The 163,660-nt window shown below is 61.6% G+C and carries 167 protein-coding genes and 2 tRNA genes (1 of these 169 running past the window's edge); 71 read left to right on the plus strand and 98 right to left on the minus strand.

Annotated features, from left to right (window positions below; all coding sequences use genetic code 11):
• Together leuS and EOE18_RS09560 are read right to left on the minus strand one after the other, a co-directional pair.
• Window positions 1–1,318, minus strand: partial view of a leucine--tRNA ligase gene (gene leuS / locus EOE18_RS09555; protein ID WP_127708861.1) — the 5' portion only. Its footprint begins 1,196 nt before the window's first position; 1,318 of the gene's 2,514 nt are visible here — the first part of the coding sequence; the start codon lies at window positions 1,316–1,318; its stop codon lies off the left edge, out of view.
• 97 nt (window positions 1,319–1,415) lie between these two features.
• On the minus strand, window positions 1,416–1,937 hold the full coding sequence (locus EOE18_RS09560) for a DUF3576 domain-containing protein (RefSeq protein WP_127708863.1): 522 nt from the start codon (window positions 1,935–1,937) through the stop codon (window positions 1,416–1,418).
• A 306-nt stretch (window positions 1,938–2,243) separates the two neighbouring features.
• On the opposite strand from EOE18_RS09560, the gene EOE18_RS09565 reads away from it, so the two are divergent.
• Window positions 2,244–2,990, plus strand: a complete 747-nt coding sequence (locus EOE18_RS09565; protein WP_127708865.1) for a Rho GTPase-activating protein — start codon at window positions 2,244–2,246, stop codon at window positions 2,988–2,990.
• Window positions 2,991–3,194: 204 nt separating this feature from the next.
• Window positions 3,195–3,917, plus strand: a complete 723-nt coding sequence (phbB, locus tag EOE18_RS09570; protein ID WP_127708867.1) for an acetoacetyl-CoA reductase — start codon at window positions 3,195–3,197, stop codon at window positions 3,915–3,917.
• A gap of 52 nt (window positions 3,918–3,969) precedes the next feature.
• On the opposite strand, the gene EOE18_RS09575 is transcribed toward phbB, so the two are convergent.
• The gene (locus tag EOE18_RS09575; RefSeq protein ID WP_164852721.1) at window positions 3,970–4,311 is read right to left on the minus strand and encodes a hypothetical protein; all 342 of its coding nucleotides are present in this window, start codon (window positions 4,309–4,311) and stop codon (window positions 3,970–3,972) included.
• Between the two features lie 68 nt (window positions 4,312–4,379).
• Between EOE18_RS09575 and EOE18_RS09580 the strand changes: the two genes are divergently transcribed.
• Window positions 4,380–5,549, plus strand: coding sequence for a serine hydrolase domain-containing protein (locus tag EOE18_RS09580; protein ID WP_246027365.1), 1,170 nt, complete (start codon window positions 4,380–4,382; stop codon window positions 5,547–5,549).
• Here EOE18_RS09580 and EOE18_RS09585 read toward each other — a convergent pair.
• On the minus strand, window positions 5,546–6,457 hold the full coding sequence (locus tag EOE18_RS09585; RefSeq protein ID WP_127708871.1) for a cation diffusion facilitator family transporter: 912 nt from the start codon (window positions 6,455–6,457) through the stop codon (window positions 5,546–5,548). The genes EOE18_RS09580 and EOE18_RS09585 overlap by 4 nt on opposite strands.
• 7 nt (window positions 6,458–6,464) lie before the next feature.
• Complete coding sequence (gene pdxH / locus EOE18_RS09590) at window positions 6,465–7,097, minus strand: pyridoxamine 5'-phosphate oxidase (RefSeq protein ID WP_127708872.1); 633 nt, start codon at window positions 7,095–7,097, stop codon at window positions 6,465–6,467.
• A 137-nt stretch (window positions 7,098–7,234) separates the two neighbouring features.
• Between pdxH and EOE18_RS09595 the strand changes: the two genes are divergently transcribed.
• Together EOE18_RS09595 and fabI are read left to right on the plus strand one after the other, a co-directional pair.
• Entirely contained in the window at window positions 7,235–8,176 is a 942-nt protein-coding gene (locus tag EOE18_RS09595) for a DnaJ C-terminal domain-containing protein (RefSeq protein ID WP_127708874.1), read from the plus strand.
• A gap of 210 nt (window positions 8,177–8,386) precedes the next feature.
• On the plus strand, window positions 8,387–9,190 hold the full coding sequence (fabI, locus tag EOE18_RS09600; protein ID WP_127708876.1) for an enoyl-ACP reductase FabI: 804 nt from the start codon (window positions 8,387–8,389) through the stop codon (window positions 9,188–9,190).
• A gap of 81 nt (window positions 9,191–9,271) precedes the next feature.
• Here the strand turns inward: fabI and EOE18_RS09605 are convergent, their stop codons facing one another.
• The 9 genes from EOE18_RS09605 to EOE18_RS09645 all read right to left on the minus strand — a co-directional run bounded on the left by EOE18_RS09605 (window position 9,272) and on the right by EOE18_RS09645 (window position 16,584).
• Window positions 9,272–9,880 carry a hypothetical protein gene (locus EOE18_RS09605; RefSeq protein WP_127708878.1) on the minus strand — a complete coding sequence of 203 codons (609 nt, stop codon included), beginning with the start codon at window positions 9,878–9,880 and terminating at the stop codon, window positions 9,272–9,274.
• A 92-nt stretch (window positions 9,881–9,972) separates the two neighbouring features.
• Window positions 9,973–10,497: a demethoxyubiquinone hydroxylase family protein gene (locus tag EOE18_RS09610; RefSeq protein ID WP_127708880.1), complete on the minus strand. Its 525-nt coding sequence runs from the start codon at window positions 10,495–10,497 to the stop codon at window positions 9,973–9,975.
• On the minus strand, window positions 10,494–10,970 hold the full coding sequence (locus EOE18_RS09615; RefSeq protein WP_127708882.1) for a disulfide bond formation protein B: 477 nt from the start codon (window positions 10,968–10,970) through the stop codon (window positions 10,494–10,496). The genes EOE18_RS09610 and EOE18_RS09615 overlap by 4 nt, the downstream gene beginning before the upstream one ends.
• A 10-nt stretch (window positions 10,971–10,980) precedes the next feature.
• Window positions 10,981–12,321, minus strand: a complete 1,341-nt coding sequence (locus EOE18_RS09620) for a S41 family peptidase (protein WP_127708884.1) — start codon at window positions 12,319–12,321, stop codon at window positions 10,981–10,983.
• Window positions 12,322–12,449: 128 nt separating this feature from the next.
• On the minus strand, window positions 12,450–13,646 hold the full coding sequence (locus tag EOE18_RS09625; protein ID WP_246027366.1) for a murein hydrolase activator EnvC family protein: 1,197 nt from the start codon (window positions 13,644–13,646) through the stop codon (window positions 12,450–12,452).
• Window position 13,647: 1 nt separating this feature from the next.
• Window positions 13,648–14,070 carry a 23S rRNA (pseudouridine(1915)-N(3))-methyltransferase RlmH gene (locus EOE18_RS09630; protein WP_127708886.1) on the minus strand — a complete coding sequence of 141 codons (423 nt, stop codon included), beginning with the start codon at window positions 14,068–14,070 and terminating at the stop codon, window positions 13,648–13,650.
• A 21-nt stretch (window positions 14,071–14,091) separates the two neighbouring features.
• Entirely contained in the window at window positions 14,092–14,511 is a 420-nt protein-coding gene (rsfS, locus tag EOE18_RS09635; protein WP_127708888.1) for a ribosome silencing factor, read from the minus strand.
• Window positions 14,512–14,611: 100 nt separating this feature from the next.
• Window positions 14,612–15,334 carry a nicotinate-nucleotide adenylyltransferase gene (locus tag EOE18_RS09640; RefSeq protein ID WP_127708890.1) on the minus strand — a complete coding sequence of 241 codons (723 nt, stop codon included), beginning with the start codon at window positions 15,332–15,334 and terminating at the stop codon, window positions 14,612–14,614.
• Window positions 15,298–16,584, minus strand: a complete 1,287-nt coding sequence (locus EOE18_RS09645; protein WP_127708892.1) for a glutamate-5-semialdehyde dehydrogenase — start codon at window positions 16,582–16,584, stop codon at window positions 15,298–15,300. Before EOE18_RS09645 ends, EOE18_RS09640 begins: the two co-directional genes overlap by 37 nt.
• Window positions 16,585–16,826: 242 nt before the next feature.
• Here EOE18_RS09645 and EOE18_RS09650 point away from each other — a divergent pair, with 242 nt between their 5' ends.
• A complete protein-coding gene (locus EOE18_RS09650; protein WP_342772656.1) occupies window positions 16,827–18,002 on the plus strand; it encodes a M23 family metallopeptidase in 1,176 nt (391 codons plus the stop codon).
• On the plus strand, window positions 17,995–18,378 hold the full coding sequence (locus tag EOE18_RS09655; protein ID WP_246027367.1) for a bactofilin family protein: 384 nt from the start codon (window positions 17,995–17,997) through the stop codon (window positions 18,376–18,378). Before EOE18_RS09650 ends, EOE18_RS09655 begins: the two co-directional genes overlap by 8 nt.
• A 70-nt stretch (window positions 18,379–18,448) precedes the next feature.
• Here the strand turns inward: EOE18_RS09655 and EOE18_RS09660 are convergent, their stop codons facing one another.
• From EOE18_RS09660 to EOE18_RS09670, 3 genes are all read right to left on the minus strand, one after another.
• Window positions 18,449–19,153 carry a DUF1013 domain-containing protein gene (locus tag EOE18_RS09660; RefSeq protein WP_127708894.1) on the minus strand — a complete coding sequence of 235 codons (705 nt, stop codon included), beginning with the start codon at window positions 19,151–19,153 and terminating at the stop codon, window positions 18,449–18,451.
• Between the two features lie 167 nt (window positions 19,154–19,320).
• Window positions 19,321–19,953 (minus strand): glutathione S-transferase family protein, encoded by a 633-nt coding sequence (locus EOE18_RS09665; RefSeq protein ID WP_246027368.1) that lies wholly within the window; start codon window positions 19,951–19,953, stop codon window positions 19,321–19,323.
• Between the two features lie 11 nt (window positions 19,954–19,964).
• Complete coding sequence (locus EOE18_RS09670) at window positions 19,965–20,966, minus strand: NAD(P)H-quinone oxidoreductase (protein ID WP_127708898.1); 1,002 nt, start codon at window positions 20,964–20,966, stop codon at window positions 19,965–19,967.
• A 107-nt stretch (window positions 20,967–21,073) separates the two neighbouring features.
• Here EOE18_RS09670 and EOE18_RS09675 point away from each other — a divergent pair, with 107 nt between their 5' ends.
• The 4 genes from EOE18_RS09675 to EOE18_RS09690 all read left to right on the plus strand — a co-directional run bounded on the left by EOE18_RS09675 (window position 21,074) and on the right by EOE18_RS09690 (window position 25,152).
• Window positions 21,074–21,304 (plus strand): DUF1192 domain-containing protein, encoded by a 231-nt coding sequence (locus tag EOE18_RS09675; RefSeq protein ID WP_127708900.1) that lies wholly within the window; start codon window positions 21,074–21,076, stop codon window positions 21,302–21,304.
• A gap of 268 nt (window positions 21,305–21,572) precedes the next feature.
• Window positions 21,573–23,972, plus strand: coding sequence for an ATP-dependent Clp protease ATP-binding subunit ClpA (gene clpA / locus EOE18_RS09680; RefSeq protein WP_127708902.1), 2,400 nt, complete (start codon window positions 21,573–21,575; stop codon window positions 23,970–23,972).
• A 131-nt stretch (window positions 23,973–24,103) separates the two neighbouring features.
• Complete coding sequence (locus EOE18_RS09685) at window positions 24,104–24,508, plus strand: globin domain-containing protein (RefSeq protein ID WP_127708904.1); 405 nt, start codon at window positions 24,104–24,106, stop codon at window positions 24,506–24,508.
• 11 nt (window positions 24,509–24,519) lie between these two features.
• Complete coding sequence (locus EOE18_RS09690; protein ID WP_127708906.1) at window positions 24,520–25,152, plus strand: YoaK family protein; 633 nt, start codon at window positions 24,520–24,522, stop codon at window positions 25,150–25,152.
• Here the strand turns inward: EOE18_RS09690 and EOE18_RS09695 are convergent.
• The 3 genes from EOE18_RS09695 to hemB are packed head-to-tail and all read right to left on the minus strand — an operon-like array spanning window position 25,149 to window position 26,986.
• Complete coding sequence (locus EOE18_RS09695) at window positions 25,149–25,430, minus strand: DUF167 domain-containing protein (RefSeq protein WP_127708908.1); 282 nt, start codon at window positions 25,428–25,430, stop codon at window positions 25,149–25,151. The genes EOE18_RS09690 and EOE18_RS09695 overlap by 4 nt on opposite strands.
• Complete coding sequence (locus EOE18_RS09700; RefSeq protein WP_246027369.1) at window positions 25,417–25,974, minus strand: gamma carbonic anhydrase family protein; 558 nt, start codon at window positions 25,972–25,974, stop codon at window positions 25,417–25,419. Before EOE18_RS09700 ends, EOE18_RS09695 begins: the two co-directional genes overlap by 14 nt.
• Window positions 25,975–25,978: 4 nt before the next feature.
• Complete coding sequence (hemB, locus tag EOE18_RS09705) at window positions 25,979–26,986, minus strand: porphobilinogen synthase (protein WP_127708913.1); 1,008 nt, start codon at window positions 26,984–26,986, stop codon at window positions 25,979–25,981.
• 599 nt (window positions 26,987–27,585) lie between these two features.
• On the opposite strand from hemB, the gene EOE18_RS09710 reads away from it, so the two are divergent.
• Window positions 27,586–28,464 (plus strand): SPFH domain-containing protein, encoded by an 879-nt coding sequence (locus tag EOE18_RS09710; protein ID WP_127708915.1) that lies wholly within the window; start codon window positions 27,586–27,588, stop codon window positions 28,462–28,464.
• On the opposite strand, the gene EOE18_RS09715 is transcribed toward EOE18_RS09710, so the two are convergent.
• A complete protein-coding gene (locus EOE18_RS09715) occupies window positions 28,422–29,921 on the minus strand; it encodes a M23 family metallopeptidase (protein WP_127708917.1) in 1,500 nt (499 codons plus the stop codon). The two genes, EOE18_RS09710 and EOE18_RS09715, sit on opposite strands and share 43 nt — an antisense overlap.
• Window positions 29,922–30,103: 182 nt before the next feature.
• Here EOE18_RS09715 and EOE18_RS09720 point away from each other — a divergent pair, with 182 nt between their 5' ends.
• From EOE18_RS09720 to EOE18_RS09735, 4 genes are all read left to right on the plus strand, one after another.
• Window positions 30,104–32,686, plus strand: coding sequence for a helicase-related protein (locus tag EOE18_RS09720; protein ID WP_127708919.1), 2,583 nt, complete (start codon window positions 30,104–30,106; stop codon window positions 32,684–32,686).
• Window positions 32,687–32,701: 15 nt separating this feature from the next.
• Window positions 32,702–33,016 carry an RNA-binding S4 domain-containing protein gene (locus tag EOE18_RS09725; RefSeq protein WP_127708921.1) on the plus strand — a complete coding sequence of 105 codons (315 nt, stop codon included), beginning with the start codon at window positions 32,702–32,704 and terminating at the stop codon, window positions 33,014–33,016.
• On the plus strand, window positions 33,013–33,351 hold the full coding sequence (gene fdxA / locus EOE18_RS09730; RefSeq protein ID WP_127708923.1) for a ferredoxin FdxA: 339 nt from the start codon (window positions 33,013–33,015) through the stop codon (window positions 33,349–33,351). Before EOE18_RS09725 ends, fdxA begins: the two co-directional genes overlap by 4 nt.
• A 347-nt stretch (window positions 33,352–33,698) precedes the next feature.
• Window positions 33,699–34,232 carry a CarD family transcriptional regulator gene (locus EOE18_RS09735; RefSeq protein ID WP_127708925.1) on the plus strand — a complete coding sequence of 178 codons (534 nt, stop codon included), beginning with the start codon at window positions 33,699–33,701 and terminating at the stop codon, window positions 34,230–34,232.
• A 62-nt stretch (window positions 34,233–34,294) separates the two neighbouring features.
• Here EOE18_RS09735 and EOE18_RS09740 read toward each other — a convergent pair whose 3' ends face one another.
• Complete coding sequence (locus EOE18_RS09740) at window positions 34,295–35,245, minus strand: L-threonylcarbamoyladenylate synthase (protein ID WP_127708927.1); 951 nt, start codon at window positions 35,243–35,245, stop codon at window positions 34,295–34,297.
• A 52-nt stretch (window positions 35,246–35,297) separates the two neighbouring features.
• Between EOE18_RS09740 and EOE18_RS09745 the strand changes: the two genes are divergently transcribed.
• On the plus strand, window positions 35,298–36,137 hold the full coding sequence (locus EOE18_RS09745) for a DUF815 domain-containing protein (protein WP_127708929.1): 840 nt from the start codon (window positions 35,298–35,300) through the stop codon (window positions 36,135–36,137).
• Between the two features lie 41 nt (window positions 36,138–36,178).
• Here EOE18_RS09745 and EOE18_RS09750 read toward each other — a convergent pair whose 3' ends face one another.
• Window positions 36,179–37,657: a PQQ-dependent sugar dehydrogenase gene (locus tag EOE18_RS09750; RefSeq protein WP_127708931.1), complete on the minus strand. Its 1,479-nt coding sequence runs from the start codon at window positions 37,655–37,657 to the stop codon at window positions 36,179–36,181.
• A 90-nt stretch (window positions 37,658–37,747) separates the two neighbouring features.
• Between EOE18_RS09750 and EOE18_RS09755 the strand changes: the two genes are divergently transcribed.
• On the plus strand, window positions 37,748–38,236 hold the full coding sequence (locus EOE18_RS09755; protein ID WP_127708933.1) for a GAF domain-containing protein: 489 nt from the start codon (window positions 37,748–37,750) through the stop codon (window positions 38,234–38,236).
• A 41-nt stretch (window positions 38,237–38,277) separates the two neighbouring features.
• On the opposite strand, the gene EOE18_RS09760 is transcribed toward EOE18_RS09755, so the two are convergent.
• The 9 genes from EOE18_RS09760 to hemE all read right to left on the minus strand — a co-directional run bounded on the left by EOE18_RS09760 (window position 38,278) and on the right by hemE (window position 47,367).
• Window positions 38,278–39,270: a ParB/RepB/Spo0J family partition protein gene (locus tag EOE18_RS09760; RefSeq protein WP_127708935.1), complete on the minus strand. Its 993-nt coding sequence runs from the start codon at window positions 39,268–39,270 to the stop codon at window positions 38,278–38,280.
• On the minus strand, window positions 39,267–40,046 hold the full coding sequence (locus tag EOE18_RS09765) for a ParA family protein (protein WP_127708937.1): 780 nt from the start codon (window positions 40,044–40,046) through the stop codon (window positions 39,267–39,269). Before EOE18_RS09765 ends, EOE18_RS09760 begins: the two co-directional genes overlap by 4 nt.
• Window positions 40,043–40,687, minus strand: a complete 645-nt coding sequence (gene rsmG, locus EOE18_RS09770) for a 16S rRNA (guanine(527)-N(7))-methyltransferase RsmG (protein WP_127708939.1) — start codon at window positions 40,685–40,687, stop codon at window positions 40,043–40,045. Before rsmG ends, EOE18_RS09765 begins: the two co-directional genes overlap by 4 nt.
• Window positions 40,687–42,534 (minus strand): tRNA uridine-5-carboxymethylaminomethyl(34) synthesis enzyme MnmG, encoded by a 1,848-nt coding sequence (gene mnmG / locus EOE18_RS09775; RefSeq protein WP_127708941.1) that lies wholly within the window; start codon window positions 42,532–42,534, stop codon window positions 40,687–40,689. Before mnmG ends, rsmG begins: the two co-directional genes overlap by 1 nt.
• A gap of 58 nt (window positions 42,535–42,592) precedes the next feature.
• Window positions 42,593–43,870 (minus strand): tRNA uridine-5-carboxymethylaminomethyl(34) synthesis GTPase MnmE, encoded by a 1,278-nt coding sequence (gene mnmE, locus EOE18_RS09780; protein WP_127708943.1) that lies wholly within the window; start codon window positions 43,868–43,870, stop codon window positions 42,593–42,595.
• Window positions 43,871–43,876: 6 nt separating this feature from the next.
• Window positions 43,877–44,122, minus strand: a complete 246-nt coding sequence (locus EOE18_RS09785; RefSeq protein ID WP_181953036.1) for a DUF6489 family protein — start codon at window positions 44,120–44,122, stop codon at window positions 43,877–43,879.
• A gap of 142 nt (window positions 44,123–44,264) precedes the next feature.
• Complete coding sequence (gene rho, locus EOE18_RS09790) at window positions 44,265–45,521, minus strand: transcription termination factor Rho (RefSeq protein ID WP_127708945.1); 1,257 nt, start codon at window positions 45,519–45,521, stop codon at window positions 44,265–44,267.
• Window positions 45,522–45,885: 364 nt separating this feature from the next.
• Window positions 45,886–46,329: a CopD family protein gene (locus EOE18_RS09795; RefSeq protein WP_127708947.1), complete on the minus strand. Its 444-nt coding sequence runs from the start codon at window positions 46,327–46,329 to the stop codon at window positions 45,886–45,888.
• A 12-nt stretch (window positions 46,330–46,341) separates the two neighbouring features.
• On the minus strand, window positions 46,342–47,367 hold the full coding sequence (hemE, locus tag EOE18_RS09800; protein WP_127708949.1) for a uroporphyrinogen decarboxylase: 1,026 nt from the start codon (window positions 47,365–47,367) through the stop codon (window positions 46,342–46,344).
• A 318-nt stretch (window positions 47,368–47,685) separates the two neighbouring features.
• Here hemE and EOE18_RS09805 point away from each other — a divergent pair, with 318 nt between their 5' ends.
• The 9 genes from EOE18_RS09805 (at window position 47,686) to EOE18_RS09845 (ending at window position 53,827) form a co-directional block, all read left to right on the plus strand.
• Window positions 47,686–48,534 (plus strand): pyruvate, water dikinase regulatory protein, encoded by an 849-nt coding sequence (locus tag EOE18_RS09805; protein ID WP_127708951.1) that lies wholly within the window; start codon window positions 47,686–47,688, stop codon window positions 48,532–48,534.
• Window positions 48,534–49,130 carry a Maf family protein gene (locus tag EOE18_RS09810; protein WP_127708953.1) on the plus strand — a complete coding sequence of 199 codons (597 nt, stop codon included), beginning with the start codon at window positions 48,534–48,536 and terminating at the stop codon, window positions 49,128–49,130. The genes EOE18_RS09805 and EOE18_RS09810 overlap by 1 nt, the downstream gene beginning before the upstream one ends.
• On the plus strand, window positions 49,127–49,996 hold the full coding sequence (aroE, locus tag EOE18_RS09815) for a shikimate dehydrogenase (protein WP_127708955.1): 870 nt from the start codon (window positions 49,127–49,129) through the stop codon (window positions 49,994–49,996). The genes EOE18_RS09810 and aroE overlap by 4 nt, the downstream gene beginning before the upstream one ends.
• Before the next feature lie 3 nt (window positions 49,997–49,999).
• Complete coding sequence (gene coaE, locus EOE18_RS09820) at window positions 50,000–50,620, plus strand: dephospho-CoA kinase (protein WP_127708957.1); 621 nt, start codon at window positions 50,000–50,002, stop codon at window positions 50,618–50,620.
• Between the two features lie 51 nt (window positions 50,621–50,671).
• Window positions 50,672–51,373 carry a DNA polymerase III subunit epsilon gene (gene dnaQ / locus EOE18_RS09825; RefSeq protein WP_127708959.1) on the plus strand — a complete coding sequence of 234 codons (702 nt, stop codon included), beginning with the start codon at window positions 50,672–50,674 and terminating at the stop codon, window positions 51,371–51,373.
• A 32-nt stretch (window positions 51,374–51,405) separates the two neighbouring features.
• Window positions 51,406–51,972, plus strand: a complete 567-nt coding sequence (gene hpf / locus EOE18_RS09830; RefSeq protein WP_127708961.1) for a ribosome hibernation-promoting factor, HPF/YfiA family — start codon at window positions 51,406–51,408, stop codon at window positions 51,970–51,972.
• Window positions 51,973–52,206: 234 nt separating this feature from the next.
• Window positions 52,207–52,668 carry a PTS sugar transporter subunit IIA gene (locus EOE18_RS09835; RefSeq protein ID WP_127708963.1) on the plus strand — a complete coding sequence of 154 codons (462 nt, stop codon included), beginning with the start codon at window positions 52,207–52,209 and terminating at the stop codon, window positions 52,666–52,668.
• Between the two features lie 14 nt (window positions 52,669–52,682).
• Entirely contained in the window at window positions 52,683–53,006 is a 324-nt protein-coding gene (locus EOE18_RS09840) for a DUF1491 family protein (RefSeq protein ID WP_127708965.1), read from the plus strand.
• A 260-nt stretch (window positions 53,007–53,266) separates the two neighbouring features.
• Window positions 53,267–53,827: a cell wall hydrolase gene (locus EOE18_RS09845; protein ID WP_246027370.1), complete on the plus strand. Its 561-nt coding sequence runs from the start codon at window positions 53,267–53,269 to the stop codon at window positions 53,825–53,827.
• Window positions 53,828–53,875: 48 nt separating this feature from the next.
• Here the strand turns inward: EOE18_RS09845 and EOE18_RS09850 are convergent, their stop codons facing one another.
• The 12 genes from EOE18_RS09850 to EOE18_RS09905 form a co-directional block, all read right to left on the minus strand.
• Window positions 53,876–54,271, minus strand: coding sequence for a GtrA family protein (locus EOE18_RS09850; RefSeq protein ID WP_127708969.1), 396 nt, complete (start codon window positions 54,269–54,271; stop codon window positions 53,876–53,878).
• Window positions 54,268–55,200, minus strand: coding sequence for a glycosyltransferase family 2 protein (locus EOE18_RS09855; RefSeq protein WP_127708971.1), 933 nt, complete (start codon window positions 55,198–55,200; stop codon window positions 54,268–54,270). The genes EOE18_RS09850 and EOE18_RS09855 overlap by 4 nt, the downstream gene beginning before the upstream one ends.
• A complete protein-coding gene (locus EOE18_RS09860; protein ID WP_127708973.1) occupies window positions 55,197–56,138 on the minus strand; it encodes an NAD-dependent epimerase/dehydratase family protein in 942 nt (313 codons plus the stop codon). Before EOE18_RS09860 ends, EOE18_RS09855 begins: the two co-directional genes overlap by 4 nt.
• Window positions 56,131–56,787: an HAD family hydrolase gene (locus tag EOE18_RS09865; protein WP_164852722.1), complete on the minus strand. Its 657-nt coding sequence runs from the start codon at window positions 56,785–56,787 to the stop codon at window positions 56,131–56,133. The genes EOE18_RS09860 and EOE18_RS09865 overlap by 8 nt, the downstream gene beginning before the upstream one ends.
• A 1-nt stretch (window position 56,788) precedes the next feature.
• Entirely contained in the window at window positions 56,789–58,669 is a 1,881-nt protein-coding gene (locus tag EOE18_RS09870) for a thiamine pyrophosphate-binding protein (protein WP_246027371.1), read from the minus strand.
• A gap of 5 nt (window positions 58,670–58,674) precedes the next feature.
• Window positions 58,675–59,481 (minus strand): aldolase, encoded by an 807-nt coding sequence (locus tag EOE18_RS09875; RefSeq protein ID WP_127708977.1) that lies wholly within the window; start codon window positions 59,479–59,481, stop codon window positions 58,675–58,677.
• Between the two features lie 26 nt (window positions 59,482–59,507).
• Window positions 59,508–60,890, minus strand: coding sequence for a lipopolysaccharide biosynthesis protein RfbH (gene rfbH, locus EOE18_RS09880; protein ID WP_127708979.1), 1,383 nt, complete (start codon window positions 60,888–60,890; stop codon window positions 59,508–59,510).
• 17 nt (window positions 60,891–60,907) lie between these two features.
• On the minus strand, window positions 60,908–62,002 hold the full coding sequence (gene rfbG / locus EOE18_RS09885; protein ID WP_246027372.1) for a CDP-glucose 4,6-dehydratase: 1,095 nt from the start codon (window positions 62,000–62,002) through the stop codon (window positions 60,908–60,910).
• Complete coding sequence (gene rfbF, locus EOE18_RS09890; protein WP_342772657.1) at window positions 61,987–62,907, minus strand: glucose-1-phosphate cytidylyltransferase; 921 nt, start codon at window positions 62,905–62,907, stop codon at window positions 61,987–61,989. Before rfbF ends, rfbG begins: the two co-directional genes overlap by 16 nt.
• Before the next feature lie 125 nt (window positions 62,908–63,032).
• Window positions 63,033–63,806 carry an exodeoxyribonuclease III gene (gene xth, locus EOE18_RS09895; protein ID WP_127708981.1) on the minus strand — a complete coding sequence of 258 codons (774 nt, stop codon included), beginning with the start codon at window positions 63,804–63,806 and terminating at the stop codon, window positions 63,033–63,035.
• Between the two features lie 87 nt (window positions 63,807–63,893).
• Entirely contained in the window at window positions 63,894–64,235 is a 342-nt protein-coding gene (locus EOE18_RS09900) for a HesB/IscA family protein (RefSeq protein WP_127708983.1), read from the minus strand.
• Window positions 64,236–64,291: 56 nt separating this feature from the next.
• The gene (locus tag EOE18_RS09905; protein WP_127708985.1) at window positions 64,292–64,720 is read right to left on the minus strand and encodes a CBS domain-containing protein; all 429 of its coding nucleotides are present in this window, start codon (window positions 64,718–64,720) and stop codon (window positions 64,292–64,294) included.
• A gap of 196 nt (window positions 64,721–64,916) precedes the next feature.
• Here EOE18_RS09905 and EOE18_RS09910 point away from each other — a divergent pair, with 196 nt between their 5' ends.
• Window positions 64,917–65,207 carry a hypothetical protein gene (locus tag EOE18_RS09910; RefSeq protein ID WP_127708987.1) on the plus strand — a complete coding sequence of 97 codons (291 nt, stop codon included), beginning with the start codon at window positions 64,917–64,919 and terminating at the stop codon, window positions 65,205–65,207.
• On the opposite strand, the gene EOE18_RS09915 is transcribed toward EOE18_RS09910, so the two are convergent.
• Together EOE18_RS09915 and EOE18_RS09920 are read right to left on the minus strand one after the other, a co-directional pair.
• Window positions 65,204–65,578: a (2Fe-2S) ferredoxin domain-containing protein gene (locus EOE18_RS09915; RefSeq protein WP_127708989.1), complete on the minus strand. Its 375-nt coding sequence runs from the start codon at window positions 65,576–65,578 to the stop codon at window positions 65,204–65,206. The two genes, EOE18_RS09910 and EOE18_RS09915, sit on opposite strands and share 4 nt — an antisense overlap.
• A complete protein-coding gene (locus EOE18_RS09920; protein ID WP_127708991.1) occupies window positions 65,569–66,000 on the minus strand; it encodes an acyl-CoA thioesterase in 432 nt (143 codons plus the stop codon). Before EOE18_RS09920 ends, EOE18_RS09915 begins: the two co-directional genes overlap by 10 nt.
• Before the next feature lie 136 nt (window positions 66,001–66,136).
• Between EOE18_RS09920 and EOE18_RS09925 the strand changes: the two genes are divergently transcribed.
• Window positions 66,137–66,892, plus strand: a complete 756-nt coding sequence (locus EOE18_RS09925) for a siderophore-interacting protein (protein ID WP_127708993.1) — start codon at window positions 66,137–66,139, stop codon at window positions 66,890–66,892.
• A gap of 45 nt (window positions 66,893–66,937) precedes the next feature.
• Here the strand turns inward: EOE18_RS09925 and EOE18_RS09930 are convergent, their stop codons facing one another.
• From EOE18_RS09930 to EOE18_RS09940, 3 genes are read right to left on the minus strand one after another with little or no spacing between them, the layout of a single operon-like run.
• Window positions 66,938–67,411, minus strand: coding sequence for a DUF2497 domain-containing protein (locus EOE18_RS09930; RefSeq protein ID WP_127708995.1), 474 nt, complete (start codon window positions 67,409–67,411; stop codon window positions 66,938–66,940).
• 51 nt (window positions 67,412–67,462) lie between these two features.
• Window positions 67,463–68,929 carry a TolC family outer membrane protein gene (locus tag EOE18_RS09935; RefSeq protein ID WP_127708997.1) on the minus strand — a complete coding sequence of 489 codons (1,467 nt, stop codon included), beginning with the start codon at window positions 68,927–68,929 and terminating at the stop codon, window positions 67,463–67,465.
• A 29-nt stretch (window positions 68,930–68,958) separates the two neighbouring features.
• Window positions 68,959–69,564, minus strand: a complete 606-nt coding sequence (locus EOE18_RS09940; protein ID WP_246027373.1) for a protein-L-isoaspartate O-methyltransferase family protein — start codon at window positions 69,562–69,564, stop codon at window positions 68,959–68,961.
• Between the two features lie 298 nt (window positions 69,565–69,862).
• Here EOE18_RS09940 and EOE18_RS09945 point away from each other — a divergent pair, with 298 nt between their 5' ends.
• Window positions 69,863–71,383 (plus strand): fumarate hydratase, encoded by a 1,521-nt coding sequence (locus EOE18_RS09945; protein WP_127708999.1) that lies wholly within the window; start codon window positions 69,863–69,865, stop codon window positions 71,381–71,383.
• A gap of 281 nt (window positions 71,384–71,664) precedes the next feature.
• The gene (locus EOE18_RS09950; RefSeq protein WP_127709002.1) at window positions 71,665–72,399 is read left to right on the plus strand and encodes a metallophosphoesterase family protein; all 735 of its coding nucleotides are present in this window, start codon (window positions 71,665–71,667) and stop codon (window positions 72,397–72,399) included.
• Here the strand turns inward: EOE18_RS09950 and mnmA are convergent.
• Window positions 72,396–73,553 carry a tRNA 2-thiouridine(34) synthase MnmA gene (gene mnmA, locus EOE18_RS09955; RefSeq protein ID WP_127709004.1) on the minus strand — a complete coding sequence of 386 codons (1,158 nt, stop codon included), beginning with the start codon at window positions 73,551–73,553 and terminating at the stop codon, window positions 72,396–72,398. The genes EOE18_RS09950 and mnmA overlap by 4 nt on opposite strands.
• Window positions 73,554–73,719: 166 nt before the next feature.
• Here mnmA and EOE18_RS09960 point away from each other — a divergent pair, with 166 nt between their 5' ends.
• The 7 genes from EOE18_RS09960 (at window position 73,720) to EOE18_RS09990 (ending at window position 81,660) form a co-directional block, all read left to right on the plus strand.
• The gene (locus EOE18_RS09960; protein ID WP_127709006.1) at window positions 73,720–74,097 is read left to right on the plus strand and encodes a hypothetical protein; all 378 of its coding nucleotides are present in this window, start codon (window positions 73,720–73,722) and stop codon (window positions 74,095–74,097) included.
• A gap of 1 nt (window position 74,098) precedes the next feature.
• On the plus strand, window positions 74,099–74,398 hold the full coding sequence (gene sciP, locus EOE18_RS09965; protein WP_127709008.1) for a CtrA inhibitor SciP: 300 nt from the start codon (window positions 74,099–74,101) through the stop codon (window positions 74,396–74,398).
• Between the two features lie 262 nt (window positions 74,399–74,660).
• Complete coding sequence (locus EOE18_RS09970) at window positions 74,661–75,845, plus strand: efflux RND transporter periplasmic adaptor subunit (RefSeq protein ID WP_127709010.1); 1,185 nt, start codon at window positions 74,661–74,663, stop codon at window positions 75,843–75,845.
• A gap of 20 nt (window positions 75,846–75,865) precedes the next feature.
• Window positions 75,866–79,060 carry an efflux RND transporter permease subunit gene (locus EOE18_RS09975; protein WP_127709012.1) on the plus strand — a complete coding sequence of 1,065 codons (3,195 nt, stop codon included), beginning with the start codon at window positions 75,866–75,868 and terminating at the stop codon, window positions 79,058–79,060.
• Between the two features lie 101 nt (window positions 79,061–79,161).
• Window positions 79,162–80,340, plus strand: coding sequence for a DUF445 domain-containing protein (locus tag EOE18_RS09980; RefSeq protein WP_127709208.1), 1,179 nt, complete (start codon window positions 79,162–79,164; stop codon window positions 80,338–80,340).
• A gap of 70 nt (window positions 80,341–80,410) precedes the next feature.
• Complete coding sequence (locus tag EOE18_RS09985; RefSeq protein ID WP_127709014.1) at window positions 80,411–80,725, plus strand: hypothetical protein; 315 nt, start codon at window positions 80,411–80,413, stop codon at window positions 80,723–80,725.
• Between the two features lie 107 nt (window positions 80,726–80,832).
• Window positions 80,833–81,660, plus strand: coding sequence for a sigma-70 family RNA polymerase sigma factor (locus EOE18_RS09990; protein WP_127709016.1), 828 nt, complete (start codon window positions 80,833–80,835; stop codon window positions 81,658–81,660).
• A gap of 6 nt (window positions 81,661–81,666) precedes the next feature.
• Here the strand turns inward: EOE18_RS09990 and EOE18_RS09995 are convergent, their stop codons facing one another.
• The 6 genes from EOE18_RS09995 to EOE18_RS10020 form a co-directional block, all read right to left on the minus strand.
• Window positions 81,667–83,691, minus strand: a complete 2,025-nt coding sequence (locus tag EOE18_RS09995; RefSeq protein WP_127709018.1) for an acetyl-CoA carboxylase biotin carboxylase subunit — start codon at window positions 83,689–83,691, stop codon at window positions 81,667–81,669.
• An 11-nt stretch (window positions 83,692–83,702) separates the two neighbouring features.
• Complete coding sequence (locus tag EOE18_RS10000; RefSeq protein ID WP_127709020.1) at window positions 83,703–84,323, minus strand: hypothetical protein; 621 nt, start codon at window positions 84,321–84,323, stop codon at window positions 83,703–83,705.
• A complete protein-coding gene (gene bioB / locus EOE18_RS10005; protein WP_127709022.1) occupies window positions 84,323–85,363 on the minus strand; it encodes a biotin synthase BioB in 1,041 nt (346 codons plus the stop codon). The genes EOE18_RS10000 and bioB overlap by 1 nt, the downstream gene beginning before the upstream one ends.
• An 82-nt stretch (window positions 85,364–85,445) precedes the next feature.
• Complete coding sequence (gene scpA, locus EOE18_RS10010; protein WP_127709024.1) at window positions 85,446–87,572, minus strand: methylmalonyl-CoA mutase; 2,127 nt, start codon at window positions 87,570–87,572, stop codon at window positions 85,446–85,448.
• Window positions 87,559–87,999, minus strand: coding sequence for a methylmalonyl-CoA epimerase (mce, locus tag EOE18_RS10015; protein ID WP_127709026.1), 441 nt, complete (start codon window positions 87,997–87,999; stop codon window positions 87,559–87,561). The genes scpA and mce overlap by 14 nt, the downstream gene beginning before the upstream one ends.
• A 9-nt stretch (window positions 88,000–88,008) precedes the next feature.
• A complete protein-coding gene (locus tag EOE18_RS10020; protein ID WP_127709028.1) occupies window positions 88,009–89,535 on the minus strand; it encodes an acyl-CoA carboxylase subunit beta in 1,527 nt (508 codons plus the stop codon).
• Window positions 89,536–89,644: 109 nt separating this feature from the next.
• On the opposite strand from EOE18_RS10020, the gene EOE18_RS10025 reads away from it, so the two are divergent.
• Complete coding sequence (locus EOE18_RS10025; RefSeq protein WP_127709030.1) at window positions 89,645–91,048, plus strand: helix-turn-helix domain-containing protein; 1,404 nt, start codon at window positions 89,645–89,647, stop codon at window positions 91,046–91,048.
• Window positions 91,049–91,119: 71 nt separating this feature from the next.
• On the opposite strand, the gene sucC is transcribed toward EOE18_RS10025, so the two are convergent.
• Window positions 91,120–92,316: an ADP-forming succinate--CoA ligase subunit beta gene (gene sucC / locus EOE18_RS10030; RefSeq protein ID WP_127709032.1), complete on the minus strand. Its 1,197-nt coding sequence runs from the start codon at window positions 92,314–92,316 to the stop codon at window positions 91,120–91,122.
• 134 nt (window positions 92,317–92,450) lie between these two features.
• Between sucC and EOE18_RS10035 the strand changes: the two genes are divergently transcribed.
• Window positions 92,451–93,227: a 3'(2'),5'-bisphosphate nucleotidase CysQ gene (locus EOE18_RS10035; RefSeq protein WP_127709210.1), complete on the plus strand. Its 777-nt coding sequence runs from the start codon at window positions 92,451–92,453 to the stop codon at window positions 93,225–93,227.
• A gap of 61 nt (window positions 93,228–93,288) precedes the next feature.
• On the opposite strand, the gene acnA is transcribed toward EOE18_RS10035, so the two are convergent.
• A complete protein-coding gene (gene acnA, locus EOE18_RS10040; RefSeq protein WP_127709034.1) occupies window positions 93,289–95,961 on the minus strand; it encodes an aconitate hydratase AcnA in 2,673 nt (890 codons plus the stop codon).
• Between the two features lie 202 nt (window positions 95,962–96,163).
• Entirely contained in the window at window positions 96,164–97,081 is a 918-nt protein-coding gene (locus EOE18_RS10045) for a DMT family transporter (RefSeq protein WP_127709036.1), read from the minus strand.
• Window positions 97,082–97,225: 144 nt separating this feature from the next.
• On the opposite strand from EOE18_RS10045, the gene EOE18_RS10050 reads away from it, so the two are divergent.
• A complete protein-coding gene (locus EOE18_RS10050) occupies window positions 97,226–98,755 on the plus strand; it encodes a L,D-transpeptidase family protein (protein WP_246027374.1) in 1,530 nt (509 codons plus the stop codon).
• A gap of 19 nt (window positions 98,756–98,774) precedes the next feature.
• Here EOE18_RS10050 and EOE18_RS10055 read toward each other — a convergent pair whose 3' ends face one another.
• From EOE18_RS10055 to EOE18_RS10070, 4 genes are all read right to left on the minus strand, one after another.
• Window positions 98,775–99,554, minus strand: a complete 780-nt coding sequence (locus EOE18_RS10055; RefSeq protein ID WP_127709038.1) for an SDR family oxidoreductase — start codon at window positions 99,552–99,554, stop codon at window positions 98,775–98,777.
• 105 nt (window positions 99,555–99,659) lie between these two features.
• Complete coding sequence (locus EOE18_RS10060; protein WP_342772658.1) at window positions 99,660–100,223, minus strand: murein L,D-transpeptidase catalytic domain-containing protein; 564 nt, start codon at window positions 100,221–100,223, stop codon at window positions 99,660–99,662.
• A 218-nt stretch (window positions 100,224–100,441) separates the two neighbouring features.
• On the minus strand, window positions 100,442–100,684 hold the full coding sequence (locus EOE18_RS10065) for a ribbon-helix-helix domain-containing protein (RefSeq protein ID WP_127709040.1): 243 nt from the start codon (window positions 100,682–100,684) through the stop codon (window positions 100,442–100,444).
• A gap of 85 nt (window positions 100,685–100,769) precedes the next feature.
• A tRNA-Leu gene (locus tag EOE18_RS10070) sits at window positions 100,770–100,856 on the minus strand.
• A 223-nt stretch (window positions 100,857–101,079) separates the two neighbouring features.
• Here EOE18_RS10070 and EOE18_RS10075 point away from each other — a divergent pair.
• Window positions 101,080–102,003: a complex I NDUFA9 subunit family protein gene (locus EOE18_RS10075; RefSeq protein ID WP_127709042.1), complete on the plus strand. Its 924-nt coding sequence runs from the start codon at window positions 101,080–101,082 to the stop codon at window positions 102,001–102,003.
• Window positions 102,004–102,013: 10 nt separating this feature from the next.
• On the opposite strand, the gene EOE18_RS10080 is transcribed toward EOE18_RS10075, so the two are convergent.
• The 6 genes from EOE18_RS10080 to EOE18_RS10100 all read right to left on the minus strand — a co-directional run bounded on the left by EOE18_RS10080 (window position 102,014) and on the right by EOE18_RS10100 (window position 105,764).
• Complete coding sequence (locus tag EOE18_RS10080) at window positions 102,014–102,685, minus strand: glutathione S-transferase family protein (protein WP_127709044.1); 672 nt, start codon at window positions 102,683–102,685, stop codon at window positions 102,014–102,016.
• A gap of 66 nt (window positions 102,686–102,751) precedes the next feature.
• Entirely contained in the window at window positions 102,752–103,561 is an 810-nt protein-coding gene (gene fdhD, locus EOE18_RS10085; protein WP_127709046.1) for a formate dehydrogenase accessory sulfurtransferase FdhD, read from the minus strand.
• Window positions 103,562–103,569: 8 nt separating this feature from the next.
• Window positions 103,570–103,944 carry a VOC family protein gene (locus EOE18_RS10090; protein WP_127709048.1) on the minus strand — a complete coding sequence of 125 codons (375 nt, stop codon included), beginning with the start codon at window positions 103,942–103,944 and terminating at the stop codon, window positions 103,570–103,572.
• Between the two features lie 14 nt (window positions 103,945–103,958).
• Window positions 103,959–104,513 carry a dCTP deaminase gene (gene dcd, locus EOE18_RS10095; protein WP_127709050.1) on the minus strand — a complete coding sequence of 185 codons (555 nt, stop codon included), beginning with the start codon at window positions 104,511–104,513 and terminating at the stop codon, window positions 103,959–103,961.
• 63 nt (window positions 104,514–104,576) lie between these two features.
• The gene (locus EOE18_RS18935) at window positions 104,577–104,702 is read right to left on the minus strand and encodes a hypothetical protein (RefSeq protein WP_281278040.1); all 126 of its coding nucleotides are present in this window, start codon (window positions 104,700–104,702) and stop codon (window positions 104,577–104,579) included.
• Window positions 104,703–104,780: 78 nt separating this feature from the next.
• Window positions 104,781–105,764 (minus strand): agmatine deiminase family protein, encoded by a 984-nt coding sequence (locus EOE18_RS10100; RefSeq protein ID WP_127709052.1) that lies wholly within the window; start codon window positions 105,762–105,764, stop codon window positions 104,781–104,783.
• An 80-nt stretch (window positions 105,765–105,844) separates the two neighbouring features.
• Here EOE18_RS10100 and EOE18_RS10105 point away from each other — a divergent pair, with 80 nt between their 5' ends.
• From EOE18_RS10105 to EOE18_RS10120, 4 genes are all read left to right on the plus strand, one after another.
• Window positions 105,845–108,562: a bifunctional [glutamine synthetase] adenylyltransferase/[glutamine synthetase]-adenylyl-L-tyrosine phosphorylase gene (locus tag EOE18_RS10105; protein ID WP_127709054.1), complete on the plus strand. Its 2,718-nt coding sequence runs from the start codon at window positions 105,845–105,847 to the stop codon at window positions 108,560–108,562.
• Complete coding sequence (locus tag EOE18_RS10110; RefSeq protein WP_127709056.1) at window positions 108,562–109,032, plus strand: peroxiredoxin; 471 nt, start codon at window positions 108,562–108,564, stop codon at window positions 109,030–109,032. Before EOE18_RS10105 ends, EOE18_RS10110 begins: the two co-directional genes overlap by 1 nt.
• 31 nt (window positions 109,033–109,063) lie before the next feature.
• Complete coding sequence (locus tag EOE18_RS10115) at window positions 109,064–109,891, plus strand: ferritin-like domain-containing protein (protein WP_127709058.1); 828 nt, start codon at window positions 109,064–109,066, stop codon at window positions 109,889–109,891.
• A gap of 139 nt (window positions 109,892–110,030) precedes the next feature.
• Window positions 110,031–110,753: a M23 family metallopeptidase gene (locus tag EOE18_RS10120; protein WP_246027376.1), complete on the plus strand. Its 723-nt coding sequence runs from the start codon at window positions 110,031–110,033 to the stop codon at window positions 110,751–110,753.
• Window positions 110,754–110,867: 114 nt separating this feature from the next.
• Here the strand turns inward: EOE18_RS10120 and EOE18_RS10125 are convergent, their stop codons facing one another.
• Both EOE18_RS10125 and EOE18_RS10130 read right to left on the minus strand, forming a co-directional pair.
• Window positions 110,868–112,688, minus strand: a complete 1,821-nt coding sequence (locus tag EOE18_RS10125) for an AMP-dependent synthetase/ligase (protein WP_127709060.1) — start codon at window positions 112,686–112,688, stop codon at window positions 110,868–110,870.
• A gap of 74 nt (window positions 112,689–112,762) precedes the next feature.
• Window positions 112,763–113,812 (minus strand): quinone-dependent dihydroorotate dehydrogenase, encoded by a 1,050-nt coding sequence (locus EOE18_RS10130; protein WP_127709061.1) that lies wholly within the window; start codon window positions 113,810–113,812, stop codon window positions 112,763–112,765.
• 626 nt (window positions 113,813–114,438) lie between these two features.
• Between EOE18_RS10130 and EOE18_RS10135 the strand changes: the two genes are divergently transcribed.
• From EOE18_RS10135 to EOE18_RS10170, 8 genes are read left to right on the plus strand one after another with little or no spacing between them, the layout of a single operon-like run.
• Window positions 114,439–114,891: an SUF system Fe-S cluster assembly regulator gene (locus EOE18_RS10135; RefSeq protein ID WP_127709063.1), complete on the plus strand. Its 453-nt coding sequence runs from the start codon at window positions 114,439–114,441 to the stop codon at window positions 114,889–114,891.
• Window positions 114,888–116,369, plus strand: a complete 1,482-nt coding sequence (gene sufB / locus EOE18_RS10140) for a Fe-S cluster assembly protein SufB (RefSeq protein WP_127709065.1) — start codon at window positions 114,888–114,890, stop codon at window positions 116,367–116,369. Before EOE18_RS10135 ends, sufB begins: the two co-directional genes overlap by 4 nt.
• The gene (locus EOE18_RS10145; RefSeq protein WP_127709067.1) at window positions 116,369–116,713 is read left to right on the plus strand and encodes a hypothetical protein; all 345 of its coding nucleotides are present in this window, start codon (window positions 116,369–116,371) and stop codon (window positions 116,711–116,713) included. Before sufB ends, EOE18_RS10145 begins: the two co-directional genes overlap by 1 nt.
• Window positions 116,714–116,715: 2 nt before the next feature.
• Window positions 116,716–117,459 (plus strand): Fe-S cluster assembly ATPase SufC, encoded by a 744-nt coding sequence (gene sufC, locus EOE18_RS10150; protein ID WP_127709069.1) that lies wholly within the window; start codon window positions 116,716–116,718, stop codon window positions 117,457–117,459.
• Window positions 117,456–118,178 (plus strand): SufD family Fe-S cluster assembly protein, encoded by a 723-nt coding sequence (locus EOE18_RS10155; protein WP_127709071.1) that lies wholly within the window; start codon window positions 117,456–117,458, stop codon window positions 118,176–118,178. The genes sufC and EOE18_RS10155 overlap by 4 nt, the downstream gene beginning before the upstream one ends.
• Window positions 118,175–119,386 (plus strand): aminotransferase class V-fold PLP-dependent enzyme, encoded by a 1,212-nt coding sequence (locus EOE18_RS10160; protein ID WP_127709073.1) that lies wholly within the window; start codon window positions 118,175–118,177, stop codon window positions 119,384–119,386. The genes EOE18_RS10155 and EOE18_RS10160 overlap by 4 nt, the downstream gene beginning before the upstream one ends.
• Window positions 119,386–119,907 carry an SUF system Fe-S cluster assembly protein gene (locus tag EOE18_RS10165; protein WP_127709075.1) on the plus strand — a complete coding sequence of 174 codons (522 nt, stop codon included), beginning with the start codon at window positions 119,386–119,388 and terminating at the stop codon, window positions 119,905–119,907. The genes EOE18_RS10160 and EOE18_RS10165 overlap by 1 nt, the downstream gene beginning before the upstream one ends.
• Window positions 119,907–120,260 carry a HesB/IscA family protein gene (locus EOE18_RS10170; protein ID WP_127709077.1) on the plus strand — a complete coding sequence of 118 codons (354 nt, stop codon included), beginning with the start codon at window positions 119,907–119,909 and terminating at the stop codon, window positions 120,258–120,260. Before EOE18_RS10165 ends, EOE18_RS10170 begins: the two co-directional genes overlap by 1 nt.
• A gap of 45 nt (window positions 120,261–120,305) precedes the next feature.
• On the opposite strand, the gene EOE18_RS10175 is transcribed toward EOE18_RS10170, so the two are convergent.
• Together EOE18_RS10175 and EOE18_RS10180 are read right to left on the minus strand one after the other, a co-directional pair.
• Window positions 120,306–120,641: a hypothetical protein gene (locus EOE18_RS10175; RefSeq protein ID WP_127709079.1), complete on the minus strand. Its 336-nt coding sequence runs from the start codon at window positions 120,639–120,641 to the stop codon at window positions 120,306–120,308.
• Window positions 120,642–120,759: 118 nt separating this feature from the next.
• Window positions 120,760–121,215, minus strand: a complete 456-nt coding sequence (locus tag EOE18_RS10180; RefSeq protein ID WP_127709081.1) for a hypothetical protein — start codon at window positions 121,213–121,215, stop codon at window positions 120,760–120,762.
• A 151-nt stretch (window positions 121,216–121,366) separates the two neighbouring features.
• Between EOE18_RS10180 and EOE18_RS10185 the strand changes: the two genes are divergently transcribed.
• Both EOE18_RS10185 and EOE18_RS10190 read left to right on the plus strand, forming a co-directional pair.
• Window positions 121,367–122,362, plus strand: a complete 996-nt coding sequence (locus EOE18_RS10185) for an adenosine kinase (RefSeq protein ID WP_127709083.1) — start codon at window positions 121,367–121,369, stop codon at window positions 122,360–122,362.
• Window positions 122,363–122,777: 415 nt separating this feature from the next.
• Window positions 122,778–122,966 carry a hypothetical protein gene (locus EOE18_RS10190; protein WP_127709088.1) on the plus strand — a complete coding sequence of 63 codons (189 nt, stop codon included), beginning with the start codon at window positions 122,778–122,780 and terminating at the stop codon, window positions 122,964–122,966.
• Between the two features lie 97 nt (window positions 122,967–123,063).
• Here EOE18_RS10190 and purD read toward each other — a convergent pair whose 3' ends face one another.
• Window positions 123,064–124,353: a phosphoribosylamine--glycine ligase gene (purD, locus tag EOE18_RS10195; protein WP_127709090.1), complete on the minus strand. Its 1,290-nt coding sequence runs from the start codon at window positions 124,351–124,353 to the stop codon at window positions 123,064–123,066.
• On the opposite strand from purD, the gene xseA reads away from it, so the two are divergent.
• From xseA to EOE18_RS10215, 4 genes are all read left to right on the plus strand, one after another.
• Entirely contained in the window at window positions 124,352–125,848 is a 1,497-nt protein-coding gene (xseA, locus tag EOE18_RS10200; protein WP_181953038.1) for an exodeoxyribonuclease VII large subunit, read from the plus strand. The two genes, purD and xseA, sit on opposite strands and share 2 nt — an antisense overlap.
• An 18-nt stretch (window positions 125,849–125,866) precedes the next feature.
• Complete coding sequence (locus tag EOE18_RS10205; RefSeq protein WP_127709092.1) at window positions 125,867–126,067, plus strand: DUF2093 domain-containing protein; 201 nt, start codon at window positions 125,867–125,869, stop codon at window positions 126,065–126,067.
• Window positions 126,068–126,069: 2 nt separating this feature from the next.
• Window positions 126,070–126,891, plus strand: a complete 822-nt coding sequence (locus tag EOE18_RS10210) for a M23 family metallopeptidase (protein ID WP_246027377.1) — start codon at window positions 126,070–126,072, stop codon at window positions 126,889–126,891.
• A 411-nt stretch (window positions 126,892–127,302) separates the two neighbouring features.
• Complete coding sequence (locus tag EOE18_RS10215; protein ID WP_127709094.1) at window positions 127,303–130,359, plus strand: TonB-dependent receptor plug domain-containing protein; 3,057 nt, start codon at window positions 127,303–127,305, stop codon at window positions 130,357–130,359.
• A gap of 218 nt (window positions 130,360–130,577) precedes the next feature.
• Here EOE18_RS10215 and rpmB read toward each other — a convergent pair whose 3' ends face one another.
• On the minus strand, window positions 130,578–130,868 hold the full coding sequence (gene rpmB, locus EOE18_RS10220) for a 50S ribosomal protein L28 (protein ID WP_127709096.1): 291 nt from the start codon (window positions 130,866–130,868) through the stop codon (window positions 130,578–130,580).
• A gap of 119 nt (window positions 130,869–130,987) precedes the next feature.
• Between rpmB and EOE18_RS10225 the strand changes: the two genes are divergently transcribed.
• Complete coding sequence (locus tag EOE18_RS10225) at window positions 130,988–131,455, plus strand: nucleoside deaminase (protein WP_246027378.1); 468 nt, start codon at window positions 130,988–130,990, stop codon at window positions 131,453–131,455.
• Window position 131,456: 1 nt separating this feature from the next.
• On the opposite strand, the gene EOE18_RS10230 is transcribed toward EOE18_RS10225, so the two are convergent.
• From EOE18_RS10230 to EOE18_RS10265, 8 genes are all read right to left on the minus strand, one after another.
• Window positions 131,457–131,891: a hypothetical protein gene (locus EOE18_RS10230; protein WP_220445992.1), complete on the minus strand. Its 435-nt coding sequence runs from the start codon at window positions 131,889–131,891 to the stop codon at window positions 131,457–131,459.
• A gap of 33 nt (window positions 131,892–131,924) precedes the next feature.
• On the minus strand, window positions 131,925–132,800 hold the full coding sequence (nadC, locus tag EOE18_RS10235) for a carboxylating nicotinate-nucleotide diphosphorylase (protein WP_127709100.1): 876 nt from the start codon (window positions 132,798–132,800) through the stop codon (window positions 131,925–131,927).
• A gap of 78 nt (window positions 132,801–132,878) precedes the next feature.
• Window positions 132,879–133,679, minus strand: a complete 801-nt coding sequence (locus EOE18_RS10240) for a LytR/AlgR family response regulator transcription factor (protein ID WP_127709102.1) — start codon at window positions 133,677–133,679, stop codon at window positions 132,879–132,881.
• A gap of 48 nt (window positions 133,680–133,727) precedes the next feature.
• Window positions 133,728–134,891: a sensor histidine kinase gene (locus EOE18_RS10245; RefSeq protein ID WP_127709104.1), complete on the minus strand. Its 1,164-nt coding sequence runs from the start codon at window positions 134,889–134,891 to the stop codon at window positions 133,728–133,730.
• A 45-nt stretch (window positions 134,892–134,936) separates the two neighbouring features.
• Window positions 134,937–135,638, minus strand: coding sequence for a DsbA family protein (locus tag EOE18_RS10250; RefSeq protein WP_127709106.1), 702 nt, complete (start codon window positions 135,636–135,638; stop codon window positions 134,937–134,939).
• A 10-nt stretch (window positions 135,639–135,648) separates the two neighbouring features.
• Window positions 135,649–137,043 carry a M48 family metalloprotease gene (locus EOE18_RS10255; protein WP_127709108.1) on the minus strand — a complete coding sequence of 465 codons (1,395 nt, stop codon included), beginning with the start codon at window positions 137,041–137,043 and terminating at the stop codon, window positions 135,649–135,651.
• A 52-nt stretch (window positions 137,044–137,095) separates the two neighbouring features.
• Entirely contained in the window at window positions 137,096–138,403 is a 1,308-nt protein-coding gene (locus EOE18_RS10260; protein ID WP_127709110.1) for a PAS domain-containing protein, read from the minus strand.
• A gap of 94 nt (window positions 138,404–138,497) precedes the next feature.
• On the minus strand, window positions 138,498–139,226 hold the full coding sequence (locus tag EOE18_RS10265; protein WP_127709113.1) for a sterol desaturase family protein: 729 nt from the start codon (window positions 139,224–139,226) through the stop codon (window positions 138,498–138,500).
• A 123-nt stretch (window positions 139,227–139,349) separates the two neighbouring features.
• On the opposite strand from EOE18_RS10265, the gene EOE18_RS10270 reads away from it, so the two are divergent.
• Complete coding sequence (locus EOE18_RS10270) at window positions 139,350–139,517, plus strand: DUF1289 domain-containing protein (RefSeq protein ID WP_127709115.1); 168 nt, start codon at window positions 139,350–139,352, stop codon at window positions 139,515–139,517.
• Here EOE18_RS10270 and EOE18_RS10275 read toward each other — a convergent pair.
• From EOE18_RS10275 to EOE18_RS10305, 7 genes are all read right to left on the minus strand, one after another.
• Complete coding sequence (locus EOE18_RS10275) at window positions 139,514–140,008, minus strand: MmcB family DNA repair protein (protein WP_127709117.1); 495 nt, start codon at window positions 140,006–140,008, stop codon at window positions 139,514–139,516. The genes EOE18_RS10270 and EOE18_RS10275 overlap by 4 nt on opposite strands.
• Before the next feature lie 40 nt (window positions 140,009–140,048).
• Window positions 140,049–140,426: a hypothetical protein gene (locus tag EOE18_RS10280; protein ID WP_127709119.1), complete on the minus strand. Its 378-nt coding sequence runs from the start codon at window positions 140,424–140,426 to the stop codon at window positions 140,049–140,051.
• Window positions 140,427–140,563: 137 nt separating this feature from the next.
• On the minus strand, window positions 140,564–141,241 hold the full coding sequence (locus tag EOE18_RS10285; RefSeq protein ID WP_127709121.1) for a CpsD/CapB family tyrosine-protein kinase: 678 nt from the start codon (window positions 141,239–141,241) through the stop codon (window positions 140,564–140,566).
• 70 nt (window positions 141,242–141,311) lie between these two features.
• Window positions 141,312–142,667: a Wzz/FepE/Etk N-terminal domain-containing protein gene (locus tag EOE18_RS10290; RefSeq protein ID WP_164852723.1), complete on the minus strand. Its 1,356-nt coding sequence runs from the start codon at window positions 142,665–142,667 to the stop codon at window positions 141,312–141,314.
• Window positions 142,668–142,919: 252 nt separating this feature from the next.
• Window positions 142,920–144,143 (minus strand): Coenzyme F420 hydrogenase/dehydrogenase, beta subunit C-terminal domain, encoded by a 1,224-nt coding sequence (locus EOE18_RS10295; RefSeq protein WP_127709125.1) that lies wholly within the window; start codon window positions 144,141–144,143, stop codon window positions 142,920–142,922.
• Complete coding sequence (locus tag EOE18_RS10300) at window positions 144,140–145,333, minus strand: polysaccharide pyruvyl transferase family protein (RefSeq protein WP_164852724.1); 1,194 nt, start codon at window positions 145,331–145,333, stop codon at window positions 144,140–144,142. The genes EOE18_RS10295 and EOE18_RS10300 overlap by 4 nt, the downstream gene beginning before the upstream one ends.
• Before the next feature lie 109 nt (window positions 145,334–145,442).
• On the minus strand, window positions 145,443–145,745 hold the full coding sequence (locus EOE18_RS10305; RefSeq protein WP_127709130.1) for a hypothetical protein: 303 nt from the start codon (window positions 145,743–145,745) through the stop codon (window positions 145,443–145,445).
• Window positions 145,746–146,004: 259 nt separating this feature from the next.
• Here EOE18_RS10305 and EOE18_RS10310 point away from each other — a divergent pair, with 259 nt between their 5' ends.
• Together EOE18_RS10310 and EOE18_RS10315 are read left to right on the plus strand one after the other, a co-directional pair.
• Window positions 146,005–147,642: an O-antigen ligase family protein gene (locus EOE18_RS10310; RefSeq protein WP_127709144.1), complete on the plus strand. Its 1,638-nt coding sequence runs from the start codon at window positions 146,005–146,007 to the stop codon at window positions 147,640–147,642.
• A gap of 69 nt (window positions 147,643–147,711) precedes the next feature.
• Window positions 147,712–149,001, plus strand: coding sequence for a lipopolysaccharide biosynthesis protein (locus tag EOE18_RS10315; protein ID WP_127709146.1), 1,290 nt, complete (start codon window positions 147,712–147,714; stop codon window positions 148,999–149,001).
• A 26-nt stretch (window positions 149,002–149,027) separates the two neighbouring features.
• On the opposite strand, the gene EOE18_RS10320 is transcribed toward EOE18_RS10315, so the two are convergent.
• Window positions 149,028–150,215, minus strand: a complete 1,188-nt coding sequence (locus EOE18_RS10320) for a right-handed parallel beta-helix repeat-containing protein (protein ID WP_127709148.1) — start codon at window positions 150,213–150,215, stop codon at window positions 149,028–149,030.
• Window positions 150,216–150,407: 192 nt separating this feature from the next.
• Between EOE18_RS10320 and EOE18_RS10325 the strand changes: the two genes are divergently transcribed.
• The 7 genes from EOE18_RS10325 (at window position 150,408) to EOE18_RS10355 (ending at window position 153,816) form a co-directional block, all read left to right on the plus strand.
• Window positions 150,408–150,764, plus strand: a complete 357-nt coding sequence (locus EOE18_RS10325) for an ArsR/SmtB family transcription factor (protein ID WP_181953039.1) — start codon at window positions 150,408–150,410, stop codon at window positions 150,762–150,764.
• Complete coding sequence (gene arsC, locus EOE18_RS10330) at window positions 150,761–151,201, plus strand: arsenate reductase (glutaredoxin) (RefSeq protein WP_127709152.1); 441 nt, start codon at window positions 150,761–150,763, stop codon at window positions 151,199–151,201. Before EOE18_RS10325 ends, arsC begins: the two co-directional genes overlap by 4 nt.
• A complete protein-coding gene (locus tag EOE18_RS10335) occupies window positions 151,198–151,698 on the plus strand; it encodes an arsenate reductase/protein-tyrosine-phosphatase family protein (protein WP_127709154.1) in 501 nt (166 codons plus the stop codon). Before arsC ends, EOE18_RS10335 begins: the two co-directional genes overlap by 4 nt.
• Window positions 151,695–152,348 (plus strand): aquaporin, encoded by a 654-nt coding sequence (locus EOE18_RS10340; protein WP_127709156.1) that lies wholly within the window; start codon window positions 151,695–151,697, stop codon window positions 152,346–152,348. The genes EOE18_RS10335 and EOE18_RS10340 overlap by 4 nt, the downstream gene beginning before the upstream one ends.
• 3 nt (window positions 152,349–152,351) lie before the next feature.
• Entirely contained in the window at window positions 152,352–153,116 is a 765-nt protein-coding gene (gene arsH, locus EOE18_RS10345) for an arsenical resistance protein ArsH (protein WP_127709158.1), read from the plus strand.
• Window positions 153,117–153,126: 10 nt separating this feature from the next.
• Entirely contained in the window at window positions 153,127–153,666 is a 540-nt protein-coding gene (locus tag EOE18_RS10350; protein ID WP_127709160.1) for a hypothetical protein, read from the plus strand.
• 73 nt (window positions 153,667–153,739) lie between these two features.
• Window positions 153,740–153,816 (plus strand) — tRNA-Arg (locus EOE18_RS10355).
• Window positions 153,817–154,136: 320 nt separating this feature from the next.
• On the opposite strand, the gene EOE18_RS10360 is transcribed toward EOE18_RS10355, so the two are convergent.
• The 7 genes from EOE18_RS10360 to EOE18_RS10390 form a co-directional block, all read right to left on the minus strand.
• On the minus strand, window positions 154,137–156,836 hold the full coding sequence (locus tag EOE18_RS10360) for a tetratricopeptide repeat protein (protein ID WP_127709162.1): 2,700 nt from the start codon (window positions 156,834–156,836) through the stop codon (window positions 154,137–154,139).
• Window positions 156,837–156,986: 150 nt separating this feature from the next.
• On the minus strand, window positions 156,987–159,566 hold the full coding sequence (locus tag EOE18_RS10365; RefSeq protein WP_127709164.1) for a DUF927 domain-containing protein: 2,580 nt from the start codon (window positions 159,564–159,566) through the stop codon (window positions 156,987–156,989).
• Window positions 159,563–159,901 (minus strand): hypothetical protein, encoded by a 339-nt coding sequence (locus EOE18_RS10370; protein ID WP_127709166.1) that lies wholly within the window; start codon window positions 159,899–159,901, stop codon window positions 159,563–159,565. Before EOE18_RS10370 ends, EOE18_RS10365 begins: the two co-directional genes overlap by 4 nt.
• Window positions 159,898–160,140: a helix-turn-helix transcriptional regulator gene (locus tag EOE18_RS10375; RefSeq protein ID WP_164852725.1), complete on the minus strand. Its 243-nt coding sequence runs from the start codon at window positions 160,138–160,140 to the stop codon at window positions 159,898–159,900. The genes EOE18_RS10370 and EOE18_RS10375 overlap by 4 nt, the downstream gene beginning before the upstream one ends.
• Window positions 160,141–160,236: 96 nt before the next feature.
• Complete coding sequence (locus tag EOE18_RS10380; RefSeq protein ID WP_127709170.1) at window positions 160,237–160,836, minus strand: hypothetical protein; 600 nt, start codon at window positions 160,834–160,836, stop codon at window positions 160,237–160,239.
• A 567-nt stretch (window positions 160,837–161,403) separates the two neighbouring features.
• Window positions 161,404–162,762 carry a tyrosine-type recombinase/integrase gene (locus EOE18_RS10385; protein ID WP_127709172.1) on the minus strand — a complete coding sequence of 453 codons (1,359 nt, stop codon included), beginning with the start codon at window positions 162,760–162,762 and terminating at the stop codon, window positions 161,404–161,406.
• A 154-nt stretch (window positions 162,763–162,916) separates the two neighbouring features.
• Window positions 162,917–163,660, minus strand: a 744-nt coding sequence (locus EOE18_RS10390) for a recombinase zinc ribbon domain-containing protein (RefSeq protein ID WP_181953040.1), incomplete at its 5' end; no start/stop codon positions are given.

The raw sequence follows: 163,660 nt of genomic DNA on the forward strand, positions 1-163,660 counted from the left end.
CGCCGCAGATTTCGCAATGGATGAAGGGGATCGGCGTGCCCCAATAGCGCTGGCGCGAAACGCCCCAGTCGCGCAGGCGCCACACGGTCTTGCCCTCGCCCCAGCCTTCGCTTTCGGCACGGGCGATCACGGCGGCTTTGGCATCAGCCACCGCCATGCCGTTCAGGAAATCGGAATTGACCAGCAAGCCATCGCCAGCCTCGGCTTCCTTGCCGAAGGGCTTGGCGGCGTCTTCGGCATGGGCGGCCACCACACGGTGGATCGGCAGGGCGTATTTGGTCGCGAAATCAAAGTCGCGCTGGTCATGACCGGGCACCGCCATAATCGCGCCGGTGCCATAATCCATCAGCACGAAATTGGCGATATAGACCGGCAGATCCGCGCCCGTGAAAGGATGCTTGGCGGTAAGGCCCGTATCAAAGCCCAGCTTTTCCGCCGTTTCCAGCTCTGCCGCCGTGGTGCCGCCTTGTTTGCACAAAGCGATGAAAGCTTCTGCCTCCGGCGTGCCCAAAGCCTGCGCTACCGGATGATCGGCAGCCACAGCCACAAAGCTGGCACCAAAGATCGTATCGGGGCGGGTGGTGTAAACCGGCAGGCTGACGCCATTGGACAGGGTGAAGCTGAATTGCAGGCCCTGGCTTTTGCCGATCCAGTTCTCCTGCATCAGGCGGACCTTTTCGGGCCAGCTTTCCAGTGTCGAAAGGCCTTCCAGCAATTCATCGGCAAAATCGGTGATTTTCAGGAACCACTGGTTCAGCTTGCGCTTTTCCACCAGCGCGCCCGAACGCCAACCGCGCCCGTCAATCACCTGCTCATTGGCCAGCACGGTGTTGTCAATCGGGTCCCAATTGACCGTGCTTTCCTTGCGATAGACCAGCCCAGCGGCATAGAGGTCGAGGAACAGCGACTGCTCCTGCCCGTAATAGTCGGGCTCACAGGTCGCGATCTCGCGGCTCCAGTCCAGCGCGAAACCAAGCCGCTTCAACTGGGCCTTCATATTGGCAATATTGTCACGGGTCCAACCGCCCGGATGCACGCCCTTTTCCATGGCGGCATTTTCCGCCGGCATACCAAACGCGTCCCAGCCCATCGGATGCAGCACTTCAAAGCCCTGCATCTTTTTGTAACGGGCCAGAACGTCGCCCATCGTGTAATTGCGGACGTGACCGATATGGATGCGCCCGCTGGGATAGGGAAACATTTCCAGGACATAGGCGCGGGGGCGCGTGCTGGAATCATCCGCGCGGAAGCTCTGCTTCTCGTCCCAAACCGCCTGCCACTTGGTGTCAGCCAGCGCCGGATCGAAAGTCTCACTCATTACTCATGCCCCCAAATGCGAAAGGCGCGATTCCCGCCTATGGGCAAAAGCCCAAGGGACAGGAACGCGCCGCCGCCAATCCTATTTCCAAAAAACCTTACTTGATCAACGTGGCGCGGCGCAGGTCACGCGCCTTGGTCAGAATCACGTCCTCAAAACGCTGCACCGTGGCCGCTTCGACCGGAGCATCGACCCACACGCCATCCTTGGCCAACTGGCGCGCAGCCGTCACGCGCAGGGCGTCCGAACGCAGATCCTTGTCCAGAATCGCGATGGTCAGCTTCATCCGCTCGCCCGGATTGGCGGGGTTGGCGTACCAGTCGGTGACGATCACGCCATTGTTGGAATCGCTCTGCGTCAACGTCATGAAGGACACCGCATCGAGCGAAGCGCGCCACAGATAGGCATTCACGCCAATCGTGGTGATGTTCGAGGGCGGCAGCACCTGACTGGTGCGCAGCACGCGGTGATGCTTGATATGGATCGGATTATGGATCCGCGTCTTGCCAAAGGTGCATCCGCCCAGCGCCAGCAGCGCGACAGCAACTACGCCCGTGCGCAGCGACAGAGAGAGAAACTTGGCAGAAGTCGCCGCAGAGGTCGCCAGAGTGGCAGTCATCGGTGTTGCACTTTCCGTCACAAAAGGGCCGTAGAAGGGATCGGGCCATGCTGATGCGTCCCACCCGTTGATACAGGCAGGGTTCAAGCCTCTATACCGGCCAGATGGCGCGGGGCAAGGGGCGTTGGGAACGCTTGCCTCTTGGCCAGCCATGGCGTGAACCGTGGCTGAACATGGGAACGGGCGCGTTCATCCATCTAAGGTTCAGCATGGCAAGGTTAAACATTCCACGCTACAAGACCCCCAAGCCTTCGTGAATCGGACAAAATGGTCAAAGCGGAAACAGCGCCGGAACGCAGCGGATCAATGCCTGCCCTTGTGATGGTGGCGGCGGTCGGTGTGCTGGCCTTGCCCAGCGCTGTTCTGGCCTTTTCCACGCGGATCGAGGAGGCAGAACCAGCCTTTTCCGGCAACCGGCGCGAGAATCAGGGCATGGGCAGCTTTGCCCCAGGCCGTGCCGACCCCCGCCTGCAACGCGCCATCGCCAGCACCTCCGATCGCGGTCCGCTCTTCCGCTTCACCCCTGCCGGCCTTGCCGCAAGGCCCGACCGATCGGTCACCGTGGCGGTGCGCGTGGACGCCGAAACCGCGCGGGCCATTGTGGTTCGCGGCGTGGTTAACCCGCCCGCTTCCCGTCTGGCCGCCAATGCCAATGTGGTTCGTATCGCGCCCACCGCCTATAATCTAGGCCTGTCGCGCGGCTATCAGGGCTTTTCGGGCCTGACGCCCTCACTGTCTTTGTCCAATACCGAGGCGCGGCGGCAGGACCTGCCCGACCTTTCCACCTTCCCCCGCGCCGACAACAGCGCCAGCGATGCCCGCCTTGTGCCCCATATTGCCGTGGGCGAGCGCGAAAAACCGGGCCGCGCGCCCCGCACGCTGGAGGGCGTGGGCGAACAGAGCGTCGACCTTGGCGGTTCCTATCGCGTGACCGGCAATCTGAACGTCACGGCCGGTGTTCGTTACTCGCAGGACCGTGACCGTTTGAAACCGGTTCCAGATGCCAAGACAGATGCGCAGGCGGTTTTTGTTGGTACGCAATTCCACTTTTAGACGCTGGAATTGTTGAAATTGCTGCACCTGCGAATAATCCAAAATTTCGCTCGCTTTTGCAGCAATTACTCCAAGTATATCTCCATTATGAATGGAGAAGTCTAGTTTTATCAAAATATTCTTTTCACTCTTTGACTTGCGACATCCTTAACCATCGGTTAGCCCTAGTGCGGTTTTTGCAAATCCACATACGGAGGGCACAACATGACTCGCGTTGCAATCGTCACCGGCGGTACCAGGGGAATCGGCGAGGCTATCAGCCTGGCGCTGAAGGAACTGGGCTATACTGTCGCGGCGAATTACGGTGGCAATGATGCCAAGGCTCAGGCCTTTACCGATGCGACTGGCATCCCTTCCTACAAGTGGGACGTGGGCGATTACGAAGCAACCTTGGCCGGTTGCGCGAAGGTGGCCGAAGATCTTGGCCCCGTCGATGTGGTGGTCAACAATGCGGGCATCACCCGCGATGGCGTGTTGCAGCGCATGAGCTTTGAAGACTGGAACGAGGTGATGCGCATCAACCTCGGCGGTTGCTTCAACATGGCCAAGGCAACCTTCCCCGGCATGCGCGAACGCGGTTGGGGCCGTATCGTCAACATCGGCTCGATCAACGGTCAGGCTGGCCAGTATGGTCAGGTCAATTATGCCGCGGCCAAGTCGGGCATCCATGGCTTTACCAAGGCGCTGGCGCAGGAAGGCGCCAAATATGGCGTAACCGTCAATGCCATCGCGCCCGGCTATATCGACACCGAAATGGTGGCCGCTGTGCCCGCTCCCGTGCTGGAAAAGATTGTCGCCAAGATTCCGGTGGGCCGTCTGGGCCATGCCGAGGAAATCGCGCGCGGCGTGGCCTTCCTCTGCTCGGAAGAAGCCGGTTTCGTCACCGGTTCGACCATGAGCATCAACGGCGGCCAGCACATGTATTGATCGCCAGTTTGGTTGCGCGGGTTTTCATCGCCCGCGCAACCAGACCGCTGGATCAATCGCTCCATTTATCCAGCTGGCACCCCGCACCCGGCACCAGATGTGCGGTTTGTTTGGCCAGCAGTGGGAAGCGCGCGGTCACACTTTTGGTCGCTTCATCTTCCGACAGCATCACCGGTCCCATACCCGGTTCAAAATCATCGCGGCATTGCTTCAGATCGCGCCCTTCGATGAAGCGGCAGGCGCAGGCATTGCGCGCACCGAACGAAGCCGCCGTCAAAGCATCGCTGCTGAGTCGCGGCCAGTGCCATGCCAGCATGCCCCCGCCGACCAGCACAAGTGCCGCGCCCAACACCAGAGCAGCCTGTTTTATAACCAATCTGGCGGGCTTAGCCACAGGTTGAGCCATTTCATTCGGGTTGATGGTTGCCATTGGTCCATACCTTGCGCATGGAAGCAGCCGTGATGACGACACGCCCCCATCTTTCCTTTGCCCCTTCCCTTATCCGCGCCGGACGCCGCTGGCCAGCCCCGCTGCTGGCGGCCAGTTTGATGACGGCTTTGCTGTCGGGTTGTGGCCGGAAAGCGCCCGAGGACGTGCTGTCGCCTGCGGTTCTGGCGGCGGTCAAGCCCAATGCGGGGGCCCCGCGCGAGGCTTTGGCCCGCGCCATCGATTCGCTTTTCACCGATCCCTCGCTGGGCGAAACGCGTGCGGTTCTGGTTCTGCACAAAGGCCGCGTGGTGGCCGAACGCTATGGCGCGGGCTATCATGCCGATACGCGACTGGTGGGCTGGTCCATGTCCAAATCGGTGACGGCTGTGCTGATCGGCCTGTTGGTGGCCGATGGGCGGTTGACGCTGGACCAACCAGCGCCTGTGCCCGCATGGCAACGCCCCGGCGATCCGCGCGGCGAGATCACCTTGCGCCATCTGTTGCAAATGCGCTCGGGCCTGCGTCATCTGGAAAATGGCAAGCCGGTGGCCACGGGCGATACGGTCCGCATGCTGGTGCTGGACGGGCGCGATGATGAAGCCGCCTATGCCGAGGCCCAGCCTTTGGAAGCCGTGCCCGGCGCGAAATGGGAATATTCCACCGCCACCAGCGTGATTCTGGCCGACATTGCCGCGCGCACGCTGGCCGAGGGCGGCACACCCGCCGCGCGTAAACAGGCGGTGAGCGATTATCTGCAAAGCCGGTTGTTCACGCCTTTGGGCATGACCTCCGCTGTGGCGGAATATGATGCGGCCGGCACCATGCTGGGCGGCAGCTATATCCATGCAACCGCGCAGGATTGGGCCAAATTCGGCGAATTCCTGCGCAAGCGCGGCGTGGTCAATGGGGTGCAATTGATCCCCGACGATTGGGTGCACTTCATGACCAGCCCCTCGCCGGTCAATCCGGGCTATGGCGGGCAAGTCTGGCTCAACCGCCCCCAACCCAGCGGACGCGAGGAATTGTTCCCCCAACGCGGCAAGCGCAATATTTTCGCGCTCATCGGCCATCTGGGCCAATATGTTATCGTTTCGCCCGATCAGGAACTGACCTTGGTGCGGCTTGGCAAGAGTGATGATCCGCAGCGCCACGCGCTGGTGGAAAAGCTGGCCGATATCGTCCAGCTCTATTCGCGGGACTAGGCCCGCAGAATATCCTCTGCCGCATGGCCATGTTCATCCACATGGCCTTCGGGATCGGGATGGATCAGGATTTCCACGCCGGGGAACTCCTCCAGAATCTTGACCTCGATCTCGTCCATCACGCGATGCGCTTCGGCGACGGTCATCTGCCCATCCACCCAGACGTGGAATTGCACGAAATCACGATGGCCGCTGGTGCGGGTGCGCAAATCATGCACGCCGCGCAATTCAGGGTGACGGCCCAGAACCTTCAGGAAATGCTCGCGCTTTTCCTCGGGCCATTCGCGGTCCATCAAATGGTCAATCGCCTCCTGCGACGCACCCCATGCGCCCCATGCCAGCCAAAGCGCGATGCCCAGACCGAACAGCGGATCGGCCAAAGACCAGCCCAGATAATGGTCCAGCACAAGGGCCGCGATCACCGCCAGATTGAGCAGCAGGTCGGATTTGTAATGCAGATGGTCGGTGGCAATGGCCAAGGATTGCGTGCGGGCGATCACATGCCGCTGCCACGCCAGCAGCGCCAGCGTGCCAACAATCGCCACCAGCGAAACGGCAATGCCCTCGCCCGCGCCTTCAACCCGCCCGCCTTCGACCAGCCTTTGCACCGCCTGCGCGCCAAGACCCACAGCCGACATGGCGATCAACACCACCTGCACCATGGCCGCCACCGCCTCGGCCTTGCCATGGCCGAAACGGTGATTCTCGTCCGCGGGCATGGCCGCCACCCATACGCCCACCAAAGTGGCGGCACTGGCCAGCAGATCAAGCGCTGTATCGGCCAGACTGCCCAGCATGGCGGTGGAGCCGGTGGTCCATGCCGCCCAGCCCTTCAGCCCGAGCAGCAGCAAAGCCATGCTCATGCTGGCCATGGCCGCGCTGCGATTGAGATGGGCAGAAGCGGTCATAAAAGCCTCATGGGTACAAAAGCGTGCTGGTCCAGCCACCATCCACGCGGGTAAAGCGGCGGCGTTCATGCAGGCGGAAGGGGCGGTCCATCCAGAATTCGATCGCCTGCGGGGCAAGGCAGAAACCGGTCCAATGCGGCGGGCGCGGCACAGCGCCGATCAGATGGCGCGCGGTGCTTTTGGCAATATCGGCGACAAATTGCCCGCGTGAGGACAAAGGCGCGGACTGGTTGCTGGCATGGGCACCAATCTGCGAATCGCGGCTGCGACTGGCGAAATAAGCATCGGCCATCGCGTCGGGCACTTGGGTGATCGCGCCTTCAATGCGGATCTGGCGGCGCAGGCTTTTCCAGTGGAACAGCATCGAAGCCTTGGGATTGGCCAGCAATTCGCCGCCCTTGCGGCTATGGCTGTTGGTGTAGAACACAAAACCACCCAAAGGCCCCAGCAGATCGGGCCCATGATCCTTCATCAACACCATCCGCACCGAGGGGAAAGCATCGGGCGTGGCCGTGGCCACTGCCACCGCTTCGGGATCATTGGGCTCCTTGGCCTTGGCCAGCGCGAACCATTCGTCAAACAGGGCGAAGGGATCGGTGCCGGTGATTTCTTCGGTTTCGCCGTTAATCGGACTGGTCATGGCCTGTGTTACCCTAGATTTCTGAAAACGGCCCATAGAGGCTTTTGGACCAAAGCGCCACCAAAGCGGCGCTTATGCCTCTAGCAATTGCATGGCCGCCCTTGCAGCCAGCCTCTGGTGCAACTAGCTATGCCCTTATGGCACAAGATCCTTATGCAATTCTGGGCGTGGCGCGCGGCGCCGATGAAAAGGCGGTCAAATCCGCCTATCGCAAATTGGCCAAGGAGCTGCACCCCGACCATAATCAGGGCAACCCCAAGGCGGCCGAGCGCTTCAGCGAGGTGACCCGCGCCTATGACCTCTTGTCCGACAAGGACAAGCGGGCAAGGTTTGACCGTGGCGAGATCGACATTGACGGCAATCCCACCGGCTTTGGTGGCGGCTTTGGCGGCGGTGGCGGTTTCGGCGGCGGTGGCGCACATCGCGGATTCGGTGGTGGCGGCTTCGGCGGCGGCGCGCCCGATGGCGTAGACCTTGGCGATATTTTCGAAGGCCTGTTTGGCGGTCGCGCCGGTGGTGGTGGTGGCTTTGGTGGTGGTTTTGGCAGGCAGGCTCCCCCGCCCAAGGGTGCCAACCGCGCCTATCGTCTGGCTGTCAGCCTGAGCGATGCGGCCACTTGCGCCAGCCAGCGCCTGACTCTGGCCGATGGCAAGACGGTGGATGTCAAACTGCCCAAGGGGCTGGAAGACGGGATGCAGATCCGCCTGTCGGGCAAGGGTGAACCCGGCCCGGGCGGCACAGGTGATGCGATTGTCACCATCGTGATCCTGCCACACCCCTATTTCCGCCGCGAGGGCGATGATCTGCGCGTCGATGTGCCGATCACGCTGGACGAGGCCCTGCATGGTGCCAAGGTGAAAGTGCCCACCGCCGAAGGCGCGGTGATGCTGACGGTCGCGGCGGGCAGCTCCTCGGGCAAGACTTTGCGCCTGAAGGGCAAGGGCATGACGCGCAAGGATGGCACGCGGGGCGACCAGTTGATCACGTTGGAAGTGAGCGTGCCGGAAAATGACGCCGATCTGCTCGCCAGACTGGAAGGTTGGCGCGACGCCCGTGATGTGCGGTCCAAATTTGGTTGATGGCGCGGCAAACTGATTTTTCCGCCGTTCAGCTTGGGCTTGCCATAAGCCTGCCATGATTTGCGTGTTGTTTTGCTGGCACCTTGCGCCAGTCACAGGTAATGGCGCGTCAATCACATGCCGCTTTGGCCCATAGGGCTGAGGCTTTCGGATGGCCAAGGCGGGCGAAAAGCCTGCCGCCACAGGGCCGAATAATGAGGAAGTAAACAGATGACCGGACTGATGCAGGGCAAACGCGGCCTGATCATGGGACTGGCGAATGACAAGTCCCTGGCTTGGGGCATCGCGCAAAAGCTGCATGAGCAGGGCGCGGAACTGGCCTTTTCCTATCAGGGCGAAGCTCTGGAAAAGCGCGTACGCCCGCTGGCCGAAAGCCTTGGCAGCGATTTTCTGGTGGAATGCGATGTAGGCAATATGGAGGCGCTGGACGCCACTTTCGCCACGATCAAGGAACGTTGGGAAACCATCGATTTCATCGTCCACGCCATCGGCTTTTCCGACAAGAGCGAATTGCGCGGGCGGTTCTATGACACCAGCCTCGACAATTTCCTGCTGACCATGAACATCTCGGCCTATAGTCTGGTGGCCGTGACCAAGCGTGCGCGTGAATTGATGCCCAATGGCGGCTCGATCCTGACGCTGAGCTATTATGGCGCGGAAAAGGTTGTGCCCCATTATAACGTGATGGGCGTGGCCAAGGCGGCGCTGGAAACCAGCGTGAAATATCTGGCCAATGATTGCGGCCCCGAAAATATCCGCGTCAACGCCATTTCGGCAGGCCCGATCCGCACTTTGGCCGCCAGCGGCATTGGCGATTTCCGCTATATCCTGAAGTGGAACGAGTTGAACTCGCCGCTGCGCCGCAATGTGACGATCGAAGACGTGGGCGGCGCTGGCCTCTATCTGCTGTCCGATCTGGCCAGCGGCGTGACCGGCGAGATCCACCATGTGGACGCTGGCTACAATGTCATCGGCATGAAGCAGGAAGACGCGCCCGATATCGCGCTGAGCTAAGCCTTCCGCCTTTGGCCCCACAAAAAAGGGCGTCCCGATGGTTCGGGGCGCCCTTTTTGTTGGCCGGTCAGCCGAAAGGGATCAGAGGCGCGGGCCCTGCTGCTTGGCAGCCGCCGCTTCGGCCTCCGCCTTGGCCTTGGCTTCTGCCTTGGCCTGCTGCTCCTTGCGGGCGAAATAGGCGCGTTCGGCGTCTTCCACATCGGACTGAGTCTTGGCCGCTTCGGAATCCACCGTGGCCAGACGCTTTTCCCGCTCGGCCTCGATCATTTTGGAAAATTGCACATCGCTCGATGCCTTCTTTTCGGCATAGGCGCGGTCGATGAACTGGGCGAGGCATCCGGTCTGGCCACCCGTGCCCACCGGAGAGCAGCTTTGCGCGCCCGTCGCGCCCACGCGCTCATAGGCGATCACCTTGTTCGCCCAAGCCTCGTTCTTGGGGCCAGTCTTGTTCTCGCGGAAAGGTTCGGGGATGCGGTAACGCTCCGACTCGGCCTTGCGCGCACAAACGGTGATTTCGCTGCCCTTGCCCTCGGGGCATTTGTCATCGCCAAAGATGATGATCATATTGACCTTCTCGCCGCCCGGCGCCGTCACCGGAACGCTGGCATTCTGGGCCGCCGAATTCTGGGCCATAGCGGGCGCGGCAAACAGGACAGCAAGAGCGCTGGCGGCGAAAAGGGGGCGCAGCATGGGGATCATCCTTCAGACTTCAGGTCGAGCCAATATAGGCGCGCCAAGGCGTGAACACTAGCTGAAGCGGTGCCCGACGCGATTGGCCAATATCAAATCCGTTCCGACAATTTGATGGCGATGCGGCAACCCAGACGGATAGCCCCTGCCAGCAAAGGATAGGCAGGCGCCTCCTCGGCACCGGCGGCAAAGGCGGCATCGCGATGCTCGCGCTCATCATCACGCGCTTTCTCGATCAGGCCTGCCAGTTCGGGGTCTTCCTGCCCCAATTCTTCCAATTGCGCGGTGTAATGCTGGTCGATCACGGTTTCCACCGCCGCCGTGCAGGCCATGGCCGCCTTGGGGCCGATCAGCGCCGTCGCCGCGCCCAAAGCAAAGCCTGCCACATGCCAGATCGGCTGCATCACCGTAGGGCGCCCGCCGCGTTCGACAATCAAGCGGTCAAACCATGCGCGATGGTCCACTTCCTGCGCTTCCATCTCGCGGATTTTGGCCGATAGGGGGCTGCGATCGCCCATCACCGCCAATTGGCCGGCATAGATCCGCACCGCGCCATATTCGCCCGCCTGATCCACCCGCACCATGCGCTTCACGCGCTCGGAAACCTGCTTGCTCATTGCCCTTGCTCCTTGCGAACACCCAGCACCAGAGCAGCCAGTGCCGCCGCGCCGGACAACAGGAAATTATAGCCCGCCATGGAAATGCCCAACAGGCTCCATTGCACCACATCGCAGCGCACCACCGGCGCGGCCATGATCGCGGCCAAAGGATCGCCGCCGGAGCCAAAGGAAACCGCGCTGGTACATTCGGTCAACCCTTTCCACCAGCCATATTCCACGCCTGCGTGAAAGCCGCCAATCGCCGCCGCCACGCCCAAGGCCAGCGCCGCCAGCACCACCCAGACCTTCTTCTGTCCGCCCATCATAAAGGGCGTCAGCGCCAGACCCAGCGCGGCGGCATGGGCATAACGCTGCCACCAGCACATCTGGCACGGGGCCAATCCGCCCAGATATTGAAACGCATAGGCCCCCGCCAGCGCCGCCAAAGGCGTGGCCATGGTGATGATATGGGCTTTATCCAGAGACTTCATAGCGCCTATCTCACTTCACCTTGGCGGGCTTCACACCCCCTGCGCGGCGCAGGGTTTCCAGCGCATACCACAGCTGGAAGTCCTTGATACCCTTGGCGGTCAATTCCTCCGGCGTCAGTTTGAAGCGGGGATCGGCCTGCGCATCATTTTCCAGCTTCTTGTCATCCACGCCCTTTTCATTGACCAGATGGCGGCGCAGATCGGATTCGCGCAGCGCATTCTGGCTCCGCTTGCGCGCATCAGGGTCCGAGATTTGCGGCACGCGAATGTCCGGCTCGATGCCGCCCGCCTGCACGCTGCGGCCCGAAGGCGTGTAATAGCGCGCCGTGGTCAGCTTCACCGCATGGGCATCGTCAATCGGGATCATCGTCTGCACGCTGCCTTTGCCAAAGCTGCGCTCGCCCATGATCAGCGCGCGATGCTGGTCTTGCAAGGCACCCGCCACGATCTCGCTGGCGCTGGCCGACCCTGCATCGATCAACACCACCACCGGAAGGCCGGGCACCACATCGCCACGGAACACGGTTTCGGCGCGATAGACGATATTCTCGCCCGCCAGACGCCCGCGTTGCGACACCACATTGCCCCCGCTCAGGAACAGGTCGGACAGGGCCACCGCCTCGTCCAGTTCACCACCGGGGTTGGATCGCAGATCCAGCACCACCCCGCCCAGATGGCCCTTGGCCTCCTTGCGCAGCTTTTCGATCTGTTCGTAAACCAGACGGCCCACATCGCGGGAAAACTCATTGACGGTGATCACCGCGATCCCGCCGTCCAGCTTGCCCGACACCGGCTCCAGCGTGATGACGGCGCGGGTGACGGACAGGTCAAACGGGCCATCGCGGCCGGGGCGATAGATTGTCAAACGGATGCTGGTGCCCGGTTCGCCGCGCATTTGCGCCACGGCCTGATCCAGCTCGCCATCAACGATGAATTTTCCATCCAGATGGGTGATATAATCGCCCGCCTTCACCCCCGCCTTTTCCGCAGGGCTGCCGCGCATCGGGCTAACGACTTTGACCGCGCCATCCTCCTGCACCACCGACAGGCCAAGTCCGGCATAGCCACCATCGATCATGGTGCGCAGCCGTTCCAGACTCTGCCCCTGAAGATAGGCCGAATGCGGGTCCAGACTGGCCAGCATCCCGTCAATCGCGCCATTGACCAGCTTTTCATCATCGGTCTGGTCCACATAATGGGCCTTCACCAATTGATAGACGGTGAAAAGGCGCGAGAATTGCGGGCTGATCCGCGCATCCACCGCCGCCAGACCTGCGGTTGCCACCGGCACCATCGCCACCGCGCCCAACAGGACGCCCGCACGGGCAACAGCGGCAAGACGTGAACGCATGAACAACCTTTCAAACCAATTTCGTGGCGGCGAATCTAGCCGCGAACCAAGCATAACGCCAGATGGGCACTTTGCCCTAAAGTCTCTTGGTGCAAACGCTCTGTGGATGATTGGCTTTGAAGACAGCCTTAACGGGCGCGCAAGGGGTCAAGCGGATTCACCGGCGCGCCATCATGGCGCAATTCCAGCATGATCTGCGGCCTGCCCGCTGGCGCCATGCCCAAAGGCGATCCGGCCACCAAAGCATCGCCCACCCGCACGCTCAAGGAACCAAGGCCGGTGACGAGGCTGGTCCAGCCTGCGGGATGGTCGATAATCACGATACGGCCATAACCGGCATAGCTATCGGCAAAGGCGACGCGGCCAGCGGCAGGGGCCACCACTTGCGCCTGTCCGCGCACTTGCAGGATAATGCCCCGCCCCCCGCCAGCAGCCGCGCTATCGCCAAAGCCCGACACCAGCCTACCCGCCACCGGCAGCATGAAATCGGGCAGGACCTGCGCCGCCGCGCTCTCGGTTTCAATCGGCAGCGGAGTCTCGCCGGGGCGTTCGGGGCGTAAAACGGGACCGGAGAGGCGTGCCAACCGGTCGCGCAGGGCTGCCGCCACTTCCAGATCGCCCACCAAAGCGCCCAGATCCCGCGCCTTTTCCGCCAGAGCCAGCGCCAGTTCGGCCTCACGCTGGGCGCTGCCATTGGCCTGCCGCGCAGCCAGCCTTTGCCCCGCCTCCAGCACACCCAAAGCCTTGCGCCGCGAGGCCAGAGTCGCCACTTCGGCGCGCAGGGCCACATCGGCGGCCTGAGCCTGCGCCTGCAATTGCCGCGCGCGGGCGATTTCCACCCGCAAGGCCGCGGTGCGGCGCTGCACCTGCGGCAGCATGGTTTCCAGCAAGGCGCGCATATGCACCGTGTCGCGCAAAGTGCCCGGACGCAGCAAAGACACCACCGGCGGGCGGCGCGAGAGACGTTGCAGTGCGGCGGTCAATTCCACCAGCGGCCTTTGCTTTTGCGCCAATTGGGCACGTAAAACGGCGCGTTGCTGCTCGATCAGGCGGATCTTGGCCTCACTGGCCGCCACATCGCCCTCGGCCTGCTGGATGCGGGCGGCGATGGCGGCGGCTTCGGTGGCGGTTTTGTTGACCGCCGCCGTGGCGTTGCTGGCGCTGGCTTCCAATTGCTCGGCGCGGCGGCGGGCCTGTTCAGCCTGCCGTTTGGCATCGGCCATCTCGCGGCGAATGGTGGCGGGATCGTCCGTGGCCGCATTTTGCGCCATGGCCACGGGTGCCACCAGCCCCAGCGCCACAGCCACAAGCCAGCCCTTGCCCATGCTAGCCCGCCCGATGATAGGGATGGCCGGACAGGATCGCCGTTGCCCGCCACAATTGCTCGGCCAACATGGCGCGCGCCATCAGATGCGGCCAGGTCATCGCGCCAAAGGCGATCAACACATCGGCCTCTCCGCGTGCCACATCCCCATGGCCATCGGCGGCACCAATCACAAACCGCGCCTCGCGCACGCCATCATCGCGCCAACGGCCCAGCATGGCGGCAAATTCCTCCGAAGAGAATTGCTTGCCCCGCTCGTCCAGCAGCACGGTGCGCGCCTGCGCTGGCAAGGGGGGGATATTGCCCCCCCTGTCCGGCAGCTCGGTATGTTTGACCGCCCATGTCACCCGCTTCAAATAGCGGTCGAGCAGCTCCCCCTCGGGCGAGCGGGCAATGCGCCCCCGGGCCAGAATATGCAGCAGCATCAGGCCAGTTCCCGAATGGAATCAGGCGTTGGCCGAGGGACCGTCAAAGGCCCACATGCGCTCCAGATTGTAGAAGCTGCGCACTTCGGGGCGGAACAGATGGACCACAACGTCACCGGCGTCGATCAGCACCCAGTCCGCTGCGGGCAGACCTTCGATGCGCACATGGCCAAAACCGCCATGCTTCACGCGCTCGGCCAGCTTTTGCGCCATGGCGGCCACCTGACGGGTGGAGCGGCCCGAAGCGATCACCATATGGTCGGCGATCGAGCTTTTACCCGCCAGCGGAATCGAGAGAATCTCCTGCGCCTGATCATCGTCCAGCGATTGCAGGATCAGGGCGTGGAGCGAGCCGGGCACGCTTTCGGGAAGCGGGGTGCGCTCGGCAGAGTTAAGAGCGGCGGCCGGAAGGCCGGCCTCGGGGGCGGTAGACTGCGTCATGTAAGTCAGAACGACTCCTTTCGAATGCGGCGCCCATAGCCCAAAAGCGGCCAAGGAGCAAAAATGGCAAAGGCGGTGGGAAAATAAGCGCCAGCGGCCTTCATGCGCTGGTGCCTGTGCGCCCGCTGTGCATCGGGCCTTGTCGCCCGCCGCCAAGCGGGCGATGCGTCACCCCGTCGCGCAAGGAAGCACTTTCCAGCCGGTCGGCCCAGCCAGGATCGGCCTGCCTGATGGCGGTGGCCGAGCGGGAGTCAGGATCGAAACGCAACAGCACCAGACTTGGCGCGCTCCATCCTTCCGGCCTGCGCATGGCGGCCAAGGGCCGCCGGAATCGGCCCAGCCACGCCATCGCCGGGGCGACGATAGCCTCTCCATCATAGCCGGGACGGGCAATAACCGCAATCGGCATGGCACGGGCAATATCGCGCCACCTGTGCCATTGGTGGAACTGGGCCAGATTATCGGCCCCCATGATCCACACAAACGCCCGCTTGTTGTAGCGTCGGCGCAAGGCGGCCAGCGAGTCCACCGTATAGCGCGTGCCCAATTCCCGCTCCACCGCGCTGACCCGAATGGGCGCGCGGCGAGATTGGGCCATGGCCGAGGCAAAGCGGGCGGGCAAAGGCGCCATGCCCGCCTTGGGTTTCAACGGGTTGCCGGGCGAAACCAGCCACCATACCTCGTCCAATCCCAAGGCTTTGGCCACAAACAGGCTGATCTGGCGATGGCCGCCATGGGCAGGGTTGAAACTGCCCCCCAGCAGGCCGATGCGGCGCGGCGATGAAATCAGGGTCGCACCTGACCTGTGCCGCGCACCTGCCATTTGTAAGTGGTCAGGCCTTCCAGCGCCACCGGACCCCGTGCATGCAACCGCCCCGTGGCAATGCCGATTTCCGCGCCCAGACCAAATTCGCCACCATCGGCAAACTGGCTGGAGGCATTGACCATCACAATCGCCGAATCGACGCGGTTGAGGAAAGTCTCGGCCACGGCTTCATCGCCGGTGATGATCGCATCGGTGTGATGGCTGGAATGGCGGGCGATGTGATCGAGCGCCTGCTCCAGCCCGTCCACCACAGCGACCGACAGGATCGCGTCGAGATATTCGGTATCCCAATCTTCCGCCGTGGCAGTCAGGATGCGCGGGTCGAGCGCCTGCGCCCGCGCGTCGCCACGCAATTCGCAGCCCTTGTCCAGCAAAGCCTGTACCACGGCCACGCTGCCGGGGAAGGCCGCATCCAGCAGCAGCGTTTCCATCGAACCGCAAATGCCGGTGCGGCGCAGCTTGGCATTGACCGCGATGGACAGCGCCATGTCCACGTCGGCGGCGGCATGGATATAGGTGTGGCAAATGCCGTCCAGATGCGCCAGCACCGGCACGCGGGCGTCATTCTGCACCCGCTCCACCAGACTCTTGCCCCCGCGCGGCACGATCATGTCGATCAGGCCTGCCGCGGTCAGCATCGCACCCACAGCGGCACGGTCCTGCGTGGGGATCAATTGCACGGCATCGGCAGGAATGCCCACCGACTCCAGCCCCTGCACCATGGCGGCGTGGATCGCGCGGTTGGAATGCACCGCCTCGCTGCCACCACGCAGCAACACCGCATTGCCCGAACGCAGGCAGAGAGCGGCGGCGTCTGCGGTCACATTGGGGCGGCTTTCATAAATGATCCCGATCAGGCCGATCGGCACGCGCACGCGCGAGAGTTGCAGGCCATTGGGGCGGCTGTCACTGCTGATCACCTCACCCACCGGATCGGTCAGATGCGCCACCGCCTCCACCGCATCGGCAATACCGGCCAAACGGCCAGCATCCAGCCGCAAACGGTCCAGCATCGCGCCCGACAGGCCACGCGCTTCACCGGCGGCCACATCCTGCGCATTGGCGGCCAGAATCGCTGGTTCGGCGCTGCGCAAAGCAGCGGCGGCAGCGATCAGGCCTTGCGCCTTTTGTTCGCTGGACAGGCGAGCCAGTTCGATCTGGGCGGCGCGGGCGGCGCGGGCCAAACCGGCCACCAGCTCTTGCGGAGACAGGCTCTGGGCGGATTCAAGCGTTTGCGTATCAGTCATAATGCGTGGCGCTTTAGCACATAGGCCGCATGAGTGTCAGCCATAAGCGGAAGCGCGTCGCGTTTTTCGCGAATCCGGCGAAATACCTATAAACCCGCGTCTATTGCTTCAGCAAAAGATTCCCGCCACCTTGCTCAATCCATCGCACAGAGCCACCAGTTCAGCGCTAATTCCCCCCCCGGATTCGCCAGAACCCCATGCCGATGCTAGGCGCGCCGTCCGAAAGGGGTTCCATCGGGGTCGTGCCAATCCAATCCATCCGCGCCATGCGGGAGAAGCTTGCCAACTGGTTCCCCGACCGTGAATTTTTCATGCGGTCGCAGGGGCAGGTTCGCTTTATCCGCGTTTCATCCCGACTGCAAAAGCGGGTGGCCGCAGGCGTGGTGGGCGTGGCGCTGGCCTGGGTTTTGTCGATCGCCGGCATGGCCTTTTGGCAATGGCATCAGGCGCCCGACAATGCCGCGCTGCTCAAGCGACAGGCCAAGGTGGAAACCGCCGAAAACCGCGTGGCCGCCTATCGCAAGGGCGTGGGCGATGTGGCGCAGGATCTGGCGCGGCGGCAGGATTTCATCGAAAAGATGGTGCAGGCCCATCTGGGTGAATTGCCCAAGGACCAGCGCGCAGGCGAAACCGTCAGCAACAGCCAGAGCGAAGCGGCGCAAACCGTCCACAAAATCAGCGCGGCGATTCCCGAAGCCGCAGGCCTGGCCCAGATGGAAGCGCGGCAATTGGCCTTCGTCGAATCGCTCACCCGCTATGCCGACCGCAAGGCCAATGAGGATGCGGGGCGGATGCGGCGCATGGGGATCAACCCCGATGTGATGCTGGCGGCGGTGGGGCGGTCAGAGATTCGGGGTGAAGCCATGGGCGGCCCGCTGCTGCCTTTGTTCACCGGCCGCGATGGCGGGTTGGACCCGCGCTTTGCCCGCCTTGGGGCCAGCCTTGCGCGGATGAGCGCCTTGCAGCTGGGCCTGTCGCGCCTGCCGCAAGTCTTGCCCGCAAATCTCTCTTTCCTCTCCTCCGGCTTTGGCTATCGGCTTGATCCTTTCACGCGGTCTGGCTCTTTCCATCCCGGCCTCGATTTCCGCGGGCCGATTGGCGCGCCGATCTTTGCCGCTGCCCCCGGTCGCATCACTTTTGCCGCGCGCAAGGCGGGCTATGGCAATTGTGTCGAGATCACCCATGCCGATGGCCTCATCACCCGCTATGCCCATATGTCGGCCTTCCGCGCCCGTCTGGGCCAGTCGGTCGGCGCAGGCCAGATGATCGGCGCGATTGGCAGCACGGGCCGCTCCACCGGCCCCCATTTGCATTTTGAAGTGCGCGTGCATGACCGCGCCATCAACCCACGACCCTTTCTGGAGGCGATTGCCCATGTTTCAGAAGAAAACCGCGCCAACCCCACGGCCAATGACTGATTCGATGGGCGGGGCTTCCACCTTTTCCGTGCTGGGCGCCGATCTGGTGGTGAAGGGCGATCTGACCGCGCAGGCCGATCTGCATATCGACGGGCGGGTCGAAGGCGACATCACCTGCGCCGCGCTGGTGCAGGGCGAATCGAGCGAAATTATCGGCGAGATACGCGCCGATCAGGCCCGACTGGCCGGTGTCCTGCGCGGCAGCATCACCGGCGGCGATGTGGTGATCCAGCGCAGCGCCCGCATTTATGGCGATGTGCATTATGACACGCTGACCATCGAGCAGGGCGCGGTGGTCGAAGGCCGCTTTGCCCAGCGTTCCGCCGCCCAGCCACCGGTGCAGATCGAGGGCGAGTCGCGACTCGTCACCACCTGACCTGCTGAAACACAAAAGGGCCGCTTCCTTGCACGGGAAGCGGCCCTTTGTTTTGCGCGGTCTGGAAGGCTTAGTTGCCCTCGGCAGCCTCGGCGGCGCGCTTGGCGGCCAGCCATGCGGCGGCTTCGGCTTCCTGCGCAGCTTCGCTGGCAGCCTTGCTCTGCGCCTCACGGGCGGCGCGCAGTTCCTCGATCAACGCCTCACGGTCGCTGCCCAGACGCTGCGAATTTTCGTTATCCCACTCTTCCTGATTGCGGCCCTTGGCAGCCTTGGCCACCATCGCATCCAGTTCGCGCTGCGAACAAAGGCCCAGAGTCACCGGATCCTTGGGCGTGATATTGGCGATGTTCCAATGGCTGCGGTCGCGGATCGCGGCAATCGTGGTGCGGGTGGTGCCGATCAGCTTGCCCACTTGCGCATCGCTCACCTCAGGGTGGTTGCGCAGGATCCAGGCGATGCCATCGGGCTTGTCCTGACGCTTGGACACGGGCGTATAGCGCGGGCCCTTGGTGCGGCTGACCGTGACGGGCGCCTTGTGCATCTTCAGGCGATAGGCCGGATCAGCCTGACCCTTTTCGATTTCCGCGCCGGTCAATTCGCCCGAACGCAGCGGATCGCGACCCGTATATTTCGCGCTGGTCAGATCGTCGGCCATCGCCTGCACTTCCAACATATGCAGACCGCAGAAATCGGCAATCTGTTCAAAGGTCAGCGCGGTATTGTCGACAAGCCACGAGGCCGTCGCATGCGGCATCAGCGGGGTGGGCTGGGTCACGGGTGTTCTCCGAGGCTATCTTGGGCGGGAAACCGCCGGAATTGGGCAGATAACGAAAAGGGCCGCCCCTCACGGAGCGGCCTTACCATCGGTCGCTATACGCCCGAACCAGAAGATAGGCAAGAGATTGCGCAAAATCGGGCGCATTTCCCCGCGCCCCGATCCATTTACGCCATAGGAATATAGCCCGACACCTGCGCCACCCGGTCCAGCCAGCGCGACAAAGCCGGATAATCGCCCAGCGCAAAGCCCCCCGCCTCGGCCACATGGGTATAGGCGTAAAGCGCGATATCGGCCAAAGTGATGCTGTCACCGACAAACCAGTCCTGACGCGCCAGATGCTCGTCCATCAGGCGCAAGGCGGCGTCGCCATTGGCGCGCTTGGCGGGGATCATCGCCTGTTGCTCGGGCGAGAGATTCGGCTCGCCAATATGCGAGAGCCAGAAGCGCAAAGTGGCGACATTGGGTTCGTGGTTATATTGTTCAAAGAACATCCAGCGCAGCATATCGGCCTGCGCAAAGCGATCCTTGGGGATCAGATCGGAGCCGTCAGCCAGATACCAGCAGGCGGCATTGCTTTCTGGCAGAAAGCGCTTGGCTTCGCCCGTCGTGATTTCCAGCACCGGAATGCGGCCATTGGCATTGACCTGCGCCAGAAATTCCGGCGTGCGCGTCTCGCCCTTCAGAATGTCGTAAAAACGCCGCTCCACCGGCAGGCCCAGCAAGGCGGCGGTCAGGCGGATCTTGTAGCAATTGCCGCTGAAAGGGTCCTCATGCAGCAGATAGGATTCTTGGGTCACGGCGGCTCCTTTTACCATTCCAGCACGATCTTGCCGATGTGGTTGCCCGCTTCCATCCGTTGATGCGCGTAGGCGACCTGATCGGCCGGAAAGACCTGATCCATAACGGGACGCAATTCGCCATCCTCGACCAGGGGCCAGACATGGGTGGCAATTTCCTGCGCCAACAGCGTCTTGAACGTATTGGACCGCGCGCGCAGCGTCGATCCGGTCAGCGTCAACCGCCGTGCCATCACCTGCCACATGGGGATTTCCGCCTTGGCCCCGCCCTGCACCGCAATGGTCACATGGCGGCCATCATCGGCCAGACATTGCAGATTGCGCGCCACATAGGGCCCCGCCACCATATCCAGCACCAGATGCACACCTTCGCCACCGGTGATGCGCTTGACCTCTTCGACAAAATCCTGCGCGCGATAGTCAATGGCGTGATCGGCACCAATCTCCAATGCCTTGGCGCATTTGTCAGGCCCGCCGCAGGTGACAATCACCTCCAGTCCAAAAGCCTTGCCCAGCATGATCGCCATCGTGCCAATGCCGCTGGTGCCGCCATGAACCAGAATCCGTTCGCCATCGCAGGCCCAGCCGCGTTCGAACACATTGTGCCAGACGGTGAACAGGGTTTCGGGCAAAGCCGCTGCTTGCGCTAAAGGCATATCCGCCGGCACCGGCAGGCAGACCCCCGCCTCGGCCAGACAATATTGCGCATAGCCCCCGCCATTGACCAAGGCGCAAACCTGCTGGCCCAACAGATTGGGATCGGCGCCCTCGCCCAGGGCCACCACCTCGCCCGCGATTTCCAGCCCCAGAATCGGGGAATGCCCCTTGGGCGCGGGATATTGGCCCAGACGCTGAATAATGTCGGGACGATTCACACCCGATGCCGCCACTTTGACCAGCACCTGTCCCGGGCCGGGCATAGGCACAGGCTGCGACTCGCAGCGCAAGACCTCCACCCCGCCTGCCCCTTCGCAAAGAATGGCCTGCATCATTTCCGGAAGAACATGCGTCATCGACCGTCCCATCACCCTGCCCCGCATTACTGCAATGCAACTTCGCACCTGCGGAGTAATCGTGCAACCGGTTGACAGCAAGCCCAAGGCAAAGGATGTTGTTGTTTATGGATGACTCCGAAGTCCCCTTATCGCGACATGGCGGGCCCAAAGATGCCGCAGCCACACTCGCGCAGGAAAATCTCGAGCGTTACTCGCTGGATGAATTGGCGCAGCGGATTGCATTGCTGGAGGCCGAAATCGCAAGGGTGAAATCCCATCGGGACAAGGCCGCGGCGCATCGTTTGGCCGCCGAAGCTTTCTTTCGGCCCAAGGGCGGGGGTGGCGATCAGGCATGAAATTCTTAATCCCGACCAATATGGCCCAAAGCACCCCTCGTAAAATTTCAGGGGGCCGCCATATAGGTTGGGTTAACGCTGTTTCGCCATACATTGGCAGGACCTCGCGCCTGATGATGCTGGCAAACAGGCCTGGCCAGCAGGCATGGTGCAATCCATTGTTTGACAGCCTGATGGTCTTTGCACTTTAATCCTTCCTCGAACGCCGCCCATCCCACTCCTCCAGCGTCGCCCAAACCGGTTTTACCCCTCAGCGAAAGCGCCAAGCATGCCCAGTTTCGCCCAGAGCCTTGAAAAAACCCTCCATGCCGCGCTCGGCCATGCGTCGGAACGCAGCCATGAATATGCCACGCTGGAGCATTTGCTGCTGGCCTTGATCGACGATGCGGATGCGGCGCAGGTGATGACCGCCTGCGGGGTGGAGCTGGGCGATCTGGCCGAGGCGGTGAAGCAATATCTGGATCAGGAATACCAGAGCCTGAAAACCAAGGAAAAGGGCGACCCCGCCCCCACCGCTGGTTTCCAGCGGGTGATCCAGCGCGCGATCCTGCATGTGCAATCCAGCGGCAAGGATACCGTTACCGGCGCCAATGTGCTGGTGGCCCTGTTCTCCGAACGCGATTCCTATGCGGTCTATTTCCTGCAACAACAGGATATGAGCCGGTTGGACGCGGTGTCCTTTATCAGCCATGGCATTGGCAAGGGCGGGCGCAAGATCGAGGACAAGAGCCCCAAGGGTTCCGATTCCGATACCCCGCATCACGAGGAAAAGCAGGAAACCAAGTCCAGCAGCAATGCGGGCAACAAAAAGGATTCCGCGCTCGACCAGTTCACGGTCAACCTCAATGAAAAGGCGCTGGGTGGCAAGGTCGATCCGCTGATCGGTCGCGGACCGGAAGTGGATCGCACGATCCAGATCCTGTGCCGCCGCTCGAAAAACAACCCGCTCTATGTGGGTGATCCGGGCGTGGGCAAGACGGCGATTGCCGAAGGTCTGGCGCGCAAGATCGTCGAAGGCGAAGTGCCCGAAGTGCTCTCGCAGGCGGTGATCTATTCGCTGGATATGGGCAGCCTGCTGGCTGGCACCCGCTATCGCGGCGATTTTGAAGAGCGGCTGAAGCAGGTGGTGTCCGAGCTGGAAAAGCTGCCCCATGCGGTGCTGTTCATCGATGAAATCCACACCGTGATCGGCGCTGGCGCCACCAGCGGCGGGGCGATGGATGCCTCGAACCTGCTCAAGCCCGCACTGTCGGGCGGCACGATCCGCTGCATCGGCTCGACCACGTATAAGGAATTCCGCAATCACTTCGAAAAGGACCGCGCCCTGTTGCGCCGGTTCCAGAAGATCGATGTGAACGAGCCGACCATCGAGGATACGATCAAGATCCTCAAAGGTCTGCGCACCGCGTTTGAAGACCATCACAAGGTAAAATATACATTCGGCGCGATCAAGTCGGCGGTGGAGCTCTCCGCGCGCTACATCAATGACCGCAAGCTGCCCGACAAAGCGATCGACGTGATCGACGAAGTGGGCGCAATGCAGATGCTGGTGCCGCCTTCGAAGCGGAAAAAGACCATCACCGAACGCGAGATCGAAGCTGTGATCGCCACTATGGCGCGCATCCCGCCCAAATCGGTCAGCAAGGATGACCGCAGCGTGCTGGAATATCTGGAACGCGATCTCAAGCGCCAGGTGTTCGGTCAGGACAAGGCGATCGAAGTCCTGTCCTCGGCGATGAAGCTGAGCCGTGCGGGCCTGCGCGATCCGGACAAGCCGATTGGCTGCTTCCTCTTCTCCGGCCCCACCGGCGTCGGCAAGACCGAAGTGTCCAAGCGCCTGTCGGAAATCATGGGCATTCCGCTGCAACGCTTTGATATGTCCGAATATATGGAGCGTCATTCGATCAGCCGCCTGATCGGTGCCCCTCCGGGCTATGTCGGCTATGATCAGGGCGGGTTGCTGACCGATGCGATTGACCAGAATCCGCATTGCGTGCTGCTGCTGGACGAAATCGAAAAGGCCCATCCCGACCTGTTCAACATCCTGTTGCAGGTGATGGACAATGGCCGCCTGACCGATCACCACGGCAAGACGGTGGATTTCCGCAATGTGATCCTGATCATGACCACCAATGCCGGTGCGTCGGATATGGCGCGCAACGGGATCGGCTTTGGCGATACGTCCAAGGCGGATGCCGGGGATGAAGCGGTCAAGAACCTGTTCACACCCGAATTCCGCAACCGTCTGGATGCCATCGTGCCCTTCGCCTATCTGGGCAAGGACGTGGTCAGCCGCGTGGTCGACAAGTTCATCCTGCAACTCGAACTGCAACTGGCCGACCAGAATGTGCATATCCAGTTTGACGCCACCGCGCGCGAATGGCTGGGTGATCGCGGTTATGACCGGCTCTATGGTGCGCGCCCGATGTCGCGCCTCATTCAGGAAAAGGTCAAGCAACCGCTGGCCGAGGAACTGTTGTTCGGCAAGCTGGCCCATGGCGGCGAGGTCAATGTTACCACCAAGGATGGCGAGAATGGCCAGACCGAACTGAGCTTCCAACTGACCCCCGCCGCGCCCAAGCTGGACAAAAAGGCCGGCAAGGGAAAAGGCAAGGCGGCGGCCGAACCCAGCGGTTCGGAGCCGGATCTGAACGAGGGCGGCGAATAAGCCCAACACGTAAAAGACAAAAAGGGCGTCGTTCCAAACCGGAACGGCGCCCTTTTTGATGCGCGTCAAAGGCCTATTGCCCGACACCGGCTAGGCATCAGCCTGCCGCAATTCGTCAGGAAAGGAATCGCATGGAAGAAACCGCCACCAAGCCCGTCACCCCGTTCCAACGCCTTGGCGGGGCGGAAACTTTCCATGCCATTGCCGATCGCTTCTACGCCCTGATGGATGCCGACCCCGCCTATGCCGATTTGCGCGCCATGCATGGGGAAGATCTGGCGCCGATGAAGGCCAGTCTGGCTGGATTCCTGATCGGTTGGTCGGGCGGCCCGCGTGACTGGTTTGGTCAAGGCAAATGTATGATGAGCCTGCACCGCCCCCTACCCATTGCCGCCAACACCGCAAAGCAATGGGCCGATGCGATGCGCCGCGCCATTGGGGATGTGGCGCCCAGCGATACCGAAATGGCGCAAGCTCTGGCGGGCGTGCTGGAGGAAATCGCGCTTTCCATGGTGCCCCTGCCCGAAAAGGCGTAAACAGGCGCGGCATGCACCGCCTAGACCGCCCGCGCCAGATCCTTGCCGTTGCGCTCTCCGCGCTGGCGGGTTTTGTGGATGCCAGCGGCTTTGTCGCCAATGGTGGCTATTTCGTCTCCTTCATGTCGGGCAATTCCACGCGACTCGCGGTGGATCTGGCCGACATGTCCAATTTGGCGCTGGTGCCTGCGGGGCTGATTCTGGGCTTTGTCGGCGGTGTGGCGCTGGGCACGCTGGCGGCGGCATGGGGCGGCGCACGGCGTAAACAGGCGGTGCTGGCGCTGGTGACGGGGCTGTTGCTGCTATCGGCTCTGGCGCGACTACTAGGTCTGCCCTGGGCAACGCAAGGCGCGCTGGTGGTGGCCATGGGTGCGCTCAACACCACTTTCCTGCGGCAGGGCGAGGTGGCGGTGGGGTTAACCTATATCACCGGCACTTTGGTGCGGGTGGGGCAGGCTCTGGCCGCGCATCTGCAGGGGCAGCGCCATGCCGGAGCCTTGGCTGCTACGGCTCTCTGGCTGGGTCTGGTGCTGGGCGGGGTGTTGGGGGCGGTGCTGGCGGTGAAAGCGCCCGATATTGCGCTCTGGCTAGCCGCAGGCTGGGCGGCGGCGATGGGCCTTCTGGCCCGCCGACTCACGGCCTAACCAGCCACCGCCAGCAGTTTTTCCCGCGAGGTCGCCCCGCGCAACAAAGTGACACGCGAGGCCGCCACGCCCAGCCCCTGCGCCACCAGATCAATCACCGCCGCCGTGGCCTTGCCATCCTCCGGCTTGGCGCGCACCTTGGCCAGCAAGCGCCCCTCGGCGATCTCCAGCCCTTCGCTGCGCGCACCAGGCGTCACGCGCACCGCCAGACGCCCCTCACCATCCACCAAGGCGCGGATGGCCGCCACCTCCGGCAAGGTCAGCTTAGGCTTGGCCACCCAGCGCCTCTTTATGCGCCTGACCATTCAGCACATAGGACGCCACGCCTTTCTGCATATTGGCCAGCGCCTCATCGCTCAAATCGCGGGCATAGGCAGCGGGGCGCCCCATCCACAATTGCCGCGCGCCAATCACCTTGCCCGGGCTGAGCAGGGCCCCTGCCGCCAGCATGCCATCCGATTCAATCCGGCAACCATCCATCACCACCGCGCCCATGCCGACAAAGGCGCGATCTTCCAGCCTGCAACCATGGATCAGCGCCATATGGCCCACCAGCACATCCTCGCCAATGATGGTGGGAAAGCCATCGGGATGGCCCGCCTTGGGGCTGTCGCAATGGATCACGCTGCCATCCTGAATATTGCTGCGCGCGCCAATGCGGATCTGGTTCACATCGGCGCGGATCACGCAATTATACCAGATGCTGGCCCCTGCCCCGATCTCTACGTCACCGATGATGCGGCAACCGGGCGCGATAAAGGCGCTGTCGTGAATGCGTGGCCAGATGCCGTTAAAGGGCGCAATGGTGATGTCGCTGCGCATGGCTTCAGGCTCCCAACAGGCGCGCGGCATGGGCCGCGTGATAGGTCAAAACCCCGCTGCAACCCGCCCGCTTGAAGGCCAGCAAGGTTTCCAGCACCAAAGCATCCCGGTCGCCCGCACCCACAGCCACCGCAGCCTCGATCATCGCATATTCGCCGCTCACCTGATAGGCATAGACCGGCACGCCAAACTGCTCCTTCACACGGCGGGCAATGTCCAGATAGGGCAGGCCAGGCTTGACCATCACACTATCAGCCCCCTCGGCCAGATCCACCGCCACTTCGCGCAGGGCTTCCTCGGCATTGGCGGGGTCCATCTGATAGGTTTTCTTATTGCCTTTCAGCAACCCACGCGAACCCACCGCATCGCGGAACGGGCCATAGAAGGCGCTGGCATATTTGGCGGCATAGGACATGATCTGCGCATTGTGATGCCCGTCGGCCTCCAGCGCGGCGCGGATCAGGCCGATGCGGCCATCCATCATATCGCTGGGCGCGATAATATCGGCGCCGGCAGCCGCCTGATTGAGGCTCTGGCCTACAAGCATCTCCACCGTGGCATCGTTCAGCACATAGCCCGCCTCGTCGATCAAGCCATCCTGCCCATGGCTGGTATAGGGATCGAGCGCCACATCGGTCAGCAGGCCGATATCCTCGCCACAGGCATCCTTGATCGCGCGGATCGCGCGGCACATCAGATTGTCGGGGTTGAGCGCTTCCTCCGCGCCCTCGCTGCGGCGTTCGGGCTGGGTATTGGGGAAAAGCGCGAGGCAGGGGATGCCCAGAGCCACTGCTTCTTTCGCCCGCGCCACAATGCCATCCACGCTCCAGCGCGATACGCCCGGCAGGCTGGTGATCGGCTCCTCCACGCCCTGCCCATCGGTGACGAACAAAGGCCAGATCAGATCGGCCGGCGTCAGAATGGTTTCGCGATGCATGGCGCGGCTCCATCCGGTGGAACGGGTGCGGCGCAGGCGAAGCGCCGGAAAGGGCGCGGGGATGGTCTGGGTCATGGGCGCAGGGTCTAGCCCCTGATGCAACGGACGGAAAGGGGGACCAAACGCTAGGGATGGCCCGATATGTGCATTTTTCGCATGCGTTGTTGCGCCGATTGCACGTCCAGTTTTTCTTGTCTTGCCCAAAATAGCGATTAAATTGCTCCCCCGTTGAGCGACACTAAAAGGAGTTAAGGCAACTAGGCGTAACAGCATTACCTCTGGATCTGGTCTTGAGACTTTATTGGTCATTAAGGCGAGTATTCTTGTGGTGGATTTGCCTCGTCTTGTCCCGCCTGCGTAACCGGTGCCGCTCTGACCCAGCGATGCCTGCCGCATCCGTCGACTCTCGAACCCCATCCCATCCGGACAACCGCCCCCGATAGCCTCTGTATCTATGATGCGGCAAAGGCCCTTTGGCCAGCGCACGCGCCATGGATGCAACCGCCACGGTGTTCTGTCGCGTATGCCCCTTGGCCTGCGCAGCCGACGCTGCCCTCCCCATGCGCCTTGCGTTTGGGGGATCTCCAGACATGCCCACACGCCCCAAGGGCCTCTTCCCGCCGCGCAACAAGCAACAGGGGGGGGGCGCATCGCCCTCAGGGGAGAATAGATTTATGTCGAGTTCCTATTTCCAATCGGACGAGAACGCGGGATGGCTGCGTAGTGGCTGGTCGAAAACCGGCCTCGTGCTGGGCGGCGGGCTGGCGCTGATTCTGGTGGCGCAGGCCAGTTTTGGCCGCGTCGATCCGGGCAATGTCGGCATTCGCGTCAACAATATCGTGGGCGGGGTGGAGCAAAACACGCTGGGCGTGGGCTGGTATCTGGCGCCTCCGGGCACGCATATTTATGAATATCCGGTCTTTACCCGCACCTATAGCTGGACTTCTTCTTCCACCGAACAGAGCCCGATCGATGAAAGCTTTTCCTTTCAGGACCGCAATGGCCTCAGCCTGAAAGCCGATGTGGCGGTCAGCTATCACGTCGATCCCCAACGCGCCTCGATCCTGTTCCAGCGTTACCGCACCGACATGGATCAGATCATCGCTGGCCCCCTACGCAATGCCATCCGCAACGCGATTGTCGAACGCGCTGCGCAATTGGGGGTGGAGCAGATCTATGGCGACCACAAAAGCGAGCTGATCGCCACCGCACAGGCGCAGGTGCAGCGCTTCTTTGCCCCCTATGGCCTGCAGGTGGAGCAGCTTTACTGGGCGGGCAATATTGTCGTTCCCGCCGAAGTGCTGCGCCAGATCAACGCCAAGATCGCCAATGAACAGGCCGCTTTGGCAGCCCAAGCCAATGTCGCCACGGCGCAAGCCAATGCGCAGGCCCGCATTGCCAAGGCCAAGGGCGATGCCGAAGCGATTCAGGTGGAGGCGCAGGCCATCCGCACCAATCCGGAAATCGTGAAAATGCGCGCGGTGGAAAAATGGGACGGTCGCCTGCCCACCTATAGCGGGGCCGGACCGCTACCCTTCCTGTCGGTCAAATAGGTCAGGCTCTTGGTCGGGAGTTGGTTGATGCCGACTCCCGCCTTGGCATGGGGCGCCTGCAAAGCCGCCAGAGCCGCCCCCGGTTGCAGGCGCAGCAGGCTGGCCAATCGCGCCTTGAATGCGGCCAATTCCTTTTGCGGCACGCCCGCCCGCACCGTGAAATGCACCGACATCGGGTCGACGCTCATCCCGCCGCGAAACACTTCATAATGCAGATGTGGGCCGGTCGACAGGCCGGTGGAGCCGACAAAGCCGATCACCTGCCCCGCCCTCACCCGCGATCCGGCGGCCACGGCAAACCGGCTGAGATGGCCATAGCCGGTGCCCACGCCCCCGCCATGTTCAAGGCGGATATATTGCCCATGCCCGCCATGGGCGCCCACAAAACTGGCCACGCCATCGGCCACCGCCCGCACCGGCGAACCATAGGCCGCGGCCAGATCGGTGCCCGCATGCATACGCGCAAAGCCCAGAATCGGATGCAGCCGCAGGCCAAAGCCGCTGGTGATCCGCGCGCCATTGACCGGCATCACCAATTCCTGCCGCGCTGAGGCACTGGCCATAGCGGCGGCATCGAACAATTGCCCTTCCCCGCCCCAACGCAGCAATTGTTTGCGCGGACGCCCGCCCGATTCAATCGCGGCATAGAGCAGGTCTCCGACCTCCACCTCGCCCGAAGCGGCGCGTTTATAGGCGACCACCATGTCGAATGTGTCGCCGCGCCGGACCTCCTCCAGATTGAGATGGGCGTCGATCGCGGCCAGAAATTGCTGGATCGCCTTCATCGGTGCACCGGCGGCGCGGGCGGCGCGATAGACGCTGTCCCCCGCCTGTCCGCGAATGCGCAAGGGCGTGTCATCCACTGCAATCGGGTGACGCTCGACCACGAAATCCGCGCCTTGGCGTTGCAAGGTAAGGTCAAGATCGAAACGGGCGTGCAGCGCCACATGTTCCAAGGGGCGCGGCTGCCCCGCCGCAGGGATCCGGCCGAGCACCAGAGCAAAGCGCGTTCCCGCACTCACACCGCCCTGTTGTGCGATGATTTCCTGCAATTTGGACGCATCTTGTGCCCCCACACCGGCGCGTGACAGCATCTGCGCCACCGAATCTCCGGGTGCCAACACCGATACCAGTTCCAGCCTTGGCCTTTGCGGCGTGCTGTTCATCGGTGCGGCCTGCGCGCCCAGCCCCATGCGCTGCCCCATATCGCTACCCAGCGCGAGCGGCTGCACGCTCTGGCTGCGCAACATGTCCTGTGCTGGCAGGTCGAGCCTTTCCGAAATGGTCCGCATGGGCAAGGGGGGCAAAAGGCTGATCGCCAAAGCGCTGATTCCGGCCAGAATGCCCATGCCGCGAAACCATGCAGGCGATCCGATATGCTGCGCCAGATCCATCGAGACCGGCCAGCGCTCAAGGAAACTGGCGACAGGCGCGCGCGAGGGCTGGCTGGTTTCCACTAGCCCTAACCTGCGCCGTTCAATCCTTATTGCCGCACCGGCCACATGTTACCCTTCGCCCGAATGGGCCAAGGATTAAGGGAAAAAGGGTTAATGCGTGGCTAAACTGGCTCCATTTTCCCCCGCTTTGCCCTTATGCCGCCTTGCGGGCAGGCATCAGCTTTGCCACATTTGCGCCTTCCATGGTTGCCTTTCCCCCACCCCGCCCACAGGCACTTGCCTCTTTGCGTTCCGGCCTGCGGGATGAAAGCGTGGTCAAGGCCGTGCTGGGCCCGACCAACACCGGCAAGACCCATCTGGCCATCGAAAGGCTCTGCGCCCATTCCTCCGGCGCGATTGGCTTTCCGCTGCGGCTGCTAGCGCGGGAAGTTTACGAAAAAGTCTGCGCGATCAAGGGCCGCGAGCGGGTAGCCCTGATCACGGGCGAGGAAAGAATCGAGCCGGAGGGCGCGCGTTGGCTGCTTTGCACGGTGGAGGCAATGCCCGTGCGTGGCGGTAGCCAGAGCGGGGCCAGCGCCCGTTACAAGGATCTGGCCTTTGTCGGGCTGGACGAAGTGCAATTGTCCGGCGACCGCGAACGCGGCCATATTTTCACCGATCGCTTGCTGCATGCGCGCGGGCGTGAGGAAACCATGATCCTGGGCTCCAGCGTGATCGAGCCTTTGGTACGCAAGCTGGTGCCCGAGGCGGAAATCGTCACCCGCCCGCGCTTTTCCACGCTGACTCACACTGGCGCGAAGAAGCTGTCGCGCGTGCCGCCACGCAGCGCCATCGTCGCCTTTTCCGCCGAGCAGGTTTACGCCGTGGCCGAAATGCTGCGCCGGTTTCGCGGCGGGGCGGCGGTGGTGATGGGCGCGCTCAGCCCCGAAACCCGCAACAAGCAGGTCGAGCTCTATCAATCGGGCGAAGTGGATTATCTGGTGGCCACCGATGCGATTGGCATGGGACTCAATCTGGATATCACCCATGTCGCCTTTGCCGGCCTGTCCAAATATGATGGCCAGCGCCAGCGCCGCCTGCTGCCCACCGAAATGGCGCAGATTGCCGGGCGCGCGGGGCGGCATCACAAGGATGGCAGTTTCGGCACTTTAGCCGGAACCGGTGGGCATGATGCGGAATTTGATGATGAAGAAATCTTCGCTATCGAGGAACATCGCTTTGCCCCGCTGACCAAATTGTTCTGGCGCGAATCCGATCTGCGCTTTGATTCGATCAACACGCTGATCGACAGTCTGGAACGCCCCCCCGCCCATCCCGAATTGATCGCCGCGCCCGAAGCGATTGATATGGCGGTGCTCAAACGTCTGGCCGAGGATGACTCCATTCGCGGGCAGGTGCGCGGCGCGGCCATGGTGCAGAGATTCTGGAACGTCTGCTCGCTGCCCGATTTCCGCCAGCAGGGGGCCGACACCCATTCGCGCTTTGTTGCCCGCCTGTGGGAAGAATTGCGCCATGGGCCTTTGTCCAGCGACACCGCGCCCCGCGCCATCGCCCAACTGGACAACACCAGCGGCGATATAGACACGTTGCAGGGTCGCATTTCGGCTGTGCGCAGCTGGTCCTATATTTGCCAGCGACCCGATTGGGTGCTGGCCCGCGATGAAATGGCCGCCCGCGCAAGGCAGGTGGAACAGCGCCTGTCCGATGCCCTCCACGCCCGCCTGACCGAACGCTTCGTCAACCGGCGCACGGCGGTGCTGATGCGGCGGCTTGGCGGCGATGCTGGCCTGCTCTCGGTGAAGATGGAGGGCGATACGGTGCTGGTCGAAGGCGAGCCGATTGGCGAGCTGACCGCTTTCCGTTTTCGGGTCGACCCCAAGGCGCGGCATGATGATGCCCGCATGTTGCAAGCCGCAGCCGAGAAACACCTCTCCGCCTTGTTGCAGCAAAGGGCTGAAGAACTGGCCAAGGCCCTGAGCGACGGCGCGGATGACGTGACTCTGGCCAAGGGCGCTGTGGTGTGGCGGGGGCAGGAAATCGCAAGGCTGCGTCAGGGGCGCAGTATGCTGGCGCCCAGCTTGCAGGCCACGCCCGCGCTGGACCGCGTGGCAGCTGCTGCACGGGAAGGCTTGCTGGAGGCTTTGACCGCTTGGCTGGCCCAAAGATGGAAGCCCTTGGCCCCCTTGGTCAAGCTGGAGGCGGCCTGCAGCGCGCCCGAGCATGGGCCTGAACTGCGCGCCTTGTTGATCAAACTGGTCGATGGCGGCGGGATGCTGGCCCGTGCGGAATCGGGGCTTGACCAATTGACCCAGCCCCAGAAGGCCGGCCTGCGCCGTCTGGGCGTGAAAGTGGGGGCGCTGGATCTGTTCCACCCCGCCATGCTCAAGGCGCGGCCCTTGGTCCTCTGGCTGGAGGCGCGCGGCATGGATGGGCTGATCGCCGAGCCCATGGCGCCGGTTATCGCCATCACCGGCAAGACCACCCCCTTGGGCTATCGCCGGTTTGGCGCGCAGGGCTTGCGTCTGGACCGCGCCGAACTGCTGCTGCGCGACGCTCACGCCTTGCGCATGGCGGCGGGCAAAAAGCCCTTTGCGCTTGATCCGTCGGTAGCCACGCGGATCGGCCTTTCGACCAAGGCCTATGCCCATTTGCTGCGGCAGGCCGGATTCCACCCGATCATGCCCCGCGCCTTGGCCCAGGGCTGCTTTGGCCCGCCCGCGCCGCTGGTCTGGCGCTGGCAACCTGTGCGCAGCGGGCAAACCTCCGCCACCGTCCCTCTCGATTCTGCCAGCCCCTTTGCCGCGCTGGCGGCTCTGGTGGCCTAAAGGGCAAGGCGGGCGATGCGGATCGACAAATTGCTCTGGTTCCTGCGCTTTACCAAGACCCGCAATCTGGCGCAGGAATGGGTCGCAGAAGGCCATATCCGCCGCAATGGCCAGCGTGTGGAGCGCTCTTCGCTCCATATTGGTGCGGGGGATATTCTGGTGCTGCCGCTGCGTCAGGGGGTGCAGGTGATACGCATTTTGGCGCTTCCTGCCCGCCGTGGACCGGCATCGGAAGCACAAAGCTGTTATCAGGTGCTTGACGAGACAGCCCCTTCCCCACTAGCAGCACTCCCGATGATTTCTGCAACGAAAGGGGATTTGCAGCCATGACCTATGTCGTTACCGATGCTTGCATCCGCTGCAAATACATGGACTGCGTGGAAGTGTGTCCGGTGGATTGCTTCTATGAAGGCGAGAACATGCTGGTAATCAACCCCAGCGAGTGCATCGACTGCGGCGTTTGTGAACCCGAATGCCCCGCCGAAGCGATCATGCCCGACACCGAAAGCGGCATTGAACAGTGGATGGAACTGAACGCCAAGTTCTCTGCCGAATGGCCCAACATCACCGCCAAGAAGGAAGCGCCTGCCGACGCTGACGAGATGAAGGGCGTTGAAGGCAAGTTCGAGAAGTTCTTCTCGGAAGCGCCGGGCGAAGGCGATTAATTTTCCGGCTTTGTCGGCGGCCTTGAACAGGTAAGTCCGGCAACAGTACCGATCTGGGACAAAAAATGCACCAGAGGCCGAGATTCGCGTGAATCGCGTTTCTCGCCTCTGGTATTTTTGTTACACCCATGCTATATAATCGGGCAGTCGATGCCGCTGCACGGGCGCAAACCTTGCGGCATCCTAAACCAAACCGGGTCGAACCCCCTGACCATGAAAGGCTTTGTTGCAGCGCAGGGTTGATGAAAGACATCACACCGGCGGGTTTAGACTCATCCCCGCTGTCTGTATGATGTCATCAATTTCCGCGCCACATTTCGCAGCAAGGCCGAGCGAAAGGACGATAGATGACAGCCAAGGCGCACGCCTTCGATGTTGGAGATTACGTCGTTTATCCCAAGCACGGTGTTGGCCGGGTGATTGAACTGCTGGAGCAGGAAATCGCCGGTATGAAGCTGGAACTCTATGTGCTGCGCTTTGAAAAAGAGCGTATGACGCTGCGCGTTCCGGTCAACAAGGTGGAAGCCATCGGCATGCGCAAGCTGTCTTCGGACAAGACTCTGCGCGAGGCGATGGACACGCTGAAAAGCAAGCCCAAGGTGAAGCGCACCATGTGGTCGCGCCGCGCGCAGGAATATGAAGCGAAGATCAATTCGGGCGATCTGGTATCGATTGCCGAAGTGACCCGCGACCTGTTCCGCGCCGACGATCAGCCTGAACAGTCCTATTCCGAACGCCAGATCTTTGAAGCGGCCTCCAGCCGTCTGGCGCGCGAACTGGCTGCGATGGAAAAGACCGACGAACCTGCCGCGCTGAAGAAGATCCTCGCGATCCTCAACGAATATGCCCCCAAATATTACGAAGCCACGGCTACCGCCTAAAGCTTTGTAATAGAGCGCAGCAAGAGGGCCGTCCTTCGCAGGGCGGCCTTTTTGTTTGCCTGTTATACAGGTGCGGCGGCGCGGCGCAGGCGGTCGTTAATCGCCACACCCATGCCGCTTTCGGGAATCGGCGCGACCGCCACTTTGGGCAACGCCACATGGGCCGAGGCATGGAGCGCATCATAAAGCCGCGCAGCAGCCTCTGCGAGGTCGCCTGAGCGCGAAAGCTGGTAATCAGCCTCCACATCCCCAAAGCCAATGAAAAACTCATCAGCGGCCTTCTGAGCGGCATTGAGACGCACCGGCTTGCCTGGGGCATAATGGCTGGTCATCTGGCCGGGGGCCTCGATCTTCTCCCCGCTGGCCACAGAACCGCCCTGCCCCAGCACCGCCGCCAAATCTTCCTGCGTCACTGGCCCCGGACGCAGCACCTGCCAACCGGAATCGCGCAGGGCCACGATGGTCGATTCAATCCCCGCCGGGCACGTGCCGCCATCGACAATCATCTCCACCCGCGCGCCCAGCGAGTCTGCCACATGCGCAGCGCTGGTAGGGCTGACCCCGCCGCTGCGATTGGCCGAGGGCGCGGCCAAGGGCAGGCCCGAAGCCTGCAACACCGCGCGCATCACCGGATGGGCGGGGCAACGGATCGCCACCGTGGGCAGGCCCGCCGTCACCGCCGCCGCCAATTGCGCGTCATCACGCTTGGGCAGGACTATGGTCAAAGGCCCCGGCCAGAAAGCCTGCGCCAAGTCCCGCGCCCGATCATCCAGCAGGACAAGCGCTTCGGCCGCAGCCAAATCGGGGACATGCACGATCAGCGGGTTGAAGTCAGGCCGCCCCTTGGCGCGATAGATCGCCGCCACCGCCTCGGCCTGATCGGCGCGGGCGGCAAGGCCATAGACCGTCTCGGTCGGCAGCGCGACCAGTCCGCCTTGCTGCAGCCGCGATGCCGCTTCAGCGATAGCGCCAACATCTGTGCCCAAAATGCGAGGAAGCGAATTGTCTGTCATCCCGCTCTCGCTATAGCCGGACGCCGGTAATGCCAAGTAAAAGGAAGTGAACATGCTGCAAGCGGGCGATCCCCTGATCCCGATTCTGGCCCAAATCAGCGCGGCGCTGGACCGTCTGGCCCCGCCCCCGCCCTCGCCCGCCGACTGGCTACATCATGCCGCCTATGTGTGGGACGGCACAAGGGCGCGCGGCGTGGCCAAACTGGAAGCGCCCTCGCTGGACCTTTTGCAGGGCATTGCGCTGCAGAAAGAGGCGGTGGCGGGCAATGTGGCAAGATTGGCTGCCGGCCATGCCGCGCATGACATGCTGCTGTGGGGATCGCGCGGCATGGGCAAATCGGCGCTGGTGCGCGCCAGTGTCGTGGCCGCCGCCGCGCAGCATGATGGGGCGATTGCCTTGGTGCAGGTGGCGCCCGATGCTCTGTCCAGCCTGTCGGGCCTGTTCGCTCTGCTGGGCAAGGTGGATCGCCGCTTTCTGGTGTTCATCGACGATCTAGGCTTTGAGGAAGGCGATCTGTCCGGCCCCCGCGCCCTGCGCTCATGGCTGGAAGGCGGCGTAGAGGCGCGCCCTGCCAATGTGCGGCTTGCGGTCACCTCCAACCGCCGCGCGATTGTGGGCCGCAGCCTGAACGAGCAGGACGACCCGATCAACCCGCGCGATGTGGTGGATGACAAATTGGCGCTGGCCGATCGCTTTGGCCTGTCCATCGGCTTCCACGCCTGTTCGCAGGATGATTATCTGGCCATCATCCATGGATATGCCGCCGCGCTGGGGCTGAGCTTTGAAGAAGGCGACGCGCTGGAATGGAGCAAGCGCCGTGGCAGCCGATCGGGGCGCATCGCATGGCACTATGTCAACGAATTGGCGGGGCGTGCCGGTCGCCAGATATGATACGATAAGGGGCGGGATTTCACCCCCGCCCCTTTTGCCGATTATTGCTGGACCTTCTGGTCGTCCTTGAACTTCATGCGATATTGCAATTCGGGATCGCTGTTCAAATCGCGCTGCGGCGGCATATGGTCGGTCACCACCGGCTTGATCGCGGGCGAAGGCGCAGCCCCCGGCGCGATCACCCGCCAGATGATGCCCGCCGTATCGTCGGACACCAACAAGGCACCATCCTGCGCAAAGCTGACCCAAGTCGGGCGGCCATGCGTGTCACCCTGGCCATTGAGGAAGCCCGTCAGCACCTTTTGCGGCATGCCTTTGGGATTGCCATTGGCGTCAAAACGCACGAACACCACGTCATAGCCGGAGGCCGGCTTACGGTTCCACGAACCATGGCGCGCGATGAAGGCACCATTGGCATAGGCCTCACCCAAACGCCCCCCGCCCTGCGCAAAGGCCAGACCCAGCGGCGCCACATGGGGCCCAAGCGCATATTCAGGGCGGCGCACATAATCGATCAGGAATTCGGGCATCTGGAACTGCGGCGTCTTATCATAGACGCGCGTATCCTCATTCTTGCCCCAATAGAACCACGGCCAGCCATAATGCGCGCCCACCGGCACATTGGTCAGATAATCGGGCACCAGATCGGGGCCAAGCTGGTCACGCTCGTTCACCACCGTCCACAATTCGCCCGAGGACGGGTTCCACGCCATGCCATTGGCATTACGCAAGCCCATCGCATAGCGGCGCGCGCGCGAGGTGGCGATGTCGATCTCGTAAATCGAGGCGCGGCCTTCCTCCGCCTTGGGGCCATTCTCGCCGATGTTCGATGCCGAGCCAATCGCGACATAGAGCTTCTTGCCATCGGGGCTGATGAGCAGATTACGCATCCAGTGGTTGCCGCCAGCGGGCAGATCCATCAGCTTTTTGGGCGTGCCGGTCAGGCTGGTGGCACCGGGCTGGTAATCAAAGGCCAGCACCGCATCATGGTTGGCAATATACAGCTTGCCGTCGGCATAGGCCAGGCCCGAGGGCGAGGACAGGCCATCCTTAAACACAAAGCGTTCGGCCGCCTGCCCGCTGCCCTTGGCATCGCGCAACAGCGTAATGCGGTTGGCGCTGGGATCGCCTGCGCCCACGAAACCCATGAAAAGACGCATGAAAAAGCCGGTAACCCCGCCCGATTCCTGCGCAGGCGGCGCGCCGGTCTCCGCCACCAGCACATCGCCATTGGGCAGAGTCAGCATCGTGCGCGGATGCTTCAACCCCTCGGCAAAACGCGTAACCTGCAAGCCCTGCGCCGCCACAGGCGCCTCGCCCGCGGCCCAGCCCACCGTCTTGGCCAGACCGACCGACGGAATGGTTTCAGGCTGGGGATCGACCAGACGGGGCTTGAGCCCCTCCATCTGTTCAACGGGGATTTCCGAAGGATTGCCATGGATGATCCAGCCAGCGGCACCGCCACCAACCAGAACCACAGCACCAAGGGCGAGAAGCGAATTGCGCAAAGTCGGGCTCATGGCCGCTGGGAATAGAGTTTTGCGTGGGGGCAGACAAGCCGAAAGAATGGCCCTCTGGCGCTGCGGCCTGCGGTTGATTACATGGGCAGCATGTATGATTTTACCCCAAGGGCCGATGCGCCCAAATCCGAAATCTATCGTGATCTGAACGAGGCCGCCGCCGCGCTGGTGGCTGGCGAGGTTGATAGCGTGGCCAACATGGCCAATATCGCCGCGCTGATCTGGCAATTCCTGCCCGATCTCAACTGGGCGGGATTCTACCGCGTGGTCGAGGATGAACTGGTGCTTGGCCCCTTCATCGGCAAGCCTGCCTGCATCCGCATCCCCTTTGGCCGCGGCGTATGTGGAACCGCCGCGCAAAGCGGCGAGACGCAATTGGTGGCCGATGTCCACGCCTTCCCCGGCCATATCGCTTGCGATGCAGCCAGTGCTTCGGAGCTGGTCGTTCCGGTGATCGCCGAAGGGCGCGTGATCGCGGTGATCGATCTGGACAGCCCGACCAAGGGACGTTTCGATGCCGAGGATCAGGCGGGGATTGAAGCTCTGGCTGCGGCCATTATGGGCAGCATTCTGGGCTGATAGCAAAAGCCCCCGAAGCTGCTCTTCGGGGGCTTTTTGATTCAGATACCCTCGCCCGTCAGGCGCTCGCAAATCAGGTCCAGCTGATCAAGGCTGCGGTAACGGATCGTCACCGCACCAGCGCTGGGATCACCGGCATCCATGCTGATCTTGACCGACAGGCCAAGGAATTCTTCCAGATGGGCCTGCATCGCCTGAATGTCGGCAGAGTCGCTGGACTTCACCTCCATACGGGCGTTGCGACGGGTGGGTGCTTCACGGCCCGCCTTGCGGCGCACCAATTGCTCCACATCGCGCACCGACAGGCCCTTGGCCACCGCCTGCGCCGCCAATTCCTCCGCCGCATCGCAACCGATCAGCGCGCGGGCATGGCCCATCGACAATTCGCCGCGTTCAACCAGACTGATCACCGGATCGGGCAAAGCCAGTAAGCGCTGGATATTCGCCACATGACTGCGACTCTTGTCGACCATCTTGGCGATGTCCGCCTGGGTCATGCTCTCACCCTCGGCCAGACGGTGATAGGCGCGGGCTTCTTCGATCGGGTTGAGGTCTTCACGCTGAAGGTTTTCGATCAAGGCAATCGCCATGATCTCGCGCTGGGTCAGCTTGCGCACCAGCGCGGGGATTTCATGCACCTGCGCCCGCTGCGCCGCGCGCCAACGGCGTTCACCGGCGACAAGGCGATATTTGCCCTCGCCCAGCGGCACCACGATCACCGGTTGCAACACGCCACGCGCCGCAATCGAGGCCGCCAATTCGCTCAGCGCTTCCTCTTCAAAATGGCGGCGCGGCTGATCGGGGTCGGGTTCGATATTGCCCACGGGCAATTGCGCCAGCCCGTGTTCCACGTGAAACGTTCCGTCGCTGTTACGCGCGGTGGTGTTGCCACCGGCCGGTGCCACCGGTTCTTCCCGCCGCGATTCGCCCAGCAGAGCCTGCAGGCCCCGCCCCAAGGCCGGTGCTTTACGGCGAGCGGCCAAAGCGCTCAGCGCGGCAACGGGCGATTCAGGGGCGGCGGTTTCGTCGGTCATGCGGCTTTCCTGTTTTCAGGCAGTCGGGAAATCAATTCGCGGGCAAGCGCCAGATAGGCGCGGCTGCCCGTGCAATGCTGGTCATAAATCAGGGCGGGCAAGCCATGGCTGGGCGCCTCGGACAGGCGCACATTGCGCGGGATTTCCGTGTTGAACACCAGCTTGCCCAGACAGCTGCGCACGTCATCGGAGACCTGATCGGTCAAGCGGTTGCGGCGGTCAAACATGGTGAGCGCTACGCCGATAATGCCCAGCTCGCTGTTGAAGCGTTGCTGCACACGTTCCACGGTTTGCAACAATTGGCTCAAACCTTCGAGCGCGAAAAATTCGCATTGCAGCGGCACCAGAACGGTATCCGCCGCCGTCAGCGCGTTCAGCGTCAACAGGCCCAGCGAGGGCGGACAGTCGATGAAGCAAATCTCATAGGCATTCTGCGCCGAGGACAAAGCCCTGCGCAGGCGATGGGTACGGTCGGTAATCGACACCAGTTCCACCTCGGCACCCGACAGATCAACCGTCGCAGGCACCAGACTGAGGCCCGGAATGGTGGTCTGCATCACGCAATCGCCCAGAGGCGCGTCGCCCAGCAACAGATCATAGCTCGACATTTCACGCGAAGCGGCCGAAACGCCCACGCCCGTCGAAGCATTGCCCTGCGGATCGAGATCGATCAACAGCGTCCGCCAGCCACTGGCGGCAAAGGCTGTGGCAAGATTGATGGCCGATGTGGTTTTGCCCACCCCGCCCTTCTGATTGGCAATCGCAATGCTAATCACAGCTTGACCCCCTTGGGATTGAGATGGCCAACAATCAGGCCCGCCTCGGCATCGGTCAGCGATGGCTCCACCCGGAACCCCCGTCGCAACGTCTGTTTCAGCTCTGCCAATTCTTGACCTGCAGAACGCCCTTTGGGCAACAGCCAAAGCGTGTCGCTTGTGGAAAAGCGTGCGGATAGTTTGATAAGTTTTTCCAGCGGAGCAAATGCACGCGCCGAGATCACCGATACGGTGCGACTCTCGACCAGTTCGAGCCTTTGTCCCACCACGCTGGCCTTGGGCAGATCCAGCGCGCTGATCACGCGATTGAGCCAATCGATACGGCGCGCGCGCGATTCGACCATAACCACTTCGCGATTCGGGCAAAGCGCAGCAATGACCAGACCAGGAAATCCCGCACCCGTCCCCAGATCGAGCCAAGCCCCCTCCTCTGTTTCACGTGAAACATGGGTGAGCAATTGGGCAGAATCGACGATGTGGCGCAACCACACCGCATCCAGACTGGCAGCGGACACCAAATTCTGGACCTTGTTTTCCTCGGCCAGCATCGCCACGAGGCGGCCGAGCCGATCCATCGCCACGGCATCGGCCTCGTCAAGATTGGCCAACCAAGCCTTGGCCGCCGCTTCATCCTGCATCATCACTGGCCCATCCGTTTCGCATGCACCAACAACGCCGCCAGCGCCGCCGGAGTCACGCCTGCCACCCGCCCTGCCGCTGCCAAAGTGGCGGGCCGCGCGCGGGTCAATCGTTCCACCATCTCGCTGCTCAATCCAGCGATGGCATCATAGGGAAAGTCCTCGGCCAAGGGCAGAGTCTCATTGGCGCGCAAGTCACGAAGCTCCCTATCCTGCCGCGCCAGATAGGGCGCGTAGAAAGCATCCTCGGCCACCTCTTCGGTCACTGCGGAATCCTCATCCAAGGCATCGCCCAACCATGGACGCAAAGCATCAATCGCCACCCCGTCAAAACGGAGCCATTCGCGCAAGGGTAAACGCCCCGTATCGACACGGGCAGCAATTCCCACGCTGGCCAGATCCTGCGCCGTCACGCCCTGCTCCAAGGCTGCTTCCAAACGCCGCTTTACGTCACTGCGCTGTTCGTACCAAGCCTTCCGTTCACTGCCCACACAACCCGCGTCCAGTGCCAAAGGCGTCAGGCGAGTGGTGGCATTGTTGGCGCGCAAACGCAGACGATATTCGGCACGCGCCGTCAGCATGCGATAGGGCTCGCTTACCCCGTGAAGCGTCAGGTCATCGACCATCACCGCCATATAGGAATTGGCGCGGTCCAGCGCCGCCGGTGCCTTGCCCAGCACAGAGGCCGCCGCATGCATCCCCGCCAGCAAGCCTTGCGCCGCCGCCTCTTCATAGCCGGTGGTGCCATTGATCTGCCCCGCGCAATAGAGTCCGCCTATCGCACGCAACTCCAGCGAGGGGCGCAGGGCACGTGGATCGATATGGTCATATTCCACCGCATAGCCCGGCACGACCATTTCGACCTGCTCCAGCCCTTCCATCTTGCGCAACATCTCCAGCTGAACATCGGCGGGCAGGCTGGTAGAGATGCCGTTGGGATAGACCAAATGTGTATCCAGCCCTTCCGGCTCCAGAAAGATCTGATGCCCGTCACGATCGGCGAAGCGATGAATCTTGTCCTCGATGCTGGGGCAATAGCGTGGCCCCCTCGCCCCGATCGCACCACTGAACAAAGGCGAGCGATGGAGGTTGGCGCGGATCGTGTCATGCACCGCCGGATTGGTGCGGGTGATGCCGCAGAACACTTGCGGGTTCACACGGCGCGTTTCCATGGCAGACATGCACCACAGATCGGCATCGGACTCCTGCTCCTCCAACCGGCCCCAGGCGATGGTGCGGCCATCCAGACGCGGCGGCGTACCGGTCTTGAGGCGCGCCATCGGCAGTTCCGCCTCACGCATTTGCTCGGCAAGACGATGGGCAGCGGCCTCGCCAATGCGACCACCGATCAACCGCTCTTCCCCGCGAAACAGGGTGCCACCCAGAAATGTGCCGGTGCACAGCACAACGGCCCTAGCCATCAACCGCGTGCCATCGGCCAAATCGACACCGGCCACCCGACCACCTTCCAGCACCAGCGCCGCGACCTCGCCCGCTATCTGGGTCAGGTCGCCCTGCTGTTTCAACATGGACTGGATCGCAGCCTTGAACAATTTGCGGTCAGCCTGAATGCGCGGGCCTTGCACGGCGCTACCCTTGCTGCGGTTGAGCATGCGATAATGGATCGCCGCGGCATCGGCCGCCCGCCCGATCAGACCGTCAAAGGCATCAACCTCGCGCACCAGATGGCCCTTGCCCAAGCCACCAATCGCGGGGTTGCAACTCATCGCGCCCACGACCGACAAGTCAAAGCTGACCAGCGCCACCCGCGCGCCCATACGTGCGGCGACGGCTGCCGCCTCGACGCCGGCATGGCCGCCGCCCACAGTGATGATGTCAAAATGCTGCATGAGCTGCGCCCTAAACTATACGGCGGGAATCGTCAAAAGCGGTGTTTCACGTGAAACATCACTTACCGATGCAGAAGCGCCCGAACAAGGCGTCGAGCATATCCTCGGTCCCCGCCCCGCCCAACAAGCGATCGAAGGCCACACGTGCGCTGCGCAAATCTTCCGAGATCAGCAGCAGATCACCATCAGACCGAATCTGCCCCAAAGGCTGAGCCGCCTCCGATAACAGACTATGCTGCCGGGCATTCAATGCCAGTTCGCCAGCGCGCGGCATGGCATGCATCGACGTCTCGATCAGGTCTCGCCGCAAGCCGTCAACACCTTCCCCCGTCACAGCGGACAGGCGATGGCGCGGCATCATTTTCGCACGACGTGCAATCCGGTCGATCTGACTCTCGATCTCCCAAGCGCCCTCTGGCCCCTCGCCTTCCGGCCCCAGCCATAGCACCAGATCCGCCTCGGCCATAACCGCCTTGGCGCGCTCAATGCCCATCGCCTCGACGACATCCGCGCCTTCATCACGCAAACCGGCCGTATCAAGAAACTGGAATGGCACGCCACCCAGTGCAACCGGCCGCATCAGAATGTCACGCGTGGTGCCCGCAATCGGCGTGATGATCGCCGCATCGCTTTCCACCAGTGCGTTGAACAAAGTGCTCTTGCCCGCATTGGGAGGGCCAGCAATCACCACCTTGAAACCTTCACGCAGCGCCTCGGCCCTTGGCCGCGCCAGCCAAGTGGAAAGTTCCACGTGAAACACTTTGAGCGCATCCCCGAAACTCGGGGGCAATCCGCCGACATCATCCTCGTCGGAAAAGTCCAGCACGGCCTCGACCTGCGCCGACAACATCAACAGCCTTTCCCGCCAGGCCTTGACCTGAACCGACAGCGCCCCGCCCGCCATGGCCACAGCATTGCGCCGCTGCAATTCGGTCTCGGCGCTTAACAGATCGCCCAAACCTTCCGCCTCGGCCAAATCCATCCGACCATTGGCAAAGGCGCGCCGCGTGAACTCGCCCGCCTGCGCCTTGCGGAAACCATCCAGCCCCGCCAAGGCGCGTTCGATGGCAGCAATCACCGCCCGCCCGCCATGGCAGTGAATCTCGGCCAGATCCTCGCCCGTGGCGGTGTTGGGTGCAGGGAACCACAGCGCCAGCACCTGATCCAGCACCGCCCCATCCCCATCGCGCAACGTCATAAGACTGGCACGACGCGGCGCGGGGATACGCCCGCCCAGCGCTTGCAAAGCCTGCCCGGCCCTTGGCCCGCTGATGCGGATGACGGCAATCGCGGCAGGCGGCTGACCACTCGAACAGGCAAAAATCGTGTCACGCATCGGGGATTACTTCTTGCCCCCCGTCGCCATGCTGGCGCCCGCTTCCATGATCTGCTGAAACATCTTCATGCCCAGATTGCCCATCGGCGCCATCTGCTTCACATAGTCCTGCATCTGCTCGACCGAACCCACGCCCTGCATCGCTTTCAGCATCGCATCGACATAGGCCTCATTGGCGCGCGTTACATCGGGCAGGCCCAGAAAGCGGCGCGCTTCCTCGGGCGTGCATTCCACTTCCACATTCATCTTCATGGCCGTTCCTTCACAACAAAAGCCGCACAAAAGGCTGACACAGCAAGGGGCATAAGTCTATCCGCCGATCCCCTGCGAAACGCAAAAGGGGCAGGAGTTCGATGCCCCCTGCCCCTTTGATTCAATCTGTCGCCACAGAACCTTACTGGTTCATCGTGGAGAAGAAGTCCTCGTTGGTCTTGGAATCCTTCATCTTGTCGAGCAGGAATTCCATCGCATCCACCGTGCCCATCTGCATCAGGATACGGCGCAAGACCCACATCTTCGACAGGTTGGCCTTTTCGACCAGCAGTTCTTCCTTGCGGGTGCCGCTCTTGCCCACGTCCAGCGCAGGGAAGATGCGCTTGTCGGCCACCTTGCGGTCCAGCACGATTTCGCTGTTACCCGTGCCCTTGAATTCTTCAAAGATCACTTCGTCCATGCGGCTGCCGGTGTCGATCAGCGCGGTGGCGATGATGGAGAGCGAGCCGCCCTCCTCGATGTTACGCGCCGCGCCAAAGAAGCGCTTGGGACGCTGCAGAGCATTGGCGTCCACACCACCGGTCAACACCTTGCCGCTCGAAGGCACCACCGTATTATAGGCACGGCCCAGACGGGTAATCGAGTCCAGCAAGATCACCACATCGCGCTTGTGTTCGACCAGACGCTTGGCCTTTTCGATGACCATTTCGGCCACCTGCACGTGGCGCTGCGCCGGTTCGTCAAAGGTCGAGGAGACAACCTCGCCCTTCACGCTGCGCTGCATGTCGGTCACTTCTTCGGGACGCTCGTCGATCAGCAGCACGATCAGGAAGACTTCAGGATGGTTGTCGGTGATCGCCTTGGCGACATTCTGCAACAACACCGTCTTACCCGTGCGCGGCGGCGCCACGATCAGGGCGCGCTGGCCCTTGCCCTGCGGGCTGATCAGGTCGATCACGCGGGCCGACTTGTCCTTGACCGTGGGGTCCAAAGTATCAAGGCGCAGGCGCTCGTTGGGATAGAGCGGGGTCAGGTTGTCGAAATTGACGCGGTGGCGCACGGCCTCCGGCTCGTCAAAATTGACCTTCACCAGCTTGGTAATCGCAAAATAGCGTTCGCCATCCTTGGGCGCGCGAATCTCGCCTTCGACCGTGTCACCGGTGCGCAGGCCCCATTTGCGAACCTGATTGGGCGAGACATAAATATCGTCGGGACCGGCCAGATAATTGGCTTCGGGGCTGCGCAGGAAGCCAAAGCCGTCGGGCAGCACTTCAATCGTGCCAACACCCATGATCTGCTCGCCATCCTCGGCCAGTTCCTTCAGGATCGCAAACATCAGATCCTGACGGCGCAGCGTGCTCGCGCTTTCCACGCCCAGTTCTTCGGCCATTTCAACCAGCTCGGCTGAAGTCTTTTTCTGTAATTCTTTCAAATGCATAATATGTATTCCATATGATGTGTTCAGCCGGCTGATCCAAAGGGCATGGAGAATGCGGGATCGTTTCAAGCCGCTGCATCAAAGGCGCGGCGGTGCCGGATGAATTGGCTTTAGGCTATGGGGGATGAAAGGTCAATGAACGGGGGGATGCGGAGGGGATGATATGCCTCCGGCGGGCCAAGGGCGGGGGCCCTTGGCAATCCCATGAATGGGTTGCGCTAGGTTTGCAGCGTCAGATTCTCCGCGAAGCGGATTTTAAAGCCTGCGGCGCTTGCATGTTGCGCAGCATGGCTGGTTAAGCGCGGGAATGAAAGGGATCGCCAAGGGCCCCCGCCCTTGGCCCGCCGGAGGCACCCCTCTCAGATCAAAACGGCTTCACCACCACCATAATCACAATCACCGCCGCAGCCAGCCCGGGCACCTCGTTCAACAAGCGCAACTGCTTGCCAGTCAAACGGCGCTCACCGCTCGCCAGAGCCTTGGCATAGCGCATGAGCCACATGTGGTAGAAGGTCAGCCCCAGCACGGCGGCCAGCTTGAGATGGAACCAGCCTTGCGTGAAGGTGCCGATGGAATGGGCCAGCGCCAACCCCAACACCCACACCACGATCAGCGCGGGGTTGAGGATGATCTTGCGCAGTTTCGCCTCGCGGTCGATCCAGCGGGCCTCCTCGGCGCTACCCGCCTCGGATTCCTGATGATAGACGAAATAACGCGGCAGCATGAACAGGCCCGCCATCCAGAAGATGACGAAAATGATATGGCCCGCCTTGAGCCAGAGATAGGTCATCGCAAGGATCCAATCCATCGGCACACCATCTTAGCGGCTCCAACCGCGTACTACGTTCAGCAATTGCTCGACATGGGCGATGGGCGTGGTTTGCCCGATGCCATGACCGAGATTGAAAACATGGGGACGATCGGCAAAAGCTTCAAGCACTTCGATCGCGCGCGCTTCCAGTTCTGCCCCGCCGGACAGCAGGAGTAGCGGATCAAGATTGCCCTGCACCGGCATGCTGGTAGGCAATTCGCGCGCGGCCCAGAGCGGATCGATGGTTTCATCAATGCCTACTGCATCCACGCCTGTTTCGCGGGCATAGGCGGGCAATTTCTCACCCGCGCCCTTGGGGAAGCCGATAATGGGCACATGGGGCGCCTTGGCCTTTACACCGGCCACAATGGCAGCATTGGGTGCAATCACCCAGCGTTCAAATTCGCGCGGGGCCAGCGAGCCAGCCCAGCTGTCGAACAATTGCACCGCTTCGGCGCCCGCTTCGATCTGACCCAGCAGATAGTCGATGGTCACTTCGACGATAGCATCGATGATCGCCTGAAACGCCTGTGGGTCACGATAGGCATAGGCGCGGGTCTCGTGCTGGTCACGGCTGCCCTCGCCCGCCACCATATAGGTCGCGATAGTCCAGGGACTGCCTGCAAAGCCCAGCATCGTCTTGTCAGGGCCCAACTGGGCCACGACCTGCCTCACGGTCTCATAGATGGGCGAAAGGCGCTCAGGGACCGCCTGAAGGCCATTGAGGGCATGATCCACCAGCCTGGGTGACATGCGCGGGCCTTCACCCACCAGAAATTCCAGATTCTGACCCATGGCATAGGGCACGATCAGAATGTCGGAAAACAGGATCGCCCCGTCAAAGCCGAAACGCTTCAACGGCTGCAGCGTGATTTCCGCAGCGGCCGCTGAATCATAGACCAGCGCCAGAAAGCCACCCTTCTCCGCCCGCAAGGCGCGATATTCGGGCAGATAGCGCCCAGCCTGTCGCATGAGCCAGATCGGGCGCTGTTTCGCCGGTTTACCAAGGAGCGTTTCGAGCAAAAGGCCGGGCATCGAGGAGTCCAATCAAAAAATTAAGAGAGTCTTAAAGAAGGATTCAGTGTTTTGTTGGCGTGTGGATAACGGGGATTACCTAGTCTTCCCTATCTTATCCCGTCCAGCCTTGATCAGACTCCTGATGCGACTCCGCAAGGACTCAGGTCAAGAAAGCTTTATCCACACTATCCCCAGCCTGTGGGAATCTCTATCCACATGTCCACAAGTGACGGGGATGAATCCGTGTTTCGGGGACGATACCTATGCCCCAAGTTGTCATCAGGCTTCTGCCGTGGTTTATGGGCAGGCTTGTCCACAGCCTGAGTAGAAGCCCAAATGTCGCGCCTGCATCTGCATTTACTATCGGATTCCACCGGCGAGACGCTGGAGATGATCGCCAAGGCGGCGCTGTCGCAATTCGACGACAAGGAGGTGGTGCGCCATTTCTGGCCGATGGTGCGTTCCCAAGCGCATCTGGACCGGATTATGGCCGATATTGCCGCCAATCCGGGGCTGGTTCTCTACACGATGGTGAGTCAGGATATCCGCAAGGCGCTGGAAGACCGCTGCCGCGCGCTGGGTCTGCCCTTTGTGCCCGCGCTGGATGCGGTGATCGACGCGCTGGAATCCGCGCTGGGGCAAGAGGCCAAGGGCCGCCCGGGCCGCCAGCATACGCTGGACGCGGCCTATTTCGCGCGGGTGGACGCCATTCATTATACCATCGCCCATGATGACGGCATTATGTGGGAGGATTGGGAAGAGGCCGATATTGTGCTGGCTGGCGTGTCGCGCACCTCCAAAACGCCCACCAGCATCTATCTGGCCAATCGCGGCTATAAGGTGGCCAATATTCCCATCGTGGTGGAAAGCCCGCCGCCCTCCCTCCTCTATGGCCTGCGCAAACCCTTGGTGGTGGGGCTGACCACCGCGCCCGAACGCCTGATTCAGGTGCGGCGTAACCGGCTTTTGACTCTGAACCAGTCGCCGGACACATCCTATGTCGATAATGATCGCGTCGCGCGCGAGTTGCAGTTTGCGCGGCGCATGTTTGCCGATAATGGCTGGCCGGTGATTGACGTTACCCGTCGTTCCATCGAGGAAACGGCGGCTGCGGTGATCAATCTGCTCAAAGAGCGGCAGGCTACCGAGGCCGAGGTGGAAATAGAAGGCGATCCCGAGGACTGATGACTTTATCTTCGCAAACCATCGTTCTGGCCAGCCAGAGCGCCTCGCGCCGCGCGATGTTGACCGCGGCGGGCGTGGCGCATGAGGCCATTCCGGCGCGGATCGATGAAAGGGCGCTGGAAGAGTCCCTGGGCGATGCCGCGGCGCCTGCCATTGCGCTGGCTTTGGCCGAGGCCAAGGCATTGGCTGTGGCAGCGCCCGCGCGTCTGGTGCTGGGCAGTGACTCGCTGGTGGTGGTGGATGGCCGCCGTTTTGACAAGCCGACAAGCCGCGAGAATGCCGCCGAGCATTTACGTTTCTTTTCCGGCAAAGCGCTCGAACTGCATTCCGCCGCCGCCTTGGCGCGCGATGGGCAGATCGTGTGGCGCCATGCCGATGTCGCGCGTTTGCAGGTCCGGCCTTTGAGCGAGGCCTTTATCGCGGCCTATCTCGATGCCGAATGGCCCGAAGTATCCGGCTGCGTCGGCGTGTTCCGCATGGAGGCTTTGGGCATCCAGCTGTTCTCGTCCATCGAGGGCGATCATTTCACCATTCTGGGTATGCCCCTGCTGCCCGTATTGAATGCCTTGCGTCAGGAGGGAGCGAGCCTGTCATGACCCAGTTTTATGCCGAAGTGATTGGCGATCCGATTGCGCAATCCAAATCGCCGACAATACACCGGCATTGGTTGGCTGAATTGGGGCTGGAAGGCGATTATCGCCATGCCCATGTGCGCCATGATGATCTGGCCGATTATCTGGCCAATCGTCGCAAGGATGAGCATTGGCGCGGCTGCAATGTCACCATGCCGCACAAGCTTTCGGTCATTCCCCTGCTCGACAGGCTGGATGATGTGGCACGCGCGGTGGGCGCGGTGAACACGATTGTGCGCGAAAGCGATGGCAGCCTGACCGGTTATAACACCGATGTCCCGGGCTTTCTGGAGCCGATCCGTGCCTTGGGTGGCGAATTGCCGCTGGGCGGCCATGCGATTGTGCTGGGCGCGGGCGGCGCGGCGCGGGCGGTGGTCTATGGTCTGTGGCAGGCGGGCTATTCTATCGACATTCTGAACCGCGATCCGGCCAAGGCGCAGGCTCTGGCCGAGGAATTTGGCGCGCCGACAACGGTGGGCGCTGCTTTGACGCTGCCCGCCCGCCCGCGTTTCAGCGTGGCCGATGGCCAGCCTGCCGCGCAGGCTTTGCTGGTCAACACCACCGCCTTGGGCATGGGTGGGCAGCCGCCGCTTGATCTGTCGCTGGAGCGGCTTGAAGGGCCGGTGACGGTTTACGACATTATCACCAGCCCGCTGGAAACGCCTCTGTTGAAAGAAGCGCGGGCGCGGGGTCTGGCGACGGTGGATGGCCTCTCGATGCTGATCGGGCAGGCGGCGGTGGCTTTCGAGCATTTCTTTGGCGCGGCCCCTTTGCGCGCCGATGGCGATGCCGCCCTACGCGCGGTTTTGACCGAAACCCAGCCTGCCTGAACCATGGCCCGCCCTTATATTCTGGGGCTGACCGGCTCGATCGGCATGGGCAAATCGGCGGTGGCCGCCATGTTCGCCGAGGCGGGGGTGCCGGTGTTTGATGCCGATGCCACGGTGCGGGCCTTGCAGGGGCCGAATGGCGTTCTGCTGCCCGCGATTGAATCGGCCTTCCCCGGTACCACCGGCGCGCAAGGGGTGGATCGCGCCGCCTTGGGCGCGGCGGTGTTTGGCCATCCCGAAGCCTTGGCCCGACTCGAGGCGATCATGCATCCGGCGGTGGCGGCAGAACGGCAGCGCTTTCTGGCGACTCATGCCGATGCGCCTTTGGTGGTGCTCGACATCCCGCTTCTGTTTGAAAAGACAGGGCGGGCGGGCATGGATGGCGTGGCGGTGGTTTCCGCGCCTGAGTCGGTGCAGCGTGCGCGGGTTTTGGCGCGCGCGGGCATGAGCGAGGAAAAATTCGCCGCGATTCGTGCGCTCCAGTGGAGCGATAGGCAAAAGCGCGAGGCGGCCGATTACCTTATCGACACAAATTGCGCGCTTGATGCCACAAAGGCCTCTGTTCTCAAGTTGATCGCCCGATTGGGCGGGGCTGGCGAGGGAGGCAAAGGCAAAGATGAATAATCCCAATTTCCCCCCTTGTTAAAGGGCGGATGCAGGACGATAAAGATTCAAATGCGAGAGATTATTTTCGATACCGAAACCACGGGTCTGGATCCTAAATCCGGCGACAGGCTGGTGGAGATCGGCTGCATCGAAATGGTCAATCGGGTGACCACCGGCGCCACCTTCCATTGCTATTTCAATCCCCAGCGAGACATGCCCGCCGAAGCGGAAAGGGTGCATGGCCTGTCGGAAGCCTTTCTGGCCGACAAGCCGCTGTTTGCGGAAAAAGCGCAGGAACTGCTCGACTTTCTGGGCGATGAGGCGGTGCTGGTGGCGCATAATGCCAGCTTCGACTTTGGCTTCCTCAATGCCGAATTGACCGCTTGCGGCCTGCCCACGGTCAGCCTTGACCGCATGGTCGATACGGTGAAAATCGCCCGTCAAAAGCATCCGGGCGCCAAAAACTCGCTGGATGCCCTTTGCACCCGCTATGGCGTGGACCGCAGCCACCGCACATTGCACGGCGCTCTGCTGGACGCCGAATTGCTGGCGCAGGTCTATGTCGAACTGCTGGGCGGGCGTCAGATCGGCATGCAACTGGCGCAGGAGGCCGCCCCGCAGGCGGTGGCCGCTGTGGCCCAGACCAACCCTTCATCCACCCGCGAACGCCCCCTGCGGGCGCCGCGCCCCCATGCGGCCAGTGAGGAGGAATTGGCCGCCCATGCCGAGTTTTTGAAATGCCTCAAAGAGCCGATCTGGCTCAACGGTTAAATCCCCCAATAACAACAAGAGGAGTAACGACCATGGACATTCGCGTTTCCGGCCATCAGATGGAAACTGGCGAAGCGCTTCGCGTGCATGTCGAGGATAGGCTGACCGCCATCGTCGACAAATATTTCTCGCGGGCTTTGTCTTCGGTTGTCACCTTCAGCAAGGCGCCGGGCGGGTCGTTCCGCTGCGATATCGTCACCCATGTCCGTCAGGGTCTGATCCTGAAGGGCGCTGGCATTTCGCATGACGCGCACCATTGCTTCGACCATGCTGCCGACAAGGTGGAAACCCAGCTTCGCCGTTACAAGCGCCGCCTGTCGGCGCGGCAGGAACAGGCCGCCCATGCGGCGCGTTCCGATGAAGCGGCCTATACGATCTTTGTCGAACCCGATGTGGAAGTGGAAGAAATCACGGTCGAGGCGCCTCTGGTGATTGCCGAGATGCGCGTGGACGTGCCCGAAACCACGGTATCGGATGCGGTGATGATGCTGGACCTTCGCAACACCAACGCCCTGCTCTTCAAAAACGCTGGCACGGGTAAGCATAATATGGTTTACCGGCGTGGTGATGGCTCGATCGGCTGGGTCGAACCGTCCTGACATACGTTTTTGGCCCGTAATGCGAGTAAGCGAATACGGGCGGTGATTGCGGGCGTTTGGCCGGCAAACATAGGCGTTTGGTCATGGCGGCTACCAGTTGGTTTTACGGTCAACCGGATTTGCGGCAAGCGTGATCAAACGCCTTTGCTTGTTCCTGAAAAACGCGCTATCGGCCGCCTCAACTTGGCTTGCAGCATTGCGGCAAGGGATGAGAGGCTACACAAAGTTTTTGCAATGACCGCGCAATTCATTCTCTTGCCGGACGCCGTTGTGACGGTGAAACTCGACAGCAAATCGGCCGTGCTCGATATGTTGGCCAGCTTGTTTGCGTCCACCTATAGCCTCGACAAGGACACCGTATTGGCACGGTTGACCGAACGCGAGCAGTTGGGCAGCACCGGCTTTGGCCGTGGTGTCGCCATTCCCCATGCGCGCGTAGCGGATGTGGAGCGTCCGGTGGCGGTGTTCCTGCGTCTGGCCTCGCCGGTGGGTTTTGATGCGGCTGACGACATGCCGGTCAGCCTGGTGTTCGGCCTGCTCAGCCCAGAACAGGCGGGCGTGGTGCATTTGCACGCGCTGGCTGCGATTTCGCGCCTGATGCGCGATGATAAAATGCATGCCGCCCTGTCCGAAGCGCCCAATGACGAGGCGCTTTACGCTCTGATCGCCAATGTGATCGACCGGACTGCGGCCTAAGGTGATTATCCCGCGTGGATAATCGCCTGCCTGCCCATCTGGAAGTTAACGCCTTGATCCGCCGCGTGAATAGTGCGGGCGGCTTTGCCATGGTGATGGCGAAGGGCGAGCCGGATGCGGGCACGATCATGGTGATTCTTTGCCATAATGGCGGAAATTCAGATATTTACGAGCGTATTCCCAATTTGGATGGCACGCGCATCTGGGAGTTTACCCAGAGGTTTTCCCCTGAACAGGCGCCGGAATTAGCGCAATTTCTGGAAAAACGGCGCAAGTTTGATTCTGATCTTTGGATCGTCGAACTGGATATCGCGGATGGTGAACGCTTCGTCGGATGAACGGGCGATTGCTGATTGACCTACCCCCTGCCCACAGGCACAGGCAAACCTACCACCCATGCGAGGGCGGCTTTGATCGGCATACCAGCCCATCAGGCAAGCGCGCAGACGGGGAGCCACCGGCAGGTGTGTTATTGGAACGGCCCTGAACGCGCGTCGGGATCCTTCTATACAGCCTGTGTCTGGTGCTCACCGCCCGACAGAAGACATGTATGACACCTGTAATCACCAAAGCCAGCCTGGTTTCCATGGCTGCGACCATGATGGTCATGATTTACAGCGCCATTGGTTCGGGCGCCTCGGCACAGGACAAAGTGTCGGCCCAAGCGAACTCACCCATTCTGACGCCCGGTTTTGCCTCGCTCCCCACGGATGCTGACGCAACCTTTGCGCCCCAGGCCAATACGGCAGAGCTGGCCTCTATGGTCGCCGCCGAACCCCAAGTGCAGGCCTTGACCCAGGACATGCGTTGTCTGGCCAGCGCGATTTATTTTGAAGCCCGTAGCGAGGCTCTGGATGGCCAGTTGGCCGTCGGGCGCGTGATCGTGGCCCGCACCAAATCCGGCCGTTTCCCCACCAGCTATTGCGGCGTGGTGCAGCAGCCTTCGCAATTTGCCTTTGTCCGCCATAATCGCCTGCCCGATGTCGATACCAATTCGATCACCTGGAAAAAGGCCGTTGTGGTCGCGCAGCTCGCGCATGAGGGCAAGCTGAAAAGCGCTGCCGAAGGCGCGCTCTATTTCCACAGTGTGCGCAGCAAGAACCGCTGGGACAAGCGCATTCGCGTGGCCCAGATCGATAATCACGTGTTCTATCGCTGATACGAAAAAGGCGGCTTCCCCATCGGGATAGCCGCCTTTTTCGTGCCCTTAATTGCGGAACACAAGCCGCTTGAGCACCAGATAATTGAGCACCACAACCGCCAGCGTGGTGACCGCACCCGCCAGATAGGGATCGGCAACAAAGCCCGATACCGCCCGCAATCCCGCCAGATTGAGCAGATAATTGCCCGCATAGGACAGGATGAAGCGGAATTTGGCGGGACCCGCGCCAGTGAACACATGGCGCGAATAGGTCAGATAATTAAAGCCCGTGCCCAGCACATAGCCGATCGCCTGCGCGCTATAGCGGTCCAGTCCCAGCCAGATCAGCCCCGCATAGAGCCCATAGCCGAAGCCGGTGTTGACCACGCCCACCACCAGATAGCGCAGGATCTGCATCACCTGCGGACGGTCATCCAGCCAGCGCCAAAGCGCGGCCATCATTCATCCTCCGGAAAATTCACCCTTTCGCGTTCCAGCACCAAAGGCGTGCCGCGCGTGCGTTCGGAAATCTGGCGCACATGGTCGCCCATCAGGCCCAGAAAGCCGAAAATCAGCGCAAACTGGAACTGCAACACCGAACCGATCAGCCAACCTGCAATCGGGCGCCCTGTGGCAAAGGCCAAAGCCCCGCCCAGAAGCATCAGAACGGCCACTACAGCGCCAACCACGCCCAGATAGAGGGGGAACCGCAAGAGACGCTTTGACGAGCCTGTAAGGCCCGCTACGGCGAAATCGAGCAGGGTGAAGAAATTGTTGTTCGACTTGCCCCGCGCACGCGGAGGCCGGACATAGGAGATGGTTTCCAGCGGAAAGCCGGTTTCCACCAGCAGCCCGCGATAGAAAGGCTCCGGCTCGTTCAGCGCCTTGATCGCATCCACCACGCGGCGGCTGTAAAGGCCAAAGCCGGTGGCATTGGGGATGGTTTGGAAATCGCCGAAATTCTTGGCCATCCAATAGGACAGGCTGCGGATGGTGGAGAGGACAAAGCCCGTCTCCTCGCTTTCGCGCACGCCCAACACAATATCTACGCCTGCCTGCCAGCGCTGCACGAAATAGGGCAGCAATTCGGGGCTGTCCTGAAAATCGGCGCACATGCCGATCACTGCCCGCCCGCGCGCTTCGAAAATGCCATGGGTGGGCGAACGCATCTGGCCGAAATTGCGGGTGTTGATGATCAGCCGGATACGTTCATCGGCCGCGCAAAGGCCGCGGATGATCTCTACCGTGCGGTCGGTCGATTCATTGTCGATGAAGATGATGTCAAAGCTGACGCCGGTCGTCTCCATCTGGGTGATGACGGCCGCGGCAATGGCGGCGGCGTTCAATTCTTCATTGCGGCAGGGGATGACGATGGAAACGTCGGGGGTCATGCGTTTTGTCCTGCCAGATAGTCGATGGTTTCGGCCAAAGCCTGACGCAGCGGCACCGGCGTGATGCCATAGCGGGCCAAGAGCGCGGCATAGGCGGCGCTGTCGCCGTGGTAGATGTCGGCGTCCGGCGCGGTGATGGCGGCGCGTTGCACCTGCGCGCCTTCCACCAAAGCGGCCACTTCACGGGCCACCTGCTCCAGTTCCAGCGCCTCGCCGCCGGTGTCGAAGCGTGTGACGCCCCCGCCTTGCAGCAGGATAGCAAAGACCAGACTCATCACTTCACGGATGGCGACATAGGCGCGGACCACGCGGCGGGGCGCGCGGACCTCGATGGCCCGGCCCGCCAGCGCATCCAGCATGAAACTGGCAATCGCGTAATTCTGCGGCTTGTTGATATGGGGTCCGGCCAGCGCATAGAGGCGGGTGATGGCGGCGGTTGCGCCATGGTCCTGCGCCCAAGCGGCAAACAGATCCTCGTCCTCGCGCTTCATCGCGCCATAGAGGCGCATGGCGCGACTGGCGGCGGGATCATCGGCCTTGGCCGCCGCGCCGCTGCTGGCCACAAAGATGGCATTGGCACCGATAGGGCCCAGCGCTTTCAAAACCTTTTGCCGGATGGCATCATTGGCAGCGCGATAGCGCGCTTCGTCCATCGCCTCGGCGCGGTCCTTGGTCAGGAAGGCGGTGTGCAGCACAATGGTCGGCTCGTTGGGCAGCCATGCCAAATCATCGAGCGGGCGCTGCAAGACCTGCGTCCCATCGCTCAATCGCAAAACGCGGGTGGAGGAGCCAAAGGCGCGCACGCGTTTGCCGAATTGATCGCCCAAAGCGGCATGCAGCAGGTCCAGCGTGGCAAGGCCGATCCAGCCCCCCGCGCCGGTAATCACAATCCGGCGGCCATCGGCGACCAGCGCCTGCGCCACGGCGAATTCAAGCATATTGGCGGGCCAAGATACTCTCGATCAAGTCGGCAAAGCTGTGATAGCTGCTCTCTGGATCGGGGCGATAATCGGCATGGGCATAGCCATGGGTGAGGAACAGGAAAGGCATGCCCGCCTTTTCCGCCACTTCATGGTCGATCTCGCTATCGCCGATGAACAGGCAATCCCGCGGGGCCGCGCCGGTTTGCGCCAGCACCAGATCGAGCAGGTCGGGCGCGGGCTTGGGCTTCACATCGGGGCGACTGCCCACCACGCTGGTGAACAAAGGCGCAAGGCCGGTGTCCCGCAGCACATTATCGACCAGATTCTGCGGCTTGTTCGAGCAAATGGCCAGTTTGTGCCCATCGGCCTTCAACCGCGCCAGCCCTTGTGCCACATCGGCAAACAAAGTGTCGGGGCTGGTTTCCTTCACCGCATAGCGGCGGCGGAATTCGGCGATTTCCTCCACCGGATCACCGCAAGCCGGACCCAATAAAGCGGCCACCATCTTGGCCCCGCCCACGCTCATCCATGGGCGCGCGGCCACGGGGCAGATCACATGGTCGCTGCCGCGATCGGCCAGCATATCGCTCAGGATAGCAACACAGATCGCGCAGCTATCGACCAGAGTGCCGTCGAGATCGAAGATGAGCGTGTTAGCGCCCATGTTAGCGCAACGTGGCGCAGGGCGCCATCGCCTCGGCCAGTTCCTCGTCCGAGAGGAAGGGCGAGAGATCTTCGAGCGGGGGCGAGACCATCGAGCCATCGGGCAGGCGGCGGCTCGACAGTTTGGGTTCGAATTGCTGCTCCTTGTCGATCAGCACCTCGCATAATTGCGGCCCTTCGCCTTCCAGCGTGGCGCGGATCATGGCGGCCAGATCAGCCTCGCTTTCCGCTTTGCAAGCGGGGAAGCCAAAGCCGGTGGCCAGACGAGCAAAATCGGGGAAAGTCATGCCGCTATCCGGCCCGCAACCGACCGAAAAGCCCTTGAAATGGGCGGTCTGCGACTGGCGGATCGAATGATAGCCATCATTGTTGAGCACGAAAATCTTGATCGGCAGTTTGTCGCCCACAATGGTCTGCAATTCCTGCAGGTTCATCATGATCGAACCATCACCGGCCAGACAGATGATCCGCTTGGCTTCCGGCGCGGCATAGAAAGCGCCAATCGCGCCGGGCAGGTCATAGCCCATGCTGGCGCAGCCCGAATTGGTGTAGAGGCGCTGACCATTCTTCAGCTTGGCGCATTGGAAAATGGTGACGCAGGCGGTGCCATTGCCGGAAACGACAATATCGCCTTCCTCCAGCGCGTCGAACAAAGCCTCGCCAAAGACGTAAGGGTTGATCGGGCCACTGGCCTTGCGCATTTCATCGCGCACGGTGGGATATTGTGCGGCGCGCTCGCGGCTGCGCGCCAGATAGGCGGCACGGTTTTCGGCCCCCGTTTCCGGCACGCCCAGCTTTTCCGCGGCGGCAAAGAAATCGCGCAGGTCCGCATGGATCGCGCGGTGCAGATTGAGCGTCGGCTTGGACAGTTCCGCGCGGTCAATATCCACCATGGCCACGCGGGCGTTGCGGGCAAAGCTCTGCCAATTATAGCTGATCTGGCGAATGTTGAGGCGGCTGCCCAGCACCAGCACATAATCGGCGGCCTGCACGGCAAAATTGCCGCCACGGTTGCCCACGCTGCCCGGACGGCCCACGAACAGGGGATGCACATCGGGCAAGGCGTCATGCGCGTTCCAGCCTGTCACCACCGGCGCGCCCAGCTTTTCGATCAGCGCGATAAAGCGTTCATGCGTGCCCGACAGGCGCACGCCCGCGCCCACAAAGACCACGGGCCGCTCGGCAGCGCAGAATTCGGCCAGCATGGCCGAAACTTCCGCTTCCAGCGCCTCGCCGGTCAAAGCGCCGGTTTCGGCCGCCGTGTTCGCCGCCAGCCATTCCGCCGCCGTATCCTTATCCGTTGCCGGATCAAAGGCTTCCAGCGCATCGGGATCAACCGGCGCCGCCTGCACGTCAATGGGAATATCCAGCCACACCGGCCCCGGACGCCCGCGCGTCGCCAGATAGAGCGCCTTTTCCACCACGCGGCGCGCATCCTTGGGGTCCTGCAGCACCAGCGCATATTTGGTGATGGGCTTCACCATGCCGACAATGTCGACTTCCTGATCGCCCAATTGGCGAAGCGGAATATGCGGGAAATTGCCCGCAATCGTCTCGCGCTTCACCTGCCCCGATACCACCACCATCGGGATGGAGTCGACATAGGCGCCATAGACCCCGTTCAGCGCATTCACGCCCCCCGGACCAGTCGTCACATTGACCAAGGCCGGACGCCCACACAGGCGGGCATAGCTTTCCGCCGCAATCGCGCTGGCCTGCTCGTGGTGGTTGAACACCTTGTGCAGGCCCGCCTCGCGCCCGAAAGCATCGTTGAGATGCATCGCCCCGCCGCCGGTCAGCATGAAACATTCGGAGATGCCAGCCTTGACGGCAAGGCGGGCAACCAGATCGGCGACACGGATCATTTGGGGCGCGGTGGTCATGGGGTTCAGGCCGGTTCGTTCGTCTTTGCTGTGGCGGCGGCGCGCGCTTCCATCATGGCGATACGGGCGGCATCTTCCTCGGCAATGTTGCGATAGAAGTCGCGCTTATTCTTGAGCCAGAGCAGTTCGAATTCGATCGCCAGTTCCATGCCCGCAGCCGCGCGGCCATCGGTGGCGGTCACCGCGTCAAAGATCACCTTGCGCGTTTCGAAACGGTCCAGACGGCGGGCATAGGCACCGGCCAGCAGCGGAATGGAATCGGGCGACACGCCGCCACCCACCACCAGTTCCAGCCCGCGTGCCTTGGCTTCATCGGCCACAGCGTTGACATAACCGGCCATGTCCTCGCTGTTCACAAAGCTGCGGTCATGGCCCATGGAGCCGGCAAAATCGACGCGGCCAAACACGAAGCCGACTTGGCCAGCTTGCGCCACATCGCCCATGGCCGACAGCTTTTCAAAAGTGCTGATCGTTTCCACATTGAACAGGAAAGCCATGTCGGCCTGTTCATCCTTGGGGAACACTTTGTCCTTGGCGGCAATGAACTTGCTCAGCGCATAGGGCGTTTCCACCATGGGGGCGATGATCATGTCCACGCCAAAGCTGCGGGCCTCGATCAGATCGCGGATCGCCTCGCAACCGCCGATTTTCAGCGCGACCTTCAAGCCAGCGCGGCGGGCCAGTTCTAGCAAGCGCAGGAATTCATCCGAGCGCGTGCCTTCGGCCTCGAATTCCGCCTTGACCGAGAGGAAACCATATTTGGCCTTACCCTCTTCCAGGATCGCCAGCATACGCTTTTCGTAGGTGTTCATAGATGCTCCTGCGACTCTATCTTTGCTTAGCGCTTGCCAGCGACAAAGGCGGCGAGTTGTTCAACAGTATAGGCAAGGTGGTCCTGGGTCAGGCCGGGGAACAGGCCGATCCAGAATGTGTTGGTGGTCACCAGATCGGCATTGGCCAGATCGCCCACCACGCGCACATTGCGACCCTTCATATAGGGCTGGTGCAGCAGATTGCCGCCAAACAGCAGGCGGGTGCCGATCTTCTTTTCATTGAGGAACTGCACCAGTTCCTCGCGGTCCAGACCGCTTTCGGGGCGGATGGTGATGGGATAGCCAAACCAGCTGGGATCGCTGCGCGGAGTGGCCTTGGGCAGGATGAACACATCCTCCAAAGGCTTGAGCAGCTCGCTCAGCGCGGCAAAATTGCGCGAACGGGCATCGATAAACCCGTCCAGACGTTCCAGCTGGGCCAGACCGACCGCAGCCTGCATATCGGTGATTTTCAGATTATAGCCGACATGGCCATAGGTATATTTGTGGTCATAGCCATGGGGAAGCGTGCCCAGCTTGCGGCCAAAACGCTTGCCGCAAGTGTTGTCTTCACCCGGCGCGCACCAGCAATCGCGGCCCCAATCGCGGATCGATTCCACCACGCGCTTCAAACGCGGCTTGTCAGTGAACACCGCGCCGCCCTCGCCCATGGTGATGTGATGGGCGGGGTAGAAGGACAAAGTGCCCAGATGGCCGAAAGTGCCCACCGGCTTGCCATCATAGGTGGCACCCAGCGCGTCACAGGTGTCTTCCACCACCCAGAGGTTATATTTTTCGGCCACGCGCATCACTTCGGCCAGATCAAACGGATTGCCCAAAGTATGCGCAATCATGATCGCGCGGGTCTTGGAGGAGACCGCCGCCTCGATCATTTCCGGTTTGATGTTATAGGTCGGGATATCGACATCGACGAAGACCGGCACCAGCCCATATTGCAGCGAAGGATTGACCGTGGTCGGGAAGCCCGTGGCCACGGTGATCACTTCATCGCCCGGCTTCAGGGCCTCGCTGCGGTGGTAATGCGAGGTGAGCGCGGCCAGAGCCAGCAGATTGGCCGAGGAGCCCGAATTTGTGGTGAGCGCATGGGACACGCCCAGACGTGCGGCCAGCTTCTGTTCGAACTGCGTGTTGTAGCGCCCCGTGGTCAGCCACAGGTCAAGGCTGGCATCCACCAGATTGCGGATTTCGGGCTCGCCCACCACCTTGCCGGACACCGGCACAATGCTTTCGCCTGGCAGGAAAGTACGCGGCGCGTGATAGCGGCGGGCATATTCTTCCGACAGGCGCAGAATGGTTTCGCGCAATTGCGCTTCATCAGCATCACGAACAAGATCGCTCAGGGCCAAATCGCTCAGGGCTGCGGGAGAAAGGGAATCAGGGGAGGTCATGCGCGAGGTTTTGCCCATCAGCCTTGTTGAAAGGAAGTGCGATAATCGGCCAATTGCCGATCAGAAATGAGACGGGCGTCGCCGCCCTGCGCCACGTTCTTGTGCCAATCCACAATCCGGCGCAAGCTTTCGGACAGGCCCCAGACCGGACGCCAGCCCAGCACATTGCGGGCCTTGGCACAGTCGAGCTTCAAAATCTTGGCCTCATGCAGGCCGGAAACCTGTTCGGGCTGGTCCCAACCGTCCATGCCCCAGCCCTGCGTCAATCGGTCGGCAATCCATTTCACAGGCTGCGTATCATCATCGGCGGGGCCGAAATTCCAGCCCTCCGCCGCCCATGCCTGCCCAGCGGCCAGATTTTCCGCGATCAGAAGATAGCCGCCAAGAGCCTCCAGCACATGCTGCCACGGGCGGATCGAATGCGGGCTGCGGATCAGCGGGCGCTGCCCCGCGACCATGGCGCGGATAATATCGGGCACCAGACGATCGAGCGCCCAATCGCCCCCGCCAATCACATTGCCCGCGCGCACGGACGCGAGCAGCGGGCCGCCTTCGGCAAAGAAACTGCGACGATAGGCAGCAATCACCAGTTCGGCCGCGCCCTTGCTGGCCGAATAGGGATCATGCCCACCCATCGGGTCGCTTTCGCGATAGGGCCATACCCATTCGCGGTTCTCATAGGCCTTGTCCGAGGTGATGCAGACGATGGCCTGCAAATCGGGCGCGCGGCGGCAGGCGTCCAGCACATGCACCGTGCCCTGCACATTGGTGGCAAAGGTTTCGACCGGAATGTCGTAGGACAGGCGTACCAAAGGTTGCGCGGCCAGATGGAACACCACTTCGGGGTTGCAACGCTGCATGGCCGCCTCGACCACGCCCATGTCGCGGATGTCGCCCTCGATATGGTCGACCAGCTCGTCGATACGGGCCTGACGGAACAGGCTCACCTCTTCGGCGGGCAGTGACAGGCCGGTCACCTTCGCGCCCATCTGGTGCAGCCACAGGGCCAGCCAGCTACCCTTAAAGCCAGTATGGCCGGTCAGCAGCACCCGCCGCCCCTGCCAGAAAGCCGGATCATGCGTCACAGCCATGCGGCTTACCACTTCTTCCACGGCGCTTTACCCTGCGCCCACAGGCGTTCAAGGTGCTGCTTGTCGCGCAAAGTGTCCATCGGTTGCCAGAAACCATCGTGGCGGAAGGCCATCAATTCGCCGGAATGGGCCAGTGTTTCCAGCGGATAATCTTCCCACACCGTGTCCGGCCCGTCGATCAGGTCGATCACGCTGGGGTCCAGCACGAAAAAGCCGCCATTGATCAACCCGCCATCGCCAGCAGGCTTTTCGCGGAAGCTGGTGACGGCATCGCCATCAAATTCCAGCGCGCCAAACCGGCCCGGAGGCGCCACGGCGGCAATCGTCGCCTTTTTGCCATGTGATTTGTGAAAGGCGATTTCGGCGGCGACATCGATATCCGACACGCCATCGCCATAGGTGAAGCAGAAAGGCTCGCCATCCTTCAGGAATTTGCGCACGCCCCACAGGCGGCCACCGGTCTGCGCGGTAGGGCCGGTATCGACCAAAGTCACGCGCCAGGGCTCGCTTTTCGCCTCGTGTACTTCCATCCGGTTATTGGCCAGATCCAGCGTCACATCCGCCGCATGCAGGAAGTAATTGGCGAAAAATTCCTTGATGACATAGCCCTTGTAGCCAAGGCAGATGATGAAATCATCCACGCCATGCGCGGCATAGATCTTCATGATATGCCACAGGATCGGCATACCACCCACTTCCACCATCGGCTTGGGCCGTACAGACGTTTCCTCGCCCAGACGCGTGCCAAGCCCGCCTGCAAGGATCACCGCTTTTGTCAAAACCCATTCCCCTTGCGCACCCGGATGAACCGGCAAGTTGGCATTGAAACCGCTGTTAAGCCCATGGCCCGCCCCCCGGCGCGCCATCAGGCCGATCCACATGTCGCCTGCCAGCCTTCGCATCCGCCGCCCGATGGCAGCGTTCACGAAGGCCGGTCTCATATGGGAATTCGGATAGTCCGTCAACGCGAGCGGGAAGTCGCATAAGGGACATTCCCTAAAGGTCGAATAGAAAGATCAGCGATTGCAAAGGCTAAGCCTGTTAGCGTGGCTTAATCGCGCAATTCCACCCAGATCGGGGCGTGGTCGCTGGCCTTTTCACGCCCGCGGTGGTCTTTATCCACCCCGCAAGCCACCAGCCTGTCGGCCAATTCGGGGCTGAGCAATGCGTGGTCGATGCGGAAACCATGGTCGCGCTGCCATGCGCCGGCCTGATAGTCCCAATAGGTCCAGATGCCGCCATTGGGGTTGTGGCTGGCAATCGCATCGGTCCAGCCATCATGCAGCAGGCGCAAATAGGCATCGCGCGATTCCGGCTGCATCAGCGCGTCCTCGGCCATGGCCTTGGGGCTCCAGATATCGGCATCGGTGGGGATGACATTGAAGTCCCCCGTAACAATCGCGGGGATTTCCAGAGCCTTCAATTCCGTCATACGGGCGCGCAGACGCTCCATCCAGCGCAGCTTGTAATCAAATTTCGGCCCGGGTTGCGGATTGCCATTGGGCAGATAGATGCCCGCTATCCGCACGCCATGCACCTCGGCCTCCAGATAGCGGCTCTGCTCGTCCTCCGGTTCGCCCGCCAACCCGCGCTGGACCTCCACCGGCTTGACCCCATTGGCCAGAATGGCCACGCCGTTGAAGCTTTTTTGCCCGTGCCAGATCGCGTGATAGCCGATCTTTTCAAATTCTTCGAACGGGAAACCCTCGTCCTGCGTCTTGATTTCCTGCAGGCAGGCCACTGTGGGCCGCGTTTCGGTCAGCCATTCCAACAGGCGCGGCAAACGGGCCTTGATGCCGTTGATGTTGAAGCTGGCGATTTTCATGAAGATGTTCCACGTGAAAAAATTGGACGCTGGGCGCGATCATGCGGCAAGGCCTGATGGCCCCGCGCATAGGTTCAATCGCCGCGTTTACACCGCAAAGCTGGAGCCACAACCGCAGCCGGCCACCGCATTGGGGTTTTCCACTTTAAACGCCGCCCCGCCCAGGCTTTCCACATAATCCACCACACAGCCCGCCACCAGATCGAGGCTGACCGCATCCACCGCCAGCTTCACGCCATCGGTTTCGCTCACCGTATCATCGGCCTCGATCGTCTCGGCCAGACCATAGCGATATTGGAAGCCCGAACAGCCGCCGCCTTCCACGGCCAGACGTAGAATAGCGGGTTTACCCTGCTTTTGCGCGATCCATGCCACACGGGCCGCGGCAGAGGGGCTGAGAGTGACGGCGGGGGAAGTGGTGCTGGTCATGGGACTCTATGTAGGCGCCTGCCCGCTTCCCCGCAAGGCAGGCGCCGGTGATCGGCCTATGCCATCTGGATATAATTGCGCATCGCTTCGGCTTCGCTCTGGATGCGGTCGATGCGATATTTCACAAGGTCGCCGATAGAGATGAAATCGACCATCCGTCCATCCTTCAACACCGGCAAATGGCGCACGCGGCGTTGCGTCATCAGGCCCAGCGCCTCCAGAATATCGGTGCCCGGGTCCACGGTGATCGCGGGCGAGGTCATGATCTGCCCCACGGTCAGATCCAGCAGCGCGGGGCCATGCTCGCTCAACCGGCGGATAACATCGCGTTCGGACAGGATTCCGGCGATGGCATGGCCATCCATGACCGGCAAAGCACCAATTCGTTTATCAGACAGCAAATCCACCGCATCACGCACCGACATGGTGATGGTGGCAAAGGCAACATTTACGTCACGCTTGGCAATCAATTGGGCAATGGTCATGGCTACTCTCCCTGCAGGTCTTATGCCTGTTCATTATGTGCCATTGGGCTTCCTGTTTATCGAAGCTCCAGCGCCGAGTATGACATGGAGCCCCATCGCTGCCTAGCGGAGATATGCGCAGCTTTTGCCGAATTTCGCGGCAATTTGTGCGACAATCCGGCTTTATCCGCGCTTGCGCAGGGGCAGGCAAAGGCGCATGACAGACGCCATGAGCGCCTCACCTTTCGACGATCCCGAACGCGCCGCCGCCGCCTGGGCGCGCTTCCGCCGCATCATGCGCTGGATGTTTCTGGTGACGGTCACCACGGTGATCGGGGCGCTCACCGTGCTTTACCGGCAGGAGGGCATGGTCAGCCCGCATTTCTACATTGCGGTGGCGATTGGGCTGGCCTTTTCCATGCTGCTGATGTCGGCGCTGATGGGGCTGGTGTTTCTGTCCAGCGGCACCGGCCATGACGAAGCGGTGGATGACCGGAACGAGGACTAAGCCGGATTTTTGAGGCGATAATCCTCGACCGGCGTGCCGCCCAGAATATGTTCCTGCAGGATACGTTCCAGCACCGGCGGGGTGCAGGAATGATACCAGACGCCATCAGGCCAGACCACGGCGACAGGGCCGGCAAAACAGACTTTCAGGCAATCGGCCTTGCTGCGATGCACGCCCGCCTCGGACAGGCCCAATTGTTTGCAGCGTTTTTTGAGATAGGCCCAAGCCTCCTTGCCCACCTCGGCCGAACAGCATTCGCCCTTTTGCGGTTCGGCGCAGAGGAAGATGTGGCGCGAAATGCCACCTTGCGCCTTGGCGCCAGCCTTGGCCAGGGCTTCCTGTGCCTTGGCAATGTCTTCGGTTACCGACATGTCCATCGCTCCAGTTGGGCATTGAGCGCTTCGGGCAGGGGCGCGGCTTTGCCATCCTCGACATGGACCACCACCGCATCGGCCAATACCGCAGGTTTCCCATCCTGCACCAACAGATGCAGCAGGCGCATGCTGGTGTTGCCCGCTTTGGCCACGCCGGTGCAGACAGTGATCGGTGCAGGGTAATAGCATTGCGCGAAATAGCTGATGTTGAGTTGCGCAATCATCACCTGCCCCTTGGGCCCCAGCGATTTGGCAAAGCCGCTGGCATGGTGGAAACGCACACGGGCGTCCTCGATAATCGCCGCCAGCGCCACATTGTTCAGATGGTTGTTGGGATCAAGATCGGCATAGCGCGGGGCGATTTCCACCTGATGCGGATAGCGGGCGGGATCGAGCAGGGCGGGATCGGGTTTGGACATGGGGTCAGCCTATCAGCCTCGGCGCGCAGGGTCGAGGGGCAGAATATTTGCGATGGGGGCTTGTCGGAAATGCATTCAAGATATATCTTGTAATGCAACAAACAGCCCTCCCTCCGGCTGCGAACAAGGATAGACCATGACCGATACACCCACCATCCGCCGCATGCGCCATGAAACCTGCCGCCGCGCCCTGACCATTCAGTCGGTTGAGCGTATCACGCCCCACATGCTGCGCATCACGGCCCAAGGCCCTGAACTGGCGGGATTCCACAGCGCATCGCCCGATGACCACATCAAGGTTTTCGTGACCGATGCGCAAGGCCAGAGCGCCATGCGTGACTATACACCGCGCCACCATGATGCGCAGGCAGGCACGCTGACCGTGGATTTCTTTGACCATGAGGCTGGTCCGGCCAGCGCATGGGCGCGTCAGGCCAAGGCGGGCGATACGCTGCATGTCGGCGGCCCGCGTGGATCGCAGGTGATCGAAGGGCCGATCGCGCATTGGTTACTGATCGGCGATGAAAGCGCCCTGCCCTCGATCGGTCGCCGCGTAGAGGAGTTGAGCTCCGATGTTACCGCGACAGTGATTGCCGCCGTTCCCGATGCGGCGGACGAGCAGGTGTTGACCTCCAAAGCCGCGCTGCAAACCCATTGGCTGCATCGCGCTGCCGATCAGGCGACCGATGCCGCGCCGTTTCTGGCCGCGCTGGAGGGGCTGGCTATTGCCCCGCAGACCTTCATCTGGATTGCCGCCGAAGCCGGTGTGGCGCGAAGCCTGCGCGAGGCGCTGTTGGCGCGCGGGATCGATAAGGCTTGGATCAAGGCGGCGGGCTATTGGGTGGCAGGCCAAGCCGATGCCGCCGTCAAAAGCTTTGAAGACGCGGCCTGAAGCCCATAAAAAAGGGGGCGTTTGCCGCGCCCCCTTTGGATCTGGTCAGACCTTCTTGCCCACGATGCGGGCAATTTCATCGGCCACCATCCGTTCGACCATGGCGGGCAGGTTTTTGTCCAGCCATTCGGCCAGAGCCGGACGCAGCAGGTTGCGGGTCATTTCCTCCAGCGAGGTCTCGCCCGAGCGCACAATCTGCGGCTGGGTGCCCGGTTGGGCCATCATGGCCAGCGCGGCCAGGGATTCGCGCATCGAACTACGCGATTCTTCGCGTAGCAGAGCGGGCGCTTCCTCGGCCGTTGCGTCCTCGTGCTGATCGTCGAGGAACTGGGCCGAAAAGGCCAGATCCAGCACATCCTCGGGCAGCGAGGTTTCCTTGGCCATAAATGATTCGTCATCATTCAGCGGATGGAATTGCGGCATGGAGCGATCACCCTGCTGGGCGCGATTATCGCGGGCGATAACTTTCTTAATCGAATCAAGAATTTCTTCGACCGAAGGTTCGCCTTGTTGCCGCATTACACTCGTTCCCATCATGACGATTAAGTAAAAATGCCTAAGTCAAGACATTTATTGGTCACGAGTTGTGCCATTTTGAGCGGGCGTGTCAATGGTGCGCTTGGGCTTTCCACCACCCTGGATCTTGTCACCACCCCAATCGGTATATTCGCGGCGGGCCGAACGGTAATGCTGATCGGGATCATAGAGCGTCCCGCCATCCAGCCCCATATCCTTCGCCTGCGCGCGGCCCATGGTGGATAGCAGCGTGAAACCGGCGACATAGGCATTGCGGCGCGCGGTGACCAATTGCACCTGCGCGTTGATCAATTCCTGTTCGGCGTTCAGGATGTCGAGAATGGTGCGGTTGCCCACGCCGTTTTCCGCCCGCACGCCGCGCAGCGACAATTCGGCAGCATCCACCGCCGTTTGCGTGGCGGTGATCACTTCGTTGGCGGCGCGATAGTTGGAGAAAGCGGCGCGCACATTGGCCACCACCTGACGCTCGGTGGCGATCTGGGTGTCCATCGCCTGACCTTCACGGGCCTGCGCTTGCTTGATCTGGGCACTGGGGCGGCCACCTTGATAGAGCGGCACCGTCAGGCGCAGGCTGACATCCGCCGTGGTGGCCCTTTGTGCGATGGGTACGGGGAAATTGCCACGCAGAGCCAACTGGTCCAGATAATCGACATAATTGGCATTGGCCACCATGCTAAGGCGCGGCAAGCGCGAGGCGCCTGCTACATCCGTATCATAGCCTGCCGCCTTGCTGCGTTCGCGGGCGGCCTGCAAATCGGGATTATGGTCCAGCGCATAGTCCAGCGCCTCTTCTGCCGTAGCGGGCAGGTTGGGCAGCGGCGGCGGCGCGTCGAGCTTGCCCGGAGCGGCACCGATCACCTGAATATAGGTTTCGCGCGCCTGCACCAGACTGGCTTCGGCATTGCGCAAAGTGCCTACGGCCAGAGCCAGACGGGATTGCGATTGCGCCACGTCGGTGCGGGTAACATCGCCGATCTTGAACCGGTCGCTGGTCGCTTTCAGGTTCACTTCCAGCGCCTGCACCTGGTTTCTGTTCAGTTTGACCGTGGCCTCGGTGCGGATCACGTCCAGATAGGCGGTTACCGCCTGCGTGAACACATTGCTCTCCGCCGCAGCCAGATCGCCACGGCCCGCAATCACGCGGGTGTTGGCTGCATTCAGCGCATTGCGCACTGCACCACCATTATACAACGGAATGGTCAAGGTGCCGGTGGCGGAAACCATACGCGGCAAATTGGTGGTCGAGGCCGGATTTTGCCGGACATATTCGGTTTCGCTGGCCGTAGCGCTCAACGAAGGCAGGCCATCGGCGCGCGCCAGTGGCACACCGGCATCCAGAGCGCGCAATTGTTCGCGCGCCGACATCAAGGTCGGATTGGAGCCATAGGCGCTCACCAGAGCATCGCGCAGGCTTTCGGCCTGCGCCGCCGTGGAGCCTGATAAGAAGGCGCCGGTCAAGAAGGCGGGGCCCGATGCAGCCAGCAAAAATTTTCGGCCCATACGGCCCTGCGCCTTCTTGGATGTCACGTTCAGAAGCTCCAGCGTTTCGGGGCTGCCAGTTCGGGAATGGCGGGAATGCCCATTTCCAGCAAAGGCAGATAGGACAGAGCCGAACCGCTCTTGCGGCCCAGCGCGATGCGCGTCACGGTCTTGTTGATCAGACCCGTCACCAGACGGCCATCGGCGGCCAGCGCGTCGATCAGCACGGCGGGGATTTCCTCGGCCGCGCCATCGACCACGATCAGGCTATAGCCGCTGCCGGGCAGACCCTTGGCCAGATCGCCGGCATCCACCGTATCCACCGAACCGGCCAGCTGGCCCAGCAGGGTGGGCAGATATTGGCTACCAACGGTCACGACCAGAACCTTGTCACCCTTCACCGGTTCGGCGGTGGTGACGGCCTTGGCATGATAGAGCGGCGCGGGCAGATAGCGGCCATTGCCCAGCGGCACGGCGCGGTCGATATAGGCGGCGGCGCGGGCTTCTTGCGGAACGAAATCCTCGCGCGCCACGGCGGCAATGGCCGACAGCGCCCAAGGCTCGTTCACGCCGCTGGGGCGCAACTGGCTGTCGATCATGGCGCGGCGGGGAGAGCCGGGTTCAGCACCCTTCGAGGCGTAGTGGATTTCGGTCATGCCTTACTTCCTTGGATTGCATCCTGTATTGCACAGCTAACACACTTGTGCAATCGTCCAGTGCTTCTAAGGCAAGCAGCATAGGGAAGCCAAGCAGTTTCGACGCGCCTTATGGCCGGAATCCGGCGATAAATCCCTTAACGCGCCCCTTGTAACTTTCGTCGGGGTGGTTGGTTAGGTCTTGGCCTGCGCGCGCAATCCTGCTTATGGGGGTGCCAGCGCCTTCACAAGAGGCAGAACATCAGGCCGCAGCGCGCCATCATTTGCGTGTCGGCCATCACGAAAAGGAACGCGAAGTATGGCCGAAATGGTAACCATCCGCGAGGAAGACCTGATCGAGAGCGTGGCCGACGCGCTGCAATATATCAGCTATTACCACCCGATGGATTATATCCGCGCCTTGGGTGAAGCCTATAAGGTCGAGCAAGGCCCCGCCGCCAAGGATGCCATCGCCCAGATCCTGACCAACAGCCGCATGTGCGCGGAAGGTCATCGCCCGATCTGTCAGGACACCGGCATTGTTAACGTGTTCATCAAATGGGGCCAGAACTGCCGTCTGGAATCCGAGATGAGCCTGCAAGAGGTTGTCGATGAGGGCGTGCGCCGCGCCTATAACAACCCCGAAAACAAGCTGCGCGCATCCGTGCTGGCCGACCCTGCCTTTACCCGCCGCAACACCAAGGACAACACGCCCTGCGTGCTGCATGTCGATATGGTGAAGGGCAGCAAGATCCATGTGGACGTGGCGGCCAAGGGCGGCGGCAGCGAAAACAAGTCCAAGTTCAAGATGATGAATCCCAGCGATTCGATTGTTGACTGGGTGATCGAAATGCTGCCCCAGATGGGCGCTGGCTGGTGCCCGCCGGGCATGCTGGGCATTGGCATTGGCGGCACGGCGGAACATTGCGTTCTGCTGGCCAAAAAGGCGCTGATGGAACAGATCGACATGGCGGTGCTGAAGGAACGCGGCCCCCAGAACGATCTGGAAGCTTTGCGCATCGAAATCTTCGACAAGGTCAACGCGCTGGGCATTGGCGCGCAGGGTCTGGGCGGTCTGGCGACCATTCTGGACGTCAAGATCTTGGACGCGCCTTGCCACGCCGCTGGCAAGCCGGTGGCCATGATCCCCAATTGTGCCGCCACGCGCCACGCGCATTTCACGCTGGACGGTTCCGGCCCGACCTATCTGGAAGCGCCCAAACTGTCCGAATGGCCCGAAGTGCATTGGGCCCCCGATGCTGCGGCCAAGCGCGTCAATCTCGACACGCTGACTTCGGAAGAAGTGCAGAGCTGGAAGCAGGGTGACCGCTTGTTGCTCAATGGCAAGATGCTGACCGGCCGCGATGCCGCGCATAAGCGGATCAAGGACATGCTGGCCAAGGGCGAGGAACTGCCTGTCGATTTCAAGGGCCGCGTGATCTATTACGTCGGCCCTGTCGACCCCGTGCGCGACGAAGTGGTTGGCCCCGCTGGCCCCACCACTGCCACCCGCATGGACAGTTTCTCAGACATGATGCTCGACCTTGGCCTGCTGGCCAGCGTGGGCAAGTCCGAGCGTGGCCCCGCCGCCACCCAGTCGATCGCCAACCACAAGTCGGCCTATCTGATGGCGGTGGGTGGTTCGGCCTATCTGGTCGCCCGCGCCATCAAGCAGTCGAAGGTTTTGGCCTTTGCCGATCTGGGCATGGAAGCGATCTATGAATTCACGGTCGAAGACATGCCGGTTACCGTAGCCGTCGATTCCGATGGCAAGAATGTCCACACGCTGGCCCCGCAGGTGTGGAAGGACAAGATCGCCAAGGAAAAGCTGTTGGGGTGATGTAGCGTTGGGGGCTTAAATGCCTCCGGCGGGCAAAGGGATTCATCCCTTTGCAATCCCGATAATGGGTTTGGAGAAGGCCTCGTTGCTGTATGGCGGCGGGGTCTTTTCTGTTTTTAAAGCCTGCGGCGCGGACGGGTAGAGCTGGCCAGCGCCGCAGGCTTTAAGTTTGTAACCTTGCGGATTGGGCACTCCGTCAAATCTTCCACAACGCAAAAAGTCATGGGAGCGCGAGGGACGAGTCCCTCGCATTTTCTCCTAAGCTTGTTTAATCCCCTCCCATGGCCACCCTATTCCACATTTCCGACCTCCATTTTGGCGCCGAGGATCGTTCCGCGCTTGACTGGCTGGAGGCGCAAGTCCGGCATGAAAAGCCCGATGCGATCATCTGCACCGGCGATTTGACCATGCGTGGAACCAAGCGGGAATTTGACGCGGCGGCGGATTATCTGGCCGCGCTGCCGGTGCCGGTAAGCATCGAGCCGGGCAACCATGATATGCCCTATTATCACGAGATGCTGACCCGCCTGCGCCATCCCTTCCGCCGGTTTGAAGCGATGCATAGCCGCGCCCACAGACCCGTGCCTCTGCCCGATGTCTCGGTAGTTTCCATGCCCACGGTTACGCCCGCGCAATGGCGGCTCAATTGGTCCAAGGGCTGTGTGAAGCCCCGCGTTTTGGCGGCGGCCTTACAACAATTATCGGGCGCGGGGCCAGAAGTGCTCAAGCTGGTCGCCTGCCATCACCCTCTGGTCGACGCCGACACCGAAGGCTCCGGCTCCACCCGTGGCGGCACGCAGGCACTGGCTGCGCTGGCGGCGGCGGGGGTGGATGCGGTGCTGTCGGGCCATGTGCATGACCCGTTCGACCTGATGGTCGAAACCGCAAACGGTCCGATCCGCATCATCGGCGCAGGCACTCTATCCGAACGCACCCGCGCCACTGAACCCAGCTATAACCGCCTTGAATGGACGCAGCAGGCGGGCCTGTCGGTTACCGTGCAGGTGGCGGGTTAAGCCTTCTCCGTTGCCGCGATCCAGCCACCGCCCACCACGCGGTCGCCCGCAAAGATGACCGCCGCCTGCCCCGGCGCCACGCCATATTCGGGCGTGGCAAAGCGGATCGTGGTGGGCGCACCCTCGCCCAAAGGCCCGTCGATCACCACCGGCACCGGCTTGGCCAGCGAACGGACCTTGGCGGTCAATTCCGCGCCGACCGGCAGCGGGCCGATGCGGTTGGTGTCCACCAGATGCGCCGCGCCCACGGCCAGCATCCGGCGCGGGCCGACCAGCACCTGCGCCTTGGCGGCATCAATCCCCACAACATAGACCGGCTCTGGCAATCCGCCGATTTCCAGCCCGCGCCTTTGGCCCACGGTGTAATGGATCACGCCCTTGTGCTGACCCAGCACCGCCCCGCTTTCGGCATGGACAATCTCGCCCGCGCGTTCGCCTTCGGGACGGATCTTGCGCACCACGCTGGCATAATCGCCATCGGGTACGAAGCAAATGTCCTGCGAATCGGGCTTGGCCGCGACGCGCAGACCGAAATGCTCGGCCAACATCCGCACTTCCGGCTTGGGGAGGCCGCCCAGCGGAAAGCGCAGGTAATCAAGCTGCGCCTCGGTGGTGGCATAGAGGAAATAGGACTGGTCACGCGCGGGATCGAGCGCGCGGTGCAGTTCCGCCCCTGCCGGTCCCATCGCCCGCCGCACATAATGGCCGGTGGCCAGACAATCGGCCCCCAGATCACGCGCCATGGTCAAAAGGTCGGTGAATTTTGGCCCCATATTGCAACGGATGCAGGGGATGGGCGTCCGGCCGTTGAGATAATCATCGGCAAACAGATCGACCACGCTTTCGCGGAAGGCGCTTTCATGGTCGAACACATAATGGGCAATGCCCAGTCGGTCGGCCACGGCGCGCGCATCGCGGATATCATCGCCCGCGCAGCAGGCGCCCTTGCGCTTCACCGCCTCGCCATGGTCGTAAAGTTGCAGCGTGATGCCGATCACTTCGGCGCCACTGGCAGCGGCGAGTGCGGCCACCACCGAGGAGTCCACCCCACCTGACATGGCGACCACAATGCGACGCGCGGTTAAATTTTTTCCCAGATCGAACAGCGCGCCGGGGTCGGCAAGCGTGGATCCGTTAAGGTTTTGGTCTGGCATAGCGCCCCCATACACGCCCTTGGCCCGGCAACAAACTGCCAGTTTTCATGCGCGGCATGCCCTTATGGTGCAATCCATTGCCGGTTGCTTGCCGGTTTACCTCTCTGACTAAAAGGTAAAGCCGAGCTTTACCGGCTCTTGACCATGTTCGGCGTATAGGACGGGCATGGATATGCATTTCAATATGGGGGTGGCACCCGAACAGTGGAAAGGCATCGGCAATGCGCCGCTGGCCGAGCGCCCGCTGCTATGGGCCGAACTGGCCCCGCGTCTGGCCGCTGCCCATGCGTTCCAGCGCGCGATGGCGCAATCGGGTGTGGACTGGATGACGCCTATGGGCAGTTTTGATCCGGTGGCCGCGCAAAGCCTGATGGATTTTGCCGCCAGTCCGGCCTCGGATTGGTGCGTGGCCTTTCCGCCAAGGTTTTCAGGCCTAGATAAGGGTTATCCTGCCATTAACCCCGTTGTTTCAGGTGATGGAAAACTCGTTTCGGGCAGAGAGGATGGCGTAGCCGGTGCCCCTAAACCGGCCTTCGAGGGTTGATATGATCGAGAACCAGAAAATCCGCCCCGCCATGGTCATTGGCCCCTTGGGTGAACCGCTCACGCTGGACTCCCTGCCCCCGCCCAGCACCACGCGTTGGGTGGTGCGTCGCAAGGCCGAAGTGGTGGCAGCCGTCAATGGCGGGCTGCTTTCCATCGATGATGTTTGCGAGCGTTACGGCCTCACGCTGGAGGAATTTGCCTCTTGGCAGCGTGCGGTGGACCGTTCGGGCATGCAAGGCCTGCGGGTCACGCGCATCCAGCATTACCGCGATTTGTACGAGCGTCAGTTGAAATACTGATACGCGGGGCAAGTTTTGCCGGCATCAATAGGGCGCGCGAGGGGAGTTCCTTCGCGCGCCCTTTGTGTTTTGGTGGTTGGCGGTGTCTGGGGCGCAATATGTCGCTATTTGTCGCTGCCCAAAAGGCTGCTTGCGAGAGGTGCTATACATAGGTAATACGGTGGGGATAACCATGCATGGAATCCTTAGGGGGGAGTCTGTCGGGCATAGGGCCCCGTGATTCGCCGGTAAGGCTTGCCAACAAGATCCGGGTGTTACCGCGATGAATTATGATACGAGACTGGATGCCCAAGCTTTGACCAAAGGCCATGACGCCGATCAGGCCTTGGACGAAGCGCCCCCCTTCCCCGCGCGCAAGGCTATGCTGGCCGTTGGCGTTGCGGTTGTTGCGGTGGCAGGCATCTGGTTTGTCACCCATCGTGATTCCGCGTCATCGAGCGCAGCGCCGGTTAACTCCGCGCCTTTGGTGACCGTGGCGGTGCCCGGCCAGACCCAGATTGCCGGAACGGTCAATGTCAATGGCGCGCTGGCGGCCAAGCATGACATGCCGATTGGCGTGGTGGGCGATGGCGGCACGGTGGTGTCGGTGCTGGTCAATCCGGGCGATTGGGTGCGCAAGGGGCAGGTGCTGGCGATTATCGACCGGCAGGTGCAGACCCAGCAGCAGGCCAATTCTGCCGCCAATGTGGGCGTGGCGCAGGCCGATGCGCGCATAGCTCAGGCCAATCTGGATCGCGGTTTGAAATTGGTGGCCAATGGCTTTATCTCCAACGCCGATATCGACAAGCTGACCGCGGTGCGCGACGCTGCCAACGCCCGCGTCAAAGTGGCGCAGGCGCAATTGGGCGAAGTGCAGGCCCGCCTGCGCCGCCTGACGATTGTCGCCCCTGCCGATGGCTTGCTGCTCGACCGTGCGCTGGAGCCGGGTCAGGTGGTGAGCCCGGGTTCGGGCGTGCTTTTCCGCATTGCCGAACATGGCGAGATGGAAATGCGCGCGCGCCTGTCGGAAACCGACCTGCAACAGTTGAAGCTGGGGCAGGAGGTGAAAGTTTCGCCGGTGGGTTCGGCCAAGCAATTTACCGGCAAGATCTGGCAGATTTCGCCCGTGATCGATCCGGCCACGCGTCAGGGTGTGGCGCGTATCGCGCTGGCCTATTCGCCCGATATACGCCCCGGCGGTTTTGCCAGTGCCGAAATCCGCAGCGGCACAATTTCCGCGCCCTTGCTGCCGGAATCGGCGCTGCAGTCGGATAATGCGGGTAATTATGTCTTTGTGATCAACGGATCGAACAAGGCCGAACGCCGCCGTGTAAAAATCGCGCTGGTGACGGAAAAGGGCGTGGCGATTGCCAGCGGTCTGAACGGCTCGGAAAAAGTGGTCTTGCGGGCAGGCGCTTTCCTGAACGAAGGCGAGACGGTTGATCCCCGCCTTGCCGCCAAACCCTAAGGGTTGAGGAGGCTGCCGCGATGAACTTCCGCAATCTATCCTCTTGGTCGATCCGCCATCCGGTGGTGCCGATCGTGATCTTCACCGCGCTGATGCTGTTGGGTATCATCAGCTTTGCGCGGATGGAGGTACAGAACAACCCTGACATCGACTTCCCCATCGTGATCGTATCGATCACCCAGCCTGGCGCGGCCCCTACCGAAATTGAAAAGCAGGTGACGCAGCGCATCGAAGGCGCGGTGCGCGGCGTGTCCGGTGTCAGCTCGATCAGCTCGACCGCATCGGAAGGCAATAGCCAGACGATGATCGAGTTCCAGCTGGGCGAGGACATTAACGCCGCCGTGGCGGAAGTGAAAAACTCGGTCGACCAGATTCGCGGCAGCCTGCCCGATGGGATTCTGGAGCCGCAGGTCATCAAGATGAAGTCGTCGACCGAGCCCATCGCCTATTTCGCGGTCTCGGCCGACGATATGACGATGGAGCAATTGTCGTGGTTCATTGACGATACCGTGGCCAAGCGTCTGCTGGGCATCGATGGCGTGGCCGAAGTGAAGCGCAATGGCGGGGTCAGCCGCGAGATTCTGGTGACGCTGGACCCTGCCAAAATGCAGGCCTTTGGCGTCACCGCGCCGCAGGTGAACAGCGCCCTTCGCGCGCTCAACATCAATGCCGCCGGTGGCAAGGCCGAGATTGGCGGCACCCGTCAGTCGGTGCGCGTGCTGGGCAATGCGCAGGATGCCTATAGCCTGTCGCAGACCGAGATTCCGCTCAATGGCCGTCCGGTGAAGCTGGCCGATATTGCCACGGTGCGCGATTCCTTTGGCGAGATCACCTCGCTGGGCAAGATCAATGGCAAGCCGGTGGTCAATTTCTCCATCGCCCGTGCGCGCGGCGCGTCGGACGTGTCGGTTTACGACAATTCGATGGCGGAAATGGCCAAGCTGACCAAGGAGCGGCCGGGGGTGCATTTCACCCAGCTGTATACTTCGGTCGATTATACCAAGAAGCAGTATGAAAGCTCGATCGAATCCATGATCGAAGGCGCCGTGCTGGCGGTGATCGTGGTGTTCTTCTTCCTGCGCGACTGGCGCGCGACGGTGGTTTCGGCGATTGCTATTCCGCTCTCGGCCATTCCTACCTTCTGGGTGATGCAGTCGTGGTTCGGCTTTACGCTCAACACTATGTCGCTTCTGGCCTTGGGTCTGGTCGCGGGCGTGTTGGTCGACGATGCGATCGTGGAGATCGAGAATATCGTGCGCCATATGCGCATGGGCAAAACCGCCTATCAGGCCTCGATTGATGCGGCCGATGAAATCGGGCTGGCGGTGGTGGCCACCACTTGTTCGATTGCGGCGGTGTTCCTTCCGGTGGGGCTGATGCCCGGCGTGTCGGGGGCCTTCTTCAAGAATTTCGGCCTGACTGTCGTCGTTTCGGTGATGATGTCGCTGGCCGTGGCCCGCATGATCACGCCGATGGTGGCGGCCTATTTCCTGAAAAGCGCAGGCCATGCCGAACATGGCGGCGGCGTGATGATGGATATGTATCTGCGCGTGCTGCACTGGTCGCTCGATTCCTCGGGGGCGCAGGCCAAAAGGATGCAGTTCCGCAACCAATATGGCCGCCTGACTCGCTGGCTACGCCTGCGCGCCTCCATGCATGACCATCGCATCTGGATGGTGGGCGTGGCTTTGGGCTGTCTGTTGCTGACGGTGGCTTTGTTCGTGGTGCTGCCTTCGTCCATGTTCCCTGACCAGAACGATGACTTTGTGCAGATCCGCGTCGAAATGGTGCCCGGTACCACGATTGCCCAGACCGAGCAGGTGATCGGGCAGGTGGGTGCGATCCTGCGCCAGCAACCCGATGCCGACAAGGTGATGGAGCGCGTGAGCGAGGGCAATGGCCGCGTGATGGTCATGCTCAAGCACAAGCGTTCGATGACCAGCAAGCAGTTCGAACGCGCCATGCTGCCCAAGCTGCAGGGCATTCCCGATGCGCGCATCACCTTTCAGGCCAATACGCGCGGGGGGTCTTCCACTGGTCGCGGGATTGAAGTGATGCTGTCGGGTTCGGACCCTGTGACGCTGGATCAGGCGGCGACCACGCTGGTCGAACAGATGAAGGGCCTGCCCGAACTGGTCAGCCCGCGCATCAGCGGCGATTTGCCGCGCCCCGAAGTGGTGGTCATTCCCCATGCCGATCTGGCGGCCAGCCTTGGCATCACCACCTCCAGCCTCAGTCAGGCGGTGCGTATCGCCACCATGGGCGAGATCGACCAGAACACGGCCAAATTCTCGCTGTCCGACCGTCAGGTGCCAATCCGCGTGCGCCTGCCCGAAGGGGCGCGCCGCGATCTGACCAATATCGCCAATCTGCCGGTGACCACGGCCAGCGGCGGTTCGGTGCCTTTGAGCCGCGTGGCCGATATCACCTTTGGTTCGGGCCCTTCGACCATCCAGCGTTATAATCAGGAACGCCGCATCTTCATCGGCGCGGATCTGGCACGCGGCGTGGTCAAGAGCGAGGCCGAGGCCAAGATCAAGGCGCTGCCGATCATGAAGAACCTGCCCACCGGCGTGACCAACCCGCCCTTTGGCGAGGCCAAGTGGCAGGAGGAAATGATCACCAATCTGGCGCTGGCGGTGCCGGCGGGGATTGGTCTGGTGTTTGCGGTGCTGGTGCTGCTCTATCACCGCGTCATTTCGCCTCTGGTGAATATGGGCTCGCTGTTCCTTGCGCCCTTGGGCGGGCTGTTGGCGCTGGGTCTGGTGGGCATGCCTTTGTCGATGCCGGTCTATATCGGCATTCTGATGCTGTTTGGCATTGTGGCGAAAAACTCGATTCTGTTGATCGATTTCGCCATCGAGGAAATGCAGGCAGGCGCCAACAAGTTCGACGCGATCATCGAGGCGGGCCACAAGCGCGCCCAGCCCATCGTGATGACCACGGTGGCGATGACGGCGGGGATGATGCCGGCGGCCATGTCGCTTTCGGGCGACTCGGCGTTCCGTGCGCCGATGGGCGTGGTGGTGATCGGTGGTTTGACCCTGTCCACCGTGCTGACGCTGTTGATCGTGCCTGCCGCTTTCAGTCTGGCCGATGGTTTTGAAAAGCGGGTCGGCCCTGTGCTGCGCCGCGCCTTGCTGACCTATAAGCCCGAACATGGCCGCGCCAGCGAGCGGGTCAGGCTGGGCGAGGGGGCCGCGCCCGCAGAGTGAGCGTTAAGGTGATCCCTTGGCGCTGGCCCTTTGGGCTGGCGCCCGCCAGCGATGATCGCGCAAGAAAGGCGCGGCTATGGGCCACCACTTTGTTGGGGGCCATGGCTGCGCTTTTTCTGTTGGCGCGCCATTTTGCGTCCGCCTATCCATGGCTATTGGCGGTCCGCGCCTTTGCCGAGGCGGCGATGGTGGGTGGCTTGGCGGACTGGTTTGCGGTGACGGCTTTGTTCCGGCACCCTTTGGGCCTGCCCATTCCGCATACGGCGATTATTCCGGCCAACAAGGATCGTTTGGCCGATGGCATCGCGGCCTTTCTGCGCAGCAATTTCCTGACCGTGCAGGTGGTGACACGGCGTTTGGCGGGGCTGGATGTGGCGGGCGCCTTGGGCCGCTTTCTGGCCGATCCGGCACAGCAGGGCGGCGCCCCCCGTTTGCGGCAGGGGGCGGCCAGTCTGCTGTCCGATGTGCTCCATTCGCTGCCCGGTGAACAGATCGGCGCTATGGCCAAAGCCATGCTGCACCGCCAATTGCACAAGGTCGATCTGGCGCCGCTGATGGGGCAGGTGCTGGAAGCGGCAGTGGCCGACGGGCGGCATCAACCGATGATCGAGGCGGCCCTGCGCTGGGCTGGCCTGACGCTGGAGGCCAATGAGGCTTTGCTGCGCGAGATGGTCCACGCCCGCGCCCATGCGCTGATCCGCTGGACGGGTCTGGATGAGTCGCTGGCCAATGCGGTGCTGGATGGGCTCTATCGCCTGCTGGCCGAGTGTATTGTCGATCCGCAGCATCCCTTGCGGGTCAAGCTGGATGGCTTGCTGGTGCAATGGGCGCAGGATTTGCGGCATGATCCCGAAACGCAGGCCAAAGTGGCGCGGATGAAGGAAGGCGTGCTGGCCCATCCCGCCGTCGCGGCATGGATTGACGGATTATGGCTGCGCGCCCGTGCCAGCCTGCTGGAGGCCACGCAGGCCCCCGAAGCACTGACTACGGGCCGGATGGGGGCAGGGCTGGCCAGTCTGGGCGCGGCGCTGCAACAGGACGTGCGCCTGCGCCAACAGGTCAACCGTTTCTCCCGCCGCACGCTGGCGGGGCTGGCGGTGCGCCATGGAGCGGGGATTGTGGCTCTGGTGTCCGATACGGTGCGGCGCTGGGATGCGGGCACGGTGGCGCTGCGTATCGAGGCGGCGGTGGGGCGTGACCTGCAATTCATCCGCATCAATGGGACGGTGGTGGGCGGGCTGGTTGGCCTTGCGCTTTATGGGCTGGACCATCTGCTCTAGATTCTTTTGCGCCGCCCCTTAACCGGCGCGCCACTTCGCCGCTCTTCAGTCTATGCAGCCATCCGCGCCCATGACGCCCACCACAGGCGAGTTCAGGCAGATATATGCCACAGCGCAAGCGATGAACTGCGCCTGCCGTGGGCGTTGCAAACCGGCCGAGGCGCTGGATTGCCTGTATCGCCGCGCGTTGGACGTGTTGAGCCGTCCCGAAGGCACACAGGGGGCAGGACATAGCCTGTTGCAACCCTTGTCGGTGGTGGTGGGGCAGCAAAAGACGCAGGCAGGGCAAAGGGCCTGTGCGCAATTTGCGGCCATGCTGTCGGCGGGGGATTCGGCGGGTGCGATCGACATTTGCCGCCGCTTGATCGACCCCGACGCCAACTAGGCGTTTTTACGGGATCGGCATCCCGCGAGCTTTCACCAATTCGGTTTACACACCTGCAGGTTAACCACGCCCACAAGGGCGTATCATGGTCAAAGGCGGGGTGGAACGTGTCGCATTTGTCGCAGGCACTGGAGGTAGAGGTTGGTGCGCTGCACGCGGTGCGGCGGCGGGCCGAAGGGCGCGAGATGACCCAGCGGGAAAGGGCGCAGATTGACCGCCATATGGCGCGTTTGCTGCGTTTGCTCGCCCCGCGCATCCGCCATTTCACCCGTGCCTATGGGCTTGTTGATGCCGCCGAGGATGCTCGTCAGGCCTGCGCCATTGGCGTTTTGCGCGCGGTGGACATGTATGATCCGGCCAAGGCCAGCTTTACAACTTTGGTGAATTGGCAATTGCGCGGCGAGTTACAAAGCCTGCGCTATCGCCTGCGGCCCGACCGGCGCATGCCCGCCAAGGCCTTGGGCGCGCGCACCCTGTCCTTGCAGGATGCACAGGCGGAAGGTCTGAATCAGGCCTGGCTGGAGGATGCCGAGGCTTTGGCCCGCGCCGAGGCTTTGGCCGCGCAAGTGCTGGCGCGCCGCGCCTGCGGGCAATTGCTGGACGAACATCTGACCGAGGCGCGGCTTGCCGCCCTGCACCAGATCGAGCGCCGCAGCACGACCCGCGGGCCGGAATGTGTGAAACCAGGCACCGTTGATCCGGACCATCTGGACCGGTTGGACCGCAAGCTGGCGCATGAGCGGCAGATCACTTTTGCCTATTTGCTGGGGCAGGAGGATGATCGCCACGAACAGGATTTGGGCGATGGCGATATGACCGCCGAACAGCGCCGCCAGATCGCCCGTCGCACCATCCGCTCTCTCAGCCGGATCGCGCGGGGCAACCCCCGCTACGATCCGGATGCCGAGAGCGTGGCTTTACCCACGCGGCATTGAAGCGGTTTATTCCAGCTCCAGAATCACCGCATCCACCGCCAGACTTTCGCCCGCCTGCGCATTGACCTTTTTCACCGTGGCCGATTTTTCGGCGCGCAGGATGTTTTCCATCTTCATCGCTTCCACCACGGCCAGCGGCTGCCCGGCTTCCACCTTGTCGCCTTCCTTCACCGCCAGCGATACCAGCAGGCCCGGCATGGGGCAGATCAGGAATTTGGACAGATCGGGCGGGGTCTTTTCCAGCATATGCTGGGCCAAAGGCGCCACATGGGCGGGCAGGATCGACAATTTATGCGCCGCGCCGCGCGTGGTCAGTTTGAGGCCGGTGCGGGTGGGCTCCACCTTGACGGTCAGCACGTCCTCGCCAATCTCGGCCTGCACCAGACGCTCGCCCGGCGTATAGCTCATCGCCAGTTCCACCGCATCGCCATTGACGCTGACGCCGTCCAGATCGACGCTGACGGCAAAGCTTTCGCCGCCCAGCGTGATCACCCATTCGGACGGCGGGGGCAGGGGGCTGTCGGCCAATTGCCCGTTCACCTGCCTTGCGCGGTCGCTGCGTGCCGTGGCGATAAAGCCAGCCACCGCCGCCAGCGAGCGCTGCAATTCCGGCGAAGCGGGTGCGCCGTGGAAGCCTTCGGGATATTCCTCGGCGATGAAGCCGGTGGTCAGATTGCCGCTGCGGAAGCGGGGATGCTGCATGATGGCCGAGACAAAGTCGATATTATGGCCCAGCCCCTCGATCTCGAAAGCATCCAGCGCGGCGACCTGCTTGTCGGCGGCCTCGTCACGGGTTGCGCCCCAAGTGATCAATTTGGCGATCATGGGATCATAGAACATCGACACTTCGCCGCCTTCATAGACGCCATCATCCACGCGCACGCCATCGACACCACGGCGCCCGTTTTCGGCGCCATCGTCGGTCCAGCCCGCCACGGGAGGATTATAACGCGCCAGACGCCCCGTGCTGGGCAGGAAGCCGCGATAGGGGTCTTCGGCATAGACGCGGTTTTCAATCGCCCAGCCATCGATCTTCACATCATCCTGCCCGAAGGATAGCTTTTCGCCAGCAGCCACGCGGATCATCTGTTCGACCAGATCGACGCCGGTGATCGCCTCGGTGACGGGGTGCTCCACCTGCAGGCGGGTGTTCATTTCCAGGAAGTAGAAGCTTTCCCCGCTCTCGTCCGCGCCCGATACGATCAGCTCCACCGTGCCCGCGCTATAATAGCCCACCGCGCGGGCCAGAGCGACGCATTGCTCGCCCATCGCCTTGCGCATCTTGGGCGTAACAAAGGGGCTGGGGGCTTCTTCCACCACCTTTTGGTGGCGGCGCTGGATCGAGCATTCGCGCTCGTTTAGATAGACAATATTGCCATGCTGATCGCCCAGAATCTGGATCTCGATATGGCGGGGGTTGAGGATGAATTTCTCGATGAACACGCGGTCATCGCCAAAGGAGTTCAAGCCTTCACGCTTTACCGCAGGGAAACCTTCGCGCACGTCTTGCTCATTGTAAGCCAGACGCATGCCCTTGCCGCCGCCGCCAGCAGAGGCTTTCATCATTACCGGATAGCCGATTTCCTCCGAAATCCGCACCGCATGGTCGGTATCCTCGATCTCGCCCACAAAGCCGGGGACGACATTGACGCCCGCCGCGCGTGCCAGCTTCTTGGATTCAATCTTGTCCCCCATCGCCGCAATCGCGTTCACCGGCGGGCCGACAAAGGCGATGCCTTCGGCGGCCAAGGCCTCGGCAAAGCTGGTACGTTCGGACAGGAAGCCATAGCCGGGGTGAACCGCATCGGCGCCGGTCTGCTTGCAGGCGGCGATGATCTTGTCCGCAATCAGATAGGACTGCGCGGCGGGCGAGGGGCCGATATGCACCGCCTCATCGGCCATGGCCACGAAAGGCGCGCGGGCATCGGCGTCGGAATAGACCGCAACCGTGGCAATACCCATGGCCCGCGCCGTTTTAATCACGCGGCAGGCAATTTCACCACGATTGGCGATGAGGATTTTCTTGAACATGGCTGGTGCACTTATCCTATGGGCTTATTTGAAAAATAAAGATAAACATTATAAAATTTAGGATTCCCAATTAAAACGCAAAGCGCGCATTTTTCAGCAAATGATCTATAAAGATCATCCTTTTTGTGGTCGAAAACTGGCGCAATTAGACAGCCGATTGAATGGTGGTACTCATCTGGTAGAACTCGTTCAATATCACCAATGGCAAGGTTCATCATTCTAACTAAGTCATTTTTGGTTGCTGTTTTGCCGAGATTCCGCCAATCTCTTTCAGATGTTTTTTTAAATTCAAAAGAGAAAGCACGCAATCCATCGTGCAGCCAGAGATCTGCTCGTCCTTGAACAAGATTTTTTTCATCGTGCTTTGTAAGGCGCTTTCCGTCTCGTTTTTTTTGAATGACTTCCCACGCTCTTTTATCGATTGGATACTCGGAAACGGCTGAGAATTTCGCTCTGGCTGCTCCAGCTAAAAGTGTACTCACCCCAGCATTTTCATTGTCATGAAACGGCCTGAAAGTTGGAGCAACCTCCGCCAGCTCTGAACATATCTCAAGTGTGCCGAGAACCATTTTTTCAATTGCGGGCTGCACGACGCTGAAGTTCTTATTTAGTTTTACCCATTCTCGTTGCATCACAGCATCGCTTCCAGCTTCACACAGCCCTTGGGCATAAGTTCAGCTTCCACCTCGGCCTGCGTCTGGCTGATCGCCATGGCTTTCAGGCCCAGACGGGCAAACATCGCCGCATCGCTATCATCGCCCGCATTGGGCGCAGTCAGCAGCTTGTCGCCGGTAAAGATCGAGTTGGCACCTGCCAAAAAGCACATGGCCTGCGTCATTTCCGACATGCTCTCGCGGCCTGCCGACAGGCGGACCATCGATTGCGGCATGGTGATACGCGCCACCGCCACGGTGCGGACGAATTCCACATCGTCAATCTTGGCCAGCGGCGTATCGGCCAGCATATCGCCCAGCACCGTGCCCTTCACCGGCACCAGAGCATTGACCGGCACGCTTTGCGGATGGTCGGGCAGGGTGGCCAGCGTATGGATGAAGCCGACGCGGTCCTCGCGGGTTTCGCCCATGCCCACAATGCCGCCGCTGCACACGTTGATCCCTGCGCGCCGCACTTGGCCCAGCGTATCGAGCCGGTCTTCCATCGTGCGGGTGGTGATCACATCCTTGTAGCGTTCAGGCGACGTGTCGATATTGTGGTTGTAATAATCCAGCCCCGCCTCGGCCAGCATATCGGCCTGTGCGGGTTCCAGCATGCCCAAAGTCATGCAGGTTTCCAGCCCCATGGCGCGCACGCCTTTGACCATTTCGATAATGGCGGGCATGTCGCGTTCCTTGGGGTTGCGCCATGCCGCGCCCATGCAGAAACGGGTGGAGCCATTGTCGCGCGCTTGCGCGGCTGCCTGCAACACGCGCTGCACTTCCATCAGCTTGGTAGCTTTTACCCCGCTATCCGCCTTCACGCTCTGGCTGCAATAGCCGCAATCTTCCACACAGCCGCCGGTCTTGATCGACAGCAGGGTGGAAAGCTGGACCTCGTTGGCGCTGTGATTCTCGCGGTGAATCTCGGCGGCGCGATAGACCAGTTCCGTAAAGGGCAGGTCGAACAGCGCGGCGATTTCCTCGCGGGTCCAATCGTTTCGGGCGGGGGTGGTCATTCTCGATCTCCAAGCACTGGCCACGCGGTGGCCTATGGCATCAGCGCATAGGCCAATTTGCGCCATCAGGCAAAAGCGCGCGTCAGGCGTCTTCCCCTAAAGGCGGCATATTATGGCCCAGCAGGCGCAGCATATCGGCGGCGCATTCCACCACATTGGAGCCGGGGCCATAGATGCCCTGCACCCCTGCCTCGCGCAGGAAATCGTAATCCTGCGGGGGGATCACGCCACCGGCCACCACCTTGATATCGGGCCGCCCCGCATCGCGCAGCAGCTGGATCAGCTTGGGAATCAGCGTTTTATGCCCTGCGGCAAGGCTGGAGGCGCCCACCGCGTCCACACCCGCTTCCAGCGCCAGCTTGGCCGCTTCCTCGGGCGTCTGGAACAAGGGCCCGCTGGTGACGGCAAAGCCCATGTCGGAAAAGGCGCTGGCGATGACATTGGCGCCGCGATCATGGCCATCCTGACCCATCTTGGCCACCAGCAGGCGCGGCGCACGGTCCAGACGGCGCGATACCGCCGCAACCCCGTCCAAAACCTGTTGGTATCGGTCATCCCCTGCATAGGCCGCGCCATAGACGCCTTTGACCGGCGTGGGCGTGGTGCCATAGCGGCCAAACACTTCCTCCATCGCTGCGCTGATCTCGCCCAGAGTGGCGCGCTGGCGGGCGGCTTCCACCGCCAGTTCCAGCAGATTGGCCGATCCCTTGGCGCCCTCGGTCAAAGCGGCCAGTGCCGCCTGACAGGCGGCTTCATCGCGGGCAGCCTTTACTGCGCGGATACGGGCGATCTGCCCTTCGCGCACGGCGTGGTTGTCCACTTCCAGCGTGTCGATCGCATCCTCGCTGGCGAGACGGTACTTGTTGACGCCCACGATCACATCGTCGCCACGGTCCACCCGCGCCTGACGGCCGGCGGCGGCTTCCTCGATCATCGCCTTGGGCCAACCGGCGGCGACCGCCTTGGCCATGCCACCCTCGGCCTCGACGCGGGTGATGATTTCCCACGCCTTGTCCACCAGCTCGCTGGTCAGCGCCTCGATATAGTAACTGCCCCCCAGCGGATCGACCACTTTGGTCATGCCCGTTTCTTCCTGCAGGATGATCTGGGTGTTGCGGGCGATGCGGGCGGAGAAATCGGTGGGCAGGGCGATGGCTTCGTCCAGCGCGTTGGTATGCAGGCTTTGCGTGCCGCCCAGCATGGCCGCCATGGCTTCGACCGTGGTGCGGATGACGTTGTTGTAGGGGTCCTGCTCCTGCAAGCTCACGCCGCTGGTCTGGCAATGGGTGCGCAGCATTTTGCTGCGTTCGTCTTTCGCGCCCAATTGCGTCATCACGCGGTGCCACAAGACGCGGGCGGCGCGCAGCTTGGCCACTTCCATGAAGAAATTCATGCCGATGGCGAAGAAGAAGCTCAGCCGTCCGGCGAATTTGTCAATGTCGAGGCCGCTGGCCACGCCATATTTCACATATTCCATGCCGTCCGCGATGGTGAAGGCCAATTCCTGCACCTGCGTCGCGCCAGCTTCCTGCATATGATAGCCGGAGATGGAAATGCTGTTGAACTTGGGCATTTCGCGGCTGGTATAGCCGAAAATGTCGCTGATGATCCGCATCGATGGTTCGGGCGGATAGATATAGGTGTTGCGGACCATGAACTCTTTCAGAATGTCATTCTGAATGGTTCCGTCCAGCTGTGCACGGGGCACGCCCTGTTCCTCGCCCGCCACGATGAAAAAGGCGAGGATGGGGATGACCGCGCCATTCATGGTCATCGACACGCTCATCTGGTCGAGCGGGATGCCGTCGAACAGGATCTTCATGTCCTCGATGCTGTCGATAGCCACGCCCGCCTTACCCACATCGCCCACCACGCGCGGATGGTCGGAATCGTATCCGCGATGGGTGGCAAGGTCGAAGGCAACCGACAGGCCCTTTTGCCCCGCCGCCAGATTGCGGCGATAAAAGGCGTTGGATTCCTCGGCGGTAGAAAAGCCCGCATATTGGCGGATCGTCCATGGGCGGCCGGCATACATGGAGGCGCGCACGCCGCGGGTGAAAGGCGCGAAACCGGGCAGGCCGGGATCAACGCTCACGTCTTCCGCTGTATAGAGCGGCTTGACCGTGATTCCCTCCGGCGTCTGCCAGTTCAGGTCCTTGCCTTTCACCTCTTTGGCGGAAAGGGCCTGCCAGTCGTTAATGTCCGCCACGGGGCGTCTCCATGATTTCGGTGAGCTGCCCCAGCATGTCCTTGGGGTGCAGGAAGAAGATCGGCGTGCCATGCGCGCCGATGCGCGTGGGGCCAAGGATGCGCTTGCCCTGCGTGGTGAACCATTCGCGGGCGGCCTCGATATCCTCCACCTCATAGCAAAGGTGGTGCTGGCCGCCTGCCGGGTTCTTTGCGATGAAGCCCGCAATCGGGCTGCTCTCGCCCAGCGGTTCGATCAGCTCGATCTGCGTGCCGGTGGGTTCGCCATGCGCGTCCGGCGTGTTGACGAAGGCCACCTTCACGCCCTGTTCGGGCAAATCAAAGGGCTCTGTGATGACCTGCGCGCCCATGATGTCGCGGTAATAGGCAAGAGCGGCCTGCATATCAGGCACGGCCACGCCAATGTGGTTGAGACGTCCCAGTTTCATGGCCGGTCCTTACAAAGGAATATTGTCGTGCTTCTTCCACGGGTTTTCCAAGCTCTTGTTCTTGAGCTTACGTAGCCCCAGCGCGATGCGGCGGCGGGTGGAATGCGGGTGGATCACTTCGTCGACAAAGCCCTTGCTGGCCGCGACAAAGGGGTTGGCAAAGCGGTCTTCATATTCCTTGGTCTTTTCGGCCTGTTCTTCGGCCGACAGGCCACGGAAGATGATTTCCACCGCGCCCTTGGCCCCCATCACCGCGATTTCGGCGGTGGGCCATGCATAGTTCAAATCGCCGCGCAGATGCTTTGACGCCATCACGTCATAGGCGCCGCCATAGGCCTTACGGGTGATGATGGTGATCTTGGGCACGGTTGCCTCGCCATAGGCGAAGAGCAGCTTGGCGCCGTGTTTGATAATGCCATTATGCTCCTGCGCCGTGCCGGGCAGGAAGCCGGGCACATCGACAAAGGTGAGCAGCGGAATATCGAAAGCATCGCAGAAGCGTACGAAACGCGCCGCCTTTTTCGACGAATTAATGTCGAGGCATCCGGCCAGCACCAAAGGCTGGTTGGCCACCACGCCCACCGTCTTGCCCTCGATTCGGCCAAAGCCGCAAAGGATATTGCCCGCATGGCCGGGCTGGACTTCAAAGAAATCCCCCTCGTCCACCACTTTGCGGATCACTTCCTTCATGTCGTAAGGCTGGGTGGCGCTGGCGGGCACCAAAGTGTCGAGGCTGTTCTCGATGCGGTCCCACGGGTCGGAATTGGGGCGGCTGGGCGCGCCGCTGCGGTTGCTGAGTGGCAGGAAGTCGAAAAATTCACGCGCCGTCAGCAGGGCTTCAATGTCATTTTCCAGCGCCAGATCGGCCACGCTGGTCTTGGTCGAATGGGTGACCGCGCCACCCAGTTCTTCCTGTGTCACCACTTCATTGGTCACGGTTTTGACCACGTCGGGGCCGGTGACGAACATATAGGATGAATCCTTCACCATGAAGATGAAGTCGGTCATCGCGGGTGAGTAAACCGCGCCGCCCGCACAAGGGCCCATGATCAGGCTGAGCTGGGGCACCACGCCGCTGGCCAGCACATTGCGCTGGAAAATTTCGGCATAGCCGCCAAGGCTGGCCACGCCTTCCTGAATACGCGCGCCGCCGCTGTCATTGAGGCCGATGACCGGTGCGCCCACTTTGAGCGCCATATCCATGATCTTGCAGATCTTCATCGCGTGTCTTTCGGACACCGCCCCGCCGAACACGGTGAAATCCTGCGCAAAGACGAAAACGAGGCGGCCATTGATCGTGCCGCTGCCGGTAACCACGCCATCGCCGGGGATGGTGGTTTCGGGCATGCCGAAATCGACGCAATTATGTTCGACATACATGTCGACTTCTTCAAAGCTGCCCTCGTCCAGCAGCACCTTGATGCGCTCGCGTGCGGTCAGCTTGCCCTTGGCATGCTGGGCATCGATGCGGCGCTGGCCACCACCGGCGCGGGCGGCGGCGCGGCGCTTTTCCATTTCGGCAATATTGGCGCTCATCGACTGGTCCTCTTTGCTTGTTATCCCCCTGATGCGCCGGAAAGGCTTGCCGCGTCCACAGTAATGTTGCTAATTTGCAAAGAGTGACTTTGCAAAACGGAGTTGGGCCATGAAACGCCGCCTCTATATCGGCCGCTTCCTGAAAAACCTGCGTGAGACCCATGGGTTGCGGCAGGCCGATCTGGCGATGCGTCTGGGGATCAGCGCGCCCTATCTCTCGCAACTGGAAAGCGACCAGCGGCCTTTACCACTGGCGCTGGCCGACCGGTTGCGTGATGTGTTCCCCGTCGATTGGGCGGATATGGCCGAGGCGCCGGTCGATTCCACCGTGACGCAATTGATGGAGGCGGCCAGCGATCCCCTGTTGCGAGACGCATTACCCGCCGAGCAGATCGAGCGTGTGGCCGAGCAATTCCCGCAATTTGCCGCGCAATTTGCCCAGCTTTACCGACTGCACAAGCGCGACACGCAAAGGCTGGAGGCGATGGACGAGGCCTTGGGCGCGGACACGCTGACCGGTGGCCGCCTGCCTTGGGAGGAGGTGCGCGACTGGTTTCATCTGGCCGACAATTACGTGCATCTGATCGATTCCAGCGCCGAGGCGATGGCGGGGGCCTTGGCGCATCAATTGCCGACACCCGATACGGCGCAGCTGACCGACTGGTTCGCGCGCAAGGGGATCACGCTGAATTTGCAAAGCGGCGCGCCGATCCGCCATTATGACGAGGCCGCCCGCGTGCTGACGCTGGACGCGGGCCAACCGCAGGAGAGCCTGCGCTTTCAATTGGCCTATCAGCTCTGCTCGCTGGCGCTGGCGGGGGAGATTGCCGAGACGGTGGCCCATGCGGGGCTGCGGACGGAAACGGCGCGGCGCTTGCTGTCGGTGGGGCTAAGCAATTATGCGGCGGGGGCTTTGTTGATGCCCTATCGCGCCTTTCGCGATGCGGCGCGGCGGTTGCGGCATGATATTGATTCGATGCGCCAGATTTTCGGCACCAGCTTTGAACAGACCTGCCATCGCCTTTCCAACCTGCAACGCCCGCATCAGCGCGGCGTGCCGATTGCCTTTTGCCGGATCGATATGGCGGGCAATATTACCAAGCGCCATGCCGCCAATGGCTTGCAATTTGCCCGTTTCGGCGGCGCCTGCCCCTTGTGGATCGCGCATGAGGCGGTGGCCATTCCCGACCGCCTGCTGTGCCAAGTGGCCGAAATGCCCGAGGGGCGACGCTTTGTGTTCATGGCCAAGGGGTTGGTCAAACCCAGCGGCGCTTTCTTCCGCCCGCCGCGCCGCTATGCGGTGGTGCTGGGCTGCGAGGTCACTCTGGCCAGCGAGTTCATCTATGCCGACACGCTGAACCTGCAATGCGAGGAGGCGGTGGCGCGGATCGGCGTGTCCTGCCGCATTTGTTCGCGCCATGATTGCCACCAGCGCGCCTATCCCCCCGGCGACCGCCAGATCGACATCAGCACCAACCAGCGCGGTTTCATCCCCTATCGCATCATGGATTGATGCGCCAAAAGAAAACCCCGTGGAGCCTTGCAGCGCCACGGGGTAATCTCTTTCAGGCTGGAAAGAAAGGCTTAGGCCTTCTTCACCTCGGCCACGATCTTCTTGGCGGCATCGCCCAGATCATTGGCGGCCACGATGGGCAGGCCGGAATTGTTCAGAATTTCCTTGCCCAGATCCACATTGGTGCCTTCCAGACGGACGACCAGCGGAACCGACAGGTTCACTTCCTTGGCAGCGGCCACGATACCGGCGGCAATGATGTCGCACTTCATGATGCCGCCAAAGATGTTGACCAGAATGCCTTCCACAGCCGGATCGGACAGAATGATCTTGAACGCAGCCGTCACCTTCTCGGTGGTGGCGCCGCCGCCCACGTCGAGGAAGTTGGCGGGGAAAGCGCCATGCAGCTTGATGATGTCCATGGTGGCCATGGCCAGACCGGCGCCGTTCACCATGCAGCCGATGTTGCCATCCAGCTTGATGTAGGCGAGGTCATACTTCGACGCTTCGATTTCGGCCGGATCTTCTTCGGTTTCGTCGCGCAGTTCGACCACATCGGGGTGGCGATACAGGGCGTTCGAATCAAAGCTCATCTTGGTGTCGAGCACCAGCAGCTTGCCGTTCACGTCTTCGACCAGCGGGTTGATTTCCAGCATGGCGCAATCAAGCGACAGGAAGGCATCATAGAGCTGCTTGGCGAGCAGCTGGGCCTGCTTGTTGGTGTCGCCCTTCAGCTTCAGCGCGAAAGCAATCGCGCGGCCGTGGTGGGGCTGGAAGCCGGTGGCGGGGTCAACCGTCACGGTGGCGATCTTTTCAGGGGTGTCATGGGCAACGGCTTCGATGTCCATGCCGCCTTCGGTCGACACGATGAAGGCCACGCGGCCGGTGGCGCGATCAACCAGCAGCGAGAGGTAATATTCCTTGGCGATGTCCACGCCATCGGTGATGTAAAGGCGGTTCACCTGCTTGCCAGCTTCACCGGTCTGCACGGTGACCAGCGTGTTGCCCAGCATTTCCTTCGCATGCGAAGCGACTTCGTCGAGGTTGAAGGCCAGACGTACGCCGCCCTTGGCGTCGGCAGGCAGTTCCTTGAACTTGCCCTTGCCGCGGCCGCCGGCGTGGATCTGCGACTTCACCACATAGAGCGGCCCAGGCAGCTTCTTGGCAGCTTCAACGGCTTCTTCCACCGAAAAGGCCGCAAAACCGGCAGGAATGGCGACGCCGAACTTGGCAAGCAGTTCCTTGCCCTGATACTCATGCACGTTCATCGGTTTTTCTCGCTATGCTGTGCCTAACGGCCCATTTTGATGGCGCGTTCTAAAGCATAGTGACGGGGCCTTTGGAAGGAAAACATGTGCGAATAATTCTTAATTGCAAACTTTCTGGCGCTGCTACCTAAGTGCTGGTGGATGTCCCGCGCCTTGAATCGATCCTGCGCGAGGCGGGGGAGTTGGCCATGGCGCATTGGCCCGGCGCCGGGGCCGAACCGCAAGTTTGGGAGAAATCGCGCAACAATCCGGTGTGCAGTGGCGACCTTGCGGTGGACGCTTTCCTGAAGCGGGAACTGGGGGCGCTGCTGCCCGAAGCGGGCTGGTTATCGGAAGAAACGCTGGATATTCCGGAACATCGCAGCGGCGAACTGGTCTGGGTGGTGGACCCGATTGACGGCACGCGCGACTTTATTCGCGGGCGGCGCGGCTGGGCGGTGTCGGTGGCTTTGGTGCAGGCGGGTAGGCCCGTGCTGGCCATGCTGAACGCGCCCGCATGGCAGGAATTCTGGCAGGCGGGCCAAGGGCAGGGCGCTTTTGTGAATTGCGAGCGACTTGCAACTAGCGCCAAGTCGGAGCTTTCCGGCTCACGCATGCCCTGCGTCAGCCTGCCGCCGGAGGATGAGGGTTTCATCCGAATCGAACAGCCCAATTCGATCGCCCTGCGCATGGCCATGGTGGCGGCGGGGCGGGCCGATTTGCTGGCCACTTTGCGCTGGGGCTATGAGTGGGACATTGCCGCAGCGGCCCTGATTGCCAGCGAGGCAGGGGCGGCGGTCAGCGATGTGCTGGGGCAGGAACTGGCTTTCAACAAGGCCGACCCGCGCGCCTTTGGTCTGATGGTCTGCCCGCCCGCGCTGCATCAGGCGGCTGTGGCGCATTATGCCGAGAGAGCGTCGCGCCTTATCTAAACGCCCACAAAAAAAGGGCGACCCCGCAGGGCCGCCCTCCTTTAATCGGCAGTGGTTGCGATTAAGCAGCCAGCTTGCGCAGCACGTACTGCAGAATGCCGCCATTGTTGAAATATTCAATTTCATTGGCGGTATCGATGCGGCACAGCGCGGTAAAGGTGAAGGTGCTGCCATCCTTGCGGGTGACTTCCACTTCCACGTCCTGACGCGGCTTCAGGCTGGCAACGCCCTTGATGGTGAACGAGCAATCGCCGTCCAGACCCAGCGTGTTGCGCGTGTCGCCATCCTTGAACTGCAGGGGCAGCACGCCCATGCCGACCAGGTTGGAACGGTGGATACGCTCGAAGCTTTCCACGATCACGGCGCGAACGCCCAGCAGGTTGGTGCCCTTGGCAGCCCAGTCGCGCGACGAGCCGGTGCCATATTCCTTGCCAGCCACGACGACCAGCGGGGTGCCATCGGCCTTGTGCTTTTGCGCCACGTCGAACACGGCGCCCACTTCATCGCCATAGCGCGAGAAGCCGCCTTCCACACCGGGAACCATTTCGTTCTTGATGCGGATGTTGGCAAAGGTGCCACGCATCATCACTTCGTGATGGCCGCGACGTGCGCCATAGGAGTTGAAGTCGGCCTTGGCCACGCCATTGGCCATCAGCCATTCGCCAGCAGGGCTGTCAGCCTTGATGTTGCCAGCGGGGCTGATGTGGTCGGTGGTGATCGAATCGCCCAGAATCAGCAACGGCTTGGCGCCGGTGATGTCCTGAACCGCAGCCGGTTCCATCGACATGCCTTCGAAATAGGGCGGGTTGGCGACATAGGTCGAACCGGCGCGCCACGAGTAGGTTTCCGAACCCACCACATTGATCGCCTGCCAATGCTTGTCACCCTTATACACGTCGGCATAGCGGGCCTGGAACATGGGACGATCCATGCAGCCAGCCATCGTGGTGTAGACTTCGTCATTGGTGGGCCAGATGTCCTTGAGGAACACAGCCTGACCATCCTTGCCGGTGCCGATCGGGGTGGTGGTGAAATCTTCGATCACCGTGCCCTTCAGAGCGTAAGCCACCACCAGCGGCGGCGAGGCGAGGAAGTTGGCGCGCACGTCAGGCGACACGCGACCTTCGAAGTTGCGGTTGCCCGAGATTACGGCGCTGGCAACCAGACCGTTTTCGTTGATCGCCTTGCTGATCGGTTCGGCCAGCGGGCCGGAGTTGCCGATGCAGGTGGTGCAGCCATAACCCACGAGGTTGAAGCCAACCGCGTCGAGATGCGACTGCAGACCAGCGCGTTCCAGATAGTCGGTCACAACCTGCGAGCCGGGGGCCAGCGAGGTCTTCACCCAGGGCTTAGGCGTCAGGCCCAGTTCGTTGGCCTTCTTGGCCACCAGACCAGCGGCCACCAGCACGCCGGGGTTCGAGGTGTTGGTGCAAGAGGTGATCGCCGCGATCACGACGTCGCCATCGCCCAGATCGAAGTCCTTGCCTTCGACGGCAACGCGGGTCTGTTCCTTCTTGTAAACGTTCGCCATGTCGGCGTTGAACACATCGTCCACTTCGGGCAGCGACACGCGGTCCTGCGGGCGCTTCGGGCCGGCCAGCGAGGGCACAACCGTCGACAGGTCCAGTTCCAGCGTGCTGGAGAAGATGGGTTCGACCGAAGGATCGATCCAGAAGCCCTGCTCCTTGGCATAGGCTTCGACCAGAGCGATCTGGTCTTCTTCACGGCCGGTCAGGCGCAGATAGTCCAGCGTCTTTTCATCGATGCCGAAGAAGCCGCAGGTGGCGCCATATTCAGGAGCCATGTTGGCCAGCGTGGCGCGGTCGGCCAGCGTCAGGTCAGCCAGACCGGGGCCGAAATATTCCACGAAACGGCCCACCACGCCATGCTTGCGCAGCATGTTGGTGGCGGTCAGCACGAGGTCGGTGGCGGTAACGCCTTCCTGCAGCTTGCCGGTGAACTTGAAGCCCACGACTTCGGGGATGAGCATCGAGACGGGCTGGCCCAGCATGGCCGCTTCGGCTTCGATACCGCCCACGCCCCAGCCCAGCACGCCAAGGCCGTTGACCATGGTGGTGTGGCTGTCGGTGCCGACGCAAGTGTCGGGGTAAGCGACGGTTTCGCCGTTCTGGTCAACGCTGGTCCACACCGTCTGCGCGATGTTTTCCAGGTTCACCTGATGGCAGATGCCGGTGCCCGGCGGCACGGCATAGAAATTGTTGAGCGACTTGGAGCCCCACTTCAGGAAGTCATAGCGCTCCATATTGCGCTGATATTCGATCTCGACGTTCTCTTCGAACGCCTTGGGGTGACCGAATTCGTCCACCATCACCGAGTGGTCGATGACGAGGTTGACGGGAACCAGCGGGTTGATCTTGGACGTGTCACCGCCCAGCGTGGCGATGGCATCGCGCATGGCGGCCAGATCGACCACGCAAGGAACGCCGGTGAAATCCTGCAGCAGCACGCGCGCGGGGCGATACTGGATTTCGTTCTGCGATTCGGTGGGGTTCTTTTGCCAATCGGCAATCGCCTGCACGTCGGCGGTGGAAACGGTGAAGCCGCCATCTTCAAAGCGCAGCAGGTTTTCCAGCAGCACCTTCATCGAGAAAGGCAGGCGCGAAATGTCGCCGATCTTTTCGGCGGCTTTCTTCAGCGAGTAATAGGAGACTTCCTTGCCACCGGCGCTCAATTTCGAGCGGGTGCCGAGCGAGTCCTGTCCGACCTGAGTCATGCGGGCGTGTTCCTCACCAGTAGGGCCTTGCGGGGGAGGGAACGCGGGGACGCGCGGCGCGCGCCCTTTGCCCCGCCCGAAAGGCGGTTGTAGCCAAGCGGCGATGCGCGGGTTTGTGCGGCGCGTCAAGGGCGAGAAAGGTCGAATTGTCGCGCTGGGAGCGGCTTTCTTTGATATTGCGAATGCGTAGCAAAAAACCGTTTCAGAGCGCTCTCTGTTCATTAGGGTCTTCTGCGCAATTATCCGCGCGCCCGCCTGAACCATATAGACACCCGCCCACAATCAGGCCCACCCCCGCCAACGTCAACAGGCCCACGCTTTCGCCAAACCACAGCCATCCGGCCAGCGCAGCCCAGACAAAGGCGCTATATTCCATCGGCAGCAATTGATGGGCGGGGGCACGCGCCCAACCCCATGCCATCAGCATCAAAGAGGAGACCGACAGCACAGCCGCCATGGCCACCTGCCACCACACGCCCACCGGCGGCACCGGAGGCAGGAACAGGCCGATGGGCAACAATACCAGCGTGATGAACAGGTTCTGGAAAAAGGCGATTTCCCCCGGTGAGGCCAATTGGGCCTGATGGCGCTGCATCACCAGATTGATCGCGTATAAGACCGAGGAAAGCAGGATCGCGCCCATGCCGATCAACACATCATCGCCCGCCTTGCCGCTGGCCTGTTCCAATGCGATCACCACCACGCCCGCCAGCCCCAGCAAAGATGCCAGCAAAGCCCGCCGCGTCACCGCCTCGCCCAGAAACAGGCCGGAGAGGAATAGCGCGATGATCGGCGCGACAAAGGACAGGCCCATGCCCACCGCCATGGGGACGCGCACCAGCCCCCAGAAAAAGCTGAAACCCATCACGCCCGCGATGGCTGCCCGCGCCGCATGCAGCCTCAGCCGCTTTGCCGTGGGCCAGTGTCCGCCAAAGGCCACCTGCCACGCCGCGAAAGCCACCACCACGCCCACCAGATTGCGCCCCACCATCGCGGCATAGACCCCCGCCACTTGCGAGGCGCCCTTCATCAACGCGTCCATCACGCTGAAAGTGGCAATGCCGCAGGCCGCCGCCAGCAAGGGCAGCAGCGAGCGCGGGGAATTGGGTCCAGAACGCATACTTCTGCCCTAGCCCCAACTCCATTCACCCGCCAGACATTTGCCATGCTTGATGAATTGTCCCGAAACGGGCATGGCCTTGGGCGAAACTTGCGCCCGACTTGCGAAAGGGTGCCTGTGTTTCGGGTGTTAAGGGGCGTATCTATGGCTGAGCGGCGCAACAGGCTTATTGGCAATTCCTTGGTGGCTTTGGCGGTTGCCGGTATGGCCGCGCCCCTGTTGGCGCAAAATCAGCCGATCGAGGGGAAGCAGGGCCTGGGTAAATTGCCCAATGTCCGCCCCGCCTCGATGCAGATCAAATTGCCCGTGCCCGCCGAGGCGCCCGCCAATCCGGCAAGTAGCGCCCCAGCCAAGGTGGAGGCCAAGGCTGAGGCCAAGGCCGGCCCGCTAACCACCCCGACACCGGCGGCCACCCCCGCGCCTGCACCAACCGCCAGCCCAGCGCCCGCGTCGACAACGGCTCCGTCATCCCCACCCACCATGGTGATCGTGCCCAATCCGGTGCCCGTGGCGCATTGGACTTTGGCCGATGCCAAGGAATTGCTGGCCGCCATTCGTGGTTTGGCGGCTGAAGGGCTTTACCCGGCCGATTACCAGCCCGCCGCCCTGCAAGCCGCCATTGCCGCTGGCGAGGGCGAGGCGCTGGACCAGCAGGCTAGCCGCAGCTTTGCCTGGGCGGTGGAGGATTTGCGCGATGGCCGCACGCCGATGCCCGCCCGCGTGCAATGGTTCGCGGTGGACCCCGATCAGGATGACATGACCACGGAAGGGCTGCTGGAACGCGCCACCACCAACCATGATGTCCACGCCACGCTGGACAGCCTGACCCCCACCTATCCCGATTATCAGGCGTTGAAGGATGCTCTGGCCGCCACGCCTAAGGCGCAGGTGAAATTGCGCGAGAGCATCCGCATCAATATGGACCGCTGGCGCTGGCTGCCGCGCGATCTGGGGCAGATTTACCTGATTACCAATGTGCCCGAATTCCAGCTGCGCCTGACGGTCAATGGCAAAGCCATCCGCACCTATCGCACGGTGGTGGGCAAACCGGGCAAGACCGCCACCCCGCAATTGGCGGAAAAGGTCGAAGCGGTGGTGTTCAACCCGACATGGACCGTGCCGCAATCGATCGTGGTGGGCGAAGGGCTGGGCGAAAAGCTGATCGGCAATCCGGCCAGCGCGCTGAAGCAGGGTTACAAGGTCACCCGCCTTGGCGATGGATCGATTTCCGTGGTGCAGCAGCCGGGGGACAACAATTCGCTGGGCCGGATGAAGATCGACATGCCCAATCCGCATGCGATCTATCTGCATGACACGCCCGCCAAGGCCCTGTTCAATGCCAATGTCCGCGCCTTTTCCCATGGCTGCATTCGCACCGAACGCGCGGTGGAACTGGGCATGACCATGGCCATTCTGGGCGCGGGCATGAGTCAGGAAGAGGCCGTTGGCCTGTTCGAGGCGAAGAAATACCGCCGCGTGGTGATGACGCGCACTTTCCCCGTCTATCTCACCTATGTCACCTATGGCACCGACATTACCGGCAAGATGACCGCCTTTGCCGATATTTACGGTCGGGACGCGCCGGTGGCGGAAAGTTTCCGCCAACCGCGCCAGATCCACACCACCCAGCGCGCCAGCACCGAAGCGGTGATCAAGCTCGATAATCCTCTTTGATTATTGGCCAGCTTTAATATCAGCCCGGTGAGGCGGCCGAGCCAGCCAGCAACCCGCCATCAATATCCAGCTCGCTGCCGGTGATATAGGTCGCCTCGTCACTGGCCAGTAACAGGGCCAGCGCGGCGACCTCCTCCACCCGCCCGAAGCGTTTGAGCGGCGTATCGGCCACCATCGCCGCCTCGCGCTGCGGGCGGTCCGGCCCGTCGCCCAGCATCGCGTCCCACATGGGCGTCATGATCGCGGCGGGGTGGATCGAGTTGCAGCGGATGGCCCAGCCCTGTTGCGCGCAATAAAGCGCCACCGACTTGGTATGGTTGCGGATCGCCGCCTTGGACGAGGCATAGCCCGCAGCGCCCGGAATGCCGACCAGCCCGCTGCGCGAGGAGATGTTGATGATGCTGCCCGCGCCCTTTTCTTTCATGGCGCGAATGGCATAGCGGCAGCCGAGGAAAGTGCCGTCGAGATTGACGGCATGCACCCGTCGCCATTCCTCCAGTGAGGCATGTTCGGGGTCATGGGCGATGTAACCCTGTTCAAATCCGGTGATGCCCGCATTGTTGACCAGCACATCCACTTGCGGAACTTGGCTAGCCAAGGCTTCCCATGCGGCCTCGTCGGCCACATTCAGCGGGATGAAGCGGCCGCCAAGCGCGGCGGCGGCGGCTTCGCCCTCGGCCTGATCTATGTCGGTCAGGATGACTTGGGCGCCTTCGGCTTGGAAGGCTTTGGCAATGGCAAGGCCGATGCCGCGCGCGGCACCGGTGATCAGGCATAATTTATCGGTAAGACGGGGCATAGTGCTCCCTCCCTTGGCGCAATCGGGATAGTGTTTGATGGATCAGCGCGGGGAGAGGATCATGACACCTGCTTCCTTGTGAACAGGCGCTTCATGCCACAGGAATTAGGCTTCGCCAATTCGGTCGGCATAGAGCAGGCGACCGCTGCCCAGATGGTCCAGCGCCACCGAGAAATCCTCCGGCGCCATGGCAAAGCAACCTTCCGACCGGCCCAGCTTGCCATATTTGGCCAGCATATCGGGTGCGGCATACCATGCCGGATGCATCACAATCGCGCGGTCCCACGCGTTGGAATTGTCCAGATCCAGCCCGCGCAGCCGCATCGAGGTGCCATATTTGCCCTGATACTGCTCTGTGGTGAGATAGGCCCCGCGCGAGGTGGCCAGCGAACCGACCGAATTGGAAAATTGCTTCAACCAGCCATCATGAGCAGGATCCGACCCACGACCATGGGCCACCAGATGCGAACGCACGCGTCCCGCCATCATATCGACAAAATGCAGGCGGGTTTCATGCGAGGGGCGGGCGAAATCGGCAATCGCCACCACATCGGGCTGCGACAGGAAGGCGCCCAGACGGTCGCGTTCGCGCATGGCGGTTTGCACCAACAGCTTTTCATAATCGGATAGGCCGGAGGCCTGCGCCATCACACGCGCAGGAGCCGCCATTGCCGCCACACCTGCGCCCATACACGCCAACATTGCACGCCGGTTCAGGCGCGAGGCCCCATTTTGATTCGCGATACCCATTGCTGTGACAATACCGCAACGGGACAAAAATTCTTACTCCGAAGCGATGGAACCACGCGATAGCGCGGCGAGTTGAGCCAAAATTGGACCATCGACCCGCATTTCGCGACTTTGATCCGTAAAACGCAAGGGTCGAGTTATAGTTCCCCCTGCATGTGCCGGTTGGCCAGCCACAGGCGAATCGCTCCCGCCAGACCGGGGGGCGTGGGGGCTGTGATCCGTTCGGCATCAATCCGCGCCACCAAGGCATTGATCGGTAGCCCCTCTTCCCCCGCCACCTTGCGCAGCCAGTCCCAGAACAAGGGTTCAAGGCTGATCGAGGTTTTGTGTCCGGCGATTTCCACCGAACGTTTGATGGGGGGGTGATAGGGGGTGGTCATACCGGCGGGCCTTAGCAGGCGATGGGCCATAAGGAAAAGGGCGGCCAGACTTTCGTCTGCCGCCCTTGTCACACCTTGTATAACATGGTGCCCAGGAGAGGACTCGAACCTCCACGCCCTTGCGAGCGCTAGCACCTGAAGCTAGTGCGTCTACCAATTCCGCCACCTGGGCACTTTGTTAGGAGCCTGATACTGTTGGGCTTTTTGAGAAGCTCTTCAGTACCGCGCCGGGTAGGAGTGCGCCTCTAACGGTGATCCCGAGACCTGTCAACGCGAAAATCAAAGTTTTTTGCAAAAGCTGCATTTTTTTGCCCGATGAGCCCGATTGCCCCCCTTTGGACAAAGGCGCATGATCGCGCGAAACAGCGGTAAACCCGAAAGAAAGGCAGGAAACCATGGGCCGAAACAATCTGCGCGACGCCTTGGTGGTGCTGACCGGCGGCAGGGGCTTTGTCGGGCGCTATGCGGCGCAGGCCTTGCTGCGGGCGGGGGCAAGGGTGCGTATCGCTGCGCGCCATCCCGAAAAGGCCTATGCGTTAAAAGTGCTGGGCAATCCGGGGCAGGTGGAATTTGCCCGCGCCTCGATGCTCGATCCGGCCAGCGTGGCCCGTGCGCTGACGGGGGCCGATGCGGTGGTCAATCTGGTGGGCGTGTTTTCTGGCCAGCTGGATGCAGTGCAGGGGCGCGGCGTAGGCCTGCTGGCCAAGGCCGCGCGGGAGGCGGGCGCTCAGGCCTTTGTGCATATTTCCGCGATTGGCGCCGATGCGGCCTCGCCCGTGCCCTATGCCAGTTCCAAGGCAGCGGGCGAGGCGGCGGCTTTGGAGGCTTTCCCGCAGGCCACGATCCTGCGACCCTCGGTGATCTTCGGGCAGGATGATAATTTCCTCAATATGTTTGGCCGAATGATGGGCATGATGGGTGGCTTGCCAATTCGCGGCGCCATGCCGGTTTTCGTGCCGGAGGGGCTGTTACAGCCGGTGTGGGTGGAGGATGTAGCGCAAGCGATTCGCGTCGCGGTGGAGGCGCCTCAGGCCCATGGCAGGCATATCTATGAACTGGGCGGGCCAGAGGTCCTGTCCATGCTGGAGCTGAACCGGCGCATCGCCGACGCGGTGAAGCAGGCGCCCCATCTGCTGCCCATGCCGGATTGGGCGGCCAGCCTGTTTGCCGCCCTGCCGATGACGCCGATCAGCGCGGATCAGATCACCCTGCTCAAAGCAGGCAGTGTGGTGGGCGAGGGCGCTGCGGGCTTTGCCTCGCTGGGCATCACGCCGCACCCCTTGGGCCTGTTTCTGGATCGCTGGATGGCGCGTTATTGAGAGCTAACTCTCACGCATTCACATCCGAATAATGGCTGGGCGGCTGGATCACTTCCATCCGCTCGGCCAACAGGGGGCGAAAGCTGGGGCGGCTTTTGAACACCGAATACCATGCGCGGGCCTGTTCATGCCCGTTCCAGTCGATCCCGCCCAGATAATCGGCCACCGACAAATGCGCCGCCGCCGCCAGATCGGCCAGCGACAGGGTTGCCCCGCCCAGCCAGGGGCGATTGTCGACCAGATAGTCGATATAGTCGAGATGCTCATGCGCCAGACGCATCGTCTCGCGCAGCACGCGCGAATCAGGGGCCTGCCGCAGGACCAGTCGCTTCTTCATCTTTTCATGCAGCAGCGGGCCGGTGACATCGGCAAAGAAATTTTCGTCAAACAAGGCGACCAGACGGCGGATTTCGGCGCGGGCGGCAGCGGTGCCCATGATCAGCGGGGCACGCTCGCTGGTTTCTTCCAGATATTCGCAAATGGCGCGGCTGTCGCATAGGGACAGACCCTTGTCCGGATCATGCAGCACCGGCGTGCGGCCCGCAGGGTTCAGCGCGAAAAACTCGGCGCGACCTTCCCACGGGTTCTCGCGCCATAATTCATGCGCGATCCCCTTTTCGCCCAGCACGAGCCGGACCTTGCGGGAGAAGGGACAAAGGGGAAATTGATAAAGCTGCCACATGGCTTTCGCCCATGCCCCAAGCAGGGCGTTTCCGTCCACCGGCGATTGACGCAGATGCCGTAAAATTTAGCCGATAGCGGCCGCATCATGGGCCAGCATCACGCTATCCTCTCGCGCCAGCACCCAGAGCGAGAGGCCTGACTGTGCGGCGCGCTCCACCGCCATGCTGGTGGGCAGCGAGATGGTGACCAGCGTGGTCACGCCAGCCTTCACCGCCTTTTCAACGATTTCGTAGGAACAGCGCGCGGTGGACAGCGCAAAACCCTGCGCCATGGATTGGCCCGCCCGCGCCATGGCGCCGATCAATTTGTCCAGCGCATTATGCCGCCCGACATCCTCGCGCAGCGCCAGAATGGCCCCTTCGGGCGCGCAGAAAGCGGCAGCATGGGCGGCATGGGTGGCATGGCCCAGCTTTTGCAGCGGGCGCAAAGCATCCAGCGCGGCAAAGATGGCTTCGGGCTTGATTCGCGCATGGGTGGAGACAGGAGGCAGGGGCTGGGCGATCGCTTCCAGATTCTCGATCCCGCAGAGCCCGCAGGAGCTTTCCGCCACCCGCCGCCTGACGCGTTCCTGCAAGCGGTCCGCATCCAGCCCTGCCAACGTGGCGCGCAGGATGATGCCGTGTTCGACCTGCGCGATATCCGCCTCGCCCATTTGCGCGGCGCTGGTGATCAGCCCTTCGGACAGGGCAAAGCCGGTGGCGAAATCGGTCAGATCGGCGGGCGTGGCCATCATCACCGCATAGGCAAGGCCATTGAATTCCAGCGCCACCGGCACTTCGGGCACCCATGCCCTGTGCCGGATGCTTTGGCCGCCATCCCGCGCAAAAACCTGCCCTTGCGCTTGCGGCAGCAGGGGCAGGTCTTGCGGAGTCATGCTCGGCTTTACAGCTGGCAAAGCGCGCAGAGCTTGTGCCCGTCCGGATCGCGCAGATAGGCCAGATAGGCGTTGAAGGCCGGACGCACGCCAGGGGCATTTTCAATCGCCGTTCCGCCATGGGCAACGCCGGCGGCGTGCCATGCTTCCACCTGCTCGGCGGTGTCGATGGCAAAGCCCACCGTGCCGCCATTGGCAATCGTGGCCGCTTCGCCATTGTTGGGCGTGGCCAGAATCAGCTTGGACCCTTTGTGGGCATAGATCAGGCGGCCACGGTCGGCGATCAACAGGCCTTCGGGCCCGCCAATGGCCGCGAACAGCGCGTCATAAAACACCTTGGCCTTGGCCAGATCATTCGAGCCCAGAAACAGATGGCTGAACATGGGAAGTCTCTCCTTTAAAGGCGGGGCAGGGTGACGCCGCGCTGGCCCATATATTTGCCCGCGCGGTCGGCATAGCTGGTCTCGCAGGGCTCATTACCCTTCAGGAACAGGAACTGGCAGGCGCCTTCATTGGCGTAAATCTTGGCGGGCAGCGGGGTGGTGTTCGAAAACTCCAGCGTCACATGGCCTTCCCAGCCCGGCTCCAGCGGGGTGACATTCACGATAATGCCGCAGCGCGCATAGGTGCTCTTGCCAAGGCAGATGACCAGCACATCGCGCGGCACGCGGAAATATTCCACCGTGCGGGCCAGAGCGAAGGAATTGGGGGGAATCACGCAGCAATCGGTCTTGCGATCGACAAAGCTGTTGGCGTCGAAATTCTTGGGGTCCACCACGGCGGAATCGACATTGGTGAAGATCTTGAACTCATCGGCCACGCGCGCGTCATAGCCATAAGAGGACAGGCCATAGGAGATGCAGCCATCGCGGTGCTGGCGCTCTACAAAAGGCTCGATCATGCCCTGTTCGCGGGCGGCGGTGCGGATCCATTTGTCGGAAAGAATAGACATGGCCGCTACATGGCCCAAGGCTGGCGCTTGGGCAACGGATTTTGAGCTACTCCGGCTGCGCGCTTAGAACGGCCAGTGCTGCCCCGCCATGATCAGCGCCATGGCGCTGGCGGTGACGAGCAGGACGCGGAGGACCTCTAAACCAGAGTCTACCGTGCGGGCGATGGCGATGGCGCGGGCTTTTCTCATGGATGCGAGCTTGCGCCCGAATCATCGCCAAAAGTTTAACGCATGGGGGAGGGTGCTGCCTCCCCCACGGGCAATGTCTCAGGCCTTGGGCATTTGCTGGCTGGAGCAGTGGAACGAGCCGCCACCAGCCAGAATGGCATCGGCCATAATCCCCACCGTGGGCCGGTCGGGGAAAAGCTCGCCAATCGCCGCCACGCCATCCGCATCATGCGCGGTGCCATAGATGGGCACCACCACCAGATGGCTGGTGATGGCAAAATTCATATAGCTGGCCGGTTCGATCCGCCCGTCCCGTTCCACGCGGCCGGGGCTGGGCACATTTTTGACCACCACGCCCATCGCTTCGGCCCGCGCCTTGGCATCGGCATAGATGGCGGCATTGGGATCATCCGCGCCGGTGGCCTTGGGCAAAGCCAGCACATTGGGCGCCACAAAACGGGCCAGATTGTCGACATGGCCATCGGTATGGTCATTGATGAGACCATCCCCCAGCCACAGCACGCGCTCCAGCCCCAGATCGCGGGCCAGACGCGCCTCCAGATCATCGCGGGTCAGATGCGGGTTGCGGTTGGGGTTGAGCAGGCACTGCTCGGTAGTGGCCACAAGGCCGGTGCCATCCATATCCAGCGCGCCGCCTTCCAGAATCCAGTCGCCGGTCTGGATGGCAAGGCCGGCATCCTGCGCGATTTCCGCGCCAATCGTCTGGTCGCCTTCCATCAGATATTTGCCGCCCCAGCCATTAAAGCCAAAGCGCCGCGCCTGCCGCCCGCCCGCGCCATCGCGCATCACCAAGGGGCCAGTGTCGCGCAGCCAGACATCGCCATAGGCGCGCCGTTCGATACTCACCGCGCCGCTGCACAGAGCGCGGGCGCGGGCCTCGTTGGCTTCGTTGCGCACCAACAGGCGCACCTCTTGCCCGCTGTCAGCCACGGCGCTGGCAAAGGCGGCCATTTGCACTTGCGCCGCCTCAAGGAAACCGGGCCATTCCTCGGCATCATGGGGGAAACCAATCCACAGCCAGTCCTGAGGATACCATTCGGGGGGGAAGTGCCAATTGCTCATGAGGCGTGCCTTTAGCGTCTTAGCACACTTGCGGAAAGAGGTGCTGTGGGCCCATGAGTTGCGGTGGAGAGTGAGGAGTGATGATGGCAGATTGGCAAAATGCACTGGCGCGGGCGGAGGCCCATTCGCCCTTTCTGTCGCGGGCCATGGGGCGTTTGCCCGATCTGGTGGCTTTGCTGGCGGCGGGGGATGGCGAGGCGGCCTTGGCCTATGCGCGGGAGGCGGGGGCAAAGGAAGCTGATCCGGCCATTGCCCTGCGCAGGGAAAAGCTGGCGCTGGCCTTGGCGCTGGGCGTGGGCGATCTGGCAGGTGCCTTTGATCTGGCCCGCGTGACGGGGGAATTGACCGCGCTGGCTGACCGCGCCTTGGACAAGGCGATTGCCCATGCCATCCGTGCCCGCGTGCCCGATGCGCAAGCCACCGGTTTTGTCGCGCTGGCGCTGGGCAAGCAGGGGGCGGGGGAGCTCAATTACTCCTCCGACATTGACCCGATCCTGATTTACGATCCCCAAACCCTGCCCCGCCGCCCGCGCGACGAGCCGGAGGAAGCCGCCCAGCATATTGCGCGGCAGATCTTGCGCATTGTCTCGCAGGTGGATGCCTATGGCTATGTGTTCCGCGTGGACCTGCGCCTGCGTCCGGCCAGCGAAATCAGCCCTTTGGCGATTCCTCTGGAAGGCGCACTGGCACATTATGAATCGAGCGCTCTGGCGTGGGAGCGGGCAGCCTTCATCCGCGCGCGGGCCTGTGCGGGCGATGTGGCTTTGGGGGAGGGCTTTTTGCACGCCATCCGGCCTTTCGTGTGGCGCAAAAGTCTGGATTTCGGCGCGATTGCCGAGATCGGGCGGCTGACCCGCCGTATCCGCGCGCATCATGGCAAGGTGGAAAGGATCGGCCCCGGCTTTGATGTGAAGCGCGGGCGGGGCGGCATCCGCGAGGTGGAATTTTTCGCGCAAGTGCATCAGTTGATCCATGGCGGGCGCAACCCTGCGCTGCGCCAGCGCGGCACGCGGGCCACATTGGATGCCTTGGCCGCCGCTGGCCTGATCGCGGCGGAGGAAGCGGCAATGCTGGGCACCTCCTATGACCGCCTGCGCCAGATCGAGCATCGCTTGCAGCAAGTGTCCGACCTGCAAACCCATGTCCTGCCCCGTGACGAGGCGGGCATTGCCAATGTGGCGGCGCTGGACGGCCTGCCCAATGCCGCTGCGCTGATCGAGGAATTGCAGCATATTACCGAAGAGGTCGGGGCCAAATATGACTCCCTGATCGCGGCCAGCGCGGGCGAGGGAACCAGCGTGGCTGTCCCGCGCGGCGAGCCTTTGGTGGGCGAAGCCTTGGCCGGTGAATTGCAGAAGCTGGGCTTTGCCGATGCGGGCGCTTTGGCCGAAAGGATCGAGGGCTGGCGCGGGGGTAGCCTGCGGGTGTTGCGCAGCGAGGCGGCCTTATCCGCTTTGGATGCGGTGCAGCCTGCGCTTTTGGCAGCTTTGGCCCATGCGCCCGCGCCGGAAAAGGCGCTGACAAGATGGGAGCAGATGATGGCCAGCCTGCCCTCGGCGGTTAATCTGTTCCGCCTGCTGGAGGCGCGGCCCGGATTGCTGGAGGTGATGGTGCGCGTGCTTTCGTTGGCCCCGCCTTTGGCCGATGCTTTGGCGCGGCGGGCTGATTTGCTGGACGCGCTGATCGATGCCAGCGCCTATGATCTGCCGCCCGATGTGCCCACGCTGGCGGCGGAATTTGGCGCGGTGGAGGCGGGGGATGATTACCAGCGCCTGCTGGACCATGTGCGCCGCAAGGTGAGCGAGCGGCGCTTTGCATTGGGCGTGCAATTGGTCGAGGGCGCGCAGGACCCCTTGGACATTTCGGCTGGCCTGTGCCGCGTGGCCGAGGCGGCGCTGGAGGTTTTGGCCCGCGCGACAATGGCGGAGTTCGAAGCCACCCATGGGCGGATTGCAGGGGCGGAACTGGTCATTCTGGGGCTGGGCCGGTTTGGCGGGGGCAGCCTCACCCATGCCAGCGATCTGGATCTGGTCTATCTGTTCACCGGCGATTTTGCGGCAGAAAGCGACGGACGGCGGCCCTTGGGGGCAACGCTCTATTTCAACCGGCTGGCGCAGCGGATCAGCGCGGCCTTGACCGTGCCCACCGCCGAGGGGGCTTTGTTTGAAGTGGACACCCGCCTGCGCCCGCAAGGCACGCAGGGGCCGCTGGCGGTCAGTCTGGACAGTTTCGCGCTTTATCAAAGCCGCGAGGCTTGGACATGGGAGCATATGGCCCTGACCCGTGCCCGCGTGCTGTTCGGTTCGGCAGAGGCGCGCGCGGTGGTGGAGGGCGTGATGCGCGAGGTGCTGACCGCCCCGCGTGACCGCGCCAAAGTGCTGGGCGAAGTGCGCGAGATGCGGGACAAGATGGCCGCGCATAAGCCAGCCAAGGGCGCTCTGGATGGCAAATTGCTGCGCGGCGGGTTGGTGGATGCCGAATTTATCACCCACGCGCTGCAATTGAGCCAAGGTGTGGCGCTGCGGCCCGATATGGCGGGGGCCTTGCAGGAACTGGTGGCGGCTGGCCTGTTGCCTACGGAGGTGGAGCCGGCCTTCGCGCTGCTATCGCGCCTGTTGGTGGCGGCGCGTTTGCTGGCGCCCGATAGTCAGCTTCCCGATGGTGCCCCATGGGCCACACTTGCCAAGGCCTGCGGCTTTGCCGATGGAGAGAGCCTGCTGGCCGCAATCGGTGCCGCGCGCGGGGTGATCGCGCAGGCATGGTTCGCGCTGTTTGGCCAGAATTTGGAGGTAGTGTGATGGCAGATTTCCCCCAAGTGGGCGATGCATTCCCCGATGTGGCGCTGGTGGCGCCTGATGGCGGCACGGTAAAGCCTTCGGACTTTGCGGGGCGCAAGCTGGTGGTGTTTTTCTATCCCAAGGATGACACGCCGGGCTGCACCACCGAAAACAAGGATTTTTCGGAACTGGCCGAACAGTTTGCGGCGGCCGGTGCGGCCTTGCTGGGCGTATCGAAAGATCCGCCGAAAAAGCATGCCAAGTTCATCGAAAAGCATGGGTTGACCGCGCCTTTGGCCTCGGATGCGGAAGAGGGCGGGTTGTCCGATGCCTTGGGCGTGTGGAAAGAAAAGTCCATGTATGGCCGAACCTATATGGGCATGGAACGCACAACCTATCTGGTTGATGAAAAAGGCATGATTGCGCAGGTCTGGAACAAGGTAAAGGTTAAAGGCCATGCTGAGCAAGTGTTGGCTGCGGTGAAGGGCTGATTTCCTCGCCGTTTTGGATTAGGCGGCGGGCATGAATGCCTCGCTCTCCCACGCTATCGCCGCCGTTCTCAACACAGCCGACCCCCGCGCCAAGGCGATGCGCACCCGCGCGGTGGTTCGCGATTGGCGGCTGGGGCGGCTGGCTTGGGATTTTGGTTGCGCCATGCCCGAAAGGCCCGTGCGGCCCGAAAAGCCGGAATTGCTGCCGCCCGGCCAGATGCCCAAGCGTGGCAAGGGTGGCTCTCGGGCCAAGCGCATCGCCCTGTGGCATGCGCTGGCGCATATCGAATTTGTCGCCATCGATCTGGCGCTGGATATGGCGGGGCGTTTCGGCGCCGAGATGGAGGCGCGGTTTGGCCATGATGTGGCGCGCGGCTTCGTCGATGATTTCCTTTGCGTCGCAGCCGATGAAGCGATGCATTTTGCCATCATCCAGCGCCATCTGGCCAGCATGGGCGCGACCTATGGCGACCTGCCCGCCCATGACGGATTATGGGAGGCGGCGGGCGAAACCGCGCATGATCTGGCGGCCCGTCTGGCCGTGGTGCCGATGGTGCTGGAGGCGCGCGGGCTGGATGTGACACCCGCCACAATCGAGCGGGTGGAGGCCAGCGGCGATCATCGCGGCGCTCGCATTCTCAACCGCATTTTCAACGATGAAATTCGCCATGTCCGATACGGTTCGGAGCATTTTTCGCGGCTCGCTCACCAGTCTGGTGATTCGCCGGATTCGCTCTGGAAAAGCCTCGTTACGCAATACTTCCGAGGCAAGGTTAAGCCTCCGTTCAACGACTCAGCGCGTCAGGCAGCCGGTTTGTCGCGCCCTGCCTACCTTGCTCTTGCATGTATGGGAAACTAACGGTTAGGCAGTTTCCACGAGACGGCGGGGGGATCCGACCTTCTCCAACAAAAACCAACCATCGGAATTCCGGTGGCCTTCCCATGTTGACCTTCCTTTGGGGAAAGGTTGGCCAACGCAAGAATAAAGGTAATTTGGAGTGGTCGCGCTTCGTTTGTCTGCCAAGTTTCTGATCAGCGCCTTGGCCGCTGTGGTGAGCCAGCCTGCTCTGGCCAACAATGCCAATGCCGATATTGCCGCGCCTTTGCGCGCCGCCCAGTCCGCGCCCATCGCGCAGGATAGTGGCGATCAGCAGTTCCGCAACCTTTTCACCTCCTGGCGTGCCAGCGAAGGCGGCAACAATTTCGCCGCCGCCAGCAGCACCAAGAATTCGGGTCTGGCCAATATTGCCGCCCGCGTGATGTCGATCCCTTCGCGTTCGCCGCTGGAAGGTCTGCATCTGTCCAGCGATTTCGGCATGCGCACCCATCCCGTTCTGGGTGGTGCCCGCATGCACAAGGGCATCGACCTTTCCAGCCCGATCGGCACGCCGGTTTTCGCCACTGCCGATGGCGTGGTGGGCCGCGCCGACTGGTTCAGCTCCTATGGTCTTTATATCCAGATCGAACATGGCGGCGATCTGGAAACCCGTTATGGCCACCTCTCGCGCCTGAACGTGGCCGAGGGCCAGCAGGTGCGCAAGGGCGACCTGATCGGCTATGTCGGCACCACCGGCCGCAGCACCGGCCCCCACCTGCATTATGAAGTCCGCGTCGAAGGCGTGGCGGTCAATCCGGTTCCTTATCTGTCGGGCGAAGGCAATCCGCAATTGGCGCTTGCTTCTATCCGCCGTGGCGATAAGACTGAAGAAGACAGCGAATAAACCAGCCTGAGAAAGAAGGGTGAATAACAAGCCCGACAGGCAATTGCATCTTGGAGAGGATGCGGGAAAAAGCGGCAGGCAACTGTCGCTTTTTCTTTATCCAAATTCCGCGTTTCAGCCTTTGTAAAGCGCATCCAGACGCTCGCCATAACGCTCTTTCAGCTTGTGGCGGCGGATTTTCAGCGAGGGTGTCATTTCCTCATTGGCAATGGCGAAAGGCTCGTCGGCAAAGGCGAATTGGCGGACCTTTTCGATCACCGACAGATCAGCATTCACCCGATCCACCGCCGCGCGCAGGGCGCTGCGGAAAGCGGGCAGGGCCTGTAGTGCGCGCATATCGGCGCGGTGATGGCCGTTGGCGGTGGCCCATTCGTCCGCCCATTCGGCATCGGGCACAATCAGGCCGACAATATAGGGGCGCTTGTCCCCCACCACCATCGCCTGTGCGATTTCGGGCTGGAGCGTCAACATGCCCTCCACCTTTTGCGGAGAGATATTGTCACCCTTGTCGTTGACGATCATGTCCTTCTTGCGATCGGTGATGACGATCCGCCCCGCCGCGTCCAGATGGCCGATATCGCCGGTATAGAGCCAGCCATCTTTGAGCACGCGGGCAGTTTCCGCCTCGGCGCGCCAATAGCCATGCATCACCAATTCGCCGCGCAGCAAAATCTCGCCATCGGGCGCGATGCGAACCTGCGTGCCGTGCAAAGGCGTGCCCACTGTGTCCATCTTGATACCGGTGCGCGGGCGGTTGACGGCGGCAATCGGGCCGCTCTCGGTCTGGCCATAGCCTTGCAGCATGGTGATGCCCACGGCCTGGAAAAATCGCCCGATTTCGGGGTTTAGCGGTGCGCCGCCCGACACCATTGCCTTGTTGCGCCCGCCAAAACGGGCGCGGATCTTGGGGCGCAGCAGGCGCTCGATAACGCCGTCCAGCGCGCGGTCGAGCAGGCCGTAATGGCCCGCCGCCTTGCGCGCTTCCAGTGCGACCGCTTGCTGCAACAGGGTGTTGGCCAGCTTGCCCTGCTTTTCCACCTGCTTGATAATGCGCGCGCGCAAAACTTCAAACAGGCGCGGCACCACCACCATCACTGTGGGGCGCACCTCCTCGATATTGCTGGCCAGCTTTTCCAACCCTTCGCAATACCAGATTTGCGCGCCCAGCCCGATGGGCAGGAATTGCCCCGCCGAATGCTCATAGGCATGGGACAAGGGCAGGAAGGAGAGGAACACATCCTGAGTCGCGCCGGTGGTGTCCCAGCTAAAATCCTCGGCAATCACGCGACAGGCGCCTGTGGCATTGTGCAGGATGGCACCGTGATGCTGTTTCACACCGCGCGGGGCGCCGCCGGTGCCGCTGGTATAGATCAGGCAGGCGGTATCATCGCGCTGGATTCCGGCCAGACGCAGATCCACCGCCGCCCGTGCCGCCACCGCATCGCCGGTTACCAGCGCGGCCCAGTCGTGAAATTCCAGCGCACCGGCCTGTGCCACGGCCAAAGGCTCCATGGCGATGACATGCTCGGCCTGACCCGAACGCAGCACGGCGGGCAGCAGCGGCCCCGCCAGTTTCGGGCCGGAGACAATCACCCCGCGCGCTCCGGAATTTTCCAGCACATGGCAATGGTCGCGCTCGGTGTTGGTAATATAGGCGGGCACGGTGATGCAGCCCGCCGCCATGATCGCCAGATCGGCAATGCACCATTCGGGCCGGTTTTCCGACACCAGCAGAATGCGCTCGCCCCGTTTATAGCCCAGCCCGACAAGAGCCTGCGCCAGCAGCACCACGCGCCGCGCCGCCTCGGCCCAGCTGATCGCCTGCCATTGCTTGCCCTGTTTGGCGTGCAGGAAAGGCTTGTCACCCAACACATCGGCGCGGGCAAGGAACAGCGAGACCAGATTCGGGCTGGTTTCAATATCGGAGATCTGCACGGGGATTATTATCCTCTCGTCCGGCGTTGTGGGGGGGATGCTAGGCGGGAAAGGCGGGGCGGGCAAGCATCCGCTTACAAAGGCGTATCGACGCCCACTGCCTGTTCAATAGTAGCAAAGCCATCGCGCGCCAACATGGCCTTCAGGCCTTTGTTGATGGTGCGGGCAATGCCATGGCCTTCATAGACCATCGCCGAATAGAGTTGCACCAGACTGGCGCCAGCGCGGATGCGGGCATAGGCATGTTCGGGTTTGGCGATGCCGCCCACGCCCACCAGAGGCACAGCGCCGCCCGTGGCGCGGCGGAAATCGACGATGCGTTGCTGCGCCATGTCGCGCAAAGGCGCGCCCGACAGGCCTCCCGTCTCGCCCGCATGGGGGCTGGCCAGTGCGGGGCGCTCGATGGTGGTGTTGCTGACGATCAGCGCGCCGAGCTTTTTCTCGATGGCGATGCGGGCAATTGCATCAATATCGGCGGGCAGCAGATCGGGCGCCACTTTCAGGAACACCGGCGGTTGATAGCCGGTCTCATCCCGCGCCGCGATCACGCCATCGAGCAGCCCTTCCAGCGAGGCGGGGTCTTGCAGCGCGCGCAGGCCCGGCGTGTTGGGGCTGGAAATATTGACCGCCAGATAGGAGGCTAGCGGCGCAAACAGGCGCGCGCCGGTGGCATAATCGGCGATGCGGTCGCTGGCGTCCTTGTTGGCGCCAATGTTGATGCCCAGCACGCCGCCACGGTTCTTGCGCGCCAGCAGGCGGGCATAGGCGGCCTCTGCCCCGCCATTGTTAAAGCCCATGCGGTTGATCACCGCTTGATCCTCCACCAAACGGAACAGGCGCGGTTTGGGATTGCCGCTTTGGGGCAGGGGGGTAATCGATCCGACCTCGGCAAAGCCGAAACCAAGGCCCAGCAAGGCGTCGGGCACTTGCCCGTCCTTGTCAAAACCGGCCGCCATGCCCACCGGATTGGGGAAAGTGATCCCCGCGACCTTGCTGGTCAAAGGACCTCCGGCGGCGGCAGGCGTGCCGGCCAGCGGCAGATAGCGCAGCGCATTAAGCGCAAGGCCGTGGGCGGTTTCGGCGTCCAGACGGAACAGCAGCGGGCGGATCAGGGCGTAGCTCATGGCGCGCCTATGCCAAGAGTCGCAGGCTTTGTCGACAAAGCGGCGGTTTTTCGCACGAATGCGCCAATTGTCGTACAAGCAATCGATTGATGTCAGGAACAAAAAGGTGACGAGTGGCGCAAATTTACAATTTTTTTGCCACGCTATGCGCTAATCCGGAGTTGCGACCCGAAGGGCTCGTGGCCAAGGCTGACGAGTTCTCGAACTTAAGCGGCTCCTTCCCTAGCTGGAGGAGCCGTTTTTTTATGATTTTTCAATAGTTTGATAGATGTGTGATGTCAAAGGCTTTTAAAGCGCCTCTATTGATGTCCTAACTTTTTTGCCGGAAATGAGCGTCGTTTTCAAGAGCGCATTGCGGAATGCAAACCTATGTTTGCGCATGGCGCATGAAACCGGCGTGCTGGGCTGGGATCTTCTTCGAACTGCCCCGACTAAAACCGCATAGCCCCCCAAAAACAGCAGGCCCCAAAAGTAGGCCCTAAAAGCAGCCATTGCCAGAATCGCCCCTTGTGCCTAAGGGGAGGGTTGAAATCGGAGGAATTCGATCCGATTTGGAATTCGCCCGCCAAAGTCACCGCCGTCGCTGTCGCCGGTGATTCGTCTGTCGCCAAGGGAGCAATGCCGCAATGCGCCTGTCCAGCATGGCTGATTATGCCGTTGTGGTGATGGTGGCCGCCTCGCGCCATTGTGGGGGTACGCGCACCAGCGCGGCCTGTCTGGCGGCGGAAACCAGCCTGCCTGCGCCCACGGTGCAGAAACTGGTCAGCCGTCTGGTGGGGGCGGGCCTGCTGGCCTCCACACGCGGGGCGGGCGGTGGTTTGAAATTGGCCCGTCCGGCCGCCGCGATCAGCCTTGTCGATATTATCGAGGCGGTGGAAGGGCCGATTGCGCTGACCCCCTGTGTCGAGGCAGGGCGGCATGATTGCGGGATGGAAAGCGGGTGCAGCGTGCGGCCGCATTGGCCGGTGGTGAATGCGGCTCTGCGTGGGGCCTTGGCGGGGGTGAAGCTGGCGCAATTGCTAGCCCCGCCTGCGCCTAAAGATGCGGCAAACGGAATGATGATGGAAAGCGTAGCATGACCGAGAATATCGAGATCAAGGATCAGGCCGCCCGTGACGCCGCAGCCAAGGTTGCGGATTACGAGCATGGCTGGTCGTCGGATATCGAGCAGGAGTTTGGCCCCAAGGGGCTGAACGAGGACACGGTCCGCTACATCAGCGCCAAGAAGAACGAGCCGGAATGGATGCTGGAATGGCGCCTGAAGGCCTATCGCCATTGGCTGACCATGCCTATGCCCGATTGGGCCAAGCTGAACGTGCCGCCGATCGATTATCAGGAAGCCTATTACTGGGCCGCGCCCAAGAAGAAGGATGGGCCGAAGTCTTTGGACGAGGTCGATCCCGAAATCCTGCGCGTCTATGAAAAGCTGGGCATTCCCTTGGCCGAACAGGCGGTGCTGGCCGGCGTGGAAGGCGCGCGCAAGATTGCGGTGGATGCGGTGTTTGACTCGGTTTCGGTCGCCACCACCTTCCGCAAGGAATTGGAAGCGGCGGGCGTGATCTTCCGCAGCATCAGCGAGGCGATCCGCGAATATCCCGATCTGGTGAAGCGCTGGCTGGGCAAGGTGGTGCCCATGGCCGACAATTATTTCGCGGCCTTGAACTGTGCGGTCTTTTCCGATGGCACCTTCGTTTACGTGCCCGAAGGCGTGCGTTGCCCGATGGAATTGTCCACCTATTTCCGCATCAATGCGGAAAACACGGGCCAGTTCGAACGCACGCTGATCGTGTGCGACAAGGGCGCCTATGTATCCTATCTGGAAGGCTGCACCGCGCCCCAGCGGGACGAGAACCAGCTCCACGCCGCCGTGGTGGAACTGGTCGCGTTGGACGATGCCGAGATCAAATATTCCACCGTGCAGAACTGGTATCCGGGCGACGCCAATGGCAAGGGCGGGATCTATAATTTCGTCACCAAGCGCGCCCTGTGCCAAGGCAAGCGCAGCAAGGTTTCGTGGACGCAGGTGGAAACCGGCAGCGCCATCACGTGGAAATATCCCAGCTGTGTGTTGAACGGCGAGGACAGCGTGGGCGAGTTCTACTCGGTGGCCGTGACCAACAATTACCAGCAGGCCGACACCGGCACCAAGATGATCCACAACGGGCGGGGCAGCCGCTCGACCATCGTGTCCAAGGGCATCAGCGCTGGCCACAGCCAGAACACCTATCGCGGGCTGGTCCGCGTGGGCGCGGCGGCGGAAGGCGTGCGCAATTTCACGCAGTGTGACAGTCTCTTGCTGGGCAAGGAATGTGGCGCGCATACCGTGCCCTATATCGAGGTGCGCAACCCCAGCGCCACCATCGAGCATGAGGCCACCACCTCCAAGATTTCCGACGACCAGCTGTTCTACGCCATGCAGCGCGGGCTGGATCAGGAAAGCGCGGTGGCGCTGATCGTCAACGGTTTCGCCAAGGAGGTTTTGCAGCAACTGCCGATGGAATTCGCGGTGGAAGCGCAGAAGCTGTTGGGGATCAGTCTTGAGGGGAGCGTGGGGTGATGCCAACCTATACGTCAGTTTCTATTGGTTATCAGGCCTATGTTGGCCCAACCCCACGAAGCACGGGTACTTTTGTTTATCAAAACAAGATCACGGCGATTCGCCCTCCATTGGAGAAAAATGGGAAAATCGTTGAAGGGCGCCAAGCTCACTTTGTAGCCCAACTTCGAGCTTTGCAAAGCGTTGTTGGCAACCAAATCCCAGTTCATATTCAATGGGCTTCGGGCGAGCGCAATCAGATGGACAAAGGGTGTATAGGCCACGCTTTTGGACCAGGCTTACCGATAGAGCGCATCGTATCCGACGAAGTGCATGGAATTACTCATGTCATCCTGCGAGATTGATAATGCTGACCATTGAAAACCTCCACGCCTCCGTCGCGGACAAGCCGATCCTCAAGGGTCTTAACCTTTCCATCAACGCGGGCGAAATCCACGCGATCATGGGGCCGAACGGCGCGGGCAAGTCGACCACCGGCTATGTGCTGGGCGGGCGTCCGGGCTATGAAGTGACGCAAGGCAGCGCCACGTTTGGCGGGCAGGACCTGTTTGAACTGGAGCCGCATGAGCGCGCCGCCGCTGGTCTGTTCCTCGGCTTTCAATATCCGGTGGAAATCCCCGGCGTGTCCAACCTGCAATTCCTGCGCGAGGCTTTGAACAGCCAGCGCAAGTTCCATGACCTGCCCCCGCTGTCGGGGGGCGAGTTTCTCAAGCTGGCCAAGGAAAAGGCCGCTTTGCTGAAAATGGACATGGAAATGATGAAACGCCCCGTCAATGTGGGCTTTTCGGGCGGTGAGAAAAAGCGCGCCGAGATGGTGCAGATGGGCATTCTGAACCCCAAGCTGGCGATCCTGGACGAGACCGACTCCGGCCTCGACATTGACGCTTTGCGCATCTGCGGCGAGGGGATCAATGCCATCATGCGTAAGCCGGATAAGGCCGTGCTGCTGATCACCCATTATCAGCGCCTGCTCGATTATGTGAAGCCCGATTTCGTCCACGTGCTGGCCGATGGCCGCATTGTGAAGAGCGGCGGCCCCGAACTGGCGCTGGAGCTGGAGGAAGCAGGCTACGAAGGCGTGGTGGCATGAGCAATTTGCCCACCAGAAAGGCCGAGGATTGGCGCTATGCCGATCTGGCCGCGCTGGAAAAGCTCTGGCCTTTGCCCGATGCCGAAAGCATTACGGTGGCGGCGGGGGACAGCTTTGCCTGCGCCATCATCAACAAGGGCGGGGTGACGCGACTGTCGTTGACGCTGGAGGCTGGTGCGCGCGCTGCCGTCCATGTGCTCAACAGCGCTGACGCCTACGCACGGATCGAGATCGAGGCCACCCTGCATGAGGGCGCCGATTTCACACTGGGCGGGGTGCAATTGGCAGGCGGTGCGCAGACGGCGGAAATCGTCGCCACGGTGCGCCATATGGAACCCAACGCCAACAGCCGCCAGATCCTGCGCAGCGTGGCCGCTGGCACCGCTACGGCCAGCGTGTTGGGCAAGGTCTATGTGGCCAAGGGCGCCGATGGCACCGATGGGCAACAGTCGATGCGCGCCATGTTGCTGGACCGCAGCGCCACCGCCAATGCGCGGCCCGAGCTGGAAATCCACGCTGATGACGTGAAATGCGCCCATGGCTGCGCGATTGGTGAATTGGACGCCAATGGCCTGTTCTATATGGCGGCGCGCGGCATCGAACCGGCGCGTGCCAAGGCGCTGATGCTGCAAGCCTTTGTCGCCGAAGCCTTTGACGGGGCGGAGGATGAGGACCATCTGCATGCGGCGGCACAGGCGGCTTTGGAGGCCCTGCTGTGAGCCTTGATCTCGCCAAGATCCGCGCTGATTTTCCGGGGTTGGCAGCCAAGGACGGACAAATCTGGCACTATCTCGACAGCGGCGCCACCGCTCAAAAGCCGCAAGCCGTGATCGATGCCACCGTCAACGCGATGGGCCGCGATTATGCCACCGTGCATCGCGGCGTCTATGCCCGCAGCGCCAATATGACGCTGGCCTATGAAGCGGCGCGGCGGACCGTGGCGGGCTTTATCGGCGGGCAGGAGGGCGAGATCGTCTTCACCCGTGGCGCGACCGAGGCGATCAATCTGGTGGCGCAAAGCTGGGGCGGGGCGCATCTGAAAGCGGGCGACCGCATTCTGATCTCCACGCTGGAGCATCACTCGAATATCGTGCCCTGGCAAATGCTGCGCGAGCGGACCGGTGTGGAAATCGACGTCTGCCCGTTGACCGCAGATGGCCAGATCGATCTGGACGCCGCCGAGCAAATTCTGACGCCTGCCCACAAGCTGGTGGCGCTGGCCCATGTTTCCAATGTGTTGGGCAGCGTGCTGGATGTGCCGCGTGCGGTGGCTTTGGCGCATGGTGTGGGCGCGAAGATTCTGGTCGATGGCTGTCAGGCTGTGCCGCGTCTGGCCGTCGATGTGGCGGCGCTGGGCGTGGATTTCTACGCTTTTTCCGCGCATAAGCTTTACGGTCCCACCGGCATTGGCGCGCTATGGGCAAAGGCCGAGATTCTGGACGCCATGGCCCCTTGGCAGGGCGGCGGTTCGATGATCGACCGTGTGACATTTGAACGCACCACCTGGGCCCCTGCACCCACCCGATTTGAGGCTGGCACCCCCGCGATTGTAGAAGCCATCGGCTTTGCCGCGGCGGTGAATTATGTGCAGAGCATCGGCCTGTCCGCCATTCACGCGCATGAGGCTGGACTCGTCAAAACGCTTCGCGGCGCCTTGCAGGCCATGAATGATGTGCGCCTGTTTGGTCCCGAAGACAGCGCGGGGATCGTTTCCTTCGCGCTGGAAGGCGTCCACCCGCATGATCTAGGCACAATCTTGGACGAGGCGGGTGTTGCCATCCGCGCGGGCCACCATTGCGCCCAGCCCTTGATGGACCATCTGGGCGTGCCCGCTACCGCCCGCGCCAGTTTTGGCCTGTATAGTGATGAAAGCGATATTGCCGCGCTGATCGCCGGCATTGAACGCACGAAGAGGATCTTCGGCTAATGAGCGAAACAACCCCTGAGCAAACCCCGCGCTTCATCGTGGAAGAGGTGGATTCGGCCACGCCACCGCCGCGCGCCCGTGTCGATGTCGCGGCCGCCCCGCCTTTGGGCGCGGATGGCGAGATGGAAAAGCTGGCCGACAAGGTGGCGCGCAAGAAGGATTACCTTGAAGGTTTCCTCGCCCAGCAGCCCACCGGCCTTGTGGCCCATGAACCGGGCGGCGAGCTGTATGAAGGCGTGATCGGCGCGCTCAAGGATATTTTCGATCCGGAAATTCCGGTCAATATCTATGATCTGGGCCTGATTTACGGCGTGGAAGTGACGCCCGAAGGTTCGGCCAGCGTGACCATGACGCTGACCACGCCGCATTGCCCCGTGGCAGAATCGATGCCGGGCGAGGTGGAGTTGCGCGTGTCCTCGGTGCCGGGCGTCCGCGATGCCGAAGTGCATCTGGTGTGGGATCCGCCATGGGATCCGGCCAAGATGAGCGATGAAGCCCGCCTTGAATTGGGGATGCTGTGATGACCACGATCCGTAAGCCCCGCCCCGCCGCCGTCACGCTGACCGCCAGCGCAGAGGCGCGCATCGCGCATCTGATGGCCAGCGCGCCGGAAGGGGCGATTGGGGTCAAGCTGTCCACCCCGCGCCGTGGCTGTTCGGGTCTGGCCTATTCGGTGGATTATGTGGAAAGCGCCAGCCCGCTGGATGAAAAGATCGAGACGCCCGGCGGGCTGTTCTTCATCGACAGCGCCAGCGTGCTCTATCTGGTGGGCAGCACGATGGACTGGGTGGAGGATGATTTCACCGCCGGTTTCGTCTTTGCCAATCCCAATGCCAAGGGCAGCTGCGGCTGCGGCGAAAGCTTTACGGTATAAGTCAGAAGCGCCGGTACCCACCGCGGAGTTCCGGCGCTTCTTGTATCACGCAGGGCGGGCCTCCTGCATGCGCAAATAGTGCAGCATCTGGCGCGGCACATCCCGCGCAATCACACAGCATCGGCGCAACACGGCCAAGGCGGCAGGATGCGGGCGGCGGTCGCCTTCATCGATCCTTTCGATCAGCCAGCGCGCCTTGGCTTCGTCCACCACACCTTGCGGAGCGCGTTGCTCCACCAACCAATGCGACAAAGTCTCGCTGAGGAAATGCACCCATTCAGGCGAGGGGGAGCGCAGGCTGGCATTGATGGCCAGCAGGGCCTCTGCATCATCATGGCACAGGCGGGCATTGGGAACGGGCGTATAGTCACTGTTGGTCATGGGCTAACTTCCTTGGGGAAAGTTGGGTGCCCCCATGAGCCCTTTGTGCCCATCGCCGGCTGACCGTCCAGTGAACCGAAAATTCAGGGTGAACCGAAAATTCAGGTGCGCCCGATGGTTAGGGTGCCTTGCGCAAAGCGGCTATACAGGCGGCGCGGTCGACTTGTCTGGCGTCTGCCGGATGGCGGGCCTCGGCATAGGTGGCGCGCAGGGGACCCTCTTTCCCCTGAGGGTAAAGATAGATGTCCAGCACACAGCTCTCGCCCGCAAATTGCAACTTATGCGCGTCGCCCTCGGCCACATCGAGTCGCGGTTTGCCGAGCAGGCGCAGCAGATCGGCCCTGCCCGCGCCAATCACCGATTCCAGCCCTGCTGCACGCAAGACTTGCGGGGCAGGCGGCGGCGCTGCCTTGGCGGGCGGGCGTGGTACTTTGGGGCGGGGCTGTGCCCGCGGAGGCGCAGGGCTGGGCGCGGGCGCTGGTATGGCGCGGGGCAGGCTGACGACCGGCCCCGCCCCTTCGTTACAGGCGGCCAGAGCCAGCATCGGGGCGAGGATTGTCCAACGGCGCAACATGGGGGCGGTGATTGCCCTCCCGTGGGGGCAAGTCAACCGCCCGTTGCGCGTTAACCGCAAAGGCCGCTGGTCGAGCCCCTCTTGTCGCTCCCCGCCTGCTTGGCTAGGGCAGAGGCTTGTCTGTATTCCCAATCGAAAGCCTATCGTCCCTATGACCGAGCCCACCACCGACGTTATTGCCATTGGCAACGCCATTGTCGATGTGATCGCCCCTTGCGACGAGGCGCAGATCGAACAGCTTGGTTTGGCCAAGGGTGGCATGACCTTGATGGATGCCGCCCGTTCGGCAGAGCTTTACGCCGCCATGGGCCCCGCCAAGGAAGTGTCGGGCGGCAGCGCGGCCAATACGCTGGCTGGCCTGGCCGCGCTGGGTGCCAAATGCGCCTTTATCGGGCAAGTGGCCGATGACCAGTTCGGCCGCGTTTTCGCCCATGACATCCGCGCCGGTGGCATCGCCTTTGACACGCCCACCCGCGATGCCAGCGTGCCTACCGCGCAATGCCTAATCTTTGTCACCCCCGATGGTCAGCGCACGATGAACACTTTCCTTGGCGCCTCGCAATTCCTGCCTGCCGAAGCGCTGGATGATGCCGCGATTGCCAATGCCAAGGTGCTCTATCTCGAAGGCTATCTGTGGGACCCCGAAGAGCCCCGCCGTGCCATGCGCCGCGCCATTGCCGCCGCGCGCGCCGCTGGCCGCGAAGTGGCCTTCACCCTGTCCGACGCCTTTGTGATTGCCCGCCATGGCGATGATTTCCGCGCGCTGATCGCTGAGGGCCAGATCGACATCTTGTTCGCCAATGAACATGAACTGGCTGCGCTGACGGGGCTTGAGGACTTCCACGAGGGGCTGGAGCAACTGGCCAAGAATGTGCCTTGCGTGGTCGTGACCCGCAGCGAAAAGGGCGCCCATGCTATCCGTGGTGGCGAACATGCCCATGTTCCCGCCCAGCCCATCGAGCGCGTGGTGGACACCACTGGCGCGGGCGATCTTTTCGCCGCCGGATTCCTTTTCGGCCATGTGCGGGCAAAGCCTCTGGCGGAATGTTTAACGCTGGGTGCGATCTGCGCGGCGGAAATTATTTCACATTATGGCCCCCGTCCCGAAGCGGATCTGGCGGCGCTGTTGGCTGAAAAGCTTGGGTAAAGCTTGAAGTTGATCCGTGCAAAGCCCCATGTTTGGGCCTTGCCGTGTTAACCAGCATCTTGGTCCGGAATTTTAAGGGGGGCGGTGATATTTTTCTCACTGGCCCCCTTAATACGTGAGGAGGCCAACCGTCCTGACGTATGCGCGCCATAGGCGGCGCGCACATCCCGATACGGAGCAGATGTATGACAGCAGGTGTTTCCCCGGTCGCCCCGCAGGTGGTGGGTACTCCCGCAGGCCGCACGGCCTATGCCGCCACGCCGATTTCACCATCGGTGCAAAAAGCCACGACGACGCCCGAGGCGCAGCTGCCGAGCCGTTACGATCCATCCATGACCGAGCCACGGCCCGCCACGGATGGGGTTAGCGGGATATCCATCTACGCCTGATCATCAGCTATGGAAGTGAGCACACCATGAGCATGACGATTAATCCTCCGGCTGCCCCGATCGCCGTTCAGGCGAATACGGCGGCACAAGGCAAACTCGCGGAGGCGTCGGTGGCATTGGCCACGGGCAAGTCCAAGGGTGGTTCGGACGGGGAGGGGCAATTGGCCGCCCCCCCACAAGGCCAGTTGGGCGCAAGCGTGACGCTTTACGCCTGATCTTCAATAATATCCCGATCAGACTTTTTCCCCGGGAGCAGGGTTCGGGACCTGCTTCCGGGGTTTTTATTGGGCGGGGTTTTTATCGGGCGGGGGTTTAGTTCTTCGCCTCGCGCGCCACTTCGCGATAGCCGATGTCGCGGCGGGCAAACAGATCGGGCGCGACAATCGCATCCAGCGCCGCATAGGCTGCCGCTTGCGCCGAGGTCACATTGGCCCCCCGCGCCGTTACATTCAGCACGCGGCCACCAGCGGCCACCAATTGACCATCAACCAGCGCCGTGCCCGCGTGGAAGACTTTCAGCTTGTCATTTTCCACCGCCTCGATGCCGGTGATGGCCCCGCCCTTCTTGGGCGTGCCGGGATAGCCTTCCGCCGCCATCACCACCGTCAGCGCCGGTTCGGGCGAGAAATGGGGCGGTTCGATGCTGCCCAGACGATCTTCGGCGCAGGCCAGCAGCAATTCGCCCAGATCGCTGGTCAGGCGGGCCATCATCACCTGCGTTTCAGGGTCGCCAAAGCGGGCATTATATTCGATCAGCTTGGGCCCTTCGCTGGTCAGCATCAGGCCCGCAAACAGCACGCCGGAATAGGGCGTGCCATCATCGGCCAAAGCCTTCACCGTGGGGGCAATGATCTTGGCCATCACTTCGGCTTGCAAGGCGGGCGTCAGCACGGTGGCCGGCGAATAGGCGCCCATGCCGCCAGTGTTGGGGCCGGTGTCGCCATCGCCCACGCGCTTGTGGTCCTGCGCGCTGGCAAAGGGCAGCACGGTGGCGCCATCGGTCAGGGCAAAGAAGCTGGCTTCCTCGCCTTCCATAAATTCCTCGATCACGGCTTCGGCGCCTGCCTCACCAAAGCGACCGGCGAAAATGTCGCGCACGGCTGCTTCGGCCTCACCCATGGTCATGGCCACGGTCACGCCCTTGCCCGCGGCCAGACCGTCAGCCTTGATCACCACCGGCGCGCCAAAGCGGGCCAGCGCGGCTATGGCGGCATCAAGGCTGGACACGCGCTCATAGCCGGCGGTGGGGATATTGGCCCGCTGACACAGATCCTTGGTAAAGCCCTTGGAGCCTTCAAGCTGGGCGGCGGCCTTGCTGGGGCCGAACACCGGCACGCCCGCCCCGCGCAGCGAATCGGCCAGACCATCGACCAGCGGGGCTTCGGGCCCGATCACCACCAGACCGATGCGCTGCTCCTCGGCAAAAGCCAGCACGGCGGCGTGATCGGTCGCGTCCAGCGCGACCAGTTCGGCCACTTGGCCAATGCCCGGATTGCCGGGGGCCGCAAACAGCTTTCCACCGTTTGCCAGCAGAGAGGATTGCGAAAGTTTCCACGCCAGAGCATGTTCACGCCCGCCCGAACCCAGCAAAAGGATATTCATGCCTGCCTCTTTCGATTCCGATGATCTGATCTCTGGCGGGCTGGTAGCGAAGGAGAAGGCTGGCGACAATCAGGCTGCGCTCTCCATCACCGAGATTTCCTCGCTTTTGAAGCGCACGGTGGAGGATCGCTTTGCCTTTGTGCGGGTGCGGGGCGAGCTTTCGGGAGTGAAGCGGGCGGCTTCGGGCCATTTGTATCTTGCGCTGAAGGATGAAGGCGCGCGGCTGGATGGCGTGATGTGGAAGGGCAGCGTGGCCCGCCTTGGCTTTCAACCCGAAGACGGGCTGGAGGTGATCGCCACCGGCAAGCTGACCACTTACCCTGGCCGCTCCAATTACCAGATCGTGATCGAACGGATGGAAATTGCGGGCGAGGGCGCCTTGCTGGCGCTGCTGGCCAAGACCAAGGCGCGGCTGGAGGCGGAGGGCCTGTTTGACCCGCGTCGTAAACGCCGCCTGCCTTTCCTGCCCCGCGTGATTGGCGTGGTGACCAGCCCCACCGGCGCGGTGATCCGCGATATTCTGCATCGCTTGGCGGACCGTTTCCCGAGTCGGGTGATCCTGTGGCCGGTGCTGGTGCAGGGGCAGGGCGCAGCCGAGCAAGTGGCCGCCGCCGTGCGCGGCTTTTCCGAATTGGCGGAGGATGGGCCGGTGCCGCGCCCTGATTTGCTGATCGTGGGTCGTGGCGGCGGTTCGATTGAAGACCTCTGGGCCTTTAACGAGGAAGTGGTGGTGCGCGCGCTCGCCGAATGCACCATCCCCACCATCAGCGCGGTGGGGCATGAGACCGATACGACTCTGGCCGATTTTGCCGCCGATATGCGCGCACCCACCCCCACCGCGGCGGCGGAAATGGCGGTGCCCGTGCGCGAGGAATTGCTGGCACAAGTGGCCGAGCTGGGCCTGCGTTCGCGCCGTGCAGTGGTGCGCCCCGTGGTGCTGGGGCGCGAAAGGCTGGAGGCAAGGGCGCAGCGCCTGCCCGCGCCGGAGGATTTGATCGCCGCCAAGGCGCAGGCTCTGGACGATGCCAGCGAGCGCTTGCGGCGCGGGCTGGCGGGTGTGGCGCAGCGCGCGGCCTTGCGCCTGCAGCGCAGCGGCGGGCCTTTGACGCCTGCCTTGCTGGCGGGTCGTTTGCGGCAGGCCCAGACCCAGCTTTCCGCGCAAAGGCTCAATCCCGCCCTGCTGCAAAGCCATATCCGCGCCGACCGGCAAAGGCTGGACAGCGTCACCCGCATCATGGCCAGCCTCAACCCCGATAATGTGCTCAAACGCGGCTATGCGCGGGTAAGCGGGGCGGATGGTCGCACGGTGATGGATGCCAGCGTGGCGGCGACTCACGCGGGCCTGATGTTGCATTTCCGCGATGGCGTGGTGCAAGTGGCCCCCGCCGATGGGCCGATGCCGCAGGTGGTTCCGGCGCCCGTTGCGGCCCCCGCACCGCGTGCCAAGGCGAAGCGGGCGGCGCCTGTGAAGCAACAGGATGATTTGTTCGGTTGAATTTGCTAGAAAGCCCCCATGTTGATGAACTCTGCTGATCGTCCCGCCACTTTGCGCTATGAACCCAATGGTTTTACCATGATGACGCGTGGCAAATTCGTGCTCTGCGCCGTGTCTGGCGAGATGATCCCGCTGGAATCTTTGCGCTATTGGAGCGTGGAGCATCAAGAAGCCTATGCCTCGCCGGAATTGGCGACCAAGCGCCTGCTGGGGCTTTGACCTTGCTGTCCCGCCGTCTGCTTTTGGGCGGATTGGCGGCTGGTGTTGCGAGTCGCGCCTTGGCTGCGCCACAGCCACTCATGGTGGAAGGCGCGCTGACTCAAGGTGGTTGGGCGATGGGCAGCGTGCCTTTGGGGGCGCTGGTCATGCTGGATGGGGCACCCTTGCCAGTGGAGCAGGGGCGGTTCCTGATCGCTTTTGACCGTGATGCGGGACCCAAGGCGATGCTCTCGGCTAGCCTGCCTACGGGTGAGAATTTGACCCAAGAACTGACCATCGCTCCCCGCGCATGGCATATCGAGCAGGTCGATACGCCCTTGCGCCCGCCATCCCTGCCCGACGAGGCCTATGCCAAATTACGCGCCGAGGAAGTGGCGCGAATCAATGCCGCCCGTGCGCGTGGCGAGCAGGCAGAAGGCTGGGCGCAGAAATTCCTTTGGCCCGCCAAGGGGCGCCTCTCTGGCCAGTTCGGATCGCAGCGCATCTATCAGGGCGTGCCCGGCAGTTATCATTCGGGCACGGACATCGCCCTGCCGCAAGGCGCGCCCTATGCCGCGCCCGCCGCGGGTGTGGTGGTGCTGGCGGCGGACCATGCCTTTACGCTGGAAGGCAATTTGCTAATGCTGGACCATGGCATGGGCCTGATCAGCGCTTTCCTGCATTCATCCGCCCTATTGGTGAAGGAGGGGGATCGCGTGGCGCAGGGCCAGTCTATCGGGCTGGTCGGCATGACCGGACGGGCCACCGGACCCCATTTGCATTGGGGCATGCGCTGGCGCGAGGCACGGCTCGATCCTGCGCTGTTTTGCGTATCCCAATCCTGAGTCCCGATGCATTTTTTAAGCTTTAGCCTTTGCCCTATGGGGAAAGGCGCGTTAACCACTGCGCGCTTGGATTTCCCGAAAATTTCGGCATAATGGCGGCATATTATCGCCTTCTATCCCGAAAATGTAGCCACTGTGATATTTTATGTCGCAAAGTGGTTATATGTGGAAAGTCGGCGATTTGTTAATTTTGTCTTTGACCTGTTACATAAGTGCCACATTGCCGCAATAATTAACTGACATTCATGTCAGCATCTTTACCGGCTCCCCTTTGCTCGGCCATGAAGTGTCATCGATCCGGCGAGAGGCCGGGGTTGGTGACGGCAAAACAATCGTCCGCACCGCCCTTTCCCCCGTTGGAAGACAGTACGGGGCGGCGGGGGGCCGTCGCTCCGCAACAAGGGGCAAAGCATGAAGCAGACCTACCAGACCGCCTTGCGGGCGGGCGTGGCTTCCATGGTTCTTGGCACGGCATTGATGTCGGTGCAGGCCATGGCACAGACCGCTCCGGCGGCCAGCGAAGATACCAAGACCATCGTGGTGACCGGCTCGTTGCTGCGTCGTACCAGCAAGGAAACCGTCTCGCCCGTATCGGTGCTCAGCACCGAAGCGCTGGATGCGCGCGGCGTTTCCACCGTGCAGGACGGCCTCCAGTTTCTGGCCGTCAACAACGGTCCGGCACTGACCAACAGCTTTACCGCCAATGGCGCATTTGCCGCCGGTGCTTCGGCCGTGTCGCTGCGCGGCCTGTCGACCAACTCGACGCTGGTGCTGTTCGACGGCCTGCGCGCGGCTTACTATCCGCTGGCCGACGACGGTTCGCGTAACTTCGTCGACCTCAACACCATTCCCGACGACATCGTGGAAAACGTGGAAGTGTTGCGCGATGGCGCTTCGGCTTCCTATGGTGCGGACGCCATCGCGGGCGTGGTCAACGTCAAGACCAAGCGCCAGTTCAAGGGCGTGTCGGTCAAGGGTGAAGGCGGCATTTCCAGCCGTGGCGATGCTCCCAGCCAGCGCTTCAGCGTGACGGTGGGTAAGGGCGACATCGACGAGGATGGCTATAACATCTACGCCAGTGGTTTTTATTACCACAGCGCCCTGCTCTACAACAGCCAGCGCGGCTATCCCTACAACACCGACAACTGGACGGCTTTGGGCAGCGCGAGCAATGGTGTTGTTGGTGGTGTAACCCGTTCGGGTCTCTACAACGCCGGTACGCCCACCAGTTCGATTTTCTATGTGCGTCCTGCCAATGCCGGCAATACTGCCACGATTTCGGGTTCGCGCTATCAGGCGCTGAACGCGGGCCAGTGCAATGGCAGCACCTATGTTTTGAACGCCACCGATCTGGCCGCACGCGATGCCAACGGCAACCTCTACAACGGCACCGCGCCCACCGCTGGCGTGTGTCAGGTGGACTATGCCAACAACTATGGCGTGATCCAGCCTGACATCACCCGCTTTGGCGGTTCGATGAAGGCGACGGCAAAGTTCAACGACTCGATCGAAGGCTATGTCGAAGTCAATGTGATGCAGTCCTCGTCCTATTACACCGGCAATCCGGCTGTGATCCGCGGTTCTGCTCCCACCGGCATCTATTACAAGCAGTTCAACACCTCGGCCTCGGGCGCTAACTATGCCACGGGTTCGGGTGTGCTGGCGCTGCCGGTCTATATCTGCGCCCGCAATGGTGCGTCGGCGGTGATGGTCAATGGCGTTCCCACCGTGCCGGGCTGTAGCGCCAGCAACGGCACGTTGAACCCTAACAACCCCTTCGCCGCACAGGGCTATACCGCGCGTCTGGTTGGTCGCGATCTGGATACGCCGACTGTTAATGAAACCCGCAACCGCGTGTTCCGCGTGGCCAGCGGCCTGCGTGGCAAGTTGACCGACGGCATCGATTTCAACATCGGCGCCACCGCGATGCACACCAACCTGCGCCGCACCTACAAGAACTACGTCTATATCCAGCACCTGCTGGATGCGATTGCCGATGGCAGCTACAATTTCGTCAATCCGGAAAAGAACTCGCAGTCGGTTCTGGATTACGTGAAGCCCACCAATGTGAAGACCGCCACTTCGGACCAGTTCCAGGTGGAAGCGAACCTGAACGGCAAGCTGTTTGATCTGCCCGGTGGTCCACTGCAATGGGCGATCGGCGCCTCGCAGCGTTATGAAGCTGTGAACGCGCCCAGCGCCAACAGCGACATCAACGGCCCGACCGAGCGTTATTATACCATCAACGCCTTTGGTACCGTGGGTAGCCGCGGCATCACCGCTTTCTATGGTGAAGCCGAAGCCCCGATCATCAAGCAGGTGACCCTGTCGGCCGCTGGTCGTTGGGACCATTATTCGAGCGGTCAGGCCTCCTTCTCACCCAAGTTTGGTTTGAAGTTCAAGCCTGTGCCTGAACTGCTGCTGCGCGGCACCTTCTCGAAGGGTTTCCGCATCCCCTCCTTCGGTGAAGCGAATGCTCTGCCGACCACGGGCTATGTCAATAACACGTCGGCGGTGTTCACCGATGCGTTCCTTGCGCAATACGGGTGCAACACGCGCGCAGTCGATGCATCGAACCCGAATGGCTATTCCAGCTGCCCGACCTATATCACCAATGGTTCTTACGGTCAGACCTCGCTGGCCAGCCCCAACCTGCAGCCTGAAAAGTCGCGTAGCATCACGCTGGGCGCGGTGTTCGAGCCTGCTCGCTGGATCTCCTTCACGGTGGATTATTACCACATCAAGAAGACCGGCGTGATCACCCAGCCTTCCAACGCTCCGGCGCTGGCGGCCTATTATTCGGGTGCGGCCATTCCGGCGGGTTACACGGTGATCGCCGATGCGCCTGACGTGAACTATCCCAATGCCACGCCGCGCGTTGCCTTTGTGCAGGCGCAGTTGGTCAACGCCAATACGCAGACCGTTTCCGGCCTCGACTTTGGCGCACAGATCAAGAAGAAGCTGTGGGAAGGCATCACCTGGACCTCGAATCTGGAAGCCAGCTACATCATCAAGCTGGAAACCATCTATCCCGATGGCACGGTCGAGCGTTATGATGGCACGCTGGGTAACTTCAACCTGACCGCCGGTTCGGGCACGCCCAAGTGGAAGGGCACCTGGGTCAACGCGCTGGACTTCAACGGCAAGGTGAAGGTGACCAACACCATCAACTATTATGGTGGTTACGACCTGTCGGCGATGGACCAGGGCGGCGAATATATGGATTGCAGCCTGAACCCCGGCTACAGCCCGACCGGCTGCCGCGTGCCGCGCTACATCACCACCGACCTCAACGTCTCGGTGAAGGTGAATGACAAGTTCACCATCTATGGCACGATGAACAACGTGTTCGACAAGATGCCGCCGGTGGACGTGGAAACCTATGGTGCCAATGGCTATAACCCTGTTCAGGGTGGTCTGGGCATTCTGGGTCGTTACATGAAGATCGGTGCCAAGATTAATTACTAAGGTATGATCTCTGGCTCCGGCCTTTGGCTGGAACAAGGGAAGGGCGGTCCATGCGGGCCGCCCTTTCTTTATGGGCGGGTTCTGACGAGGGCCTCTGGAACGGGGGCCTCTGGCGCGGTTCTGGGCACCGAGGACGGCATGGATGGCGTACAAGCAAAAAGCCCGGCGGAGACTGGCTCCACCGGGCTTTTTGAGTGCTCTCGAGGCTGTGTCGCCGATTAGGCGGCAGCGGCAACCTTCTTGACCAGCTCGCGCTTCACTTTGAGAGCGCGGGCCGACAGCTTGCAGTCGGCAGTCTTCAGCAGCCAGTTGTCAAGACCGCCAACATGCTCGACCGAGCGCAGGCCGTGGGTCGAAACGCGCAGCTTCACAGCGCGATCCAGACCTTCCGACAGCAGCGTGACGTTCTGCAGGTTGGGCAGAAACACGCGCTTGGTCTTGTTGTTGGCGTGGCTGACGTTGTGGCCGATCTGGCGACCTTTGCCAGTCAGTTCGCAAATACGGGACATGGGTGTTACTCGCTCAATGAATCTGATGATCCCGTAACGGGAGAGAGGGGCCGCATAGCGATTCGTGTGGAAAAGGTCAAGTTGCGCTTGACGAAAGCCTGCGCTAACCCTTGGCCATCATGACGCAAGCCCCCCATCGCTGGCCCCTACCCGCGCCGATGCAGCAGGCATTGACCCAGGCAAGGCTGGCGGCCGAGGCTGGAGAAGTGCCAATAGGCGCGGTGATCGTCAAGGATGGCGCGGTGATCGCCGCCGCGCATAACCGCCCGCGCGGCCTTTGCGACCCCACCGCCCATGCCGAGATTCTGGCGCTACGCGCCGCTGCAAAGGCGCTGGGGCAGGAAAGGCTGGAAGGGTGTGACCTGTGGGTCAGTCTGGAGCCCTGTGCGATGTGTGCGGGCGCCATTGCCCATGCCCGCATCGCCCGCGTTTATTACGCTGCGCCAGACCCCAAGGGCGGCGCTGTGGCGCAGGGGGCGCGGGTGTTTGACCAGCCCCAATGCCTGCATCGGCCCGAGGTCTATTCTGGCATGGGAGAGGTAGAGGCGGCGGACATGCTGCGCGAATTTTTCCGCGCGCGGCGCTGAATTACTGCGGGTCTTTCTTACCCTGCTGGGCCTTGAACCAGTTTTGTGCATCGCGCTGAAACAGCATGACCACGCTGGCGCAGGCCAGAAAGGTACCCAGCAGCGAAGGAGCAATGGCCACAAAGGGCACGTCGCTCAAAGCCACGACTTTGATCAGTTTCGGCAACGTCAACACACTGAACAGATTGATGATGATCCACAACACAATGGCAATCTTGTTGCCGCGGCGCGAGACGAAATACCAATTGAGCGTGGTGACGCCGATGTTGAGCAGCAGCGACAGGGCAGCCGTCCACAGTGCGGTATAATCGTCTACATGCTGTTCCATCATCTGGTCGCGAATACCGGTCAGGTTGAGGTAACCGGTGCCCAGCAAGATCGCCATGGAAACGTAAAAAATGCGGTCAAACCATTCCAGAGATTTCGGGCGCATCATCCGTTCCATTCCAATGTCAGATCCATGATTGCCTCAAACCGAGGCAAAGTCGAGGCCGATATCCACCGCTGGCGCGCTTTGGGTCAGGCGGCCCACCGAAATATAATCGACGCCCGAGGCAGCGATGGCGGCAATCGTGTCGAGTCGCACCCCGCCGCTGGCTTCACAGGCGACACGGCCCGCCACTTGGGCCACCGCCACGCGCAACATGTCCGGCCCCATATTGTCGAGCAGGAGATGCGTGGCGCCCGCCTTCAGCGCGGGTTCGATCTGGTCGAGGTGATCGACCTCGCAGATGATGCGCTGCACGCCTGCGGCCTTGGCACGGGCCACGGCGGGGCCAACTCCGCCCGCCACGGCCACATGGTTGTCCTTGATCATCGCCGCGTCCCACAGGCCCATGCGGTGGTTGGTGGCGCCGCCCATACGGGTGGCATATTTTTCCAGCACGCGCAGGCCGGGAATGGTCTTGCGCGTATCGAGCAGCACCGATTTCGTCTCGCCCATGGCATCGACATAGGTGCGCGTCATGGTGGCAATGCCCGAAAGATGCTGCACGGTGTTTAGCGCGCTGCGTTCGGCGGTGAGCAGGGCGCGGGCCATGCCGGTGACGCGCAGCAGATGGGTGCCTGCAGGCACACTCTGGCCGTCCTGAACCAGCATTTCGACCTCTGCCTGTGGATCAAGCGCGAGGAAGAAGGCGGCGGCAATGGGCATGCCTGCCACGGTGATCGCATCGCGGCTGTCCATCACGCCGACAAAGCGGGCCTCGGCAGGGATGACGCTCTCGCTGGTGACATCGCGCCCGCCATCGGGCCAACCCAGCCCAAGATCCTCGGCGAGGGTGGAGCGGATGTAGGCGGGCAGGTCGAAGCCAGCCAGTTCAAAATGGGGAAGGGTAAAACTCATACGCTGCGTATAGAGGAGGGAAGCGCGAAGGGTCTAGACCCCACCGGCATCTATCCGCGCCGCAGTCGGACGTGCCCCTTAATGCACAAACCGCGCCACCACATCGCGATAGGAGCGCGACACTTTCACATCCGCGCCCGATTCCAGCACAAGGAAACATTCGCCATTGGTGTGGGGGCGCACCTGCCGCACAAGGTTGAGGTTCACGATCCACGAACGATGCACGCGCTGGAATACGCGCGGGTCGAGGCGCCGCTCCAGATCCTTCATCGTTTCGCGCAGGATCATGGAATTGTCGGCGGTATAGATCACCATATAATCGCCTGCTGCCTCGATCCGTTCAATCGAATCGACATCCACGCGGAAAATCTGCCCGCGATCCTTGATGTTGAGCAGCTTTTCATAGCGGTCGGCAGCCGGATCGCTGGGGTCTTCCTCCAACGTTTCCATCGCATCGGGCGCCACTTCGGCCAGCACGCTTTTGAGCTTTTCGGCCTCTTCGGAGGCGCGCTTGTCGGCAAGGCGCTGGCGCACGCGGTCCAGCGTATCGGCCAGCTTGTCCTCATCCACCGGCTTCATCAGATAATTGACCGCATTGGCCTCAAAGGCGCGCACGGCATGTTCCTGATAGGCGGTGACAAAGACGAAAAGCGGCGGCTCTACATCCATCACGCCCTTCACCACGGCAAAGCCGTCAAAACCGGGCATCTGGATGTCGAGAAACACCAGATCGGGCTTCTCGGTCTTGATCTTGCGGATCGCCTCTCGGCCATTGTTGCAGGTATCGATGATTTCCACATCGGGGAATTTTTCAAGCCGCAGGGCAAGGCCCGCAATCGCCAGCTTTTCATCATCGACGAGGATGGTGCGGATGGTCATGCCTTGGTGTCCTGACTGGGGCGGGTTGGTTGGGCCATGGCGATGCTTTCACACGTTCACGGCTGAACGGGGGGTGAGCGAGGAGGTAGACGCCGACGGGTTGTCGCGTTTTTCGAACGGAATCTCGATAGTGACCGCAAAACCACCCTCGGGCGGTTCAAAAGTGTCAAACCGGTGGTTCGCGCCATAGGCCTGCGCCAGACGGTCGCGGATATTGGCAAGGCCGACGCCGGTGGAAACCGTGTCGCCGCCATCAAAGCTCATGGCGGTAAAGCGGTTGTCGGCGGCATCCACCTGCAGGCCGGGGCCGGTGTCGGACACGGTGATGCGCAGGTTCTGCCCGATCAGACAGGCGGCAACGGTGATTTCCGCGCCCGATTCCTGCGGGCTGACCGCATATTTGATCGCATTTTCCACCAGAGGTTGCAGCAGCAGCGAGGGCAGCAAGCCCTCCTCGCAAGCCTCGTCGATCTGGAATTTGGTGCGCAGCCTTTCCTCAAACCGCATCAATTCGATGCCCAGATAGAGTTTGAGCGTCTCCACCTCCTGCGCCACGGTCACCCGCCCCGTGGGCTGGTTCACCAGAGTATAGCGCAGGAAAGAGGACAGGCGGGTGAGCATCGCATTGGCCTGATCGGTTTGCTTGAGCAGCACCAGGGTGGAGATCGAGTTCAGCGTGTTGAACAGGAAATGCGGGTTCAACTGGTAACGCAGCATCGCCAATTGCGCGCTGGTGGCCTGACTTTCCAACCGCATCAGCTGGTCATTCTGTTCCTCGATCCGCAGGAAGAAATTGATGGCGTAATAAAGCGCCGACCAAGCCCCCAGCAAGGTGGCGTCCAGATAGAACACGCCGATCACCAATTGGGCAAAGCTGGTTTCGGTATCGGGCCGGTACAGCGCGATCACCCAGCCATCCATGAACGCATAGAGCGAGACCGCAAAGGGCAGCACCAGCACGGTGACGCCCCAGGTGAGCAAGGGGCGCAGGCCGATCAATTGGTGATAGATCACCGCCAGAATCAGCGAGATCGAAAAGCCGGTCAGCGTCGCAATCAGCACCAGCAGCAGGAAGGAGGCCGGTTGCCCCCCTGCCAGCGCCGACATCGAACGCATGAGCATCGCGCCGGTCCAGCCCAACACCTGCAAGCGCCAGAACGCACGGTTCTTGTTGGCGAAAAAGGGCGTAGGGCGAAAAGGAAGCACGGCCATAATCTTCTGTCTACCGCAGAAGAGGGAGGCTGGGAATAGGCCCGATCAGTTCTTGGCTAAAGCCTTGGCTAAAGCATCATAGCCCACCGCGCCGCCCAGCACTTGCCCGCCCGCGATCCAGCTGGGCGTGCCATTCAGGCCCAGATTGCGCGCCAGCGTCAGATTGCCCTCGATCTCGGCCTCGGTTGCGGGTTCGGCCATCTGCTTTTGCGCCAGCGCCAGATCGACACCGGCGGTTCGCGCCGCTGTGGCAATGGTTTCCGGCGTCAGGCGACCGGCGGCATACATGGCGCGGTGGAAAGCGGCGAATTTGCTCTGTTTTGCCGCCGCCAGCGCCATTTTGGCCGCATCCGCGCTTTGCGGCGAAAGGATTGGCAATTGGCGGATCACCACTTTGAGATCGGGATTGCCCGCCAGCAGCCTTGCCACATCCTTCTCGCTCGCACGGCAATAGCCGCAGGCGTAATCCATGAATTCCACCAGCACGGTCTTGCCCGCAGGATTGCCCAGCACCGCGCCGGGCCAGACCTTCTGCGCCAGCGGAGCGGCCTTCGCCAAGGCGCCCTCGCTCTCCTTGGCTTTCAACCGCTCGACCACTTGGGGCAGCACTTCGGGATGTTCCAGCAGATAGTCGCGCGTGTTGTCGCGCCCCACCCAATGCGCAGTGGCGGTCACCGCCGCGCCGCCCAGCACGCCTCCAAGCAAGGCGGTGAGGAACAGGCGGGCAGGTTTGATCGGCTGGGTCATGACAGGGCCTCTATCGGCGTTTGTTCATTTTCGCGAGGGCGCTTTTGGCCTCCATCGCAATATCTTCGGCGCGGATCGCATCGGGGGAGCCGACAGGCAGGCCCGCCTTGGCCGCATTGGCATTTTGCAAAGCCCCACCCCAATTGCCCGACAGCGAGGCCTGTTCGGCGCTGGCCAGACGGGCGCGGGGCAGATCGCCGCTTTTGGCGTAAATCATCCCCAACACATACCATGCGAAGGGATTTTCCCGATCCTTGGACAGGGCCGCGCGCAAGACTTTCTGCGCCTCGGCCATATGGGCGGTGGTGGCCGCGCTATCATCGCTGGCGAGCAGCGCATGGCCGAAACTGGTGGCGATCAACGGCTGGTTGCCGGTTAATTGCGTGGCGCGGCGCAAAGGGTCCAAGGCCAGCGCAGGCTTGCCCGATTCCAGCAGGATCTGCCCTTTCAGCTCCAGAAAATAGGGGTCATTGGGGGCGCTGGCCAAAAGCGCATCGGTTTCCGCCGTGGCTTTGTCCAGAAAGCCTTCCTTGTGATAGGCATAGGCCCGTGCATAACGCGCGCCCGTGCCGGTCAGATAGTCGGGATAGGTTTGATAGGTCATCGGCGGTTCGGCCAGATAGCCGAACAATTTGGCCTTCACCCGCTGGAACCGCTCCTCCAGCGCGGGATCATTGGGCCGGTTCCACGCGGGGTCTTTGGTGTAAATGTCCTGCAAATAGCTGATGCGGTCATTGGTCATCGGGTGGGTGGAATAAAAAGCCGCCTCGTCGCTGCGGGTCATGCCATAGCGGTTTTCCAGATTGAGCAGCTTGTGAAAAAACTCCACCGAGCCACGCCCCGAAATGCCTGCGCCGGACAGGAACTGCGCACCGGCGGCATCGGCAGCCTCTTCCTCCCCGCGCGTATAGGCGAGGTATTTGCCCATGGCCGCCTGCTGGCCCGCCATGAACACGCCCATGCCCGCCGCGCCAGCCCCTGCCGCCGCCGCCGCCGCGCCAAGGATCAGCGAGAGGATCGAGATATTGCCCGCCATTTTCGCGCCGCGATCATCAATCGCATGGCCGCCCACGACGTGGCCCAATTCATGCGCGATCACGCCCTGCACTTCATTGGCCGAACTGGCCTCGTTGATCAGGCCCGAGTGGACATAGACCGCCTGTCCCCCCGCCACGAAAGCGTTGATGGAGGGATCATTGACCAGCACGATATCGACATTTTTGGGATCAAGTCCCGCCGCCTTGACCAAAGGCGCGGACATGTCGCGCAGCAAAGCCTCGGTTTCGGCATCGCGCAGGATCGATTGCGCGGCCGCTGGCGTGGCGCCCAAAAGGCATAGGCCCGCAACCGCCAGATCGCGCCCAAAGCGGCGCAGGGAATTCAGCAGTGCCACTTGTTTTGCCATAGGTTCGCACCCTTAGCACAAGTGGCACTGAATAGACTATGAAGCTTGCGCTTTATTGGATCAGATGTTGCGCGGCGCGGCTGAGCAGGGCGGGGTCCTCATCCACCTCGCCCAGCAGGGCAATGGTGCCATCGGGCAGGCGGCGGGCCACCAGCACGGTGAATTCCGCGCCCTCGGTCGGCAGATCGTGAAGCGCGCGATGGTTCAACTGGCGCAACTGACGGGCCAAGGGTTCGGATTTGCCCTTGTCCTTGGCGCCATGGGCGTGGCGCAAGCGGCGTTCCTGGCCAACCACACCCTTCAAACCACCAGGCACCTCGGCCAGATAGGCGGCCAATTCGCCGCGTCCCAGCCCCGTCCTTTGCGCATGGGCCAAAGCCGAAGCATATTCGGTCAGCCGAGTCTTGTCATAATCCAGCCCGAACACCAATTTCACCAGCGGCAGCAAGGGCGCGCGGGGCTGCGATTTGATTCCCGCATCATGGACCAGCTTGGCCAATTCATCGGGGCTGTGCTTGGCGGCAAGAGCAAAATCATAGGCCCGGCCGATTGCGGCATAAAGCGCCTGACGGCTGCGGTCGGCGGAGAAGCGGGCAGCCTGCGCCAATTCCCGGGCCGAAGCCAGCCAATCGGCCAGCGACATGGCCTGCGCCATCTCGTCGGGCACTTCATCGAAATGCAAGGCGCCAAGCGCGCTGACAATCGCGGCGCGGCGCGAAGGATCAACCGCTGGGGTGGGGTCGGCGGGCAATTCAATCCCGCCCAGCAAGCCATTTTCAAAGGCGGCGCCCATCTCGCGGGCGATCTGGTCGCTCAACGCCTGATCGGCGGCCTCTTTCCAATTGACCACGCCCAGACCGAAACGGATCGGCCCATTGGCCTTGTCCGAAAAGGGCAGCAACATCCCGCGATAGAGGATAGTGGCCGAGCGCTGGTTAACGAATTCGTCCTCGAAACCAATCGGCGACTGGTTGGCCACCACCTGCCCATACTGGCCGGTAACGCGGGCCAGCATCGAATCATGGGGAATGTCGTCCAGATGGTGAATGTCGCGGGTAATGCCGCATTCGCGCGCCAATTTTTCCCCCACATAGACGATGCGCGGATCATCCACGCTGTGCGAGAAATCCATCAGCACCGCATGGGGAGCAATATCGGGCAGTTGATCCAGCTTCAGATCGCCGATCAATGGCATCGACAGGCCGCCCTGCAAATCGCTCCAATGGCAATAGGCGCGTACCTGCAGGCGGCGTTCGCCCTGAGCCACGATGACGGGGAAATCGCCGGGGATGTCATCCTCGTCCTCATAGGGATTGCCCGAGGAAGGATTGGAGAGATAGTTGCTGCGTAGACTGTCCATGACTGCCTCCCGGCGATTGGCTAGGAGGACACTCTTTACGCAACGCTCTAAATGGACCGTTAAGTTGCGCCACGGAATACCCTAGGGGCAGGCGCTAGACGAAATTACCCAAACCTTTGTCCGTGCTGCAAATCCGGTCCCAGAACCGGAAATAAAGACCGTAATTACAAAGGTATATGTCGTGATGTCTTTGGTGGTGGCTGGCGGTGATCAACCAGTTTCCCAGACCTTTGCGCACCATCCAGTCCGGAAAAATTTCCCAGCCCATATGGTTAACAACGCCCATCACCGTCATAATCGACAGGACAAAGGCCAAAGCCGTGGTGTGAATCGGTACGCAGAACACCGCTAAGGGAATCACGAAGGCCTGAGTCAGCGCCTCGGTCGGATGGAAAGCCATTGCCGCCCATGCCGTCGGCGGGCGACTCGCGTGATGGACCGCGTGAAAGATGCGGAACACGCGCGGACGGTGCATCCAGCGGTGGCTCCAATAGAACCAGGTGTCATGCAGCGCCAGATAGGCCAGAACCGACAGCGGCCAGTACCACAGGGGGTAGGCGTCGATATCGGTGTAGATGCGGGTCCAGCCCAGACTGTGCCAACCCCATGCGACAATGCCGGCGGGCAGGCCAAAGATGATGCAGGACAGCAGCGACCAGCCAATCTCTTTGCGGATCTGTTGGCGCAGCGGAGCATAGAGGCCCGGTTGGCGCCTTGCCGTGGCCCATGCAAAACCGCCGCTGGCCAGAATATAGCGCAGGGTCACGATCCCCGTCATCGCCAGCGCGGATAGCAGGGCAGCAAGGAGCGTGGGTTCGTTCATCGGGCGGCTTTATGCCTTGCCCGACAGGCTATGGCAAATGCACCAAGGTCCATGGGTTGAATTACATTGCCGGTTGTTACGGCGCTATTTGCCATCCGGGGCGCCTCATGCTGAAGAGGGTTCATGAGCGATCCGGAATCCCCTTGCTGCGGCTTGTGTAAGCTGGATAATTTGCGCCAATATTGCCTCGGTTGCGCGCGGCATATTGACGAGATTGTCGGTTGGCGCGGCATGAGCGCGGCGGAAAAGCGGGCAGTGATTGCAGCCTTGCCTGCCCGACGCGGGGATTAGCTGCCCCCGCCCCATTGGCCGATGCGTGGGTCTTGCGCGATGGCGCTGCGGCGCAGGGCGGCGCGGGCAAGGCGTTCAACCTCGACCTTGCGGCGGGCGGCGGCCAGCGGGCGTAAAGGCGCCGCGCGCAGGATTTCGGCATCATAGCCATCGGCCACGATCAATCCGCAGTCGGCGGGGCGAAAGGCCTCGCTCTCCATACAGGCGCGGTCTAGATGGCTGGCCAGACCCCAGAAGAAGCGGTCGCAATGGTCGAGATAGTCGGTCCATTTGCCATCGCCCATCAGATCGGCCTTGGCGACCTTGATCTCCACGATGATCACTTGCCCCTTGGCATCGATCCCCATCAGATCGGCGCGGCGCCCGTTGCGCAAGGGCATTTCCGAAAGGCACCAGATATCATTGCGGGCAAACAGGCGGGTGATGCCGCGCGCCACGCTCAGGGCGTCGGGCGAGAGCGCCGAATCGGAAAGGCTGTCAGGATTGGTCATGTCCTGACGTTAAGAACAAAATATGAACTTGTGAAGAGGCTTACAGCGGCGGTGCCAGCGCCAGCAGTCCCTGACGGCTACCGACAAATTCGGCCCATAGCGCCCGTGCCGCCGGACGCGCATCGCCGCCGCGTTCATGCAGCAGCAGCAGAGCGGCAAGGCCCGGCTCCATCAAAGCCACCAGATCGCCCATGCTCTGTTCGATCAGGGCCTGTCGGCGCGGATCGGCAAAGCGCAGGGCCGAGGGGAAGGCCAATTGCGGCTTGGCTTCCACTACCATGTCGACCTGCGCCAATTGCGCGACGATATAGGCGGCCTCTCGCAAGGCGGCCCAGCGCAGGCCGAGGCTGTCGGCGGGCGGACGGGCGTCTGGATGGACCAGCGTGTGCGGAAAGGAATCGGAAGTAAGGTTGACCATGGGTTAAGATTTACGCCGATTCCCTTGCCAAATTGCTAAAGCCTGGGCGGCGCGCCTCGGGGTTCATGCGGAAGGGGCATAAGAAAACCCCCGAAGGGCGGTGCCTTCGGGGGTCTGGATGGCGGGATTGGCCGCGATCAATAATCGTTGAGGAAAGACCCGATCACCTTGGCACGATCCGCGCGCAATTCCTCGCACAGGCGGCGCATGTCCGAAATGGTGCTGGCGTCCTTGCGCGCGACCACCAAAGCGTAGCGCAAAGTGGTGGCAATGCGGCGAATATCGGCAGCCTGACTGAGCGGCGGCGTGTCGACGATGGTCAGGTCATAGCTGCGCATGCAGTCATCCATCGCATCGGTAAAGCGGCGGGTGGCCATCAATTCGGGGGCATTGTCGGCAGGCTGTCCGGCATAGAATACCGACAGATTGGGCAGCACCGCATGCTGGATGCAATCGTAAAGCTGCAATTCGCTATTGGCCAGATATTCGCCCAGACCAAGGCAAGGCTTTGAAGCAACCACCCAATTCTGCAGCGCAGGGCGGCGCAGGTTGCCATCGATCAGCAAGGTGTTGATGCCGGCAAGCGCGAAAGCCGCGGCCAGATTGGTGGCCAAAAACGTACTGCCCGCGCCGTCTTCCGCCGCGCAAATGGCCAGGGAACGCCGCCCGTCGCCAATATGCTGGGCCAACAGATGGGTGCGCAAGGTGGCAATGCTTTCCGCCTGCGGCCCACCCGATTGGTGCAACACCAGCGCATCATCGGTGAAACGGAAACCGTCACTGACAGTTTCGCGCTCCATTTCGAGCGTGGTCATAAGGGATGCATAAGTCATTGCTCAGGTCCAGCCCGGGCGCACGCTTGGCAGGCGGGCGCCCTTCAAGAGTTCAGCTCGTGGTTGTTCGAGATTTGCGCTTGAACAAGTCATTGAAGCCCAGCCAGTACATTACACCGCGCTTGCCGATGTCGCGGCGATCGATGGACATCACGCCCAGCACCGGCAGGCCGATCAGGCCAAGATCGTCGGAGCAGCGCACGCGGCGATAGACCATTTCCAGCACCAGCGAGATCAACACGCCCAGCGCAAAACCCACACCCAGCGCGGCGCCGAAAATCAGGCCCTTCTTGGGGAAGGCTGGATCATCGGGGGCCACGGCATCGCCCAGCAGGGTCAGGCCGGTTTCGGTCGACTGCGATTCGCGGTCCAGTTCCGAGGCGCGGGTCAGCGTCTTGTTGAACTGGTCGCGCAGCACCGCCACATCGGTGGCCAGACGCTGGGCTTCATAGACTTTGCCACGCTGTTCCAGCACCTTGCGGGTCTGGGCGTTCATCATGCTTTCCACCGAAGGTCCGCTGACCACACCGCCGCCCGCCGAACGGGCCGCTGCCGCCTCACGCGCAACCGAAGCGGCCAGGGTGGCGCGCTGGCGCTGCATGTTGAGCAGGTCGGGATGGCTGGGGCCCAAGGTTTGCTGGGCATTGGCGATCTGCGCATCCAGCTGCGACAATTGCACCGCCAGGGGCGAGGTTCCCGTGGCAGCCGGTGCCACCGCTGCGGCGGCGGCCGGAGCCGAGGCCGAAATAGCCTTCAGACGCGACATTTCAGTGTCGACATTGTCATCCTGCAGGATGATGCCATTCGACTTTTCAAAATCGGCTTTCTTCTTTTCCGCCTCGGCCAATTGGTCGCGCAGCTTTTCAGCCTGCTGGTGGAACCATTCGGCATTGCGGGCCGCGCCTTCGCGCTTGAAAGCCAGCGTCTGGTCAAAATAGGCCTGACGGATCGCGTTCACCGTTTTGCGCGCGGCATCAGCCGAGCTGGAAGAATATTTGATTTCCAGAATGTTACTGGCATCGACCGTCTTGGCATCCGTACCCGCAATAACCGTTTCGGCCAGCCAGCGGCGGAAATCGCTATGGTCATCCTTGCTGCGGGCGGCATAGCGGGCGGCCCAGATGGGCGAGGAGGTCCAGCCCAGCGAATCCACCACTTTGCCCGCCACGCGATAGTCGGTGATCAGTTCGATCTGCGTCTTCACATAGGCGCGGGCCCAGGCCGAGGAAATGGCCTCACCGGTGACAGGGTCGGGCTTTACAATGTCAAGCACCACGCGCGTGGTTGCTTCATAACGCGGGGGCAGAATTCTGATCGCAATCATTGCGCCCAGCAAACAGGTCAGAGTGGTCAGGGTGATGATGGCCCTACGCACCCAGAGGATGTTGAAAAACTGCCTAAAGCTCATGCGCAAATCCGCCTTGCCTGGAAAACCCGTTGGGAACGGCATCAAAACCGTCCGCAACGCCATTGCTGAAAAATTCGAAGATTCCGTTATGAATAACGCAATCCTCTAACGCATAGCCGCGATTTCTCACTGGCATCCCCAAACAAGGTCTCGCAGCTGGCAGCATCTTTCAATAGCATACCAGATCGTAACCTTAAAACCAGAGTGAACCCATCCGCTCCGGCAGCTTACCCTTCCCGCCGGAGTGCTGCGTCAATGGCGCCGGTTGGTGACAATCCTGCGTACCGAGCCGACAAAATTCTTGAGCTTTTCCTGCATGCCCGCGCGTTTGGAGGCCAGCCCAATATCCAGACCATCCATCACCGGACGGGGCTGGAATGTCACCATAGCCGCGGCAAGGCGGGCAATGAGCACGCGTTTGCGGCGGGTTTGGCCCGGCTGCATATGGTCAATGTCGTTCACGTCCAACGGTTCTACCGCCACACGCCCCGCCTCGATCGCCTTGCGCAGCAGCGCATCGCCTCTGGCGGTGCGGCTCATGATCAGGCTGCGTCCGTCTTGTTCTTCGAACTGGGGATAGCCGCCATCATCGCCATACCATGCGTCGGCACAGGCAATATCGGCAGCGCCGCCCACGCCATCGGGGCAGATCTTGCAGCGATATTGCACCTGGCCCGACAGATGCTTGCCCCAGCTTTCGGCATAGCGCATCTCGCCCTGCTGGCCGTCATCGGTACGGGCGATGGTCAGGCCCGGCCAACCATTGCCGCGATAACGGAAGCTGGTCACCTTTTCCGGTTCCAGCCCCATCGCGCGGATCACTTTGTCCGCAGCCGCATGGCTGGGGATACCCGCACAATAGAAGGACAGCATCAGCGGGATCTGTTGATCGACCCGCGCGTCCACTGTGGCCAGCTGGCGCAGCGCGGCCACATCGCAAGGCTTGCCGATAAAGACAAAGCGGCGCCCGTCGGCCAAGGCTTCCTCGATCTGGCCCAGCGGCGAGGAGGGGGCGTAGCGCGAACCGGCACCGGTGATCACATCCTCGGGCCGGTCAGACCATGCCATCACATTGCGCGTGGGATGTGCAGGATCGGGCAGCACGTGCAGCACGCGATCCACCAAACCGGTTTCCAGCGCGAAAAGTGCCAGCGAGGTGATCCCGCCGCCCGAGGAACCGGCATAGCGGACCTTGGGGTCGGTGGCATAGCCGGTCAGGCTCTGGTAATAAGGTCCCCAATAGGGATGGCGATGCGGGGCTTCGGTCCAAGGACCCACAACCGAGCCGGGACAGGCCGTCTTGATGGTGTTTTCCAGCGCGGGCGTGATGGGCGCGATCTGGCGCGGGCGAGTATAGCCCGGCGCCACCGTTTCCATGGTGATAGCACCCTGACCAATGCCGGCGCACAGGCCGCAGCCGGTGCAAAGATCGCCCTTGGCAACCTTGGCGAGTGTGGGGGATTGGGGGATGCTCATCCGCGCTTCGCTTTGATTTCCATGAAAAGATTGTGCAGAGCGCCACGATAGACGTCAAGGCGTTGCTGGACGGTCTTCATGCCTTCGGCCAAATCTGCGGCCAGTTCAGCCCTTTTGTCCAAACCATTGAGCACGAAATTGACCGCGCCATCCACATCCAGACCCTTGACTGGCGTCAGCCACTTGTAACCCAGCATACCGAACAAGCCGTCAAATTTGCGGCTATAGGCGATCGGAATCACCGGCGTGCCCGAGGAATAAGCCCCCACACAGGCATGCATGCGGCCCGCCACGAGGAAGTCGAGGCCGGAAATATAGGACTTGGCCTCCGAAGGGCCGGGGAATTCGGGGACGCGGATCACGCCGGGGAATTCGGCCGCCAGCATATCGGCATAACGGTTGTCGTCGTCCTGCGGCATGGTCTTGCTGGTGGCATGGGGCACCAGATGCACTTCGACATCGCCGCGATCGAGCAGGCTGCGGATCAGTTGGCGGGTGAAGGCGGCATAGTCATAGGACAAACCAAAATGGTTGCGTCCCGTAATCGCCTCTTCCATCAGCAGGCCGCTGGCATTGATGCCCACGCGCAGCTTGGGGCCGCCGCGCAGATGGGTCTGGCTGACATAGGGCAGCACAAAGGCCACATCGACGGCAATAATATTGTTGGCAGAAGGCGCCATATCCTTGGCCACGGCCAAAGATTTGTCATCGCGCGACACCACCACATGCGACCGGTTCATCACCGATGCGGCCAATTGGCGATAGGGCGTTTTCGTGAATGGCCCGATCGTTTGGGGCGAGAGCACCAGCGGCACATGCTGGGCAATGGTCAGCGCCTTGCTCAGCCACATGAAGCCAAAGCGTTTCGGGCCATAGATTTCGGCAAAACTGTCGCCTGCGCCAATATCCAGCACGCAATCGAGCTTTTTTACCCATGAGGCATAGCCAGAGGGAGAGAGGATCGATTTGGTGTTGATGATCCGCACTGCGACATCATCACCCACAATCGGGTCGGTATCGCCGTCGCGCATGCTCAACAATGTGAAATGCGGTTCGAAACCGGCCTTTTCGGCAACCTCACGCGCGATGGCCATATTGCCCAGCGTCAGCGCGCCCACACCCAGATTGCCCGAACGGGCCGAGTGCCAAAGCAAACCCACCGACAACCGGCGAGACGTTGTTTCATTCATGCTGTTTGCCCGACCTTCTGCTGTTCGAATTGACGACCAGGGCGATTTGCCACCCGACTTTTTGCACCAAACACCGGATATTATCCAAGGTAATGGCATAAAATCATATTTACGGCCCTATCCGTGATCGAATGCTGCCTTGCAAGCTGCATCCCGATACGGTGATGCCCCATTGCCCTGACCGGAACCTTCTCTCGATGCGATAAGGACCTGCCATGGCCACGCCACCCTTGGACCGGTTTTGTTTCCATTTTCGTAATCTGGCAAAGGAATTCAAAAAAGACCACAAGTGTTTGACGATACGCCACATTTGAATAGCAATTCGTGCATCGGGGGGCAATGTGTTTTGCTGGCGCTGCGAAATTTCGACGCTAGCCATGCTTGCGTTGAAGGCCTGCGTGTGGCGGTCCATGGGGCGTTCCCGCGTCTGCCCAAGGCGCATCGCCTCGTGCCTTGTCTGGTGTGTTGTCAAATCGCTTGGCAAAGCCTGTCCGGTTCGGGCATGATAGACATGTGTGGCGGCGGTTCACCGCGTTGTAACCATGATGGTTTTTGGTTAAGCCCTTAATTTGACGACAGGCCAGACTGTTATTTTAACCTACTGATACCCATCAAATTGATTTCCAATCAGGCTCTATGGGCCCATGTGTGCAGCCATCAGGAAATGACTCATGATTTTTCGCAGGGGTAAGAAGAAGCAGGGTCTTGAAGCGGCATCCGGCGCTTCCTCGCCTGATTCCCTTGCGGTTTTTGCTCGCCCTGTGCTGGCCAATTATGTCGGCGAACGCTTTGTCGACCGCAACCGGAAATTGCTGCTCTGGATCTTCGGGGTGGTGCTGACCTTTTATGGCATGGTGTTGGGTGTTCTCTTTTCGATTACGCCTGCGCCTTTGCTGGCGCCTATTGCGATCCTGCTGCTGATGTTCATCTGGTTGCTGCCAGATATGGAAAATGCGCCCAGCGAGCGCATGGCCAGCTTTATGTTCGCCTATCTTATCGCGCTGCTGGCCTGGCCGGATTATCTGGCGCTGCAATTGCCGGGCATGCCGTGGATTTCGGCCATCCGCCTCGTGGGCATTCCGATGGTGGGGATGTTGCTCATTTGCCTGAGCGTATCGCCCAAGTTCCGCAGCGAGCTCAAAGAGGTGATGGATGCGGTGCCGGTTTTGTGGAAAGCGGTAGCGATTTTCGCCTCTATTTCCTTTGTTTCCGTCGGCTTTTCGCGCGATAGCGGGGTTTCGATCAGCAAGCTGATCATTGCGATCCTCTACTGGTTTTCGATGTTCTTCATGGCCTTGCATGTGTTCCGCAAGGCCGGGCGGGTGGAGCGTGTCTGCTTCTACCTATGGGGCATTTTGATGTTCGATTGCGCCATCGCCTTGTGGGAAGGGCGCCTGCAGGCTTTGCCATGGGTCGGGCACACGCCCAGCTTCCTGCAGGTGAATGACCCGGTCGTGCTGAAAATCCTCTCCTTTCAGGGGCGTGCGGCATCGGGCCTCTATCGCGTCAAGGGCAAGTTCACGACGCCTCTGGGCCTTGCCGAATTTATCGGCATGGTGACGCCGATTGTCGTCTATTTCTTGTTCAATGCCCGCCAGTTGTTTGTGCGGTTGGCGGCGTTGGTGTCCTTGCCGATCATTTTCATGACCGTGATCGGGACGGACTCGCGTCTGGCAATGAACAGCTTCATCCTGTCCTTTTTCGTCTATATTCTGGTATGGTCGTTCCAGCGTTGGCGTACGCGCAAGGACAGTATTGCCGGCCCTGCCTTGCTGCTGGCCTATCCCTTCATGGCGCTGGTGCTGTATATCGCCAGCTTGACCGTTACGCGCATCCACAATGCTGTTTGGGGCGGCGGTGCCGCGCAAGCCAGCACCATTGCCCGCCAAATGCAGATGGCCAAGGGTCTGCCCATGGTTTTCTCGCATCCATGGGGGCATGGTATCGGCATGGCGGCTACCACGCTCAATTTCGCCAATCCTGCCGGTGAAATTTCCATCGACAGCTATTTCCTGTCGGTGGGGCTGGAATATGGGGTGATCGGCTTCATCGCCTTTATGACCATGTTCATCACGGCGCTGATCTATTGCGCGATGGGTTTGACCAAATCCGACGATCCCGAACTCCAGTATATGGCGCCTTTGTCGATCATGATCGCCAATTTTCTGCTTAGCAAATCGATCCTGAGCCAGCAGGACAACCATTCGCTGGCTTTCATCCTGCTCGGGCTGATTGGCGCCATGTATTATCGGTACAAAAAAGAGCGCGAAAATAAGGCTTTGGTCATTTCTTCCCGCGTCAATCCATAGTAGGTGGACGGGCAGACGGGAACAGGGTTCGGCTTGACCCATTATCCGGTAAACTGGGCGCACAAGATTATGCTGAAAAAGATCCTCGGTCGTTTGGGGGGCACGCGGTTGAACGTGGCGCTCTCGCTGGTGCTGAAGGGCTGCGGGGCGGTGCTGTCGCTGGCCTTCAACTGGGGCATTGCCAAGCTGTATGGTCCGCTGGGTTCGGGCCTTTACGGCATCACCCAGACCTCGATCGTGATTTTGGGCTGCGCGGCCATGGGGGGGCTGGACTATGTCATGCTGCGCGGGGTGGCCACCGATATCAAGGCTGGCAATCATGGCCATGCGCGCAGTCTGGTGCGCACAGCTTGCAAGGCTGGCCTGATTTCGGCGCTGGTGGTCAGCCTGCTGATCTTTGCCCTGCACGAGCCTGCGGCGCATTGGCTGGGCAATGCGGGCATGAGCACGATGTTGATCGTGGCCGCGCCCGCCGCTTTCGGTCTGGCGGCCATGCGGCTCAGCTCCTTTGCCTTGCGGGGCGGCGGTAATGTGATCCTGTCGCAGGCGATGGAAGGGGCGATCACCTCTTCTTTGACGGTGGCAATGATTGTGCTGGTCTGGATGATGCCGCAATTGCCGCCGGTATGGTCGATCGGGGTTATCTATTCTCTATCGCTGCTGGGAACGGGGGCGATTGGTTTTATTGCCTATGCCCGCATGCGCAAATCCTGGCCAAAGGGCGAGAAAGTGGCGCTCTGGCCGCTTTATGCCATGGGCTTGCCCACGGTAGGGGCGGTGTTGACCAACCAGTCGACCGAATGGATCAGCCTGACCGCCACCGGCGCTTTCCATAGCGCCGAGGCAGCGGGTAAACTGCGGGTGGCTTTACAGATCATGGCCATTTCCAACCTGATTGTTGCCTCGTTTGACGGCATTATCGGGCCGCAAGTGGCCGCGGCATGGTCGGTGGGGGATCGCGCGCGGATTGCGCGAATCTCGCGTCAGGCCATTTTGGGAACGGTGGGGCTGACCTTGCCGCTGTTCCTTGTGGCGGCCATTTTCCCGGACTGGATTCTGGGCCTGTTCAGCCATGATTTCCGTTCCGCGGCCACGGCTTTGCAGATCATCGCCTTTGGCTATTTCATCGCCTTGTCGGGTGGGCCTTCGGGCACAATCCTGTTGATGTGCGGGCGCGAGCGGTGGTCACTGGCTTATTCGCTGGCGGGCACGGTGTTGATGCTGGGGCTTTGCGCCTGGCTGGTGCCGCAATATGGGGTGACCGGCGGCGCCATCGCCGTTTCGGGAACGATGATCTTCCGCCGTCTGGTCGCAGGCCTGCTGGTGCGGTTCGATCTGAAGATCAAGATCTTTGCTTGATAGGCCGGTGACTGCGGCGCCTTGGTTCAAGGCGCGGTGGTCACCAGCTTTTGCAGCAATTCACTGTCCTTGCGCCAGCGTTCGGGCTTGGCTTCCAGCCATTTCGCCAGCTTTTGGCGATAGGAAGAGCTGGCCCCCTGGTTGAAGCGGTTTCCGCTGTCCTTGATGCCACTGCTGGCGATCAGCAGCATCTTGGGCGCCAGATTGCCGCGCAGTTCTACATTCTGTGCGCGTTGCAGGCGGATCCATGTCTTCTGCCCGTCGACCGCCACCGCTTCATTGCCCAACAATTTGCCCGAGTTCACCCCGTCCACCGCGATGCCGTTGAACAAGGTGCCAATCACCAGATTGCCCGAAATCTCCAGATTTTCAAAAGGCATCTTGGAAAGAGTGTCACGGATGAAAATGCCCTGCGTCGGCTCGCCCTTGCCGCGCACAACCAGATTGTCGCGGATGACAATATTGCGGCCCGGTTCGGCCGCATTGGTGGACCAGATCTGGATACAGTCCGGATGGTCGGGTATTACGGGATGGAATTCGGAACAGACATTGTTGGCGTAAAGTGCATTGGTGATACCTCCGCCGCGCACGCCGTCGGACCGCAGATTCCAGAAATCATTGGCGATGACCTGCAGGTCCTTCACTTCCAGCACCTGCACGGCATGCAACAGCCGCGTGAAGCGCGAATTGCTCAGCGTCACATTCTCGCTGTCGCGCAGCATCAGGCCGGGGATCAACATGGCCGTATCCAGATTGTCCGGCCCATGCACAAACAGGCGATCCAGCGTCAGCCCCTGCACTTTGACAAAGCGGAAGGGCAGATCGCGCACGCTGCCTTCCTGCGCCGCCAGTTCCAGATTGCGGAACACCAGTCCCCCGCTTTTCTGGACCAGCATGCGCTGGATACGGGCGGGGCGGTCCGCCTGGGCCGAGGTGATGGTGACCTTGCCCGCGAAATTGAAATCCTTGATCACGATGTCAGGATAATCGCCCGGCGCGAGTTTGATCACCGAACCATTGCCCGCCCGCCGCAGGGCGCTGAGCAAGCCGTCGACCGAATTGACAGTGACATCAATCCTTGGCCCGCTGCGAATGTCATCGCCCCAGACTTTGGGCTGGGTCAGCAGATAGGTTCCGCCTCCGGCCAGCGCGGCAAGGGCCAGACCAAGGCTCAGGGCATGGAGCCCCTTGCGGCGAAACGATTGTGCCACCATCACGACAAAGCCCTCATCTGGCGCGAAGGGCTGGCTAGCCCCCTGATCCTGCGCTTGTTGATCCTAGCCTAGATTGCGCAATCCGAACATTGTCTGAACCGGCTTTTTTGCGTCGGCGGGCTTTTCGACTTGGTGGTTGACTTGATCGACATATCTCCATATTTCCAAATCTATCGAAATATGGAGATAGGGATGGATTCCCCCACCACCATCCGCGCGCTTTCCGCTTTGGCGCATGAACATCGCTTGGCCGCCTTTCGTCTGCTGGTGCAGGCGGGGCAGGACGGATTGCCTGCGGGCGTGCTGGCCGAAAGGCTGGGCATGGCTTCCTCTTCCATGAGCTTTCATCTGGGCGCCTTGGCCCATGCCGGTTTGGTCAGCCAGCGCCGCCAGAGCCGCATGGTGATCTACAGCGCCAATTATGCCGCGATGAACGGGCTGATGGCCTATCTCACCGAAAATTGCTGTGGCGGGGCCGCTTGCACTGATCCCGTGCCCTGCTGCCCGCCTGCAACCACTGTTTCCGACTCTTTGGAGCAAAGCGCATGACCTCCCCCGTCGACATGATCATCTATCACAACCCCGCCTGCGGCACCTCGCGCAACACTTTGGCCATGATCCGCAATGCCGGGATCGAGCCGCATGTGGTGGAATATCTGAAAACGCCTCCCTCGCGCGACATGCTGGAAAGCCTGATTGCCCGCGCCGGTGTGGGTGTGCGCCCACTGCTGCGCGAAAAGGGCACGCCCTTTGCCGAGCTGGATCTGGGCAATCCGGACAAGAACGATGCGGATCTGATCGACGCGGTGATGGAGCATCCCATCCTGCTGAATCGTCCGCTGGTGGTTTCACCTTTGGGTGTCAAACTGTGCCGTCCCTCCGAAGAAGTGCTGGACCTGATCCCCGCCGCCCAACGCGGTGCCTTTGCCAAGGAAGATGGCGAGCAGGTGATTGATGCCGATGGCAATCGGGTGGGTGGAGCATGAGCGCGCCCTTTTCGATTCTGGTGCTTTGCACCGGCAATTCGGCGCGATCTATCCTAGGTGAGGCCATTTTCAACCATCTCGCCCCCGGACGTGTGCAGGCCTATAGCGCGGGCAGCAAACCCAAGGGCTTGCCCCATCCGGGCGCCTTGCGTCTGCTGGAAAGGCGCGGGATCGATACGACGGCCTTCCGTTCCAAAAGCTGGCTGGAATTTTCCGGCCCTGACGCGCCCGTGATCGATCTTGCCATCACCGTTTGCGGCAATGCGGCGGGTGAGGCTTGTCCCGTCTTTCCCGGTACGCCCTTGCGCGCCCATTGGGGATTGGAAGACCCCGCCGATGCGGTGGGGGAAGCCGCAGAGGACGCCGCCTTTGAGGAAACATGGCGCCTGTTGATGATGCGGGCGCAGGCATTCCTTGCCCTGCCGTTTGAAACCATGGACCGCGCACAATTGACCGCGCAACTGGCCCAGATCGGCCAGATGGAAGGTGCGGCATGATGCGCAAGCTGACCGGAGAAGCGGTCGGCAGTTTCCTGCTGTTCGCCACCGTGGTCGGCTCGGGCATTATGGCCGAAAATCTGGCGGGCGGTAATGTGGCTGTGGCGCTGCTGGGCAATACGATTGCCACGGGCGCGATGCTGTTTGTGCTGATCACCATGCTGGGGCCGGTGTCGGGCGCGCATTTCAATCCGGCGGTCACGCTGGTGATGCGCCTGCGCGGGGAAGTGACCACGCGGCAGGGGCTGGCCTATGTTTTGGCGCAAATGGCGGGCGGCATTCTGGGCGTATGGGCCGTGCATGTGATGTTTGGCCTGCCGGTGCTGGAACTCTCTACCAAAGCGCGCCATGGCATGGGCCAATGGGTGAGTGAGACCATTGCCACTTTCGGCCTGCTCTTGACCATTCTGGGCACGGTGAAGCATCGCCATGTCTGGGTGCCGCCTTCGGTCGCTTTCTATATTGTGGCGGCCTATTGGTTCACCTCCAGCACCAGCTTTGCCAATCCGGCCATCACCATCGCGCGCAGCCTGTCGAACAGTTTTGCCGGCATTGCCCCCGCCGATGTGCCCGCTTTTATCGCGGCGCAGATTCTGGGCGCTTTGGCCGCGCATTTCACCGCCTTCGCGCTGTTTCCTGACGAGGATTGATCGATGAGCCGCCTGCGTCTCCTGTCCGACCCGCATCACCTGCCCGCGCTGAAGCCTGATTACGTTCATGCCAGCCCCGCGCTGGGGCTGGGCCCGCTTGATCCCAAGCCGCGCATTCTGCTGCTCTATGGCTCCTTGCGCGCAAGGTCCTATTCGCGGCTGGTGGTGGAGGAAGCGGCACGGCTGCTGATCCATTTCGGCTGCGAGGTGAAGATCTTTGATCCCTCCGATCTGCCTCTGCCCGATCAGGTGGCGGGTGATGACCACCCTGCTGTCCACGAATTGCGCGAATTGTCGCTGTGGTCCGAGGGCCAAGTCTGGTGCAGCCCCGAACGCCATGGCCAGATCACCGGCATTATGAAAACCCAGATCGACCATCTGCCGCTGGCGATGAAGGGTATGCGCCCCACGCAGGGCCGCAGTCTGGCCGTGATGCAGGTTTGCGCGGGCTCGCAAAGCTTCAACAGCGTCAACACTTTGCGCATTCTGGGCCGCTGGATGCGGATGTTCACCATCCCCAACCAGTCCTCTGTGGCCAAGGCCTATGAGGAATTTGACGAGGCAGGGCGCATGAAGCCTTCCTCCTATTATGACCGGATTGTGGATGTATGCGAGGAACTGGTGCGCTTTACCGTGCTGTTGCGCCCGCATGCCGATCAATTGGTGGACCGCTATTCCGAGCGCGTGGAGCGCGATCAGCCGGTGGTGACGCCGGTGGAGCAGGCGGGGCTTGCTTCGGCACTGGCCAGCGGCAGGCAGGACGCCTAAAGGGGCGGCCATGTTGACCATCAAAGATATGACCCAGCTGGGCAAGCTGGTGGCGCTTCATCATGGTTGGGCGGCGGCCAAGGCCTTCAAGGCCTATCAGATGGACGAGGCCGACCGCGCCGTGCTGGCCCGTTGCGCGCTGGATTTGCTGGGCCTGTTTCCTGCCGGACCGCATCCCGCAGGGCTGATGAGCGCGGCTCTGGCCGTGGCGCTGGAGCGCAAGCTTTCCGCGCCGGTGCAATTGGTGGAAGGCGTGCTGGCGGTGGAAGGTGTGCCGGTTCTGGGCGCGCATCGCTGGGTGATGATGGGGGGCGTTATCGTCGATCTGGCCCTGTTCCGCATCGCTTATGCCGAGGATGCTCCGGCGCTGTTGACCAAATATATCGATCTTAATTTCGGGCCGGACAAAGGCCTGTTTGTGGCCCCCTGGAAAAAGCAGGGCAGCGCAGGCCTGACCTATGTTCCGCGCGCGGTTTTGCCCGAAAGCGCGGTGACGGCCTTGATGGGCGAGGCCTATGCCTTGATCCAGCAGGCCAAAGCCGCCGATTGATTGCGCCCAAGCTGGGTACAATTTGCAAAAGCCTCTAGCCTCTGGCCCCAAGCGCTGCTAACGGGGCTGGACTGCACCCGTAGCTCAGCTGGATAGAGTGTCGCCCTCCGAAGGCGAAGGCCACTGGTTCGAATCCAGTCGGGTGCACCATATTTTTCAGTGGTTTAGGCGCAATGGTCGCCACCTTGAAACCTCCTGTCCTAGCACCATCCTAGCACCAGACGCGAAACCGCTAGGCCTTGCGCCAGCCGCGTTGCGGGGTGTCTATATTTTTTGCGGGATCATCGGGAATTTGGGAGCAGTGTCCATAGGTCACTGATTTAAGGCGATTTCCTGTGTTCCCAATATGAAAGAGGGCTGTTCCCGCCTCCTATGGCATGGGAACAGCCCTCTTTTTCAGGACTTGGCGGGTGACCTGTCAGTTGGTCAGCAAACGTGCTGCAAAGTGATGGCAATCAACGATCAAAACTTTAACTGCGATGGCGCAAAAATTCGATGAAAGCGGGGTCGCTGCGAATCGTATCAAAGTCGGAGTCCTGTGCAACCGCAGCGGCATCAAACTCCCCTCGACTTTTAGCCCAACGCCCTAGAGCAAGCGTTGCTTCCGGAACGTTCCGTTCCAATGCATATGTACACGCAAGGTTGAACAAGGCTTTCACGACTAACTTCTGCATAGATGCCTCGCCACTGTCGCCAAAACGACGTTCGATCTCATCGAAAATTGCAATGGCGCCCGCACGATCGCCTTGCTTGCACAGAGCCATGCCCTTGTTGAGCGAGGCCGACGCGACCAACTCTTGAAAAGACGCCTCACTACTGCCACCAAAACGACGTTCAATCTCATCAAAGGCAGTAATGGCGCCCGCGAGATCTCCTTGCTCGCACAGCACTACATTTCTGTTAATAAGGGCTTTAGTGACCGACTTTCGAATAACCGCATCATCGCTGAAACCAAAACGACGTTCGATTTCATCGTAAATTGCAATGGCGCCCGCACGATCGTCTTGCTCGCCCAGAGACACGCCCTTGTTGAGCAATGCCTCCACGACCAATTCCTGAATAGACGCCTCACTATTGCCACCAAAACGACGTTCGATCTCATCAAAGGCGGCAATGGCGCCCGCACGATCGCTTTGCTCGCCCAGAGCCATGCCCTTGTTGAGCAAGGCCCTTGCGACCCACTTCTGAATAGATGCCTCGCCATTGGCGCCAAAACGACGTTCGATCTCATCAAAGGCAGCAATGGCGCCCGCACGATCGCCTTGCTCGCCCAGAGTCACGCCCTTGTTGAGCAAGGCCCCTGCGACCGACTTCTGAATAGATGCCTCGCCATTGGCGCTAAAACGACGTTCGATTTCACCAAAAGTGGTAATGGCGCCCGCATGATCGCCTTGCTCGCCCAGAGCCACGCCCTTGTTGAGCAAGGCCGACGCGAGCAACCCCTGAAAAGGCGCCTCACTTTTATTACCAAAACGACGTTCGATCTCGTCAAAAGCAGCAATGGCGCCCGCACGATCGCCTTGTTCGCCCAGAGTCACGCCCTTGTTGAGCAAGGCCCTTGCGACCCACTTCTGAATAGATGCCTCGCCATTGGCGCCAAAACGACGTTCGATCTCGTCAAAAGCAGCAATGGCGCCCGCACGATCGCCTTGCTCGCCCAGAGCCATGCCCTTGTTGAGCAAGGCCCCTGCAACCGACTTCTGAATAGATGCCTCGCCATTGGCGCTAAAACGACGTTCGATTTCACCAAAAGTGGTAATGGCGCTTGCAGCATCACCTTGCTTGCCCAGAGCCAAGCCTTTGTTGAGCAAGGCCACCACGACCGACTTCTGAATAGATGCCTCGCCATTGGCGCCAAAACGACGTTCGATATCATCATAAGTGGCAATTTCTCCAGCACGATCGCCTTGCTTGCCCAGAGCTACGCCCTTGTTAAGCAAGGCCGCCACGATCGACTTCTGAATAGATGCCTCACTACTGCCACCAAAACGACGTTCGATATCATCAAAAGTGGTAATGGCGCTTGCAGGATCACCCAGCTTGCCCAGAGTTGTGCCCTTATTGAGCAAGGCCGATACGACCAACTCCCGAATAGATGCTTCGCCACTGGCTCCAAAACGACCTTCTATATGATCATAAATTGCAATAGCGTATGCAAGATCACCCTGCTTGCTCAGTGCTGAACTCTTGTTAAGAAGGGATTTAAGGACCGACCTCTGGATCGCCGGATCATCGCTAGAACCAAAACGATGTTCGATCTCATCAAACATTGCAATGGCTCTCGCAGGATCATCCTGTTCGCCAAGAGCAGCGCCCTTATTTAGGAGTGCAATAACGACAAATCTCTGAATATCCACTTCACTGCTGGCGCCAAAGCGCCTCTCAATCTCATCGTAGCAGGATAGCTCATTGGGAATCTGTTCAAGCTTCTTATAGGCAGTTGCAATGGCCAAAATTGCCCACGCCGCATCAACGGGCGAAGTGTTGCTGACGAAATAATCCATCGCCCTCGCCTCACGCAAGACGCTGTAAAAATCCTTCTGATAAACAGCATGTAGTACTAAGGATTTCCAGTCATCTGGCGTTCTATTGTCTGCCAGTTTAAGTCGAGCTTCTGAAGCAACTTGCTCAATAGGTTCGCGCTTTGATGGCTCTGGGTCGCTTTCTGGCTTCATTTCACGAACAATTGACGCGGCCTCCGCGTGGCGACTACGAATTTCATGCAAAGCATTCTCTGCTTCTTTCGCAGATATTCTCGCATTTTCAACAAATTGCTCCACTGCTGCTGATTGGCTAGCGATTTCCTGCTTCGCGGCAGTAGTAGCGGCATCGATGGCGTCACTGCGAAACTTGAATGTTAAAGCAATAACAAGCAGTGTAATCAAAGTGGCCCATGCCGTGCCAACCCAAGCAAAAAGGCTACTGAAGTGAGAGTCATTACTTCGTTCGAGTTCAAGCGCGAGCTCCGCTTTATCAGCAGCACGTTCTGCATCATGTATTTTTGGGTCAGGTGAAAGCGTTGCCAACGGAATAGGGGGCGCAGACGTCGCGACAGACGATGTCGCCGCAAACAATGGAGTCGAAAAACTCAGGATCCCCGTCGCTAGAAAGGAGATAAAGCCGATACAAAAAATGCGAATTGCGAGGCAAAGAGAGAAGTTTCTAAACATTGCAAACCTTACGACCCATGATTTAGCCTACAGCGCTAGGTCTTGCACCTTTCACGAAGAATCCCTGAAAATCATCCTTTTTCTGTCACTTCCCGTCATATTCTGCTCAAGTTAGCACCTTTCAGGAACCAGCTTGCGGCGCCGCCTCTCCTACCACCCCGGCGGCGGCTTCATAACCGTCGCCGATTGCGCGCCACCGCGCTCAATACCGATACCTTCCCCAATCCCCTCGATCTCATACTCATCATATTCCAGAATAGCTGCTCTCACCGTGAAAAAGCGCTGGTTGCGGTTCGGTCCTGTGCCGATCTTGCGCTTTGGCCGCCCGCCATCGCCTGTCACCAGATAGCCCGCCTTGGTCAGCGCTTCCGCCGCCGCCTTTAGGTCAAAGCCTTTCAGGATCTCGGCCCAACCGGCATCATGGAACAGATAGCAGGTCTTGGCCGGTTGAATGTCATGCACAAAGCCGAGGCTGGACAGGGAGCGCGCCTCACCAGCCCTTGCGCTGGCTGCGCCTTCGTCATCGTCCAGCCTGTCCCGCACCGTGCCGAATCGGGCAAGGTTCTGTTGAATGGCATTGCGCACCGTCACCAGCACTTGCCGATCCTCACGCATCCCCTTGCGCCCGAAACCGATAGCCCATTGGTTGAAACAGGCCAGCGCCGCCGCCTTCGCCGTTCCGGCTGGCCATGGCACAACGCCCAGCCTCGCCGCCACTTCTCCCGCCGCAGCCACCGCGCCAAAGCGCAGCGCCGCCCGATGAATTTGCCCGCTGTCATCCTCTTGCTTGGCCATGGCCACAAAACCCGCCGCCAGCCGCTCCACCTCTTTGCGCCAATGCGCCAGATCGCCCACCAAGCCCCGCACAAAGGCAGGACCGGCAAAGCCATAATGCGCCGCGCTGGCGGTCTTGATCGCATCGGAGAAGGCCGCAGGGCTGGCCATTCCATGCAGCGCTTCCCATGCGCCATAACCGGCCCCTGCATCGGCGGCCATGTCCAGCAAGCGCAACTCTTGCCCCGTCATCGTGCGCTCGGCCCGCTTGGCCGCCCGCATATGATCGGCCAGCCCGATTTCACCCGTGCTTAGGATCATCACCCGCCATTCGGAGCGCTTGCGCAACGCGCCATCTTGCCTTGCCCGCGCCTTACCCTGTCCAGCGGCCAGCGAATAAGCCGCCGCGCCCGCCTCTTGGGGATCAACCAAGGCCAATTCATCCAAGATCAGCAGCGTTTCGGAATGACCATAGGCCACGCCTTCCAACGCGTTGCCGGTGGCGCGCCAACTTGCGCCAAAGCCCAAAGGACCGCCGCCACCCCAGACCGATCCCGCCGCCCATGCCAGCGAGGTCTTGCCGGTGGAGGATGCCCCGCGAAAGTGAAAGCCGCCCCCTTCCAGACCCAGCCAACCCATGATCGGCCCGACAAAGGCCAGCGCGATTGCAAAGGTAAGATTGCGGTTGCCAACCGCCCATTGGCCCAGACTGTTTTGCCAGCCGCCCAAGCTGCCCTTCTGGCGATAATGCAGCGCCGAGGCCGCACCATCGAATAGCACAGGCTCGGCATCCGGCCCCGCTATCACACCCGAAGGCAGCACGAAGCGCCCCGCATCGATCCAGCCGGTTCGCTCGGCCAACGTCAACCGGCGGCTGTGCTTAACCGCCATCAGGAAGCGGGCGAAGCGTTCGGTCTTGCCTCTGGCAGGATCAATGAACAGGCCATCGCCCGCCAGTTCAGACCGAACCGCGCCCGCTTCCGAAGCCACTTGCGAGCGCTTGATGATCTTGGTTTTGCGTATGCCGTCCCTGTCATGGAACCGGATAATCAGTGACCAATCGCCGCCGCCAGCGTCTCGCGCCTCGCCCAGCACCTCAAAGGCATCGGATAGTAGGACCATGCGCCCCGCCTCGCCATCCTTGCCCGCCTCCTGCCAGAATAGCCCCTCTGGCTCCATCGAATAGCCATGGGGCAATTCCAGCTTGCCCGCGCTGGCGGATTCCAAAGCGTCGGTGACCACCGCAGCTAAGTCCAGTCGATCAAATTCCACCGGAAACACATCCGCGCAATCCCAGCCCTGCGGCAAATGGGCAGGCAATGGCACCACCGCCACGCCCTCCGCCCCTGCGGCCAGCGCCAGCTTGCGCACCGCCTCGGCAGCCTCGCGCCCCACGGCATCGGCATCGGGCAGGATCACCACCCGCCGCCCCGCCATAGGCGACCAATCAGCCTTGCCCGCCGCCTTGCTGCCCCCGCTCCACGTCATCACCGCAAAGTCAGGGAACAGCGCCGCCCCTGCCTCGGCCGCCTTTTCGCCTTCCACCAATAGGACCGGCGCGGCTGGCATCGCGGCCAGCCGGTCCAGCCCATAGAGCGGGCGCGGCACAGGGGCGGCCTTCCATCGCCATGATAACCGCCCTGCCTCACGCCACAGGGTTAGCGGAATGATTTCCTTGGCCCCGTCTGCCTTGTCGAAGCGGCAAACATAGTGGATCAATCGCCCCGCGCAGTCCCAATAGGACCAAACCTGTGAAGGCCTGCCATGGGTGTTATGCGATGACCGAGGGCTAGGCGCATCATCGGGCACAACATCCACCCAGTCGCCCGCGCACTTGCTGGTGGCCTTGCTTTTGAAGGCCGCCTTGTCGCCTGTGTCTGCGTTGCCACCTTCGGCAATGGCGCGGGTTATGCCCGCGAATGGGTCTTGGCCCTGCATCGCCTCTTTATCACTCATGCCCATGGCGACACCCCCAAGGATTGCGCCAGCCGAATAGCGGCTTCCCGCTGCGGCAGGCCGGACACAAATGCGGCGAGGCTCACCAGATCACCCCCACCATCGCCTGTTGCAAAGTCTGCCCATCGTCCGGTTGTGACATTGACCTTGGCGCTTCCCAGCCGCTTGTCAGGCCGCAGCGGGTTGCGGAAGGCATATTCATGCCCTTCCAATCGGCCATCTGGCAGAAGTCCGCGCACCACGCCCACAGCATTATTTAGCGCTGCCCGATTGATTGCGCCGAAGTCCACCCGCCGCGACTTTTCCGGCTGGCCACTATCATAAGCGGCCATCATGCTGCGGCCCCCGTGCTTTCAGGATAGGCCGAGGTGCTAGCCATCACCGAAGCATTTACCCAAGCGTCCAGATCGGCTTTACGATAGCGAATAGCGCGGCCCGCCAGCCGGACGAAAACCGGCCCGCCGCCCGTGAGGCGCAGCTTATTCAAAAGAGAAGAGGAAAGACCAAGATAGCGGCCCGCTTCCTCTGTTTTCATCAAGTGATTTTGCGATTCCAATGCAGCCTCCTGTTTCATTGGGAGGCCCATTCAAATAACGGCAATCAGGCGGAGGTCATCAAGAGGCGGGGACGGAATGGGTTTTGAAAAGAGCCTATTCCGTCCCGAAAAGCATTAGCGCGGAATCCAGCGGCCTTCGCTGGACCACCAGCCATTTAAGCAGCAGGCCTTATAGGCGCGAGCGAGCGTGTTCTTTTCAGCCGAGTCTTTCACGCCCAAGGCATCAAGCGCGAGACCATAGACAACGGGCCATGGCTTCCCCTTGTCTCTCTCTAACGTCAATCCCGCCTCGGCCAGCATTCGGGCAAGCGCTACGGCCAGACTATGTTTCAACTCGGCCTTCCTGCCGTTGCTCCCCTCGACTTCGCGCCGCGCCATTTCGGCCCATCCGGCGATTTGGGCGGCCCCCTTATCTTGCTCCCGCAGGATTTGCGCTAATGGCCCATCGCCACCCGCCGCCGAAGCCAAGGCATCGCGCAAGGGCCTTTCCAGGGCCTTCAATTCAGCGCGTTGCCGATCCACTGCTATGATGAAATAGGCCAGCCTCTTTTGCAGGCCCGCCGCCTCTGGCTCCACCATTTGCAGGCGGATGCCATGTAAGATAGCGTTGAAGTCAGACCAGCGGGCAGGCGCGCAATGCTTTTCAAACTGCGCCCGCGCATCGCGGGAATGGTTGATTTCGGGCAGATCAGCGCCCCAAGAAGCCCTAGGCATAGCGAAAGCCTCCGGAAAGCGGGCAGGGCGGGGCACCACAAGCGCGGGGAAAATGGCCTTTGCATCGGCCTAAATCTGTTCCCAATGATCCCAAGGACAGCAATAGGCTTGGGAACAGTCCTGTAAGGCGCAAAACCTCGGCAGATTGCGCTTTATGTGGTGTGTGTTCCCATGTTCCCATTGTTCCCAATATAAACAAGGCTCCCCGCTGCGCCAGCACAGGACAGGGAAAAACTCGGCCAAAAATCAGGCATTTCAGCAAGGGCGAAACCCTGCGGCGATTAGGGGCCAGATCGGGCAGGCGCGGCGCTGGCAAGAACAAGATCCAGCGCGTTGACGGGCGAAGGCATCGGCAGTCATGCTTGAACCTGTTGCAGGCCTCACCGACTGCCCTTCAAATGAAACTCGCCCAGAGCCGAAAAAAATCCCTGAATGGGGCTGTTGCCGGTGTCCTGACACCCCCCCCGCCCAAGTTTTACCTACCCCCCCTATGGCCCGCCACCGCGCCCGCTGGATGCCATGAAATGCCGCGCGCGTGTGGCTCCCTTCACCCTCTCCCCCCGCGCATCATGCCTTGCGGCTGCGCTGCCCCTTACCGATAGGCACAACCTCGGCAGACTGCCCCGCCAGCCCTGCGGCTGCGGCCTGTGCAATCCTATCGGCTGCCTGTCGCAGCGGATCATCGGCCAAATGGGCATAGCGCGCTGTGGTTCGCACATCGGCATGGCCTAACAGTTTGCCGATTACTGCCAGAGATTGACCACCGCCAGCCGCGCCGACTGCTAGGCTTGCGTAAGTGTGCCGCAGATCATGCAGGCGCACATCGCCCAGCCCTGCCGATTCGCTCACCTTGGCCCATAGCTTAGGCGTTCCTGTCCAATGGCTATCGCTGCCCCGCCCAGCGGGGAACACCCAAGGCGACGGGACTGGCTTCGGCTGGCCATCAGCCTTTGCCTTGGCCTCGGCCTCTTGTTGCGCTTCCTTGGCCCATGCCTTCACTTCGGACAACACGGCCAGCGCAGGCGCGCCAATGGCAATCACCTTGGCCCCTGTCTTGCTGTCTTTCAGCCGCAGGGCAGAGCGGTCAAAGTCCACCTCATCCCAGCGCAGGCCTTCAATTTCACCCTTGCGCGCTCCTGTGGTGATAAGCAGGCGAATGACGGCCAGCCCAAGTCTGTTGCTGCCCTCGGCTCCTGCCTTGGTGATAGCCTCGCCCAGCTTGCCCAGTTCCTTGGCAGACAGGAAGCGTTCGCATCGCCCATCCTTATAGCGGGTGACACCACGCACCGGATTGTCAGGCCGCAGCTTGTGCCGAACCGCAAAGCTGAAAATCCCGCCCAATAGCCCAACCGTTCGCGTTGCCGTGCCTTTGCCGCCCCGAACGTGGCGGATCACTTGCTTGCGCAGCTTTTCGGGTGGCTTGGCGGTCTTGCCCTCGGCAACATCGCGCATGAAGCGTTCAACATCACCAGAGGTAACAGACGAAACCGGCTTTTTGCCCAGCAAGGGCTTTATGTGAATTTCAATCCGGCCCCGATCAGAGACCAAGGTGCTGGCCTTTTTGGTGGCTGTGCCCTCGGCCAAATAGAGGTCGCATAGTTCGGCCACGGTCATTTCGCGTTGCAGCCTTGCCTTGTCCGCTTGGGGATCAGCGCCAAGACGCGCCGCGCTCAATAGGCGCTCAGCCTCGGCCCTCGCTTGCTCTGGCGTGAGTGTGCCAAACTTCCCTATCGCGTATTCACGCATAGGAGCCTTGCGGCCTGTTCCAGCCCGATAGAAAGCAATGAAGGACTTGGCCCCGCTCGGGAACACCCGCAGGCCAAATCCCTTGAGGTCTACATCCCAAATGATATAGCGCCGCTCAGCTGGTTGAGCGGCATCAACGGTTCGTTTCGTTAGTCGCTCTGCCCGCTTTCCATCGGTCATTTCCGAACCTCCGCTTCTTCTGTCCTAGCACCATCCTAGCACCAAGCATGAAATGGGGCGCAAGTGCAAGCAACAGGCTGCAAGAGAAGGTCTAGGAAAACCGGCGTTTTTATTGGTTTATGCAAGGCGATGATATGGGGTGAAAGTGCCATCCTTAGCCCTCCGAAGGCGAAGGCCACTGGTTCGAATCCAGTCGGGTGCACCATTCACGTTCAGCTTTGGGCACCAAATGTGGTGGTGTTCCCATGGCGGCTTTTGATAGTCGCGATTTAGATCCGCAGATTCGAATTTCGGTCGTGCCCACCTCGACTCGGTCGACGAGCAGCCGGACGTAATCGCGCCTTGCTGGCGCGCTCTTATCACGCAGATTTTTTACCATTAGCTCACCGAACTTGTGGATGATTTCCGGCGTGATGCGGCGGTCACCGTCGGCCAATTGCCGTTCCAGTCTCTCGATGTCGATTGCAATCGCGCGCTTTTGAGCGGCGATATTGTTAATCTCTATAGCGATTTGCGGATCGTCAGCTTGGCAAATACCGTTCCTCACAAGCTTGATGACATTCGCGTGTTCACCATCAAGATTGGTCATCTTAGTCCGCAGCTGTTTTAATTGGTCGCGCCGGTTCGCTTGAGCATCTTGACTCCTGTCCAACCATGTCTTCAGGAGCGTGCTTAACCGGTCGGGCTGTAAAACATGTTTTGATACCGCCTTGACGACGATGTCGTCGAGCTTTTCCATGGGGATTCGGCGACCGCGACATTCAGTCGTTCCTGCGGTCGCACGGCGACTGCAGGCATAATAACGGTATTGGCCACTTTTGCCTGTGGCAGTGGTCATGCCACCTCCGCAGCCATCGCCGCCGCAACCGCAGACAGCGACACCAGTCAGGAGGTTAGT

It is taken from the genome of Novosphingobium umbonatum (assembly GCF_004005905.1).
Lineage (GTDB): Bacteria > Pseudomonadota > Alphaproteobacteria > Sphingomonadales > Sphingomonadaceae > Novosphingobium > Novosphingobium umbonatum.

What these genes read in the sequence shown, in the direction of transcription:
- sciP (WP_127709008.1), top strand. Translation starts at nt 74,099, where the DNA reads ATGATCGAGAACCAGAAAATCCGCCCCGCCATGGTCATTGGCCCCTTG.
- EOE18_RS09940 (WP_246027373.1), bottom strand. Translation starts at nt 69,564, where the DNA reads ATGACCGAAATCCACTACGCCTCGAAGGGTGCTGAACCCGGCTCTCCC.
- EOE18_RS09900 (WP_127708983.1), bottom strand. Translation starts at nt 64,235, where the DNA reads ATGACCAGCACCACTTCCCCCGCCGTCACTCTCAGCCCCTCTGCCGCG.
- EOE18_RS09970 (WP_127709010.1), top strand. Translation starts at nt 74,661, where the DNA reads ATGAATTATGATACGAGACTGGATGCCCAAGCTTTGACCAAAGGCCAT.
- EOE18_RS10315 (WP_127709146.1), top strand. Translation starts at nt 147,712, where the DNA reads ATGCTGAAAAAGATCCTCGGTCGTTTGGGGGGCACGCGGTTGAACGTG.
- EOE18_RS09630 (WP_127708886.1), bottom strand. Translation starts at nt 14,070, where the DNA reads ATGCTGCTGCATATTCTGGCCCGGGGGCGCATTGCCCGCTCGCCCGAG.
- EOE18_RS09785 (WP_181953036.1), bottom strand. Translation starts at nt 44,122, where the DNA reads ATGAAGATGAATGTGGAAGTGGAATGCACGCCCGAGGAAGCGCGCCGC.
- EOE18_RS10000 (WP_127709020.1), bottom strand. Translation starts at nt 84,323, where the DNA reads ATGCAACGAGAATGGGTAAAACTAAATAAGAACTTCAGCGTCGTGCAG.
- EOE18_RS09755 (WP_127708933.1), top strand. Translation starts at nt 37,748, where the DNA reads ATGTATGATTTTACCCCAAGGGCCGATGCGCCCAAATCCGAAATCTAT.
- xth (WP_127708981.1), bottom strand. Translation starts at nt 63,806, where the DNA reads ATGAAAATCGCCAGCTTCAACATCAACGGCATCAAGGCCCGTTTGCCG.
- hemE (WP_127708949.1), bottom strand. Translation starts at nt 47,367, where the DNA reads ATGCCCGGCCTTTTGCTCGAAACGCTCCTTGGTAAACCGGCGAAACAG.
- EOE18_RS09675 (WP_127708900.1), top strand. Translation starts at nt 21,074, where the DNA reads ATGGATGACTCCGAAGTCCCCTTATCGCGACATGGCGGGCCCAAAGAT.
- EOE18_RS10045 (WP_127709036.1), bottom strand. Translation starts at nt 97,081, where the DNA reads ATGCGTTCTGGACCCAATTCCCCGCGCTCGCTGCTGCCCTTGCTGGCG.
- rho (WP_127708945.1), bottom strand. Translation starts at nt 45,521, where the DNA reads ATGCATTTGAAAGAATTACAGAAAAAGACTTCAGCCGAGCTGGTTGAA.
- EOE18_RS10290 (WP_164852723.1), bottom strand. Translation starts at nt 142,667, where the DNA reads ATGAGCTTTAGGCAGTTTTTCAACATCCTCTGGGTGCGTAGGGCCATC.
- EOE18_RS09930 (WP_127708995.1), bottom strand. Translation starts at nt 67,411, where the DNA reads ATGCGGCAACAAGGCGAACCTTCGGTCGAAGAAATTCTTGATTCGATT.
- EOE18_RS10135 (WP_127709063.1), top strand. Translation starts at nt 114,439, where the DNA reads ATGCGCCTGTCCAGCATGGCTGATTATGCCGTTGTGGTGATGGTGGCC.
- EOE18_RS09875 (WP_127708977.1), bottom strand. Translation starts at nt 59,481, where the DNA reads ATGAACACCTACGAAAAGCGTATGCTGGCGATCCTGGAAGAGGGTAAG.
- EOE18_RS10275 (WP_127709117.1), bottom strand. Translation starts at nt 140,008, where the DNA reads ATGACCAATCCTGACAGCCTTTCCGATTCGGCGCTCTCGCCCGACGCC.
- EOE18_RS10155 (WP_127709071.1), top strand. Translation starts at nt 117,456, where the DNA reads ATGAGCAATTTGCCCACCAGAAAGGCCGAGGATTGGCGCTATGCCGAT.
- EOE18_RS09855 (WP_127708971.1), bottom strand. Translation starts at nt 55,200, where the DNA reads ATGACCCCCGACGTTTCCATCGTCATCCCCTGCCGCAATGAAGAATTG.
- EOE18_RS09925 (WP_127708993.1), top strand. Translation starts at nt 66,137, where the DNA reads ATGACCGATACACCCACCATCCGCCGCATGCGCCATGAAACCTGCCGC.
- EOE18_RS09950 (WP_127709002.1), top strand. Translation starts at nt 71,665, where the DNA reads ATGGCCACCCTATTCCACATTTCCGACCTCCATTTTGGCGCCGAGGAT.
- sufB (WP_127709065.1), top strand. Translation starts at nt 114,888, where the DNA reads ATGACCGAGAATATCGAGATCAAGGATCAGGCCGCCCGTGACGCCGCA.
- EOE18_RS09710 (WP_127708915.1), top strand. Translation starts at nt 27,586, where the DNA reads ATGTCGAGTTCCTATTTCCAATCGGACGAGAACGCGGGATGGCTGCGT.
- mnmG (WP_127708941.1), bottom strand. Translation starts at nt 42,534, where the DNA reads ATGCAGCATTTTGACATCATCACTGTGGGCGGCGGCCATGCCGGCGTC.
- EOE18_RS10215 (WP_127709094.1), top strand. Translation starts at nt 127,303, where the DNA reads ATGAAGCAGACCTACCAGACCGCCTTGCGGGCGGGCGTGGCTTCCATG.
- EOE18_RS10025 (WP_127709030.1), top strand. Translation starts at nt 89,645, where the DNA reads ATGAAACGCCGCCTCTATATCGGCCGCTTCCTGAAAAACCTGCGTGAG.
- EOE18_RS10080 (WP_127709044.1), bottom strand. Translation starts at nt 102,685, where the DNA reads ATGTGGCAGCTTTATCAATTTCCCCTTTGTCCCTTCTCCCGCAAGGTC.
- EOE18_RS10265 (WP_127709113.1), bottom strand. Translation starts at nt 139,226, where the DNA reads ATGAACGAACCCACGCTCCTTGCTGCCCTGCTATCCGCGCTGGCGATG.
- coaE (WP_127708957.1), top strand. Translation starts at nt 50,000, where the DNA reads ATGGCCCGCCCTTATATTCTGGGGCTGACCGGCTCGATCGGCATGGGC.
- EOE18_RS09620 (WP_127708884.1), bottom strand. Translation starts at nt 12,321, where the DNA reads ATGCGTTCACGTCTTGCCGCTGTTGCCCGTGCGGGCGTCCTGTTGGGC.
- EOE18_RS09640 (WP_127708890.1), bottom strand. Translation starts at nt 15,334, where the DNA reads ATGGCAGGTGCGCGGCACAGGTCAGGTGCGACCCTGATTTCATCGCCG.
- purD (WP_127709090.1), bottom strand. Translation starts at nt 124,353, where the DNA reads ATGAATATCCTTTTGCTGGGTTCGGGCGGGCGTGAACATGCTCTGGCG.
- EOE18_RS10325 (WP_181953039.1), top strand. Translation starts at nt 150,408, where the DNA reads ATGGATTCCCCCACCACCATCCGCGCGCTTTCCGCTTTGGCGCATGAA.
- EOE18_RS10285 (WP_127709121.1), bottom strand. Translation starts at nt 141,241, where the DNA reads ATGACCACGCTCGAAATGGAGCGCGAAACTGTCAGTGACGGTTTCCGT.
- EOE18_RS10310 (WP_127709144.1), top strand. Translation starts at nt 146,005, where the DNA reads ATGATTTTTCGCAGGGGTAAGAAGAAGCAGGGTCTTGAAGCGGCATCC.
- arsH (WP_127709158.1), top strand. Translation starts at nt 152,352, where the DNA reads ATGAGCCGCCTGCGTCTCCTGTCCGACCCGCATCACCTGCCCGCGCTG.
- dcd (WP_127709050.1), bottom strand. Translation starts at nt 104,513, where the DNA reads ATGTCTATTCTTTCCGACAAATGGATCCGCACCGCCGCCCGCGAACAG.
- rpmB (WP_127709096.1), bottom strand. Translation starts at nt 130,868, where the DNA reads ATGTCCCGTATTTGCGAACTGACTGGCAAAGGTCGCCAGATCGGCCAC.
- EOE18_RS10065 (WP_127709040.1), bottom strand. Translation starts at nt 100,684, where the DNA reads ATGACCACCCCCTATCACCCCCCCATCAAACGTTCGGTGGAAATCGCC.
- EOE18_RS09870 (WP_246027371.1), bottom strand. Translation starts at nt 58,669, where the DNA reads ATGACCACCGCGCCCCAAATGATCCGTGTCGCCGATCTGGTTGCCCGC.
- EOE18_RS10090 (WP_127709048.1), bottom strand. Translation starts at nt 103,944, where the DNA reads ATGTTCAGCCATCTGTTTCTGGGCTCGAATGATCTGGCCAAGGCCAAG.
- mnmA (WP_127709004.1), bottom strand. Translation starts at nt 73,553, where the DNA reads ATGCCAGACCAAAACCTTAACGGATCCACGCTTGCCGACCCCGGCGCG.
- EOE18_RS09920 (WP_127708991.1), bottom strand. Translation starts at nt 66,000, where the DNA reads ATGTCCAAACCCGATCCCGCCCTGCTCGATCCCGCCCGCTATCCGCAT.
- EOE18_RS09850 (WP_127708969.1), bottom strand. Translation starts at nt 54,271, where the DNA reads ATGATGGCCGCGCTTTGGCGCTGGCTGGATGACCGTCCGCAGGTGATG.
- EOE18_RS09720 (WP_127708919.1), top strand. Translation starts at nt 30,104, where the DNA reads ATGGTTGCCTTTCCCCCACCCCGCCCACAGGCACTTGCCTCTTTGCGT.
- EOE18_RS09565 (WP_127708865.1), top strand. Translation starts at nt 2,244, where the DNA reads ATGCCTGCCCTTGTGATGGTGGCGGCGGTCGGTGTGCTGGCCTTGCCC.
- EOE18_RS09610 (WP_127708880.1), bottom strand. Translation starts at nt 10,497, where the DNA reads ATGAGCAAGCAGGTTTCCGAGCGCGTGAAGCGCATGGTGCGGGTGGAT.
- EOE18_RS10165 (WP_127709075.1), top strand. Translation starts at nt 119,386, where the DNA reads ATGAGCGAAACAACCCCTGAGCAAACCCCGCGCTTCATCGTGGAAGAG.
- EOE18_RS09985 (WP_127709014.1), top strand. Translation starts at nt 80,411, where the DNA reads ATGACGCCCACCACAGGCGAGTTCAGGCAGATATATGCCACAGCGCAA.
- EOE18_RS10230 (WP_220445992.1), bottom strand. Translation starts at nt 131,891, where the DNA reads ATGATGCGCCCGAAATCTCTGGAATGGTTTGACCGCATTTTTTACGTT.
- EOE18_RS09700 (WP_246027369.1), bottom strand. Translation starts at nt 25,974, where the DNA reads ATGCGCAGCGACATCACCATTGCGCCCTTTAACGGCATCTGGCCACGC.
- EOE18_RS10250 (WP_127709106.1), bottom strand. Translation starts at nt 135,638, where the DNA reads ATGACCCAGCCGATCAAACCTGCCCGCCTGTTCCTCACCGCCTTGCTT.
- EOE18_RS09655 (WP_246027367.1), top strand. Translation starts at nt 17,995, where the DNA reads ATGACTGATTCGATGGGCGGGGCTTCCACCTTTTCCGTGCTGGGCGCC.
- EOE18_RS10240 (WP_127709102.1), bottom strand. Translation starts at nt 133,679, where the DNA reads ATGACCATCCGCACCATCCTCGTCGATGATGAAAAGCTGGCGATTGCG.
- mce (WP_127709026.1), bottom strand. Translation starts at nt 87,999, where the DNA reads ATGAAACTGGGACGTCTCAACCACATTGGCGTGGCCGTGCCTGATATG.
- EOE18_RS09725 (WP_127708921.1), top strand. Translation starts at nt 32,702, where the DNA reads ATGCGGATCGACAAATTGCTCTGGTTCCTGCGCTTTACCAAGACCCGC.
- EOE18_RS10260 (WP_127709110.1), bottom strand. Translation starts at nt 138,403, where the DNA reads ATGGACAGTCTACGCAGCAACTATCTCTCCAATCCTTCCTCGGGCAAT.
- EOE18_RS10295 (WP_127709125.1), bottom strand. Translation starts at nt 144,143, where the DNA reads ATGAGCATCCCCCAATCCCCCACACTCGCCAAGGTTGCCAAGGGCGAT.
- hemB (WP_127708913.1), bottom strand. Translation starts at nt 26,986, where the DNA reads ATGACCCAGACCATCCCCGCGCCCTTTCCGGCGCTTCGCCTGCGCCGC.
- EOE18_RS10385 (WP_127709172.1), bottom strand. Translation starts at nt 162,762, where the DNA reads ATGACCGATGGAAAGCGGGCAGAGCGACTAACGAAACGAACCGTTGAT.
- EOE18_RS10175 (WP_127709079.1), bottom strand. Translation starts at nt 120,641, where the DNA reads ATGACCAACAGTGACTATACGCCCGTTCCCAATGCCCGCCTGTGCCAT.
- EOE18_RS10180 (WP_127709081.1), bottom strand. Translation starts at nt 121,215, where the DNA reads ATGTTGCGCCGTTGGACAATCCTCGCCCCGATGCTGGCTCTGGCCGCC.
- EOE18_RS10105 (WP_127709054.1), top strand. Translation starts at nt 105,845, where the DNA reads ATGATGGCAGATTGGCAAAATGCACTGGCGCGGGCGGAGGCCCATTCG.
- EOE18_RS10225 (WP_246027378.1), top strand. Translation starts at nt 130,988, where the DNA reads ATGACGCAAGCCCCCCATCGCTGGCCCCTACCCGCGCCGATGCAGCAG.
- EOE18_RS10190 (WP_127709088.1), top strand. Translation starts at nt 122,778, where the DNA reads ATGAGCATGACGATTAATCCTCCGGCTGCCCCGATCGCCGTTCAGGCG.
- EOE18_RS10110 (WP_127709056.1), top strand. Translation starts at nt 108,562, where the DNA reads ATGGCAGATTTCCCCCAAGTGGGCGATGCATTCCCCGATGTGGCGCTG.
- EOE18_RS10020 (WP_127709028.1), bottom strand. Translation starts at nt 89,535, where the DNA reads ATGAGCGCCAATATTGCCGAAATGGAAAAGCGCCGCGCCGCCGCCCGC.
- EOE18_RS09995 (WP_127709018.1), bottom strand. Translation starts at nt 83,691, where the DNA reads ATGTTCAAGAAAATCCTCATCGCCAATCGTGGTGAAATTGCCTGCCGC.
- EOE18_RS10365 (WP_127709164.1), bottom strand. Translation starts at nt 159,566, where the DNA reads ATGAGTGATAAAGAGGCGATGCAGGGCCAAGACCCATTCGCGGGCATA.
- EOE18_RS09735 (WP_127708925.1), top strand. Translation starts at nt 33,699, where the DNA reads ATGACAGCCAAGGCGCACGCCTTCGATGTTGGAGATTACGTCGTTTAT.
- EOE18_RS09905 (WP_127708985.1), bottom strand. Translation starts at nt 64,720, where the DNA reads ATGACCATTGCCCAATTGATTGCCAAGCGTGACGTAAATGTTGCCTTT.
- EOE18_RS09685 (WP_127708904.1), top strand. Translation starts at nt 24,104, where the DNA reads ATGGAAGAAACCGCCACCAAGCCCGTCACCCCGTTCCAACGCCTTGGC.
- EOE18_RS09605 (WP_127708878.1), bottom strand. Translation starts at nt 9,880, where the DNA reads ATGCTGCGCCCCCTTTTCGCCGCCAGCGCTCTTGCTGTCCTGTTTGCC.
- EOE18_RS09980 (WP_127709208.1), top strand. Translation starts at nt 79,162, where the DNA reads ATGGCTGCGCTTTTTCTGTTGGCGCGCCATTTTGCGTCCGCCTATCCA.
- EOE18_RS10050 (WP_246027374.1), top strand. Translation starts at nt 97,226, where the DNA reads ATGGCTGAGCGGCGCAACAGGCTTATTGGCAATTCCTTGGTGGCTTTG.
- EOE18_RS09795 (WP_127708947.1), bottom strand. Translation starts at nt 46,329, where the DNA reads ATGGATTGGATCCTTGCGATGACCTATCTCTGGCTCAAGGCGGGCCAT.
- EOE18_RS09805 (WP_127708951.1), top strand. Translation starts at nt 47,686, where the DNA reads ATGTCGCGCCTGCATCTGCATTTACTATCGGATTCCACCGGCGAGACG.
- EOE18_RS10060 (WP_342772658.1), bottom strand. Translation starts at nt 100,223, where the DNA reads ATGGCGGCTCCTGCGCGTGTGATGGCGCAGGCCTCCGGCCTATCCGAT.
- EOE18_RS10170 (WP_127709077.1), top strand. Translation starts at nt 119,907, where the DNA reads ATGACCACGATCCGTAAGCCCCGCCCCGCCGCCGTCACGCTGACCGCC.
- EOE18_RS10245 (WP_127709104.1), bottom strand. Translation starts at nt 134,891, where the DNA reads ATGGCCGTGCTTCCTTTTCGCCCTACGCCCTTTTTCGCCAACAAGAAC.
- fabI (WP_127708876.1), top strand. Translation starts at nt 8,387, where the DNA reads ATGACCGGACTGATGCAGGGCAAACGCGGCCTGATCATGGGACTGGCG.
- EOE18_RS18935 (WP_281278040.1), bottom strand. Translation starts at nt 104,702, where the DNA reads ATGAGAAAAGCCCGCGCCATCGCCATCGCCCGCACGGTAGACTCTGGT.
- EOE18_RS10320 (WP_127709148.1), bottom strand. Translation starts at nt 150,215, where the DNA reads ATGGTGGCACAATCGTTTCGCCGCAAGGGGCTCCATGCCCTGAGCCTT.
- fdhD (WP_127709046.1), bottom strand. Translation starts at nt 103,561, where the DNA reads ATGACTCCGCAAGACCTGCCCCTGCTGCCGCAAGCGCAAGGGCAGGTT.
- mnmE (WP_127708943.1), bottom strand. Translation starts at nt 43,870, where the DNA reads ATGCGTGACACGATTTTTGCCTGTTCGAGTGGTCAGCCGCCTGCCGCG.
- fdxA (WP_127708923.1), top strand. Translation starts at nt 33,013, where the DNA reads ATGACCTATGTCGTTACCGATGCTTGCATCCGCTGCAAATACATGGAC.
- EOE18_RS10270 (WP_127709115.1), top strand. Translation starts at nt 139,350, where the DNA reads ATGAGCGATCCGGAATCCCCTTGCTGCGGCTTGTGTAAGCTGGATAAT.
- EOE18_RS09945 (WP_127708999.1), top strand. Translation starts at nt 69,863, where the DNA reads ATGGCCGAAATGGTAACCATCCGCGAGGAAGACCTGATCGAGAGCGTG.
- EOE18_RS10255 (WP_127709108.1), bottom strand. Translation starts at nt 137,043, where the DNA reads ATGGCAAAACAAGTGGCACTGCTGAATTCCCTGCGCCGCTTTGGGCGC.
- sufC (WP_127709069.1), top strand. Translation starts at nt 116,716, where the DNA reads ATGCTGACCATTGAAAACCTCCACGCCTCCGTCGCGGACAAGCCGATC.
- EOE18_RS10100 (WP_127709052.1), bottom strand. Translation starts at nt 105,764, where the DNA reads ATGAGCAATTGGCACTTCCCCCCCGAATGGTATCCTCAGGACTGGCTG.
- EOE18_RS10370 (WP_127709166.1), bottom strand. Translation starts at nt 159,901, where the DNA reads ATGATGGCCGCTTATGATAGTGGCCAGCCGGAAAAGTCGCGGCGGGTG.
- pdxH (WP_127708872.1), bottom strand. Translation starts at nt 7,097, where the DNA reads ATGACCAGTCCGATTAACGGCGAAACCGAAGAAATCACCGGCACCGAT.
- EOE18_RS09615 (WP_127708882.1), bottom strand. Translation starts at nt 10,970, where the DNA reads ATGAAGTCTCTGGATAAAGCCCATATCATCACCATGGCCACGCCTTTG.
- bioB (WP_127709022.1), bottom strand. Translation starts at nt 85,363, where the DNA reads ATGACCACCCCCGCCCGAAACGATTGGACCCGCGAGGAAATCGCCGCG.
- EOE18_RS09935 (WP_127708997.1), bottom strand. Translation starts at nt 68,929, where the DNA reads ATGGGCCGAAAATTTTTGCTGGCTGCATCGGGCCCCGCCTTCTTGACC.
- EOE18_RS09595 (WP_127708874.1), top strand. Translation starts at nt 7,235, where the DNA reads ATGGCACAAGATCCTTATGCAATTCTGGGCGTGGCGCGCGGCGCCGAT.
- EOE18_RS10300 (WP_164852724.1), bottom strand. Translation starts at nt 145,333, where the DNA reads ATGAATGAAACAACGTCTCGCCGGTTGTCGGTGGGTTTGCTTTGGCAC.
- rsmG (WP_127708939.1), bottom strand. Translation starts at nt 40,687, where the DNA reads ATGATGCAGGATGAAGCGGCGGCCAAGGCTTGGTTGGCCAATCTTGAC.
- EOE18_RS09860 (WP_127708973.1), bottom strand. Translation starts at nt 56,138, where the DNA reads ATGCTTGAATTCGCCGTGGCGCAGGCGCTGGTCGCCGATGGCCGCCGG.
- rsfS (WP_127708888.1), bottom strand. Translation starts at nt 14,511, where the DNA reads ATGACGCAGTCTACCGCCCCCGAGGCCGGCCTTCCGGCCGCCGCTCTT.
- EOE18_RS09810 (WP_127708953.1), top strand. Translation starts at nt 48,534, where the DNA reads ATGACTTTATCTTCGCAAACCATCGTTCTGGCCAGCCAGAGCGCCTCG.
- EOE18_RS09670 (WP_127708898.1), bottom strand. Translation starts at nt 20,966, where the DNA reads ATGACGCATGTTCTTCCGGAAATGATGCAGGCCATTCTTTGCGAAGGG.
- clpA (WP_127708902.1), top strand. Translation starts at nt 21,573, where the DNA reads ATGCCCAGTTTCGCCCAGAGCCTTGAAAAAACCCTCCATGCCGCGCTC.
- acnA (WP_127709034.1), bottom strand. Translation starts at nt 95,961, where the DNA reads ATGACTCAGGTCGGACAGGACTCGCTCGGCACCCGCTCGAAATTGAGC.
- EOE18_RS09865 (WP_164852722.1), bottom strand. Translation starts at nt 56,787, where the DNA reads ATGGGCGCTAACACGCTCATCTTCGATCTCGACGGCACTCTGGTCGAT.
- EOE18_RS10130 (WP_127709061.1), bottom strand. Translation starts at nt 113,812, where the DNA reads ATGAGCTACGCCCTGATCCGCCCGCTGCTGTTCCGTCTGGACGCCGAA.
- rfbH (WP_127708979.1), bottom strand. Translation starts at nt 60,890, where the DNA reads ATGACCTCCCCTGATTCCCTTTCTCCCGCAGCCCTGAGCGATTTGGCC.
- hpf (WP_127708961.1), top strand. Translation starts at nt 51,406, where the DNA reads ATGGACATTCGCGTTTCCGGCCATCAGATGGAAACTGGCGAAGCGCTT.
- EOE18_RS09690 (WP_127708906.1), top strand. Translation starts at nt 24,520, where the DNA reads ATGCACCGCCTAGACCGCCCGCGCCAGATCCTTGCCGTTGCGCTCTCC.
- EOE18_RS09845 (WP_246027370.1), top strand. Translation starts at nt 53,267, where the DNA reads ATGATGGTCATGATTTACAGCGCCATTGGTTCGGGCGCCTCGGCACAG.
- EOE18_RS10055 (WP_127709038.1), bottom strand. Translation starts at nt 99,554, where the DNA reads ATGCCCCGTCTTACCGATAAATTATGCCTGATCACCGGTGCCGCGCGC.
- EOE18_RS10360 (WP_127709162.1), bottom strand. Translation starts at nt 156,836, where the DNA reads ATGTTTAGAAACTTCTCTCTTTGCCTCGCAATTCGCATTTTTTGTATC.
- EOE18_RS10335 (WP_127709154.1), top strand. Translation starts at nt 151,198, where the DNA reads ATGAGCGCGCCCTTTTCGATTCTGGTGCTTTGCACCGGCAATTCGGCG.
- EOE18_RS09740 (WP_127708927.1), bottom strand. Translation starts at nt 35,245, where the DNA reads ATGACAGACAATTCGCTTCCTCGCATTTTGGGCACAGATGTTGGCGCT.
- xseA (WP_181953038.1), top strand. Translation starts at nt 124,352, where the DNA reads ATGCCTGCCTCTTTCGATTCCGATGATCTGATCTCTGGCGGGCTGGTA.
- arsC (WP_127709152.1), top strand. Translation starts at nt 150,761, where the DNA reads ATGACCTCCCCCGTCGACATGATCATCTATCACAACCCCGCCTGCGGC.
- EOE18_RS10380 (WP_127709170.1), bottom strand. Translation starts at nt 160,836, where the DNA reads ATGCCTAGGGCTTCTTGGGGCGCTGATCTGCCCGAAATCAACCATTCC.
- EOE18_RS10115 (WP_127709058.1), top strand. Translation starts at nt 109,064, where the DNA reads ATGAATGCCTCGCTCTCCCACGCTATCGCCGCCGTTCTCAACACAGCC.
- EOE18_RS09560 (WP_127708863.1), bottom strand. Translation starts at nt 1,937, where the DNA reads ATGACTGCCACTCTGGCGACCTCTGCGGCGACTTCTGCCAAGTTTCTC.
- EOE18_RS10205 (WP_127709092.1), top strand. Translation starts at nt 125,867, where the DNA reads ATGTTGATGAACTCTGCTGATCGTCCCGCCACTTTGCGCTATGAACCC.
- EOE18_RS10185 (WP_127709083.1), top strand. Translation starts at nt 121,367, where the DNA reads ATGACCGAGCCCACCACCGACGTTATTGCCATTGGCAACGCCATTGTC.
- EOE18_RS10350 (WP_127709160.1), top strand. Translation starts at nt 153,127, where the DNA reads ATGTTGACCATCAAAGATATGACCCAGCTGGGCAAGCTGGTGGCGCTT.
- EOE18_RS09915 (WP_127708989.1), bottom strand. Translation starts at nt 65,578, where the DNA reads ATGTCGGTAACCGAAGACATTGCCAAGGCACAGGAAGCCCTGGCCAAG.
- phbB (WP_127708867.1), top strand. Translation starts at nt 3,195, where the DNA reads ATGACTCGCGTTGCAATCGTCACCGGCGGTACCAGGGGAATCGGCGAG.
- sucC (WP_127709032.1), bottom strand. Translation starts at nt 92,316, where the DNA reads ATGAACGTGCATGAGTATCAGGGCAAGGAACTGCTTGCCAAGTTCGGC.
- EOE18_RS09835 (WP_127708963.1), top strand. Translation starts at nt 52,207, where the DNA reads ATGACCGCGCAATTCATTCTCTTGCCGGACGCCGTTGTGACGGTGAAA.
- EOE18_RS09745 (WP_127708929.1), top strand. Translation starts at nt 35,298, where the DNA reads ATGCTGCAAGCGGGCGATCCCCTGATCCCGATTCTGGCCCAAATCAGC.
- EOE18_RS09910 (WP_127708987.1), top strand. Translation starts at nt 64,917, where the DNA reads ATGACAGACGCCATGAGCGCCTCACCTTTCGACGATCCCGAACGCGCC.
- EOE18_RS10340 (WP_127709156.1), top strand. Translation starts at nt 151,695, where the DNA reads ATGATGCGCAAGCTGACCGGAGAAGCGGTCGGCAGTTTCCTGCTGTTC.
- EOE18_RS09580 (WP_246027365.1), top strand. Translation starts at nt 4,380, where the DNA reads ATGACGACACGCCCCCATCTTTCCTTTGCCCCTTCCCTTATCCGCGCC.
- EOE18_RS10075 (WP_127709042.1), top strand. Translation starts at nt 101,080, where the DNA reads ATGGGCCGAAACAATCTGCGCGACGCCTTGGTGGTGCTGACCGGCGGC.
- aroE (WP_127708955.1), top strand. Translation starts at nt 49,127, where the DNA reads ATGACCCAGTTTTATGCCGAAGTGATTGGCGATCCGATTGCGCAATCC.
- dnaQ (WP_127708959.1), top strand. Translation starts at nt 50,672, where the DNA reads ATGCGAGAGATTATTTTCGATACCGAAACCACGGGTCTGGATCCTAAA.
- nadC (WP_127709100.1), bottom strand. Translation starts at nt 132,800, where the DNA reads ATGAGTTTTACCCTTCCCCATTTTGAACTGGCTGGCTTCGACCTGCCC.
- EOE18_RS10145 (WP_127709067.1), top strand. Translation starts at nt 116,369, where the DNA reads ATGCCAACCTATACGTCAGTTTCTATTGGTTATCAGGCCTATGTTGGC.
- EOE18_RS09625 (WP_246027366.1), bottom strand. Translation starts at nt 13,646, where the DNA reads ATGGGCAAGGGCTGGCTTGTGGCTGTGGCGCTGGGGCTGGTGGCACCC.
- EOE18_RS09585 (WP_127708871.1), bottom strand. Translation starts at nt 6,457, where the DNA reads ATGACCGCTTCTGCCCATCTCAATCGCAGCGCGGCCATGGCCAGCATG.
- EOE18_RS09750 (WP_127708931.1), bottom strand. Translation starts at nt 37,657, where the DNA reads ATGAGCCCGACTTTGCGCAATTCGCTTCTCGCCCTTGGTGCTGTGGTT.
- EOE18_RS09960 (WP_127709006.1), top strand. Translation starts at nt 73,720, where the DNA reads ATGGATATGCATTTCAATATGGGGGTGGCACCCGAACAGTGGAAAGGC.
- EOE18_RS09645 (WP_127708892.1), bottom strand. Translation starts at nt 16,584, where the DNA reads ATGACTGATACGCAAACGCTTGAATCCGCCCAGAGCCTGTCTCCGCAA.
- EOE18_RS10375 (WP_164852725.1), bottom strand. Translation starts at nt 160,140, where the DNA reads ATGAAACAGGAGGCTGCATTGGAATCGCAAAATCACTTGATGAAAACA.
- EOE18_RS09975 (WP_127709012.1), top strand. Translation starts at nt 75,866, where the DNA reads ATGAACTTCCGCAATCTATCCTCTTGGTCGATCCGCCATCCGGTGGTG.
- EOE18_RS09760 (WP_127708935.1), bottom strand. Translation starts at nt 39,270, where the DNA reads ATGACCGACGAAACCGCCGCCCCTGAATCGCCCGTTGCCGCGCTGAGC.
- EOE18_RS10305 (WP_127709130.1), bottom strand. Translation starts at nt 145,745, where the DNA reads ATGGACCGCCACACGCAGGCCTTCAACGCAAGCATGGCTAGCGTCGAA.
- EOE18_RS10280 (WP_127709119.1), bottom strand. Translation starts at nt 140,426, where the DNA reads ATGGTCAACCTTACTTCCGATTCCTTTCCGCACACGCTGGTCCATCCA.